The 227151-nt window shown below is 62.9% G+C and carries 212 protein-coding genes, 1 tRNA gene, 2 pseudogenes and 2 CRISPR repeat arrays (2 of these 217 cut by a window edge); of the genes and pseudogenes, 81 read left to right on the top strand and 134 right to left on the bottom strand.

What is annotated here, in order from left to right; translation table 11 throughout:
* Window positions 1-303, top strand: partial view of a DUF2599 domain-containing protein gene (locus CHB99_RS09105; protein WP_052419349.1) — the end only. The gene continues 906 nt to the left of window position 1, outside the view; only the last 303 of its 1209 coding nucleotides appear in the window; its start codon lies off the left edge, out of view; the stop codon is at window positions 301-303.
* 66 nt (window positions 304-369) lie between these two features.
* Complete coding sequence (locus tag CHB99_RS09100) at window positions 370-798, top strand: hypothetical protein (RefSeq protein ID WP_042120721.1); 429 nt, start codon at window positions 370-372, stop codon at window positions 796-798.
* Here the strand turns inward: CHB99_RS09100 and CHB99_RS09095 are convergent.
* The 14 genes from CHB99_RS09095 to CHB99_RS09030 all read right to left on the bottom strand — a co-directional run bounded on the left by CHB99_RS09095 (window position 770) and on the right by CHB99_RS09030 (window position 11757).
* Window positions 770-1087 carry a GIY-YIG nuclease family protein gene (locus CHB99_RS09095; RefSeq protein ID WP_042120722.1) on the bottom strand — a complete coding sequence of 106 codons (318 nt, stop codon included), beginning with the start codon at window positions 1085-1087 and terminating at the stop codon, window positions 770-772. The two genes, CHB99_RS09100 and CHB99_RS09095, sit on opposite strands and share 29 nt — an antisense overlap.
* Window positions 1088-1128: 41 nt before the next feature.
* Window positions 1129-1599 carry a nuclear transport factor 2 family protein gene (locus CHB99_RS09090; RefSeq protein WP_042120724.1) on the bottom strand — a complete coding sequence of 157 codons (471 nt, stop codon included), beginning with the start codon at window positions 1597-1599 and terminating at the stop codon, window positions 1129-1131.
* Between the two features lie 91 nt (window positions 1600-1690).
* Window positions 1691-2968, bottom strand: a complete 1278-nt coding sequence (locus CHB99_RS09085; protein WP_042120725.1) for a CynX/NimT family MFS transporter — start codon at window positions 2966-2968, stop codon at window positions 1691-1693.
* A 15-nt stretch (window positions 2969-2983) separates the two neighbouring features.
* A complete protein-coding gene (locus tag CHB99_RS09080) occupies window positions 2984-3634 on the bottom strand; it encodes a FadR/GntR family transcriptional regulator (protein WP_042120727.1) in 651 nt (216 codons plus the stop codon).
* A gap of 199 nt (window positions 3635-3833) precedes the next feature.
* The gene (hisC, locus tag CHB99_RS09075; RefSeq protein WP_042120728.1) at window positions 3834-4880 is read right to left on the bottom strand and encodes a histidinol-phosphate transaminase; all 1047 of its coding nucleotides are present in this window, start codon (window positions 4878-4880) and stop codon (window positions 3834-3836) included.
* Between the two features lie 2 nt (window positions 4881-4882).
* Window positions 4883-6208 carry a histidinol dehydrogenase gene (gene hisD, locus CHB99_RS09070; RefSeq protein ID WP_042120729.1) on the bottom strand — a complete coding sequence of 442 codons (1326 nt, stop codon included), beginning with the start codon at window positions 6206-6208 and terminating at the stop codon, window positions 4883-4885.
* 125 nt (window positions 6209-6333) lie between these two features.
* On the bottom strand, window positions 6334-6969 hold the full coding sequence (gene hisG / locus CHB99_RS09065; protein WP_042120730.1) for an ATP phosphoribosyltransferase: 636 nt from the start codon (window positions 6967-6969) through the stop codon (window positions 6334-6336).
* A gap of 102 nt (window positions 6970-7071) precedes the next feature.
* The gene (murA, locus tag CHB99_RS09060; RefSeq protein WP_042120731.1) at window positions 7072-8337 is read right to left on the bottom strand and encodes a UDP-N-acetylglucosamine 1-carboxyvinyltransferase; all 1266 of its coding nucleotides are present in this window, start codon (window positions 8335-8337) and stop codon (window positions 7072-7074) included.
* A 22-nt stretch (window positions 8338-8359) separates the two neighbouring features.
* Window positions 8360-8599: a BolA family protein gene (locus CHB99_RS09055; protein ID WP_042120732.1), complete on the bottom strand. Its 240-nt coding sequence runs from the start codon at window positions 8597-8599 to the stop codon at window positions 8360-8362.
* 118 nt (window positions 8600-8717) lie between these two features.
* Window positions 8718-9023: an STAS domain-containing protein gene (locus tag CHB99_RS09050; protein WP_042120734.1), complete on the bottom strand. Its 306-nt coding sequence runs from the start codon at window positions 9021-9023 to the stop codon at window positions 8718-8720.
* Window positions 9020-9673 (bottom strand): MlaC/ttg2D family ABC transporter substrate-binding protein, encoded by a 654-nt coding sequence (locus tag CHB99_RS09045; protein WP_042120735.1) that lies wholly within the window; start codon window positions 9671-9673, stop codon window positions 9020-9022. Before CHB99_RS09045 ends, CHB99_RS09050 begins: the two co-directional genes overlap by 4 nt.
* Before the next feature lie 9 nt (window positions 9674-9682).
* Window positions 9683-10150 carry an outer membrane lipid asymmetry maintenance protein MlaD gene (mlaD, locus tag CHB99_RS09040; protein ID WP_042120737.1) on the bottom strand — a complete coding sequence of 156 codons (468 nt, stop codon included), beginning with the start codon at window positions 10148-10150 and terminating at the stop codon, window positions 9683-9685.
* Window positions 10150-10947: a lipid asymmetry maintenance ABC transporter permease subunit MlaE gene (gene mlaE, locus CHB99_RS09035; RefSeq protein WP_042120738.1), complete on the bottom strand. Its 798-nt coding sequence runs from the start codon at window positions 10945-10947 to the stop codon at window positions 10150-10152. Before mlaE ends, mlaD begins: the two co-directional genes overlap by 1 nt.
* Window positions 10948-11757, bottom strand: coding sequence for an ATP-binding cassette domain-containing protein (locus CHB99_RS09030; protein ID WP_042120739.1), 810 nt, complete (start codon window positions 11755-11757; stop codon window positions 10948-10950). It lies immediately after the preceding gene.
* Window positions 11758-12047: 290 nt separating this feature from the next.
* Here CHB99_RS09030 and CHB99_RS09025 point away from each other — a divergent pair, with 290 nt between their 5' ends.
* From CHB99_RS09025 to CHB99_RS08980, 10 genes are all read left to right on the top strand, one after another.
* Window positions 12048-13022: a KpsF/GutQ family sugar-phosphate isomerase gene (locus CHB99_RS09025; RefSeq protein WP_042120741.1), complete on the top strand. Its 975-nt coding sequence runs from the start codon at window positions 12048-12050 to the stop codon at window positions 13020-13022.
* Complete coding sequence (locus CHB99_RS09020; RefSeq protein ID WP_042120742.1) at window positions 13022-13543, top strand: KdsC family phosphatase; 522 nt, start codon at window positions 13022-13024, stop codon at window positions 13541-13543. Before CHB99_RS09025 ends, CHB99_RS09020 begins: the two co-directional genes overlap by 1 nt.
* An 8-nt stretch (window positions 13544-13551) precedes the next feature.
* Window positions 13552-14124, top strand: coding sequence for an LPS export ABC transporter periplasmic protein LptC (lptC, locus tag CHB99_RS09015; RefSeq protein WP_042120743.1), 573 nt, complete (start codon window positions 13552-13554; stop codon window positions 14122-14124).
* Window positions 14111-14638, top strand: coding sequence for a lipopolysaccharide transport periplasmic protein LptA (gene lptA / locus CHB99_RS09010; RefSeq protein ID WP_042120745.1), 528 nt, complete (start codon window positions 14111-14113; stop codon window positions 14636-14638). Before lptC ends, lptA begins: the two co-directional genes overlap by 14 nt.
* Window positions 14638-15363: an LPS export ABC transporter ATP-binding protein gene (gene lptB / locus CHB99_RS09005; protein WP_042120746.1), complete on the top strand. Its 726-nt coding sequence runs from the start codon at window positions 14638-14640 to the stop codon at window positions 15361-15363. The genes lptA and lptB overlap by 1 nt, the downstream gene beginning before the upstream one ends.
* A gap of 178 nt (window positions 15364-15541) precedes the next feature.
* On the top strand, window positions 15542-17035 hold the full coding sequence (locus tag CHB99_RS09000; RefSeq protein ID WP_042120747.1) for an RNA polymerase factor sigma-54: 1494 nt from the start codon (window positions 15542-15544) through the stop codon (window positions 17033-17035).
* Between the two features lie 81 nt (window positions 17036-17116).
* The gene (hpf, locus tag CHB99_RS08995; RefSeq protein ID WP_042120748.1) at window positions 17117-17425 is read left to right on the top strand and encodes a ribosome hibernation-promoting factor, HPF/YfiA family; all 309 of its coding nucleotides are present in this window, start codon (window positions 17117-17119) and stop codon (window positions 17423-17425) included.
* A 12-nt stretch (window positions 17426-17437) separates the two neighbouring features.
* A complete protein-coding gene (ptsN, locus tag CHB99_RS08990) occupies window positions 17438-17902 on the top strand; it encodes a PTS IIA-like nitrogen regulatory protein PtsN (protein ID WP_042120750.1) in 465 nt (154 codons plus the stop codon).
* Between the two features lie 2 nt (window positions 17903-17904).
* Window positions 17905-18759, top strand: a complete 855-nt coding sequence (rapZ, locus tag CHB99_RS08985) for an RNase adapter RapZ (RefSeq protein WP_042120751.1) — start codon at window positions 17905-17907, stop codon at window positions 18757-18759.
* A 20-nt stretch (window positions 18760-18779) separates the two neighbouring features.
* A complete protein-coding gene (locus CHB99_RS08980; protein ID WP_042120752.1) occupies window positions 18780-19052 on the top strand; it encodes an HPr family phosphocarrier protein in 273 nt (90 codons plus the stop codon).
* Window positions 19053-19097: 45 nt separating this feature from the next.
* Here the strand turns inward: CHB99_RS08980 and CHB99_RS08975 are convergent, their stop codons facing one another.
* The 6 genes from CHB99_RS08975 to pmbA form a co-directional block, all read right to left on the bottom strand.
* Window positions 19098-19991, bottom strand: coding sequence for a ZIP family metal transporter (locus CHB99_RS08975; RefSeq protein WP_042120753.1), 894 nt, complete (start codon window positions 19989-19991; stop codon window positions 19098-19100).
* An 11-nt stretch (window positions 19992-20002) separates the two neighbouring features.
* Complete coding sequence (locus CHB99_RS08970) at window positions 20003-20614, bottom strand: superoxide dismutase (protein ID WP_042120755.1); 612 nt, start codon at window positions 20612-20614, stop codon at window positions 20003-20005.
* Window positions 20614-21075, bottom strand: coding sequence for a DUF2753 family protein (locus CHB99_RS08965; RefSeq protein WP_042120756.1), 462 nt, complete (start codon window positions 21073-21075; stop codon window positions 20614-20616). The genes CHB99_RS08970 and CHB99_RS08965 overlap by 1 nt, the downstream gene beginning before the upstream one ends.
* Window positions 21076-21102: 27 nt before the next feature.
* Complete coding sequence (locus CHB99_RS08960; RefSeq protein WP_042120758.1) at window positions 21103-22479, bottom strand: class II fumarate hydratase; 1377 nt, start codon at window positions 22477-22479, stop codon at window positions 21103-21105.
* Window positions 22472-22873 (bottom strand): hypothetical protein, encoded by a 402-nt coding sequence (locus CHB99_RS08955; protein WP_042120759.1) that lies wholly within the window; start codon window positions 22871-22873, stop codon window positions 22472-22474. Before CHB99_RS08955 ends, CHB99_RS08960 begins: the two co-directional genes overlap by 8 nt.
* A 120-nt stretch (window positions 22874-22993) precedes the next feature.
* The gene (gene pmbA / locus CHB99_RS08950; protein ID WP_042120760.1) at window positions 22994-24340 is read right to left on the bottom strand and encodes a metalloprotease PmbA; all 1347 of its coding nucleotides are present in this window, start codon (window positions 24338-24340) and stop codon (window positions 22994-22996) included.
* A 108-nt stretch (window positions 24341-24448) separates the two neighbouring features.
* Here pmbA and yjgA point away from each other — a divergent pair, with 108 nt between their 5' ends.
* Complete coding sequence (gene yjgA / locus CHB99_RS08945; protein ID WP_042120762.1) at window positions 24449-24970, top strand: ribosome biogenesis factor YjgA; 522 nt, start codon at window positions 24449-24451, stop codon at window positions 24968-24970.
* Between the two features lie 42 nt (window positions 24971-25012).
* Here the strand turns inward: yjgA and tldD are convergent, their stop codons facing one another.
* The 8 genes from tldD to mreB form a co-directional block, all read right to left on the bottom strand.
* Window positions 25013-26452: a metalloprotease TldD gene (gene tldD, locus CHB99_RS08940; RefSeq protein WP_042120763.1), complete on the bottom strand. Its 1440-nt coding sequence runs from the start codon at window positions 26450-26452 to the stop codon at window positions 25013-25015.
* 2 nt (window positions 26453-26454) lie between these two features.
* A complete protein-coding gene (locus CHB99_RS08935; protein ID WP_042120764.1) occupies window positions 26455-27306 on the bottom strand; it encodes a carbon-nitrogen hydrolase family protein in 852 nt (283 codons plus the stop codon).
* Window positions 27307-27315: 9 nt separating this feature from the next.
* Window positions 27316-31125: a YhdP family protein gene (locus CHB99_RS08930; protein ID WP_042120765.1), complete on the bottom strand. Its 3810-nt coding sequence runs from the start codon at window positions 31123-31125 to the stop codon at window positions 27316-27318.
* 85 nt (window positions 31126-31210) lie between these two features.
* Window positions 31211-32668, bottom strand: a complete 1458-nt coding sequence (rng, locus tag CHB99_RS08925; protein ID WP_042120766.1) for a ribonuclease G — start codon at window positions 32666-32668, stop codon at window positions 31211-31213.
* 84 nt (window positions 32669-32752) lie between these two features.
* Window positions 32753-33361 (bottom strand): Maf family protein, encoded by a 609-nt coding sequence (locus CHB99_RS08920; RefSeq protein ID WP_042120767.1) that lies wholly within the window; start codon window positions 33359-33361, stop codon window positions 32753-32755.
* Window positions 33362-33397: 36 nt separating this feature from the next.
* Window positions 33398-33886 (bottom strand): rod shape-determining protein MreD, encoded by a 489-nt coding sequence (gene mreD / locus CHB99_RS08915; protein WP_042120768.1) that lies wholly within the window; start codon window positions 33884-33886, stop codon window positions 33398-33400.
* Window positions 33886-34938 carry a rod shape-determining protein MreC gene (gene mreC / locus CHB99_RS08910; RefSeq protein ID WP_084702445.1) on the bottom strand — a complete coding sequence of 351 codons (1053 nt, stop codon included), beginning with the start codon at window positions 34936-34938 and terminating at the stop codon, window positions 33886-33888. The genes mreD and mreC overlap by 1 nt, the downstream gene beginning before the upstream one ends.
* Before the next feature lie 165 nt (window positions 34939-35103).
* Window positions 35104-36141 carry a rod shape-determining protein MreB gene (mreB, locus tag CHB99_RS08905; protein ID WP_008371426.1) on the bottom strand — a complete coding sequence of 346 codons (1038 nt, stop codon included), beginning with the start codon at window positions 36139-36141 and terminating at the stop codon, window positions 35104-35106.
* Between the two features lie 196 nt (window positions 36142-36337).
* Here mreB and gatC point away from each other — a divergent pair, with 196 nt between their 5' ends.
* From gatC to CHB99_RS08875, 6 genes are all read left to right on the top strand, one after another.
* Complete coding sequence (gene gatC / locus CHB99_RS08900; RefSeq protein ID WP_042120770.1) at window positions 36338-36625, top strand: Asp-tRNA(Asn)/Glu-tRNA(Gln) amidotransferase subunit GatC; 288 nt, start codon at window positions 36338-36340, stop codon at window positions 36623-36625.
* Between the two features lie 16 nt (window positions 36626-36641).
* Window positions 36642-38093 (top strand): Asp-tRNA(Asn)/Glu-tRNA(Gln) amidotransferase subunit GatA, encoded by a 1452-nt coding sequence (gene gatA, locus CHB99_RS08895; protein ID WP_042120771.1) that lies wholly within the window; start codon window positions 36642-36644, stop codon window positions 38091-38093.
* Window positions 38094-38104: 11 nt separating this feature from the next.
* Entirely contained in the window at window positions 38105-39538 is a 1434-nt protein-coding gene (gatB, locus tag CHB99_RS08890) for an Asp-tRNA(Asn)/Glu-tRNA(Gln) amidotransferase subunit GatB (protein WP_089266482.1), read from the top strand.
* A gap of 123 nt (window positions 39539-39661) precedes the next feature.
* Window positions 39662-40033 carry a septal ring lytic transglycosylase RlpA family protein gene (locus tag CHB99_RS08885; protein WP_042120774.1) on the top strand — a complete coding sequence of 124 codons (372 nt, stop codon included), beginning with the start codon at window positions 39662-39664 and terminating at the stop codon, window positions 40031-40033.
* A 63-nt stretch (window positions 40034-40096) separates the two neighbouring features.
* On the top strand, window positions 40097-41140 hold the full coding sequence (locus tag CHB99_RS08880; RefSeq protein ID WP_084702447.1) for a calcium/sodium antiporter: 1044 nt from the start codon (window positions 40097-40099) through the stop codon (window positions 41138-41140).
* A gap of 10 nt (window positions 41141-41150) precedes the next feature.
* A complete protein-coding gene (locus CHB99_RS08875; RefSeq protein WP_042120777.1) occupies window positions 41151-41528 on the top strand; it encodes a carboxymuconolactone decarboxylase family protein in 378 nt (125 codons plus the stop codon).
* 24 nt (window positions 41529-41552) lie between these two features.
* On the opposite strand, the gene CHB99_RS08870 is transcribed toward CHB99_RS08875, so the two are convergent.
* From CHB99_RS08870 to CHB99_RS08855, 4 genes are all read right to left on the bottom strand, one after another.
* Entirely contained in the window at window positions 41553-42914 is a 1362-nt protein-coding gene (locus CHB99_RS08870; protein WP_042120778.1) for an amino acid permease, read from the bottom strand.
* Window positions 42915-42965: 51 nt separating this feature from the next.
* On the bottom strand, window positions 42966-43907 hold the full coding sequence (locus CHB99_RS08865) for an AEC family transporter (RefSeq protein WP_042120779.1): 942 nt from the start codon (window positions 43905-43907) through the stop codon (window positions 42966-42968).
* Window positions 43908-44135: 228 nt separating this feature from the next.
* Window positions 44136-44696: a response regulator transcription factor gene (locus CHB99_RS08860; protein ID WP_042120780.1), complete on the bottom strand. Its 561-nt coding sequence runs from the start codon at window positions 44694-44696 to the stop codon at window positions 44136-44138.
* Entirely contained in the window at window positions 44696-45958 is a 1263-nt protein-coding gene (locus tag CHB99_RS08855; RefSeq protein ID WP_042120781.1) for an ATP-binding protein, read from the bottom strand. Before CHB99_RS08855 ends, CHB99_RS08860 begins: the two co-directional genes overlap by 1 nt.
* 201 nt (window positions 45959-46159) lie before the next feature.
* On the opposite strand from CHB99_RS08855, the gene CHB99_RS08850 reads away from it, so the two are divergent.
* From CHB99_RS08850 to CHB99_RS08810, 9 genes are all read left to right on the top strand, one after another.
* A complete protein-coding gene (locus CHB99_RS08850; RefSeq protein ID WP_042120782.1) occupies window positions 46160-46870 on the top strand; it encodes an SIMPL domain-containing protein in 711 nt (236 codons plus the stop codon).
* Between the two features lie 331 nt (window positions 46871-47201).
* The gene (locus CHB99_RS08845; RefSeq protein ID WP_042120783.1) at window positions 47202-48827 is read left to right on the top strand and encodes an ABC transporter substrate-binding protein; all 1626 of its coding nucleotides are present in this window, start codon (window positions 47202-47204) and stop codon (window positions 48825-48827) included.
* 262 nt (window positions 48828-49089) lie between these two features.
* Complete coding sequence (locus tag CHB99_RS08840) at window positions 49090-50685, top strand: ABC transporter substrate-binding protein (RefSeq protein ID WP_042120784.1); 1596 nt, start codon at window positions 49090-49092, stop codon at window positions 50683-50685.
* Between the two features lie 101 nt (window positions 50686-50786).
* On the top strand, window positions 50787-52169 hold the full coding sequence (locus tag CHB99_RS08835) for an OprD family porin (protein ID WP_377698191.1): 1383 nt from the start codon (window positions 50787-50789) through the stop codon (window positions 52167-52169).
* A gap of 60 nt (window positions 52170-52229) precedes the next feature.
* The gene (locus CHB99_RS08830; protein WP_042120787.1) at window positions 52230-53825 is read left to right on the top strand and encodes an ABC transporter substrate-binding protein; all 1596 of its coding nucleotides are present in this window, start codon (window positions 52230-52232) and stop codon (window positions 53823-53825) included.
* Window positions 53826-53896: 71 nt separating this feature from the next.
* Window positions 53897-54907 (top strand): ABC transporter permease subunit, encoded by a 1011-nt coding sequence (locus CHB99_RS08825; protein WP_042120788.1) that lies wholly within the window; start codon window positions 53897-53899, stop codon window positions 54905-54907.
* 10 nt (window positions 54908-54917) lie between these two features.
* A complete protein-coding gene (locus CHB99_RS08820; RefSeq protein ID WP_042120789.1) occupies window positions 54918-55835 on the top strand; it encodes an ABC transporter permease subunit in 918 nt (305 codons plus the stop codon).
* Window positions 55836-55845: 10 nt separating this feature from the next.
* Window positions 55846-56814, top strand: a complete 969-nt coding sequence (locus CHB99_RS08815) for an ABC transporter ATP-binding protein (RefSeq protein ID WP_042120790.1) — start codon at window positions 55846-55848, stop codon at window positions 56812-56814.
* A complete protein-coding gene (locus tag CHB99_RS08810; protein ID WP_042120791.1) occupies window positions 56814-57782 on the top strand; it encodes a peptide ABC transporter ATP-binding protein in 969 nt (322 codons plus the stop codon). The genes CHB99_RS08815 and CHB99_RS08810 overlap by 1 nt, the downstream gene beginning before the upstream one ends.
* Before the next feature lie 133 nt (window positions 57783-57915).
* Here the strand turns inward: CHB99_RS08810 and CHB99_RS29760 are convergent, their stop codons facing one another.
* Window positions 57916-58086 carry a hypothetical protein gene (locus CHB99_RS29760; RefSeq protein WP_156994707.1) on the bottom strand — a complete coding sequence of 57 codons (171 nt, stop codon included), beginning with the start codon at window positions 58084-58086 and terminating at the stop codon, window positions 57916-57918.
* 74 nt (window positions 58087-58160) lie between these two features.
* Here CHB99_RS29760 and CHB99_RS08805 point away from each other — a divergent pair, with 74 nt between their 5' ends.
* The gene (locus CHB99_RS08805) at window positions 58161-59567 is read left to right on the top strand and encodes an NAD(P)/FAD-dependent oxidoreductase (RefSeq protein WP_042120792.1); all 1407 of its coding nucleotides are present in this window, start codon (window positions 58161-58163) and stop codon (window positions 59565-59567) included.
* A 75-nt stretch (window positions 59568-59642) separates the two neighbouring features.
* On the opposite strand, the gene CHB99_RS08800 is transcribed toward CHB99_RS08805, so the two are convergent.
* The gene (locus tag CHB99_RS08800; RefSeq protein ID WP_042120794.1) at window positions 59643-61232 is read right to left on the bottom strand and encodes a peptide chain release factor 3; all 1590 of its coding nucleotides are present in this window, start codon (window positions 61230-61232) and stop codon (window positions 59643-59645) included.
* 304 nt (window positions 61233-61536) lie between these two features.
* Between CHB99_RS08800 and CHB99_RS29925 the strand changes: the two genes are divergently transcribed.
* The 3 genes from CHB99_RS29925 to CHB99_RS29505 all read left to right on the top strand — a co-directional run bounded on the left by CHB99_RS29925 (window position 61537) and on the right by CHB99_RS29505 (window position 63714).
* Window positions 61537-62094 (top strand): hypothetical protein, encoded by a 558-nt coding sequence (locus tag CHB99_RS29925; protein ID WP_212555908.1) that lies wholly within the window; start codon window positions 61537-61539, stop codon window positions 62092-62094.
* A 120-nt stretch (window positions 62095-62214) separates the two neighbouring features.
* On the top strand, window positions 62215-63057 hold the full coding sequence (locus tag CHB99_RS08790; protein WP_089266480.1) for an abortive infection family protein: 843 nt from the start codon (window positions 62215-62217) through the stop codon (window positions 63055-63057).
* 72 nt (window positions 63058-63129) lie between these two features.
* Entirely contained in the window at window positions 63130-63714 is a 585-nt protein-coding gene (locus tag CHB99_RS29505) for a hypothetical protein (RefSeq protein WP_141137275.1), read from the top strand.
* 15 nt (window positions 63715-63729) lie between these two features.
* On the opposite strand, the gene CHB99_RS08785 is transcribed toward CHB99_RS29505, so the two are convergent.
* The 3 genes from CHB99_RS08785 to CHB99_RS08775 form a co-directional block, all read right to left on the bottom strand.
* Window positions 63730-65325: a relaxase/mobilization nuclease domain-containing protein gene (locus tag CHB99_RS08785; RefSeq protein ID WP_042120795.1), complete on the bottom strand. Its 1596-nt coding sequence runs from the start codon at window positions 65323-65325 to the stop codon at window positions 63730-63732.
* Entirely contained in the window at window positions 65322-65666 is a 345-nt protein-coding gene (locus CHB99_RS08780; protein ID WP_245655563.1) for a hypothetical protein, read from the bottom strand. Before CHB99_RS08780 ends, CHB99_RS08785 begins: the two co-directional genes overlap by 4 nt.
* A gap of 678 nt (window positions 65667-66344) precedes the next feature.
* A complete protein-coding gene (locus tag CHB99_RS08775) occupies window positions 66345-66551 on the bottom strand; it encodes a hypothetical protein (RefSeq protein ID WP_042120797.1) in 207 nt (68 codons plus the stop codon).
* Between the two features lie 333 nt (window positions 66552-66884).
* Here CHB99_RS08775 and CHB99_RS08770 point away from each other — a divergent pair, with 333 nt between their 5' ends.
* Window positions 66885-68414 (top strand): type IV secretory system conjugative DNA transfer family protein, encoded by a 1530-nt coding sequence (locus CHB99_RS08770; RefSeq protein ID WP_042120928.1) that lies wholly within the window; start codon window positions 66885-66887, stop codon window positions 68412-68414.
* Between the two features lie 293 nt (window positions 68415-68707).
* Here CHB99_RS08770 and CHB99_RS08765 read toward each other — a convergent pair whose 3' ends face one another.
* The 3 genes from CHB99_RS08765 to CHB99_RS08755 form a co-directional block, all read right to left on the bottom strand.
* Window positions 68708-69238, bottom strand: a complete 531-nt coding sequence (locus tag CHB99_RS08765) for a hypothetical protein (RefSeq protein ID WP_042120798.1) — start codon at window positions 69236-69238, stop codon at window positions 68708-68710.
* Window positions 69239-69364: 126 nt separating this feature from the next.
* Window positions 69365-69862 carry an ankyrin repeat domain-containing protein gene (locus tag CHB99_RS08760; protein ID WP_042120799.1) on the bottom strand — a complete coding sequence of 166 codons (498 nt, stop codon included), beginning with the start codon at window positions 69860-69862 and terminating at the stop codon, window positions 69365-69367.
* Window positions 69863-69864: 2 nt separating this feature from the next.
* Window positions 69865-70704 carry a hypothetical protein gene (locus CHB99_RS08755; RefSeq protein ID WP_042120800.1) on the bottom strand — a complete coding sequence of 280 codons (840 nt, stop codon included), beginning with the start codon at window positions 70702-70704 and terminating at the stop codon, window positions 69865-69867.
* 113 nt (window positions 70705-70817) lie between these two features.
* On the opposite strand from CHB99_RS08755, the gene CHB99_RS08750 reads away from it, so the two are divergent.
* Entirely contained in the window at window positions 70818-71489 is a 672-nt protein-coding gene (locus tag CHB99_RS08750; protein ID WP_042120929.1) for a hypothetical protein, read from the top strand.
* A gap of 2 nt (window positions 71490-71491) precedes the next feature.
* A complete protein-coding gene (locus CHB99_RS08745) occupies window positions 71492-72043 on the top strand; it encodes a J domain-containing protein (RefSeq protein WP_042120801.1) in 552 nt (183 codons plus the stop codon).
* 8 nt (window positions 72044-72051) lie between these two features.
* On the opposite strand, the gene CHB99_RS08740 is transcribed toward CHB99_RS08745, so the two are convergent.
* Window positions 72052-72381 carry a hypothetical protein gene (locus CHB99_RS08740; protein ID WP_042120802.1) on the bottom strand — a complete coding sequence of 110 codons (330 nt, stop codon included), beginning with the start codon at window positions 72379-72381 and terminating at the stop codon, window positions 72052-72054.
* A gap of 85 nt (window positions 72382-72466) precedes the next feature.
* On the opposite strand from CHB99_RS08740, the gene CHB99_RS08735 reads away from it, so the two are divergent.
* Complete coding sequence (locus CHB99_RS08735) at window positions 72467-72925, top strand: hypothetical protein (protein WP_141137274.1); 459 nt, start codon at window positions 72467-72469, stop codon at window positions 72923-72925.
* Window positions 72926-72968: 43 nt separating this feature from the next.
* Here the strand turns inward: CHB99_RS08735 and CHB99_RS29500 are convergent, their stop codons facing one another.
* Complete coding sequence (locus CHB99_RS29500; protein ID WP_141137273.1) at window positions 72969-73853, bottom strand: hypothetical protein; 885 nt, start codon at window positions 73851-73853, stop codon at window positions 72969-72971.
* Between the two features lie 126 nt (window positions 73854-73979).
* Window positions 73980-74492, bottom strand: coding sequence for an antirestriction protein ArdA (locus CHB99_RS08730; protein ID WP_042120804.1), 513 nt, complete (start codon window positions 74490-74492; stop codon window positions 73980-73982).
* 608 nt (window positions 74493-75100) lie between these two features.
* Between CHB99_RS08730 and CHB99_RS08725 the strand changes: the two genes are divergently transcribed.
* The gene (locus CHB99_RS08725; RefSeq protein WP_042120805.1) at window positions 75101-75280 is read left to right on the top strand and encodes a hypothetical protein; all 180 of its coding nucleotides are present in this window, start codon (window positions 75101-75103) and stop codon (window positions 75278-75280) included.
* Window positions 75281-75345: 65 nt separating this feature from the next.
* Here CHB99_RS08725 and CHB99_RS08720 read toward each other — a convergent pair whose 3' ends face one another.
* The 12 genes from CHB99_RS08720 to CHB99_RS08665 form a co-directional block, all read right to left on the bottom strand.
* A complete protein-coding gene (locus CHB99_RS08720) occupies window positions 75346-77070 on the bottom strand; it encodes a DUF2326 domain-containing protein (protein ID WP_042120806.1) in 1725 nt (574 codons plus the stop codon).
* Window positions 77064-77300, bottom strand: coding sequence for a hypothetical protein (locus CHB99_RS08715; RefSeq protein ID WP_042120807.1), 237 nt, complete (start codon window positions 77298-77300; stop codon window positions 77064-77066). The genes CHB99_RS08720 and CHB99_RS08715 overlap by 7 nt, the downstream gene beginning before the upstream one ends.
* Window positions 77293-78255, bottom strand: a complete 963-nt coding sequence (locus CHB99_RS08710) for an SMEK domain-containing protein (protein ID WP_042120808.1) — start codon at window positions 78253-78255, stop codon at window positions 77293-77295. The genes CHB99_RS08715 and CHB99_RS08710 overlap by 8 nt, the downstream gene beginning before the upstream one ends.
* 28 nt (window positions 78256-78283) lie before the next feature.
* Window positions 78284-81520 (bottom strand): type I restriction endonuclease subunit R, encoded by a 3237-nt coding sequence (locus CHB99_RS08705; protein ID WP_042120809.1) that lies wholly within the window; start codon window positions 81518-81520, stop codon window positions 78284-78286.
* Window positions 81517-82680: a restriction endonuclease subunit S gene (locus CHB99_RS08700; protein ID WP_084702449.1), complete on the bottom strand. Its 1164-nt coding sequence runs from the start codon at window positions 82678-82680 to the stop codon at window positions 81517-81519. The genes CHB99_RS08705 and CHB99_RS08700 overlap by 4 nt, the downstream gene beginning before the upstream one ends.
* Entirely contained in the window at window positions 82677-84830 is a 2154-nt protein-coding gene (locus tag CHB99_RS08695; RefSeq protein ID WP_042120810.1) for a class I SAM-dependent DNA methyltransferase, read from the bottom strand. The genes CHB99_RS08700 and CHB99_RS08695 overlap by 4 nt, the downstream gene beginning before the upstream one ends.
* A 551-nt stretch (window positions 84831-85381) precedes the next feature.
* Complete coding sequence (locus CHB99_RS08690) at window positions 85382-86581, bottom strand: tyrosine-type recombinase/integrase (RefSeq protein WP_042120811.1); 1200 nt, start codon at window positions 86579-86581, stop codon at window positions 85382-85384.
* 17 nt (window positions 86582-86598) lie between these two features.
* On the bottom strand, window positions 86599-86946 hold the full coding sequence (locus CHB99_RS08685) for a hypothetical protein (protein WP_212555907.1): 348 nt from the start codon (window positions 86944-86946) through the stop codon (window positions 86599-86601).
* On the bottom strand, window positions 86921-87160 hold the full coding sequence (locus CHB99_RS08680) for a hypothetical protein (RefSeq protein WP_052419350.1): 240 nt from the start codon (window positions 87158-87160) through the stop codon (window positions 86921-86923). Before CHB99_RS08680 ends, CHB99_RS08685 begins: the two co-directional genes overlap by 26 nt.
* A gap of 491 nt (window positions 87161-87651) precedes the next feature.
* Window positions 87652-88857: a tyrosine-type recombinase/integrase gene (locus CHB99_RS08675; protein WP_042120813.1), complete on the bottom strand. Its 1206-nt coding sequence runs from the start codon at window positions 88855-88857 to the stop codon at window positions 87652-87654.
* A gap of 351 nt (window positions 88858-89208) precedes the next feature.
* Entirely contained in the window at window positions 89209-89538 is a 330-nt protein-coding gene (locus CHB99_RS08670) for a helix-turn-helix domain-containing protein (protein ID WP_042120814.1), read from the bottom strand.
* Window positions 89535-89891 (bottom strand): type II toxin-antitoxin system RelE/ParE family toxin, encoded by a 357-nt coding sequence (locus CHB99_RS08665; protein ID WP_042120815.1) that lies wholly within the window; start codon window positions 89889-89891, stop codon window positions 89535-89537. Before CHB99_RS08665 ends, CHB99_RS08670 begins: the two co-directional genes overlap by 4 nt.
* A 402-nt stretch (window positions 89892-90293) precedes the next feature.
* On the opposite strand from CHB99_RS08665, the gene CHB99_RS08660 reads away from it, so the two are divergent.
* Genes CHB99_RS08660 through CHB99_RS08645 form a run of 4 tightly spaced genes read left to right on the top strand, consistent with a single transcriptional unit; the run spans window position 90294 to window position 93733 of the window.
* Window positions 90294-91007 (top strand): ABC transporter permease, encoded by a 714-nt coding sequence (locus CHB99_RS08660; RefSeq protein ID WP_042120816.1) that lies wholly within the window; start codon window positions 90294-90296, stop codon window positions 91005-91007.
* Between the two features lie 13 nt (window positions 91008-91020).
* Window positions 91021-91929 carry a glycine betaine ABC transporter substrate-binding protein gene (locus CHB99_RS08655; protein WP_042120817.1) on the top strand — a complete coding sequence of 303 codons (909 nt, stop codon included), beginning with the start codon at window positions 91021-91023 and terminating at the stop codon, window positions 91927-91929.
* Complete coding sequence (locus CHB99_RS08650) at window positions 91926-92579, top strand: ABC transporter permease (RefSeq protein WP_042120818.1); 654 nt, start codon at window positions 91926-91928, stop codon at window positions 92577-92579. Before CHB99_RS08655 ends, CHB99_RS08650 begins: the two co-directional genes overlap by 4 nt.
* Window positions 92576-93733, top strand: a complete 1158-nt coding sequence (locus CHB99_RS08645) for an osmoprotectant ABC transporter ATP-binding protein OsmV (RefSeq protein ID WP_042120819.1) — start codon at window positions 92576-92578, stop codon at window positions 93731-93733. Before CHB99_RS08650 ends, CHB99_RS08645 begins: the two co-directional genes overlap by 4 nt.
* A 229-nt stretch (window positions 93734-93962) precedes the next feature.
* Here CHB99_RS08645 and CHB99_RS08640 read toward each other — a convergent pair whose 3' ends face one another.
* From CHB99_RS08640 to CHB99_RS08630, 3 genes are all read right to left on the bottom strand, one after another.
* Window positions 93963-96410 (bottom strand): TonB-dependent siderophore receptor, encoded by a 2448-nt coding sequence (locus CHB99_RS08640; protein WP_042120820.1) that lies wholly within the window; start codon window positions 96408-96410, stop codon window positions 93963-93965.
* A 108-nt stretch (window positions 96411-96518) separates the two neighbouring features.
* Window positions 96519-97490 (bottom strand): FecR family protein, encoded by a 972-nt coding sequence (locus CHB99_RS08635; RefSeq protein ID WP_042120931.1) that lies wholly within the window; start codon window positions 97488-97490, stop codon window positions 96519-96521.
* Between the two features lie 17 nt (window positions 97491-97507).
* The gene (locus CHB99_RS08630) at window positions 97508-97996 is read right to left on the bottom strand and encodes a sigma-70 family RNA polymerase sigma factor (protein WP_042120821.1); all 489 of its coding nucleotides are present in this window, start codon (window positions 97994-97996) and stop codon (window positions 97508-97510) included.
* A 652-nt stretch (window positions 97997-98648) separates the two neighbouring features.
* Between CHB99_RS08630 and CHB99_RS08625 the strand changes: the two genes are divergently transcribed.
* The gene (locus CHB99_RS08625) at window positions 98649-99812 is read left to right on the top strand and encodes a type III PLP-dependent enzyme (RefSeq protein ID WP_042120822.1); all 1164 of its coding nucleotides are present in this window, start codon (window positions 98649-98651) and stop codon (window positions 99810-99812) included.
* 92 nt (window positions 99813-99904) lie between these two features.
* Here the strand turns inward: CHB99_RS08625 and CHB99_RS08620 are convergent, their stop codons facing one another.
* On the bottom strand, window positions 99905-100654 hold the full coding sequence (locus CHB99_RS08620) for a tetratricopeptide repeat protein (protein WP_042120823.1): 750 nt from the start codon (window positions 100652-100654) through the stop codon (window positions 99905-99907).
* Window positions 100655-100657: 3 nt separating this feature from the next.
* Window positions 100658-101338, bottom strand: coding sequence for a Fe2+-dependent dioxygenase (locus CHB99_RS08615; RefSeq protein WP_042120824.1), 681 nt, complete (start codon window positions 101336-101338; stop codon window positions 100658-100660).
* 208 nt (window positions 101339-101546) lie between these two features.
* Between CHB99_RS08615 and CHB99_RS08610 the strand changes: the two genes are divergently transcribed.
* Both CHB99_RS08610 and CHB99_RS08605 read left to right on the top strand, forming a co-directional pair.
* Window positions 101547-103826 carry a TonB-dependent receptor gene (locus CHB99_RS08610; protein WP_042120825.1) on the top strand — a complete coding sequence of 760 codons (2280 nt, stop codon included), beginning with the start codon at window positions 101547-101549 and terminating at the stop codon, window positions 103824-103826.
* Between the two features lie 107 nt (window positions 103827-103933).
* Complete coding sequence (locus CHB99_RS08605) at window positions 103934-106492, top strand: PepSY domain-containing protein (protein WP_042120826.1); 2559 nt, start codon at window positions 103934-103936, stop codon at window positions 106490-106492.
* A gap of 141 nt (window positions 106493-106633) precedes the next feature.
* Here CHB99_RS08605 and CHB99_RS08600 read toward each other — a convergent pair whose 3' ends face one another.
* The 21 genes from CHB99_RS08600 to trmJ form a co-directional block, all read right to left on the bottom strand.
* A complete protein-coding gene (locus CHB99_RS08600) occupies window positions 106634-107425 on the bottom strand; it encodes an amidohydrolase (RefSeq protein WP_042120827.1) in 792 nt (263 codons plus the stop codon).
* Window positions 107413-108561, bottom strand: coding sequence for a pyridoxal phosphate-dependent aminotransferase (locus CHB99_RS08595; RefSeq protein ID WP_042120828.1), 1149 nt, complete (start codon window positions 108559-108561; stop codon window positions 107413-107415). Before CHB99_RS08595 ends, CHB99_RS08600 begins: the two co-directional genes overlap by 13 nt.
* Before the next feature lie 159 nt (window positions 108562-108720).
* A complete protein-coding gene (gene der, locus CHB99_RS08590) occupies window positions 108721-110187 on the bottom strand; it encodes a ribosome biogenesis GTPase Der (RefSeq protein ID WP_042120829.1) in 1467 nt (488 codons plus the stop codon).
* Between the two features lie 117 nt (window positions 110188-110304).
* Window positions 110305-111456, bottom strand: a complete 1152-nt coding sequence (bamB, locus tag CHB99_RS08585) for an outer membrane protein assembly factor BamB (RefSeq protein WP_084702453.1) — start codon at window positions 111454-111456, stop codon at window positions 110305-110307.
* Entirely contained in the window at window positions 111449-112090 is a 642-nt protein-coding gene (locus tag CHB99_RS08580; RefSeq protein WP_042120831.1) for a YfgM family protein, read from the bottom strand. Before CHB99_RS08580 ends, bamB begins: the two co-directional genes overlap by 8 nt.
* 36 nt (window positions 112091-112126) lie before the next feature.
* Window positions 112127-113416, bottom strand: a complete 1290-nt coding sequence (hisS, locus tag CHB99_RS08575; protein WP_042120832.1) for a histidine--tRNA ligase — start codon at window positions 113414-113416, stop codon at window positions 112127-112129.
* Window positions 113417-113444: 28 nt separating this feature from the next.
* Window positions 113445-114554 carry a flavodoxin-dependent (E)-4-hydroxy-3-methylbut-2-enyl-diphosphate synthase gene (gene ispG, locus CHB99_RS08570; protein ID WP_042120833.1) on the bottom strand — a complete coding sequence of 370 codons (1110 nt, stop codon included), beginning with the start codon at window positions 114552-114554 and terminating at the stop codon, window positions 113445-113447.
* A 3-nt stretch (window positions 114555-114557) separates the two neighbouring features.
* On the bottom strand, window positions 114558-115598 hold the full coding sequence (locus CHB99_RS08565) for a RodZ domain-containing protein (protein WP_042120834.1): 1041 nt from the start codon (window positions 115596-115598) through the stop codon (window positions 114558-114560).
* A complete protein-coding gene (gene pilW / locus CHB99_RS08560) occupies window positions 115598-116359 on the bottom strand; it encodes a type IV pilus biogenesis/stability protein PilW (protein ID WP_042120835.1) in 762 nt (253 codons plus the stop codon). The genes CHB99_RS08565 and pilW overlap by 1 nt, the downstream gene beginning before the upstream one ends.
* A 13-nt stretch (window positions 116360-116372) precedes the next feature.
* The gene (rlmN, locus tag CHB99_RS08555; RefSeq protein WP_042120836.1) at window positions 116373-117515 is read right to left on the bottom strand and encodes a dual-specificity RNA methyltransferase RlmN; all 1143 of its coding nucleotides are present in this window, start codon (window positions 117513-117515) and stop codon (window positions 116373-116375) included.
* A gap of 28 nt (window positions 117516-117543) precedes the next feature.
* On the bottom strand, window positions 117544-117969 hold the full coding sequence (gene ndk / locus CHB99_RS08550; RefSeq protein WP_009398515.1) for a nucleoside-diphosphate kinase: 426 nt from the start codon (window positions 117967-117969) through the stop codon (window positions 117544-117546).
* Between the two features lie 92 nt (window positions 117970-118061).
* A complete protein-coding gene (iscX, locus tag CHB99_RS08545) occupies window positions 118062-118262 on the bottom strand; it encodes a Fe-S cluster assembly protein IscX (protein ID WP_042120837.1) in 201 nt (66 codons plus the stop codon).
* 14 nt (window positions 118263-118276) lie between these two features.
* Complete coding sequence (gene fdx / locus CHB99_RS08540) at window positions 118277-118618, bottom strand: ISC system 2Fe-2S type ferredoxin (RefSeq protein ID WP_042120838.1); 342 nt, start codon at window positions 118616-118618, stop codon at window positions 118277-118279.
* Complete coding sequence (gene hscA, locus CHB99_RS08535; RefSeq protein ID WP_042120839.1) at window positions 118618-120483, bottom strand: Fe-S protein assembly chaperone HscA; 1866 nt, start codon at window positions 120481-120483, stop codon at window positions 118618-118620. Before hscA ends, fdx begins: the two co-directional genes overlap by 1 nt.
* A 42-nt stretch (window positions 120484-120525) precedes the next feature.
* A complete protein-coding gene (hscB, locus tag CHB99_RS08530; RefSeq protein WP_042120840.1) occupies window positions 120526-121047 on the bottom strand; it encodes a co-chaperone HscB in 522 nt (173 codons plus the stop codon).
* A gap of 8 nt (window positions 121048-121055) precedes the next feature.
* On the bottom strand, window positions 121056-121379 hold the full coding sequence (iscA, locus tag CHB99_RS08525) for an iron-sulfur cluster assembly protein IscA (RefSeq protein ID WP_042120841.1): 324 nt from the start codon (window positions 121377-121379) through the stop codon (window positions 121056-121058).
* A gap of 28 nt (window positions 121380-121407) precedes the next feature.
* Window positions 121408-121794, bottom strand: coding sequence for a Fe-S cluster assembly scaffold IscU (gene iscU, locus CHB99_RS08520; RefSeq protein WP_003248539.1), 387 nt, complete (start codon window positions 121792-121794; stop codon window positions 121408-121410).
* Between the two features lie 46 nt (window positions 121795-121840).
* Window positions 121841-123055 (bottom strand): IscS subfamily cysteine desulfurase, encoded by a 1215-nt coding sequence (locus CHB99_RS08515; protein WP_042120842.1) that lies wholly within the window; start codon window positions 123053-123055, stop codon window positions 121841-121843.
* Window positions 123056-123098: 43 nt separating this feature from the next.
* Window positions 123099-123590 (bottom strand): Fe-S cluster assembly transcriptional regulator IscR, encoded by a 492-nt coding sequence (gene iscR, locus CHB99_RS08510; protein ID WP_042120843.1) that lies wholly within the window; start codon window positions 123588-123590, stop codon window positions 123099-123101.
* A 166-nt stretch (window positions 123591-123756) separates the two neighbouring features.
* Window positions 123757-124539, bottom strand: a complete 783-nt coding sequence (cysE, locus tag CHB99_RS08505; protein WP_042120844.1) for a serine O-acetyltransferase — start codon at window positions 124537-124539, stop codon at window positions 123757-123759.
* Window positions 124540-125301: a tRNA (cytosine(32)/uridine(32)-2'-O)-methyltransferase TrmJ gene (gene trmJ / locus CHB99_RS08500; RefSeq protein WP_042120845.1), complete on the bottom strand. Its 762-nt coding sequence runs from the start codon at window positions 125299-125301 to the stop codon at window positions 124540-124542.
* 146 nt (window positions 125302-125447) lie between these two features.
* On the opposite strand from trmJ, the gene suhB reads away from it, so the two are divergent.
* Entirely contained in the window at window positions 125448-126263 is an 816-nt protein-coding gene (suhB, locus tag CHB99_RS08495) for a type III secretion system regulator SuhB (RefSeq protein WP_042120846.1), read from the top strand.
* Between the two features lie 206 nt (window positions 126264-126469).
* Here the strand turns inward: suhB and CHB99_RS08490 are convergent, their stop codons facing one another.
* The 6 genes from CHB99_RS08490 to queA all read right to left on the bottom strand — a co-directional run bounded on the left by CHB99_RS08490 (window position 126470) and on the right by queA (window position 132554).
* Window positions 126470-127018 carry a glycine zipper 2TM domain-containing protein gene (locus CHB99_RS08490; RefSeq protein ID WP_042120847.1) on the bottom strand — a complete coding sequence of 183 codons (549 nt, stop codon included), beginning with the start codon at window positions 127016-127018 and terminating at the stop codon, window positions 126470-126472.
* A gap of 118 nt (window positions 127019-127136) precedes the next feature.
* A complete protein-coding gene (gene secF / locus CHB99_RS08485) occupies window positions 127137-128048 on the bottom strand; it encodes a protein translocase subunit SecF (RefSeq protein WP_042120848.1) in 912 nt (303 codons plus the stop codon).
* A 9-nt stretch (window positions 128049-128057) separates the two neighbouring features.
* Window positions 128058-129923 carry a protein translocase subunit SecD gene (gene secD / locus CHB99_RS08480; RefSeq protein ID WP_042120849.1) on the bottom strand — a complete coding sequence of 622 codons (1866 nt, stop codon included), beginning with the start codon at window positions 129921-129923 and terminating at the stop codon, window positions 128058-128060.
* A gap of 62 nt (window positions 129924-129985) precedes the next feature.
* A complete protein-coding gene (gene yajC, locus CHB99_RS08475) occupies window positions 129986-130327 on the bottom strand; it encodes a preprotein translocase subunit YajC (protein ID WP_042120850.1) in 342 nt (113 codons plus the stop codon).
* A 47-nt stretch (window positions 130328-130374) separates the two neighbouring features.
* A complete protein-coding gene (gene tgt / locus CHB99_RS08470; RefSeq protein ID WP_009399721.1) occupies window positions 130375-131490 on the bottom strand; it encodes a tRNA guanosine(34) transglycosylase Tgt in 1116 nt (371 codons plus the stop codon).
* A 14-nt stretch (window positions 131491-131504) separates the two neighbouring features.
* Window positions 131505-132554, bottom strand: a complete 1050-nt coding sequence (gene queA, locus CHB99_RS08465) for a tRNA preQ1(34) S-adenosylmethionine ribosyltransferase-isomerase QueA (protein WP_042120851.1) — start codon at window positions 132552-132554, stop codon at window positions 131505-131507.
* A 112-nt stretch (window positions 132555-132666) separates the two neighbouring features.
* Here queA and CHB99_RS08460 point away from each other — a divergent pair.
* The 3 genes from CHB99_RS08460 to cas3f all read left to right on the top strand — a co-directional run bounded on the left by CHB99_RS08460 (window position 132667) and on the right by cas3f (window position 139794).
* Window positions 132667-132751: transfer RNA gene (locus CHB99_RS08460), tRNA-Leu, on the top strand.
* A gap of 141 nt (window positions 132752-132892) precedes the next feature.
* Window positions 132893-134421: direct repeats of the CRISPR family, unit length 28 nt; unit sequence TTTCTGAGCTGCCTATACGGCAGTGAAC.
* A 1003-nt stretch (window positions 134422-135424) separates the two neighbouring features.
* On the top strand, window positions 135425-136402 hold the full coding sequence (gene cas1f, locus CHB99_RS08455) for a type I-F CRISPR-associated endonuclease Cas1f (protein ID WP_042120852.1): 978 nt from the start codon (window positions 135425-135427) through the stop codon (window positions 136400-136402).
* On the top strand, window positions 136399-139794 hold the full coding sequence (gene cas3f / locus CHB99_RS08450) for a type I-F CRISPR-associated helicase Cas3f (RefSeq protein WP_042120853.1): 3396 nt from the start codon (window positions 136399-136401) through the stop codon (window positions 139792-139794). The genes cas1f and cas3f overlap by 4 nt, the downstream gene beginning before the upstream one ends.
* A gap of 70 nt (window positions 139795-139864) precedes the next feature.
* Window positions 139865-140852: a CRISPR direct-repeat array (repeat unit 28 nt; unit sequence TTTCTGAGCTGCCTATACGGCAGTGAAC).
* Between the two features lie 130 nt (window positions 140853-140982).
* On the opposite strand, the gene cas6f is transcribed toward cas3f, so the two are convergent.
* Genes cas6f through csy1 form a run of 4 tightly spaced genes read right to left on the bottom strand, consistent with a single transcriptional unit; the run spans window position 140983 to window position 144920 of the window.
* Window positions 140983-141546, bottom strand: a complete 564-nt coding sequence (cas6f, locus tag CHB99_RS08445; RefSeq protein ID WP_042120854.1) for a type I-F CRISPR-associated endoribonuclease Cas6/Csy4 — start codon at window positions 141544-141546, stop codon at window positions 140983-140985.
* 2 nt (window positions 141547-141548) lie between these two features.
* Window positions 141549-142571, bottom strand: a complete 1023-nt coding sequence (gene csy3, locus CHB99_RS08440) for a type I-F CRISPR-associated protein Csy3 (RefSeq protein WP_042120855.1) — start codon at window positions 142569-142571, stop codon at window positions 141549-141551.
* Between the two features lie 32 nt (window positions 142572-142603).
* On the bottom strand, window positions 142604-143587 hold the full coding sequence (gene csy2, locus CHB99_RS08435; RefSeq protein ID WP_042120856.1) for a type I-F CRISPR-associated protein Csy2: 984 nt from the start codon (window positions 143585-143587) through the stop codon (window positions 142604-142606).
* Complete coding sequence (gene csy1, locus CHB99_RS08430; protein ID WP_042120857.1) at window positions 143580-144920, bottom strand: type I-F CRISPR-associated protein Csy1; 1341 nt, start codon at window positions 144918-144920, stop codon at window positions 143580-143582. Before csy1 ends, csy2 begins: the two co-directional genes overlap by 8 nt.
* A 1208-nt stretch (window positions 144921-146128) precedes the next feature.
* On the opposite strand from csy1, the gene CHB99_RS08425 reads away from it, so the two are divergent.
* The 5 genes from CHB99_RS08425 to CHB99_RS08405 all read left to right on the top strand — a co-directional run bounded on the left by CHB99_RS08425 (window position 146129) and on the right by CHB99_RS08405 (window position 151137).
* The gene (locus tag CHB99_RS08425; RefSeq protein ID WP_042120858.1) at window positions 146129-146374 is read left to right on the top strand and encodes a hypothetical protein; all 246 of its coding nucleotides are present in this window, start codon (window positions 146129-146131) and stop codon (window positions 146372-146374) included.
* A gap of 108 nt (window positions 146375-146482) precedes the next feature.
* Window positions 146483-146986, top strand: coding sequence for a sigma-70 family RNA polymerase sigma factor (locus tag CHB99_RS08420; protein ID WP_042120859.1), 504 nt, complete (start codon window positions 146483-146485; stop codon window positions 146984-146986).
* Window positions 146986-147906, top strand: a complete 921-nt coding sequence (locus CHB99_RS08415; protein ID WP_042120860.1) for a FecR domain-containing protein — start codon at window positions 146986-146988, stop codon at window positions 147904-147906. The genes CHB99_RS08420 and CHB99_RS08415 overlap by 1 nt, the downstream gene beginning before the upstream one ends.
* A 73-nt stretch (window positions 147907-147979) precedes the next feature.
* On the top strand, window positions 147980-150424 hold the full coding sequence (locus tag CHB99_RS08410) for a TonB-dependent siderophore receptor (protein WP_042120861.1): 2445 nt from the start codon (window positions 147980-147982) through the stop codon (window positions 150422-150424).
* Window positions 150425-150615: 191 nt separating this feature from the next.
* Entirely contained in the window at window positions 150616-151137 is a 522-nt protein-coding gene (locus tag CHB99_RS08405) for a hypothetical protein (RefSeq protein WP_042120862.1), read from the top strand.
* Window positions 151138-151203: 66 nt separating this feature from the next.
* Here CHB99_RS08405 and pseH read toward each other — a convergent pair whose 3' ends face one another.
* The 5 genes from pseH to CHB99_RS08380 form a co-directional block, all read right to left on the bottom strand.
* Entirely contained in the window at window positions 151204-151755 is a 552-nt protein-coding gene (pseH, locus tag CHB99_RS08400; RefSeq protein WP_042120863.1) for a UDP-4-amino-4,6-dideoxy-N-acetyl-beta-L-altrosamine N-acetyltransferase, read from the bottom strand.
* A gap of 87 nt (window positions 151756-151842) precedes the next feature.
* Complete coding sequence (locus CHB99_RS08395) at window positions 151843-154371, bottom strand: TonB-dependent siderophore receptor (protein WP_042120864.1); 2529 nt, start codon at window positions 154369-154371, stop codon at window positions 151843-151845.
* 117 nt (window positions 154372-154488) lie between these two features.
* Window positions 154489-155442, bottom strand: coding sequence for a FecR family protein (locus CHB99_RS08390; RefSeq protein WP_042120865.1), 954 nt, complete (start codon window positions 155440-155442; stop codon window positions 154489-154491).
* Window positions 155443-155527: 85 nt separating this feature from the next.
* Window positions 155528-156037 (bottom strand): RNA polymerase sigma factor, encoded by a 510-nt coding sequence (locus CHB99_RS08385; protein ID WP_042120866.1) that lies wholly within the window; start codon window positions 156035-156037, stop codon window positions 155528-155530.
* A 58-nt stretch (window positions 156038-156095) separates the two neighbouring features.
* Window positions 156096-157055, bottom strand: a complete 960-nt coding sequence (locus tag CHB99_RS08380; protein ID WP_042120932.1) for a LysR family transcriptional regulator — start codon at window positions 157053-157055, stop codon at window positions 156096-156098.
* Between the two features lie 90 nt (window positions 157056-157145).
* On the opposite strand from CHB99_RS08380, the gene CHB99_RS08375 reads away from it, so the two are divergent.
* The 3 genes from CHB99_RS08375 (at window position 157146) to CHB99_RS08365 (ending at window position 159822) form a co-directional block, all read left to right on the top strand.
* On the top strand, window positions 157146-157628 hold the full coding sequence (locus tag CHB99_RS08375) for a GNAT family N-acetyltransferase (protein WP_042120867.1): 483 nt from the start codon (window positions 157146-157148) through the stop codon (window positions 157626-157628).
* Window positions 157629-157676: 48 nt separating this feature from the next.
* Window positions 157677-158849: a cystathionine beta-lyase gene (gene metC / locus CHB99_RS08370; protein ID WP_042120868.1), complete on the top strand. Its 1173-nt coding sequence runs from the start codon at window positions 157677-157679 to the stop codon at window positions 158847-158849.
* Between the two features lie 253 nt (window positions 158850-159102).
* Window positions 159103-159822: an SDR family NAD(P)-dependent oxidoreductase gene (locus CHB99_RS08365; RefSeq protein WP_042120869.1), complete on the top strand. Its 720-nt coding sequence runs from the start codon at window positions 159103-159105 to the stop codon at window positions 159820-159822.
* On the opposite strand, the gene CHB99_RS08360 is transcribed toward CHB99_RS08365, so the two are convergent.
* The 3 genes from CHB99_RS08360 to CHB99_RS08350 all read right to left on the bottom strand — a co-directional run bounded on the left by CHB99_RS08360 (window position 159763) and on the right by CHB99_RS08350 (window position 161006).
* Window positions 159763-160281 (bottom strand): sterol desaturase family protein, encoded by a 519-nt coding sequence (locus CHB99_RS08360; protein ID WP_042120870.1) that lies wholly within the window; start codon window positions 160279-160281, stop codon window positions 159763-159765. The two genes, CHB99_RS08365 and CHB99_RS08360, sit on opposite strands and share 60 nt — an antisense overlap.
* A gap of 166 nt (window positions 160282-160447) precedes the next feature.
* Window positions 160448-160723 (bottom strand): BrnA antitoxin family protein, encoded by a 276-nt coding sequence (locus CHB99_RS08355; protein ID WP_042120871.1) that lies wholly within the window; start codon window positions 160721-160723, stop codon window positions 160448-160450.
* On the bottom strand, window positions 160701-161006 hold the full coding sequence (locus CHB99_RS08350; RefSeq protein ID WP_042120872.1) for a BrnT family toxin: 306 nt from the start codon (window positions 161004-161006) through the stop codon (window positions 160701-160703). Before CHB99_RS08350 ends, CHB99_RS08355 begins: the two co-directional genes overlap by 23 nt.
* A gap of 243 nt (window positions 161007-161249) precedes the next feature.
* Here CHB99_RS08350 and CHB99_RS08345 point away from each other — a divergent pair, with 243 nt between their 5' ends.
* Window positions 161250-161657: a RidA family protein gene (locus CHB99_RS08345; protein ID WP_042120873.1), complete on the top strand. Its 408-nt coding sequence runs from the start codon at window positions 161250-161252 to the stop codon at window positions 161655-161657.
* A gap of 147 nt (window positions 161658-161804) precedes the next feature.
* On the opposite strand, the gene CHB99_RS08340 is transcribed toward CHB99_RS08345, so the two are convergent.
* The 4 genes from CHB99_RS08340 to CHB99_RS08325 are packed head-to-tail and all read right to left on the bottom strand — an operon-like array spanning window position 161805 to window position 166566.
* Window positions 161805-162656: an efflux RND transporter periplasmic adaptor subunit gene (locus tag CHB99_RS08340; RefSeq protein ID WP_042120874.1), complete on the bottom strand. Its 852-nt coding sequence runs from the start codon at window positions 162654-162656 to the stop codon at window positions 161805-161807.
* 10 nt (window positions 162657-162666) lie between these two features.
* Window positions 162667-162867: a DUF1656 domain-containing protein gene (locus tag CHB99_RS08335; protein WP_042120875.1), complete on the bottom strand. Its 201-nt coding sequence runs from the start codon at window positions 162865-162867 to the stop codon at window positions 162667-162669.
* Entirely contained in the window at window positions 162857-165043 is a 2187-nt protein-coding gene (locus CHB99_RS08330; RefSeq protein ID WP_042120876.1) for an FUSC family protein, read from the bottom strand. Before CHB99_RS08330 ends, CHB99_RS08335 begins: the two co-directional genes overlap by 11 nt.
* On the bottom strand, window positions 165040-166566 hold the full coding sequence (locus CHB99_RS08325; protein ID WP_042120877.1) for an efflux transporter outer membrane subunit: 1527 nt from the start codon (window positions 166564-166566) through the stop codon (window positions 165040-165042). Before CHB99_RS08325 ends, CHB99_RS08330 begins: the two co-directional genes overlap by 4 nt.
* Window positions 166567-166751: 185 nt before the next feature.
* Here CHB99_RS08325 and CHB99_RS08320 point away from each other — a divergent pair, with 185 nt between their 5' ends.
* Window positions 166752-167699 (top strand): LysR family transcriptional regulator, encoded by a 948-nt coding sequence (locus tag CHB99_RS08320; RefSeq protein WP_042120878.1) that lies wholly within the window; start codon window positions 166752-166754, stop codon window positions 167697-167699.
* Between the two features lie 73 nt (window positions 167700-167772).
* A complete protein-coding gene (locus CHB99_RS08315; RefSeq protein ID WP_042120879.1) occupies window positions 167773-168744 on the top strand; it encodes a 2-hydroxyacid dehydrogenase in 972 nt (323 codons plus the stop codon).
* 104 nt (window positions 168745-168848) lie between these two features.
* Here the strand turns inward: CHB99_RS08315 and CHB99_RS08310 are convergent, their stop codons facing one another.
* The gene (locus tag CHB99_RS08310) at window positions 168849-169751 is read right to left on the bottom strand and encodes a DMT family transporter (protein WP_042120880.1); all 903 of its coding nucleotides are present in this window, start codon (window positions 169749-169751) and stop codon (window positions 168849-168851) included.
* 134 nt (window positions 169752-169885) lie between these two features.
* Here CHB99_RS08310 and CHB99_RS08305 point away from each other — a divergent pair, with 134 nt between their 5' ends.
* Together CHB99_RS08305 and CHB99_RS08300 are read left to right on the top strand one after the other, a co-directional pair.
* The gene (locus CHB99_RS08305; protein WP_042120881.1) at window positions 169886-170773 is read left to right on the top strand and encodes an AraC family transcriptional regulator; all 888 of its coding nucleotides are present in this window, start codon (window positions 169886-169888) and stop codon (window positions 170771-170773) included.
* 80 nt (window positions 170774-170853) lie between these two features.
* Complete coding sequence (locus tag CHB99_RS08300) at window positions 170854-171297, top strand: REP-associated tyrosine transposase (RefSeq protein ID WP_084702457.1); 444 nt, start codon at window positions 170854-170856, stop codon at window positions 171295-171297.
* An 886-nt stretch (window positions 171298-172183) separates the two neighbouring features.
* Here the strand turns inward: CHB99_RS08300 and CHB99_RS08295 are convergent.
* The 6 genes from CHB99_RS08295 to CHB99_RS08270 form a co-directional block, all read right to left on the bottom strand.
* On the bottom strand, window positions 172184-174589 hold the full coding sequence (locus CHB99_RS08295) for a TonB-dependent siderophore receptor (protein WP_042120883.1): 2406 nt from the start codon (window positions 174587-174589) through the stop codon (window positions 172184-172186).
* A 104-nt stretch (window positions 174590-174693) separates the two neighbouring features.
* Entirely contained in the window at window positions 174694-175668 is a 975-nt protein-coding gene (locus tag CHB99_RS08290) for a FecR family protein (protein ID WP_042120884.1), read from the bottom strand.
* Window positions 175665-176231 (bottom strand): RNA polymerase sigma factor, encoded by a 567-nt coding sequence (locus tag CHB99_RS08285; RefSeq protein ID WP_042120885.1) that lies wholly within the window; start codon window positions 176229-176231, stop codon window positions 175665-175667. Before CHB99_RS08285 ends, CHB99_RS08290 begins: the two co-directional genes overlap by 4 nt.
* A gap of 4 nt (window positions 176232-176235) precedes the next feature.
* A complete protein-coding gene (locus CHB99_RS08280) occupies window positions 176236-176562 on the bottom strand; it encodes a DUF3325 domain-containing protein (RefSeq protein WP_042120886.1) in 327 nt (108 codons plus the stop codon).
* Complete coding sequence (locus tag CHB99_RS08275; protein ID WP_042120887.1) at window positions 176562-178142, bottom strand: PepSY-associated TM helix domain-containing protein; 1581 nt, start codon at window positions 178140-178142, stop codon at window positions 176562-176564. The genes CHB99_RS08280 and CHB99_RS08275 overlap by 1 nt, the downstream gene beginning before the upstream one ends.
* Window positions 178139-178444 carry a DUF3649 domain-containing protein gene (locus CHB99_RS08270; protein WP_042120888.1) on the bottom strand — a complete coding sequence of 102 codons (306 nt, stop codon included), beginning with the start codon at window positions 178442-178444 and terminating at the stop codon, window positions 178139-178141. The genes CHB99_RS08275 and CHB99_RS08270 overlap by 4 nt, the downstream gene beginning before the upstream one ends.
* Window positions 178445-178613: 169 nt before the next feature.
* Between CHB99_RS08270 and CHB99_RS08265 the strand changes: the two genes are divergently transcribed.
* Both CHB99_RS08265 and CHB99_RS08260 read left to right on the top strand, forming a co-directional pair.
* Complete coding sequence (locus CHB99_RS08265; protein WP_042120889.1) at window positions 178614-179117, top strand: sigma-70 family RNA polymerase sigma factor; 504 nt, start codon at window positions 178614-178616, stop codon at window positions 179115-179117.
* Window positions 179114-180049: a FecR domain-containing protein gene (locus tag CHB99_RS08260; protein WP_042120890.1), complete on the top strand. Its 936-nt coding sequence runs from the start codon at window positions 179114-179116 to the stop codon at window positions 180047-180049. Before CHB99_RS08265 ends, CHB99_RS08260 begins: the two co-directional genes overlap by 4 nt.
* On the opposite strand, the gene CHB99_RS29495 is transcribed toward CHB99_RS08260, so the two are convergent.
* On the bottom strand, window positions 179975-180367 hold the full coding sequence (locus CHB99_RS29495; RefSeq protein WP_487379631.1) for a hypothetical protein: 393 nt from the start codon (window positions 180365-180367) through the stop codon (window positions 179975-179977). The genes CHB99_RS08260 and CHB99_RS29495 overlap by 75 nt on opposite strands.
* Before the next feature lie 172 nt (window positions 180368-180539).
* On the opposite strand from CHB99_RS29495, the gene fecA reads away from it, so the two are divergent.
* Both fecA and CHB99_RS08250 read left to right on the top strand, forming a co-directional pair.
* On the top strand, window positions 180540-182864 hold the full coding sequence (gene fecA / locus CHB99_RS08255; protein WP_042120892.1) for a TonB-dependent Fe(3+) dicitrate receptor FecA: 2325 nt from the start codon (window positions 180540-180542) through the stop codon (window positions 182862-182864).
* A gap of 246 nt (window positions 182865-183110) precedes the next feature.
* Complete coding sequence (locus tag CHB99_RS08250) at window positions 183111-183497, top strand: HPF/RaiA family ribosome-associated protein (RefSeq protein ID WP_042120893.1); 387 nt, start codon at window positions 183111-183113, stop codon at window positions 183495-183497.
* Window positions 183498-183584: 87 nt separating this feature from the next.
* Here the strand turns inward: CHB99_RS08250 and CHB99_RS08245 are convergent, their stop codons facing one another.
* Together CHB99_RS08245 and CHB99_RS08240 are read right to left on the bottom strand one after the other, a co-directional pair.
* Window positions 183585-183956 (bottom strand): lysozyme inhibitor LprI family protein, encoded by a 372-nt coding sequence (locus tag CHB99_RS08245; protein ID WP_042120894.1) that lies wholly within the window; start codon window positions 183954-183956, stop codon window positions 183585-183587.
* 37 nt (window positions 183957-183993) lie between these two features.
* Complete coding sequence (locus CHB99_RS08240) at window positions 183994-184905, bottom strand: LysR family transcriptional regulator (RefSeq protein ID WP_042120895.1); 912 nt, start codon at window positions 184903-184905, stop codon at window positions 183994-183996.
* A 95-nt stretch (window positions 184906-185000) separates the two neighbouring features.
* Between CHB99_RS08240 and CHB99_RS08235 the strand changes: the two genes are divergently transcribed.
* On the top strand, window positions 185001-185480 hold the full coding sequence (locus CHB99_RS08235; protein ID WP_042120896.1) for a DMT family transporter: 480 nt from the start codon (window positions 185001-185003) through the stop codon (window positions 185478-185480).
* Window positions 185481-185495: 15 nt separating this feature from the next.
* Here the strand turns inward: CHB99_RS08235 and CHB99_RS08230 are convergent, their stop codons facing one another.
* From CHB99_RS08230 to hmpA, 9 genes are all read right to left on the bottom strand, one after another.
* The gene (locus tag CHB99_RS08230; protein WP_042120897.1) at window positions 185496-185855 is read right to left on the bottom strand and encodes a YkgJ family cysteine cluster protein; all 360 of its coding nucleotides are present in this window, start codon (window positions 185853-185855) and stop codon (window positions 185496-185498) included.
* Window positions 185856-186028: 173 nt separating this feature from the next.
* Entirely contained in the window at window positions 186029-187261 is a 1233-nt protein-coding gene (gene alaC / locus CHB99_RS08225) for an alanine transaminase (RefSeq protein ID WP_042120898.1), read from the bottom strand.
* Between the two features lie 283 nt (window positions 187262-187544).
* Window positions 187545-188432, bottom strand: a complete 888-nt coding sequence (gene cyoE / locus CHB99_RS08220; protein WP_042120899.1) for a heme o synthase — start codon at window positions 188430-188432, stop codon at window positions 187545-187547.
* A gap of 11 nt (window positions 188433-188443) precedes the next feature.
* Window positions 188444-188782 carry a cytochrome o ubiquinol oxidase subunit IV gene (gene cyoD, locus CHB99_RS08215; protein WP_042120900.1) on the bottom strand — a complete coding sequence of 113 codons (339 nt, stop codon included), beginning with the start codon at window positions 188780-188782 and terminating at the stop codon, window positions 188444-188446.
* Window positions 188783-189406 (bottom strand): cytochrome o ubiquinol oxidase subunit III, encoded by a 624-nt coding sequence (gene cyoC, locus CHB99_RS08210; RefSeq protein ID WP_042120901.1) that lies wholly within the window; start codon window positions 189404-189406, stop codon window positions 188783-188785. It lies immediately after the preceding gene.
* A 3-nt stretch (window positions 189407-189409) separates the two neighbouring features.
* Window positions 189410-191428 carry a cytochrome o ubiquinol oxidase subunit I gene (cyoB, locus tag CHB99_RS08205; RefSeq protein ID WP_042120902.1) on the bottom strand — a complete coding sequence of 673 codons (2019 nt, stop codon included), beginning with the start codon at window positions 191426-191428 and terminating at the stop codon, window positions 189410-189412.
* 3 nt (window positions 191429-191431) lie between these two features.
* Window positions 191432-192388, bottom strand: a complete 957-nt coding sequence (gene cyoA, locus CHB99_RS08200; protein ID WP_042120903.1) for a ubiquinol oxidase subunit II — start codon at window positions 192386-192388, stop codon at window positions 191432-191434.
* 560 nt (window positions 192389-192948) lie between these two features.
* A complete protein-coding gene (locus CHB99_RS08195; RefSeq protein WP_042120904.1) occupies window positions 192949-193455 on the bottom strand; it encodes a disulfide bond formation protein B in 507 nt (168 codons plus the stop codon).
* Window positions 193456-193752: 297 nt separating this feature from the next.
* Window positions 193753-194934, bottom strand: coding sequence for an NO-inducible flavohemoprotein (hmpA, locus tag CHB99_RS08190; RefSeq protein WP_042120905.1), 1182 nt, complete (start codon window positions 194932-194934; stop codon window positions 193753-193755).
* A 160-nt stretch (window positions 194935-195094) separates the two neighbouring features.
* Between hmpA and norR the strand changes: the two genes are divergently transcribed.
* The 4 genes from norR (at window position 195095) to CHB99_RS08170 (ending at window position 198879) form a co-directional block, all read left to right on the top strand.
* Entirely contained in the window at window positions 195095-196642 is a 1548-nt protein-coding gene (norR, locus tag CHB99_RS08185; RefSeq protein WP_042120906.1) for a nitric oxide reductase transcriptional regulator NorR, read from the top strand.
* 87 nt (window positions 196643-196729) lie between these two features.
* Complete coding sequence (locus CHB99_RS08180) at window positions 196730-197629, top strand: chemotaxis protein (protein WP_042120907.1); 900 nt, start codon at window positions 196730-196732, stop codon at window positions 197627-197629.
* 198 nt (window positions 197630-197827) lie between these two features.
* Window positions 197828-198130, top strand: coding sequence for a hypothetical protein (locus CHB99_RS08175; RefSeq protein ID WP_042120908.1), 303 nt, complete (start codon window positions 197828-197830; stop codon window positions 198128-198130).
* Window positions 198109-198879, top strand: coding sequence for a YkgJ family cysteine cluster protein (locus CHB99_RS08170; protein WP_042120909.1), 771 nt, complete (start codon window positions 198109-198111; stop codon window positions 198877-198879). The genes CHB99_RS08175 and CHB99_RS08170 overlap by 22 nt, the downstream gene beginning before the upstream one ends.
* 9 nt (window positions 198880-198888) lie before the next feature.
* On the opposite strand, the gene CHB99_RS08165 is transcribed toward CHB99_RS08170, so the two are convergent.
* Both CHB99_RS08165 and CHB99_RS30545 read right to left on the bottom strand, forming a co-directional pair.
* Window positions 198889-200028, bottom strand: a complete 1140-nt coding sequence (locus CHB99_RS08165; protein ID WP_377698192.1) for a methyl-accepting chemotaxis protein — start codon at window positions 200026-200028, stop codon at window positions 198889-198891.
* A gap of 162 nt (window positions 200029-200190) precedes the next feature.
* A pseudogene (locus CHB99_RS30545) lies at window positions 200191-200472 on the bottom strand (PAS domain-containing protein); the annotation flags it as partial.
* A gap of 230 nt (window positions 200473-200702) precedes the next feature.
* On the opposite strand from CHB99_RS30545, the gene CHB99_RS08160 reads away from it, so the two are divergent.
* The 7 genes from CHB99_RS08160 (at window position 200703) to CHB99_RS08130 (ending at window position 210981) form a co-directional block, all read left to right on the top strand.
* Window positions 200703-201872, top strand: coding sequence for an efflux RND transporter periplasmic adaptor subunit (locus CHB99_RS08160; protein WP_042120911.1), 1170 nt, complete (start codon window positions 200703-200705; stop codon window positions 201870-201872).
* Window positions 201869-204985 carry a multidrug efflux RND transporter permease subunit gene (locus CHB99_RS08155; RefSeq protein ID WP_042120912.1) on the top strand — a complete coding sequence of 1039 codons (3117 nt, stop codon included), beginning with the start codon at window positions 201869-201871 and terminating at the stop codon, window positions 204983-204985. The genes CHB99_RS08160 and CHB99_RS08155 overlap by 4 nt, the downstream gene beginning before the upstream one ends.
* Window positions 204986-204994: 9 nt before the next feature.
* Window positions 204995-205669 (top strand): heavy metal response regulator transcription factor, encoded by a 675-nt coding sequence (locus CHB99_RS08150; RefSeq protein WP_042120913.1) that lies wholly within the window; start codon window positions 204995-204997, stop codon window positions 205667-205669.
* The gene (locus tag CHB99_RS08145; protein ID WP_042120914.1) at window positions 205644-207026 is read left to right on the top strand and encodes a heavy metal sensor histidine kinase; all 1383 of its coding nucleotides are present in this window, start codon (window positions 205644-205646) and stop codon (window positions 207024-207026) included. The genes CHB99_RS08150 and CHB99_RS08145 overlap by 26 nt, the downstream gene beginning before the upstream one ends.
* A 306-nt stretch (window positions 207027-207332) precedes the next feature.
* Window positions 207333-207557, top strand: coding sequence for a hypothetical protein (locus tag CHB99_RS08140; protein ID WP_042120915.1), 225 nt, complete (start codon window positions 207333-207335; stop codon window positions 207555-207557).
* Between the two features lie 204 nt (window positions 207558-207761).
* Entirely contained in the window at window positions 207762-209099 is a 1338-nt protein-coding gene (locus CHB99_RS08135) for an OprD family porin (protein WP_042120916.1), read from the top strand.
* A gap of 367 nt (window positions 209100-209466) precedes the next feature.
* Window positions 209467-210981 (top strand): GGDEF domain-containing protein, encoded by a 1515-nt coding sequence (locus tag CHB99_RS08130; protein WP_042120917.1) that lies wholly within the window; start codon window positions 209467-209469, stop codon window positions 210979-210981.
* A gap of 9 nt (window positions 210982-210990) precedes the next feature.
* Here the strand turns inward: CHB99_RS08130 and CHB99_RS08125 are convergent, their stop codons facing one another.
* Both CHB99_RS08125 and CHB99_RS08120 read right to left on the bottom strand, forming a co-directional pair.
* The gene (locus CHB99_RS08125; RefSeq protein WP_141137271.1) at window positions 210991-212271 is read right to left on the bottom strand and encodes a hypothetical protein; all 1281 of its coding nucleotides are present in this window, start codon (window positions 212269-212271) and stop codon (window positions 210991-210993) included.
* A 227-nt stretch (window positions 212272-212498) separates the two neighbouring features.
* A complete protein-coding gene (locus CHB99_RS08120) occupies window positions 212499-212969 on the bottom strand; it encodes a ferritin-like domain-containing protein (RefSeq protein WP_042120919.1) in 471 nt (156 codons plus the stop codon).
* Window positions 212970-213195: 226 nt separating this feature from the next.
* Here CHB99_RS08120 and CHB99_RS08115 point away from each other — a divergent pair, with 226 nt between their 5' ends.
* Window positions 213196-213426 carry a DUF3820 family protein gene (locus tag CHB99_RS08115; protein ID WP_042120920.1) on the top strand — a complete coding sequence of 77 codons (231 nt, stop codon included), beginning with the start codon at window positions 213196-213198 and terminating at the stop codon, window positions 213424-213426.
* Window positions 213427-213442: 16 nt separating this feature from the next.
* Entirely contained in the window at window positions 213443-214639 is a 1197-nt protein-coding gene (locus tag CHB99_RS08110) for an aminotransferase class V-fold PLP-dependent enzyme (RefSeq protein WP_084702463.1), read from the top strand.
* 151 nt (window positions 214640-214790) lie between these two features.
* Here the strand turns inward: CHB99_RS08110 and CHB99_RS08105 are convergent, their stop codons facing one another.
* The 3 genes from CHB99_RS08105 to ptsP are packed head-to-tail and all read right to left on the bottom strand — an operon-like array spanning window position 214791 to window position 220326.
* Complete coding sequence (locus CHB99_RS08105; protein ID WP_042120921.1) at window positions 214791-216515, bottom strand: PTS fructose-like transporter subunit IIB; 1725 nt, start codon at window positions 216513-216515, stop codon at window positions 214791-214793.
* Window positions 216512-217468 (bottom strand): 1-phosphofructokinase, encoded by a 957-nt coding sequence (gene pfkB, locus CHB99_RS08100; protein ID WP_042120922.1) that lies wholly within the window; start codon window positions 217466-217468, stop codon window positions 216512-216514. Before pfkB ends, CHB99_RS08105 begins: the two co-directional genes overlap by 4 nt.
* Complete coding sequence (ptsP, locus tag CHB99_RS08095) at window positions 217468-220326, bottom strand: phosphoenolpyruvate--protein phosphotransferase (RefSeq protein ID WP_042120923.1); 2859 nt, start codon at window positions 220324-220326, stop codon at window positions 217468-217470. Before ptsP ends, pfkB begins: the two co-directional genes overlap by 1 nt.
* 289 nt (window positions 220327-220615) lie before the next feature.
* Between ptsP and cra the strand changes: the two genes are divergently transcribed.
* The gene (cra, locus tag CHB99_RS08090) at window positions 220616-221611 is read left to right on the top strand and encodes a catabolite repressor/activator (protein WP_042120924.1); all 996 of its coding nucleotides are present in this window, start codon (window positions 220616-220618) and stop codon (window positions 221609-221611) included.
* A 1-nt stretch (window position 221612) separates the two neighbouring features.
* A complete protein-coding gene (locus CHB99_RS08085; protein WP_042120925.1) occupies window positions 221613-222392 on the top strand; it encodes a TatD family hydrolase in 780 nt (259 codons plus the stop codon).
* 153 nt (window positions 222393-222545) lie between these two features.
* Here CHB99_RS08085 and CHB99_RS30540 read toward each other — a convergent pair whose 3' ends face one another.
* The 5 genes and pseudogenes from CHB99_RS30540 to CHB99_RS08065 all read right to left on the bottom strand — a co-directional run.
* Entirely contained in the window at window positions 222546-223250 is a 705-nt protein-coding gene (locus tag CHB99_RS30540) for a methyl-accepting chemotaxis protein (protein ID WP_401251748.1), read from the bottom strand.
* A gap of 150 nt (window positions 223251-223400) precedes the next feature.
* Window positions 223401-223607: pseudogene (locus tag CHB99_RS30535) on the bottom strand (HAMP domain-containing protein); the annotation flags it as partial.
* A 1129-nt stretch (window positions 223608-224736) separates the two neighbouring features.
* Window positions 224737-225570, bottom strand: a complete 834-nt coding sequence (gene ampE / locus CHB99_RS08075) for a regulatory signaling modulator protein AmpE (protein WP_042120937.1) — start codon at window positions 225568-225570, stop codon at window positions 224737-224739.
* A gap of 4 nt (window positions 225571-225574) precedes the next feature.
* Entirely contained in the window at window positions 225575-226135 is a 561-nt protein-coding gene (gene ampD / locus CHB99_RS08070) for a 1,6-anhydro-N-acetylmuramyl-L-alanine amidase AmpD (protein ID WP_042120939.1), read from the bottom strand.
* A gap of 81 nt (window positions 226136-226216) precedes the next feature.
* Window positions 226217-227151, bottom strand: partial view of a DUF1631 domain-containing protein gene (locus CHB99_RS08065; protein ID WP_042120940.1) — the end only. Its footprint extends 1252 nt past the window's final position; the window shows 935 of its 2187 coding nt (coding positions 1253-2187); its start codon lies off the right edge, out of view; it ends in the stop codon at window positions 226217-226219.

Raw genomic sequence — 227151 nt, 5'->3', positions numbered from 1 at the left:
GCGCGTTTCGAGGACCTTCCGGGCTTCCCCGGCAAGAAGAGTCTCGTCGTGGTGCCCAGTGCCTGCGGGCGGGAAGTCAGGGAGGATCAGACCAACAACTTCTTCAACGAACTGGTCGCCCGGCTTTACCGCGACCCGGCCTGGCAGGGCGCTTCAGCCTACAACGTGGAGCATTTTCTGAGCATGCGCCGGCAGTTGACCTGCCATTTCGTCTACCGGCGCTATGCCCCCACGTGGACGCTGGAACCCCACCGGGCCTTGATCGACATTCAGGCGTCAGGCGCCAGGCAGTGCGACAACTGAGCCTGCGCCCGTAGGTCGCGCCGCTTGCCGGCGTGTTGTGCATTCCCACCCTTCAGGAGATCCCCCATGAAGACCTCGAACCTGGCATGGATTGCCCTGAGCGTGATTGCAGGCGTGCTTCCCATGGAACACGCCAGCGCCGATCCGGATTGCTCCGAACCCATTCTCAAAGCGGAATGGGGTAAGGAAAAGGTCGGTACCAGCTACTTCACCCAAGGCACCTACGACAGCCTGCAGGTTTATCTGGACCGCGCGGGATGCACGTACGGACCGGCTGACACTGAACGAATCCTTCAGGAAATTCTTGCGCGGTACGAGAGCGCTCCTGAATGGACCAGCCCCAAGCTGAACGCGCAGCAGATGCGCGACAGCGTCAGGTTCCAGCTGGAATGCCAACTGAGCCAATCACCGATCCCCGACCCTATCACTCTCGAACCGAGGCGCCAGGGCGTTTCCCTGGATGCCTTCAAGAAGATGAACTGCAACACTCCATGACGTCGACCAGGTGCTGCGCCGCGAAGGAAGCCACCAGGGCTTCCTTCGCGCTTTTGCGCAGGGCCTTGATCAGGCGCTCATGACGCAGTGCCTGGGACTTGTCCGGCCAGGCCTCGACATACACCAGCGCCACCGCCGGGCTGGTGCTGAAATAGCGCGCGCCGCGGCCTTTCTGGTGGTCGGCGAAACGCCGTTCGGGGTTGTCGCTGATACCGCAGTACAACGAGCCGTTGGCGGCGCGTACCAGATACACGTACCAGGGTTTGGCGAGGGGCGGGACTTCGGTCACGGGCGAGGACTGGCGGCGGCTGAGGACGACAGCTTACCCCCTCAACGTCCGCCCTGGAACGCGCGCAAGCCCTTCAACGCCTGCTGGCGCACCTTGTCCCGCAGCAGCGGCGTCCAGCCCAGCAGGACACCGGGGGCGCCCAGGGCCTGACGGGACCAGCGCCAGAAGTCGAAGACATCGTGGTGCTCGACGATCAGGCCGTCGCGCACGACGAAGCTGGCGCGAATGTCATTGATCACCGTGCGACCGGTCTGGCTGAACAGGTAGGTCGCCACCCAGTGCGCCGAACCGCCACGCTCGTCGGCGCGGACGCTGTCGAAGGTCAGGGAAAAATCCTTGGCGCGGCTGGTGAGCATGCGCCACATATCCCCGGCATCCTTGCCCCGCAGGGTGCCGAAGGCCGGGTCGCTGAAGACGACATCGGGGCTGTAGCAGGCGACCATGGCCTCGGCATCGAGACGCTGGAAAGCCTGGTAGAAACGGGTGATCAGGGCACTGTTGGCATCGCTCATGACGGGTTCCATCACCGAAAGTCTGAGCGGAGCACGATAGTCCGCTCGAAGGCACAAGGCCAGCGCCATCGACCGGACGAATGGCGCGTCCTCAGATCCGCTCGCTGGTCACCTGAACATGCAGCGTGCGGCCGGCCCGGAGACCGAAGAAGATGGCGCCGGCGCCGATGATCGCGAAGATCCAGCCGACCGCGCTCCAGCCACCGCTCAGGTCATGCACCAGGCCTACCGCGAAGGGGCCGAGAGAGGCCAGGGTGTAGCCGACGCCCTGGGCCATGCTCGACAGGTTGGCGGCGACGTGGGCGTCCCTCGAACGCAGCACGATCAGGGTCAGCGCCAGGGCGAACGTGCCACCCTGGCCGATACCGAGCACCACCGCCCAGCCCCACAGGCCGCCGAGCGGCGCATACAGGCAACCGAACAGACCGGCCAGGGTCAGCACCATCACCACCACGATGGCGAGGCGCTGGTCCTTGCCGCGGGTGGCCAGCATCGGCGCGGTCAGGGCGCTGAGCAGTTGCACGATCACCGAGCCGGACAGCACCAGCCCCGCCTCCGTCGGACTGAGGCCGCGACCGATGAGAATCGACGGCAGCCAGCCGAAGACGATATAGGCCAGCGACGATTGCAGGCCCATGTACAGGGTCACCTGCCAGGCCAGCGGATCGCGCCACAGACCGCGTACACGGAAGGCGACACGGTGGGCGCCGTGACCTTGCCGGGCTTGTGGCAGCCAGAACAGCGCCGCCAGCAGGGCTGGCACCAGCCAGAAGCCCAGGCCCAGCGACCAGTTGTCACCGAAGGCATGGCTCAAGGGCACACTGGCCCCCGCCGCCAGCGCCGCGCCCAGGCACAGGGCCATGGTGTAGATGCCCATGAGCAGGCCCGCATGGGCCGGGAAATCCCGTTTGACGATGCCCGGCAGCAACACGCCGATCACCCCGATACTGGCACCGGCGATCAGGCTGCCGACGAACAGACCGACGCTGCCGAAAGCACTGCGCAACGCGATGCCGCCCGCCAGGCACAGGAGAATCCCGAGAATCACCCGCTCGCTGCCGAAACGTCGCGCCAGCAATGGTGCCAGGGGGGCAAACAGTCCGAGACAGAGCACCGGCAGTGTGGTCAGCAAGCCGGCCTGGGAGCCGCTCAAACCAAGGCTGCGAGACACCTCGCCCAGCAGCGGCGCCATGCTCGACAGGGCCGGACGCAGGTTCAGTGCCACCAGCACCAGGCCCAGCAGCAACAGCCAGGCCTGCGGCAGGCGGGTGGGAGGCTGAAGCTCGGCATCGTCGGCTTCGGCATCGATCAGCAATTCGTCAAGCACCGGCCCCGGGGGCGTGAGCTTGGTGGGGAGGTCTTGGCCCATGGCAGTCTCGAAAGGTCAGGGTTCATTGATCAACGTCCGGCTCAGGGCCTTGGCCCGCTCCGGCTCTTGTCGCTCGACGGCCTCGAGGATCGCTTCGTGCAGATCGAAAACCGCCTGGTTGCGCGGCAACCGGCTCATGCTGTGTTCCAGCTTCATCGCCACCACGCTGGAGAAATAGCGGTATAGCTCGCTCAACGCGGGGTTGTGCGCGGCATCCACGAGGCGCTGATGGAAGACCAGGTCGCAGCAGATGTAGTCGTCCAGTTCACCGTGAAAGTGCATGCCGCTGCGGTGCAGGGCCTCGCGCAGGCCGATCAGGTCCTGCTCGGTGCGGCGCAACGCCGCCAGGCCGATGGCTTCGGCTTCCAGCAAGTGACGGGTTTCCCTGGCGTGCTCCAGGCTGCAGCCGGACAGCGCCTGCATCGCCGAGAGCGGATCGGATGCAGTGCGCAAATAGCTGCCATCGCCTTGACGCACCTCCACCAGACCACTGAAGGCCAAGACACGCATGGCCTCGCGCACGGTATTGCGGCTGATGCCCAGCTCGCTGGCCAGTTCCGGCTCTGTGGGCAGGCGCTGGCCGACGGCCCAGGCGCCGCTGGTGATGCGTTGGCGGAGTTGGTCGACGGCTTGTTCGACGAGAGAGCGTTTGATGAGTTGGGGCATGGGGAATTTTTACATCCAATCATCGGATGAATTAGGAGGGAGCCAAGGGTAACGGCTTGGCTGACAGGAATGCAAATCAGAAAACAACGGGGCCGCTTTGCGGCCCTTCGCGAGCAAGCTCGCTCCCACAGAGTTGGTGCAATCCCTGTGGGAGCGAGCTTGCTCGCGAAGGGCTGCAAAGCAGCCCCAATTGCTCAGGTCAGTTCAAGGCGTCGAGCAACGCCTGGTTCTGCTCTTCGGTACCGATGGTAATGCGCAGGAACTGATCGATCCGCGGCAGCTTGAAGTGACGCACGATCACCCCCTGCTCGCGCAGCGCGGCGGCAATTCCCGCGGCATCCTTCTGCGGATGGCGGGCGAAGATGAAGTTGGCCGCCGACGGCAGCACCTCGAAACCACGCGCGTTCAGCTCGGCCACCAGCTTCTCGCGGCTGGCGATGACCTTGTTGCAGGTCGACGCGAAGTATTCCTGGTCTTCGAACGCCGCGGTCGCGCCGACGATCGCCATGCGGTCCAGCGGATAGGAGTTGAAGCTGTTCTTGATCCGTTCCAGCGCCTCGATCAGGTCGGGATGGCCCACCGCCAGACCAACCCGCAGCCCGGCCAGGGAACGCGATTTGGACAGGGTCTGGGTCACCAGCAGGTTCGGGTAGCGATCCACCAGGCTGATGGCGGTCTCGCCACCGAAATCGATGTACGCCTCATCCACCACCACGACCGATTCGGTGTTGGCCCGCAGCAGTTGCTCGATGGCCTCCAGGGCCAGCAGGCAGCCGGTCGGTGCGTTCGGGTTGGGGAGAATGATCCCGGCGTTGGCACGGCGGTAGTCCTCGACGCGGATCTGGAACTGCTCATCCAGCGCCACCGCTTCGAAGGGAATGCCGTACAGGCCGCAGTACACCGGGTAGAAGCTGTAGCTGATATCCGGGAACAGCAGCGGCGCGTCGTGCTGGAACAGGCCGTGGAAGATGTGCGCCAGCACTTCGTCCGAACCGTTGCCGAGGAACACCTGGTTCGGCTGGACCTTGTAGTAGCGGGCCACGGCCTGCTTGAGCAGGTCGCTGTTGGGGTCCGGGTACAGGCGCAGGTTGTCGTTGAGCTCGCCGCGCATGGCTTCCAGCGCCTTGGGCGACGGACCGTACGGGTTCTCGTTGGTGTTGAGCTTGACCAGCTTGGTCAGCTTCGGCTGCTCGCCCGGGACGTAAGGCACCAGGCTCTTGACGAAGGGGCTCCAGAATTTGCTCATGTTCAGTTGCCCTCTTGGTCGGCAAGGATGCGGTATTCGGCACTGCGCGCGTGGGCGCTGAGGGATTCGCCACGAGCCAGGACCGATGCGGTCTTGCCCAGTTCGGAAGCGCCCTGTTCGGAGCAGAAGATGATCGACGAACGCTTCTGGAAGTCGTAGACCCCCAGTGGCGAGGAGAAGCGCGCGGTGCCGGAAGTCGGCAGCACGTGGTTGGGACCGGCGCAGTAGTCGCCCAGCGCTTCGCTGGTGTGGCGACCCATGAAGATCGCCCCGGCGTGGCGGATCTTCGGCAGCCAGGCCTGCGGGTCGGCCACCGACAGCTCCAGGTGCTCCGGTGCGATGCGGTTGGCGACTTCCATGGCCTGGTCCATGTCGCGAACCTGGATCAGCGCGCCACGCCCGTCGATCGAGGTGCGGATGATCTCGGCGCGGTCCATGGTCGGCAGCAGCTTGTCGATGCTGGCGGCGACGCGGTCGAGGAACGCAGCGTCCGGGCTGACCAGGATCGACTGCGCGTCCTCGTCGTGCTCGGCCTGGGAGAACAGGTCCATGGCGATCCAGTCCGGGTCGGTCTGGCCGTCGCAGACCACGAGGATTTCCGACGGGCCGGCGATCATGTCGATACCGACCTGACCGAACACATGGCGCTTGGCGGTGGCGACGTAGATGTTGCCCGGCCCGACCACCTTGTCCACCTGCGGCACGCTCTCGGTGCCATAGGCCAGGGCCGCGACCGCCTGGGCGCCACCGATGGTGAAGACGCGGTCGACACCGGCGATGCACGCCGCCGCCAGCACCAGCTCATTGACCTCGCCACGCGGGGTCGGCACCACCATCACCACTTCGCCAACCCCGGCGACCTTGGCCGGAATCGCGTTCATCAGCACGGACGACGGGTACGACGCCTTGCCGCCCGGCACGTACAGACCTGCGCGGTCCAGCGGCGTGACCTTCTGGCCGAGCACGGTGCCGTCGGCCTCGGTGTAGCTCCAGGAGTCCTGTTTCTGCCGCTCGTGGTACAGGCGCACACGCTCGGCGGCCTTTTCCAGGGCCTGGCGCTGCTCCGCGGTGATGCGGGTCAGGGCCAGTTCCAGGCGCTCGCGGCCGAGAATCAGGTCAGCGATGGATTTCGCCTCGACGCCGTCGAAACGCTGGGTGAACTCCACCAGCGCCGCGTCGCCGCGCTCACGCACGGCCTGGATGATGTCGAGGACCCGCTGGTTGACCGCGTCGTCGGACACGCTTTCCCAGCTCAGCAGATGATCCAGATGTCGGGCGAAATCCGGGTCAGCGGCATTGAGTCGGCGAATTGCAGTGGACGTGGTCATAGCTAAAGCCTCGGTAATTGGCGAATGGTTCAGGCGCCCTGAAGCTACCAGTCCATTCGCGCGGGCACCCGAGATATTTGGCTATGACGCGGATAGACGGGCGCGACATGAAGTCGCGCACAGGGTCAGCCGCGGTGTCGCGACTCCACGGCCTGACGCAGGGTGTCGATCAGGCTCTGGATACGGGCGTGCTGCATCTTCATCGATGCCTTGTTGACCACCAGGCGGGAGCTGATGGTAGCGATGAGTTCCTGGGGCTCCAGGCCATTGGCGCGCAGGGTGTTGCCGGTGTCGACGACGTCGATGATCTTGTCGGCGAGGTTGACCAGCGGCGCCAGCTCCATCGAGCCGTACAGCTTGATGATGTCGACCTGACGACCCTGTTCGGCGTAGTAGCGCTTGGCCACGTTGACGAACTTGGTGGCGACCCGCAGGCGCCCCTTCGGCTCCGGCGCGCCAATGGCACCGGCGGTCATCAGCTTGCAGCGAGCGATGTTCAGGTCCAGCGGCTCGTACATGCCCTGGCCACCGTACTCCATCAGCACATCCTTGCCGGCCACACCCAGATCGGCGGCGCCATGCTCGACATAGGTCGGCACGTCGGTGGCCCGCACGATCAGCAGGCGCACATCTTCCTGGGTCGTGGGGATGATCAGTTTGCGGCTCTTGTCCGGATTCTCGGTCGGGACGATGCCGGCTTCCGCCAGCAGCGGCAGGGTATCGTCGAGAATGCGGCCCTTGGACAGCGCGATGGTCAACATGGGAAACGTCGGTCCTTATGCGGCTTCAGCCGCCGGGCCCATGCAGGTACCCGACGGCGACAATTCAGCAAGTTCGTGGCGCGTCCCTGCGCCGCCAGCAGACTAGCCCGGTACGCGACGGATCTTCGCGCCCAGCATCTGCAGTTTTTCCTCGATGCACTCGTAACCACGGTCTATGTGGTAGATGCGGTCGATCAGGGTGTCGCCTTCGGCCACCAGGGCCGACAGCACCAGGCTGGCCGAAGCCCGCAGGTCGGTCGCCATGACTGGCGCGCCCTTCAGCGTCTTGGTCCCGGTGACGATGGCGGTGTTGCCCTCGACCTGGATCTGCGCGCCCATGCGGTGCATTTCGTAGACGTGCATGAAGCGGTTTTCGAAGATCGTCTCGATCACCGCGCCAGTGCCTTCGGCGATGGCGTTGAGGGAGATGAACTGCGCCTGCATGTCGGTCGGGAACGCCGGATACGGAGCGGTACGCAGGTTGACGGCTTTCGGCCGCTTGCCGTGCATGTCCAGTTCGATCCAGTCTTCGCCGGTGATGATTTCGGCGCCGGCTTCCTTGAGTTTCTCGAGGACGGCTTCGAGGATGGTCGGATCGGTGTCCTTGACCTTGACGCGACCACCGGTAACGGCGGCGGCAACCAGGTAGGTACCGGTCTCGATACGGTCGGGCATTACCCGATAGGTGGCCGAACCCAGACGCTCGACGCCATCGATGGTGATGGTGTCGGTGCCGGCGCCCTGGATCTTCGCGCCCATGGCGATCAGGAAGTTGGCCAGGTCGACCACTTCCGGCTCACGCGCGGCGTTCTGCAGGACACTGCGACCACGGGCCAGAGCGGCCGCCATCATGATGTTCTCGGTGCCGGTCACGCTGACGGTATCGAAGAAGAAGTGCGCGCCGCGCAGACCGCCTTCAGGGGCCTTGGCCTTGATGTAGCCGCCTTCCACTTCGATCTTCGCGCCCATGGCTTCGAGGCCGCGAATGTGCAGGTCGACCGGACGCGAACCGATGGCGCAACCGCCAGGCAGGGCCACTTCGGCCTCGCCGAAGCGGGCGACCATCGGACCCAGCACCAGGATCGAGGCGCGCATGGTCTTCACCAGCTCGTAAGGCGCGACCAGGGTCTTGATGGTACGAGGATCGATTTCCACCGAGAGCTTCTCGTCGATCACAGGCTCGATGCCCATGCGACCGAACAGCTCGATCATGGTGGTGATGTCGTGCAGGTGCGGCAGGTTGCCCACGGTAACCGGGCCGTCGCACAGCAGGGTGGCCGAGAGAATCGGCAGGGCGGCGTTCTTGGCACCGGAAATGCGGATTTCGCCGTCGAGGCGAGCACCGCCAGTAATAATCAGTTTGTCCATTTGCAATCTCGCGCCAGTTGGCTCAGGTGCGCTCAGCCCAGGCTGCGCTGCTGAAAAATTTCATGGTGACCGCGTGGATACTGCCATCGGCAATCCACGGGTTCAGATGAGCATAGATCTGCTGCTGACGCTTGACAGGGCTCAGTGCCGCCAATTCGTCGCTGATCACGTTCAACTGGAAGTTGCAGCCCTCGCCTTCAACTTCGACCCGGGTTCCCGGCAACTTTTCTTCAAGGAAGCTCTTAACTTCTACGGCCTGCATGCTCAACCTCAATCGGCGCCCTGTGCGCGCGGGTCGGCCATCATACAAAAAAGCCCCTCGCCTGCGAACCCCGTAAACGAGGACTCTGACAGAGGGGCCGTGCTTTAGTCGCGCTTGCTCACTGCAACGCGAGAATCTCGTCCAGCCCGTAGACCTCGGCGATCTCCCGCATGCCATGGGGCATGCCGCGGACTTCCAGGGTCTTGCCGGCGCCCTTGGCATCGCGCATGAAGGCCAGCAGCAGGGACAGACCGACGCTGCTGGACATCTCCACCGCAGTGCAGTCCAGCACCAGCGCGGCGGCCGGACTGGACGCGATCAGCGCCCTGCCCTGCTCGCGCAACCGCGGACCGGAGCGGTAGTCGAGGGTGCCGGCCAGGCTCAACACCCCCGGCTCGGCCAATTGCACACTGCCACCACTCATTGCGCCTGCTTCTCCGCGGCATCCTCGGTGACCGCCTTGGCCTTGGCAACTTCGCCAGCCCAATTGTCGATGGTCTTGTCGAGGTCGTTGCCATTGCGCTGCATGGCGTCGGCGAACTGTTCACGGAACAGCTTGCCGATGTTGATGCCGTTGACGATGACGTTACGCACTTTCCATTCGCCCTGGATCTTCTCCAGGGTGTAGGACACCGGATAGACCGCGCCGTTGGTGCCGGTGACCTTCATGCCGACGCTGGTGCGGTCGCCATCCTCGGGCCTTGCCGGATCCACGGTGATGCCCTGATTGTTGTATTCCAGCAGGGCGTTGCCATAGAACTGCATCAGACTGCGCTTGAAGTTCTCCTGGAAGCGCTGCATCTGATCAGGGGTCGCCCGTTTCGAGTACTTCACGGTCATGATGCTTTTCGAGATGCCGTCGGCATCCACGACAGGACCGAGGATGTTGTTCATCGCGTCATAGAATTCACGCGGGTTGGCCTTGTACTGCTCCTTGTTGCTCTTCAGGGCATCCAGCATTTGCGTGGTGGTGCCCTGGATGACGTCACGGGCCGACTGGCCAGGTGCCGCAAGGGCCATCATCGGCAAGGCAGCCAGCAGTACCAGCAAGCCACGGCGCAGGATCGAAATCATGGAAACTCCTTATTTAGCTTCTTTGCCTACGGTATTGAGCAGGAACTTGCCAATCAGATCCTCCAGCACCAACGCCGACTGGGTATCATGGATGGTCCCGCCATCCTTGAGCACGGTGTCTTCCCCGCCGACGCTGATGCCGATGTACTTCTCGCCGAGCAAACCGGCGGTCAGGATCGATGCGGTGGAATCGGCGGGCAGGTTGTCCACGCGCTTCTCCAGTTGCAGGGTCACCCGACCGGTGTAGGTATCGCGGTCCAGATCGATGGCAGTGACCTTGCCGATGGTCACACCGGCCATGGTCACTTTTGCTCTGACAGTCAAACCGGCGATATTGTCGAAATATGCATAAAGTTTATAGGTATCGCTGCTGGGGCTGGCGGACAGGCCGCTGACGCGCAGAGCCAGCAGTAGCAGCGCCAGGATCCCGGCCAGGAGGAACAGGCCGACACCGATTTCCAGGGTGCGGTTTTGCATCAGAAATCTCCAAACATCAGGGCGGTCAGAATAAAGTCCAGGCCGAGGACTGCCAACGAGGCGTAGACCACGGTTCTGGTAGTGGCTCGACTGATCCCCTCTGACGTGGGCTCGCAGTCATAGCCTTGAAATACGGCAATCCAGGTAACGACGAAGGCGAAGACGATGCTCTTGATGACGCCGTTGAGCACATCGTCGGTGAACGACACGCTGTTCTGCATGTTCGCCCAGAACGAACCTTCATAGACCCCCAGCCAGTCCACGGCGACCCACGAACCGCCCCAGATACCGACCACACTGAAGATCATCGCCAGCAGCGGCAGGGAAATGAAGCCGGCCCAGAGCCGCGGTGCGACGATGTACTTGAGCGGATCGACCCCGATCATTTCCAGGCTGGACAGTTGCTCGGTGGATTTCATGTTGCCGATTTCGGCGGTCAGCGCGGAACCGGCACGCCCGGCGAACAGCAGCGCGGTGACCACCGGACCGAGTTCACGCAGCAGGGTCAGGGCGACCATCTGCCCCACGGCCTGCTCCGAACCGTACTTGGTGAGGATGCTGAACCCCTGCAAGGCCAGGACCATGCCGATGAACACGCCGGAGACGACGATGATCGCCAGCGACAGCACGCCCACCGAGTACAGCTGGCGGACCAGCAGCTGAAAGCCACCGCCGATGCCGCCACGCCCGACCAGCGCGTGCAGCAGGAACAGACAGGAACGCCCCATCACCGCGACCACGTCGATGGCCGAACGGCCGAAACGGCGGATACGTTCGAGTAAGGATTTTCTGCGCATCTAACGCTTCCCCAGCAGATCGGCGCGATAGTCAGGCGCAGGAAAATGGAAAGGCACCGGACCGTCCGGGTCACCCTTCATGAATTGGCGGATGCGCGGGTTGTCCGAATCCATCAGTTCCGCGGGCGAGCCCTGGCCGAGCACCTGCCCGTCACCCACCACATAGATGTAGTCGGCGATGCTGGCGGTTTCCGCGAGATCGTGGGACACCACGATGCTGGTGATGCCCAGGGCGTCGTTGAGCAGGCGGATCAGGCGCACCAGAACGCCCATGGCGATCGGGTCCTGACCGACGAACGGCTCGTCGTACATGAGGATCTGCGGGTCCAGGGCAATCGCCCGGGCCAGCGCCACGCGGCGTTTCATGCCGCCGGAAAGCTCGTCCGGCATCAGCTCGATGGCGCCACGCAGGCCGACAGCCTGGAGCTTCATCAGGACGATGTCGCGGATCATCTCCTCGGACAGCTTGGTGTGCACGCGCAGCGGAAAGGCGACGTTCTCGAACACGTCGAGGTCGGTGAACAGCGCGCCGCTCTGGAACAGCACGCCCATCTGCTTGCGGGCGTCGAACAGGTCACTGCGCGACAGTGTCGGCAGGTTCTGCCCCGCCACCCAGACTTCGCCACTGGCGGGCCGCAGTTGCGCGCCCATCAGGCGCAACAGCGTGGTCTTGCCACACCCGGAAGGCCCCATGATGCCGGTGACCTTGCCCTTGGGAATGCGTATGTCGACATTATTGAAGATGCTGCGCGAGCCGCGCTTGAAGGTCACGCCCTTCAACTCGACCGCGTAGGCGTTATCAACGCTCATCTAGACTCCTTGCGATGCAGCCTCGTCACTCAGACGCACGCCCCCTTCATGGAGGCACGCATGCATCGAGCGGGCCGAACTGGTGGCGAACTATAGCACCGCTGGCAAGCGCTTCCCAAGGCCATCGCGCGGCCCGTTCAGGCCCGGTACAGGCGTGTTCGGGTCATCCGTCCATGGAACCGGGAAGCGGCAAAACACTCGAACGGGCGGCCGCCGGGTAATCCACAGGTGAGCCTTTCGCGCATAACCGCTATAATCCCGGCCTTTTCATCAGGTACCCGATTTTCGACATGAGCCAATCCACCGACCTGATCCAATCCGCACAGCGCACAATCCGTTACGAAATCGAAGCGGTGGAAGGCCTGCTGGCCCATATCGACGCCGATTTCGTCAAGGCCTGCGAACTGATCCTGGGCAGCAAGGGCCGTGTTGTAGTGGTGGGCATGGGCAAATCCGGGCACATCGGCAACAAGATCGCCGCGACCCTGGCCAGCACCGGAACGCCGGCGTTCTTCGTGCACCCCGCGGAGGCCAGCCACGGCGACATGGGCATGATCACCCGGGACGACATCATCCTGGCCCTGTCCAACTCCGGCTCCACCGCCGAAATCGTCACCCTGCTGCCACTGATCAAGCGCCTGGGCATCAAGCTGGTCAGCCTCACCGGCAATCCCGAATCTCCGCTGGCCAAGGCCGCCGAGGTCAATCTCGACGCCCGCGTCGCCCAGGAAGCCTGCCCGCTGAACCTGGCGCCGACCTCCTCGACCACCGCCGCGCTGGTACTCGGCGATGCCCTGGCCATCGCCCTGCTGGAAGCCCGCGGCTTCACCGCCGAGGACTTCGCCTTCTCGCACCCCGGAGGCGCCCTGGGCCGCCGCCTGCTGCTGAAAGTCGAGAACGTCATGCACGCGGGCGACGAGCTGCCACAAGTGCAGCGCGGCACCCTGCTCAAGGACGCACTGCTGGAGATGTCGCGCAAGGGCCTGGGCATGACCGTGGTGGCCGAGGCCGACGGCACCCTGGCCGGGATCTTCACCGACGGCGACCTGCGCCGCAGCCTCGATCGCAATATCGACGTGCACAAGACCCGCATCGAAGAAGTCATGACCGTCCATGGCAAGACCGCCCGTGCCGAAATGCTCGCGGCCGAAGCCCTGAAAATCATGGAAGACCACAAGATCAGCGCGCTGGTGGTGGTGGACAAGGCCGACCGTCCGGTCGGAGCCCTGAACATGCACGACCTGCTGCGCGCCGGAGTAATGTGATGAACACCCTGTTGCAACGCGGCAAAGCCATCAAGCTGGCGGTTTTCGACGTGGACGGCGTACTGACCGACGGTCGCCTGTACTTCCTCGAGGACGGCAGCGAATTCAAGACCTTCAACACCCTCGACGGCCAGGGCATCAAGATGCTGATGAACTCCGGGGTAACCACGGCGATCATCAGCGGCCGCAAGACCCCGGTGGTCGAGCGCCGGGCGAAGAACCTCGGCATCCCGCACCTGTATCAGGGCCGCGAGGACAAACTGGTGGTGCTGGACGAGCTTCTCGCCCAGCTCGGCCTAAGCTACGAAGAAGTCGCCTACCTGGGTGACGATCTGCCTGACCTGCCGGTAATTCGCCGGGTCGGCCTGGGGATGGCGGTCGCCAACGCCGCGGCGTTCGTCCGCGAGCACGCCCATGGCGTGACCCAGGCCCGCGGCGGAGAAGGCGCGGCACGCGAATTCTGCGAGCTGATCCTGCAAGCCCAGGGCAACCTGGAAGCGGCAAACGCCCACTACCTGTAGAGCACGTCATGTTCAGCAAGAAGATCCGCCTGATTGCGCTGTTCGGCGCAATCGCCGCGTTGTTCGCGGCCATTGGCTACTGGAACATCAGTCCCGAGCGCTTCCTCGACCAACCGGTTTCCAAGGTCGACGAAAGTGCCATCGACTACTACGCGATCAACGCCCACAGTGTGCAATTCCTGCCCGACGGCAAGATGCAGTACGAGATGACCGCGGACAAGGTCGAGCACCTCAAGGCCAGCGAAGTCACCCTGCTGACCAAGCCGGACCTGCAGATGTACCGCGGCACGACCTTCCCCTGGCACGTGCAGAGCGAACGCGGCGAGGTCAACCCCGATGGCACCGAGGTCGAGCTGATCGATTCGGTCCGGGTCGCGCGCACCGATGAACAGAACCGCACAACCATCATCACTTCCAGCCGCATGACGGTATTCCCGCAGAAGCAATATGCGCAAACCGAGCAAGACGTTAGAATCGACGGCGCCGGTGGCGTGACTACGGGCAAGGGAATGAAAGCGTATTTGAAAGACGGCAGGATGGACCTGCTGTCCAACGTAAGAGGACAGTATGAGGCTCGTTAAAACCCTCCCTTTTTTGCTCAGCCTGAGCGCAGCACTGGGAAGCGTGAATGCCTGGGCCCTGCCTACCGATCGCGACCAGCCCGTACGCATCCAGGCCGACGGCGCCCAGATGGACGACAAGAACAAGGTCGCTACCTACACCGGTGACGTGATCATCACTCAGGGCTCGATGATGATCAAAGGCAACGTCGTGACCATCACCCTGAACCAGGCTGGCGACATCGATACCGCTACCTCGGTGGGCAGCCCGGCCTATTTCGAACAGCAGCAGGACGCCGCCAAGCCGGACAAGATGCAAGGCTACGCCAAGCAGATCCAGTACCAGGCGAGCCGCGACCTCATCGTGCTGACCGACCAGGCCAAGGTGGTCAACGCCGGCAACACCACCGAAGGCGAGAAGATCGTCTACAACTCCAAGACCCAGGTCGCCACCGCCGGTCGCGGCGGCAAGGACATCAAGACACCGCGTCAGCGTATCGACATGGTGATCCAGCCGAAGAAGAAGGCCGAGTAATGGCAACTCTCAAAGCCCAGCATTTGGCCAAGAGCTACAAGAGCCGGCAAGTCGTGCGTGACGTCAGCCTGTCCATCGACAGCGGCCAGATCGTCGGCCTGCTGGGGCCCAACGGCGCCGGCAAGACCACCTGCTTCTACATGATCGTCGGCCTGGTCCAGGCCGATCAGGGCCGCGTCCTGATCGACGACCTGGATGTCAGCCACCAGCCGATGCACGGCCGCGCCCGCGCCGGCATCGGCTATCTGCCGCAGGAAGCGTCGATCTTCCGCAAGCTGTCGGTGGCCGACAACATCATGGCCATCCTGGAAACCCGCAAGGACCTGGATCGTGATGGGCGCCGCAAGGAGCTGGAAAGCCTGCTGCAGGAATTCCACATCAGCCACATCCGCGACAACCTCGGCATGAGTCTTTCCGGTGGCGAGCGCCGTCGTGTGGAAATCGCCCGCGCCCTGGCGACCGCACCAAAATTCATTCTGCTCGACGAACCCTTTGCCGGTGTCGACCCGATTTCGGTCGGCGACATCAAGCAGATCATCCACCACCTGAAGGCCAAGGGCATCGGCGTTCTGATCACCGACCACAACGTCCGTGAAACCCTGGATATCTGCGAAACCGCTTACATCGTCAATGATGGTCAACTGATCGCCGAGGGCGATTCGGAAACCATCCTGGCCAATCAGTTGGTGAAAGAGGTGTACCTCGGCCACGAGTTCCGCTTGTAGGCTCGAGGTCATTGGAATGACCGAGCGCTGGCTTTAAGCCATTATTGGCGGCTTAATTGTTACAGCGCTCTAGGCAAACGCTACAATTTCAGGCATATATCTTGCTTAAAATTGGCGCCCCGCGTCCGTGTAGTAGATGGCGCATGCGCGCCGGCGAATAAGGTGTTAAGCCCCAGCCATGAAACCATCGCTCGTCCTAAGAATGGGCCAGCAACTGACGATGACCCCGCAGTTGCAACAGGCCATACGTCTGCTCCAGCTCTCCACGCTGGACCTGCAGCAGGAAATCCAGGAAGCCCTGGAGTCCAACCCGATGCTCGAACGTCAGGAAGAAGGCGACGACTTCGACAACAGCGACCCCATGGCCGACAACGCCGAGAGCAAGCCGGTCGCTGAAACGCAGGAAAGCAGCTTCGAACAGTCCGCACCGAGTGCGGAGAACCTCGAAGAAGGCGAATGGAACGAGCGCATCCCCAACGAACTGCCGGTCGACACCGCCTGGGAAGACATCTACCAGACCAGCGCCAGCAGCCTGCCCAGCAATGACGACGACGAGTGGGACTTCACCACCCGGACTTCGGCGGGCGAGAGCCTGCAGAGCCACCTGCTCTGGCAACTGAACCTGGCGCCGATGTCGGATACCGACCGGCTGATCGCCGTTACCCTGATCGACTGCATCAACAACCAGGGTTACCTCGACGAAACCCTGGAAGAAATCTGCGACTCCTTCGATCCCGAACTGGATATCGAGCTGGACGAGATCGAAGCCGTCCTGCACCGCATCCAGCAATTCGAACCCGCCGGCATCGGCGCGCGCAACCTGAGCGAATGCCTGTTGCTGCAACTGCGTCAGTTGCCCGCCAATACGCCGTGGATGAGCGAAGCACAGCGCCTGGTCAGCGACTACATCGACCTGCTCGGCAGCCGTGACTACAGCCAGCTGATGCGCCGCATGAAGCTCAAGGAAGATGAGCTGCGCCAGGTCATCGAACTGGTGCAGAGCCTCAATCCGCGTCCTGGCTCGCAGATCGAATCCAGCGAGCCGGAGTACGTGGTTCCCGACGTGATCGTGCGCAAGGACAACGAACGCTGGCTGGTTGAACTCAACCAGGAAGCGGTACCGCGCCTGCGGGTCAATCCGCAGTACGCCGGTTTCGTCCGCCGCGCCGACACCAGCGCCGACAACACCTTCATGCGCAACCAGTTGCAGGAGGCGCGCTGGTTCATCAAGAGCCTGCAAAGCCGCAACGAAACCCTGATGAAGGTGGCGACCCAGATCGTCGAGCACCAGCGCGGTTTCCTCGATCATGGCGACGAGGCCATGAAACCGCTGGTCCTGCACGACATCGCCGAAGCGGTGGGCATGCACGAGTCGACCATCTCCCGGGTGACCACGCAGAAATACATGCACACGCCCCGCGGAATCTATGAGCTGAAGTACTTTTTCTCCAGCCATGTGAGCACCTCCGAAGGGGGGGAATGCTCCTCCACCGCTATCCGCGCGATCATCAAGAAACTGGTTGCCGCGGAAAATCAGAAAAAGCCATTGAGTGACAGCAAGATCGCTGGTTTACTGGAGGCACAAGGCATCCAGGTAGCACGTCGCACCGTCGCCAAGTACCGCGAGTCGCTCGGCATCGCACCTTCGAGTGAACGCAAGCGATTGATGTGACAGTTCCCGAGATGTGCCATCGCAATTCAGTGGCAGGCGCAACACCTGCCTCTTTATGCACGGCAACAAAGGAGAAGCAGTATGCAAGTCAACATCAGTGGACAACATGTAGAAGTCACTCCACCGCTTCGTGAATACGTCGAATCGAAGCTGAAACGTCTGGAGGGTCATTTCGACAGGATCACCAACGTGCAGGTCATCATGAAGGTCGAGAAACTCCAGCAGAAAGTGGAGGCGACCTTGCAGATTCCCGGTGGTGAAGTGGTTGCGAATGCCGAAGACGCCGACATGTATGCCGCCATCGACTCCTTGACCGACAAGCTCGACCGCCAACTGAAAAAACACAAGGAAAAACAGCAAAGTCTGCTGCAAGGTGCAGCGGCACGCTGATCCCCCTCATCCATGATCCGACTTGAATCCATCCTGACCCCCGGCCGTTCCCTGGTGAACGTGCCGGGTGGCAGTAAAAAGCGCGTACTCGAACAGATCGCCAACCTGATCGGCCAGGAAGTCCCCGAGCTGGACACCCAGGACGTATTCAAAAGCCTGATCGACCGGGAAAAACTCGGCTCAACGGGTTTCGGTAACGGCATCGCCATTCCCCACTGCCGCCTCAAGGGCTGCAACAGTCCGATCAGCGCGCTGCTGCATCTGGACGCCCCCATCGATTTCGACGCCATCGACGGCGCCCCGGTAGATCTGCTGTTCGTCCTGCTGGTACCGGAAGCCGCCACCGATGCGCACCTCGAACTGCTGCGCCAGATCGCCAGCATGCTCGACCGCAAGGAAGTGCGTGACCGACTGCGCGCCGCCCCAAGCAGCACCGCCCTCTACCAGGTTGTCCTGGACGAGCAGAACGGAAGCTGACCATGCGCCTGATCATTGTCAGCGGCCGCTCCGGATCCGGCAAAAGCACCGCCCTCGATGTCCTGGAAGACAATGGTTTCTACTGTATCGACAACCTCCCCGCCGGCCTGTTACCGCAGTTGGCGGAGAGCGCGCTGATCAACACCGAATTGCTGCAACCGCGGGTAGCGGTGTCGATCGACGCCCGCAACCTGCCCAGCCACCTGACGCGCTTCCCGGAATTGCTCGATGAAGCCCGCGCCCGGCACATCCAGTGCGATGTCCTGTATCTGGATGCAGACGAAGAAACCCTGCTCAAGCGCTTTTCAGAAACCCGTCGGCGCCATCCACTGACCAACCAGGACCGCTCCCTGGCCGAAGCGATCCGTGTCGAAAGTGACCTGCTCGGCCCCATCGCCGACCTCGCGGACCTGAAGATCGACACCACCAGCCTGAACCTCTATCAGTTGCGTGACACGATCAAGCTGCGTCTGCTCAACCAGCCGGAGCCCGGCACCGCCTTCCTCATCGAGTCCTTCGGCTTCAAGCGCGGCATGCCGGTCGATGCCGACCTGGTGTTCGATGTCCGTTGCCTGCCCAATCCGTACTGGAAACCCGAACTGCGCGAACATTCGGGTCGGGATCAACCAGTCATCGACTACCTGGCGACACAGCCCGATGTAGAAGAGATGTTCCAGGACATTTCGTCCTACCTGCTGAAATGGTTGCCGCGCTTCGCCGCCAGCAACCGTGCTTATGTCACCATTGCCATTGGCTGCACGGGTGGTCACCATCGCTCCGTCTATCTGACCGAACGCCTGGGCCAATTGCTGCAACCCATATTGAAGAACGTCCAGGTCCGCCACCGAGACCTCTAGTCCACAGGATTCCACGCGCGATGCCCGCAATCGAAATCGAGATCATCAACAAGCTGGGGCTGCATGCCCGTGCCGCCGCCAAGTTCGTCGGGGTGGCCGGCAAGTTTCCCTGCGCGGTCAAGGTTGGACGGGCGGCGGACCGACTGGTCGACGGCAAGAGCATCATGGCCGTGATGATGCTGGCCGCCGGCAAAGGCACCCAGGTGCACCTGCTGACCGAAGGGGACGAGGATCAGGCAGCGCTGGATGCGTTGATCGAGTTGATCAACAACCGGTTCGACGAGGGCGAGTGATCGCCTTCAACAAGAAGCCCGCCAATTGGCGGGCTTTTTGATGCGTCAGGACAACGCAGTATCCATCACCATCATCAGACAGAAACCGACGCAGAGCCCCAGACTGGCCAGACGATGATGACCATTGGCCCGTGACTCGGGAATGATCTCCTGGGTCACCACCAGCAACATGGCTCCGGCCGCAAAGGCCAGGCCCAGCGGCAACAGCAGTTCGGCCACCTTCACCAGCCAGGCACAGAGTATCGCCGCCGCGGGCTCCACCAGCCCCGACGCCGCGCCGATGAGGAAGGCCTTGAAACGGGCCATCCCGGCCCCCGCCAGCACCAATGCGATCACCAGACCTTCCGGGACATCCTGCAAGGCGATGCCCATCGCCAGGCTGTCCGCGTCCGGCATGCCGCCGCCGGCGGAAACGCCGATGGCCATGCCTTCCGGAATGTTGTGGGCGATGATCGCGATGACGAACACCCAGATCCGCGCCGGAATCACCGGCTGAGTACCGCACGCGACCAGCGCATCCGGTGACGCACCGGTGACCTTGCGATCCACCAGGTACAGGCAGAAGGCACCGAACATCAGCCCGGCACTGATCAGACCACCCGCGCCCCACTTGCCGAAACCGACCGCCTGGGCGGCGTCCAGACCCGGAATGATCAGCGAGAACGCCGTGGCGGCCAGCATCACTCCAGCACCAAACCCCAACAGGGTATCGGCCAGAGTCACCGGCATGTTACGGATCACCAGCACCGGCACGGCCCCCAGCGCGGTACCCAGGGCACACAACGCCCCACCCTCCAGCGCGCGCATCATGCGCGGCTCCAGGTCGAGCCAGGCGATTCCCTGGGCCACCAGCAACGCGGTACCGACCAGCAACAGCAAGGTACCCAGGGCCAGACGGAACAAGCGCACACTGCCTATGGACAAGACATCCGAACGCATCCGTCTGTCACTCACGCCAGGGCAGCAACGTAGCGCCGCTCAACTTCGGCCCAATCGACCACGTTGTAGAAGGCGTTGATGTATTCCGGACGACGGTTCTGGTACTGCAGGTAGTAGGCATGCTCCCAGACGTCCAGACCGAGGATCGGCGTATTGCCGTTCATCAGCGGGCTGTCCTGGTTGCCACTGCTCTCGACCACCAGCGTTTTCTCCGGGGTGACGCTCAGCCAGGCCCAACCGCTGCCGAAGCGGGTAAGCGCAGCTTTGGTGAAGGCATCCTTGAACGCTTCGAAACCACCCAGTTGCTCTTCGATCGCCTTGGCTACCGCGCCTTGTGGCACGCCACCAGCACTTGGCGACATCACGGTCCAGAACAGGGTGTGGTTGGCGTGACCGCCGCCCTGGTTGATCACCGCAGGCTGGAGGTTCTGGGGCAATTGCTTGACCGCGGCCACCAGTTTTTCCACCGGCCACTCGGCCCACTCGGTGCCTTCGATGGCAGCGTTGAGGTTGTTGATGTAGGTCTGATGGTGCTTGGTATGGTGGATCTGCATGGTCTGGGTGTCGATGTGCGGTTCCAGCGCATCGTAGGCGTATGGCAATGCAGGCAAGGTATGGGGCATTAGTGAATTCCTTGTTGGAAGGCTCGGTGGATCACGGGGTCCTGACCAGCCAGCACGCCGGGCTGCGGTTCCTGTCGGTACAGCAGGCGCTCGGTGCGCGGGTACTGGCCGTACTCGCTGATGAAGCTCAAGAGTTCGGTGTAGGTCTTGCCGCTCTGGCGCAGCGCTGCTTCACGCAGACTGCGCGACAGACGCATGTCCTGGCTGGCCCCCAACAGGCGCTGGTGGATTGCGCAGAGATATTCGGCGCTTTCCTGCGGCTGCTGGAGACGCAGATGAAGGTCCGCCAGGTTGTGATGGGAAATCACACAGGCGGCTACCGCTTCGTCGGCGTCATGCCAGCGTTCGAAGAGCACCTGGGCCAGCGCCAGGGCCTGCAAGTACAGCTCGCGGGCATCGACCAGATCGCCTTGGTGGAACAGACGGTTGGCGATTTCGGTGGTGCGTTTCCAATGCTGCATGGCGAACCTCCAAAGCGGTGGGCGGGATCAGATACCGCCGGCGGTGAGCTTCTCCGGGTCCAGCAGGACTTCCAGCTGGGCACGCGACAGCTCGGTGTGTTCCAGAGCCACGTCGATGATCGGACGACCTTGCTTGTAGGCGGTCTTGGCGATTTCGGCGGCCTTCTGGTAACCGATGATCGGGTTCAGCGCGGTGACCAGGATCGGGTTGCGCGCCAGCGCCTCCTTGAGTTTCGGCTCGTTGACCTTGAAGCTGGCGATGGCCTTGTCGGCCAGCAGGCGGCTGGCGTTGGCCATCAGCTCGATACTGTCGAGCAGGTTCAGGGCGATGACCGGCAGCATGACGTTCAGCTCGAAGTTGCCCGACTGGCCGGCGACAGCGATGGTGGCGTCGTTGCCGATGACCTGGGCGGCGACCATGGCAGTGGCTTCCGGAATCACCGGGTTGACCTTGCCCGGCATGATCGAGGAGCCCGGCTGCAGGCCTTCCAGCTCGATTTCACCGAGACCCGCCAGCGGACCGGAGTTCATCCAGCGCAGGTCATTGGCGATCTTCATCAGCGCCACGGCGGTGGCCTTCAGTTGGCCGGACACGGCAACCGCGGTGTCCTGCGAGCCGATCAGGGCAAACAGGTTGTCACCGGGCACGAAGTCGAGCTGGGTCAGGCCGCTCAGTTGCTTGGCGAACAACGCGGAGAATTGCGGATGAGCGTTGATCCCGGTACCGACCGCGGTACCACCCTGGGCCAGGGCCTGCAGGCTCGGCAGGGTGTTTTCCAGGTGAACGATGCTGGCCTTGATCTGCGCCGCCCAGCCGCCGAGCACCTGGCTCATGCGCACCGGCATGGCGTCCATCAGGTGGGTGCGGCCGGTCTTGACGAACGGATGGACCTGCTCGGCCTTGGCCTCGATCACCTGGACCAGGTGCTTCAGTGCCGGCAGCAATTGTTCGTGCAGGGTCAGCGCGGCACTGACGTGGATCGTGGTGGGGATGATGTCGTTGCTGCTCTGACCGCAGTTGACGTGATCGTTGGGATTGACCTTGTCGCCCAGCACGCGGCTGGCGAGCGTCGCGATCACCTCGTTGGCGTTCATGTTGGAACTGGTGCCGGAGCCGGTCTGGAACACGTCCACCGGGAAGTGCTGCATGAAATCGCCGGCGAGCAATTGCTCCACCGCGGTGACGATCGCCTCGCCCTGGGCCGCGGTCACCTGTTCCAGTTGCACGTTGGCCTTGGCCGCGGCGGCCTTGGCCAGCAGCAGCGCCCGGATGAACTGGGTCGGCATGGGTTGCTGGCTGATCGGGAAGTTGTTGACCGCGCGCTGGGTCTGGGCGCCGTACAGGGCCTCGGCCGGCACCTGCAGTTCACCCATGCTGTCACGCTCGATACGGGTATTACTCATCGTCAAGTCCTTGCATCAGTTCAGCGGAAGAAATCGAAGGCAACAGCGTGCAGTTCGCCAGTTGCAGGGCCAGCGGCTGCCAGCGCTGGCCGTGCTCGCCGCCATCGAGCTTGCGCAGCTGCAGCAGCGGGCGCCAGGCCTGGTCCAGGCACAGGCAGCGCCAATGCCACGGCAACATGCGGTCGCAAGCGGTATCGAGCAGAAGTCGGAAGGAAGTCAGGGACACGGTCCACGCCGAGGTGTCGGTGCAGCAGACCAGATAGCGTCCTTCAGCGAGGTAGTGTTCGATCAGACGCGGCTCGTCGGGCTCGAGCGCGCAGCGGATGCGCCGACTCAGCCAGCGCCAGTTTTCGAGGTAGGGCAATTCGTGAAGGACGGGTTTCATGAACATCATCGCTCAGATAATGATATTCATTATTAATTGATAAATAGAATCAGTTCAAGTTTGTTTCTTCAGGAAAACAAAAGCCCGGCGCTGAGGCCGGGCTTTCGGGTGCTGCGACAGGTGCTTGAATCAGCTACCGGCAACCGTCATGCGTTCGATCAGGATCGAGCCGGTGTGAATGTTGCTCCGGGTTTCGAGATCGCTGCCGATGGCGACAATCTGCTGGAACATGTCTTTCATATTCCCGGCGATCGTCACTTCCTGTACAGCGAACTGAATTTCGCCGTTTTCCACCCAGTAACCGGCCGCGCCGCGGGAATAATCGCCGGTGACCATGTTCAAGCCATGCCCCATCAGCTCGGTTACCAGCAGACCCCGGCCCATGCGCCGGATCAGCGCTGCCTGGTCCTCGATGCCATGGCTGACGAACAGGTTGTGCACGCCGCCGGCGTTGGCGGTACTCGGCAGGCCCAGTTTGCGCCCCGAGTAAGTCCCGAGCACATAGGAGACCAGTTGGCCGTTTTCGACGAACGGCTTGGCGTAGGTCGCCAGGCCATCGCCGTCGAACGCTGCGCTGCCCAGCGCCCGTGGCAGGTGCGGACGCTCATCCAGGGTCAGCCAGCTCGGAAACAGGCGCTGGCCGATGGTGCCCTCGAGGAACGACGACTTACGGTACAGGTTGCCGCCGGAAATCGCCGACAGGAAACTGCCGAACAAGCCACCGGCCAGCTCCGCGGAAAACAGCACCGGGACCTCGCAGGTCGGCACCGGTCGCGCGCCCAGCCGGCTGGCGGCACGCTGGGCGGCACGGCGGCCGATGCTCAGCGGGTCGGCCAGCAGCTCGCCCTGGCGATTGACGTCGTACCAGTAGTCGCGCTGCATCTGCCCGTCGCCTTCGGCGATCATCACGCAGCTCAGGCTGTGCCGGGTCGAGGCATAGCCGCCGATGAAGCCGTTGCTGTTGCCATAGACACGGCAGCCCTGGTGGGTGTTCAGCGTGGTGCCATCGGCATTCTTGATCCGCGCATCGGCGTCGAAGGCCGCGGCCTCACAGGCCAGGGCCTTCTCGATAGCCTGCTCGGGGGTAATGTCCCAGGCGTGATACAGATCGAAATCGGCGACATCACGGGCCATCAGCGCCGGATCGGCCAGGCCCGCGCAATCATCTTCAGAGGTATGTTTGGCAATCGCCAGTGCGGCGGCGACCGTCTCGCGGATGGCCTCGGCACCGCTGGCCGAGGTGCTGGCCGAGCCCTTGCGCTGGCCCACATAGAGGGTGATGCCGAAGCCCTGGTCACGGTTGAACTCCACCGTTTCCACTTCGCGCTGGCGCACCGAAGTCGACAACCCCTGCTCCAGCGACACCGCCACTTCGCAGGCACTGGCGCCCTGGCGTTTCGCTTCGGCGATGATCTGTTCGACCTGCTCCTGCAAGGCCGGCAGGGCTTGCGGACCGACGCTCTGGACTGCACTCATGGTTTTCTCCACTCAAATACGGCGTTCGGCGAGGGTCATCGAGCGACCGGGCCGGACAAGCGGCCCCCGACTGGTTATCATGGCGGCGTTTCTCAGCGGACTGCCCCCATGGTTGATTCTTACGATGCCTTCGACGAAGGCGAAAAAAGCAAAACCCAGATCAAGCGCGAACTTCAGGCGCTGGTCGAAATGGGCGAGCGCCTAACCACGCTCAAGCCCGACACTCTGGCCAAACTGCCTCTGACCGATGAGCTGCGCAAGGCTCTGGAAGAGCACAAGCGGCACACCGCCAACGAGGCGAAACGCCGTCACCGCTCGTTCATCGGCAAGCTGATGCGCGACCAGGACCTCGACGCGATCAACGCCCTGCTCGACCAGCTCGATGCCTCCAGTCGCCAGTACAACGAGCGCTTCCACAACCTGGAACGCTGGCGCGACCGCCTGATCGGCGGCAGCGACGATGTGCTGGAGAAGTTCGTCCAGGAATACCCGGACGCCGATCGCCAGCAACTGCGCTCGCAGATCCGCCAGGCCCAGCACGAGGCGAAGACCAACAAGCCGCCAAGTGCCGCACGCAAGCTCTTCAAGTACATCCGCGATCTCGACGAAACCCAGCGCGGCCTGCGCTGAGTTCCCGTGCCGGGCAGGCACCCTGCCCGCCCGGCATCATCTTCATGCGCCCGTGCCACCCACGGTGATCGCATCGATCTTCAGGGTCGGCTGACCCACACCCACCGGTACCGACTGTCCATCCTTGCCGCAGGTCCCGACGCCACTGTCCAGGGCCAGGTCGCTGCCGACCATCGACACCCGACTCATGGCTTCGGGGCCGTTGCCGATCAGGGTCGCGCCCTTGACCGGAGCGGTGATCTTGCCGTCCTCGATGAGATAGGCCTCGCTGGTGGAGAAGACGAACTTGCCACTGGTGATATCCACCTGGCCGCCGCCGAGGTTGGCGCAATACAGGCCACGTTTGACCGAGGCGATAATCTCCGCCGGATCGCTCTCGCCGGCGCGCATGTAGGTGTTGGTCATGCGCGGCATCGGCAGGTGCGCATAAGACTCGCGACGCCCGTTGCCGGTGACCGCCATGCCCATCAGGCGCGCATTGAGCTTGTCCTGCATGTAGCCGACCAGCTTGCCGTTCTCGATCAGGGTGGTGCATTCGGTCGGCGTGCCTTCGTCGTCGACGCTCAGCGAACCGCGGCGCCCTTCCAGGGTGCCGTCATCGACGATGGTGCACAGGCTCGACGCGACCATTTCACCCAAGCGTCCGCTGTAGGCCGAGCTGCCCTTGCGGTTGAAGTCGCCTTCCAGGCCATGACCGACCGCTTCGTGCAGCAGCACGCCGGACCACCCCGAGCCGAGGACCACCGGCAGCGTCCCCGCGGGCGCCGGAACGGCTTCGAGGTTGACCAAAGCCTGGCGCAGCGCCTCACGGGCAAAGCCCATCACGCGATCTTCGGTGAAATAGCGGTAGTCGGTACGCCCGCCACCGCCATGGCCGCCACGCTCGCGACGGCCGTTCTGCTCGACGATCACGCTGACATTGAAACGCACCAGCGGGCGGATATCCGCGGCCAGACTACCGTCGGCAGCGGCAATAAGAATGCGCTCCCAGACCCCGGCCATGCTCACGCTGACCTGCTGGATGCGCGGATCGAGCGCACGGGTGGCGACATCGACACGCTTGAGCAGGTCGACCTTTTCCGCACGGCTCATGACGTCCAGCGGGTTGCCCGGCGCATACAGCGCGGTGACCGCCTGGCTGCGGAAGGCCTGCACCGTGCCATTCTGCCCGGCCCGGGAAATCGAACGGGCGGCGCGGGCGGCGGAGGTCAGGGCTTCGAGGTTGATCGCGTTGCTGTAGGCGAAGCCGGTCTTCTCGCCGGACTGGGCGCGTACGCCCACACCCTGGTCGAGGTTGAAGCTGCCTTCCTTGACGATGCCGTCTTCCAGCGCCCAGGACTCCGAGATCTGGCCCTGGAAATACAGGTCGGCCGCGTCGATGCCCGGACCGGCCAGCTCACCCAGCACGCTCTGCAAGCTGTCGAGGCTCAGGTCGCCGGGAGCCAGCAGTTGCTCGCTGACGCTTGTTAACAACTCGCTCATAGTCACTCCGAGAGGTGCGCGGGCCGCAAGGCGTCCCGCGAAAAAAAGCGCCGGTGCAAGGTCACCGGCATCCGCGCCCGAATGGACGCTTGTTCGGCGCTGTCGCGCGTGGCCAGCAGCACAGCTTCGCCGCGGGCCTGTTGGGCGAGGATCCGTCCCCAGGGATCGACGATCGCCGCATGACCGTGGGTTTCCCGCGGTCCCGGATGTACGCCGCCCTGGGCGGCGGCCAGCACATAACACTGGGTCTCGATGGCCCGCGCGCGGATCAGCACGTCCCAGTGCGCCGCACCGGTGACCGCGGTGAACGCGGCCGGCGCGCTGATCAGCTCGGCCCCGGCCTCGCGCAAAGCGCTGTACAACTCCGGAAAACGCAGGTCGTAGCACACGCTCAGGCCCAGCTTGCCCACCGGGGTATCGGCGACCACCACCCGCGCACCGTGGGCATAGTCATCGGACTCGCGATAGCGACCGCGGTTATCGGCGACATCCACGTCGAACAGGTGCAATTTGTCGTAGCGGGCGACCAGCTCGCCGTGCTCGTCCACCAGCAGGGAGCAGGCATGGGCTTTGGCCTCGGGCCGGTCGACAGGCGGCAGCGGCAGGGTGCCCGCCACGATCCATAAGTTGAGGTCACGGGCGGCCTGTTTCAACCATGGCAGGATCGGACCTTCACCGCGCGCTTCGGCCAGGCCGATGGCGGCGCTGTCGCGACGGCCCATGGCGGCGAAGTTTTCCGGCAGCACCGCAAGCCGCGCGCCCTGCTCGGCAGCCTGCTCGAGCAGAGCCCGAGCCCGGGCCAGGTTGCCCGCGATATCGTCCTGACTGATCATCTGAATGACGGCGCTGGTCATATCCATGCTCTACCTGGACTTCTCGAAAGGTTTGATAAAGGTGATTTTAGGCTCTTTCACCGGGCCTTCGACCCGATAGTTGACGCTGGCATAGCGCGCGACCTTGTCGCCGAGCAGCCGATCGACGAGAAACAGCGCCCCGCCAATGGCCGGGGCGCCGACGATCAGCGCGGCCAGCGGCAGATTGTTGGTCACCGGCAGCGCGACCATCAGGTTGGCGTCGATGCGATCCCGGACCATGTCCAGGGTGCCATCCAGCTCGAAATTGCTCGACGGGCCGGTCATGGCGATCGGACTGCGGGTCACGTAGACGCCGTCGCTGGCCACCAGCAGGCCTTTTACCCGGTCATAGCTCAGCCCCTTGTCGAACAGGTCGGAGAAGTCCAGGCGCAGGCGCCGGCCGATCGAGTTGAAATTGAGCAGACCGAACACCCGCAGGGCCTGGGCACCGCCTTCCACTTCGACGAACTGGCCGCTGCGCAAGGTGGCATCCATGGTTCCGGAGAAACGCTTGAGGCTGATCCAGGCCGGCGACCCCTGCCAGCGGCCATCGACATCCATGTGGAATTCTCGACTGGTGACAGACGGCGCGAAGTTCCATGCCTTGAGGACGTCCGCCAGGTTCTTGCCTTCAAGACGCCCTTTGAACCAACTCCCGCTGGCACCTGGCGCGCCCTCCCAGCCGGCGGCGCCATCGATCATCAAACCGTTGAGATCGAGGTCGAGATCGTTGAGGGCGATACCTCGCGCGGTGGGACGCACTTTCAGCGACCAGCTCCCCAGTAGGTCGTCGCCGCGGAAAAGCTTGGCGATGCTCAGGTCCAGCGCCGGAATGTTGCGTGGATCCACCGAGGCCAGCGGGTCGGGGGCATCGGGCGAAGCTTCCTCGCTCGGGTCGGCGGCGGGCAGGTGCAGGGTCTGCAGGTTTATTGCGATGGGCGCGGCCTTGGCATCGGGGATCCGCGCATTGCCGATGACTTCCTGGCTGTCCAGACGCAGGCCCCAGTTGTCGCTGTTGCGATCCAGGCGCACTACCGCCTGGTTCAGCTCGAAGCTGTAGGCTTTCAACTTGCCGATGCTCAGGTCGATGTCTCGCAGGATCTGCCGCGCGCTGCCGCCGGGATCGTTGCCGGCATAGCCGCTGGCCTTGTCCTGCCAGCCCTCCACATCGACTTCGGCCAGCTTGCCCTTGACCCGCAGCCCCTGGATCGGCGGCAGCAGTGCGTTGCCGCCCCCGAGCACCAGCTCACCGCGGAGTTGCTCGGTCTTGCCCGGCTGCGCGGCAATGGCCAGACTGGCCAGGTCGGCATAGGTTGCATCGATCCGCCGCTCGGCGCCCTGCAGGTCCATGCGGAACTGGCTGGCACGGGTATCGTTGGCGGCTTTGCCGAAGGGCGCCGGCAGATCGATGCTCAGGCCCTTCAGATTGGAGTCGACGCTGAGCTGGTTGGTGCTGCCCAGCGAAACCTGCAACTGATAAGGCAACTCGCCCGAGACCGGCAGCGGCTGGTTGAACTGCAACCAGTCGGTCAGGGATTTCAGGGCGATCTGCCCCTTGGCGGCGATCCGGGTCTGCAACTGACCAGGTTTGCCTTCGGCGAAGATCTCCGCGCTGACCGGCTTGCCGAACGCCGTGAGCGCGATGTTCCTGCCGCTCAGGCCCTTGTCCAGGTCGAAGCGGAAATCGCCCTTGAGCTGACTCAGTTCAAGCAGCGGTTCGCTGAGTTTCAAGCGTGCGTCCTGCGTCTGGAAGTCCACCACCACCTTGGGCGTCTGGCCATGGGCCAGCGGAATGTCCAGTTTCAGCGAACCATCCAGATCGCCCTCGCCCTCCCAGCCGGCGAAAGTGGCAGCGGTGCCGATCGGTGCTTGCTGGAGAATCTTCAGGCCATCGCCGAGGGTGCCATCGAAGGCGCCGTCGACATACAGATGGCTGTGCTCCCCCGCCGCAACATGAGGAATGTCCACCAACACATCGCTGACGCGGGTGTTGAGCATCTGTCCGCGACTGGCCTTGACCCGCACGCCGTGGTCGTCGATGAATACATCGCCGTCGACCTTGCTCAGTTGCGGCCATCCCGGCTGGAAGTCCAGGACGGCGTCCTCGACCTTGAAGAACAGGCTGATGCTGCGGGCATGATCCGGTGCCCCATGATTCAGCGAGCCCTGATACTGGAAATAGCCCTCGTCGACCTTGCCCTTGAGGATCGCAGTGCGCAGCCAGTGGGCTACATCGGGGCTGAGCACTTCCGGCAGGTACTTGCCGGTGTAGCGGCCATCGCCTTCGACCAGACCGACCCGCAGGTCCATGTAGTCCTCGCTGCCTTCGGCGAACAGCAGGCGGATGAGAAAGTCGCCGGCGATCTTGCCTTCTTCGCCCAACACCTTGAGATAGGGGGCGATCAGGGTGAAGCCATCCTTGTCCAGCTTCCAGGTCAGCTGTGCATTGGCTTTCAGGTAATGCCAGGGATCGGCGAAGATCGGCACCAGATGCAGCATGAATTTATCGGTATCAAGGCGCAGCTCGCCGTGACCAAGGTCGCCGCTGATGCTGCCGCTGACATTTCCCGCCGCCGGCGCGCCATGGTAGGCATCGAAGCCGACCCGGTCGAGGTTGGCGGCGAAGCTGAACATGCGATCGCCTTCGACCTGCGGGCGGATATCCAGCAGCACGTTGCGCAGACCGCCGGTCACCTTCAGTCCATCGACCACCGCCATGCCCTGCTTCGGCAGCGGACCGAGGGCCTGGATCAGCGGCGTCAATGGCGTCAGATCCAGCCGGTCGGCCTGGATATGCCACAGCTCGCCATCCGTCTCATCGTTGCTCTGGCGAATCTGCACACGGGATTCCCAGCGGGTGTCGCCAAGGCTCAGCGCCAGGGAATCGAGGGTGATCTCCATGCCCTGCTCGCTGCGCCGCAGCCAGGCATTCAACGCCAGGTTTTCCAGACTGACCGGTTTGCGCTCGGCGTAGCCGGCGCGCAGTTTCGGCGCGTTCAGGCGCAATGTCGCGCTTTGCAACCTGCCCTCGCGCCAATCGATCCAGACTTCGCCGCCGGCCCGCGCTTCCGGCAACTGCCATTGGCCCAACAGACGCGCCGGCAGCCACTTGGACCAATCGCTCTGCGGCAGGCTGAGATAACCTTCGAGCTGGCCATCGCGCCACTGCGCCGGGCGAATCCGGCTCTTCAGACTGATCGCCATCGGCTGGCCATCGGGCAGGGTCAGGCGGGCATCGAGGCGCTGACGCACGCTGCCGGTCTGCAGACTCAGGCCTACGTAGGTCAGCGTCAATGGCTCGTGATCGAAGGGTTCCAGGGTGATCTGGCTATCGAGAATGGAGACTTTCGCCACTACCTGCATGCGTTGCAGCAATTGCTCGACATCCAGTGGCTGGTCGTCCGTTACCGGCAGCCCCTTGAGCGTCCAGCGACCGTCTTCGGATTCGTGCAGATTGAACTGAAGACCACCCAACTCGACCCGGGCCAGACGCACATCGCGATGGGTCAGGGAGGCCCACAGATCGGGCACCACCTTGACCGCGTCCAGACGCAGCGCCGAACTGCCCTCGCCAAGCTGCACGTCGCGCACCACCAGAATCGGCGCCAGGCCACTCCAGCGACCCTCCAGCGCACCAATATGCAGCGGCATGCCGAGTGCGGCCTCGGCCTTGTCCTGGACTTCAGCGCGGTATTCGGCGACCAGCGGAATCAGTTCACGACCGAGGCTGACGTACAGCGCCACCAGCACCGCCAGGAGCGCGCAGGCACCCAGCCCCCAGCGGGTCAATGCAGCCAGAACGCGGATCAGACGCTCCATAGTGGCCCCCCGAGTCGTTCTGTAACTATGGCCCGACGTGCCGGGTTTGCCAGCACCAGGGAGGCGGTCGAGGGTTCAGGACGAATCAGAGCAGCACCACGTCATATTGTTCCTGGGAATACATGGACTCCACCTGGAAACGAATGGTTCGCCCGATGAAGGCTTCAAGTTCGGCGACGTTGCCCGATTCCTCGTCCAGCAGGCGGTCCACGACCTTTTGATTGGCGAGCACTCTATACCCTTCGGCCTGATACGCCCGTGCCTCGCGAAGGATTTCCCTGAAAATCTCGTAGCAGACTGTTTCCGGGGTCTTCAGCTTGCCGCGCCCCTGGCAACTGATGCACGGCTCGCAGAGCACCTGCTCGAGGCTTTCCCGGGTACGCTTGCGGGTCATCTGCACCAGGCCCAGTTCGGTCAGGCCGATGATGTTGGTCTTGGCATGGTCGCGTTCGAGCTGCTTCTCCAGCGTGCGCAGGACCTGGCGCTGGTGCTCTTCGTCTTCCATGTCGATGAAGTCGATGATGATGATCCCGCCGATGTTGCGCAGGCGCAGCTGGCGGGCAATGGCGGTGGCAGCTTCGAGGTTGGTCTTGAAGATGGTCTCTTCGAGATTGCGATGGCCGACGAACGCCCCGGTGTTGACGTCGATGGTGGTCATGGCCTCGGCCGGGTCCACCACCAGGTAACCGCCGGACTTGAGCGGCACCTTGCGTTCGAGGGCACGCTGGATCTCGTCCTCGACGCCGTACAGGTCGAAGATCGGCCGCTCGCCCGGATAATGTTCCAGGCGATCGGCGATTTCCGGCATCAGTTCGGCGACGAACTGTGTGGTTTTCTGGAAGGTTTCCCGCGAGTCGATGCGGATCTTCTCGATCTTCGGGTTGACCAGGTCGCGCAGGGTACGCAGGGCCAGGCCCAGGTCCTCGTAGATCTCGGTGGGCGCACCGACGGTCTTGATCTGCACGCCGATCTGGTCCCAGAGGCGGCGCAGGTAGCGGATGTCCATGAGGATCTCGTCGGCCCCGGCGCCTTCGGCGGCGGTGCGCAGGATGAAACCACCGGAATCCTGGATGTTCTCCTGGGCCACGCACTCGCTGACCACCTGCTTCAGGCGTTCGCGCTCGGCTTCGTCCTCGATCTTCAGGGAAATGCCGACATGCTTGGTGCGCGGCATGTACACCAGGTAGCGCGACGGAATCGACAGCTGCGTGGTCAGGCGCGCGCCCTTGGAGCCGATCGGGTCCTTGGTCACCTGCACCACCAGGCTCTGGCCTTCGTGGACCAGCGCACTGATGCTCTCCACGGTAGTGCCTTCGCGCAGGGAGATTTCCGAAGCATGGATGAAGGCGGCCCGCTCCAGACCGATATCGACGAACGCCGCCTGCATGCCCGGCAGCACCCGTACCACCTTGCCCTTGTAGATATTGCCGACGATGCCACGGCGCTGGGTGCGCTCGACATGGACCTCCTGAAGGACGCCGTTTTCCACCACCGCCACGCGGGATTCCATCGGGGTGATGTTGATCAGAATCTCTTCACTCATGGCAGGCTCTCGTCAAAGGATCTTCAGGTAATCATGGATTGCCCGGCGCTGGCTGGCGAGCAATAAACGGTGGTCAGGACATCCTCACACTACGCCCGGCACGCCCTGCCAGCAGGGAATGCCGAAACGGGCCAGCAGTTCGGCGGTCTCCGCGACGGGCAGGCCGACCACGCCGGAATAGCTGCCCTGCAGGCCCTGCACGAATACCGCGCCGAGGCCCTGGATGGCATAGGCGCCGGCCTTGTCGCACGGCTCGCCGCTGGCCCAGTAGGTCTGTGCCCGGGATTCGCTGATGGGGTTGAAGGATACGCGGCTGGTGATGCACAGGCTTTCCGTGTGCTGGCCATCGGTGACGGCGACAGCGGTCAGCACTTCGTGCTCGCGACCGGACAGCGCGGCCAGCATGGCCAGGGCATCGTCGCGATCGACCGGCTTGCCGAGAATTCGCCCATCGAGAACGACGGCGGTATCGGCCCCCAGCACGGCCAGAGGCTCGCGGGTGCCGCTGGCCGTGAGCAGGGCCAGGCCGGCGGCGGCCTTGCCCCGGGCCAGGCGCTCGACATAGGCGCCGGCCTGTTCGCCGGGCAGCGGAGTTTCATCGATGGAAGCGCTGACGACCGTGAAGGGAATGCCGATCTGGGTCAGCAGTTCACGGCGGCGCGGCGAACCGGAGGCCAGGTACAGCGGGGTCATCTTGACGTCTCCCTGTCAGCGTCGAAACGCAGTGTTTCAGTAGATGCTCAGGCGGCTGCGCAGACCGCGCAGACCGAAACTGATCCATGGCCAGAGCAAGGCGCTGGTCACCGCGGGCCAGATCAGCGCCAGGGTCGGCTGGCGGTTGCCGGTCAGCGCACTGAGCCAGAGCTGCACCAGTTGCGCGACCCCGAACACCACGAGGATGGTCAGGCTCTGCTGCCACATCGGGAACATGCGCAGACGTTGCTGCAGGCTGAGCACGAGGAAGGTGATCAGGGTCAGCACCAGAGCGTTCTGCCCCAGTAACGTGCCGTAGAGCACATCCTCGCAAAGGCCGAGGAGGAACGCGGTGGTCATGCCGATCTTGTGCGGCAGGTTGAGGGTCCAGAAGGCCAGCAGCAGGGCCAGCCACAACGGACGGAAGATATCCATGAACGGCGGCATCGGCCAGACGCTCAGGAGCAGGCCGATCAGGAAGGTCAACCAGACCACCCAGCCGTTCTTGCCTTGGGTACTGACCATCAATGTCTCTCCCGGGATGGGGTCGTTGCCGCGCCGTGGCTGGTCGCCGCGGCGGCAGGCGCTGCTGACGCCGGTGGAGCGACCGGGACGGTGGCGGCGGGTGCGCCAGGTACGGCGGGAGCCGGGGCGGTTGCCGGGAGCGGATGCGCTGGGTCACTGGCCGGGAGGGTCTGCACCGGATGATCCGCTTCCTGCGCCTTGACCGCATCGCTGGCGCGCTCTTCCGGGGTACGGCTGTCGGAGAACACCAGCAGCAGGTAGCGGCTGCGGTTCAGCGCCGCCGTCGGCACCGCGCGAACGATGGCGAATGGCTGGCCGGAATCGTGGATCACTTCCTTGACCGTGGCCACCGGATAACCGGCCGGGAAGCGCTGACCGAGGCCGGAACTGACCAGCAGGTCGCCTTCCTTGATATCGGCGGTGTCGGCGACATGGCGCAGTTCCAGACGTTCCGGGTTGCCGGTACCGCTGGCGATGGCGCGCAGGCCGTTGCGGTTGACCTGCACCGGGATGCTGTGGGTGGTGTCGGTCAGCAGCAGTACCCGCGAGGTGTACGGCATCAACTCGACCACCTGGCCCATCAGGCCGCGGGCGTCGAGCACCGGCTGGCCCAGGACCACGCCATCACGTTCGCCCTTGTTGATCAGGATGCGATGGGTGAACGGGTTCGGATCCATGCCGATCAGCTCGGCGACCTCGACCTTCTCGTTGACCAGCGCCGAGGAGTTGAGCAACTCGCGCAGGCGCACGTTCTGCTCGGTCAGCGCCGCCAGCTTCTGCAGGCGGCCTTGCAGGAGCAGGGCTTCGGTCTTGAGTTTCTCGTTCTCGGCGATCAGCTCGGTGCGGCTGCCAAACTGGCTGGCCACGCCTTGCCACAGACGCAGCGGCAGATCGGTGACGGTGTAGGACTGCATCAGCACCAGGGACATCTGGTCACGCACGGGCTTGAGCACGGTGAAACGGGCATCGACCACCATCAGGGCGATCGACAGCACAACCAGCACGAGCAGGCGCACGCCCAGCGACGGGCCTTTGGCGAAAAGCGGTTTAATGGGCCGCTCCTCGTGGTCGACGGTTCAGCAGGTCATTCATACGGCAACGCACCGGCCTGGCTTGCGGATTGGGTGGAATCGACGTCCAGACGGACGTCAGCCCGGGTTCGGAGAGCACTGCGCAGGCTAGCCGAAAACCGGGCGACGGGGAGGCGATCCGGCGAATCACTCGCTGGAAAGCAGGTCCATGGTGTGCTTGTCCATCATTTCCAGGGCGCGACCGCCGCCACGGGCGACACAGGTCAGCGGATCCTCGGCGACGATCACCGGCAGGCCGGTTTCCTGGGCCAGCAGCTTGTCCAGGTCGCGCAGCAGGGCGCCACCACCGGTCAGCACCAGGCCACGCTCGGCGATGTCCGAAGCCAGTTCCGGAGGCGACTGCTCCAGAGCGCTCTTGACCGCCTGGACGATGGTCGCCAGGGATTCCTGCAGGGCTTCCAGCACTTCGTTGGAGTTCAGGGTGAAGGCACGTGGCACGCCTTCGGCCAGGTTGCGGCCGCGGACGTCGACTTCGCGCACTTCGCCGCCCGGATAGGCGGTACCGATTTCCTGCTTGATGCGCTCGGCGGTGGATTCGCCGATCAGGCTGCCGTAGTTGCGGCGCACGTAGGTGACGATGGCTTCGTCGAAGCGGTCGCCGCCAACCCGGACGGATTCGGCGTAGACCACGCCGTTCAGGGAGATCAGTGCGATTTCGGTGGTACCGCCGCCGATATCGACGACCATCGAACCACGGGCTTCCTCGACCGGCAGGCCGGCACCGATGGCCGCGGCCATCGGTTCTTCGATCAGGAACACTTCACGGGCACCGGCGCCCAGGGCCGACTCACGGATGGCACGGCGCTCGACCTGGGTCGACTTGCACGGCACGCAGATCAGCACGCGCGGGCTTGGCTGCAGGAAGCTGTTCTCGTGCACCTTGTTGATGAAGTACTGCAGCATCTTTTCGCAGACGCTGAAGTCGGCGATCACGCCGTCCTTCATCGGACGAATGGCAGCGATGTTGCCCGGAGTACGACCGAGCATGCGCTTGGCTTCGGTACCGACCGCGACGACACTTTTCTGGTTGCCGTGGGTACGAATGGCCACGACGGAGGGCTCATTCAGGACGATACCGCGCTCACGCACGTAAATAAGGGTGTTGGCAGTGCCCAGGTCGATGGAGAGATCGCTGGAAAACATGCCACGCAGTTTCTTGAACATGGGAAAGGGACCCTGGCAACGCGTGGGTAAAAAAGTGCGGCAAACTCTAACAATGGCGGGGATTTTGGGCAAGGCGCCAATATGTTAAATTGGCGGTTTTTCCGAGCAGGCCAGCACACGATCGGGCCTTATGACCACGTGTATACCGGCATGTTCCTTACCTCGGACAATTCCGTTTTTTCCCCAGGAGATCCCCATGGCGCTTGAACGCTGCGACGTGGAAAAGATCGCTCACCTGGCCCGTCTGGGCCTGAACGAAGCCGATCTGCCACGCACTACCGATGCCCTGAACAGTATTCTGGGACTGGTCGACCAGATGCAGGCCGTCGACACCACTGGCATCGAGCCTCTGGCCCACCCTCTGGAAGCCAGTCAGCGCCTGCGCGCCGACGTTGTAACAGAAAGCAACCATCGCGACAGCTACCAGGCCATCGCCCCGGCGACGGACAGCGGCCTGTACCTCGTTCCAAAAGTCATCGAGTAAGGGAATAGCGCCCGCCATGCATCAACTTACCCTGGCCGAGATCGCCCGCGGACTCGCCGACAAATCGTTTTCCTCCGAAGAGCTGACCCGTGCCCTGCTGGCGCGTATCCACCAGCTCGACCCGCAGATCAACAGCTTCATCAGCGTCACCGACGACCTGGCCATCAGCCAGGCGCAGGCCGCCGACGCCCGCCGTGCCGCCGGCGAGAGCGGCGCCCTGCTCGGCGCGCCGATCGCCCACAAGGACCTGTTCTGCACCCAGGGCATCCGCACCAGCTGCGGCTCGAAGATGCTCGACTCGTTCAAGGCGCCATACGACGCCACCGTGGTCGCCAAGCTGGCCGAGGCCGGCACCGTGACCCTGGGCAAGACCAACATGGACGAGTTCGCCATGGGTTCGGCCAACGAATCCAGCCACTACGGCGCGGTGAAGAACCCGTGGAGCCTGGAGCACGTACCGGGCGGTTCGTCCGGCGGTTCCGCCGCCGCGGTCGCCGCACGCCTGTTGCCGGCCGCCACCGCGACCGACACCGGTGGTTCGATCCGCCAACCCGCCGCGCTGACCAGCCTGACCGGCCTGAAACCGACGTACGGTCGTGTTTCGCGCTGGGGCATGATCGCCTATGCCTCCAGCCTCGACCAGGGCGGCCCGCTGGCCCGCACCGCCGAGGACTGCGCCCTGCTCCTGCAAGGCATGGCCGGCTTCGATCCGAAGGACTCCACCAGCATCGACGAACCGGTGCCGGACTACAGCGCCAGCCTGAACACCTCACTGCTGGGCCTGCGCATCGGCCTGCCGAAGGAATACTTCGGTGCCGGCCTCGACCCGCGCATCGCCGACCTGGTCCAGGCCAGCGTCAAGGAGCTGGAAAAGCTCGGCGCGGTGATCAAGGAAATCAGCCTGCCCAACGTCCAGCACGCCATCCCGGCGTACTACGTGATCGCCCCGGCCGAAGCCTCCTCGAACCTGTCGCGTTTCGACGGCGTGCGCTTCGGCTACCGCTGCGAGAACCCGAAGGACCTGACCGACCTGTACAAGCGCTCCCGCGGCGAAGGCTTCGGCAGCGAGGTGCAGCGGCGCATCATGGTCGGGACCTACGCCCTGTCGGCCGGCTACTACGATGCCTACTACCTGAAGGCGCAGAAGATCCGCCGCCTGATCAAGAACGACTTCATGACCGCCTTCGAAGGCGTCGACGTGATCCTCGGTCCGACCACGCCGAACCTGGCCTGGAAGATCGGCGAGAAGAACGCCGACCCGGTCGCGGCCTACCTGGAAGACGTCTACACCATCACCGCCAACCTCGCCGGCCTGCCAGGCCTGTCGATGCCGGCCGGCTTCGTCGACGGCCTGCCGGTCGGCGTGCAACTGCTGGCCCCGTATTTCCAGGAAGGCCGCCTGCTCAACGTCGCGCACCAGTATCAGCAAGTGACTGACTGGCACACCCGCGCACCCAACGGCTTCTGAGGGACAGACACATGCAATGGGAAGTTGTCATCGGGCTGGAGATCCATACCCAGCTCGCCACCCAGTCGAAGATTTTCTCCGGCAGCGCCACCACCTTCGGCTCCGAGCCGAACACCCAGGCCAGCCTGATCGACCTGGGCATGCCCGGCGTGCTGCCGGTGCTGAACCAGGAAGCGGTGCGCATGGCCTGCATGTTCGGTCTGGCGATCGACGCCGAGATCGGCCAGCACAACGTGTTCGCGCGCAAGAACTACTTCTACCCGGACCTGCCCAAGGGCTACCAGATCAGCCAGATGGAACTGCCGATCGTCGGCAAGGGCCATCTGGACATCGCCCTTGAGGACGGCACCGTCAAGCGCATCGGCATCACCCGCGCGCACCTGGAAGAAGACGCCGGCAAGAGCCTGCACGAAGACTTCAGCGGCTCCACCGGCATCGACCTGAACCGTGCCGGCACGCCGCTGCTGGAAATCGTTTCCGAGCCGGAAATGCGCAGCGCCAAGGACGCCGTGGCCTACGTCAAGCTGGTGCGCTACCTGGGCATCTGCGACGGCAACATGGCCGAAGGCTCGCTGCGTTGCGACTGCAACGTCTCGATCCGACCAAAAGGCCAGGTCGAGTTCGGCACCCGCTGCGAGATCAAGAACGTCAACTCGTTCCGCTTCATCGAACGCGCGATCAACAGCGAAGTGCAGCGCCAGATCGATCTGATCGAGGACGGCGGCAAGGTCATCCAGGAAACCCGCCTGTACGACCCGAACAAGGACGAGACCCGCTCCATGCGCAGCAAGGAGGAAGCCAACGACTACCGTTACTTCCCCGATCCGGACCTGCTGCCGGTGGTGATCGAGTCGGCGTACCTGGAAGACCTGCACACCACCCTGCCGGAACTGCCGCCGCAGAAGGTCGAGCGCTTCCAGAGCCAGTACGGCCTGTCGGCCTACGACGCCAACGTGCTGGCTTCCAGCCGTGAACAGGCGGAGTACTTCGAGAAGGTCGCGGCCATCGGTGGCGATGCCAAGCTGGCGGCCAACTGGGTCATGGTCGAGCTGGGCAGCCTGCTCAACAAGCTGGGTGTCGAGATCGACCAGGCGCCGGTCAGCGCTGAACAACTGGGCGGCATGCTCCTGCGCATTCGCGACAACACCATCAGCGGCAAGATCGCCAAGACCGTGTTCGAAGCGATGGCTGCCGGTGAAGGCGATGCCGACCAGATCATCGAGGCCCGCGGCCTGAAACAGGTCACCGATACCGGTGCGATCGAGAAGGTGCTGGACGAGATGCTCGCGGCCAACGCCGAGCAGGTCGAACAGTACCGCGCCGCCGATGAAGCCAAGCGCGGCAAGATGTTCGGCTTCTTCGTCGGCCAGGCGATGAAAGCGTCGAAGGGCAAGGCGAACCCGCAACAGGTGAACCAACTGCTCAAGAGCAAGCTCGAAGGGTAACCACGTTGCCCCCATCGCTGGCAAGCCAGCTCCCACAGGGACCGCGCCGCTCTTCCGGACAGCGGTGAACCTGTGGGAGCTGGCTTGCCAGCGATCAGCCTCACCACGGAGCACCAGACATAAATGTGGCGTCCTTTAAGCGCCCTCGCGCTGTTCACCCTCCTCGCCGGCTGTGCCAGCCACGACATCGACCCGCGCGGCTACGATGAAACCGGCACCGCCTCCTATTACGGCGCGCGCCATCACGGCAAACGCACCGCCAGTGGCGAAGCCTTCAACCAGCATGGCCTGACCGCCGCCCACCGCAGCCTGCCATTCGGCACCAAGGTACTGGTCACAAACCTGAAGAACGACCGTAGCGTAGTGGTACGCATCAACGATCGTGGCCCGCATACCCGCGGTCGCCTGATCGACCTGTCACGCGCCGCCGCGCAACGCCTGGACATGATCCGTAGCGGAACCGCGCGAGTCCGGGTACAAAGCCTGAGCGACTGATTTCGTTTTCGGAGCACGACCATTTTCAACCTGGCCGCATTACCCACCTTCAGCCTCCTGCAACTGTGCAGCGGCCTGATCCTGCTGATCCTCGGCGCCGAGCTGCTGGTGCGCGCGGCACTGCGCATCGCCGCCAGCCTGCATGTGCGGCCGCTGATCATCGGCCTGAGCCTGGTGGCCTTCGGCAGCAGCGCGCCGCAACTGACCGTCAGCCTGCAGGCCGCCTATACCGGGGCCCCGGACGTGGCGGTAGGCAGCGTGATCGGCAGCAATATCTTCAATGTGCTCGTCACTCTCGGCCTGGCCGCACTGATCATCCCGCTGCGGGTGTCACGCCAGTTGGTGCGCCTGGATATCCCGCTGATGATCGGCGCCAGCCTCGCGGTCTACCTGCTGGCCCTCAACGAAGTGCTCGGACGCTGGGAAGGCGCCCTGCTCCTGGCCGGGCTGCTGGCCTACCTGGCCATGCTCTGGCATCAGTCGCGGCATTACGCCCGCACCTACCCGGCGCCGAATCCGCGGGTCGATCGTGGTGTCGGCTTCTGGTTCGCCAGCCTGCTGCTGATGGCCCTGGGTCTGGGCCTGCTCAGTCTCGCCGGGCACCTGCTGCTGGAGGCCGCGGTGGAAGTGGCGACGGACCTGGGCCTGTCCGAACGGGTGATCGGCCTGACCGTGGTCGCCGTGTGCACCTCGCTGCCGGAACTGGCCACCTCGCTGATCGCCGCCATCCGCGGCGAACGGGAGATCGCCGTGGGCAACGTGATCGGCAGCAACCTGTTCAACCTGCTGGCCGTGCTCGGCCTGACCGCGGTGCTGACTCCGGAACCGCTGTCCATCTCGCCCAATGCCCTGGATTTCGACCTGCCGGTGATGCTCGGCGTCGCCGTGCTGACCCTGCCGGTGTTCTATTCCGGTTACCGGGTGACCCGCGCCGAGGGCCTGGTCTTCCTCTGCCTGTATCTGGTCTACGGCCTGCACGTGGTGGCCTTCACCACCGGCATGCCGCTGGCCAACCGCCTGGAGCAACTGATGTTGTTCTATGTCCTGCCAGTGCTGGGATTACTACTCGGCTATACGACTCTCCGCGCCTGGCGTCGTCAACACTAAGGAAAACAAGATGGGCGATACGAAGAAAACCGGCGAGCAGGTTCGCCGTCAGGTCATGGGCGACGCGTTCGTCGACCGCGCGCTGGGCAATGCCACCGAGTTCAGCGCACCGCTGCAGGAATTCGTCAACGAACATGCCTGGGGCAGCGTCTGGAGCCGCGAAGGCCTGCCGCTGAAGACCCGCAGCCTGATCACCCTCGCCGCCCTGACCGCGCTCAAGTGCCCGCAGGAACTCAAAGGCCACGTGCGCGGCGCATTGAACAATGGCTGTACGGTGGAAGAGATTCGTGAAGCCCTGCTGCATTGCGCAGTCTATGCGGGCGCGCCGGCGGCGATCGATGCGTTCCGCGCGGCCCAGGAAGTGATCGACGCCTGGCAACAGGGCTGATCGATCACCTCCCGACCGGGGTCGTCAGGCGCTGGCCTTGCGACCCTTGGTGAGTTTGAAGACCACCCACAACACTGCCAGCCAGACCGGGATCAGTTCGACGGAAATGCGGATGCCCTCGGTCTGCCACATGATGACCAGAATGAAGGCGAGAAACGCCAGGCACAGGTAGTTGGTCAGCGGATAGCCCAGGCTCTTGTAGAAGGTTTCCTGGCCCGCGGCCGCCTTGGCCTTGCGGAATTTCAGGTGGGTGATGCTGATGATCCCCCAGTTGATCACGAGCGACGACACCACCAACGCCATCAGCAGGCCGAAGGCCTCGCGCGGCATGAAGTAGTTGATGACCACGCACAGGCCGGTGGCCAGCGCGGAAATGCCCAGTGCCACCAGCGGCACGCCCTTGGCATTGACCTTGAGCAGCTTCTTCGGCGCATCACCCTGGGTCGCCAGACCGAACAGCATGCGGCTGTTGCAGTACACGCAGCTGTTATAGACCGACAGCGCGGCGGTCAAAACCACCAGGTTGAGCACTGTGGCGACGACGTTGGAGTCCAGGTCGTGGAAGATCATCACGAACGGGCTGCCGCCATCGACCACTTTCTGCCACGGGTACAGCGCCAGCAGCACGGCCAGGGCACCGACATAGAACAGCAGGATGCGGTAGATCACCTGGTTGGTCGCACGCGGGATGCTGTGGCGCGGGTTGTCCGCTTCCGCGGCGGTGATGCCGACCAGTTCCAGGCCGCCGAAGGAGAACATGATCACCGCCATGGCCATCATCAGCCCGGTGACACCGTTGGGGAAGAAGCCGCCGTGCTGCCACAGGTTGGCGACGCTGGCGTCCGGGCCACCGTTGCCGCTGAGCAGCAGGTAACCACCAAAGCCGATCATGCCGAGGATCGCCACGACCTTGATCAGGGCGAACCAGAACTCCATCTCGCCGTAGACCTTCACCTGGCTGACGTTCATCAGGTTGATGATGACGAAGAAGATCGCCGCCGTGGCCCAGGTCGGGAATTCCGGCCACCAGTACTGCACGTAGATGCCCACAGCGGTCAGTTCGGCCATGCCCACGAGGACATACAGCACCCAGTAGTTCCAGCCCGACATGAAGCCGGCGAACGGCCCCCAGTAACTGTGGGCGAAATGGCTGAATGTCCCGGAAACCGGCTCTTCCACCACCATTTCGCCGAGCTGGCGCATGATGAAGAAGGCGATCACGCCGGCGATGGCGTAGCCCAGCAATACCGACGGGCCGGCCATCTGGATGGTCTGGGCGATGCCCAGGAACAGACCGGTACCGATGGCCCCGCCCAGGGCGATCAGCTGGATATGGCGATTTTTCAGGCCGCGATGCAAACGCTCGGGCGTGATCTGGTCTTGCATGAAGTGTCCTCAGACGTGAGACGCAGTGTTTGTATTATTTGTCCGCAGCATCTAGATCCATCCTCCCCACTGCAAGAGGAAGATTCCGATGTTGGTTGTCAGAGCCGCCGCCAAAGTCGTGATGACAATGATCGACGCCGCCAATTCGTGATTGCCATTGGCCGCGCGGGCCATGACATAACTGGCCGCCGCCGTGGGGCTGCCAATATAAAGGAACAGGATGCCCAGCTCCGCCCCGCGAAAGCCGCATAGCCAGGCGCCGAAGGTGAAGACCAGGGGCAACCAGACCATCTTCACCAGGCTCGAGCTCAGCGCCAGGCGTCCGCTGGCCCGCAACGAGGCCAGCGACAGCGTGCCGCCGATGCACATCAGCGCCAGCGGCAAGGTCATCTGCGCGACATAGTCGGCGGACGTCAGCAGCCAGTTGGGCAGTGCCACCTTGGCGTAGGCCAGCGGTGTCGCCAGCAGCACGCTGAGGATCAGCGGGTTGCGCAGGATACTCTTGAAGATGCTCCACGGGTCGGACTTCAGCGTCGGGCTGTACACCGCGAGGATCACCGACGACAGCGAGTTGTACAGCAGGATCACCAGCCCGGCGAGGATCGCCCCGAGGGAAATACCGTAGTCACCGTACATGCTGGCCGCCAGGGCCAGCCCCACCACCCCGTTGTTGCCACGGAACGCGCCCTGGGTGTAGATGCCGCGATCTTCGCGGGGACAGCGCCATATGGCAATCAGCCAGGCCAAGCCAAAACTGCCGAAGGTGGCGGCGATGAAGTACAAGAGCAGCGCCGGCTTGACCGCGGCGTCGAGATCGGCGTGGTAGATGCCGAGGAACAGCAGCGCCGGCATGCACACGTTGAACACCAGCGACGAGGCGGTCTGGATGAAGTTGTCGTTGATCGCATCGATGCGGCGCAGCAGCACGCCCATGAACAGCATCGCGAAGACCGGTGCAGTGATGTTCAGTGTCTGGATGAAGAGGGCGAGCATGCGGGGAAGGAGTCCGTGACCTGTCGTTAGGCGGCTAATGATACGCCAGTGCAAGCTTCAGGGACGGGGGATTCCGGATGAATTGCGCGATTTGTTGGTCTTTTGGGACTGCTGCGCAGTCCTTCGCGGCGGTTCGGCGCTCCGACAAGCTCGCTCCCACCAAAGCAGAATACCTTGCCCTTGTGGGAGCGAGCTTGCTCGCGAAGGCCCCGAAAGGGGCCCAGAGAATCAGCGCCGAACGGGGCGCTTCTGCAGCTTGCGCTGCAGGGTCCGCCGGTGCATGCCCAGCGCCCGCGCCGTGGCGGAGATATTGCCCTCGTGCTCGGTCAGCACGCGCTGGATGTGCTCCCACTGCAGGCGGTCCACCGACATCGGGTTCTCCGGCACCAGGGTATCCAGATCGGCGTGCTCGGAGGCCAGCGCCGCCAGCACGTCATCGGCATCCGCCGGCTTGCACAGGTAGTTGCAGGCGCCGCGCTTGATCGCCTCGACCGCGGTGGCGATGCTGGAGTAACCGGTGAGGATCACCACCTTCATCTCCGGGTCCAGCTCCAGCAGCTTGGGCAGCAGCACCAGGCCCGAGTCGCCCTCCATCTTCAGGTCCAGCGTGGCGTAGTCCGGCACGTCCTGCTGGGCCAGGGCCAGGCCCTCTTCCGCGGAACTCGCGGTGCTCACGCGAAAACCGCGGCGGCTCATGGCGCGGGCCATCACCCGGGTAAAGGTCGAATCGTCGTCGACCAGCAGCAGGTGCGGCAGTTCTTCACCTTCAACCTGGATTTCATCAGTCATCACACGTCTCCTCGCGCATCACGGGGCAAGCGCAGCTCGGTGAGCGTGCCGCCTTCTTCGTGACTATAGAGTTTTACCGAGCCACCAGCGCGCGTGACGCTGGCCTTGCTCAGGAACAGGCCGAGGCCGAAGCCCTTGCCCTTGGTGGTAAAGAAAGGTTTGCCGATCTGTTCGGCGATGGCCACCGGCACGCCCGGGCCGTGGTCGCGAATGCTGATGACGATATCCGACGCATCCCAGTCGAGGCGCACTTCCAGGCCCTCGGGGCAGGCATCGGCGGCATTGTTCAGCAGGTTCAGCAAGGCCTGGGTCAGGTCCGGCGGCGGTGCCAGGTGCGGGATCAGACCCTGGCCGAGGCGCTGGAAACGGTAGCTGGCTTCGGGACGCATCAGGTGCCAGCGGTTCAGCGATTCGTCCAGCCAGAAGGTCACCGGCTGCTCTTCCACCACCATGCGCCGGTTGGCTTCGGCGGCGCGCACCAGTTGCTGCAGGGTGTGCTTGCACTGCTTGACCTGCTCCTGGAGCACCGCCAGGTCGTCCTGCAACAGCGGGTCGGTATGGTCCTGGCGCATCTCGTTGATCAGCACGCTCATGGTCGCCAGCGGCGTGCCCAGTTCGTGCGCGGCACCGGCGGCCTGGGTGGCCACGGCCAGCAACTGCTGGTCGCGCAGGCCTTCCTCGCGGCGCTGGGCCTGGAATTGCTCCTGACGACGCAGTTCCTCGGCCATCTTCGCGGCGAAGAAGGTGATCACCGCCGCGGCCAGGGCGAAGCTCAGCCACATGCCGTAGATCTGCATCTTTTCCCGGGCCATGGGGAAGGTGTCGAGCGGATAGAACTGCACCAGCAACAGGGTGTAGGCCACCAGCGCGATGCCGGACAGGATCAGTGAATAGACCCAGGGCAAGGTCACCGCGGCGATCGCCAGCGGCACCAGGTAATAGGACACGAAGGGGTTGGTCGAACCGCCGGAGAAGTACAGCAGGGCACTGTGGATCAACAGATCGCAAGCCAGTTGCACCGCGTATTCCAGCTCGGTGACCGGCAGCGAGGCGCGCAGCCGCAGGGCGGTGACCAGGCACAGGACCATGGAGAAACCGAGGGTGATGCTCAGTGCCAGCCAGGGTAGCGGCAGCAGTTCGGTCCAGTAGGCGACACCGACCGAACCGGCCTGGGCGGCCAGCACCAGGGTGCGGATAAACGTCAGGCGCCAGAGGTTCTGGCGAGTGGCAGACAACATTTGCATTTTGACCGGGGCGAGCATGAGCTCTCCTGATGAGTGCTCCAGGTAAACCCCGGCGAGTATACGCCAAGCGGCCTCCCGGGCTGCAGCGATGCGGCAACTCGCCACACCACCGAGGGTGAAATGATGGCTATGTGGAACCTTGGTGCTACTTTCAAGGTCGGATAGGGTCTGCGTGGCACAGGATCGTATCGGCCACGCCCATTTTTCAAGGAGTCGCACATGCATACCCCACGCCGTAGCGCCAAAGCCCTGCTGGCCGCCAGTATCCTGGTCAGCCTTCCCGTGCTGGCGGACGAGCCGCGCTACAACCAGATCTCCCTGCGCGCCGAAGCCAGCAAGGAAGTCGCTCGCGACCTGATGGTCGTGACCCTGTACAGCGAAGCGCAGAACAGCGACCCGGCCAAGCTGGCCAACGAAATCACCACCACGCTGAACAAGGCCCTGGAGCAGGCGCGCCAGGTCAAGGGCGTGAAGATCAGCCAGGGCAGCCGCAACGCCTACCCGATCTATGACGACAAGGGTCAGAAGATCACCGGCTGGCGCGAGCGCGCCGAAGTGCGTCTGGAAAGCGCCGATTTCCCGGCCCTGTCCAAGCTGACCGGCGAACTGCTGCAGCAGCTGAAGATGGGTGGCATGGACTTCGCCATCGCCCCGGCCACGCGCAAGGCCAGCGAGGACGCCCTGCTCAAGGACGCCGTCGACGCCTTCAAGGCTCGCGCGCAGATCGCCACCGAGGCGCTGGGTGGCAAGGGCTACAAGGTGGTCAGCCTGAATCTGAACAGCAGTGGCTATCCGCAGCCTTATGCACGGGCACCGATGATGATGAAGGCGAGCATGGACGCCGAGGGCGCGGCCGCGCCGCAGGTCGAGGCGGGCACCAGCGAGGTGAGCGTCAACGCCGATGGCACCATCGAAGTGCAGATGCCCTGATGAACCCCGGGCCGGTGCGTGCCGGCCCTTTTCTGCTGCCCTTGAGGGCTTCATCGCGGGCAACGCCCGCTCCCACAGGGTTTCGCGACGTCCGCGATCCTTGCGGGAGCGGGCGTTGCCCGCGATGAAGCCCTCAAATGTTTCAAAAAACCTCCGCGCAAACGTTCAACCTGCGCAAAATTACAGGAAAGCGACATCCTTTTACGTCACCTTCACTTTTCCCGCCACCAGCTATCCTCAGGCATTGCATCGGGTACAGCACCTGCATAAGTATCCTCGGGTCGGCTCACGAGGCCGCCCTCAAATAAACAATGACAACAATGAGGCCACCATGCTGAAAAACGCAGTCATTCCGTTCATCGTTGGCGCCGGTCTGCTCGCCGCCACCCCCGCCGCACACGCCGCATCCAACCTGGTGTACTGCTCCGAAGGCAGCCCCGCCGGCTTCGACCCCGCCCAGTACACCACCGGAACCGACTTCGACGCCTCGTCCGAAACCGTCTTCAACCGCCTCGCCCAGTTCGAGCGCGGCGGCACCAAGGTCATCCCCGGCCTGGCCACCAGTTGGGACGTCTCCGATGACGGCCTGACCTACACCTTCCACCTGCGCGAAGGGGTGAAGTTCCACAGCACCGACTACTTCAAGCCGACCCGGCCGTTCAACGCCGACGACGTGCTGTTCAGCTTCAACCGCATGCTCGACAAGGACATGCCATTCCGCAAGGCGTACCCCACCGAGTTCCCGTACTTCACCGACATGGGCATGGACGCGAACATCAAGAAGGTGGAAAAACTCGACGACCACACCGTCAAGTTCACCCTCGCCGAAGTCGACGCCGCGTTCATCCAGAACATCGCCATGAGCTTCGCCTCGATCCAGTCCGCCGAGTACGCCGAGCAGTTGCTCAAGCAGGGCAAGGCCGCGGACATCAACCAGAAGCCGATCGGCACCGGTCCGTTCGTGTTCAGCAAATACCAGAAGGACGCGCAGATTCGCTTCAAGGGCAACAAGGATTACTGGATGCCCGAGGAAGTGAAGATCGACAACCTGATCTTCGCCATCACCACCGACGCCTCGGTGCGCATGCAGAAGCTGAAGAAGAACGAGTGCCAGATCACCCTGTTCCCGCGCCCGGCCGACCTTGAAGCGCTGAAGGCCGACCCGAACCTGCAGATGCCCTCCCAGGCCGGCTTCAACCTCGGCTACATCGCCTACAACGTGATGGACAAGATCAAGGGCAGCAACGAGCCCAACCCCATGGCCCAGCTCAAGGTCCGCCAGGCCCTGGACATGGCGGTGAACAAGCAGCAGATCATCGATTCGGTGTACCAGGGCGCCGGGCAACTGGCGGTCAACGCCATGCCGCCGACCCAGTGGTCCTACGACGAGACCATCAAGGGCACCGCCTACGACCCGGAGAAAGCCAAGGCGCTGCTCAAGGAAGCCGGGATCAAGGAAGGCACCGAGATCACCCTGTGGGCCATGCCGGTACAGCGACCGTACAACCCCAACGCCAAGCTGATGGCCGAAATGATCCAGTCCGACTGGGCCAGGATCGGCATCAAGGCGCGCATCGTCAGCTATGAATGGGGCGAATACATCAAGCGCGCCAAGGACGGCGAGAACGGCGCCATGCTGATCGGCTGGAGCGGCGACAACGGTGACCCGGACAACTGGCTCGGCACCCTGTACGGTTGCGACGCGGTCAATGGCAACAACTTCTCCCACTGGTGCAACACCGACTACGACAAGCTGGTCAAGGACGCCAAACGCATCCCCGACCAGGCCAAGCGTACCGAGCTGTACAAGCAGGCCCAGCACATCCTCAAGGACCAGGTGCCGATCACGCCGATCGCCCACTCCACGGTCTACCAGCCCATGCGCAAGAACGTCGACGACTTCAAGATCAGTCCGTTCGCCCTCAACGACTTCAATGGCGTCAGCCTGAAGCCTTGACCGCTGGGTCGGCCCCGGTCGCATCCACGGGATGCGGCTGGGGACGCAAGGGAGCGGAAGGAGTTGCCGCGTGGATGAGTCGTCAGCTACCCGCTGAAAATTCCACGATTCACTCAGAAACCTCCTACCCGAATTTGCACCTTGTGTACCTCGTCGGACGCCGTTCCCCCACTTACCTTGGGACCGGTGCCGCGACGCGTGAGCGAGGATTCGCCATGTGCCGCGGAAACTTCCAATAACGACGACAAGACAGGGAATTCCCATGCGTATGACGTCTCTCTTCGCCGCCTTGCTCGGGGCCGGTCTGCTGGCCCATTCGCCGCTCGGCCTGGCCAAGGGCAGCCTGGTGTTCTGTTCCGAAGGCAGCCCTTCCGGCTTCGATACCGCGCAGTACCAGAGCGGTACCGACAACGACGTGGCCGAACCGCTGTACAACCGCCTGGTGGAGTTCGAGCGCGGAGCCACCGGCGTACTGCCGGCGCTGGCCACCGACTGGGCCATCTCCGATGACGGCCTGACCTACACCTTCAACCTGCGTCCCGGAGTCAGGTTCCACAGCAACGCCGGCTTCACCCCGAGCCGCGAGTTCGATGCCGACGACGTGCTGTTCACCTTCAACCGCATGCTCGACGCGACCCATCCGTTCCGCATGGCCTATGGCACCGAGTTCCCCTATTTCACCGCCATGGGCATGGACAAGACCATCGCCCGGGTCGAAAAGACCGGGCCGCTCACCGTAGCCTTCACCCTCAACCACGTCGATGCCGCGTTCATCCAGAACCTGGCGATGAGCTTCGCCTCGATCCTCTCCGCCGAATACGCCGAGCACCTGCTCAGCCGCGGCACCCCATCGGACATCAGCCACAAGCCGATCGGCACCGGGCCATTCGTGTTCAGCCGCTACCAGAAGGACGCGCAGATCCGCTATCGCGGCAATCCCGACTACTGGGCGCCGGAGCAGGTGAAGCTCGACCAGCTGGTGTTCTCGATCAACCCGGACCCTTCGGTGCGCATCCAGAAGCTGCGCAAGGGCGAATGCCAGGTCGGCATCCACCCCCGCCCCGCCGACCTCGAAGCGCTGCGCCAGGACCCGAACATCGACCTGATCGAGAAACCCGCCTACAACCTTGGCTACATCGCCTACAACACCCGGCACAAGCCGTTCGACCAGCTCCAGGTGCGCCAGGCACTGGACATGGCGGTGGACAAGCAGGCGATCGTCAAGACCGTGTTCCAGGGCGCCGGCGAAGTGGCGGTCAATGCCATGCCGCCGACCCAGTGGTCCTATGACGAGAGCATCGTCGATACCCCCCACGACCTGGAAAAGGCCAAGGCGATGCTGCGCGACGCCGGGGTCAAGGAAGGCACCGAAATCACCCTCTGGGCCATGCCCGTGCAGCGCCCCTACAACCCCGACGCGCGGCTGATGGCGCAGATGCTGCAGAACGACTGGGGCAAGCTCGGCCTCAAGGTCAACATCGTCAGCTACGAGTGGGGCGAATACCTCAAGCGGGCCAAGGACGGTGAGCACGACACCATCCTGATCGGCTGGACCGGCGACAACGGCGACCCGGACAACTGGCTCGGCACCCTGTACAGCTGCGACGCCATCGGCAGCCACAACCACTCCATGTGGTGCGACCCGGAATACGACGCACTGGTCCGCAAGGCCAAGGGCACCAGCGATCGCGAGCAGCGCTCCGAGCTGTACCGCCAGGCCCAGCAGTACCTCAAGCAGCACGTGCCGATCACCCCCGTCGCCCACTCCACGGTCAGCCAGCCGGTGAGCACGCGGGTGAAGGATTACCTGGTGAGTCCGTTCGGTCGGACTTCGTTCCTGGATGTCGGCATCGATTGAGCCGGTCCGGGACGGAGCGCGGTCCATCCGATCCGCTCCGTTGCACTGAGCGGCGGGTTCACGAAACCCGCCGCCTCACTGACAAGAACAAGAAAGGAATAATTGCCTTGAAACGACTCACTTCCGTAATCGCCCTGTCCCTGGGCAGCCTCGCCGGTGTCGCTCACGCCGAAGCCGTCAGCCAGGACTACCTGCCGCTGACCGTCAAGAACACCAGCGCCCAGCACGAAGCCAAAGGTTTCATCGAGGGCCAGAGCCTGTCCGGCTCGACCCGCAACTGGTACGCCCGCGAACGCGCGACCAAGGCTCCGCTGTACCGCTACTACAAGAGCGACGGCACGCGCCGCGATACCCACAGCCGCGACAACTGGGTGCAGGGCACCATCCTCGACTACAGCTCGGGCTTCACCCAGGGCACGGTCGGTTTCGCCACCCAAGTCGCCGCCTACAACGCCATCGCCCTGGAACAGGGACGCGCCGCGGTCGCCGGGCCGAACAACCGCACCCTGACCCACAGCGACGGCGATGTCATCGGCCAGTGGAGCAAGCTTGGCCTGGCCAACCTGCAGGCGCGCGTGTCCAACACCACCCTGACCGCCGGCCGGCAGTCGATCAACACCCCGGTATTCGCCTACATCGGCAACCGCGCGCTGCCGTCGAGCTTCGACGGGGTCGCCGTGCACAGTGCCGAATTCGACAACCTGTCCTTCGACCTCGGCAGCTTCACCCGGGTCTCTACCCGCACGGAGCAGGGCCGCAGCCGGTTCACCACGGAGTACTCGGCGACCGGCGCCGAAGCCGACCGGGTCAGCCTGGCCGGCCTCAACTACCAGCCGCTGCGCAGCCTGAGCACCAGCCTGTACGTCGGCCATGTCGAGGACATCTGGAACCAGTACTACGTCGGCGCCTCCCACGAACTGGGGGATCGGGGCGTGCTGGGCCTGACCACCGGCTTCAACTGGTACGGCACCCGCGACAGCGGCTCGGCGAAACAGGGACCGATCGACAACGACACCTTCAGCCTCTCGTTCACCCTGGCGCACCAGGCCCACAGCCTGACCCTCGCCTACCAGGAAGTCAGCGGCGACGAGTACTTCGACTACGTGCACGACACCAACGCGATCTTCCTCGCCAACTCGCTGTTCTCCGACTACAACGGGCCCAACGAGAAATCGCTGCAGTTCGGCTACGTCCTCGACCTCGCCGGCTACGGCGTGCCGGGGCTGCGTCTGAATGCCTACACCGCGCGCGGCTGGGGAATCGATGGCACCCACTACAAGGGCAACGGCTACGACGTGCGCAACCTCGATGGCGAACACCACCGGGAATGGTCGGTCGGTGCCAGCTACGTGGTCCAGAGCGGTCCGCTGCAGGCCACCAGTATCCGCGCGACCTACACCGCGCACCGCGCCACGCGCGCGCAGATCGACGGCAACGTCGATGAACTGCGGGTGGTGACCACCATTCCGTTCAACATTCTCTGAGCAGGTTCCGGACGGCGATCGCGGTCGCCGTCCGGCCAGCAACCGACACAGGACATGCCGATGAAATCGCTACCCCTGCATGCCGCGCTGGCGGCCCTGGTGCTCGCCACCTCGACGAGCCTCCGGGCGCGCCCGCTGGTGGTCTGCACCGAGGCCAGCCCGGAAGGCTTCGATATGGTTCAGTACACCACCGCGGTGACCGCCGATGCCGCCGCGGAAACCCTGTTCAATCGCCTGGTGGACTTCAAGCCCGGCACCACCGAGGTGCAGCCGGGCCTGGCCGAGCGCTGGGAGATCAGCGACGACGGCCTCACCTATACCTTCCACCTGCGCCGAGACGTGAAATTCCACACCACCGAGTGGTTCACCCCGAGCCGCGAATTCAATGCCGACGACGTCCTGTGGAGCTTCCGGCGCCAGCTTGATCCGCGGCACCCGTGGCACGACAAGACCAGCATCGGTTTCCCCTATTTCGAGAGCATGGGCTTTCGCCAACTGCTGAAAAACGTCGAAAAGACCGACGAACACACCGTGGTCTTCACCCTCAGCCAGCCGCAGGCGCCCTTCCTGCGTGACCTGGCCATGGCCTTCGCCTCGATCTATTCCGCCGAGTACGGCGACCAGTTGCTCGCGGCCGGGCGCACCGGCGATCTCAACAGCAAGCCGGTGGGCACCGGGCCGTTCATCTTCCAGCGCTACGTCAAGGACGCGCAGGTGCGCTACAAGGCCAACCCGGACTATTTCCGCGGCGCACCGCCGAGCGAAAGCCTGGTCTTCGCCATCGCCAGCGACAACAACGTGCGCCTGCAGAAGCTGCGCGCCAACGAGTGCCAGATCGCCCTCTACCCCAAGCCCGACGACGTGCCGGCGATCAAGCGCGACCCGATGCTCAAGGTGGTCGAGCTGGAAGCGCTGATCATCGGCTACATCGCCTTCAACACCGAACACCCGGTGCTCAACGACGTGCGCGTGCGCAAGGCCATCGATATCGCCTTCGACCGCAAGACCCACGTCGACCAGCTGTTCGGCAAGGACAATGCGCTGCTCGCGGTGAACCCCTACCCGCCGACGATGATCGGCTACAACCACGACAACAAAAACCCGCCCCGCGACCTCGACAAGGCCCGTGCCCTGCTCAAGGGCGCCGGGGTGGCGGAAGGCACGAAGCTGACCCTGTTCACCCGCAACGGCGGCGGCATGACCAACCCCAACCCGCGCCTGAGCGCGGAAATGCTCCAGGCCGACCTGGCGAAGATCGGCCTGAAGGTCGATATCCGCGTCATGGAATGGGCGGAGATGCTGCGCCGCGCCAAGAACGGCGAGCACGACATGGTGTCCACCGGATGGGCCGGCGACAACGGCGACCCTGACAACTTCCTGACCCCGCTGCTCAGCTGCGAGGCAGTGAAGAATGGCGAGAACTATGCTCGGTGGTGCAACGAGAAATTTGACGCGCTGATCACCCAGGCCCGCCAGGTGATCGACCCGAAACAACGGGAAGCGCTCTATAACGAGGCTCTGGCCGTGTACGATGCGGATCGACCGTGGATAACCATGGCCCATCCGAAGATGTTCACGGCCATGCGTCGGAACGTCGAGGGCTACATCATCAGCCCCCTGACCAATAACAACTTCGCCACCACCTCGGTGAAGTAGAACAAGAACGCCCGCTCACCCCACCAGGGAACAAGCGGGCACGCCTGACGGCTGACGAGGAACACCAGAAGATGTTGAGTTTCATTGCCCGGCGTCTGGGATTGCTGATCCCGACCTTTTTCGGCATTACCTTGCTGACCTTCGCACTCATACGGCTGATACCGGGGGACCCGGTGGAGGTGATGATGGGCGAACGCAGGGTCGACCCTGAAATGCACGCACAGGCCATGGAACGGCTGGGCCTGAACAAGCCCTTGCCCGAGCAGTACCTGGATTATGTCGGCAAGCTGGCCCAGGGCGACCTGGGCGAATCGCTGCGCACCCGCGAGAGCGTGTGGAACGAGTTTCTCGCGCTGTTTCCCGCCACCCTCGAACTGGCCTTCATGGCCTTGCTGTTCGCCGGCATCACCGGGGTCCTGGCCGGGGTCATCGCCGCGCTCAAGCGCGGTTCGCTGTTCGACCACGGGGTGATGGGACTGTCCCTCACCGGCTACTCGATGCCGATCTTCTGGTGGGGCCTGATCCTCATCATGTTCTTCTCGGTGAACCTGGGCTGGACCCCGGTTTCCGGGCGCATCGACCTGCTCTACGACATCGAGCCGAAGACCGGCTTCATGCTCATCGACACCCTGCTCAGCGACGAGCAGGGCGCGTTCAAGGATGCCCTGATGCACCTGATCCTGCCGGCCATCGTCCTCGGCACCATCCCGCTGGCGGTGATCGCGCGGATGACCCGTTCGTCGATGCTCGAAGTGCTGCGCGAGGACTACATCCGCACCGCCCGGGCCAAGGGCCTGTCACCGGCGCGTGTGGTGTTCGTCCACGGCCTGCGCAACGCGCTGATCCCGGTGCTGACGGTATTCGGCCTGCAGGTCGGCACCCTGTTGGCCGGCGCGGTCCTCACCGAAACCATCTTTTCCTGGCCGGGCGTCGGCAAATGGCTGATCGAAGCCATCGGCGCCCGTGACTACCCCGTGGTCCAGAACGGCATCCTGCTGATCGCCTGCCTGGTCATCCTGGTCAACTTCGTCGTGGACATCCTCTACGGCCTGGCCAACCCACGCATCCGTCACCAGCGCTGAGGCCACCGTCATGAATACTCCCGCTCCGACCCCGGCTCCGGTGATCGACCAGAGCCTGCTCTACCCGTCTCCGTACAAGGAGTTCTGGCACGCCTTCTCGCGCAACAAGGGCGCGGTGGCCGGCCTGCTGTTCATGTGCCTGATCGTCTTCTGCGCGCTGTTCGCGCCGTGGGTCGCGCCGCACAACCCCAGCGAGCAGTACCGCGACTTCCTGCTGACCCCGCCGGTGTGGCTGGAAGGCGGCAACTGGCAATTCATCCTCGGCACCGACGAACTGGGTCGCGACCTGCTGTCGCGGCTGATCCAGGGCTCGCGCCTGTCGCTGCTGATCGGCCTGTCGTCGGTGGTCATCTCGCTGATCCCGGGGATCATCCTCGGTCTGCTGGCGGGCTTCTTCCCGCGCATGCTCGGCTCGTCGATCATGCGCCTGATGGACGTGATGCTGGCCCTGCCCTCGCTGCTGCTGGCAGTGGCGATCGTCGCCATCCTCGGCCCTGGCCTGATCAACACGGTGATCGCCATCGCCATCGTTTCGCTGCCGTCCTACGTGCGCCTGACCCGTGCCGCGGTGATGGGCGAACTGAACCGCGACTACGTCACCGCCGCGCGTCTGGCCGGCGCCGGCCTGCCGCGGCTGATGTTCGTCACCGTGCTGCCCAACTGCATGGCACCGCTGATCGTGCAGGCAACCCTGAGCTTCTCCTCGGCGATCCTCGACGCCGCCGCCCTCGGCTTCCTCGGCCTCGGCGTGCAGCCGCCCACCCCCGAGTGGGGCACCATGCTGGCCTCGGCCCGCGACTACATCGAACGCGCCTGGTGGGTGGTGAGCCTGCCCGGCCTGACCATCTTGCTCAGCGTGCTGGCAATCAACCTGATGGGCGACGGGCTGCGCGATGCGCTGGACCCGAAACTCAAGAATGCCGCCTGAGGAGAAGCCCATGTCACTTCTGCAAATCCGCAATCTCAACGTGCGCTTCGGCGACGCCGATGCCGTGCCGGTGGTGGACGGTCTCGACCTGTCCGTGGAAAAGGGTGAGGTCCTGGCCATCGTCGGCGAATCCGGCTCCGGCAAGTCGGTGACCATGATGGCGCTGATGGGCCTGATCGACCCGCCCGGGCGCATCAGCGCCGACACCCTCAGCTTCGACGGCAACGACATGCTGAAGATCAGCGGCCGGCAACGGCGCAAGGTGGTCGGCAAGGACATGGCGATGGTCTTCCAGGACCCGATGACCGCGCTCAACCCCAGCTATACCGTGGGCTTCCAGATCGAGGAAGTGCTGCGCCAGCACCTCGGCCTGCGTGGCAAGGCCGCCCGTCAGCGCGCCCTGGAGCTGCTGAAGAAGGTCGAGATCCCGGCCCCGGAAAGCCGCCTCGACGCCTACCCGCACCAACTCTCCGGCGGCATGAGCCAGCGCGTGGCGATCGCCATGGCGATTGCCGGCGAACCCAAGCTGCTGATCGCCGACGAACCGACCACCGCCCTCGACGTGACCATCCAGGCGCAGATCATGGAGCTGCTGCTGAACCTGCAGAGAGAGCAGGACATGGCGCTGATCCTGATCACCCACGACCTGGCCGTGGTCGCCGAGACCGCGAAGCGGGTCTGCGTGATGTATGCCGGCCAGGCCGTGGAGGTCGGCCAGGTGCCGGAGCTGTTCGAGGTTCCCGCTCACCCTTACAGCGAAGCGCTGCTCAAGGCGATTCCCGAGCACAGCCTGGGTGCCGAGCGCCTGGCCACCCTGCCCGGCATCGTGCCCGGGCGCTATGACCGGCCCAGTGGTTGCCTGCTGTCGCCGCGCTGCCCGTATGTCCGCGACAACTGCCGCCAGCAGCGCCCTGGCCTCGATCCCCAGGCCCACAGCCTGGCGCGCTGCTTCTACCCGCTGAACCAGGAGGTGGCGTGATGAGCGTCGTACTGACCGCCCGTGACCTCACCCGTCACTACGAAGTTTCCCGCGGCCTGTTCAAGGGCTACGCCACGGTACGCGCGCTCAATGGCGTGTCGTTCGAACTGGAGGCCGGCAAGACCCTGGCCGTGGTCGGCGAGTCCGGCTGCGGCAAGTCGACCCTGGCCCGCGCCCTGACCCTGATCGAAGAGCCGTCGTCCGGGTCGCTGCAGATCGCCGGGCACGAGGTCAACGGCGCCAGCAAGCAGGAGCGCAAGCAACTGCGGCGCGACGTGCAGATGGTCTTCCAGAGCCCCTACGCCTCGCTCAACCCGCGGCAGAAGATCGGCGACCAGCTGGCCGAGCCGCTGCTGATCAACGCCTCGCTGTCCAAGGCGCAGCGGCGGGAAAAGGTGCAGGCGATGATGCAGCAGGTGGGCCTGCGTCCCGAGCACTACCAGCGCTATCCGCACATGTTCTCCGGCGGCCAGCGCCAGCGCATCGCCCTGGCCCGGGCGATGATGCTGCAGCCCAAGGTGCTGGTGGCGGACGAACCGACCTCGGCGCTGGACGTGTCGATCCAGGCCCAGGTGCTCAATCTGTTCATGGACCTGCAGAAGGAGTTCAACACCGCCTATGTGTTCATCTCGCACAACCTGGCGGTGGTGCGCCACGTGGCCGACGAGGTGCTGGTGATGTACCTGGGGCGGCCGGCGGAAATGGGGCCGAGCGAGGACCTCTACAACAAGCCGCTGCATCCGTACACGCAGGCGCTGCTGTCGGCGACCCCGGCCATCCATCCCGATCCGCTGAAGCCGAAGATCAAGATCGCCGGGGAACTGCCCAACCCACTGAATCCGCCGAGCGGCTGCGCATTCCACAAGCGCTGCCCGCATGCGACGGAGCGTTGTGCGAAGGAAGTACCGGCGTTTCGCAAGGTGGAGACACGGCAGGTGGCGTGTCATTACGCCGAGCAGTTTCTGTAAGGTTGGTGTCGCCTGATTCGGGCCTGCTTTGCAGGCCTTCGCGGGCAAGCCACGCTCCTACGGGGTGGGCGCCACGTTCCTGCGTAGGAGCGTGGCTTGCCCGCGAAAGGGCCGCAAAGCGGCCCCAATTGGATCAGTGCACGAACAGCGCGATCAGGATAATCACCCGATCCCGCTGACGACCACCCCAGAGTGCCGCAAGACTGGCGAAGAATGCCCCGCACAGCGGCGCGACGAAGGTCCACAGCGAAGCCCATGCCGCCGCCCTGGCCAGTTGATCCCCATGGCCCAGGACCTGGAACACTATTTCCAGCGCCAGCGGCCCTACCTCGATTAGGATCGACGCCAGACCTTTTCGCGGATGTGGAGCAGTACCCGATGCAAGCCTGGCGCACGATCAGCCTCTGGATGGACCAGCTCGACGAATCGATCGAGCCACGCCCAGCATTGAGCCAGGACCTCGATGTCGATGTCTGCATCATCGGCGCTGGCTACACCGGCCTGTGGACCGCGTATTACCTCAAACAGCAGGCGCCCCACCTGAATATCGCCATCATCGAGGCGAAATTCGCCGGCTTCGGCGCCTCCGGGCGCAACGGCGGCTGGCTGATGGGCAACCTGCTCGGCGACGATCGCCTGCTCGCCAGCCTCTCCCCGCAGCAACGCCGTGCCAGCATCGACCTGCTCCACGACATCCCCGATGAAGTCCGTCGCGTGCTGGACCGCGAAGGTATCGACTGCGACTACCGCAAGGGCGGCGTGCTGTATTGCGCGGCGCGCTACCCGGAGCAGGAACGAAGCCTGCGCGCCTGGCTCGACGACCTGTACCGCCAGGGCATGAGCGCCGATGACTATCGCTGGCTGCGTCCCGAGGAACTGGAGGGCCAGTTGCGGGTCAGCACTGCCTACGGCGCGATCTTCAGCCCGCACACCGCGACCCTCCAGCCGGCGAAACTGGTCCGTGGCCTGGCCCGGGCGGTGGAGCGCCTGGGCGTGAAGATTTACGAAGACACCCCGGCCATCGACTGGCATCCCGGCCAGGTCCGCACCCCGCAAGCGACGATCCGCAGCCACTGGGTGGTGCCCGCCGTGGAAGGCTACGCCGCCAGCCTGCCGCCACTGGGCAAGCATCAGTTACCGGTGCAGAGCCTGCTGGTGGCGACCGAGCCACTGGCGGAGTCGGTCTGGAATGAAATCGGCCTGCGCGAAGGCCAGGCGTTCAGCGAGAACAGCCGCCAGGTCACCTATGGCCAGCGCACCCGCGACAACCGCCTGATGTTCGGCGCCCGTGGCGGCTATCGCTTCGGTGGGCGCCTGCGCGAGGACTTCAGCCTCACGTCCGCCGAAGTCGACCTGCGCCGCTACCTGTTCGGCGAACTGTTCCCGCAACTGAAGAACGTGCGCATCACCCATTCCTGGGGCGGCAACCTGGGCATGGCACGGCGTTTCCGCCCGCACATGCTCTGCGATCGCCAGCGCGGCATCGCCCTGTCCGGCGGCTACGGTGGTGAAGGGGTCGGCGCCACCAACCTGGGCGGACGCACCCTTGCCGCGCTGATCCTCGGCCAGCACAACGCCCTCACGGCGCAGCCCTGGGTCCACGACAACCGGGCGCTGTCCAGTCTCGCCAGTTGGCCGCCGGAGCCGTGCCGCTGGCTGGGCTACAACGCCATCATCCAGAGCTTCGTCTTCGAGGACCGCACCCTCGCCAGCCCCGCCAGCCCGCCCTGGCGCCGGCGCATGGCCAGCGGGCTGGCGGACTTCATGCAGGGCTTCATGAAGTGAATCCGGACCAGGAGGAACCCGCCTGCTGGCTATTCGATTCCCAGGCAAGCCAGCTCCTACAGCGAGAAATCGAGCTTAGTGGTGCTCGCGAGTAGCGCGGAATTTCACATCCGGCCAGCGCTCTTCCATCAGCGACAGGTTGACCCGGGTCGGCGCCAGGTAGGTCAGGTGACCACCGCCATCCACCGCGAGGTTTTCCATCGCCTTGGTCTTGAAGTCTTCCAGCTTCTTCTTGTCATCGCAGGCAATCCAGCGCGCCGACCAGACGGTGATCGGCTCGTAGGCGCACTCGACCTTGTATTCCTCTTTCAGGCGGCTGGCGACCACATCGAACTGCAGCACACCGACGGCGCCGAGGATGATGTCGTTGCTGCGCTCGGGGAAGAACACCTGGGTCGCGCCCTCTTCCGCCAGCTGCTGCAGGCCCTGGCGCAGTTGCTTGGATTTCAGCGGGTCCTTCAGGCGCACGCGGCGGAACAGTTCCGGGGCGAAGTGCGGGATACCGGTGAAGCCCAGGCTCTCGCCTTCGGTGAAGGTGTCGCCGATCTGGATGGTGCCGTGGTTGTGCAGGCCGATGATGTCGCCCGCCCACGCCTCTTCCAGCTGCTCACGCTCGGAGGAGAAGAAGGTCAGTGCGTCGCCGATGCGCAGGTCCTTGCCGGTGCGCACGTGGCGCATCTTCATGCCCTTCTCGTAGCGGCCCGAGCAGATGCGCATGAAGGCGATGCGGTCGCGGTGCTTGGGGTCCATGTTCGCCTGGATCTTGAACACGAAGCCGCTGAACTTCTCTTCAACCGGCTCCACGGTACGCTCGTGAGCGACCCGGGCCAGCGGGCGCGGCGCCCAGTCGACCACGGCGTCGAGGACGTGATCGACACCGAAGTTGCCCAGCGCGGTACCGAAGAACACCGGGGTCAGCTGACCATTGAGGAACTCGTCCTGATCGAACTCGTGGCAGGCGCCCTGCACCAGCTCAAGCTGCTCGACGAAGCCGTCGTACTGGTCGCCCAGGTGCGCGCGGGCCTCGTCGGAATCCAGCTTCTCGATGATCTTGGCTTCGGTGCGCTCGTGACCATGGCCCGGGGTGTAGACCACGATGTAGTCCTCGGCCAGGTGGTAGACACCCTTGAAGTCCTTGTAGCAACCGATCGGCCAGGTGATCGGCGCGGCCTTGATCTTCAGTACCGCCTCGATCTCGTCGAGCAGTTCGATCGGGTCGCGGATATCGCGGTCGAGTTTGTTGATGAAGCTGACGATCGGCGTATCGCGCAGGCGGCAGACGTCCATCAGGGCGATGGTCCGCGGCTCGACGCCCTTACCGCCGTCGAGCACCATCAGCGCCGAGTCCACGGCGGTCAGGGTGCGGTAGGTGTCTTCCGAAAAGTCTTCGTGGCCCGGGGTGTCGAGCAGGTTGATCATGTGCTCGCGGTAGGGGAACTGCATCACCGAGGTCGTGATGGAGATACCACGCTGCTTCTCCATTTCCATCCAGTCGGAAGTGGCATGGCGATCGGACTTGCGCGACTTCACCGTACCGGCGACGGCGATCGCCTTGCCCATCAGCAGAAGCTTCTCGGTGATGGTGGTCTTACCGGCGTCGGGGTGGGAAATGATGGCAAACGTGCGTCTGCTGTTGACTTCGTTGACAATTTTGCTGTCGGACATCGTTCTGGATCTCGATTGTGTACGCTGTTATGTACACAGCTGAAAAGGTGCCCTTGGCCAATTGCTAGAGGCCAGCGCAGGAAATCGCGCATTGTAACAAAAAGCACCTCCAAACGCCCACGGCATGAGCCCTGAGCCCTTACTGGACGGGCTAGTGGCGAATTGGTAGCGTCGGATTTGCACAGCCACCCATGTCGCATTTTTGGCTAGCAGAGGTTGCTACGTTGTCGTCTGGCTTGATAAGCGCTTGCAGGGTGACAAGGACAGTTGTACGACAACATTAACGCACAGCTCGGGGAGAAGCATGAGCGAGAGTTCATTCACATCAATTCGTAATGCCACAATTGCTTCTGTAATTGCTGGCATTGTTTTGCTGGCAATACCGGATGCAAGGGCATATTCAGTAAAGTTTCTTTCCTGGGTATGGTCTGGCTTGACCTGGTGCTGGACCAGCCTGATGGCCTCATATGCGTTGCCAGGCTGGGTATGGATTATCGTTTTCTTATTCGCTCTCATAGGCGCGGCCAGCATTTTTTTCAGGCTTAAGGGCGAACCAGCCAAACCCGAGTATCACTCATATATCGAAGACTCCATGTACGGGGCAAAATGGCGTTGGCAATGGATTTCTAATCGGATATTTGATCCCTGGTGCTATTGCCCGCGATGCGAAGCCACGCTTGTTTATGACGACAGCTCTTGCCAAAGGTTTTCATACGAAGAAAAGAAAACAAATTTCATATGTGAAAACTGTGGCCACTCCGTCGTAGCCTCGATTCCTGGCGGCAATAAAGCTTATGCACTGGGAGCAGTAGAGCGCGAGATTGACAGGCGAATTCGGACAGGTGCATACAAAAGAAACTGACGAGTCGCATAACCCATAAGAAAATTCATGCTACTCGCCGACCGAGTGTGGTTCGGAACGTTATGCTCCCGACACACCGCCTGCTATTAAGAGACTCAGGAACCCCATATAGGATTGTCCATGGAAAATTACAACATACCATCTTATTTGATCTCAGCAATTGCGGACACGGTTGCAGAGTCTGAGACTCATGCAAGCCTTGACAGCTTATTCATGTACGCAGATGCGCCTGGAGAGCCGCCTGATGGAAGCAAAGCGGCTAAGGCACTAGAGTGGTTGCGACGGATAAACAAAGAAAATGGCATAGATCGTCTGCTTGTTTTGGGACGCATCATTGAAAAATACATGGACGAAATAACCGAGGAAACCTCCTTTTGGGTAAATCAGGAACAAATCGACGCCAAGAAGAAACGAGTATCTAATATAAAGAAGGCTCTGGAGCGTGCTGGACTCGCATACTCTCCAGGCGGCGTGCTTTCTAAAGGTGAAGGCCTTGCAACAAAAACACTCTCTGAACTCATAAAAAACCGAAACATCCAAGCGTTGGACTTCGAATTCGAAAGAGCTATTAAAAATGTCGAGTCCAGTCCTCGCGAGGCGATTTCAGCCGCCTGTAATATTCTGGAGTCAGTTTTTAAAGTCTATATTGAAGAGCACTCTCACCTGACTCTGCCTTCCAAGCAGGATCTACAATCTGTCTGGAAGATCGTCAGAGCCGACTTGGGGTTAGATGCATCTATTTTGGAAGAGCGCGACCTGCAAGAAATTGTCAGCGGGATAATGGCAACGGTCAACGGTATCGGTGCATTGCGGACACATGCCAGCTCTGCACATGGAGCAGGAAAAAAACCGTACAACATCAAGCCGCGCCATGCAAAATTGGCAATTCATTCGGCACACACGATTGCCGCATTTGTCCTAGAAACTTGGGATGAGAGAAGCCGGAAAGCACCGCACAAGTGACTTCTACTGAACTTTAGCTACGAATTAAATCGACCAGTTGTTTTCGGGCAATGTCAAGAAAGGGAGCGCACAATGACGAAAATTGAATTCTATATAGCCCTTAGAGATGAAATACTGAAGAGTATTTCCGGCGTTGAAAACTCCAACGGATACTATAGCTGGGACGACACCAACCCAAACTGGTTAACCAAAAGCCGTCTGGACTCACTGCTAGATAAATACGTCTTACTCGCCAAAGACCTAGGGGTCTACATTGTCACCAGATACGCAAGCTGCGAAAACCCAAAGCATGAATGGTATCCCACCACAAACCGGTATGGGATTTCAATTCCTTATCAGGATGAGCGTTTTGCATGGGCCGGGGAGCAGCTTTATCAAGGTGAAAGATTTTCCACATGCCCTTGCTCACCCAAAAATAAACCTCACGACAACTGGGTAATCGACGACATAGGTTACGACAGAAAATTTAATGCAAAGGACTGTGAAAATATTGCCCTTATTCTTCAAGACGTAAAAATGGCTGTTGAGAAGTCTGGAGATAAAAAAGTTCGCTCGGGAATACGGGAATATCTACTGAGAGCGATATTAAGAATTAATGATGCAATACTGCCAAAATCAGTTGATGACTATATTGCAGAGATCCGCGCAACGCTTTAACAAATTACGCCGCGATTACCGTTCCCGGTCAGGCTCATGGCCCTTGCGGTGACGCGATGGCATCAGCGGTCGGGATTTCTCTGGCCCCTCGCCTTCACGCTGTTCCTGTCTCTCCTTGCGGAACACGGCGGTGGCCCGCTCAAACGCTGCCATCACATCCGGGAACGGGCTGCGCGGCGCGTGACGCGCCTGCTCGAAAGCGGCCATGACATCGGGCACTGTGCCCCTGCCGGTTGAGCGCCTGCGCCCTGGATGAATCTGAACCAGCGACGGCATGGCACCGTCTTTCCCGCGTGCCCGGATGCGCTGTGCGCATTGCAGGTCGCGCATGAACGCGGCGAACTCCCGTTTATCCACCTTTTCGAGTGACTTGTACTGGCGCTCGATGTTCGCCCCTTGAAGCTTGAGCCGTAACGCCAGCGCTCTGGCCTCCTGGGACTGGCGGGATTTCAGTTGAGTGTGCTGATCGAGATAAGCCCGCAGGCGCTTCGTATCCTGATAGTGGTGGAACTTGTGCCGCAGGAAATTTACGCCACTGACCCGCCCCAGGAATTCAGCCAGGCCGGTGGGCCGGTGCTCATAGCGATCCTGGCGCACCTGTTTCATCAGGGCAACATGACCAGCACGCAGTTTGTTCCGCTCGGCCCGGTGCTTGGCCTGCTGCGCCAGGCGCAGGGCATGTTGGCGGTATCTGAGAGCTTCGCGCTGCTGCTCCAGCACATGCCGCCGCTCCTCTTGGGCCTGTTTGAGTTCGGCAAGCTTGTCGGCGTACTCATCCTCCCGTACCGACCGCTCGACCTGCTTGCGGTGGTCGGCCACGAGTTTCTGCGCCTCCTCCACGGCAGGTAACGCTTCAGGAGGGAATTCCTTCTCCAGGAAAGTCCGGATGTCCTTGGTGCGGATGGACTTGTCGTCGATCAGCCGGGGCAGCGCATTCACGTTGCCGTAGAGATCAACCAGCACATAGGGCCGATTACCCGTGGCCAGCATGTAGCCCCGTTCGCTTAAGGCATGAACGAACGTGCGAGCATTATCACTCTGATGCCAGGCCTCGGTAACCTGCCGCCTGTGGTCGTCCAGGGAGAGGCCTGTGCGCTGCAGTTGTGCCCGCTCATAGAGCGAGAGCTGGCCCGCGTTCCGGGATTTCTCATAACCGGACGGGAGCGTCAGGCCGTGATCGCGAGCAAAGACCCTGGTCACCCGCATCAGCTTGTCGCGGTCGAAGGCCAGGTGAACGGCCTTCTCATGATCGGCGTCGATCCGCGACCAGACGACGTGGCAATGCTCACGGCCATCCTTGATGTGGAAGACGATAGCGCGCGGCTGGTCACCCAGACCCAGTGTGTCTTCGGCGCGACAGATGTAATCCATGTACTGGTCGCGGGTGAGCGGCCCCTGCGCGGGATCGGGGTTGATCGAGAGGCTGTAGAGATAATTCTCACAGCGGGTCAGTGTCTCGGCCTGCACCTGCCATTCCTTGAAGGCACCGTGCAGGTCGCCTGCAATTGCGCCACGCAGATCGGCGACCTCAGCCAGCTCATTGTCGTAAGCATTCAGGAGATGCGTTGCCAGGTCCTGTCCACTGCCGCGCTGCGAGGCAAAAGGGATCATGGGTCCCTCCCCAGCACGAGCATGAGATAGCTGCGGATTTCAGTGAGTTCGTCACGACACTCCTGAAGCAACTGCTCCAGATGGCCCGCGTCGGGCTCACCGCATGCCTGCGCCAGCCGGTCGTTAATCCGGGCAGCCTGCGAGAGCAGCATGGCCGCAAGCTTGCGCTCCAGGGATGAGATGGGTCTGGCGCGTGGTATGGCCTGCCCGAACACGGCTTCGGTGATGAACGCGTTGATCGACTGACCAGAGTGCGTCACGCGCAAATGAAACTCCTCACGCAGCCGCTCAGGCGGGCGGTAGGAGATCGGCGCAGGGCGTTTTTTCGTTCGTCTGGTCATGCCATCAACATATGCTCGCAGGCAGTTCCTCTTTCCTCTCGATTTCCTCGCGCGGTCAGCTTCGCGCTACTGGTCGATGGGATTCCAAAGGGAGAGCTGACATCTCCTTTTGGTCGGCACCGGGCCGAATTCCCGGTCGTGGTTTTAAGGACGCGAAAGTCCTTAATCGAGGGTCGCAAGGGGCTACGAAGTGCCCTTTGCTCGATGGAGTTCAGAGGAGAGCCGAAGTCTCCTCTGATCGCGATGCAACGACGACACGTTGCGCCCTAATCCCTTGGTGACAAAGTTCCACAAGAACTTTGGAGCCTAGGGATTCCCAGGGGGGTTCGCGGGGGACTGGAAGTCCCCACGCAAGGTGGGCGTGGTACTACCACGCACACCTTGTGCTCACTTCGTTCGCTGCTGGCCCATGAGACCAGTGTATGGCTGGGAGTATGAATATTTTCTAAAAGAGCGAGCCGCTGATGCGGTCTCACCTTTCCTGATGCTGTTCAGATGTGTCTTCCATAGCACGGCAACGTGCGTATGGGTACCAATAAGTCCCGGCGCATAACGTACAGCGCTGCACCTGTACGGATGCGTAGTGCCGGGATCGAAACAGACTGTGGCGGACTGATACGGATTGCAAAAAAAGACGGGCCTTGTGAGCCCGTCTGTGTGGTGATGAATTCGCTTCTGCTAATCAGCAGGTGCTTCTGTGCTTTCGATTTCATAGAGCATGAAGTCGGAGACGACCTGCGTGCCCGCGAGCTTGATGTAAAACGAGCCATCGGCATTTTTCCAGGCGACGCCGATGCGTTCATAGACGGCGTGCTCGCCTGTGCCTTTCCGGGTCTTTGCCACAAAGCCGGGTTTACGGGATTCATTGGTGGATTTGGTGCTCATGGTTTAGCTCCTGATTTTGCTTTGAGGCTGGTTTATTCCAGCGACAAGCCCCCAGTAGTCAGCAGACGCCGACGTGTCATGGGCAACACGGGCCTGCACCAGGGCAACGCCCGATTAAGTGCAGGCTGGTGCGGGCCGCCCATTGATACGCTGGCAAGGCATCGGCGAAGGCTGACTAAGGGATTAAGGCTTATGAGCAGGAATAAACGCAGCTTCAGGACCAGGAGCGTCGAGAACACACCCCAACCGTAGAGCGGAAAATCAGCGCCGCAAAAAGTGTCTGCATACGCCTGTATGCCATGCTCTATGGACATCTGTGGCGAGGCCCAAGCCATGAGCGATTTCTTCAAGGAATTCATGCGAGACGTTCCACGCGGCGACTCCACCCGCCCCTTGCGTGAGCAGAAAGTACCGCAGGCGCGCTGGATGAAGCTCGAAGAAATAGCAGCGAGCAGCATACTGGCGTATGACCCGCGCAAACCGGGAAAGAAAGTACTGATCGGAGCCCTGGGCGAGCAACTGATCGGGATTGAGGACGACCGCCACATCCTGACTGTGGCGGGATCACGCTCCGGCAAATCGGTCGGCCTTATCAGCAACCTGTTCTTTTATCCCGGCAGCATTATCGCGACCGATCCCAAGGGCGAGCTTGCCAGTATCACCGCCAGCAAGCGGGCAGCCCTGGGGCAAAAAATCTATGTCGTCGACCCCTTCGGGGTCTCCAGCAAAGAGACCTCTTCGTTCCGGGCATCTTTTAATCCGATGAGTGTTCTCACCCTTGGCAGCCTGACCTTTCTGGAAGATGCCGCGCTGATTGCCGAGTCGATTGTTGTGCAGTCAGCGGATCAGAAAGATCCTCACTGGGACGAGTCCGCAAAGAACTTCATAGAGGGTGTGATTGTTCATGTCGCGACGGCAGCGCAGCATGATGGCGACCGTCACCTTATCAAGGTGCGGGAGCTGATTAAGCGGGCCCTGTGGAAAGAGCAGGCTGATGAGGAGGAGGAATCAGCGCCCAGCATGCCTTTGCTCCATGACGAGATGATGGGCAATGCATATGAACTGATGGACGTCCCGGAGACGGAGGACATCGGCAGCGCGCTGATGGCGGCAGCGCTCGATTTCTACGGCAAGCGCGGCAATGAGCTCAGCAGCGTCCACTCCACTGTAAACCGGCATACCAAGTTTCTCGACTACTCAGCCTTTCGGCAGGTCTTAAAAGACCATGATTTCGATCTCGCGGAGCTGAAGAACAAACCGGGCGGTGTCAGCATTTATCTATGCTTCCCGGCTACCCGCATCGAGATTGCAAGGCGCTGGATGCGGATATTCGTGAACCAGCTGCTCGATGCCATGGAGAGTGAAAAGGCTGTACCGCCCGCCCCTGTGCTGGCGTGCCTCGATGAGTTCCCGGTGCTGGGCTACATGAAGCAACTGGAAACGGCTTCAGGCCTGATTGCATCCTTCGGCGTGAAACTCTGGGTGATCCTGCAGGATTGGAGCCAGGGCAAGGCACTCTATGGCGAACGCTGGGAAACCTTCGCCGGTAACGCAGGCATCATGCAGTTCTTCGGCAACAACGATCTGGCGACGACCGAATACATCTCCAAATTGCTCGGAAAAACCCAGGTGGAAGTCGCGCGCATGGGTGAAGTGGCGCAGGACCAGCAGAGTAAGGGATTATCCGGGCGCTCGGAGGCGATTGAGCTTCATGACCTGCTGACCCCTGATGAGATCAGGCGTCATTTCGCACGCCATGATCCTCTGCAACGCCAGTTGATTCTGTGGGCGGGCCGTCACCCGATGATGTTGCAGCGGGTGATCTGGCACCAGAAAGATGGCGCGCTAGCTCCATACCTTTAAACGTGCCGCATCAGACCAAAGTGGACGGTATTCCCTTGCCCACAAGGTAGGGGACTGCGTAAGATTAAATATAAAATCATACAAACAGGCCTCTTGAAATAAAATAATTACTTAGCTGGCCTTCTGTTGGCTTTGGCTTAAACCACCTAACATACCTCTGTATAAGTTCTATTATTTTTTCATTAGCTAAACTTTTTTGTCTACTTTTTAGCTCGCACACATACTCATCAATAAAGCCCTGGGTTTCTTGAGGCAACTGATCAGCTGACAGCCGATTCATAATAGAGCCCTCTTTATATATCAGCCTTCAAGTGATCAAGTATTTTACGTGACTTCTCTACTCCGTAAATTATCTCCAGACTCTCTTTGAAGTCCTCATCAGAAGCGTTGAATATTTGCCGCAACTCTTTATCAATATCCTTCAAATACTCCTCCCTTTTCTCAGGAGAAATAAATCTGAGAAAATTGTTTTTAATTAACAATTTTATCTCAGCATCTCTTTCTGCAAAAGCATCTGCAAGTTTCATCGCATCTCCTCTTTCTCCAAGAATGTGTATCGCCACCCAAAAAATACCAATCGCTGGCCCGACAGTCAATAGAACCCTAAACGATAGAGATATAGATAACCATAACTTATTACCATCCTGTACATTATCCCAAGAGATACCTAAAGCGATATTAAGCCACTTGTATATATCGCCTTTGATACCGCAAAAGAGGACGCTATCCAGACTTATGACATAAAAGAATATAGACAATATTACAAACAGCCACCCTAACCCCGCCAACATGCTGCGCTGTTCGGATAGGCTTTCGTTATCCATACCTTTTTCGTCCTCCCAATCACTTGAGCATGTAAAAGCAAGGCTTTTGGTACGTCACTGCATGCTACCTCTACGAGCATTGAAAGCCGAATCTAAACAGAATACTCACAAGCGGTCAGGGCTTCTCTACAGAGATCCCGCCTCGCGCTCATGAATCAGTCTAGCTTCCTTTTTCTGCAGAAGGAGCCCCACGGCATAATCCCTTCCCCACTCGTAAGCCAGTTCGGATGCAAGACGGCCTTTATTGTCCTGGAGCAGGTAGTCGCATTTGCCGCTGTTCACCAGCAGTCGGACACAGGGCCGAAAACCTGTCGCCGCCGCGTAGTGGAGTGCTGTCATCCCAAATTTGTCCTGGACGTTTACATTGATACCAAGTTGGATGCTGCGCTCCACGTTGCTGGCCTTTCCGGCCTTCACGTTGGTGATGAATTCCTGCTCTCTGACCTTCTCCGATGCCGCCATAAGGGCGGCGTTGGACTCTCGATCAACGAGCCATGAATCCTGCTCGTCATCAGGGAACAGTCGTTTAGAAAACTCCTCTGGCTTGAACCCATAAAGATCCCGGAGCGCTTCGCGGGTGGGCAGTTGTAGCGGCGCGGCCTGTTTCTTTTCGTCTTCGGCCATGGCTAACGCTCCTCCATCTGTTCGGGAGCGAAGCGGCAGATATTGGGCAGGATGACGGGTTCCTCGTAATAGATGTCCCGTGCCCATTGATCCCGGCCTGTTGCCTCTCCGTTACGCATAAGGAAGAAACCTTCTGCTGTGGAGCCATCATGCAGCTCACCAGCCTGGATGTATGTCATGCGGTCGCCAGGAGTGGCACCGTCCAAAAAGACGTGAAGAATGTTGAGGCGCGTAATCGGGAATCCAAAACCCTTTCGGCTGGTTGTCCTGACGAACTCGCTGTCCCTGGGGCGGCGATGGGGATATCGCCTCTGTGCATTTTCACGCTCGGCTACCTGCTCGGTCCGTACAACCTCCTCGACCCGCACGTACTTGCCGGAGGTATCGGGAGTCAGGTACAGGGTTATGGTAGCGTTTGGAGGCGCTTTGAAGGTGAATACTCCTGAGAACGCCGATACGAGATTAGGTACGCCCTCGTAGTCATTGGCGAAGTATTCGTGCATGGCGAGGAAAGCCGCCAGATCCTGTCGGTCTTCCCGAATATCTTCAGCGGTGAGCAACTCCTCATCAAGCACAAACCGTGCAACATCGCGCAGGCGCTCAACGCTCAGGGCATTACTGATATTTTCGGCGAAGCGACGCAGGGCCTCTACTTTAAAGGCAAGCTCGGCATCGTCTTCCTTATACTTATCCTCGTTGGATACCGAGCTCGTGATGTCATCGCGCACCTGACGCCAGGACGGAAATCGCCCGCCATGTTTGTTGAGGCTGCGATAGCGGCGCAGGGCCGAACGCAACTTCTCTATCTGCCAGTCGCTGAATTCGATCTCATCAACGCCCATATCCCTCCCCTCTATCTGGCGGACGCGAGGAATCCGCGAGGAAAGCCGTCACTGCTGATATGTCAGCGTAGCGCCTAAAGACATCAGTTGAGGCGATTGCCATGCGCTCCCCGATGAAAAGCCCTCTGAGCGGAAACCCGCCCACCCGCGCACTGACCGACGAAGCCGGTCGGCTGGCATTCCGGGTGATGCCGCGGGAGATCACCCCTTTCCGGGCAAAGCTCGCCGATGGCATCAGCAGCGCTCTGGGGCTGGGACTGATGGTCGCCAGCATGACGGCGATATCCGACTGGCGGCATCCGGATTTATCTGTGCTCGTGGCGGCTTTTGGAAGTGCAGCCCTTGCCAGTTGGGCCCTGCGCTTTGCGGCCCGCGAAGCGCTTAAGACCACCACGCAGATTGAGTTGAGCCTGGATTCGATCCGGGTAAAGCGTGTGCTGGGCTGGGCGCGCTTTGACCGCTGCCTGGAGCATTGTTTCGCATTGCTGCCGCACGATCAGGCAGAGCGCGAACGACGGCGCAATGAGCTGGATACGCGCTTTGCTGCCACGCAGGGCCAGGTCGTGCAGATGCCTGTCTATTACGGCGACTCCTTCCATGTGGTGATGGTCTATGCCGGGCACCGTGTGGATCTGCTGAGTATCTATGGAAGGCAGCGGGCAGCAGCTGTCGTGGCGCGGTTGCAGTACTGCGACCGCCAACTGGAACAGGAAGCAAAACGTCTTGGTGCGGGCAATAACCCGCATGTCGATGCCGACTGGCATCACTCCCCTGGAGGGCTTTAGTCATGATTGACACATTTCTGCATTACGCAAAAATTGTGACGACTGACATTGTCGTGATGATTCTCGCCTGGATAGTCTTCAGCTACATCTTCTGGCTGGCGGAAGCCCTGATCCGCCAGGTGGTGATTTTCATCGGATGGTCTCTGCAGCAGATGATGCGGGGCACGACGCGACTAGGGCTGTTCGTGAAGTCCCTGATCTGCGGAGCCGTATTAATGGCAGGTGGCGTGATCTGGGGCACATGGCTTCGTCTGTATCGCCCCTGTCTCATGGCCGTTCACAAGCTCTCCATCGCTGTGCGCCAGTACATGAAAATGGAGCCCTCGAAAGAAAGGAATGACAGGCCTGCGGCCCCTGAAAAAAGCGTCTATGAGCAAGCGCTGGCAGCACTGGGTTTTGCAGAGGATCAGGTATTCGACAAAGCGCAGCTGAAAGCTCGCTACCGTGAGCTGGCAGCGATCCTGCACCCGGATAAGGGCTTTCCCAACCATGTGTTCATGCAGCAGATTAATGATGCTGTTGACTGCATCAAGCAAACGAAGAAGTGGCGGTAATCAGTTCGTCAGGCGCTGCCGTGCGGTTCAGAGTCCTTCAGGAAATTGTCCTGCAGGTCGTAGAGTTTTTCGCAGTCACTGGTGAATTCTTCCTCCTGGATGAAATCACGTCCCGTCTGCTGCAGGAATTTCTTGATCCACAGACGGCTGCCGATGGATCGGTCATACAGGTCATTGCAGAACCCAAACAGTACCCGTGCCATCGCGCGGGCGATGGTACGGGGCGGCAGGCCCTGGCGCTCCAGCCCGCGCAAATGCGCCATCAATTGCTGTTCTATCCATGCGGTATCCGGTTCGGATACGAGGTCGCGCAGCGACACGGGCAGGCTTTCATCCATGACACCCTCCTTGGAAATAACACCCTTAAATTGACCTTTCCACATTGCTTCTGTCCCCGTCCAGAAAATTCAGCAGGTGGTTTTCGTGAGCAGAAAAGAACCATTCAACGATGCAGCACAGGGCAAGGATGAAGCCCGAAAACAGCAGATCGCGGAATGGGAAAGAGAGCGTGATCTCCAGTTGCAAGCATGCAAGGAAGAACAGCGGCGCAGATATGAAGAAGATATGGAAAAAGCCCGTCGACAGGTTTTACAGGAACACAACCGTCTGGATTTGAGGCCAGATTATGCAAGGCGTAAAGCGCTGACTTCGGAGCAGTTGGAGGAGCGCGCCAGGAGTATGGTGGAGGCGCAGAACCTGAGAGAGCTGAATGCGATCAGGAATGCGCACAGAGAAAGGGTGATAGCGTTTGAGGCGTCCCTTCGGCAGGCGGAGCACAGCGCGTCTGGTCTTGAGCGGACACGTAGTCCGCATGAAATCAAATCCATCTTCAATGGCCTTCCCAAGACGCGCGAAGGGCGCGAGCCCGAGCGTGAGCGTTGATCCGTGTTTTTAATACTTTCGCGAAGCAACGCCGACCAAAATACTAGGCGTCCACGCCAGAGGCTGTGAAAACCTCGGGCAGATAGTTCTGTATTAACTGAAGGTGCATTTTTATTCTTGTTGCTATGAGGACTCCGGGCTTCCCTCGACGCTCACGGCGCTGAGCAATAGTGATTCCACTAAGTAATTGCCGCCGATTTTCTTCGTAGAAAGGGAGACCGGGTTTCGGTACCATCGGTATGCCCTTTGCCTTTATCAAGGCTCCCCCACTCATGCCCTGCGGTGTTGGAGTGGTTTGCCATCTGCCGTCGATGACGGTCTGATTTTCATACGCGAGAGCCAGGTGAATGTTACGATCAAGGCCAAGCTTCAAATAATCGTCTTCTTTAAGCTCGCGCGAAGGAATGCATTCTCTCTTAGCGTTTGCTTGATTTCCCGATGTATTGGATTTTTTCGAACGGAAGCCTGCGGCCATATAAATACAGCCAAGATTGTCAGACTCTTCTAAATCTACGTCATCAAGCGTCAGCGCAATTCTCTTGAACTCATCGGGAACTTCTGACTGTATATGAAATACCGACGCATCTACAGGGTCATCAGAATGCGTTCCTGACTTTCCACGAGGAGTGCTAAATCTATCGCCCGAGAATTGACATAGCAACTCCCCTTTCGTGACAGCCATGCATAACGCATGAGTACCAATATCATCGAACACATGCGAAGCACTCATCACGAAGTATTCACCACCAATCTGAAAAGCAACCCCAGATCCAGTCTGCTCAGGTTTATTTCCTTTCAGAGTGTGATATATCGGCAGTACCGCTGACTCAACCTGTTGAGGCAGATCCAAAGCCATTTCCACTTGCCGCCCCATTAGCGCAAAAGCAAATTGAACTTTTGGATCTTTTAAGTCGATATCAACCTTCATTTCTAGCTCTTAAAATTAACTGGCCATGTACCCCCAAGCGGGGGCAACGAAAGGCTGCATTTATGAAGGTGCTGTATCAGATAGTCAAGACGACGCGGCCCGAAGGGCCGCGCGCTGCATTCCGGATCAACGATTCCAGAACACATGGACTTCGCGGTAGCTGGTTTCCAGGGTGAACACGTCGCCGCCCAGCTCCATGTCGCGGGCCATGGCCTCGTAGTTGATGTAATAGGCCAGTGATGCCGGGATCTGCGTGGTTTCCTCGGTGAGCTGCTGCGCGTAGTCGGCCAGGCATTCAAAGCTGCCGCAATAATCTTCCTCGGCTGCCTTGCGTGCTTCCTCGACACTGGAAAAATGCCCGAGCAGCGCCCCCCCGAACTCCGGGCACTCCTCGATGAAACATGCGATTTCGTGGGCTGTAGTGATGCCCTCGTACTCTCCAAGCTGGTAGCCGTCAAAGCCTTCGTAATCGTGAATGGCGTATTCCTCGGCATCCGGCACAGGGGAAGCTGCCAGCATGGCATTGATTTGTTCCTGGATATCCTCGACCTCTGCGCTCGCGTCAATCCAGACGCCGTGGAGGTAACCGCTGTTGTAGGCAGCAAGATCGGCAACATAGATGCGGGGCGTGCTGGTCATGGCTTGGGCTCTCCTATCAGGGCTATGGGTGCATGTGCTGTGTGGTCCGCACATGCACCCCTGCCCGTCGGCGAGACCGGGGAGGCAAAACGCAACGGGCTCGGTAAAGGGAGGGGAATCACCCGGCCTGCACAAACCCATGGCTGTTGATGGGTGCGGAAGGTTGGGGACACCCTTTAACCGGGGCGAAGCTTTACCCTTGCGTTGCGCCAGGGGCGGATGCCCCTTGAGGGCCTTTTTTTCGCGAAAGGGATCGTCACCGTATGGCCGGGACAAGAGTTGTTCATTGGCCCGGCGCGCGACAGCGCGTAGAGCCCGGCCTGCAACACGAAGCGCAGCAGGTTCGCCCTCAGATCTCGTTACCATTTTCAAAACGGTCATCAGCGCTCCACATCTGTCTCCCTCGTCTTCTTTCATCACACCTCGCATGCGTCCTGATCTATGGGCTTTCGCGCAGGTGTCGTCACGTCGGTGCTGCAAGTCATGAATGACTCCTTCTCTGCCGTTGCGGCCCGTGATTACGGGTGCAGCCGTGGCCGTCACCTGTGCGTGGACGAGCGCCATGAGGCCGCGATGGGTGGCCGAAAAGACGGAAAAGGAGATTTGAAATGAAACTGCTGACGATCTTTGAACTGGCTGCCAAACCTGAAAGCGAACTGCGCGCGCTGTACCGTGAGGCGTTCAATGCAGCGGCGCGTGGCGACCGGACCGGCAGAGACTGCCGGAATGCTCTCGCCTCACTGGCGAATATCCGGCGCGTGATGAGCGCAAGGGGGATGCGCCCCTGAGCCCCAAACGAAGGAAGCGGCCATCAGGCCGCTTCCGGAGTCAATTCTGAAGGAGTCTATGCTCGCTAAGAAGAGAGTTCTTGATAGCTGGTCTTCAGGAATCTTGCAGTCTTTGTGAAAGCCGCGCGTTTTAGACCTTCAAGATCAAGCCGCAGACGCGAATTAATGTCAGCATCATATATCTTGTCGCTATTCAAAGTCAGGATATATTGCTTATGTGCAAGAGCGCTTTCACTGTCGCTGAGATAGTTCAGGCTTTTGAGAAGCGTGTCGTAATCAACGTCAAAAATATTATCATGGATCAGAAGTCCGGGATGACGCTTGCCTGTTTCCGCATTTGTAAGCAGGCCGATATCGTAAAGGAATACCTTCTCACGCTCGTTACTATGGCTACCGTCATCATAGATACGGAGTTCGAATTTAACGATTTCCTTCTTCTTTGTAATTTCCACTTCAAAGGAGCTCTGCCGATTCCCGGCAACAACCTCGTGTATATCGAGAATGGTTTGCTCCAGAGAGTCGATCACGTTGGAGGAGTTGCTAACAAAGCTATCGAGCAAGAAAATAAGCTGATCCCTCTCATTGGCTTTTTCCTTTTTCTCTCGCTCAAATTCCGCATGCTTCTTAATGAAGGCAGAAAGAGATGCGTGATCCTCCACCTTTTTCTGATACGTCGCGATGGTCTGCCGAAGATTTTTGAGAGCGCCTTTTTGATCAATTAACGAAAGCTTTTCCCTATAAAGCCGATCAAGACGGATTATATTGGAATCTATTTCTTTAAGGCTATCCTCAAGCTCTTTACGTCGCCCATCGATGAGTGTCTTCTGGAAGTTATCAATTTTCTTCTTGAATGCAGTGACTTCTTCGATCTGCTTTTTGATGAGATCACCGAGACCAGCCTTGAACTGATTGTAGAGCTCAGCCACCTCACCTTCGTCGATATAATTATCGCCACGGAAAAGCTTAATTTTTGAAAGCTCAGTCTTTATGACGGCTTGCCGGGACCGGAACTCTTCGAGCTGCGTCTCGATCTCGATTATCTCGTCCTTTACAATGTCGTAGCCTTCAATATTTTCCAGTCGCTCAATCTCGACGTGAATTCTGGCAACCTGGCTGGTGAGCTCGTTTAAGTCAGCCTTGGCTTCAGAAACATTTTTTCCCGTGATGGCGACAATGTTTTCTTTGGATTTTGTGATGGCCTTGCCGATCTTATCTATCTCGCCCAAAAGAGCTTTCGCCTGCTTGTATGGCTTAGGATCAATATTGAGCAAGTAAAGATGGGGCGTATAATCAGGCGGAATAGTTTTATTTGTATCAAAGCACTTTATGATAGATTTGAACTCTGACCGCTCATCCCGTATAAGCGGGCCGAGCATGGCGCGGAAAGATGGGATACTCTCATCGTTGGCTGAGCCAAATAGCAATGTGGTCAGGTAGCTGGTGGCATCTTCGATGTCAGTGAACGGTATGGTTTTCCCGTCTACATTCAGGATTGGGCACTTGTGATTCTCGATACTCCTTTTGATCGTTATGGACTTACCACTGATCTCGAAGTCCAGGCAGATCAAAGTACTATGAGGGAAGGATTCGCTTGGGATAAGGGAAACCCTGCTATCCTCGTGGCGCTTAAGTAGTCCGTAGTTAATAAACTCGACAGCCATTGACTTACCGACCCCGTTGGTCTTGACGTTGTTTTCTGTCGTCTCGCCAAGAATAAGATTTATCCCGTCCTTGAAGGTGATGGGATCGAAAACCTGGGGTTCACTGTATAGCTTTCTAATTCTTAGCATTTCGCCACCAGATATGGCTCCTGGAAATCGATGATGTCCAGCGAATATAAAAACAGCATTGCGTAATAGATGCTTCTGGCGTTAATACCGCCTGTTTTAGCCATAGTTTTCGCAATATCAAAGATACTCACCTGAGATTCTTCTGACTCTTGAAGAAGTTTCAGTATTTCGAACCCAAGTACGGGAGCTGATTTGCGCAGGTCGTCGTCTTTTGAGAATAAATTAGGCAACGGACACCTCCTTATAGGGGAAGATATTGCACTTCACCAGCTGCTCTATGACGTAAAATTCTGCAGCCCCCTCATCAAAGGTGTACCCGTTATTCCCGAGAAGCGCGCTAAAATCTGCAATGATCTGACGTAGAGCCTCTTTCGGATCGCCCCCACATTTTGTCAGAACGGCATCGCTATATTTTTTCAGATAGCTGGCTGCACGACGTAGCTTGACCTGCCCAAAGTCAGACTCTTTCTTAACGGCTTCCAGTACAGCACCGTACTCTATATAGCCATCGTTGAACGTGTCGACGAGAAAATTGGCGTGATCCGCAAAGCGTTTATATATTTTTTCCTCTGGGATAGGCTCTTCCAAGTAGCCGCTGCCAGCGTCCTCATGGTTTTCATCGCTGATATGCTCGATGATACCAAGGATGGTGAGAACTTCATTCGGAAGACTTTTCTGAGTGGGCAGTGACAGCTCAGCATCCAGAAAATCCGCAATGGCTTTTAATTTTTGCAGATCCGGATCGCTGGTGATTTTCTTGATAAAGTCTTCGACATCAATTATGTCGGCCTTCGTATCAAGAGAATACTCTGTTCCGCCAATCGTCTCAGCCTCGTGATTCGTTTTCTTGACGATATTCAAGATGATCAGCCTGTCGAATTTCTTATACAGCTCCTTTTCAATGAATTTTTCGACAGTGTACTTTGTTTTGGCCAAAGCCGAGGTGGATGTAACCTGAATAGCGATCTTGCTTTTTTCATCGCCAAGGTCGATAGCGGCAGCATTCTGATCGATGATATTTATGTTCTTCAGATTGTAGCCGTAGACCAGGTTCAAAAGGCCACAATAAAAATCTTCTGCACCATGATTGATATCCGTGAGACTGAGGCTGTTGTGAAAATCAACCTCAGTCCTTAACCACGAGAGGGCCTTAATAACTTTTTTCTGATAATCAATTCTGTTCATATTTTAGGCTTCCCTGCTCCGGAAATTATCAGTGCCCGTAAATCGGCGATGGCACTGTCGGATAAGCCCGGTACACGTGGCGGAAGACATTTTCAGCAAGGACCTTAATCTCGTCCTCATTGTAGTCATTGACCGGAAGCCCGGTACTGTCATCCCACAGGAAGTCATAGATCTTCTGCTTCACGGCATCGCGCGTGCTTTCCTTCTCGCGCCAGTTTTCGACCCTGAGCCGCTCGGATTTCAGGATTTCAAGCAGTTCGGAAGCAACCTTCTTGATTTTGGCCGTATCGCCCTTGGAGAGCTGTGGCTTTGAGAGCAGATCGAACAAGGCCAGCGTTTCCTCATCCAGGCCTTCCTCCATGGCGCGGCGCTCTTCCGCGCTCAGATCATCGACGAGCTTCAGCAGCGCCTCAAAAGTCTTTTCGATGGTGAGCCGATCTTTTTCGAGATTGTATTCATCGACCAGCTTGTCATAGTGGGCCTGGAAGTCGGTGCGCAGCGGATTCTTCATCAGCAGGATGTTCAGACGTTTTTCGATGACGTCTTTTAACCCCTGTACGGCGGTGTGCTTGGCCGGAGATTTGGCAAACTCCAGACGCAGCCGCTCGAAATCAATCTTGCTGATGTCATAAACCCCAGCACCCTCGCCTGCAGAAGCACGGGTATGTATCGTTTCATCAACGATCCCGTGGAGCTGGCGAATGATGTCGCTGATGTCTGCGGCCTCGCGGTCGGCCTGCAAGCTCTTGTAGATGATATTGATGGCATCCCTGGCGTCGCGCTGCCCATTCACGCCGGGTACGTTGATGCAGGCTTTGAATTTCTTGAAGACCTCGCGCGCCATAATCTCGAAGCGCTTGCGAGTCTGGTCGTTTTCGTTGACAGCTTCCTTGGCTTCGATGATGGCTGCGTTTCGTGCAAAGCCAGTCTTCTCGTTGATGTCTTCCAGGCGGAAACCCTGAACCTGCAGGAAGTCCCGCACGAACCCGATGGCCTCAATGAGCTCTGCGAGAAGGTCTTCCTTAGGCAATGTAGGGTCGAGTTCCCCCTCATCATCTCCATGCCCCTCATCCCCGCGACCGGCAAAAGTAGACAGGGCTTGCCGCAGGTTTTTGAGGATGCCGCAGTAATCGACGATGAGGCCGTTGTTCTTGCCTTCCGCAACGCGGTTTGCGCGCGCAATAGCCTGCATAAGCGTATGGGCCTGCAAAGGCTTGTCGAGATAAAGCGTGGAGAGGGTTGGTACGTCAAAACCAGTCAACCACATGGCACAAACGATAGCCACGCGGAACGGGTGCTCTGACTTCTTGAAAGCGCTCTCAAGGTCGAGTCGTTTTCCGTCGCCAAGCAGAAAGCCCTCTTTCATCAAACGACGGTGAGGGGTGATATCCAGTTCCCATTTACGGAACTTATCCACCTCGCCCTGTTCTTCGCTCACCACGACGGCGATTTGCGTTTCGCGCATCCAGTCAATCTGGCGACGACGCCAGATGTCATCCTGCTCGTCCAGAGCGCTCGGCAAGTCTTTTTCCAGGCGGGCGATGTGCTCTTGCCAATAGTCATCTATCAGCTTGTGCATCCGCACGCAGGTGATCTTGTCGATGCAAACCAGCATGGCCTTGCCGGTTTCCCAGCCATTGGCGTAATGCCGGACAAAATCCTGTGCAACCTGTTCGAGACGGCTGGTACTAGTAATGATGTGGTAGTCACGCTTTAGCTCGCGTTCCAGGCGCTGCTGAACGTCGATATCATCGATCTCCAGCTCTTCAAGCTTGGCGGCGATCTTCTCGTTCAACCCCTTCGGGTCGGCCACGCTATGCTCGTCGCCATCCTCATCCACGAAACGCAGCTGCTCGCCGCGCGCATCGTAATAGAGCGGTACGGTGGCGTTGTCCTCCACCGCCCGCTGGAAGTCATAGGTGGAGATGTATTCACCGAAAACCTTTTTGGTGATTTCGTCATCCTTGAACAGCGGCGTGCCGGTGAAGCCGATGAAGCTTGCACCGGGCATAGCGTTGCGCATATTCAGGGAGAGCGTGCCGTACTGGGTACGGTGCGCTTCGTCAGTGATGACGATGATGTCGTCCCGCTCCGAGTAAGGTTTTTCGGGATCGACTTTCTTGTTGAATTTCTGGATCAGCGAAAACACGAAAGCTTTGTGCTGTCCCAGCAACTCCTGCAAATGCTCACCACTGGTGGCGCGGCAAGGATCGCGGTCGTTATCCACAACCCCGCACCCGCCGAAGGTTTTGTAGATCTGAGTGTCCAGATCCTCGCGGTCGGTCAGGACGACAAAGGTGTAGTTTCCGCCCAGCTTGCGGTGGACCTTCCGGGCGAAGAAAACGATTGAATAAGATTTGCCGGAGCCTTGGGTATGCCAAAAGACCCCAAGCTTTCCTGCACGGGCTTTGCGATCTTTCACAGCCTCAATGGCCCGGTTGACGCCCAGGAACTGGTGGTTACGGGCGACAATCTTGACGAGCTTCCCAGAGCTTTCATCGAAGAGGATGTAGTTCTCGAAGATGTCCATCAGGTTGGATTTTGAGCATGTGCCTTTCAGCAGCGTCTCCATGTCCACGACGCCGGAACTGTCTTCGTGCAGGCGCTTCCAGTCGTTGAAATGCTCAAACTTGCTGGAGACCGAGCCGATCTTGGCGTCCACGCCATTGCCCAGGACGATGAAGGCATTGTGGTGAAAGAGATGCGGGATGGTGTCTTTGTAGTCCGCAAAGTTCTTCTCGTAGGCCGCCTTGATGTCCTTGTGGACATTCTTGAGCTCCATGAAGACGAGCGGGATACCGTTCACGAAGCAAACAATATCGGCACGTCGGCGATACAGGTCGCCTTTGACCCAAAGCTCCCTCACGACAAGGAAGTGGTTCTTGGATGAGTCATCAAAGTCGAATAGGCGAAGGCGCTTTTTGACGCGCTCGCCCTTTTCATTGCGGAAGCTCACCTCAACGCCGTTCTTGTGAAGATTATCCTTCTCGCGATTGGTCGCCAGCAGCACGGAGCTGCTGCTGTACTCATTCACAATCCGCAAGGCGTCTTCATAGGCCTCCATGGGGAGACCAGGATTGAGGTCGATGAGCTTCTTACCGAGGTAGCGGTTTAACACCACCTCGGACTCATTGGTGCGACCGAGGGTGCCTTCCTTGCCCAAAATCTCCTTCATGGCATAGATCGACTCATCCCACTGCAGGTCATGCAGCAGGTAATTGGCAGTCGTCTCCTGCGCCAGATGATCCTCGGTCATTGCATTCATACAGCGATGTCTCCATTCATCAGTCGAGGTAAAAGCAAATCACGTGCGGCTACAAGCTTAGCATTTAGCTCTTCTAACTTTTCAATCTGGGCGCGGATTGGTTGAACTTCATTCAAAAAGCTTTCCAGGATGGATGAAGATGGGATTAAAACAGTCCTACCGTAAGCCACATCCCTATTTAAGCCAGGAACAGCAACGTCTGTATTTATGAACTGGACATACTGCAGCGCATAATACAAATACAAATCACACTCCTCTTTAGAGATAAAGTAGACAGTATCAATAGGCCAGTAATCCTTTGTACTCCAATGTATAGACCCTACATTGCCTTTCCGACCGACTATGATCCCTGGACCAGCGACAAGAGACTTACTGTGAGTTCCAACTACGCCACTTGAGCCATATACGGGAAATTCTCCCTCAACTCTATCGTCAGACTTTAAAGCCTTCCCGTAGTTCAGAGTCAAAATCTCGCCAATTTTTTTTATGCTCCAACCAGCAGGAGCACCATCGGTTATCTTTACATGCTCATGCCCAGGAAACCTAAGATGCACAAACCATTCTTTATACAAAACCCTGGCAGCATCATCGAGTAACTTTAAACGGCGATAATTGTTAGCTATAAGGTCATCGTAAGTTTTTATGAATCTAACCAGCTCTTTTTGCTCATCGATACCCCTGTAGAATATTTTGAGTTTTCGTTGAGCAGTAATCCCGATGTATGGCCTTGTTGATTGCTGAGCTAAAGAGGCCATGACTTTTCGAAATCCGCTCTCTCGAAAGCAATACATTAAGTATTGATTATCTAGCAAATCTGGATTTACTCGATAATAGGTTACCTGCGGGGTAAGCATGACATAGGGCGAGACTTCTGGCACTATTGCTGTATTTCCAATAGTACCCTTATGCGTCAATAAAACATCACCTGATTTTGAGAACCCAATCCTCAGCTTTTCAGCAAGCCCTTCTGGTATTTTTGCCGTCTCAAGCGGATTTAAGATCCCTCTATTCAAGTCATTAGCCATCACAAAAGAAATCCCCTCATCCACATAATCGGATGCCTTGGGATGTTTCTCCCCGTGATTTCCATCTTGAATCGCCAAGATTGCTTCAGCCTTTAACAACTCGCCAATCTCTATAAGGCCGGGCTGCAGACTCATATACCCAACTCCTCAATATTTCTAGAGATTTGGGCAGCTAAAATTGCGGCTTCTTCATTGAGGCCTTTTAACTCTGTATGAATATCCCTTAATGTCTCCTCGAAATCGAATTCCTCATCAACTTCCTCCGGAGCCACTTCAACATAAACAGCAGGATTCAAAGCCCAGTTTGCCGACTCAATTTCTTCTATCGAAACTAGTTTAACCAAGCCCTTGACATCACATAGTTCGCCATTTGGAAAGCGTGACAACAGCCAATGTGCTTGCTTGTAGAAATAGCGAACCAGCTTAAGTTGGTCCACTGCAGTTTTTCTCGACTCGTCTGTAGCCTTCTTGAGGCTAGTACGACGAGTGCCGTGTATACTAGCGTAATCCCAATGTTCACTGTTTCTTGCCGCGTGCTCGTTCTCACAAAGCTCAATTAGCCGCGTGCTTAACTTGTAAGCATGATCAATCAGCTTGACCAAATCACGACCATTCTCCGCAAGATCTTTGAGACAGATGTCGCTCTCAGTGAAATCGGTCAAATCTTCTGCTGTGTCATACGGATGACGTCCCCACCACTCGTGGAGGTCATTTTTCAAGACTCGGAAGTCAGACCAATCAGCATCAATTTGCTCAATAGCTTTCAGCAGCTCAGCATGGAGCGCGACGTGCAACTCTTCAGGATCAGCGCCCTTCTCTAACTGCTCCAAAAACGGACGCATAGCCGCGTAAAGACTTTTAAGTGCAGCAATAAAATCAGGCACCGGCTCTGCCAGCAGGCTCTCTGATTTTTCACAGGCACACGCCTCCAGCAGAGCGCTATCAATATAGCTGTGCAAGAGCTCAATAAAGCGATCGGTTTGCCCCCGGTATAGCCAAACTATAGAGGTCAGATTTTTAAGCTGCTCAGGGCTAAAGTCATAAATCTTTCGCGTGACCTTGCGATAGACATTACGCGCATCAACCATCAACACTTTGTCCTGATGCGCTTTGGGTTTGTCCTTGTTAAGGAACCAAAGCTGACAAGGCACAGGGCGTGTGTAGAAGAAGTTGCCACGAATGTCGATCATGGCATCGACATGGCCAGATTTCACTAGTTGTTCACGGACCTTGGCATCTTCCCGGCCCGCACCCGAAGCTTGTGAGGACATGACAAAGCCAGCGCGGCCTTTGTTATTCAGGTAGCTGTAGAAGTACTGAATCCAGAGGTAGTTTGCGTTGGGAACCTTCTTGGTTTTGTTGATGCCTGGGATGCCAAACGGCAGGCGTGGATCGTTCTTGATTTTCTCAGCATCCACCTCGTCCACGTTAAAGGGCGGATTCGCCATAACGTAATCGACGTTACCCCAGAGCTTTTCATGGGGATCGTTGTAGTAGGTGATGGCCTGCTCGCCGCCCACCACATTGCCTTCAAGACCATGAACCGCGAGGTTCATTTTGCATAGGCGGGTCGTTACACGGTTCTTCTCGTGTCCGTAGAAGGTGAGTTTGTTCGGGTCATCCTTGTGGACTTCCAGGAAGTGAGCGCTCTGCACGAACATACCGCCAGAGCCGCAGGCTGGGTCGAAGACAATGCCGTGATCTGGCTCCAGCACGTTGGTGATGAGCTGCACCAAGGAAACGGGGGTGAAGAACTCACCACCGTCGTGAGCCCCTTGGTCGGCAAACTCCGTCAGGAAGTACTCGTAAATCCGACCAAAAATGTCCCCAGTGGCTTTCTTCAGCTCATCTGGGTTCAGAGTTCGCAGCAGCTGACCCAAGACGTCGTTGGGGATGCTGCGATATTCGTTCTTGGGCAACTGGCCCGCTAGATTGGCGTAATCTTTCTCGATGGATTCCATCGCCTTGATGATGGCCTCAGCACGATCATCGGCATCGGTGAGCGCTACCAAGGCGTCAAATTCAGCCTTGGGGTTCAGGTAGATCGCACCTTTCTGTGAGAAATCTTCTTTGGTAAGGTCGCGGGTCTTGCCACCCCGGCTGGGCAGGGTTGCGACAATCTCATCCTTCACAGCCAGGAAGCGGCTGTAGGCGTGGCGCAGGAAAATCAGGCCCATCACGGGCAGAAAGTATTCGTTACTGGCCAGTTCAGAGTTGCCACGGAGGGTGTCTGCTGCCTTCCAAAGCCGTCTTTCAATCGCCTCGATGTTCTCTAGCTGAGCCAAGTCTCTATCCTTTTGATTTTTCGGGGTTAAGAGGGCTGCTCATGGCGCTCAGGTCGGGTCGGCTACCCCCCCTGGCTCCAGGCCTCTACCAACGACTGATTTTAGGTTTTTATCGTATGCATTGGTAGTCGGCAACGCTAATCACAAGCGGAGCGTTATGTAAAGATGGCACTATTCGCTCCCACCCGTCCCCAGATTAGTGAGGCAACCAAGACTGGCAGGCAAGACCCATGAATGCGTGCTCCGTCGTCTACTCAATCCCGCATAAGGATTCGCCACAAACTTGCCACAAGCCCAAAACGCCCGTGGCGGACAATGGCGGATTTCTGCGGGTTTCAGCGTGTGGCATTTTGTGGCAAAAAACACCAAAAACGCCCCATATAAGTTCAATAACGGCCACTAAGTCATTGATTTAATTATGGAGCGGGCGACGGGTCTCGAACCCGCGACCTACAGCTTGGGAAGCTATAAAATGCTCTTTAATTACAATTGGTTAAATTGATTTGCCACAGACTTGCCACATGATTTTTTGAGCCATTTATTTTTTGTATTCAGCGCGTGCTTCTTTTGCTCTTCGCAGGTTTATTTTTCATGCGGGCAATCATCCCACTGGGATGCCCCTTCTCGTCTGCGCTGCGCTCGATCAGATGTGCATAAACATCGTACGTGGTGCTGATATCGGTGTGCCCCATTAGTGTCGTAATTTTCGCGATATCTGTCTTCTCGGCTATCAACATGGATGCAAAGAAGTGGCGCAGCGAATACGGCGTGTATTTGGGGGTGACGACTTCCTCCCCATCGACCATCTTGGTGATAACGAGCCCCGCCTTCTCCAGGGCAGCAAAGAAACCACGCTTCCTCCAATTGTCTAGGGACTGCCACTCGCCCGTAGAGGTCGGGAAGACAAGATCGTAGGGATTACTCACGGCCTTGTGGTCTCGGTAATGAGTGACCATCTTGAGCGTTTCCGGACTGATCTCGATAAAGCGGCGTGATGCGGGTGTCTTGGGAACAGACAGCTCTCCGCCCCGGTCGAGAGCCCTCTCCACCTGCACGCCATGCTTCTGGATATTGCGTCCGGCAATCACCACGTATTCCTGTGGCCGCATGCCGGAGTCAACGGCTAGGTACAGCATGGGGCGATACCGCTCCCAGGCTTTGGCAATCTGGAGGTTTTTGGAGTTTGCAAGATCGTCAGCCGCCTTCAGCAGAGCTTCGATCTCTTTCGGCGTAGGAATGACGATGGGCTCTTTGTAGCGGGTATCCTTGCGTACGCTGATACCTGAGACAGGGTTGCTGTCGATCAGGCCGCGCGTGGACATTTCAGCGAGAACCGCATGAAAGTATGTGAGGTTCTTGGCGGCAAGATAGCGACCATGCTCGGCAATCAGCCATGACCTGAAACCGACGATATCGGGCTTGCGGAGTTCTCGTATGTCCTTTTTCCAGGGATAGGACTTCATGATGTCGGCGATGTAGCTGTAATACTTATACGTGGCGGGGGATACCGGGTCCCGGCCCTCACGGCCTTCGGTTTGGCAAACCTCCAGCCACATATCAACGGCCTGAGGCACGTCCATATCTTTGGCGGCTGATTTTGTTACCCAGCTTTGGCTGTCGTGGGAGTATGTTTTGGCTTCTTTGAGTGTTCTGAAGCTGGCATAGGAATAGCCGGTACTGGACGTGATATCTGCGTACCGAACCTGATAGGTCGTTCCATTTTTACCGGTTCTTTTCCTGATGTCGGGCATGATTCTGCTTAACCCAATCAGGCCTTACGGTCAAACGTCCCTTTAAGACTTTGCGCATTTATGTGTGCATTGTTTTGGGCGTCGATCTGACAGCTTTTGTAGAGATCGACCAGCAGGTGTTGGTCTATTTTCAGGCGTCCGTCGATAGGATCGACAAAGAACGGTAATTTGCGCTTGCCGTGCGCATCAAGGTCAGCGGCGCGCTTGAGCTGCCGGTGGCTGAGCTCAATGCCGTTTTCAGCGAGTACATTCCTGGCCTGCTCTAAATTAACGTAACGAGGAAATACCATGATCGCGTCGATCTCCTTATCTACTGATGGCGGCAAGTAAAGCGCGGGGTCAGATCTTGTAATCGTCAGCAGCACTTTTGTATGGTCCGTTGCTGTGCAGTTTATTCACGGGCTGGCCACACCTGTTGCGCGGCACGACATCTTCTCCAAACTCATTAACGGGATTCACATAAAGGGTGGCGCTCTTGAAGTGTTTGACGTTGTAATCTTCTTCAAGCTCCCTGAGCTTCTCATAAAACGCCTGACGCAGCTGCGCCATCGTCATCTCTCCCCTGATTATGATCTGCATTTTATAAATCTCTTATGCGCCACGAATACAATTTGCCTCAATACTTTCATAATGAGACTTGATAGGTTTATTTTTACTTAATTTTTTACATTCTATGGTTGTGTATTTGCCAGTGGGCCACGCTGCGGCCTGTAGCTGTCCGCGCCAGCCCGTCCCGGTCCCCACGAGGAAATCGAGAGGCGTTCAATCCAGCAGGCTCAGGTAAGTTGAAAGCATGCTCCATACAGGAGGTGTGCCATGGTTGCCTACTACTCCACACAGGATCTCTGTGATCGCTTTCGATGTTCCAGCCGTACGCTGTTTCGGCGCATGAAACGCGCCGTTAACCCGTTCCCTGCCCCATGTATGAAGCACGTGGGTAGCTTCAATCTCTGGGATTCTGAAGTGGTTTTGCGATGGGAACAGCGAGAGCGGGAACGTTGCGCTTTCGTAGGTTGAAATAAGTGCAACCTACTCTCCATATGCATAATGCGACATACAACCGTAACCGATTATACAGTCAAGCCTTGAAGACGCCTCAGCCAAGCGCTATAGGCCTCCTTTTGCTCAGCCAGATAGTCGTACTGGTCGTAAACCTGCCAGCTGCCCGGCAACTTGTGGCCCAGCATGATTTCGGCGATGTGAGGTTCAGTCAGCGTCGAGAAATTCGTCCGCGCTGTCTTGCGCAGGTCGTGAACTGACCAGTGCGCCATCTCGTATTTCTCGTGTCTGCGCAGCCATTGCATGATGTTGTAGGGCAACTGCAGGGGCGCACCCGTCCCCATCGGCTCATCTGTGCCGCTGTTGGTGAATAGGTAAGAACCTTCCCCGCTTAGATCAATGGCCTGCCGGATCAGCTCCTCGGTCTCTGGAGTGATGGGGCGAAGCAACGGCTTACCGGAATTCTTGCCCAGCTTGTGGTTGGCAGGAGGCACCGTCCAGACCATGGCCTTGAAATCAAAATGCCCCTTCTCGCTCACGCGTAGCTCGCCGTTGCGGCAGCCATAGATCAGGCAGAGTTTCAGGAATATTTTGTTCTTGGTCGCCATGCGCGATTGCTCAATAGCCTTCCACACGAGCCTGATTTCATCGGCGGACAGGGAGCGAGAGCCTGCAACCTTCTTGATCTGCAGGTCTTCCTTGGCGTTGATATCGGAGAGTGGATGGCTGGGGATGAGCTGGCGCTTCACACCCCATTTGAGCATCTGCTTGGCATTGACCAGGATGCGGTCGGCGATGCCGGGCCTGACCCTCGCCTGCTCCTCTAGCAGTGCCAGCCATTCGTGCATGGTGACCTTCCCGGCTGGCAAATGACCGATCTTCGGAAACACATGAATTTCGAAGGAGCGCAGGATTTCGTGATGGCCCTTCTTGTTCCCTTGGCAGTAAGACACATACCACTGTCGGAACAGGGACTCGATTGAATCGGCCTGAAGGATCGCCTGCTTTTCCAGCAGCCTGACGACCCTGGGGTCATGCCCCTGCTCCAGCTGGGCGCGCAGGCGTTGCGCTTCTGTACGGGCCTCTTTGAGTGACACCAGGGGATAGGTGCCAAGATCAACACGGCAGGGTCGTGCATTGTAGCGGTAGCGTAGCTGGAAGGTGATTTTGCCCTTAGGCGTAATGCGCACACTCAGAGCTTCGCGGTCGGTTTTTTCTTCCAAAGCCGCGCGAGGCTTGCCGCTGTTGGCTTTGAGCCAGGTATCCGAGATCGCCATGGGGCCTCCGGATGTGCGTACATAATTTTTCAAAGGTCTTCGAAGGGCTGATTTATGTACGCTGACATGTACACAAACCGTGTGGCTCAGCTTGTCTTCGGTTGTCTTTGATTGTCGCGGGTGACCTGGGATTCTTCAATAAAATCAGTAGATTGTTTGAGAATATGGCGAGGCCTGTCGCAGCCTGACTTAGAGGGTATGGTTGGGGTGGGAAATGATTGCGAAAGTGCGGCGCTTCGCGACTTCGGCGGCCTGGTGGGTCATGGGAAATCGCCTGACTGGGGATTGAAAAAAGGGGCGGTATCATACCTGAAGTTGGGCGGGGACCAAAATCGGGTCCCCTGATGGACTTCACTCAATACCCAGCGGGCGCTCGTTGAAACCTTGCAACTTCACCGGAGCACGATTTGGCATGTGGGCAACCAGCTCCAGCGTTCCTCCCAAAGCCTCGATGTAGTCGCGCAAGGTCGAAATCAGCATGTCGCTACGTTTCTCGACCTTGGAGATATTCGCCTGCCCTACTGCCATACGCTCGGCAAGGCTTTCCTGAGTAACCTCCAACTCCCGACGCAATGCCTGCAAGGTCAGCTCTTCGCAAACCAGCTCACGGGTTCTCTCCTCCACCCACGCTCTGCGCTCCGGAGAAAAGCTGTTCAGCAAATCATCAAGGGTCATTGTCATTTCTCGACACCTCCTGCCAGATACCTGTCATATCGCTCGTCCGCGAGAGCGATCAAGCGCTGATAAAACCGCTCCTGGTGAACACCCGCCTTGTCACCGGCAATCAGCAGAACGGCGCAACGATCCGGATCGAACGCGAATGCCACACGCCAGACACGACCATCGGAAGAAAATCTGAGCTCTTTCAGATTGCAATGGCGAGAGCCTTTCAAGGTATCTACCCGTGGACGGCCCAATAGCGGGCCTATGTCCCTCAAAAGCCCCAGATGCACCGCCAGTTGCTCCTTGAATAGCTGATCGGCCTGCAACACCTCTGCCTCAAACTCCACACAGAAAATAATCGGCCACGGCATAAAATACCTCCGAAGGAATATTCCCTCAAGCGACTATTCGCAAGAAGTACGGAGGTAAATGCTGCCCCTCGCGACTAACGGCCCAACAGCAGGTATTTCAACGCCTGACGGCCAGAATCACGCTGCTTTCTCGTGCGAAATTTCCTAAGGCCCAGGGATTAACACTGGCCAAATGCCGCCTCAGATGGGAACCTTTAGCGCAACGGAGACGTCCACTCCCCCGTCCATGCCAACCTGATGACCGCTGGTCGGGGGATGTTTCACCGGCAACACGAGCCTGACGAGGTTTCGCTCATGGCGCACAAAAGAGTGCGCTGCTACTCGCGCAACGACTGCCCGTCGCCTGGAATGGCGACACTCGCGGGCATCGCTGCGCCGACGATGAAAAAGGAGTCCGCGCCTATGGCTGCACGCTATGGCAAGGGGCTGATGGGATGGGCCGCCGCGCTCGTCATCCTGGCCCTGCTGGTCCACTGGATCGGCATCGATACGATCGCGCACTACCGCGCCGATCTCTGGTTCTACCTGCAGGCGCACCTGATGCTGGTGCTGCTGTCGATGGTGGCGGCGCTCGCCGTGGGCATCCCCGCCGGCATTGCCCTGAGTCGACCGCAGCGGGTCGACCGCGCCGAACGCTTCATGCAGGTCTTCAACATCGGCAACACCGTTCCGCCCCTCGCCGTCCTCGCCATCGCCCTGAGCATCCTCGGCATCGGCGCCGGCCCCGCGATCTTCGCGCTGTTCCTCGCCTCGTTGCTGCCCATCGTGCGCAACACCTACGAAGGCCTGAAAAACGTCCCCGCCTCACTCAAGGAAGCCGCCACCGGCATCGGCATGACGCCGCGCCAGACGCTGTACCAGGTCGAGTTGCCGAACGCCGTGCCGATCATCGTCGGTGGCGTGCGCGTGGCCCTGGCGATCAACGTCGGCACCGCACCGCTGTCGTTCCTGATCGGCGCCAACAGCCTGGGCAGCCTGATCTTCCCCGGCATCGCCCTGAACAACCAGCCGCAACTGCTGTTGGGCGCGGCCTGCACCGCCGCCCTGGCGTTGCTGCTCGATGCGCTGGTCAGCCAGTGCAGCCGCCGCTGGCTGGAACGCGGCCTGACCCACTGACCGAGGGACCACCATGAAAAGAATCGCCTTGTTCCTGGGCGCGGCCCTGCTGTTCGCCGGATTTGCCCAGGCCGCCGAAAAACCGCTGATCCGCATTGGCGCGCGGGTCTTCACCGAGCAGACCGTGCTCGCCGAAATCACCGCGCGCTACCTGCGCCAGCATGGCTTCGAGGTCAGCGTCACCGGCGGCCTCGGCAGCAGCCTGGCGCGCAGCGCCCAGGAGAGCGGCCAGCTGGACATGGTCTGGGAATACACCGGCGTCTCGCTGGTCTCCTACAACCATATCGACGAACGCCTGCCCAGCGCCGAGGCCACCTACGCGCGGGTCAAGGCACTGGACGCGCGGAAGGGCCTGGTCTGGCTCGCGCCGTCGCGCTTCAGCAACACCTACGCCCTGGCCCTGCCGCGCAAGGTCGCCGAGCAGTACCCGCAGGTGACCAGCATCAGCCAGCTCAACCAGGTACTGCGCGACGAAGCGGGCAAGACCCACGTCCTCGCCCTCGACACCGAGTTCGCCAACCGCCCGGACGGCCTCGCCGGCCTGACCGAGACCTACGACCTGCAGTTCACCCGCGAGGACATCCGCCAGATGGACGCCGGCCTGGTCTACACCGCTCTGCGCAACGGCCAGGTATTCACCGGTCTGGTGTACACCACCGATGGCCGCCTCAGCGCCTTCGACCTCAAGCTGCTGGAAGACGACCGTCACTACTTCCCCGACTACACCGCAGCGCCGGTGGTGCGCAAGGCCGTGCTCGACGCCCATCCCGAACTGGCGACCCTGCTCAAGCCGCTGGCCGAGCAACTGGACGACGAGACCATGCGCCAGCTCAACGCCAAGGTCGACGTCGAGCACCAGAGCCCGGGCAAGGTCGCGGACGACTTCCTGCGCGAGCATCCGCTGCCAGGAGGTGCCCAATGAATCTGCTGGAGACCTTCGCCCACCTCGACTGGGCGCAAGTGCTGCACCTCACCGGACAGCACGTCACCCTGGTGGGCATCGCGGTCGGCCTGGCGATTCTCGTCGGCGTGCCACTGGGCATCCTCATGACCCGCTTCCCCAGCCTCGCCGGCCCCTTGCAAGCCAGCGCCACGGTGCTGCTGACGGTGCCGTCGATCGCCCTGTTCGGCCTGCTTCTGCCGTTCTACTCAAAGTTCGGCCAGGGTCTCGGCCCGCTGCCGGCGATCACCGCGGTGTTCCTCTATTCCCTGTTGCCGATCATGCGCAACACCTACCTGGCCCTGACCAACGTCGAGCCGGGCATCCGTGAAGCCGCCCGCGGTATCGGCATGACCTTCGGCCAGCGCCTGCGCATGGTCGAACTGCCGATCGCCGTGCCGGTGATCCTCGCCGGGGTGCGTACCGCCGTGGTGATGAACATCGGCGTGATGACCATCGCCGCCACCATCGGCGCCGGTGGCCTGGGCGTACTCATCCTGACCTCCATCAGCCGCAGCGACATGTCGATGCTGCTGGTCGGCGCCGTGCTGGTGAGCCTCCTGGCCATCCTCGCCGACCTGCTGCTGCAAGCCCTGCAACGTTCGCTGACTCCAGAAGGACTGCTCAAATGATCGAACTCCAGAACCTGTCCAAGACCTTTCATAGCAACGGCAAGGAGGTCAGGGCGGTCGACGCGGTCAGCCTGACCGTCAACGAGGGCGAGATCTGCGTGTTCCTCGGTCCGTCCGGCTGCGGCAAGAGCACCACGCTGAAGATGATCAACCGCCTGATCGAACCGACCTCGGGCAAGGTGCTGATCAACGGCGAGGACACCACCGGCCTCGACGAAACCACCCTGCGCCGGCGCATCGGCTACGTGATCCAGCAGATCGGCCTGTTCCCCAACATGACCATCGAGGAAAACATCACCGTGGTCCCGCGCCTGCTCGGCTGGGACAAGCGCAAATGCCACGAGCGTGCCCGCGAGCTGATGAGCATGATCCGCCTGGAGCCCAAGCAGTACCTGCAGCGCTATCCACGCGAGCTGTCCGGCGGCCAGCAGCAGCGCATCGGGGTGATCCGCGCCCTCGCCGCCGAAGCCCCGCTGCTGCTGATGGACGAGCCGTTCGGCGCGGTCGATCCGATCAACCGCGAGATGATCCAGAACGAGTTCTTCGAGATGCAGCGCGCGCTGAACAAGACCGTGATCATGGTCAGCCACGACATCGACGAGGCGCTCAAGCTGGGCGACAAGATCGCCATCTTCCGCGCCGGCAAGCTGGTCCAGCTGGACCATCCGGACACCCTGCTGGCGCATCCGGCGGATGAGTTCGTCAGCAGCTTCGTCGGCCAGGACAGCACCCTCAAGCGCCTGCTGCTGGTGCGTGCGGAGGATGCGGCGGACAACGCGCCGTCGGCCAGCCCGGAGATGCCGGTGGCGGAGGCGCTGGAACTGATGGACGAGCATGACCGCAAGTACGTGGTGGTGACCGATGGCGACAACCGGGCGCTGGGTTATGTACGGCGGCGCGACCTGCACCGCCAGCAAGGCACCTGCACCGACTTCCTGCGCGAGTTCAACGCCACGGCAGCGCATGACGAGCACCTGCGCATCCTCTTGTCGCGGATGTACGAGTTCAACCGGGCGTGGTTGCCGGTGCTGGATGGGGACAAGGTGTTCCTCGGCGAGGTGACCCAGGAGTCGATTGCGGCGTACCTGAGTTCGGGGCGCTCGCGAGGGGGCAAGACCAGCATCGTGTCGCCGGCCGAGACAGCGGAGCCGTAAACGGCGCTCCTCTACCCCGTAGGAGCGTGGCTTGCCCGCGAAGGCCTTGTAGGAGCTGGCTTGCCTGCGAAGGACCGCGCAGCGGTCCCATTAGCGATGAAATCCGGGACCGCTACGCGGTCCTTCGCGGGCAAGCCACGCTCCTACAAGTTCTTCGCAGGCAAGCCAGCTCCTACAAGGCCTCCGCAGGCAAGCCACGCTCCTACGGGGAGAGCGCGCCAGCCTGGGATCAGAACCCTACACTGGCCTGCACATAGAAGGTCCGCGGCTCACCCAGGTAGATCCCCGCGTTGTTGTCGCTGGAACGGGTGTAGTACTGCTTGTCGAAGATGTTCTTCACCCCCACACCCAGCTTCAGGTTCGACAGTTCCTTGCCGAAGTCATACCCGCCACGGGCACTCCAGGTCACGTAGCCGGGAATGTCGCCATACTGCCCATCGGCGCTCGGCGTGGTGATGTAGTTGCCGTTGAAGCTGCCATCGGCATTCATCCCGGTACCCGGCGCGCGCTGTTTCGATTGGGCGAAGGCATCCAGGTTCCAGGTCCAGCGGTCCACCTGGTAACGCAGCCCGGCATTGACCACCTGACGCGAGTAGAACGGCAGGTCGCGGCCCTTGAAGCCGGGGATCTCGCCTTCGTAGGTCGCACGGGTGTAGGTGAACCCGGCATTGGCGCTCAGGCCATCCAGGCGCGGGTCCAGCCCCGACAGGTCGTAATGCACCGACGCCTCGATGCCCTGGTGCTTGGTCGCGCCGAGGTTGGTCCAGCCGATGTCGTTGCTGATGTATTGCAGTTCGTCGTCGAAGTCGATGTAGAACGCGGTCAGTTCGCCGCCCCAGGTGCCATCGTTGTAACGGGTGCCGATCTCGTAGGTCTTGGCCTTTTCCGCTTCCAGGCCGTTGGCGGTCGCATCGCCGGTGCCGCCCTGGCCCAGCTGGAAGTACTGCAGGCTGCCGAACGACGTCTCGTAGTTGGCGAACACCTTCCAGGCATCGGACAGGTGGTACATCACGCTCAGCGCCGGCAGCGGTTCGTTGCTGGTCACGCTGCGGTTCTTCTCCTGCACCCGCACGCCGTTGGTGCCGCGCACCGCGCGCTCATGCCAGTCGGTGTTGATGTGCTCGAAGCGCACGCCCGGGGTGATGGTCCAGTTGCCGATATCGATCTTGTCGTCGATGTAGTAGGCGCTGGCCTCGGTGCCGCCGGTGCGATCCTGGAACACATGGCCGTCGGACGTCGGGGTGATGGTCGGCACGTTGTTGACCAGCGCCAGGCGGCTGGACTGCTCGTGCATCGCTTCCTTCAGGTAGCGATAGCCGACGCTGACTTCCTGGGTCGCGGGACCGGTGAAGAAGATCCGCGACACCCGCGGCTCCACGGCGAAGGTGTGGTAGCTGCGCGGATAGGAACTGAGGGTCTTCTGGTCGCGGGCGGCGATGGTGCTGCCGCGGAAGCTGTCGGTGTAGTAGGTCAGCACTTCGAACTGGGTGACGTCGTCGATCTGTCGCAGGTACTTCAGCGACACGTCCTTGCGCCGGCCGCTGAAGCTGTCGTAGTCGCGGTCGGACTGGTACGGGTCGGCGTCGAACTGCGCCTGGGTCAGGCCGCCGGGCATGTCGGCCTTGCCGTCGTAATAGTGGAAGTTCAGCGACAGCTGGTCCTGCTCGGTCAGGTCCCAGTGGGTCTTGAGCAGCACGTCGTCGATATCGTTGTCGTTGTTGCTGCTGCGGTAGCCGTTGCCATTGACCCCGGAGTACAGCAGCGCCGCGCCCAGGCCGTTGTCGGCGGTGCCGCCGATGAAGGCCGATTCGATATGTTTCCAGCCGCCGTGACGGGAAGTCTCCAGGGTAGTGCCGACTTCACCGGTGGCTTCCTTGGGAATGGCGCGGGTGACGAAGTTGATCACCCCACCGACGTTCTGCGGTCCGTAACGCACCGAGCCCGCGCCACGCACCACGTCGATGCTGTCGAGGTTGCCGGACGAAATCGGCGCCATCGACAGCTGCGGTTGACCGTACGGCGCGAACGCCGCGGGAATGCCGTCGATCAGCACGGTGGAGCGCGGCGACAGGCGCGAGGTCAGGCCGCGCACGCCGACGTTGAGCGACAGGTCGCTGCCGCCGGTGCCGTTGGAGTCCTGTACCTGCACCCCGGGAATACCCTTGAGCACGTCGCGCACGTTCATCGCACCCTGCTCGATCATCGCCTCGCGGCGGACCACGGTACGCGCGCCGGGGTGGTTCTGCACCACGCGCTCCTCGGCGTCGCCGAGCCAGTCACCGACCATGCTGACATCGGTGGGCGCCAGCTCCAGGGTGCCGCTGGCGGCTTGGCTGTCGGCCTGTGCCGAATGCAGGACCACGGTGCCCTGGGAAATCTCGTAGGTCAGCCCGCTGCCTTGCAGCAACGCCTGCAGCGCCTGCTCCGGCGACAAGGTGCCGGACACCGCCGGCGCCTGCTTGCCGGCCACCAGCGCGGGGCTGAAGAACAGCTGCAGCGAGGTCTGCTGGCCCAGCTGGTTCAGCGCCGTGGCCAGCGACTGGGCCTGGATCTGGATGCTGGTCGGGGTCGAATCGGCGTAGCTGGTGCCGATGCTGGCGCTGACCGCCAGGGCCAGTGCCAGGGGCAACCAGCGCGAGCGGCCGGCGGAGCGCGGGGAAAGCTTGTTGTTGTTCACGTCTTCGAGAAGTCCTGAGGGGCGGATCGGGATCAACTGCCTGCGAATGAAAATGCTTGGCAATTACAAGTCGGGCAGGAAGACGAACAACTCGAAAAATACCTGAATCTATTTTGCGATTATTTCTCGGGAGCCATCGGCATGGGTCACCACGGCAACCGGCAGGATGCTCGGCAAGGCGCGCAGCAGAGCGTCCGTATCGTCGACGCGGAAGGTGCTGCTCAAGCGCAGGCCGGCGACTTTCGGCGCCACTTTCAAGGGCTGCTGGCGGTAGCGCGAGACCTCTTCGGCCACCTGCGCCAGCGCGGCATCGTTGAACACCAGCTTGCCGGAGCGCCAGGCGGTGAGCGCGGCGGCGTCCACCGCATAGGGCGCGGCGACCTTGCCGTGGGCATCGATATGGGAACCGAGGCCGGCGCTCAGCAGGGCCTGCGACCCGCCCTGGCCCTGTACCCGCACCGAGCCCTGCTCCACCGCGACGCGGGTCTGCGCCGCATCGCGGCGGACGTCGAAGCGCGTACCGGTCACGGTGACCGTGCCATTACCGGCATCCACCACGAAGGGCCGGGCACTGTCGTGGGCGACGCTGAACATCACTTCGCCGCGCTCCAGGCGCACATCCCGCTGCCCGGCACTGAAACGCACCTCCAGGCGCGTGCGGCCGTTGATCTCCAGGTGCGTGCCGTCGGGCAACTCCACCTGGCGCCGTTCGCCAAGGGCGGTCTGCAACTGTTCGGAATAGTCGAGGCTGCGCTGCTGCCAGCCGAACCAGCCCAGGCCCAGCGCGGCGGCGGCCACACCGGCCGCGAGGGCCTGGCGGAGGACGCGGCGACGCGGCAGAGCGCGCACCGGATCGGCGACGCAGAGTTTTTCCAGGCGCTCGGGCGACAGCAGATCGCTGGCCCGCCACAGTCGCGCCAGCAGCTCATATTCATCGCGGTGAAGGGGATCCGCGGCCAGCCAGGCCTCGAAGCGCGCCTGCTGCTCGGGCGCCAGCGGCGCATCCTGGACCCGGGCAAACCATTCGGCCGCCTGCTCGCGCGCGGCCTCGTGCGGCCCGGAACTCGCGCCCTGATTCATGAATACATTCGCCTGACTCATCTCGTCGACACATCCAGGTGCTCGCGCAGATGACGGAGCGTGCGGATCATATACTTTTCGACCATGTTCTTGGTCAATCCCATGCGTTCGGCGATCTCCGCCTGGGTCAGCCCCTCCAGCTTCTGCCAGACGAACACCTTGCGACAGTTCAGTGGCAGCTCGGCCAGCGCGCGCTCGACGCTGTCGGCCAACTGCAGCGCATTCATGAACGCCTCCGGGTCGTCGCCCGGCGTCGGGCCGAGGTCCAGTGCCTGCTGTTCGAGAAGCTGGCGGCGGTCCTCGCGGCGATAACCGTCGACGGCGATATTGCGCGCGGTCTGGTGCAGGTAGGCGCGCGGCTGCTCGACGTCGGCCTGTTCACTTTCCAGCACCCGGACAAAAGCATCGTGCGCCAGATCCTCGGCCTGCTGGCGGCTGCGCAGCTTGCGCGTCCAGGTGCCGATCAGTTCGTGGTAATGGTCGAGGAAGCCTTTGTGTCGAGACACGGTGTGGAGGTCATCGTCAGGCGGAGGGAAGGTGCGCGAATAGTAATGTTTCTTATTAAGAGCGGCAAATGTCTCGTCATTTCGTCCGATCGGAGGTTTGCGGGCGAATTTTTTTCACCCCGGCTACCGGTGCGATGGGTGGCCATAAATATGAACAGTCGAACCTGCCACCGGAATGACCGAAGAGTTCCGACAAAGGGTCACTTTGATTCAATGAAAGACACTTGGTGGCGAAACTCGGCGAATGAAACAGCTGTAGAACAAGTTCGGCGAACATCGGCAAATCGCCAGCTATTCCACAATTCTTTACGGGTGGACGATTCTCGGGAACATATGGCTGTCACCTGAGTCGGTTATGAATGAAACAAGCCGACAACACGCAGCCGAGGAGTACGAAAACGCGACATTTTTAGTTGATCTTGAACCCCTCAGGTCCTAAAGTTCGCGCCGAACGTCCATGCTGGAAACGATCCATCCGGCTCAAGTACTGACGACGAGACAGCAAGGTCACCCGTGGAGCAAGTTATCGCGCGCGGTTGACCTTTTTGCTTTCGGCGACATGCCTTGGGAAGTAGGCGAACCAAAGTGGGGATACGGAGGGCGTTCAGTTGCAGCCACTTATTTTTTCAGTTTGCCCATGGAGTCCCCCGGTATGTCGATTCAGGTCGAAGACTACTTCGCGCGCGAAACCTTCCAGAAAATGAAGGCGTTCGCCGACAAGCAAGAAACCCCGTTCGTACTCATCGACACCCAGATGATCAGCCAGGCCTATGACGACCTGCGCGCCGGCTTCGAATTCGCCAAGGTCTACTACGCGGTCAAGGCCAACCCCGCGGTCGAAATCATCGACCTGCTGAAGGAAAAGGGTTCGAGCTTCGACATCGCCTCGATCTACGAGCTGGACAAGGTCCTCGGCCGTGGCGTCGGCGCCGACCGCATCAGCTACGGCAACACCATCAAGAAGTCCAAGGACATCCGCTACTTCTACGAGAAGGGCGTGCGCCTGTATGCCACCGACTCCGAAGCCGACCTGCGCAACATCGCCAAGGCCGCGCCGGGCTCGAAAGTCTACGTGCGTATCCTCACCGAAGGCTCCACCACCGCCGACTGGCCGCTGTCGCGCAAGTTCGGCTGCCAGACCGACATGGCCATGGACCTGCTGATCCTCGCCCGCGACCTGGGTCTGGTGCCGTACGGCATCTCCTTCCACGTCGGTTCGCAGCAGCGTGACATCTCCGTGTGGGACGCCGCGATCGCCAAGGTGAAGGTGATCTTCGAGCGCCTGAAGGAAGAAGACGGCATCGAACTGAAGCTGATCAACATGGGTGGCGGCTTCCCGGCCAACTACATCACCCGCACCAACAGCCTGGAAACCTACGCCGAAGAGATCATCCGCTTCCTCAAGGAAGACTTCGGCGACGACCTGCCGGAAATCATCCTCGAACCGGGCCGTTCGCTGATCGCCAACGCCGGCATCCTGGTCAGCGAAGTGGTACTGGTCGCGCGTAAATCGCGTACCGCCGTCGAGCGCTGGATCTACACCGACGTGGGCAAATTCTCCGGCCTGATCGAAACCATGGACGAGTCCATCAAGTTCCCGATCTGGACCGAGAAGAAAGGCGAAACCGAAGAAGTCGTGATCGCCGGCCCGACCTGCGACAGCGCCGACATCATGTACGAGCACTACAAATACGGCCTGCCGCTGAACCTGGCGATCGGCGACCGCCTGTACTGGCTGTCCACCGGTGCCTACACCACCAGCTACAGCGCCGTCGAATTCAACGGCTTCCCGCCGCTGAGGGCGTACTACCTGTAAATGAAAAAGGGGCTGAGTGATCAGCCCCTTTTTTCTTGGGTGTCATACCGGGCCTCATCGCTGGCTTGCCAGCGATAGGGCCCTCAAGGCTACTACCCCAGCTCAGCCAAACGAGCCCGATAGGCCCCCGCCATCGCCCGCACCTCGGCTTGAGGCGCCTGCTCCAATGCCGGCCCGGCGACCCGCAGGAAGTTCGCATTGCCGCCTTCCAGCGCCCGCTGCAACCACACCAGCGCGTCATCGAGCTGCCCCTGCCCGGCGAGCATCGCCGCATGGCTGAACTGCCCACGAAAATCCCCACCCTCGGCCGAACGCCGGTACCACTCCCGCGCCATCGGCAGGTCGGTCTGGCAGTGCTGGCCCTCCTCCAGATAGCGCCCGAGCAGGTTCATCGACTTGGCATGGCCCATCTGTGCCGCCCGCCGATAGCAAGCCAGCGCCAGTTGATGGTCCTGTGCCACGCCACGTCCGGTCGCCAGCAGGTTGGCCAGGTTGTAGATGCCCCAGTCCAGCCCGGCATTGGCCGCATGGCGGTAATGCAGCGCGGCCTGGACCACATCCTCGGCACCGCCCCAGCCATGCTCCAGGCACCGCCCGAGCATGTTGTGCGCCATCGCGCTGCCCTGCTGCGCGGCAATGCCGAACCAGCGCCGGGCCAGCGCCGGATCCCGCTCGATCCCGCGGCCATCCAGCAGGATCTGCCCCAGCAAGGCCTGAGCCTCGACCACGCCCTCGGCCGATGCCATCAACAGGGCCTGGGCCGCCTTCGCCGGACTCTGTTCGAGCATCTGCCCCAGCTCATCGGAACCCACCACCTCTTCGCGCCGCAACTGAAACGCCATGCCTCAGACCTCGACCCAGCGCCGCAGCAGATTGTGATAGGTGCCGGTGAGCTGCAGCAGGGACGGATGCTCCGGCACGTCGGCGGTCAGTTGCTGGATCGCGTTGTCCATCTCGAACAGCAGGGCGCGCTGGCTGTCCTCGCGAACCAGGCTCTGCGTCCAGAAGAACGCCGCGTAACGCGCGCCACGGGTCACCGGGTTGACCCGATGCAGGCTGGTGCCCGGATACAGCACCAGGTCCCCGGCCGCCAGCTTGACCCGCTGCATGCCGTAGGTGTCCTGGATTTCCAGCTCACCGCCGTCGTAGTCCTCCGGGTCGCTGAAGAACAGCGTCGAGGACAGGTCGGTACGCACCCGTTCCACGCTGCCGCGCGGCTGGCGCACGGCATTGTCGATATGGAAGCCGAAGCTGCCGCCTTCGCGATAGCAATTGATCAGCGGCGGAAACACCTTGTGCGGCAGCGCCGCGGACATGAACCGCGGATTGCTCCACAGCCGTTCGAGCATCGCCGTGCCGATTTCCTTGGCCAGCGGATGGGCCTCCGGCAACTGCAGGTTGTGCTTGGCCTTGGCCGACTGGTAGCCCGCGGTGATCTTGCCGTCGGCCCAATCGGTCTTCTCCAGTGCCTCGCGGATGCGCAGCACTTCCTCGCGGTTGAACAGGCCGGGAATGTGTAAAAGCATGGCGATCTGGCACCTGATGGGAAAGATGCCAATGGTATTGATTCTTATCCAGTAGCCACAAGCCCCATCCGAGGGGCGGACATTGATCCGCGACAAAATTCCCTGACAAAGGTGTAAAGAATGTAAATGCAAGTCTTTATCAATTGTGACTGCCAATCACTTGCTCTTATATTCCGCCCCCTCGAAACCTTGGGAGGGGGTCCACCTGATGTCGCGTCAATTCGTACCAGCCACTGTCAGTTCACCGCGCTTGCTCGCATCCGCCATCGGTGTCGCGCTCACCGCAACGTCCGCCGCGCACATGGCCTGGGCCGACGAGCCCGTGCCTGCCAGCAAGGACGGTTCGATCGCCCTCGACGCCACCAGCGTCACCGGCCAGGCCGAACAGGCCAGCACCGACTACAAGGTGGAAAAGGCTTCCTCGCAGAAATACACCGCGCCGCTGGTGGACACGCCGCGCTCGGTCACCGTGATTCCGCAACAGGTCCTCAAGGACACCGGCGCCGTCTCGCTGCAGGACGCCCTGCGTACCGTACCGGGCATCACCTTCGGTGCCGGCGAAGGCGGCAACCCGCAGGGTGACCGTCCGTTCATCCGCGGCTTCGACGCCCAGGGCGACACCTCGATCGACGGCGTGCGCGACACCGGCGCGCAGACCCGGGAAATCTTCGCCGTGGAATCCATCGAGGTCAGCAAGGGCCCGAACTCGGCCATCAACGGTCGTGGCGCCGCCGGCGGCAGCCTCAACCTGGTGAGCAAGGCGCCGAAACAGGCCGACTTCACCAACGGCGCCTTCACCTATGGCTCCGACCAGACCCGTCGCTACACCCTCGACGTCAACCGCCAGTTCCTCGACACCGCGGCGTTCCGACTGAACCTGATGAGCCACGAGCAGAACGTGGCCGGGCGCGACTCGATCGACTACGACCGCTGGGGCGTGGCGCCGTCGGTGACCTTCGGTCTCGGCACCCCGACCCGGGTCAACCTGAACTACTACCACCTGGAAAGCGACGACCTGCCGGACTCGGGCATTCCCTACGGCTACAAGCTGGCCGGCGCCACGGCTCCACACGTCCACGACAAACCGGACGACGGCGGCGACAGCAGCAACTTCTATGGCCTGAAGGGCCGCGACTTCCGCAAGACCCGCGCGGACATCAGCACCATCAGCATCGAACACGACATCAACGACTCGATGACCCTGAAGAACACCCTGCGCCACGGCAACACCGGCCAGGACTACGTGCTGACCCAGCCCGACGACAGCGCCCACAACGTCAGCCAGTACGGCACCGTATGGCGCCGGGCCAATACGCGGATCAGCAACACCGCCACCACCACCAACCAGACCGACCTGTTCGGTGAATTCCAGGCGCTGGGCTTCAAGCACAGCTACTCGACCGGTATCGAATTCACCCAGGAAGACACCATGACCAGCAGCTACACGGTCACCCCGAACAGCAAACTGACCTGCCGGCCAGGCACCCGTCCGTATTGCACCTCGCTGGCGAATCCGAATCCGAACGATCCGTGGACCGGCACCGTCAAGCGCAACTACGCCAGCGTCACCGATACCGACTCCACCACCCGCGCGGCCTATGCCTTCGACACCATCGAGCTGGACCCGCAATGGCAGTTGAACCTCGGCACCCGCTACGACGCCTTCGACACCACCGCGAAGAGCAGCACCACCGGCAAGGCCACCAACAACAGCCACTTCTGGAGCTGGCAGGCGGGCCTGGTGTGGAAGCCGGCCGAGAACGGCAGCATCTATACCTCCTTCGCCACCTCGGCCACCCCGCCAGGCGGCCTGGTCGACGGCGCCGAGCCTAACCCACTGACCCCGGGCAACAGCACCCTGGTCAGCGACCTCGAACCGGAAACCACCAAGAACTACGAGATCGGCACCAAGTGGGACGTGTTCCACAACCGTGTCGCCCTGACCGCGGCGATCTTCCGCACCGAGAAGGAAAACACCCGCATCCTGGTGTCCAACAACACCTACCAGAACGCCGGCACCACCCGTGTCGACGGTATCGAACTGGGTGCCAGCGGCAAGCTCACCGACAAATGGCAGGTCTTCGCCGGCTACAGCTACCTCAAGAGCGAAGCCGTGGATCCGGGCCTGGCCGGCCGCAGCGGGGTCGTGACCGCCGGTCCGAACCCGGCCAAGGGCAACGAACTGCCGAACACGCCGAAGCACAGCTTCAGCCTGTGGACCACCTACGACGTGACCGACAAGCTGACCCTGGGTGGTGGCGCGTTCTATGTCGACGATGTCTGGGGTGATGTGAACAACACCGTCTACGTGCCGTCCTACGTGCGCTACGACGCCATGGCCAGCTACAAGCTGACGAAGAATGTCGACCTGCAGCTCAACGTGCAGAACCTGACCGACGAGGTCTACTACGACAAGGCCTACGCCGCGCACTTCGCCAACCAGGCCGCTGGACGCACCGCCCTGCTGACCACCAGCTTCCACTTCTGAGGTCGCTGACGGCTCCAGCCCCGCTCACTCAGGTGAGCGGGGCTTTTGTGTATCAAGGCATAATAGGCGAATCAATTCGCATTCCCTGTAACGACTAGGTGGTCGCTGTGGTGAAAAAGACGTTGTTCCAACTGCACTGGTTCTTCGGTATCACCGCCGGCCTGGTGCTTGCACTGATGGGCATCACCGGGGCGGCCTATTCGTTCCAGGACGAGATCCTCCGGGCGATCAACCCGCAGGTCCTCAAGGTCCAGGTCCGCGACAGCGGCGTGTTGCCGCCGGCCGAGCTGGTGCGGCGGGTCGAGGCGAGCGAGGGCAAGAAGGTCGCCATGCTCTGGGTCGAGACCCACAGCGACGCCGCCGCCCGCGTGTTCTTCACCCCGCCACCGGGAGAGCGCCGCGGTCAGCTGCGCTATGTCGATCCCTATACCGGCGAGTTCCAGGGCGATGTGAGCGGTCTCGGCTTCTTCAACCTGATGCTCAACCTGCACCGCTTCCTCGCCATCGGCGATACCGGCCGGCAGATCACCGGCGCCTGCACCCTGCTGCTGGTGTTCTTCTGCCTCTCCGGGCTGTACCTGCGCTGGCCGCGCCAGGCGCTGAACTGGCGCACCTGGCTGACCCTCGACTGGGCCAAGAAAGGCCGCGCCTTCAACTGGGACCTGCATGCGGTGTTCGGCACCTGGTGCCTGCTGTTCTATCTGCTGTTCGCCCTGACCGGGCTGTTCTGGTCCTACGAGTGGTATCGCGAAGGCCTCAGCAAGCTGCTGGCGGACAAACCGGCAACCGGCCAGGAACAGAAACGCGGCGAAGGGCGCGGCGGACGTGGCGGTCCACCCAAGGCCGACCCGAACGCACCGGCGCTGGTGGTCGACTACGACGCCATCTGGGCCAGCCTGCAGAAAGCCGCGGGGCCCGGCCTCGCCGCCTACAACCTGCGTCTGCCGCCGGTCGGCGGCCAGCCGGCGACGCTCTTCTATCTGCTCGACGATGCCGCCCACGAGCGCGCCCTCAACAGCCTGACCATCGATCCGGCCACCGGCCAGGTGAAGCGTCAGGAGGTGTACACCGACAAGTCGTTCAAGGCGCAGTTGCTGACCAGCGTCTACGCGCTGCACGTGGGCAGCTATTTCGGCCTGCCGGGACGAATCATCGTCACCCTCGCCAGCCTGACCATGCCGCTGTTCTTCGTCACCGGCTGGCTGCTGTACCTCGATCGCCGGCGCAAGAAACGCCAGGTCCGCGCCGCGCGTGGCGCGCTGAATCCGTCTGGCGATCAGCACAATGGCTGGCTGGTGGGCTTCGCCAGCCAGAGCGGTTTCGCCGAGCAACTGGCCTGGCAGAGCGCCGGGCAATTGCAGGCCGCCGGGCTGCCGGTGCGGGTGCGGTCGCTGGCCAGCCTGAGCGAAGAGGACTTGCGTCAGAGCCAGCGTGCGCTGTTCGTGGTCAGTACCTTCGGCGACGGCGAAGCGCCCGACAGTGCCCGCGGTTTCGAGCGCAAGGTGCTCGGCCAGCCGTGGGCCCTGGGTGACCTGGACTACGCCCTGCTCGCCCTCGGCGATCGCCAGTACCCACATTTCTGCGGCTTCGCCCGCCGCCTCGACGCCTGGCTCGGCGAGCGCGGCGCCCGCGCCCGTTTCGCCCCGGTGGAGGTGGACAGCGCCGACCCGCTGGCGCTGCAGCGCTGGCAGCAGCAACTGGCCGAACTGAGTGGCAGCAGCACGGTACCGGCCTGGCAGGCACCGACCTTCGAGGCCTGGACCCTGGGTCGCCGCGACCTGCTCAACCCCGGCAGCCAGGGTCAGCCGGTGTTCCTCCTTGGCCTGAATCCGCCGTCCCCGGTGCAATGGGATGCCGGTGATCTGGTGGAGATCCTGCCGCGTCAGGCGCCACAGCGGATCGAGCAGTTCCTCAAGGGCCTTGGCCTGGATGCCGCCACGCCGGTGCAGGTGGATGGTCTGCAAGAACCGCTGTCCGTGGCCCTGGCCAGCCGCCAGTTGCCGGTCAGCCGTGAGCATCTGGTCGGCCTGCACGCCCAGGCGCTGGTGGACGCGCTGATTGCGCTGGATGCCCGCGAATACTCCATCGCCTCGATCGCCGCCGATGGCGTGCTGGAACTGATCGTGCGCCAGGAACGGCACCCAGACGGATCGCTCGGCCTTGGCTCCGGCTGGCTGACCGAACACATGGTGCTGGGCGGCACGGTGAGCCTGCGTCTGCGCCGCAACAGCGGTTTCCATCTGCCGGCGGAGCCGGCGCCGATGATCCTGATCGGCAACGGCACCGGCCTGGCCGGTCTGCGCAGCCTGCTCAAGGCGCGTATTGCCAGCGGCGAACAGCGCAACTGGCTGCTGTTCGGCGAGCGCAATCGCCAGCAGGACTTCCTCTGTGGTGACGAGTTGCAGGGCTGGCTGGACAGCGGCGACCTGGCGCGCCTGGACCTGGCGTTCTCGCGGGACCAGGCGGACAAGGTGTATGTCCAGGACCTGTTGCGCGAGCAGGCGGGCAAGCTGCTGCACTGGCTGAACCAGGGTGCGTCGATCTATGTCTGCGGCAGCCTGCAGGGCATGGCCGGTGGTGTGGATGCCGCGCTCGATGAGTTGCTGGGCAGGGCGAAGATCGAGCAGTTGATCGAGGACGGGCGTTATCGGCGGGATGTCTACTGACCGCCGCCTGACTCCTGTAGGAGCTGGCTTGCCTGCGAAGGACCGCGCCAGCGGTCCCTGATAGCGGTGAGGTCTGGGACCGCTGGCGCGGTCCTTCGCGGGCAAGCCACGCTCCTACAACCCGGTCACGCCGCAATCACATCAGTGCAATTCGAAACTATCGGCATCCAGGTTGGCCGGAAACTTCGTCCGGTAAGCCGCCAGCTCCGCCGCTTTCAGCACCACGGTAAACACCCCGTCCGCCTCCCCCGCGCTCAGCAGGCTTTCGCCCTGGAAGTCGAGAACCTGGCTGTCGCCGGTGTAAGCAAAGCCCTTGCCATCGGTGCCCACCCGGTTCACCGCCGCCACGTAGCACAGGTTCTCGATCCCCCGCGCCGGCAGCAGACGATTCCAGTGCTGGCGTCGCGCCGCCGGCCAGTTCGCGGTGTACAGCAGCAGATCGGTGTCCTGGGCATCACGGCTCCACACCGGGAAACGCAGGTCGTAGCAGATCAGCGGACGCACCCGCCAGCCCTTGAGCTCGAACTGCACCTGGCGCTCGCCCGGGGTGTAGTGCTTGTGCTCGCCCGCCATGCGGAACAGGTGGCGCTTGTCGTAATGCAGGATCTCGCCGTCCGGGCGCGCCCAGAGCAGGCGGTTGCGATGGCTGCCGTCAGCGGCCTGGATGATCACGCTGCCGGTGATCACCGCGTCGATCCGCTTGGCCTGGGCCTTGAGCCAGGCATAGGTCGGACCGTTCTCCGGCTCGGCCAGACGCTCGGACTCCATGGAGAACCCGGTGGTGAACATCTCCGGCAGGATCACCAGATCGGCGCCGCGGGCCTGGTCGAGCAGGGTTTCGAAGTGTTCGTAGTTGGCCTGGCGGTCCTGCCAGATCAGGCTGGTCTGGACCAGGGCAACGCTCAGGTTGGGCAGGCTGCTCAGATCGCGCATAGTTTTTCCGCTGCCTCGCGCAGCGTCTCCTCGCGTTTGGCGAAACACAGGCGCACCAGGCGCTGTTCGGGAATGGGCTGCTGGTAGAACACCGACACCGGAATGGTCGCCACGCCATGCTCGCGGGTCAGCCACAGGGCCATGTCGACGTCGTTCAGGTCCGGGCGAATCGCCGAGTAGTCGACCAACTGGAAATAGGTGCCCGGCGAGCGGCGGAAGCGGAAGCGCGACGGCGTCAGCAGATCGCAGAACAGGTCGCGCTTGGCCTGGTAGAAAGCCGGCAGCTCGTCGATATGCTCGGGATGACTGGCCATGAAGTCAGCCAGCGCCCACTGCAAGGGGGTCACCCCGCAGAAGTTGACGTACTGGTGGACCTTGCGCAGCTCGGCGCTCAGGGCCGGCGGCGCGATCACATAGCCGGTCTTCCAGCCGGTGACGTGGTAGGTCTTGCCGAACGAGCTGACCACGAAGGCACGCTGATACAGCGCTTCATGGCTCAGCACGCTGGCGTGGGCGACGCCGTCGAACACCAGGTGCTCATAGACCTCGTCGCTGATCAGGTAGATATCGCGCTCGGCGATCAGCGCCGCCAACTGGTCCAGGTCGGCACGGGTAATCAACGCGCCACTGGGGTTGTGCGGCGAGTTGATGATGACCATGCGCGTCTTCGCACTCAGGGCATCGCTGAACTTCTGCCAGTCGATGCTGAAATCGACCGGGTCCAGCTGCACATGCACGCAGCGGCCACCGGCCAGTTCCACGGAAGGCTCGTAGCTGTCGTAGCTGGGGTCGAAGACGATCACTTCGTCGCCGGCGCGGATCACCGCCTGGATGGCACAGAAGATGCCCTCGGTGGCGCCCGGAACGATGGTCACTTCGTGATCGGCATCGACACTGACGCCGTAGTGACGGGCGATCTTCGCCGCCACCTGCTGGCGCAGCGCCGGCAGCCCGGTCATCGGTGAATACTGGTTGTGTCCGGCGCTCACATGCCGCCCCACCGCATCGAGCAGGGCCTGCGGACCATTGAAGTCGGGGAACCCCTGGGACAGGTTCAACGCGCCGGTCTGCACGGCGAGTTGAGACATGGTGGTGAAGATGGTCGTGCCGACATTCGGCAACTTGCTGCTGATCATGAAGCCCTCTTTCCTGCGGACCCGGCTCAGGCGCGGTAAGCCATCGAGCATAGCGGATCGACGAGTCAGGAAAAAGGTTGTAACACACGGCCGTCGGGAGTCGCTGACCGGGATCAACAAGGCTTGCGGCGCAGGGTTTGCCCCTGCGCCGCGGCGAGCTTACTTGCGCTTGTCCTTGCGCTTCTTCTCGGCTTTCTTGTGGTGCGACATCAACCGGCGCTTCTTGTTGACCTGGCGGTCGGTGAGGGTGTTCTTGTTGCCCTCGAACGGGTTGTCACTGCCCTTGTACTCGATGCGGATCGGTGTACCGACCAGCTTGAGCACGCGGCGGTAGGTGTTTTCCAGGTAACGCGAGTAGGAACGCGGAACCTTCTCCACCTGGTTGCCGTGGATCACGATGATCGGCGGGTTGGCACCACCGAGGTGGGCGTAGCGCAGCTTGATGCGGCGACCGTTGACCATCGGCGGCTGGTGCTCGCTGACCGCGTCCTCGAGGATCTGGGTCAGGCGGCTGGTCGGCCAGCGGGTGACCGCCGACTTGAACGAGTTCTGCACCGACTGGTACAGGTTGCCGACGCCGGTGCCGTGCAGTGCCGAGATGAAGTGGATGTCGGCGAAGTCGACGAAGAACAGCCGGCGCTCCAGCTCGGTCTTCACGTAGTCGCGCTCGCCCGGCTGCATGCCGTCCCACTTGTTCAGGGCAATGACGATGGCACGACCGGCTTCGAGGGCGAAGCCCAGCAGGTTGAGGTCATGGTCGACCACGCCTTCGCGGGCATCCATGACGAAGATCACCACGTTGGCGTCCTTGATCGCCTGCAGGGTCTTCACCACCGAGAACTTCTCGACTTCCTCGTGGATCTTGCCGCGCTTGCGCACCCCGGCGGTGTCGATCAGGGTGTATTTCTCGTCGTTGCGCTCGAACGGAATGTAGATGCTGTCGCGGGTAGTGCCAGGCTGGTCGTAGACCACCACGCGCTCTTCACCGAGCATGCGGTTGACCAGGGTCGACTTGCCGACGTTCGGCCGGCCGATGATGGCGATCTTGATGCCGTCCTTCTCGCTCGGACCGGGGATGCGCGTGGCTTCCTCGCCTTCGGCGACGTTTTCGTCGAGGGACTCTTCTTCCTGGTCGCGCGGCACGTCACCGAGGACGATTTCCATCAGCGAATTGATGCCACGACCTTGCGAGCCGGCCACCGGAATGGCGTTGCCCATGCCCATCGGGGAGAATTCGGCGCGGGCGGTGTCCGGATCGATGTTGTCGATCTTGTTCGCCACCAGGAACGACTGTTTGTTCCGCTTGCGCAGGTGCTCGGCGATCATCTGGTCGGCGGCGGTCAGGCCGGCGCGGGCGTCGACCAGGAACAGCACGTAGTCGGCTTCTTCGATGGCCATCAGCGATTGCTCGGCCATCTTCTCGTCCATGCCCGCCTCGTCACCGGTGATACCGCCGGTGTCGATCAGGATGTAGGAACGGCCCTGCCAGCGCGCTTCGCCGTACTGGCGGTCACGGGTCAGGCCCGAGAGGTCGCCGACGATGGCATCGCGGGTCTTGGTCAGGCGGTTGAACATGGTGGACTTGCCGACGTTCGGGCGACCCACCAGGGCGATTACGGGAACCATGCGGCTCTCCATTGCGTAAATTCAAAAAATACAAAGGCCGCTGCGGGGCAGCGGCCGGAGTTTGGGGCGTCGTCTCACGACGTCGCGGCCCGGGGCCCGAAGGCCCCAAGCATAGACTTACTTGATGGTCAGCGCCTCGAGGGTGCCGCTGTTGCCATACACGTAAATCATGTTGCCATCGACCAGCGGACGGGCGCGCAGGCCGTCGCTGTCGATACGCTCACGGCCGACGAAGCGGCCGTCCACCTGGCTCAGCAGGTGCAGGTAACCTTCCAGGTCACCGACTGCCACGTAGCTGGAGAACACTTCCGGCGCCGACAGTTGACGGCGAGCCAGTTGGTCGTTGCTCCACAGCGCCGAGGACGAACGCTCGTCGATCCCTTCGACGGTGCCCGAGGCCTCGCTCACGTACACGTTGCCGAAGCCCTGGGCCACGCCGGTGTAGCTGGAGGCATCGCGCTGCCACAGGACACGACCGCTTTCCAGGTCGAGGCCGGCGACGCGGCCCTGGTACGTCGAGACGTACAGGGTGCCAGCCGACAGCAGCAGGCCGCCGTCGATGTCGACCACGCGGTCCAGTTCCGAACGACCTTGTGGAATCGCGACACGCTGCTCCCACACCGGCACGCCGTTGCGGGTATCCAGGGCGACCACCTTGCCGCTGGACAGACCGGCGACCGCCAGTGCGTTGGTCACCACCGGCGCACCGGTGCCACGCAGGGTGAGGACCGCCGGGGTGCTGTCGTAGATCCAGCGACGGTCGCCGGTGGCGGCGTCGAGACCGATCACGCGGTCGTCCTGGGTCTGCACCACGACGATGTCGCCGTTGGTAGCGGGCGGGGCCAGCACTTCGCTGGTCACGCGGGCCGACCATTTCTTTTCGCCGGTGCTGGAATCCAGGGCGATCACTTCGCCCTTGAGGGTGCCCAGCAGGACCATGCCGTAGCCGACACCGACCGCGCCGGAGACCGGCAGTTCCAGATCCTTCTTCCAGATCACGTCGCCGTTCATGCGATCCAGGGCCATCACCACGCCAGTGACGTCGGACGCGTAGATACGGTCGTTCTCGATCGCCGGAACCAGCATGTTGAAGGTTTCGCCCTGACCGTCACCGATCGAACGACTCCACTGTTTCTGCAATACCACCTCTTCGGTGAACTTGGTCAGCTCGGCCGGAGGCAGTTCCTTCTTGCTGTTGCTGCTGCAACCCACGGCCAGGATGGCCAGGCTCAGCACTGCTGCATGTTTCCAACCGATCACGTCAGGCATCCCCTTTGGCCAGGTCGTCGAGCTTGAGTTGCAGGCCACCTACCGCGTCGTCGTCGGACAGCGCGGCCTTGGCCTTTTCGTATGCGGCATGGGCATCGGCGGTACGGCCCAGTTGCACCAGCAGGTCGCCCTTGAGCTCCTCGCGGGTGGCAACGAACGCCTTGTCGGCATCGCCGTCGAGCAGTTTCAGGGCTTCATCGGCCTTGTTCTGCGCAGCCAGTACGCGGGCCAGACGCTGACGGGCGATCTCGCCCAGGGTCGCGTCGGCCGGCTTGTCGTAAATGCTCTTCAGTTCGGCGGCGGCATCGTCCAGCTTGCCACCGTCCACCGCGACCTTGGCCACGAACAGGCTGCCGTACTGGGCGTAGGCGCTACCGCCGAACTCGCTCTTGAGCTTGCCCGACAGTTCGGCGACCTTGGCCGCGTCCGGCGTGCCGGTCGGCGTCAGGGAAGTTTCCAGCAAGGCCTGATAGAGGTTCGAGGCGCCTTGCGACTGGTTGTTCTGGTACTTGTGCCAGGCTTGCCAGCCGAACACGATCACCAGGGCCAGCAGACCGCCAGTGACCAGTGGTTTGCCATTGCGCTCCCACCAGTCCTTGACCGCGGCCAGTGTTTCATCATCGGTACTCGACACCCCAATACTCCTTTCGACAATTCGGCTGTGGGCGCTTCACGCCTGCGCGAGGGAAGCTTCCAGGTGCTCGGCCAGAGCATCCCAGGCAATGTTTTGTTGTTCGCCCTGACCACGCAGGGGTTTGAAACCTATCACTTGTTGCGCCAGTTCGTCCTCTCCGAGGATCAGGGCGAACAGCGCGGCGCTCTTGTCGGCCTTCTTGAACTGGCTCTTGAAGCTGCCACCACCGGCGTTGACCTGCAGGCGCAGGTTCGGCAGGCGGTCGCGCAGACGCTCGCTCAGTTGCAGGCCGGCCAGTTCGGCCGCTTCACCGAAGGCGCAGAGGTAGACATCGACCTGACGGGAGATCGACTCGGGCACCAGCTCCAGGGTTTCCAGAAGCAGGATCAGGCGCTCGATACCCATGGCGAAACCGACGCCGGGGGTCGGCTTGCCGCCCATCTGCTCGACCAGGCCGTCATAGCGGCCGCCGGCGCAGACGGTGCCCTGGGCGCCGAGCTTGTCGGTGACCCACTCGAACACGGTCTTGCTGTAGTAGTCGAGGCCGCGCACCAGCTTGGTGTTGATCACGTAGGGAATACCGGCGGCATCCAGGCGCGACTTGAGGCCTTCGAAGTGAATGCGCGACTCTTCGTCCAGATACTCTTCCAGCTTCGGCGCGCCGACCAGGGCGGCCTGGGTCTTGGCGTCCTTGCTGTCGAGGATGCGCAGCGGGTTGGTCTTCAGACGGCGCAGGCTGTCTTCGTCCAACTGGTCGAGACGGGCGGAGAGGAATTCCACCAGCGCCTCGCGGTAACGGGCGCGGGCTTCGCTGGTGCCGAGGCTGTTGAGCTCCAGGGTCACCGCGTCGCGCAGACCCAGTTGGCCCCACAGGCGCCAGGTCAGGGCGATCAGCTCGGCATCGATGTCCGGACCGTCGAGGTTGAACACCTCCACGCCGATCTGGTGGAACTGGCGATAGCGGCCTTTCTGCGGACGCTCGTGGCGGAACATCTGGCCGATGTACCAGAGTTTCTGCACCTGCTCGTTGCCGCTGATGCCGTGTTCCAGCACCGCGCGCACGCAAGCGGCGGTACCTTCCGGACGCAGGGTCAGGGAGTCGCCGTTGCGGTCGGTGAAGGTGTACATCTCTTTTTCGACGATATCGGTCACTTCACCGATGGAACGCTTGAACAGCTCGGTGAACTCGACGATCGGCGTGCGGATCTGGCGATAGCCGTAGGTATCCAGCAGACCCGCCACGGTGCTCTCGAAATAGCGCCACAGAGGCGTCTGCTCGGGCAGGATGTCGTTCATGCCACGAATGGCTTGCAGCGATTTGCTCACGAAAAATCCTTAACGAAAACGGTAGCGGTCAACCACGGGCAATCACTGCCGCGTCGGCCTCGGCCTTCTCGGCCGCTTTCTGGCGGATGAGCCTTTCCAGGTCATCCACCAGGTTGTCATTGGTCAGTTTCTGCGCCGGCTTGCCATCGATGTAGATCAGGTTCGGCGTGCCACCGGTCAGCCCGACATGGGCCTCCTTGGCTTCACCGGGGCCGTTGACCACGCATCCGATGACCGCGACGTCCAGCGGCACCAGCAGGTCTTCCAGACGGCCTTCGAGCTCGTTCATGGTCTTGACCACATCGAAGTTCTGCCGTGAGCAACTCGGGCAGGCGATGAAGTTGATGCCGCGGGAACGCAGGTGCAGCGACTTGAGGATGTCGTAACCGACCTTCACTTCCTCGACCGGATCGGCCGCCAGCGAGATGCGGATAGTATCGCCAATCCCCTCGGCGAGCAGCATACCCAGACCGACCGCCGATTTCACCGTGCCCGAGCGCAGGCCACCGGCTTCGGTGATGCCCAGGTGCAGCGGCTGCACGATCTGTTTGGCCAGCAGGCGGTAGGCTTCGACGGCCATGAACACGTCGGAGGCCTTGACGCTGACCTTGAAGTCCTGGAAATCCAGACGATCGAGGTGCTCGACATGACGCAGCGCCGATTCCACCAGCGCCGCCGGGGTCGGCTCGCCGTACTTCTTCTGCAGGTCCTTTTCCAGGGAGCCCGCGTTGACGCCGATGCGGATCGGGATGCCACGGTCGCGAGCGGCATCGACCACCGCGCGCACACGGTCTTCGCGACCGATGTTGCCCGGGTTGATGCGCAGGCAGTCGACGCCCAGCTCGGCCACGCGCAGGGCGATGCGGTAGTCGAAGTGGATGTCGGCGACCAGCGGCACGCTGACCTGCTGCTTGATGCGGCCGAAAGCTTCGGCGGCGTCCATGTCCGGTACCGAGACACGGACGATATCGACGCCGGCATCGACCAGGCGGCTGATCTGCGCCACGGTGGCGGCGACGTCGTTGGTATCGGTGTTGGTCATGCTCTGGACGGCGATGGGTGCATCGCCGCCGACGGGCACGTTACCGACCCAGATTTTCCGGGATTCGCGACGTTTGATCGGAGATTCGCCGTGCATGACTTATTGTCCCAATTTCAAGCGAGCGGTCTCGCCACTGGTGAACGGAGCGACATCGACCGGCTGGCCGTTCCAGCTGACCTGCGCGCCGCGGGCAACGCCCAGGCGCACGGCGAACGGCGGCTTGCCGGCCAGTTCGAGGGTCTCACCCTTGCGCTTGATGCCGCTGTACAGGACCTTGCCGTTGCCGTCGGTGACCGAAGTCCAGCAATCAGCGGTGAACTGCATGTGCAGTTGGCCGCTGCCGGCTGGCGCCGCGGCAGGCTGGGTAGCCGCAGCGGCAGGAGCAGGCGTGGCGGCTGCGACCACCGGGGCGGTGACCGGCGCAACAGGTGCGACCGGCGCAGCCGGAGCTGGCGTAGCGGCAACAGGGGCAGCCGGAGCGGCGGCGGTTGGCGCGGCCGGCGCAACAGTCGCGGCGGGCGCGCTGGTCACCGGTGCGGGCGGGGTTTGTGGCGCAGTTTCGGTCAAAGGCAATGGTTCGCTGGTCGGGGCCAACGTCTCAGGCTGCTCGCCGGCGCTGACGGCCTGATCTTCCGGCTCGTCCAGCGGATGGATCTGGGTCGTGCCGTCAGCACTTTCCACTTCGATATGTTCCGGGGCGATGCTGAACAGTTCCTTGCCGGCGTTGCCACTCTGGTCCTTCCACCAGACGAAGCCACCGCCGACGACGACCACCAGCAACAGCAGGCTGACGATGCGCAGGATGTTGTGCGACAGGCGCACCGGCTCCTCGATGCGGCCCAGCGCGTGCACGTCACTGCCCTGGGCATGGGTGCCGGTGTAGTGGTCGAAGGACTGGACCAGGGCAGCCTGGTCCATGTCCAGCAGTTTGGCGTAGGCGCGGATATAGCCGCGGGCGAAGGTGTGCCCAGGCAGCTTGTCGAAGGCGCCGTCTTCGAGGTTGTTCAGGGAACTCAGGGTCAGATTGAGCTTGCGGGCCACTTCGGCCTGCTCCCAGCCCCGGTTTTCACGGGCCTGACGCAGAATCTCACCGGGATTTTCGCGAGTCGCTGCTGCTGCTTCGGGATGCGCCGCTTTCATCATTGCTCCGACAGGTATTGCTGGTATTCCGGCGTACCGGGATAAAGTCGTTGTAATTGCAGGCCCAGTTCGCTGGCCTTGGTCGTTTCTGCGAAGACCGTTGCCAGGCGACTGCCAAGCAACAGGCTGCGGGCGCTCGGTTCACTCAGACGGCTGTGCCGGTCGTAGAAATCGCGAGCCGGCACATAATGCCTGTCTTCGTAAGACATCTCAGCCATTTCCAGCAGGGCTTTGGGCTGCGTCCGGTCGAGACGCAAGGCCTTCTCCAGGTATTCCCGCGCCTGGTCGCGCTGCCCCAGCTTCAGAGAGGTCAGGCCGAGGTTCTCGAACACCCGGGACCGCTCAGGATACAGGGTATCGGCCGCGGCTTGGCGAAACATCTGCTGTGCCTTGGCATATTGCCCGTGAGCGTAGAGAAAGCTGCCGTAGTTGTTGCGGATCCGCGCATCGGCGGGCGCGGCCGACAGGGCCTTGCGAAAGTGCGTCTCGGCCAGTTCGGTCTCGCCCTCGCGCTGAAACACCAGGGCCAGTGCCGCATTGGCCTGGGCATCGTCGGCACCGAGTTCGAGGGCCTTCTTCAGCGGAATCTTCGCCCGCTCGCCCTGACCTTGCTGCAGATAACCCAGGCCCAACTGCACATAGGCCTGGCGCGCCTCGTCACGCGCCTTGCCGCTGACCTGCGAACCGGAACCGCCGAAGCTGACACAGCCGCACAGCAGCGTCGTCAGCAGAACAAGCGGCAGCGCGGCGCGCAGGGTCATGGCGATCCTCGTCTCAGTTGCCCGCCACGCCGTTGGAATCGGCGTCGGCGTTCAGTTGCCGCACGGCGATGTAACGCTCACTGCGACGGGTGCGGTCCATCACCTGGCCGACCAACTGGCCACAGGCGGCGTCGATGTCCTCGCCACGGGTGGTGCGCACGGTGACGTTGAAGCCCGCGTGGTGCAGGTGATCCTGGAAGCGACGGATGGCGTTGTTGCTCGGACGCTCGTAGCCGGAATGCGGGAACGGGTTGAACGGGATCAGGTTGATCTTGCACGGTACGTTCTTGAGCAGCTCGGCCATTTCCACGGCGTGTTCGAGCTTGTCGTTGACGTCCTTGAGCAGGGTGTACTCGATGGTCAGCACGCGTTTTTCGCCCAGTTCGGACATGTAGCGCATGCAGGAGTCGAGAACCACCTTGAGCGGGTACTTCTTGTTGATCGGCACCAGTTCGTTGCGCAGCGCGTCGTTCGGCGCGTGCAGCGACAGGGCCAGGGAGACGTCGATGTGCTTGGCCAGCTCATCGATCATCGGCACCACGCCGGAGGTGGACAGGGTCACCCGGCGCTTGGAGATGCCATAGCCGAGATCGTCCATCATCAGGTGCATGGCGGCGATCACGTTGTCGAAGTTCAGCAGCGGCTCGCCCATGCCCATCATCACCACGTTGGTGATGGCGCGGTCGATGGTGGCCGGCACGGAGCCGAACGACTTGTTGGCAATCCACACCTGGCCGATCACTTCGGCGGCGGTGAGGTTGCTGTTGAATCCTTGCTTGCCGGTGGAGCAGAAACTGCAGTCCAGGGCGCAACCGGCCTGGGACGATACGCACAACGTACCGCGCTTGCCCTGGGGGATGTAGACGGTTTCGACGCAACTGCCGGAGGCGACGCGCACGACCCACTTGCGGGTGCCGTCCGAGGAGATGTCCTCGCTGACCACTTCCGGGCCGCGAATCTCGGCGCGAGCCTTGAGCTTTTCGCGCAGGGCCTTGCCGACGTTGGTCATGGCGTCGAAATCATCGACGCCAAAGTGGTGAATCCATTTCATTACCTGGCCGGCACGGAAGCGCTTCTCCCCTATCGAGTCGAAGAACTTTTCCATTTCCGGTTGGGTCAGCCCCAACAGGTTGATTTTGTCGGTAGATGTCGTCATGGATTCACCCTCACTCGTCAGCCGTGGCTTAGCGAGTGGTTACCTCGGTAGCTGCGAAGAAGTAAGCGATTTCGCGAGCAGCAGCGGCTTCGGAGTCCGAACCGTGAACGGCGTTGGCGTCGATGGACTCGGCGAAGTCGGCGCGGATGGTGCCTGGAGCAGCTTCTTTAGGGTTGGTGGCGCCCATCAGCTCACGGTTGCGAGCGATGGCGTTCTCGCCTTCCAGAACCTGAACGACAACCGGACCGGAAGTCATGAAGGCAACCAGGTCGCCGAAGAAGCCGCGCTCTTTGTGCTCGGCGTAGAAGCCTTCGGCTTCGGCCTTGGACAGTTGCTTGATTTTCGAGGCGACGATTTTCAGGCCGGCGTCTTCGAAACGGGTGGTGATCTTGCCGATCACGTTCTTGGCAACGGCGTCAGGCTTGATGATGGAGAAAGTGCGTTGAACAGCCATGGTGTAACTCCAGAAACAGTAAGTGATGCGAAAAATTAAACCCGCGAATTATACGCGGGTTCCGGGGGATTGCCTAACCTGCCGAGCGCGCTTCAGTCGGCTTCTTCGATCCAGGCCGCCTGGATGGCCTCCAGGACCTTCTCGCCACCGCGGGACGGATCGTCGCTGAAGTCCGGCAATGCCAGTACCCAGCTGTGCAGATCGACGAAATTCAGGTAGCGAGGATCGACTTCCGGCTTGCTTTCGGCAAGCTGGATAGCAATTTCAAGTACATCAACCCATTTCAGACTCATGTCGACTCCGGGAATCAGTGCGGCGCTTCGGCGGCGTGGTTGAGCGAGTACTTCGGAATTTCGATGGTCAGGTCTTCGTCACCGACCTTCACCTGGCACGCCAGGCGCGACTGTGCTTCCAGGCCCCAGGCCTTGTCCAGCATGTCTTCTTCCAGTTCGTCCGCTTCTTCCACCGAGTCGAAGCCTTTGCGCACGATGCAGTGGCAGGTGGTGCAGGCGCACACCCCGCCACAGGCGCTTTCGATCTCGATGTGATGGTCATGGGCCAGCTCGAGAATGGAAGTCCCCGGCGCTGCCTCGACGGTCAGGCCGTCCGGGCAGAACTTCTCATGGGGCAGAAATGTTACCTGCGGCATCAGTTATCCTCGATCTCATTCAGGTTGCGCCCGGCCAGTGCGGCTTTTACCGTCGAATCAAGGCGCCGGGCGGCAAAGGCATCGGTCACCTGCGACAGACGCTTGGTCTGCTGCTCGATGGCCGCGCCATCGGTGCCGTTCATCAAATCACGCAAATCTTGCATCTGTTGTTCGATCGCCGCGCGCTCCTCGGCGTCCAGCAGGCGCTCGCCATCGGCGTCGAGGGCACCCTGCACCGCTTCGAGCAGACGCTCGGCGTCGACCTGGTGCTCGCGCAACTGGCGCGCGGCCTTGTCGTTGCCGGCATGTTCGAAGGAGTCCTTGAGCATGCGCGCGATCTCGCCGTCGGTCAGGCCGTAGGAAGGCTTGACCTGGATGCTCGATTCGACACCCGAACCCAGCTCCCGCGCCGAGACGCTGAGCAGGCCGTCGGCGTCGACCTGGAAGGTCACGCGGATCTTCGCCGCACCGGCGACCATGGCCGGAATGCCGCGCAGTTCGAAGCGCGCCAGGGAGCGGCAGTCGCTGATCAGTTCGCGCTCGCCCTGGAGCACGTGGATCATCATCGCGCTCTGGCCGTCCTTGTAGGTGGTGAACTCCTGGGCGCGGGCGACCGGGATGGTGGTGTTGCGCGGAATCACCTTCTCCATCAGCCCGCCCATGGTTTCCAGGCCCAGGGACAGCGGAATCACGTCGAGCAGCAGCAGCTCACCGCCTTCACGGCGGTTGCCGGCCAGGGTGTCGGCCTGGATCGCGGCGCCGATGGCGACCACCTGGTCCGGGTCGATATCGGTCAGCGGCTGGCGGCCGAACAGCTCGCCCACGGCGCTGCGCACGCGCGGCACACGGGTCGAACCACCGACCATGACCACCGCGCTGACCTCTTCCAGCTCGATGCCGCTGTCACGCACGGCGCGGCGGCAGGCTTTCAGGCTGCGGGCGATCATCGGTTCGATCAGCGCGTCGAAGGCGGCGCGGGTCAGCTCGGCCTGCCAGTCGCCGTAGCTCACGCTGACGGCTTCGGCGTCGGTCAGGGCTTCCTTGGCCGCGCAGGCGGTTTCCAGCAGGCGGCGCTGGGCGCTCGGGTCGAGATCGGACGACAGCCCGGCGGACTGGATGATCCAGCCGGCGATGGCATGGTCGAAATCGTCGCCGCCCAGGGCGGTATCGCCACCGGTGGCCAGCACTTCGAAGACCCCGCCGGTCAGGCGCAGGATGGAAATGTCGAAGGTCCCGCCACCCAGGTCATAGATGGCCACGACGCCTTCGGCATTCTGGTCCAGGCCATAGGCGACGGCGGCCGCGGTCGGCTCGTTGAGCAGGCGCAGGACGTTGAGGCCGGCCAGACGCGCGGCGTCCTTGGTGGCCTGGCGCTGGGCATCGTCGAAATAGGCCGGGACGGTGATCACCGCTCCCACCAGCTCACCGCCGAGGCTGTCTTCGGCACGCTGACGCAATACCTTGAGGATGTCCGCCGACACTTCCACCGGGCTCTTCGCGCCCTGCACGGTGTCGATGAACGGCATGTGCGACTCGCCGCCGACGAAGCGATACGGCAGTTGCTCGCCGAGCTGCTTGACGTCCGCCAGACCACGGCCCATCAGGCGCTTGACCGAGAGAATGGTGTTCAGCGGATCGGCCGACGCGGCCTCGCGGGCGGCATGGCCGACGTCGACGCGGTCGGCGTGGTAGCGCACCGCGGACGGCAGGATGACCCGGCCTTCGGCGTCGGGCAACGGAGCGGAAAGACCACTGCGCAGGGCAGCGACCAGCGAATTGGTGGTGCCAAGGTCAATACCCACTGCCAGACGGCGCTGGTGGGGTTGAGGGCTCTGACCGGGTTCGGCGATCTGCAGTAGGGCCATGCTTATCTGAATACCAAAGGTGTCGCCACGGGCGGCACCGGGTTAATCGTCGAGGCGCTCTTCCAGCTGGCGCACTTCGTAGGCGAGCTTGTCGAGGAACTGCATGCGGCGCATCAGGCGCTCGGCCTGATCACGCTGCGCGGCATCGTTCCAGCAGGCGGCGAATTCCTCGTTGAGGGCTTCCTGGGCGACTTTCAGGCGGCGCTTGAACACGGCAACGCCATCGAGGTCGGCACTGTCCTGGAGGTCTTCGAGCTCTTCGCGCCATTGCATCTGCTGGAAGAGGAACTCGGGATCGTGGACGGTGACTTCCTGCGGCACTTCGTGACCGCCGATCGCCAACAGGTAGCGCGCCCGGCGGGGTGCGCTCTTGAGGGTCTGGTAGGCCTCGTTGAGACCGGCGGAGCGCTCCAGCGCCAGGCGCTGCTCGCGCTCGCTGGCATCGGCGAAGCGATCCGGGTGCACGGCGCGGGCCAGCTCGCGGTAGCGAGTGGCCAGCTGGTCCAGGTCCAGACGGAAGTCCGGCTGCAGGTCAAACAGGGCGAAATGACAAGGAGTACCCACGCGCAGCCTCAGACGTTGAAGCTTTCGCCGCAGCCACACTCACCGCGCACGTTGGGGTTGTTGAACTTGAAGCCTTCGTTCAACCCTTCCTTGACGAAGTCCAGTTCGGTGCCGTCGAGGTAGACCAGGCTTTTCGGGTCGATGATGACCTTCACGCCATGGCTTTCGAAGACCTGATCTTCGCCATTCGGCTCATCGACGAACTCCAGCACGTAGGCCAGACCGGAGCAGCCGGTAGTACGGACGCCCAGGCGAATGCCGTCGCCTTTGCCGCGTCCGTCGAGGGAGCGCCGCACATGGTTGGCGGCGGCTTCTGTCATGCTGATAGCCATCGGAACTCCTTGACCTGCGACAGGCGGGTTAGATCAAACCTTTCTTCTGCTTGTAATCGCGAACGGCGGCCTTGATGGCGTCTTCAGCGAGAACCGAGCAGTGGATCTTCACCGGCGGCAGGGCCAGTTCTTCGGCCAGCTGGGTGTTCTTGATGGTTTCGGCTTCGTCCAGGGTCTTGCCCTTCATCCACTCGGTGGCGAGGGAGCTGGAAGCGATGGCCGAGCCACAGCCGTAGGTCTTGAACTTGGCGTCTTCGATGACACCCTGCTCGTTGACCTTGATCTGCAGGCGCATCACGTCGCCGCACGCCGGAGCGCCGACCATGCCGGTGCCGACATCCGGGTCTTCGGCGTTCATCTTGCCGACGTTGCGCGGGTTTTCGTAGTGGTCGATGACCTTTTCACTGTATGCCATGGTGCAATTCCTTCCTCATCAGAGAGCCGCTCTTGCCGGCGACTACTTAGTGCGCAGCCCACTCGATCTTGGAGATGTCGACGCCGTCTTTGTACATATCCCACAGCGGCGACAACTCACGCAGCTTGGTAACGGCCTCGCAGACTTTCTGCGCGGCGTAGTCGATTTCTTCTTCGGTGGTGAAGCGACCGAAGGTGAAGCGGATCGAGCTGTGCGCCAGCTCGTCGTTGCGGCCCAGGGCGCGCAGGACGTAGGACGGCTCGAGGGATGCCGAAGTACAGGCGGAACCGGACGAAACGGCCAGGTCCTTGAGCGCCATGATCAGCGACTCGCCTTCGACATAGTTGAAGCTCAGGTTCAGGTTGTGCGGAATGCGCGCGGTCAGGCTGCCGTTGACGTACAGCTCTTCCAGACCCTGGACCTGCTTGAAGAAGCGGTCGCTCAGGGCCTTGATGCGTACGTTCTCGCTGGCCATCAGCTCCTTCGCCACGGCGAAGGCTTCGCCCATGCCGACGATCTGGTGGGTGGCCAGGGTACCGGAACGCATGCCGCGCTCGTGACCGCCGCCGTGCATGGCCGCTTCCAGGCGCACGCGAGGCTTGCGGCTGACGTACAACGCGCCGATGCCTTTCGGACCGTAGGTCTTGTGCGCGGAGAAGGACATCAGGTCGACCTTCAGCTTCTGCAGATCGATCTCGACCTTGCCGGTCGACTGCGCGGCGTCGACGTGGAACAGCACGCCACGGGAGCGGGTCAGCTCGCCGATGGCGGCGATGTCGTTGATGGTGCCGATCTCGTTGTTCACGTGCATGACCGAGACCAGGATGGTGTCGTCACGCAGCGCGGCTTCGACCAGCGCCGGAGTGATCAGGCCGTCTTCGCCCGGTTCCAGGTAGGTGACCTCGAAACCTTCGCGTTCCAGCTGGCGGGTGCTGTCCAGGACCGCCTTGTGCTCGATCTTGGAGGTGATGATGTGCTTGCCCTTGCTGCCGTAGAAGTGCGCAACGCCCTTCAGGGCCAGGTTGTCGGACTCGGTGGCACCGCTGGTCCAGACGATTTCGCGCGGATCGGCGTTGACCAGGTCGGCGACCTGGCGGCGGGCGTTTTCGACCGACTCCTCGGCTTTCCAGCCGAAGACGTGGGAGCGCGACGCCGGGTTACCGAAGTTCCCGTCGACCAGCAGGCATTCGCTCATCTTCTGGGCGACGCGTGGGTCGACCGGAGTGGTCGCGGAGTAATCGAGGTAGATCGGCAACTTCATTGAATATCTCCTATCAGGCAGGCGCGTCGCTCGTTCGATACGGTCATTCGACGGCGGACGTTTCAATCTTGTCCAGATGCGGGGTACGGCCGGCAATGCGGCGCAGGTCCTGGCGCTGGGCGACTTCCTGGACCTCACGGCGGGTCACGAGGTCGGCCAGGCTGATTCCGCTGAGGAATTCGTGGATCCGTGCGCTCAGGTCGCACCACAGGTGGTGGGTCAGGCAGGTATCACCGGCATGGCAATCACCGAGCCCCTGGCAACGGGTGGCATCGACCGATTCATTGACCGCATCGATGACCTGGGCAACCTGGATGCTTTCCATGGTCCGCGACAGCTGGTAGCCGCCACCCGGACCGCGAACGCTGGACACCAGGTTGCTGCGGCGCAGCTTGGCGAACAGCTGTTCCAGATAGGAAAGGGAGATGCCTTGGCGCTCGGAAATGTCGGCCAGGGAGACCGGCCCATTCTGCGCGTGCAGTGCCAGGTCGAGCATGGCAGTCACGGCGTATCGGCCTTTGGTAGTCAGTCGCATGGCTATTTGATACCACGGAGGTTACGGAATGTGTGCGAGTATGCGATTCCCGAGCATTTAAGTCAACTATAAGACCCACTGCTTTAGTCGGGTTTGCGCCTGAACGGCGGCGCAGATCATAGCAAAGTCGGGGCGCGAGCACACGCCCCAATGTCGCGCTGCATTGTCAATGCGTCGTCGCGTCGCCACGCACCTCGCCTTTCACGCAGGCGAAATCCTCGTCGTGCAAGGCCGGCAGCTCCTTGGCGCAGTAGTCGCTGCCGAGTCTGGTCAGGGCGCCGCACATGTCTTCCAGACGGCCGTCGACCGCCTGCAGATGGTCGAGCAACTGACCAATGGCGCGTGCCACCGGGTCCGGCATGTCTTCGCCGACGCCGTAGGCATCGAAGCCGATCTTCTCGGCCATGGCCTTGCGCCGGGCTTCCTGCTCGCCATCGCTCTTGACGATGATGCGCCCGGGAATACCCACCGCGGTGGCGCCAGCCGGCACCGCCTTGGTCACCACCGCGTTCGAGCCGATCTTGGCACCGGCGCCGACGGTGAACGGGCCCAGCACCTTGGCGCCGGCACCGACCACCACGCCGTCTTCCAGGGTCGGGTGACGCTTGCCCTTGTTCCAGCTGGTGCCGCCCAGGGTCACGCCCTGGTAGAGGGTGACGTCGTCGCCGATCTCGGCGGTCTCGCCGATGACGATACCCATGCCATGGTCGATGAAGAAACGCCGACCGACCTTCGCCCCCGGGTGAATCTCGATACCGGTCAGCCAGCGCCCGAAGTTGGACACCAGGCGGGCCAGCCACTTCCAGTCCTTCTTCCACAGGCTGTGCGCCGCGCGGTGCAGCCAGATCGCGTGCATGCCCGGATAGCAGGTCAGCACCTCGAAGGCATTGCGCGCCGCCGGGTCACGGTGGAAAACGCTTTGGATATCTTCACGCAGACGCTCGAACATCTATTGATCCTTCCGCTTGTGCGCATCGCCCCGGGCCGCTTTCTGGGTTTCGGTGAGGATGCCGCGCAAAATACTCATTTCCGAACGATTCACCGCGCTGCGCCCGAACAGGCGCCGCAGGCGCGGCATCAGGTGCTTGGGCTTGGCCGGATCGAGGAATCCGATCTGCACCAGGGTGCTTTCCAGATGGCCGTAGAAACGCTCCATTTCATCCATGGTGGCCAGCTCTTCGACCGCTTCGTCCTTGTTCACAGGCGCGGCCTGGGGCTCACGGGCGAGCCAGGCCATGCGAACTTCGTAAGACAGCACCTGCACCGCCGCCGCCAGGTTCAGCGAACTGAAGTCCGGGTTGGAGGGGATATGCACGTGGTAGTGACATCGCTGCAGCTCGTCGTTGGTCAGGCCGGCATGTTCACGGCCGAAGACCAGGGCCACTTCCTCGCCCTGCGCCGCCCGCTTCACCGCCTCGGCGCCGCATTCGCGGGGATCGAGCATCGGCCACGGCAGGCTGCGACTGCGGGCGCTGGTGCCGACCACCAGGGTGCAGCCGACCAGGGCCTCTTCGAGGGTGGCGACCACTTGCGCACCCGCCAGCACATCGTCGGCGCCGGAAGCGCGGGCGCTGGCCTCGGGAGAAGGGAAATCCGCCGGATCCACCAGGACGAGGCGCGACAGTCCCATGTTCTTCATGGCACGCGCAGCCCCGCCGATGTTGCCGGGATGACTGGTACAGACCAGGACGACACGAATATTTTCCAGCACGTCAGGCGCTCACAGGCATCAGATCAGGGGGAGCAAATCTTACAGAAGCGACCGGCGCAACGCTACGTAAGCAAATGTTGCCCTTCTGCCCCGGAAGTTTTCTGCTAGAATGGTCGGCTTTCTTTAACATCTCAGGTGAAACGTCCATGCAGCCCATGCTGAATATCGCGCTGCGCGCCGCCCGCAGCGCCAGCGAACTGATTTTCCGCTCAATCGAACGCCTGGATACCATCAAGGTTGATGAGAAGGACGCCAAGGACTACGTGTCCGAAGTCGACCGCGCGGCGGAAAAAGTCATTATCGACGCCCTGCGCAAGGCCTACCCGACCCACGCCATCCAGGGCGAAGAAACCGGTCTGCATGCCGGCAGCGGCGAGGGTGAAGACTACCTGTGGATCATCGATCCGCTGGATGGCACCACCAACTTCCTGCGTGGCGTTCCACACTTTGCCGTGAGCATCGCCTGCAAATACCGTGGCCGCCTGGAACACGCCGTGGTTCTCGATCCTGTCCGCCAGGAAGAGTTCACCGCCAGCCGTGGCCGTGGCGCCCAGCTGAATGGCCGTCGCCTGCGCGTCAGCTCGCGCACCAGCCTGGAAGGCGCGCTGCTCGGCACCGGCTTCCCGTTCCGCGACAACCAGATGGAATACCTCGACAACTACCTGGGCATGTTCCGTGCCCTGGTTGGCCAGACCGCCGGCATCCGCCGCGCCGGCTCCGCCAGCCTGGACCTGGCCTACGTGGCCGCCGGTCGTTTCGATGCCTTCTGGGAGTCGGGCCTGTCCGAATGGGACATGGCTGCCGGCGCGCTGCTGATTCAGGAAGCAGGCGGTCTGGTCAGCGACTTCACCGGTGGTCATGACTTCCTCGAAAAGGGTCATGTGGTCGCCGGCAACATCAAGTGCTTCAAGGCCGTTCTCACCGCAATCCAGCCGCACCTGCCGCCTTCGGTCAAACGCTGAGTTTCGCCTGAAATGAAAAAAGCACCTTTCGAGGTGCTTTTTTTGTGCCTGCTATTAGGATCGCCGCAACCCTTGTAGGAGCTGGCTTGCCTGCGAAGGACCGCGTAGCGGTCCCGGACCTCACCGCTATTTGAGACCGCTACGCGGTCTTTCGCAGGCAAGCCAGCTCCTACAGGGGCCACGCGAAACCGCGACTTTGCCAGCGTTTACTGCCCCGGCTGTGCCTGCCCCAGGACCAGATTGCCCTGCTTGTCCAACGGAATCTGCGAGCCCGGATCACGGTCCATGCGTACCTGCCCCACCTTGTCGCCGATCGAATACTTCACGTCATACCCGACAACCTTCTCGCTCACATCATTCACCGTGCTGCAGCGAGTCTGAGTGGTGGTGTAGGTGTCGCTGTTCTGCATGTGTTCCTGCACCTTGTTGCCGGCGTAACCGCCACCGACCGCGCCAGCCACGGTGGCGATCTTCTTGCCGGTGCCGCCACCGATCTGGTTGCCGAGCAGGCCACCGGCCAGCGCACCGACCACCGTACCGGCGATCTGATGCTGGTCCTGTACCGGCTTCTGCCGCGTGACCGTGACGTCCTTGCAGACTTCCCGTGGCGTCTTGACGGTCTGCTTGACCGGCTGCACACCCACCACCTGGGCATACTCCGGTCCGCTGTTGACCAGGCTGTAGGTCGCGACAGCACCTCCGGCAGTCACACCGACAGCACCCAGTACCGCACCCACGAGCATCGACTTGTTCACGTGAACCTCCTGATTTACCTGCGGAATTCACCGCGCTTCTCCCAGCCTTGGAGCAAAAAAAAGGGCGCGAGTTCAATACTCGCGCCCTCTTCTTCCGCCAGAGGCGTAGGAAAAAGCCTTATGGACGGTCGTCCACACCCTCGGTTTTCGCCGGAGGAATCAGGTCTTCACTGCTCAGGTTCAGCCAGATCAGCACCACGTTGGCGATGTAGATCGACGAGTAGGTACCCGCCAGAACACCGATGAACAGCGCCAGGGAGAAGCCGTACAGGTTGTCGCCACCGAACACCAGCAGCGCGGCGATGGCCAGCAGGGTCGACACCGAGGTCGCCACGGTACGCAGCAGGGTCTGGGTGGTCGAGATGTTGATGTTCTCGATCAGCGAGGCCTTGCGCAGCACGCGGAAGTTCTCGCGAACCCGGTCGAACACGACGATGGTGTCGTTGAGCGAGTAACCGATGATCGCCAGCACCGCCGCCAGCACCGTCAGGTCGAAGGTGATCTGGAAGAACGAGAGGATGCCCATGGTCACCACCACGTCGTGGATCAGCGAGACGATGGCGCCCACGGCGAACTTCCACTGGAAGCGGAAGGCCAGGTAGATCAGGATCCCGCCCAGCGCCAGGAGCATGCCGAGGCCGCCCTGGTCGCGCAGTTCCTCACCCACCTGCGGGCCGACGAACTCGACGCGCTTGACCGTGGCCGGGTTGTCGCCGCCCACCGCCTTCAGCGCGTCGGCAACCTTGTTGCCCAGTTGCGGGTCATCGCCCGGCATCCGCACCAGCAGGTCGGTGGTGGCGCCGAAGCTCTGCACCACCGCCTCGTGGAAACCGGACTTGACCAGCTCTTCACGAACCTGGCCAAGGTCGGCCGGGCGCTCGTAGGTCAGCTCGATGAGCGTACCGCCAGTGAAGTCCAGGCCGAAGTTCAGGCCCTTGACGAACCAGCTGCCCAAGGCCAGCAGGGTAAGGAGCATGGTGACGGCGAACGCAACGTTGCGCACGCCCATGAAGTTGATCGTACGTAGCATGGCAGCCCCTTAAACCCACAGCTTCTTGATGTCACGCCCGCCGTAGATCGAGTTGACGATCGCACGGGTAACCAGAATGGCGGTGAACATCGAGGTGAAGATACCCAGCGACATGGTGACCGCGAAGCCCTTCACCGGGCCGGTGCCCATGGCGAAGAGGATGCCGCCCACCAGCAGGGTGGTCAGGTTGGCGTCGAGAATCGCCGTGTAGGCACGGTCGAAGCCTTCGTGGATGGCGCGCTGCGCCGACATGCCGTTGGCCAGTTCCTCGCGAATCCGCGAGAAGATCAGCACGTTGGCGTCGACCGCCATGCCCATGGTCAGCACGATACCGGCGATACCCGGCAGGGTCAGGGTCGCGCCCAGCAGCGACATCAGCGCCAGCAGCAGGACCATGTTGCCCGCCAGGGCGACGGTGGCGATCAGACCGAAGAAGCGGTAGATGGCCATGATGAACAGCGAGACGAACAGCATGCCCCACAGGGACGCGTCGATACCCTTGGTGATGTTGTCGGCACCCAGGCTCGGGCCGATGGTACGTTCTTCGGCGAAGTACATCGGCGCGGCCAGGCCACCGGCACGCAGCAGCAGGGCCAGTTCGGAGGATTCGCCCTGGCCGTTGAGGCCGGTGATGCGGAACTGGCTGCCCAGCGGCGACTGGATGGTCGCCAGGCTGATGATCTTCTTCTCTTCCTGGAAGGTCTGGATCGCCACGTCCTTCTCGACGCCGCCCACGGTCTGCTTCTCGTAGCGGGTGACCGGACGCTGCTCGATGAAGATCACCGCCATGCTGCGCCCGACGTTGCTGCGGGTGGCGCGACTCATCAGTTCGCCGCCATGGCCGTCGAGACGGATGTTCACCTGCGGACGGCCGTGCTCGTCATAGCTGGCCTGGGCGTCGGTGACCTGGTCACCGGTGATGATCAGGCCACGCTCGACCAGGGCCGAACGCCCGCCTTCACGGAACTCGAACTGCTCGGTGGTGGCTTTCGACGCACCAGGCTCGGCGCCCAGGCGGAATTCCAGGTTGGCGGTCTTGCCGAGGATACGCTTGGCTTCGGCGGTGTCCTGCACGCCCGGCAGCTCGACCACGATGCGGTTGGCACCCTGGCGCTGTACCAGCGGTTCGGCGACGCCCAGTTCGTTGACGCGGTTGCGTACCGTGGTCAGGTTCTGCTTGATCGCGTATTCACGGATTTCCGTGATCTTCGCCGGGGTGATCGCCAGACGCAGCACCGACAGCTCGTTACGCTCGGTGGTGGTCAGCTCGAAATCGTTGAAATTCTTGCGGATCAGGCTGCGTGCCTGTTCGCGGGTCGCGTCGTCGGAGAAGCCCAGCTGGATGCCACCATCCTGCTGCGGCAGGCTGCGGTAGCGGACTTTTTCCTTGCGCAGGAGGCTCTTCACCTCGCCTTCGTAGACTTTCAGGCGCGCGGCCATGGCCTTGTCCATGTCCACTTCGAGGAGGAAGTGCACACCACCGGACAGGTCCAGACCCAGCTTCATCGGGTGTGCCCCGAGGTTGCGCAGCCATTGTGGAGTGGTCGGGGCCAGGTTCAGCGCCACCACGTAATCGTCGCCCAGTGCCTTGCGCACCACGTCCTTGGCTGGAAGCTGGTCTTCCTGCTTGCTCAGACGCAGCAGCGCGCCCTTGCCGTTCTCGCCCAGGGTGGCTGCCTTCACCGCGATCCCGGCGTCGGTCAGCGCCTTGCTGGCACGGTCCAGATCGGCCTGGCTCATCTGCAGCGCGGTACTGGCGCCGCTGACCTGCACCGCCGGGTCGTCAGGATAGAGGTTGGGAGCGGAATAAATAAAACCGATCACCAGTACGACCAGGATCAGTGCGTATTTCCATAGAGGAGTTTTGTTCAGCATCACGCCGCCCGTTCAAGACGCGGGGCGCCTTGCGCGCCCCGTCGATTGGTGAAAAACGTAACTTAGATCGCTTTCAGCGTGCCTTTCGGCAGGGTGGCCGCTACAGCGCCTTTCTGGAACTTCAGTTCGACCGAGTCGGACACTTCCAGAACGACGAAGTCATCGCTGACCTTGACGATCTTGCCGGCGATACCGCCGTTGGTGACGACTTCGTCGCCCTTTTGCAGGTTGCTCAGCAGGTTCTTCTGCTCTTTGGCCCGTTTGGCCTGTGGGCGCCAGATCATCAGGTAGAAGATGACCAGGAAACCGACCAGGAAGATCCATTCGAAACCGGTACCGGCCGGGCCGGCGGCAGCGGCAGGGGCTGCGGCGTCCGCGTAAGCGGCAGGGATCAGAAAGCTCATTTAGCACTCCAGTTTGCAGAAGTTGTGTTTGTCAGGATGGCAAAACATCAATCCAAAGGCGGTACGGGAAGTCCGCGTTTGGCATAAAAGGCGTCGACAAAGGCGGCCAATGTACCCTGTTGAATAGCCTCGCGCAAACCAGCCATCAAGCGCTGGTAATGCCGCAAGTTGTGGATTGTATTCAACATGGCGCCGAGCATTTCGCCGCATTTATCCAGGTGATGCAGATAAGCGCGGGAGAAGTTCTGGCAGGTGTAGCAGTCGCAGGTCGGATCCAGGGGCGAATCATCGTGACGATGGAACGCGTTGCGGATCTTCAGCACGCCGGTGTCGATGAACAGATGGCCGTTGCGCGCATTGCGCGTAGGCATCACGCAATCGAACATGTCGACGCCGCGGCGCACACCCTCCACAAGATCCTCCGGCTTGCCAACACCCATAAGGTAACGAGGTTTGTCAGCCGGCATCTGGCCGGGCAGGTAGTCCAGCACCTTGATCATTTCGTGCTTCGGCTCGCCCACCGACAGGCCGCCGATGGCCAGGCCGTCGAAGCCGATCTTGTCCAGCCCCTCCAGGGAGCGCATGCGCAGGTCCTGGTGCATGCCACCCTGGACGATGCCGAACAGCGCCGCGGTGCTGTCGCCGTGGGCGTTCTTCGAGCGCTGGGCCCAGCGCAGCGAGAGTTCCATGGAGATGCGCGCCACGTCCTCGTCGGCCGGGTACGGCGTGCATTCGTCGAAGATCATCACGATGTCCGAGCCCAGGTCGCGCTGGACCTGCATCGACTCTTCCGGACCCATGAAGACTTTCGAGCCATCCACCGGCGAGGCGAAGGTCACGCCCTCTTCCTTGATCTTGCGCATGGCGCCGAGGCTGAACACCTGGAAGCCGCCGGAGTCGGTGAGGATCGGGCCTTTCCACTGCATGAAATCGTGCAGGTCGCCGTGGGCCTTGATCACCTCGGTGCCCGGGCGCAGCCACAGGTGGAAGGTGTTGCCGAGGATGATCTCGGCGCCGATGGCCTCGATGTCCCGCGGCAGCATGCCCTTGACCGTGCCATAGGTGCCCACCGGCATGAAGGCCGGGGTTTCCACGGTGCCACGGGGGAAGGTCAGGCGGCCGCGACGGGCCTTGCCGTCGGTGGCCAGCAACTCGAAGGACATACGACAGGTGCGACTCATGCTTGATCCTCGGGCCCGCGTGGCGCCGGATTGCGGGTGATGAACATGGCATCACCGTAACTGAAGAAGCGGTACTCGTTGGCCACGGCGGCGGCGTAGGCGGCCATGGTTTCCGGGTAACCGGCGAAGGCCGAAACCAGCATCAGCAGCGTGGACTCGGGCAAATGGAAGTTGGTGACCAGGGCATCGACCACATGGAACGGCCGGCCCGGGAAGATGAAGATATCGGTGTCGCCGCTGAACGGCTTGAGCACGCCATCGCGCGCCGCGCTTTCCAGCGAACGCACGCTGGTGGTGCCCACCGCCACTACCCGGCCACCACGGGCACGGCAGGCGGCGACCGCATCCACCACATCCTGGCCGACTTCCAGCCATTCCTTGTGCATGTGATGGTCTTCGATGCGCTCGACCCGTACCGGCTGGAAGGTGCCGGCGCCGACGTGGAGGGTGACGAACGCGGTGTCGACGCCCTTCTCGGCGATCTTCGCCAGCAGCTCCTCATCGAAATGCAGGCCCGCGGTCGGGGCTGCCACCGCGCCCGCGCGTTCGGCGTAGACCGTCTGGTAGCGCTCGCGGTCGGCGCCCTCGTCGGGGCGATCTATATAAGGAGGCAGCGGCATGTGGCCGACGCGGTCGAGCAGCGGCAGCACCTCCTCGGTGAAGCGCAGCTCGAACAGCGTGTCGTGGCGCGCCACCATCTCGGCCTCGCCGCCGCCGTCGACCAGAATCTGCGTGCCTGGCTTGGGCGCCTTGCTGGAGCGCACATGGGCGAGCACCCGGTGGCTGTCGAGGACGCGCTCGACGAGGATTTCCAGCTTGCCGCCGGAGGCTTTCTGGCCGAACAGGCGTGCCGGGATGACCCGGGTGTTGTTGAACACCATCAGGTCGCCGGGGCGCAGGTAGTCCAGCAGATCGCCGAAATGCCGGTGCGCCAGTGCGCCGCTCGGGCCATCGAGGACCAGCAGCCGGCTCGCCCGGCGTTCGGCCAGGGGATGGCGGGCGATCAGGGAATCGGGGAGTTCGAAGGAAAAATCGGCGACGCGCATGGCAATGGGGTACGGGTTCGACAGGGCCGGGAAGTTTAGCCGAAAGCGGAAAAATTGACCATGAAAGCCGATTGACCAACGGTAGGGGCCTCTTTATACTGCGCCGCCACAAGCCCTGATGGCGGAATTGGTAGACGCGGCGGATTCAAAATCCGTTTTCGAAAGGAGTGGGAGTTCGAGTCTCCCTCGGGGCACCAAGATCCAGAAAAAGCCGACTTTTTAGTCGGCTTTTTTGTGCCTGGAATTCGGGCCTGGCACCGCCCATTGTGGGAGCGAGCTTGCTCGCGAAGGGGTGCAATGCGGGCCCAGAGCCTGCCGGCTCATAGTCCAAGTGGCCCCTAGTACGCTGCCTATACGGCAGTGAACATGCTCGCCACCGGGGAAATGCAGCTGCACGATTTCTGAGCTGCCTATACGGCAGTGAACTTGAACTTCGGGATTGCGCCGTGGTGCGCGTTTTTCTGAGCTGCCTATACGGCAGTGAACCAAGGCCTCGACGCCGGCGCCAAGTTGCCTCTTTTCTGAGCTGCCTATACGGCAGTGAACCGCTGATAGCTGCGCAGCATGATTTCCAGAATTTTCTGAGCTGCCTATACGGCAGTGAACCCGGTGCGCCAGGCTTTCGCGAACGCCCAGCATTTCTGAGCTGCCTATACGGCAGTGAACAGAACCTGGTGCCCTCGCTGATCAATATCGAATTTCTGAGCTGCCTATACGGCAGTGAACGGAGGGGTTATGTCACTGGGTTACACGCCTACTTTCTGAGCTGCCTATACGGCAGTGAACGACGTGAATGGCCGGCCGCTGACGGGGGGGAGTTTCTGAGCTGCCTATACGGCAGTGAACCGTCAGGAAGCCCAAGTCCGTCTCGTTCGACTTTTCTGAGCTGCCTATACGGCAGTGAACGACACCTGATCAAGAGGTGCCCCGTGCGTGCGTTTCTGAGCTGCCTATACGGCAGTGAACGCCCATCGCTGGGCTTCTGCCTTCGTGTCGAATTTCTGAGCTGCCTATACGGCAGTGAACGGCGAACGATAGTGCAACCTTGCCCCACATATTTTTTCTGAGCTGCCTATACGGCAGTGAACCTCAGGGTACGGGCGCGCTGCACCGCCTGAGCTTTCTGAGCTGCCTATACGGCAGTGAACATGGCGTGTACTTCCTGCACGGTGCCCCGCGTTTTCTGAGCTGCCTATACGGCAGTGAACCATATCAGCGGCACCATCGACCACGCTTTGGATTTCTGAGCTGCCTATACGGCAGTGAACGATATCTAGCATCTGGCCGACGCCCTTCAGTTTTTCTGAGCTGCCTATACGGCAGTGAACAGCAATACACAACCTACAGCCCTTCTCGTTCTTTTCTGAGCTGCCTATACGGCAGTGAACGACGTGATGGAGGCCGAGGCCGACATCTTCCTTTTCTGAGCTGCCTATACGGCAGTGAACGACCACATGTCGGAGAATGCCTTGGCCTTGGCTTTCTGAGCTGCCTATACGGCAGTGAACCAGAAGATGACTTTCGGCCTTGACCTGATCGTTTTCTGAGCTGCCTATACGGCAGTGAACGTTCTGGCCGGTACCACTCGCCCGGATCGCGATTTCTGAGCTGCCTATACGGCAGTGAACGCCCGAGGCGAGGCAGCCAGGCGCGCCGCAATTTCTGAGCTGCCTATACGGCAGTGAACGACAAGGCGACGGCCAGCGTTCGCACGCTCGATTTCTGAGCTGCCTATACGGCAGTGAACACTCACCAGAACGCATTAGCAGCGTTCTACCATTTCTGAGCTGCCTATACGGCAGTGAACGTCGGCATAGAGGCGCTGCAGGCCGCCGAAATTTTCTGAGCTGCCTATACGGCAGTGAACAACACCAAAACCTTAACAATCCTTTGATTCCAAAAGCAAAAGCACAATTCAGACGCAGTAGACCCTTTTTTCTGTCAGTTTCATAAGTCATTGATTTCTCTAACCCCAGCATACTGCTTCAGAAAAAGGGTCAACCGTACGAGATGAGCGCGCGCTTAAGTCATTGATCATGTCACTGAGACGGGGACTGGAAGGCAAGACTCACCTGGTAGGTGAAAACAACCGACAGTGAGTTTTTCCAGCTGTTAGCACCGCCACCAAAACCCTCTTTCTATGCACCTGCACAACAGCCCAGTCTGTCGCACAGAAACCCATAGCCTACTGAGCGCATGAATTTTTCCTTTCATTTACTTGGCAGCGCAGATTTTTTCTTGAGCGCCCGACGAAAATCTTCAGTTCAGGCAATTTTCTCGATTTTTTCTTAACTTTTCAGCTATGGCTGTGCGCTCACCCTTTTCCAGCAACCAGATCAGTTGCTCAAGATTTTCAGGGCCGTCTCGTAAAAACCTTAAATGCAAACCGCTGCAGTGGGCTCCGGGCGCGACCTTTCTGGGCTGCCTACCCGGCAGTGAACCGAATTGCCGCGGCAATGTTCAAGCTCGGCGTTTTCTGAGCTGCCTACCCGGCAGTGAACGATGTACGCAATCAATCACTCCGGCCACGTCATTTCTGAGCTGCCTACCCGGCAGTGAACCTTGACCCGCTCGCCCATCCTGTCGGTTTCGCTTTTCTGAGCTGCCTACCCGGCAGTGAACTACCCCCAAACCCTACCAACCCTCTGATAAAAAAAGCAAAACCCCATCCCCACCCTCTCAAACCCTATTCCCCACCACCCTCGTAACCCATTGATTTATATAACCTCACCAACCCTCCTCAAAAATAGGGTCCCAACACCCTCCCCCCAGGCACAAACAATCAGCAACAAAAATACCAGCACATAGCCATCAACCCAGCTATAACTCCCCACCTGCCAAACAACCCGAACGGACACCCGGTTGCCACCATGGACGGCATTCATTCCTCCGACCTCAAGACCATCCTCCACTCCAAGCGCGCCAACCTCTATTACCTGCAACACTGCCGCGTCCTGGTGAATGGCGGTCGCGTCGAGTACGTCACCGACGCCGGCAAGCAGTCGCTGTACTGGAACATCCCGATCGCCAACACCACGACCATCCTCCTCGGCACCGGCACCTCGGTCACCCAAGCGGCGATGCGCGAGCTGGCCCGGGCCGGCGTGCTGGTGGGTTTCTGCGGTGGCGGCGGCACGCCGTTGTTCAGCGCCAACGAGATGGATATCGAAGTCGCCTGGTTTTCCCCCCAGAGCGAATACCGCCCCACCGAGTACCTGCAACGCTGGGTGTCCTTCTGGTTCGACGAAGGCAAGCGCCTCGAAGCGGCCAAGGCCATCCAGCGCAAGCGCCTCGAACATATCCGCAAACACTGGCGAACCCGCGCCAGCGTCGAGAAATCCGCCTTCCGCATCGACACGTCGACCCTCGACGATATCCTCGCGCAATCCCTGGACACCCTCGAACAGGCCCCCAACCACGACCACCTGCTGACCGAAGAAGCCCGCCTGACCAAGCGCCTGTTCAAGCTGGCCGCCAATGCGACCGGCTACGGCGACTTCGGCAGGGCCAAGCGCGGCACCGGCGGCGATCCCGCCAACCGTTTTCTCGACCACGGCAACTATCTCGCCTATGGACTGGCCGCCACGGCGACCTGGGTGCTCGGCCTGCCCCACGGCCTGGCCGTGCTGCACGGCAAGACCCGACGCGGCGGCCTGGTGTTCGACGTCGCCGATCTGGTCAAGGACGGCCTGATACTGCCGCAGGCGTTCATCTCGGCCATGCGCGGTGACGATGAACAGGCGTTCCGCCAGGCCTGCATCGAGCACCTGACCCGCAGCGAAGCCCTCGATTTCATGATCGACAGCCTCAAGGACATTGCCGAGCAGTTGGGGGCACCGATCGCTTGAACATCCTGCTGATCTGCCAGTGCGACAAGCGCGCCCTAGCCGAAACCCGGCGCATTCTCGACCAGTTCGCCGAACGCCGCGGCGAGCGCACCTGGCAGACGCCCATCACCCAGGCCGGCCTGGACACCCTGCGCCGCCTGCTGAAAAAGACCGCCCGACGCAACACCGCCGTGGCCTGCCACTGGATTCGCGGCCTCGATCACAGCGAGCTGCTGTGGATCGTCGGCGATGCCAGCCGCTTCAACGAGCAAGGCGCGGTGCCAACCAACACCACGCGCCGCGATGTCCTGCGCAAGCACGACGAAAACGACTGGCACAGCGCCGAGGACATCCGCCTGCTGGCGCAGATGGCGGCCTTGCTGCACGACCTGGGCAAGGCCAGCACGGCGTTTCAGGCGCGCCTGGTCGGGCAGACGAGAACGCGCAATCTCTATCGTCACGAATGGGTGTCCCTGCGCCTGTTTCTCGCCTTCGTCGGGGACGATGACGATGCCGGCTGGCTGCAACGCCTTGCCGCCGCCGACACCCGCCACGACCCGCACTGGCTGGCACCGCAACGCTTCAAGCGCGACGGACTGGACAACGACACACCCCCGCCCTTTCGCCACCTGCCGCCGCTGGCAGCCGCCATCGCCTGGCTGGTGGTCAGCCACCACCGCCTGCCCACGCGACCCCCAGATCAGACCCGATCGGCCCAACCGACCTGGCTCGGACAGCGCACCAACGACTTCAACCCGACGATGCTGTCCAACCTCCTCGAAGGCATCACCCATGAATGGAACGAACTGACCGACAGCGCTTCGATCACCGATATCGCGCCCTACTGGCAATTCGATCAGCCCTTGCCCGTGGTCCTGCCCAAATGGCGAACCCAGGCGGCCAGGATCGCGGAACGTCTGTTGGCGCTGAGCGACAAGGCAGGCAAAGGCGACTGGCTGGCCAATCCCTACGTCATGCACCTGGCCAGGCTTAGCCTGATGCTGGCTGACCACCACTACTCCAGCCTGCCGCCCGAGGACGCCCGACGGGTCAAGGGCGACCACGACTACCGCGTCTACGCCAACACCCACAGCGACGGCAGCCTCAAGCAGGCGCTGGACGAGCATCTTCTCGGCGTTGCACGCATGAGTGCCGGTGTCGTCCAGGGCCTGCCCGGATTCGAACGCCACCTGCCACGCCTGGTCCGCCACCGCGGCCTGCGCAAACGCAGCGGGAGCGCGCGTTTTCGCTGGCAGGACAAGGCCACCGACGCCACCACCAGCCTGCGCGCCCAGTCCGACGGGCAAGGTGTGTTCATCATCAACATGGCCTCCACCGGTTGCGGCAAGACGCTCGCCAATGCCCGCATCATGAATGCCCTGGCCGATCCGGAACTGGGCCTGCGCTGCACCTTCGCCCTCGGCCTGCGCACCCTGACCCGGCAGACCGGCGACAGCTACCGCCGCGACCTGCATCTGAACGACGACGAACTGGCCCTGCATGTCGGCGGCTCCGCCAGCCGCATCCTCTTCGACTTCCATCAGGCCCGTGCCGCGGCGATGGGCTCGGAGTCCACCCAGGCGCTGATCGAGGAAGACAGCCACGTGCTGTACGAAGGCAATACCCGCCAGCACGCCCTGCTCGACAAAGCCATGGCCGATCCGAACATCCGCAAGCTGCTCGGCGCGCCCATGCTGGTCTGCACCATCGACCACCTGATGCCGGCCACCGAAGCGCAACGCGCCGGCCGCCAGATCGCGCCGATGCTGCGCCTGATGAGCAGCGACCTGGTGCTGGACGAACTGGATGATTTCGACCTGGCGGACCAGCCAGCCGTAACCCGCCTGGTCTATTGGGCAGGCTTGCTGGGCACGCGGGTCCTGCTGTCTTCCGCCACCCTGCCGCCGGCGCTGGTGGACGGCATGTTCCAGGCCTATCGCGCGGGGCGCGAGCATTACCGGCGCAATCGTGGCGTAACGCATGCCACGGAGGCGATCGCCTGCCTGTGGGTCGATGAATTCGGCACGCACCAGGCCCATTGCGCGGATGCCGCGGCGTTCAACGAACAGCACGAGCACTTCGTGGAAAAGCGCGTCGCGCAACTGGACAAGGTAACGCCCTGCCGGCGTGGCGGAATCGTGCAGTTGAACCTCACGGCCAACCGTCGGGAAACGCTGTACAGGGATTTCGCCGTACAGATCCGCGAAGCCATCCAGACCGCCCATGCCCGCCACGCCGGAACCTGCCCGCACACCGGCAAACGTGTCAGTTTCGGACTGGTGCGCATGGCCAATATCGAGCCGATGTTCGATGTCGCCCTCGCCCTGTTCCAGCTCGGCGCCGCGCAGGGGCAACGCATTCATCTGTGCGTCTATCACTCACGCTTTCCCCTGCTGCTGCGCTCGGCCATCGAGGCGCAACTGGACCGCAGCCTGAACCGCCGGGACAGGGACGCGGTGTTCGCCCAAACGGATATCCGCGAGGCCTTGCGGCGTTATCCGGAACAGGAGCACCTGTTCGTCGTGCTCGGCTCGCCGGTGACGGAAGTGGGCCGCGATCACGACTACGACTGGGCGGTTGTCGAACCCTCGTCGATGCGCTCGCTGATCCAGCTTGCCGGGCGGGTGCAGCGGCATCGCAACCAACCCTGCGACGCCGCGAACCTGCTGATCCTCGACACCAACCTGCGGCATTTCGAGAACCGCCTTGATCCGCGCAAGCGCCAGCAGGCGGCTTTTGTCAGACCGGGTTTCGAACAGGATGGTGCTCCGCCAGACCATCGTTTCAGGCTGACGACCCACAGGCTGGGCAAGTTGCTGGAACCCGGCGATATCGATGCCATCAGCGCCCGCCCACGGATCCAGCCCAACGAGCGTTCGGCATGGAAACCCAAGGAAAGCCTGGTCGATCTGGAGCATGCGCGGTTGAGCGAGTTGATGTTGCCGAAGGAGCGCGCCGCGGTCCCGCAGTTCGCCCGGCGAGTCGGTCGCGAAGCGCTCGACCTGGATGCCGCCTGCGCCTGGCAGTTTCCGCAGGCGGCATTGACCTGGGTGCTGCCGCAGCACCAGCCGTTTCGGGAGAATGCCGGTCGCGAGGAAGAGCTGGTGCTGCTGCCGGATGAGGACCAGGAAAGACTGGTGCTGCACCGGATTCATGAGCCGGGACGGTTCAATGAGTCGCGGGTTTATCTGGAGTGTTCCGAGTTGCTCGACCCGGTTGATCTGGATCGTGAGCTCGGGCCCGGGATCGCGCCCTGGGGGCGGCATGATGTGATGGGGTTGCTGGAGGAATTGGCTGAGGAACTTGAGTTGCCGCTGGCGGTTTGTGCTGAGCGGTTTACGACGGTGAAGGTTTATCAGAGCACCTTTGGGTGGCGGTATCACCCGGTGTTGGGGTTTGCGAAAAAAAGCTAGGCCAGGCGGGGAGCCTGGCCTAACTCTTTTCGCGCGCTACCTGTTCGGCAGTGCAGGATCTACGTGCAATTTTCTGAGCTGCCTATACGGCAGTGAACTACGGCCTCGGCCCAGCGCATGGCTGGGCTTGTTTCTGAGCTGCCTACACGGCAGTGAACTCCGCCCGCCAGCGCAGCCGCCTTTCCGATTCTTTCTGAGCTGCCTACACGGCAGTGAACCCGATCAACGTGGTCAGCCTGGTCAGCTTGGCTTTCTGAGCTGCCTATACGGCAGTGAACTTGCCGACTCCCAAGCCGCTGGGCGGCAGATTTTTCTGAGCTGCCTATACGGCAGTGAACTGGGCCAGCAGGCCGGCAACATCATGTTCATGTTTCTGAGCTGCCTATACGGCAGTGAACCGTGATCAGGTTCGCGTCCGACTCGTTGGCCTTTTCTGAGCTGCCTATACGGCAGTGAACCAGGCGCCCAGCATTGCCGACCCGCTTCCATTTTTCTGAGCTGCCTATACGGCAGTGAACCTGCTTGGGAAGGGTCGAGTCAGCCAACCCCATTTCTGAGCTGCCTATACGGCAGTGAACCGTGTCCAACGCCCCTGGCGCCGAGTTGATCATTTCTGAGCTGCCTATACGGCAGTGAACCGATCTTGCCGGCGAGCTGCTGCAGGAGGTTCTTTCTGAGCTGCCTATACGGCAGTGAACGGGTGACGCATTTCTTGCGCCTGACGGGCGCTTTTCTGAGCTGCCTATACGGCAGTGAACCCGCGATGCTCAAGAAAACCACCTGGATGGATTTTCTGAGCTGCCTACACGGCAGTGAACGACAGCGCCAACGATGACACCTGGCTCTCTCCTTTCTGAGCTGCCTACACGGCAGTGAACACGAACGCGAAGACAGCGGACCAACACCTGCCTTTCTGAGCTGCCTACACGGCAGTGAACGCAGGTCAGCAATTCGACGAAGGGCCGGTGCTTTTCTGAGCTGCCTACACGGCAGTGAACATCGGCCACATGATCCGCGAGAGCGGCCTGTTTTTCTGAGCTGCCTACACGGCAGTGAACAAGAGCAGCTCACCTTCAAGCTGTTGTCTTTGAAGGAGAACTACCCCCAAAACGCTTTCAAACCCTCTTTTGAGAGCCCTCCGTAACCCATTGATTTCAAAAGACCCTCAAATTACTCCAGAAAAAAGGGTCAGAACCAGGGCACCGTAGCCGTACCGCTCAACCCATATCCACTGAACGTCCCTTCCTGCGCCTGATCCAGCAGCGAGCCCTGCCGAACGAACAGGCGAAACACCTCCCCGCCGCCGTTACTGCGCAAGGTCGCGAACGGCAGGCTGCAGCGTTTCCCGGCACTGTCGGGAATCCGCTGCCGAGCTTCCTCCTCACTGATGCCATGCCGCTTGATCAACCGTCGACGAGCCCGCTCCGGATTGCTGTCCACCTGCACCCGGCTCACCGTCCGGTACTTCACCGCCTCTGGCACGGCGAGGCTATCGCTGGCGTCGACGTGATCGCGCATCCCGGTCAGCCAGTCGAGCGCCTGCAGCCCGGACAGCGCCTGCGCGTTGCCGTGCACCCGCAAGTGCGTGCCAAGGCTGCGCGCATTCTGGCCGACCTCCGGGAAGCTGATCCCGATGTCATCTCTGCGCAGGTCATGCAGCGCCCGGTGAAACTTGGCCAGCAGCGCATTCATCAGCAGGGTCTGCGGAAACTCGGGATCAGGCCGCAGTTTCAGATCCAGATAGTGATCCATGCTCAGCCCGCCTCGCCGAACACACCGCCACGAATCAGGGTGGCGATGACGAAGTGCTGCTGGCCGATTTCCGGCACCTTGTCCTTCAGTACCCAGGCATCGAGCAGGGTGTAGAAGTCGTCCTTGGTATTGCGTGGCTGGCGGTAGGCCTTGCCCTGGGTGGTGACCGACCCGTAGGGCTCTACGGCGATCGGGCCATTGATCTCGGCTTCCTGGTACCAGGTGTCGATGCTGCGAAGGGCATTGCCGATCTTCTGCGAGTGGATACCGGCGATGCCGTCGACGTGATAGAGGGTCTTGCTCTTGTCGCCCCGCTCACGGTCGAGGATCAGTTCCTGCGACGGGAACACTTCCTGCCCCGCGCCCAGGCGAACGAAGGCGGTGATGCGCAGCAGCACGTGCTGCTCCCCCACCAGGCCGTTGGCGATCAACTGGCCTAGTTCTTCCAGCGCGGCGGTCTGGTTGCCGTGGGTGTCGAAGTTGCGCAGGGAGAGGGCGAAGGCGTCGAACTTCCAGCTTTTCGCGGCCTGGCCGTCGATCAGGTGGTCGATCTGGACTTCCACCTGCTCGGCGCCGATCCGGTTGCGCCAGAGAAAACGGCCGTTGGCCAGGTTGCAGGCGTAGCGGCGGGCCAGTTCGTTGAAGCCGTTTTTCTCGACATAGCTTTTGACCGTGTCGAGCAGTTTGCGCCGGTAGTCGGCATCGTTGCAGGCCGAGGGCTGGCCGGTGCCACCCAGCACGCGGAGGGTGAAGCTGACGCGCAGGGTGTCGGCGTCATGCGGCAGTGCTGCGACATCGACGGTCTGCAGGTTGGGGTTTTCGATCTTCGCGTCCAGCTTGGCCGGGTCCAGTTCCTTGGTCTTCAGGCGGTTGGAAATGGTGCCGCGTACCGACTTGGTGTGGACCGGAATGGCGCTCCAGTTATTGCGCGAATGCCAGTCACCGGCATGAAAGAGGGCATCGGAAGGATCGAGCTTGCGTTCGAAGGCGAGGACGGATGCGGTTTTCAGGCTGTCATTACTCATATGCAAATCCCTTGTATGAAGTGGCTGGCAGGTCAGTCGAAGTCGTAGTCGGTTTCGGGTTGGTAGTGATTGCGGCAGCGATACAGACCGCGCTCGCTATCGCTGTCGGCGTACCACAGCAGATGCTCGACGGCTTGCAGGCGGTGGGGGCTGATCCACTGGCCGATGCTGAACAGGCTTTCCACCAGGCGGAATGGCGTGGTCTGGTCGCGGGCGCTGGATACGGAGCCAGGAGATTGCAACTCGCTCAATGCTCCGTAGCCGACTGGAATGGGCACCACCCAACCAAGGCTCTGGCGGTCGTTAACCCAGAACTTTTCCTGGTCGGCGGACTCGTCCTCCGGATCGATCTCTGGGGCCCGCCAGTTGATGCGCGAGAGCGATAACCAGGCATCCAGCGGGGACGCCTGTGGACTGCTGGCAAGCAGCTCGTCATGACGTTGCTGCAGCAGGTCATGACGATCGACCAAGACAAATCCGGGGAGCAGGTCCCACATGGTCGACCTGAAAACTTCCCGACTGTCCTCCCCGCTGCCAGTCAGTGCCAGCAGATAAGGAGCCTGTCTTGTCCTGGTGGATGGCGTAACGGTCCCACCGGCAACACGCATTTGTGTCAGCTGGTCAGCGATCTGATGCGCCAGGCCAACCTTGTCGCCGTTCTGCAGAGCCGGTCCTTGTACCGCGAAAATCAGACTGAGTTCGAGATGAATGCGGCCTTCTTCGACGATGGCTGCGGGTTTGCCATCCTTGTCATTCGGGTTACGGGTCAGACGAAATGACTTCACGAATCCGCTATCGGTCACCTGCTCCTGATGGTTGTGGACAACCACCGCGACTGCATTGAACTGCAGGTCGATATCCGTTCCACGCACCTTGCGTTCCAAGGCCCACATCAAACCGACGAACGCTGTGATGGAGGGAAAACCATGGGTCAACGGGCTGGAGATCGCATTAGCGTTCTGAATGCGGATACGTGGCACGATCAGCAGATGGTCGAAACCAGGTAGTTCATTCATGGTGTGTCTCCAGGTCCCGTCCAAGCGGTATGACGTAGCGTGACAGCTCACGACTCCAGTAGGCGTGTTCGACAGTGCTGACGGGCAGATCGCGCTTCTTGAGAATCTCGTTCAGCCAGTTTCCACAGCGCTTTGCTACTTCATCGGGCCAGGTTTGACGACCGAACGCGCTGATGAACTCCAGGTCTTCTTCTTCGCAGCCTTCCCGTGGCGGCAGCAGGGCTCGCTCGGGATCGAGCCAGAGCTGCTCGCAGAGTGGTAACTGACAGTTGCTGTCGGTTGTCCATCCAGGTGAGTACTGATTGCGAATGCCGTGACCGAACGCTGCCAGCGAGCGACCTAGGGCCTTCTCGATTCGCTCTCGTTGCAGGCGGGTGTCGAAGCATTGGTCCGGATCGTTTTCCAGCAACGTACATAACGCAGTGACCTGCCGATTCACGCCGTCGAATCCTCGAAAGCGCCGGAGTACCGAGTCGATGGCCAGCAGTGGGTTGCGCGTCGCACTGCCCCAGGCAGGCGGAAGCGAACTCAACAAATAATTGACCCCACCGCGATCGCTGTTGAGCTGGCTGATGTTCTGCGGTTTGGTACCACCGAGCTTGCGTGCAACCAGGTCGCGGTAGTCGCGATAGGTATCTGCGTGTTGGGCCTTGTTGCGCCAGGCCTGCCGAACTTCTTTATTCCGTTCGCCAAAGCGTGCGTCGTTGATGTCCAGGTGAACTGCATGCAACAGACTGCTCGGGAAGAGAGGTTGGAGCAGGTGATAACCCGAGTCGTCCACCGGATCGTTGGAAACGCTCCAGTAAACCTGCTTGGCCATTTCGTGGGAGCTGACCGTATCGCTGGGGCGAATGAGACCTTTGAAGGCCTCGGCCCATTCACTGGCGAGCTGGGGGTCGTCGTGCAAGGCCGCGAGAAGATCGGTATCGTCCTCCCGCAGCCAGTCCAGCAAGCGCCGGTCTTCGACCTCGACCTTGAGGAACTTGTAGACATCCAGTGCCGCTGCATTGCCAACGATATCGGTCGCGTGGTCGTCACCCAGAACGTGACTGCCGATTTCCTTGTGCTGCACCAGCGTGGAAGGATCAACAAACAGGCTGGTACCACGGGCATCGGGGTGAGTCGCCTTGAGCACATGAGTCACCGCCTGAATCTGTGCGACCCGGCGTGCGGCATCCGCCAGCCAGGTGGCGTAGTCGTATTTTGCGGCGGTGGGCGCGTCATCGTCAGGCTCGACACCTTTGAGCTTGGCTTCCTTTCGCTCGTTGATGAAGTTGGCGATGGTGCTGCGGAAAAGAGTGGAGCGTGGTGAGGAAAGAATCTGTTCGTTCATGAAGGACTCTTACACATATCGACTTGGCTTCTTGCCAAGTTTTTAGAATTCCTGCGGCTACCCCCACAGGGACAGGAATGACAATGTCTGGATCAATGACGTGACCCACGTCTTCTACAGCTGTGTTGAAAACACATGCGTACCTCCTGAACGCTTTAGTGCCTTGGCATAACACCCATTCCATCCGACCAGGGTTATGAGGGCAGTCGTATCCGACGACCTGCTTTCTAAAGTAGGCATGCCACTATCACTTTGCAAGTCCATTGCATCTTATTCGTGACAAACGATTTTTCTGGATTGATTTAAGCTGCCTCCACTGCCGGAAGGCAGCTCAGAAAATTGCGTTTTAGTCGTGCAATTTCACTACCGAACAGGTAGCGCTCCATAAAACAGCTAGGCCAAGCTTTTCGCTTGGCCTAGCTCGTTTTTCCCGCTCAGCAGACCGACCACAAGCTGTCCCATACAGCTACATCAACAAGCACCCTTGGCGGATTCCCTATTGCAGGCGAGCAGCCTTGACCAGAGCCCTATTCGCTAGAGCGCAGCTCTGCAATCGACGGGAAAATACTCATTCATAAGCTGACCAAAAATGTCCGTTTAAGAAATATAAACAGCTCCAATCGGCTGCTTATCGGTGCTTGATCCTATCTTGGCAGCGCAGATTTTTTCTTTATCACCCGACGAAAATCTTCAGTTCTGACGATTCTCTAGATTTTTTCTTAACTGCCCCCACAGAAATCTTCAGGCTCGGCAGGTCACGCTACTTTTTCTTCACAGACCGACGTACAGCTTGAAATCAGTTGTCTGGCGGAGTCGGGATTTGGGGCTGCTTTGCAGCCCTTCGCAGGCAAGCCAGCTCCTACAGAAATCGAGCTGGCTCCCATCACAACCTGTCGCATACGGCTACGAAACTTCCCCCATCTCCGACTTTCTTGTAGGCAATTTCCCAAGCATACTCCCCACCCCCGCCTGGTGGTTGCGCCCTGTGGAAACGCTGCCTAGAGTCCCCCGGTCGTTGCCAAATCAACGACCGGATTAGCAGTCCGTTCCAAAGGAAAACCACCAGCAACGCGTTATGGCGGCTGTGCGTGTGGGCACCCTCGGGTGCGCCGGGTTTTCCTTTGTCCGGTCTGCTACCCGCGTACAGTCGCCACCTTTCGAATAGCAGCGAGATGTGGAGACTCCAACTCATCAAAGGAAGATCCACCATGAAAAAACTCGTCCCCGATCCACCCCCAACCCTCTCCGTCCGCCCCGGCCTCACCCACGACGAAGCTATCCGCACCGCCGACGAACACTTCAAAAGCGCTCTCAACTCCCTGACCCGGCTCCCCCTGCAACTGCTCCCGCGCAACCAGGACCTCCTCGACGCCGCCGTCATCGATCTGCGCATCGGCAAGGCACTGCTGAGCATCGCCCTGGCACCCTCGACCAGCAGCGTGCCCATCGAGTAACCACCCCAGCCGCGGGCCCGCCCCGCGGCACCACCCTGTTACATCGCGAATTGATTTGATAATCGTTATCAATTAACGTGCCGCCATCGAAACCGAGGACTGCACGCGATGCACGACGATCTGAGTCAGATCTACGCCGAGCACAACAGCTGGCTCAAGCAGTGGCTGTACCGGCGCCTCGGCTGTTCGGCGCAGGCGGCGGACCTGGCGCAGGACACTTTTCTGCGCATCCTCCAGGCCCAGCAGAAGGCCGGCGCCCGCCTCAGCCTGGAAAAACCCCGCGCCTACCTCGCCACGGTGAGCCGCCGTCTGGTCTACGACCATTTCCGCCGCCAGTCCCTGGCACGCGCCTACCTGGAGATGCTCGCGCAGCTACCGGACGTCTTCGCGCTGTCCGAGGAAGACCACTACTGCCTGCGGGAAACCCTGCAGCAACTCGACGCGCTGCTCGACACCTTCAAGCCGGTGGTGCGTTCGGTGTTCCTGCTGGTGCAACTGGAAGGCCTGACCTACGTGCAGGTCGCCCAGCGCCTGGGCATCGGCGAGCGCACGGTCAAGCGCCATATGGCCAACGCCCTCGAAGCCTGCATCCTCTGCGACGACGAGTTCTGATGGCCGCCGAACCCGCACGCATCGCCCCGGACGTCGCCCGGCAAGCCGCCCACTGGCACATGCTGATGCTCGACCCGGGCCTCAACCCCGCCCAGCGCGAAGCCTGCGCCCGCTGGCGCGCGGCAGCGCCGGAGCACGAGCGCGCCTGGCAGAAGGCGCAACGGGTACAGGCCCGCCTCGGCCTGCTGCCACCGCAACTGGCCATGGGCACGCTGAACCGCGAACGCCGCCAGGTGATGAAGCAACTGCTGGTACTGGCCCTCATCGCGCCCGCCGGGTACGTGGGCTATCGTCAGGTCGCACCTGCCGGGGACTACCGCACCGCCATCGGCGAACGCCGGCGCCTGGAGCTGGCCGACGGCACCGTGCTGCAACTGAACACGCAAACCGCCGTCGACGTGGCGTTCGACGACCACCAACGCCTGATCACCCTGCGCCACGGCGAAATCCTCGTCGACAGCGGCAAGGATCCACATCGCCCGCTGCGCGTCGCCAGCGACCAGGGCGTGATGGAAGCCCTCGGCACGCGCTTCCTGGTCCGCCAGCGCGAGGGCCGCACGCAGTTGAGCGTGTTCGAGGGCGCGGTCCTGGTGACGCCGACAAACCAGCGCGTCGACGCCGGTCAGCAACTGCTCTTCGACGGCAAAAACCAGTCGCCCACCACCCCCGCCCGCGAGCAGGACAGCCAGTGGACCCGCGGCCAGCTCATCGTCGAGGCAATGCCCCTGCGCGAGTTCCTCGGCGAACTGGGCCGCTACCGCGGCGGCTGGCTGCGCTGTCAGGACGACGTGGCGCCGCTGCTGATCAGCGGCGCCTTCCAGCTGGACAACACCGACGCGATCCTCGCCGCCCTGCCCGCCACGCTGCCGGTGCGGGTCGGCTACCGGACCCGCTACTGGGTCACCATCACGCCGCGCTGAACGAAATTGGCCCCTTTTGCAAACTCGTCAGTCCTTGTCTGTGAAACTGCCAACACATAAGGACAATCCCTCGATGATTCGCGCCGCCTCACCCCGCCCGCGCCAGCTCCTCGCCCTCAGTCTGCTGACCCTCGCCCTGCACGCCGCAAGCGCCAGCGCAGCCCCTGCCCAGGCCCCTCACGCCTACAGCATCGGCGCCGACAGCCTGGCCCAGGTGCTGGCGCGCTTCGCCAGCGAAGGCGGGATCACCCTGCAATATTCACCGGCGCTGACCCAGGGCCTGAGCAGCCCCGGCCTGTCGGGCAACTACGGGATCGAGGACGGTTTCCATCAGGTCCTCGCCGGCAGCGGCCTGCGCGCGGTGCTGCGCGGGGATGGCGTGTACGGCCTGGAACCCCTGCCCCTCGGCGGCTCGGCGCTGAACCTGGAACCGCTGAACATCGACGGCCGCGCCATGGACGCGACCACCGAAGGCTCCGGCAGCTACACCAGCAATGCGGTCAGCATCGGCAAGTCCACCCACCGCCTGAAGGACATCCCGCAGTCGGTCAGCGTGGTCACCCGCCAGGCCATGGACGACCAGCGCCTCGACACCCTCGACGAGGTGCTGGAGAAGACCACCGGCATCACCACCTTCCAGAGCCCGTCCGGCGGCAAGTACATCTACTCGCGCGGCTTCGAGGTGGAGACCATCCAGTACGACGGCGTGCCGCTGGACCGCCGCTACTACGCGATCGGCAGCAGCTTCACCGCCGACACCCTGCTCTACGACCGCGTCGAGGTGCTGCGCGGCGCCAACGGCCTGCTGCAGGGCAGCGGCAACCCCGGGGCGGCGATCAACCTGGTGCGCAAGCGGCCGAAGGCCGAGCCGTCGCTGTCGGTCACCGCCAGCGCCGGCTCCTGGGACAGCTACCGGCAGACCCTCGACGCCAGCGGTCCGCTCACTCCCGATGGCGCGCTGCGCGGGCGTCTGGTCGCCGGCCATGAAGACCAGGACTACTTCTACGACACCGCCGAAAGCCGCAAGAACGTGCTCTACGGCATCCTCGAATACGACCTCGCCGACAGCACCACGGTGGCCGCCGGCGCCAGCGTCGAAGACCTGCACTCGACGCCGTTCTTCAGCGGCCTGCCGCGCAACAAGGACGGCAGCGCGGTGAACGCAGGGCGCTCGACCTTCACCGGCGCCGACTGGAACCAGTGGGACAACAAGCAGGTGACCTACTTCGCCGACATCACCCACGACTTCAATGAGGACTGGCGTCTGAAGGCCTCCGGCAGCTATATCCGCGAGACCAACTACATCCTCTACAGCTTCGGCCGCGGCTCGGTGGATCCGGCCACGGGCAATGGCATGCGTTCGCGGGCCTACCTGTACGACTTCGAGAACGTCAACAAGGGCGCCGACATCAACCTCACCGGCAAATGGCGCGCCGCGGGCCGGGAACACGAAGTGGTGGTGGGTGCCAACGCCAGCGACCTGCGGACCGACGACCTGCAGGCCGGCCTGCTCAACCTCGGTTCGATCAACCTCTACGACCCGGTGTCGCCGCAGCGTCCAACCATGGACCAGTTGCTCGGCACCACCTACGCCGGCACCTCCCACGGCAAGATCCGCCAGAACGGCCTCTACGGCGTGGTCCGCTACAAGCTGAGCGAGCCGCTGACCCTGGTGCTCGGCGGGCGCTCCAGCAACTACCAGTACGACTACGCGTTGAACCGCTTCAACACCGGCTCCCCGGCGCCGGCGCACTCGAAGCACACCGGCGAGTTCACGCCGTATGGCGGCCTGATCTATGCGCTCAACGAGCAATGGTCGGTCTATGCCAGCTACGCCGATATCTTCAAGCCGCAGACCGAACTGGACGTCAACAGCGCCGCGCTCGAACCCATGGAAGGCGCCAACTACGAGCTCGGCCTGAAGGGCGAACTGCTCGACGGCCGGGTCAACACCAGCTTCGCCCTGTTCCAGATCGACCAGGAGAACCGTGCGCTGTACGACGGTGCTTCAGGCTGCGACGACTGCTACGTGGCGGGCGGCAAGGTGCGTACCCAGGGCTTCGATGCCGAAGTGAGCGGCGAAGTGCTCGATGGCCTGCAACTGTTCGCCGGCTACACCTACACCAGCACCGAGTACCGCAACGATCCGAACGACGGCGTATCGGCCGCCGGTGCCGCGTTCAACAGCTACACGCCACGCCACCTGCTGCGCTTCTGGGCCGACTACACCCTGCCCGGCGAGCTGGAGCAGTGGAGCGTCGGCGGCGGCGCCAACGTGCAGAGCCGCAACTACCACAGCAACTTCGGCGGCACCGATGGCGTCGGCGATATCGAGCAGGCCGGGTATGCGATCTGGAATGCGCGGGTGGCGTACAAGATCAACAAGAACTTCAGTGTCGCGTTGAATGGCAACAACCTGTTCGACAAGAAGTACTACTCGACGATCGGCTGGTTGTATGCGGCGAACCACTATGGAGATCCGCGCAACTACACGGTGACGTTGCGGGCGGATTTCTGAGGGATCGGCCCCTGTGGATAGCGGGGGCCGGCGATCAGAGAGTGGCGAATTGACACCCGCGATTGACCAGCTAAGGTCTTTCACGGGGTCGAAATGGACATGGAAAGTCCGATCATCACAACTGCGCACTTTGCCGTCCCGGTCCTTGCTGCCCCTCCCCAACCACGCAGTTGATAAATAAAGGAATATTTATGGCTACCGAACGCGACAACCAACTTTCCTTCAAGAAAACCGGGATTACCCGTGCGGACTACCAGGTGCTCGACCATTCGATCACCTCCGGGCAACCCTTCGACGGCGTCAAGACCCAGGCGGTCAGTGATGGCATCGATTTCGATTTCTATGCCGGCCGCAAAGCCAGCAAATCGAATGCTGAGTGGTTCAGGAACCGCGCCAACGGCGGCGCGGCCATTGCCACCGAGGATTTTGACAGCTGGCCCAGCGAACTGAACTTCGTCACGCTAGGCAACCTGACCATTACCCTCGACGGAAAGATCTACGTCGCCGAGAACCTGCTGATCGCCCAAGGGCATTCGTCGAGAGACAGAAACAACTGGTGGATCGCTTCGGCAAAAGGGGAAAGGGTTGTAGCGAACAACCCCATCTATCAAATGCTTCTGGTCCCGTTCACCGGCTGGAAGGTAGGCAAATTTGAATTCCAGGCCGTCATTGGCCAGGTGTCGAACTTCAGCATGGAGCTCATCACGGTGTAGTGACCGGCTCGGCGCCTTGCAAGACCGAACGACTACGGTGCCGCAAGCCTGCCTGCGGCACCGTTTTCATTTGCGCGACAAACGCTCCACCACGCCCCGCACCGCCGGGCGCTGCGCCTGCCATTCTTCCCGGGTGATCCCGAGCAGCACGACATCGAGGCGCGCGCCATCTTTCAGGATGTTCTGGCGCCGGACCCCTTCAAGGGCAAAACCGAACTTGCGGTGCATCTTCACCACCGCCTCGTTGCTCGCCAGCACTTCGCAGTTGAGCTTCTCCAGCCCCGCTTCATTGAACGCGTGATCGAGCAGCCAGAACTCCACCAGGCTGCCCAGGCCTTTGCCCTGCAACACCGGGTCGAGATAGAACGCCCAGTCGGCGCTGCGATGGGTGGCGTTGATGGCGTTGAGCGAGACAAGGCCCGCCACCGCGCCGTCGAGCATGACCACGAACACCCGCTGCCGCGCATTGCCGACCAGGCTGGCCAGCCAGCGGGCGTGCTCGTCCGGGGAGATTTCGTGGTCGCTGTACATGAAGCGGCGCACGTCCGCGTGATTGCGCAGGGCGCGCACCTGGTCGCGGGTCGCCTGGTCGGCGTCGAGGATGTCGAGAAATACCATATGAAGAATCCGCGGATTACCCAGAAGAACTGACAGGCCGGAGAGTACCGGTTTTAGGGCCGCCTGGCGGCCCCAAAAGAACGATTGTCAGAACCGGCTGCGCACGGTCAGCACGAAGTTGCGCGGCTCGCCGTAGAAGTTGCCGTTATCCGATGTCCCCACGGTCTGGTAATAGCGCTTGTCGAGCAGGTTGTTGGCATTCAGCGTGGCGCTCCAGTTCTGGTCGATGCGGTACTCGACACTGGAATTCCACACCGCATACCCCGCCTGGCTGAACTTGTAGTCGCGCTTGGGACCGCTGTAGTCCTGGGTCGCTTCGTTGAACGTGGCCACCTGCCCGGCACGGTAGTTCACGCTCTGCGCGGTCACCCCCGCCCCGACCTTGAAACGCTCCAGCACGCCGGGCAGTTGGTAGGTGCCCCACAGCTTGAACAGGTGCTTCGGCGTGACACCGCTGTAGATGGCGCGGCTCTCGTCGCTCTTCTGGTCGACGCTGTGGTTGTAGGTGTAACCGGCGAACAGGTTGAAGCCCTCGGCCACTTCGCCGCTGATCTCGGCGTCGAAACCTTCGCTGACGAGCATGCCCTGGTTGAGGTAGCAGCAGGTGGTCACACCGTACTCCATGGGGTAGTTCGGGTCCTGGATCGCCGCGCCTTCCTGCTCGATGCGATAGATCGCGAAGCTGGTGTCGAGACGACCGTCGAACAACTGACCCTTGAGACCCAGTTCGTAGTTCTTCGACGTCACCGCACCCAGCGGCGTGCCCGGCGCCGGACCTTTGACCTGCTGGAACTGCGGCTTGTAGGTCTCGGCATAGCTGACGTAGGTGGTCCACTGCTCATCGAGGTCGTAGGTCAGCCCCGCGTAGGGCGTGAACTTGTCGTGAACACGGAAGGTGGGAAGGATCGAGTCGGAATTGTACGAGCCGTCTTCGTTCTGGAAGATCTGCGTGTCGTGGTAGTGGTAGCTCGACAGGCGCCCGCCGAGGATCAGCTTCACCGGGTCGGCCAGGGACAGGCGGACCATGCCGTAGCCGGCGTATTTCTCGGTGACGTTGTCGTCGGTCTTGTTGGCGGTGCTGCCGGTGTCTTCGGGCCGGGTGAAGTCGAACAGGTTGAACGGGGCGAAGTTGTCGTTGCCCCAGCGCTGCACGGTGTAGCCCTTGCTGTGAGCGTAGTCGCCGCCGAGCAGCAGTTCATGGCTGCGGCCGAGCAGGTCGAAGTTGCCTTTCACGTAGGTATTGATCGCCTTGCGCTCCAGCCCGGTTTTCGCCGGGTAGTGCAGCCAGCGCGCGCCGTCGCCGGTGAGCGGGTCGATGCCGCCGTTGGCGAACAGCGAGTTGGCGTCGCGGTCCATGTCCATCCAGGTGATGTCGGTGGTCCAGCTCCAGTCGGCGTTGAACGCGTGCTCCAGCTTGAGGTACGCCTGTTTGGTGGTTTCGTCGACGGTGTCCCAGCTGGTGACCAGCGCGGTGCGCCGCGGCAGCTTGATGTCGTCGCCATTGGTGTAGCGCGGCAGGCCGCCGAAGTTGGCCACGCCTTCGCCCGTCTGGTAGCTGCCGCCGACGGTGAGCAGGGTGTCCGGGGTCAGGTCGAACTCCAGCGCGCCGTAGACCAGTTGCTTGTTCATGTTGGCGACATCGTAGAAGTAACGGTTGTCCTGGTAGGCCATGCCAAGACGCCCGCGGATGTTGCCCTGCTCGGTCAGCGGGCCGGTGGCATCCAGTTCGGTGCGGTAGGTGTCCCAGCTGCCGGCGGAGGCGGAGAAGGTCAGTTGCCGCTCGGGCAAGGCGCGCTTACGCACCAGGTTGATGGTGCCGCCGGGGTTGCCGCTGCCGGAGTACAGGCCATCGACACCACGCAGGAACTCGACGTGGTCGAACTGCGCCAGGTCCAGTTGGCTGGTCGAGCCATAGCCGGAAATGGTGGTGTCCAGCGGCGCGCCGCCGTCGATCTGGATGTTCGACACGGCGAAGCCACGGGAGAAGAAGTTGCTGTCGTTGCCCAGGGAGGAACCGCTGGCGCCGTTGCGCTGCAGGGTCACGCCGGTGGTCTTGTCGAGGGCGTCGGTGAGCGTGGTGAGGTTCTGCTCCTCGATGCGCTGGCGAGTGACCACCGACACCGAATGCGGCACTTCGCGCACGGATTTGGCGGTCTTGCTGCCGACGGCAACCTGGTCGGCGTTGTACGAGCCGGTGTTCTCGGTGATGCCGCTCAGGCCAACCGCGGTGACCGGCGTTGCGCCCAGTTCCAGGGCATCACCGCTGGGCGCATTGTCGATGGTCAGCACGTTGGCGCTGCTGCGCCGCCATTGCAGGCCGGTGCCGCGCAGGAGGATGTCCAGCGCCTGCTCCAGGCTGTAGCGACCGCGCAGGGCCGCCGGGCTGTGCTGCTCGAAGATCCGCTCGTTGCTGTAGAGCAGTTGCTGGCCGGTGGCCAGGGACAATGCGGCGATGGCTTGCGGCAACGGCCCGGCGGGGATATCCAGCTGGTACTGGCGAGCGGCGGGCTGCGCCTGCACCTGTTCCGCGGCCTGCACCAGCTGCGGCGCGAGCAGCCATAGCGCTGAACTGGCGGCGATCGCCCTGACCTGCCCGTTGAAACTGAAACCCTTCATACCGCGTGCTCCCCGTTGCGTCCTGAGCCGTGCAAATGCCATTCATTCGCGTTCTGCAAGACAACGAAGCAGCGCGGGGTTCTCCCCCACTGTCGTCGGAAAAATATTTTTCGCGGGTCAGCGCAGGATGACGACACCCAGGCCGAGACGGGTGACCTTGACCCCGAGGGTGTCGTGCAGGGCCTGCAATACCGCATCCGCCGAGGCGGTGGCGAATACCCCGGACACCGGCAAGCGGGCCAGCGCGTCGCCATGGATGAACACATGGCCACGGTGATAGCGCTCCAGCTCGGCGATCACCTGCTTCAGCGGCGTGCGGTAGAACACCATCTGGCCCTGGCGCCAGGCATGGGTGGCCTGGCTGTCGAAGCGGCTGGTGGGGCACAGGCCGCTGGCGTCGAGGCAACTCTGCTGCTCGGGCAGCAACTCGGTGTGCTGCCCGGCACTGTCCAGTTCGACCCGGCCCTCGACCAGGCTGACCGTGCTCCGCCGCTCGTCCAGGCGCACGTTGAAGCGGGTACCGGTGACGGTGACCGTGCCCTGGGGCAGCTCGACCACGAAGGGCCGCGCGGGATCCTTGCGCACCTCGAACCAGGCCTCGCCGCGCAGCAGGCGGACGTGCCGGCGACCGTCGCTGAAGGACACCGCCAGGGCGCTGTGGGTATTGAGCTCGACTAGGCTGCCATCGGCGAGGGTGACGCTCTGACGCTGGCCGACGGCGGTGTGGTAGTCGCTGCGCAGATCGTCCAGCGTGCCGCCCTGCCAGAGCAGGCCAGCGCCGAGGGCGAGGACCAGGCACGCCGCGGCGGCCACTGGGCGGAACAGACGCTGGCGCTGGCGCCGGGCCCGCCATTGCGCCTGTTCCTCGGCACGGACCCGCGCCACCGGCTCGCCCAGCCGGCCCCACAACTGCGCGGCTTGGTCGAAGGCCTCGGCGTGCAGTGGATCGGCCGCCAGCCAGCGTCGATGGGCCTCGCGCAGCGTCTCGTCGGCCCCCGGCTCGCGCAGGCGGATATACCAGAGCGAGGCCTGCTCGTGGATATCGTCGGAAGGGCGAGGTGGCTGGGTCATGGGCGGCCTGGACGGGAGAGGTCGAAGTGCGGACGGCGGGCATTATTTCCGAAAACGCCGGGCTTTGCCTGCTGCGGGTGGCGAATCACGACAATCGCCCCAGCCGCTGACGGCAATGCTGCATGGCCTTGGCCACATGCTTTTCCACGGTGCTTTCGCTGATCTGCAAGCGCGCGGCGATCTCGCGCATGGTCAGGCCGTCGCCACGGTAGAGCAGGAACACTTCGCGGCACTTGTCCGGCAGGTCGCGTACCGCGTCGGCGAGCAGTTCCAGCTCCTCGCGGATACCGGCGGCTTCGTCGGGAGCAACCCGCGGGCACTCGCGGTCCTCGGGCGGTTCGACATCGCTGAAATGCCGGCCATGGACCTTGTCCTGACGCAGCTTGTCCAGCAGCAGGTTGCCGGCGATGCGGTAGAGGTAGCCGAGGGGATTGTCCGGCACCTTGTCCGAGTGGCGGGCGGCGCGCAGCCAGGTTTCCTGAACGATGTCCGACGCGGTGGACGACGAGCCGGAGCGGCGCTGGATATAGCGCTTGAGCTCTTCGTAGTGGGTCTCGACCAACCGGGTCAGGGGGTGACGCTCACGTTGGGTCATGGCGCGACGTTCAGGGGACCGGAAAGGAGCGGCACATTACTACAAGTGATATGGATTCTCAAATAGGTGGAATTCTCGATTCATCCTGCAGTCCGGCGCCGGTTTCAGCGAACGTCTCGGCGATCCGCTCGCGCAGCCAGCGATGGCTCGCCCCCGCCGCATAGCGCGGATGGAAGAACGCCTTCAGGTAGCACACCGGCGTGACGAACGGCGCCTCGAAGTACCTCAAGCTCTCGCCACGCACGAAGTGCCGCACCGCCCGCCGCGGCAGTGTCGCCAGGTAGTCGGTGTGACTGACGATGGCGGGCGCGGCCATCATGCTGGGCAGCTCGACCGCCACGTCGCGGCGCACCGCGTGCGCGCTCAGGGCCTGGTCGATGATGCTGGTGGAGTCCTTCCACGGCAGCACCACGACGTGCCGCTCCGCCAGATAGCCCGCCAGGCTCAGGCCGTCGTTCAGGCGCGGGTGACTGGCGCTGGCCAGGACCACGTAGTCGTCGGCATAGCAGTCGATCGCTTCGAGCTCTTCGACCCGCGCCTGCGCGTCGTGGGTGAAGCCCAGGGAGAAATGCACCCGCCCCGCCGCCAGTTCTTCCAGGGCGTCCTGCTGGGTCGAGTACACCACCCGCACGCGGATATGCGGCGCCAGGCCTTCGAGGCGCCGCAGCAACAGCGGCAGGAGGGAAAACGCGGTGAAATCGGTGACGGCGAGAATAAAGGTCTCGTCGCTGCGCGCCGGCTCGAAATGCCCGCGCTGGCTCAGGCGCGTGCCGAGCAGGCTGAGCGCCGCCGAGACATCGTCGGCCATGCGTTCGGCCTGCACGGTGGGCTGCATCGCACTGCCGTAGCGCACGAAGAGTTCATCGGCCAGGGCCTGGCGCAGACGCGTCAGCGCATGGCTGCAGGCGGACGGGCTCATGGCCAGTTCGTCAGCAGCGGCGACCACGCTGCGGTGGCGGTAGATGGCGTCGAATACCAGCAGCAGGTTGAGGTCCAGGTTGCGCAGCGATGAATGCATGGTGTGCAGTACCGACTGAAAAGAATGCAGCGTATACAGCACAACGCTGCATTACCATGGCGATGTTTCCCTCTTCACAGGAGCCCCGCCATGCTTTTCCGCCACCCCGACCCGCGGGACGCCGAGCGCTGCCACGCCATCGAAATCGGCGCCTACGAAGGCGACGAAGCGGCCACCCTGGAGAAGATCCGCACCCGCATCGCACAGTACCCGCAGGGCTTTCTGCTGCTGGAGGTGGATGGGGTGATCGTCGGCTTCATCAACAGCGGCTGCGCCCATGAGGTGGTGATGTCCGACGAGGCCTTCAAGGAACTGGTCGGGCACGACGCCGCCGCGCCCAACGTGGTGATCATGTCGGTGGTGGTCGATCCGGCGTTCCAGGGCAAGGGCTACGCGAAGGCGCTGATGGACGAGTTCATCCGCCAGATGAAAGCCCTGGACAAGGCCACGATCCACCTGATGTGCAAGCAACGCCACGTCGAGCTGTACCGCCGGATGGGCTACGCCTATGTGCGGCCTTCGCCGTCCGATCACGGCGGCATGGCCTGGCATGAAATGCTCATGCGGCTCTGAGGTTTCCCGCTATTCGATGTTTGACCCACAGGACAATGGACTTCTGCCATGAAAGCGAGCGACACCGATTTCTCCCTGGCCACGCAACTGACCCGCCTGGGCCGCGACCACGAGACTCAACAGGGCTTCGTCAACATGCCGGTGTTCCGCGGCTCGACGGTGGTGTTCAAGACCCTGGCGGACCTGGAACAGGGCAACGCGCGCTTCACCTACGGCACCCTCGGCAGCCCGACCATCGCAGCGCTGGAAAGCGCCTGGAGCGAGATTTCCGGGGCCGCCGGCACGGTCATCTCGCCGTCCGGCCTGGGCGCGGTGGCGCTGGCCCTGTTCACCACCCTGAAGAGTGGCGATCACCTGCTGATGCCCGACTCGGTCTACCGCCCCACCCGCCGGCTGTGCCAGAACCTGGTGGAAAAGTTCGGCGTGCAGATCAGCTACTACGACCCGCTGATCGGTGCCGGCATCACCCAACTGCTGCGTGACAACACCTCGACGATCTTCCTCGAATCGCCAGGTTCGCAGACCTTCGAAGTGCAGGACGTACCGGCGATCACCGCCATCGCCAGGCAGCGCGGGATCAAGACCATCCTCGACAACACCTGGGCCACGCCGCTGTTCTTCCGCGCCCACGAGCACGGCTGCGACCTCTCGGTGGAGGCCGGCACCAAGTACCTGGGCGGGCATTCCGACCTGCTGATGGGCCTGGTCAGCGCCAATGCCGAGACCTGGCCGCAACTGCGCAAGACCTACGACGCCATGGCCATGCTGCCCGGTGCCGAAGACTGCTTCCTGGCCCTGCGCGGCCTGCGCACGATGAACCTGCGCGTGCAGGAAGCACAGCGCCGCGGGCTGGAGATGGCACAGTGGATGGCGCAGCAGCCGGAGGTGGAGCGGGTGTTGCATCCGGCTTTCCCGGATTGCCCGGGACATGAAATCTGGAAACGCGACTTCAAGGGTTCGACCGGGCTGTTCTCGGTGATCCTCAAGCCCGGCTACAGCAAGCAGCAACTGGCCCACATGCTGGATAACCTGGGGATCTTCGGCATGGGGTATTCGTGGGGCGGCTTCGAGAGCCTGGTCATTCCGTTCGACTGCCGCGACTACCGCACCGCGACCCGCTGGACGCCGGAAGGCCAGGCCCTGCGCCTGCAGATCGGTCTGGAAGACATGGACGACCTGAAGCGCGACCTGCGCAGCGGATTGGACCGTCTGGGACAATAGATTCACATCCAGAAACATCCAGCCCTTTGCCATCATCCCCCCAGCTCTGCTTGCATGCCCGCTCACGCCCATTCCGTGTGAACTGACTCACCTGCGTGTAGGAGCTGGCTTGCCTGCGAAAGGACCGCGTAGCGGTCCCCATAACGGTGAGATCCGGGACCGCGATGCGGTCCTTTCGCAGGCAAGCCAGCTCCTACAGGCAAGTCAGTTCCCATGGGATGGGCACCGGAAGACCCACACAAGGAGTGCAGTGATGAAAACCATGGTGATCGGGGCCAGCAAGGGGCTGGGCAAGGCGTTGATCGAGGGGCTGGGCACCAGCGGCGATACGCTGATCGGTGTGTCCCGCCGCCGTCCGGCGGCGCTGACGGCGCAAGCCGGGGTCAACCTGGACTGGCTCGAAGCCGACCTGGGCGACCCGCTCAACGCCGCCCCCCTCCTCGCCCACCGCGCCCGCGAAAACGGCCTGGACACCCTGATCTACAACCTCGGCATCTGGGAAGACCAGGCCTTCGACGACGCCTACGATTTCCTCGCCGACCGCGACGAGCAACTGCGGGACATCGTCGCCTGCAACGTCACCGCGCCGATCCTGCTGATCAGGCACCTGCTGCCGGTGCTGCTGCGCAGCGAGCGCCCGCGCATCATCCTCACCGGCTCCACCTCGGGCCTGCCGCAGAGCGGTCGCCCGGAAGTCACCTTCGGCGCCAGCAAGTTCGCCCTGCGCGGCATGGCCGATGCGCTGCGCGAGGGCTATCGCGACCAGCGCCTGGGCGTGACCTGCCTGAACCTCGGCTATCTGAATACGGAAGATGCCCTGGAGACCCCGCGCGATCTCGCCGAACGGCGCGGCGACGGCGAGCTGATCCCGGTGCATGACGTGGTGCAGGTGGTGCGGATGGCCCTGAGCCTGTCAGCCGCGAGCTTCGTCAAGGACATCACCCTGCCGGCGATCCTCGATCCGCGCTTCTGATTCGGCCATCTCGCGCAACTGACGCTTGATCACCGCCACCGGCGGCGCATACAGGAAACCGAACGACACGCTGTTGCGCCGCCCCTTCACCGCGTGGTGCATCAGGTGCGCCTGGTACAGACGGCGCAGGTAGGGGTGGCGCGGCTTCGGCCGGGTCGGCCAGTGGCGATGGACGATGCCGTCGTGGATCACCACGTAGAGAACGCCGAACGCCGCCACGCCCGCGCCGATCCACTGCAGCGGATCGTGCCCGGCATTGCCCAGCACGATCAGGGTGATCGCCACCAGGGCGAGGATCACCAGGTAGACGTCGTTGGTCTCCAGCACCCCGAGGTGCGGCTCGTGGTGCGAACGATGGAGAAACCAGCCCGGCCCGTGCATCACGTACTTGTGCGCAAGGAAGCCGACACCCTCCATGGCGACCAGGGTGCAGAGGAAGATGGCGAGGTGGTTGAGCATGCGACGTCGGGTACCGGGGAAAAGGTGCGCGTCAGATTAGGGGAAGTGGCGGTGAGAATCCATGACGGGTTTGTCATGTGCGGTTTGGGCTGACGGGCTGTTGAAAGGGTGTGAGCTGTTGTAGGAAATGGGCCGCGGGACTGCTCCCCACGGCATGTTTTGCCGATTATTTCGTCGGCTCTTTTTCATCCTGCAGCGCGATCTGCGCTTCCATGTACTGGCGCAGCAACTGGTTGATGCGGGTCTGGTAACCCGGGCCCTGCTGCTTGAACCACTCCAGCACGTCCGCGTCGAGGCGGATGGTCATGGCTTGTTTGACCGGCAGCCTCAGCCGGGCATTGCGGAAAAAGTCGTCGCCCAATTCAGGGATATCGGTGAAATCGATGTCCTCGTCCTTCATGTTGGCGAGGCGGTCCCAGTCAGTTTTGGAATGTCTTGGCATAGGTTCGGCTTTCCTCTCTGGTGGCTTTGCGCACGGAAATGATGCGAATGACATCACCTCGTCGCTCGGTGAATACGACTACGCCAACGTGCTCCTTGAGCCAGCCGAGGCTGACCGTGCGCTCCTCGCCGTAGTCCTCTCGCGTATCGGGCATGACTAACATCGGGTAGCGGAACATGTCCTTGACGCTTTCGAAATCGATACCGTGCTTGCGAATATTGGCCTGGTTCTTGTCATGGTCCCATTCGAAAAAGAACGGGCCCGTGTATTTACAGCTGTACATACACGATAGCCTCCATGCCTGATCTGTTCAGCCCCCGTTCGTCCGTACGAGGGCCGCGTCCTCTCATCCGTGAGGGTCGACTTCGCTCCCGACCCGCGCCGTTGAGCGAGGCGAGCCTGTCATGACGGCAGCCTGGAAGTGGAAGGCCAATGAAGTCGGAATGTTTCCCCGGCAAAACCCGCTTGACCTCAACCTAAGTCGAGGTCCGAGACTCCCCGCACGCTCGTCCTACGGAGTTTCGCCATGACCTCTGCTTTCCAGCTGTTCAACCCTGAAGGCCTCTACGATCCCAGCGCCAATGCCTATTCCCATGTCGCTGAGGTGAAGCTCGGCACGCGGCTTCTGTTCATTGCCGGGCAAGGTAGCGAGGACCGCAGCGGTGTGCTGTCGCCGCTGTTCGCCGAGCAGGCGCGGCAGGCCCTGGAGAATGTGCGCACGGCACTGGCGTCGCGGGGTGCGGGGATGGGTGATGTGTTCAAGCTGACGCTGCTGATCGTCGATCACTCGGAGGAGAAGCTGGGTCAGTGGGCGGCGGTGGCGGGTCGGGTCTGGGAAGGGAAGATGGCGCCGACCTGCACGCTGATTCCGGTGCCAAGGCTGGCGCTGGACGGCATGCAAATCGAGATCGAGGCAGTGGCGGTCGGAATCTGACGCACTGCTGAGGCATCCCCCCGTAGGAGCGTGGCTTTGCCCGCGAAAGGACCGCGCAGCGGTCCCAGACCTCACTGCTATCCGGGACCGCTGCGCGGTCCTTTCGCGGGCAAAGCCCGCTCCTACAGGTTTTGCGATAGCGGGCTGTCAGGGCCGCACCACCACCGTACAGGTCGTCCCCGCCGCCAGCAGGAAACCCTCTGGCACCTCATCGATATGAATCCGCACCGGCACCCGCTGCGCCAGGCGCACCCAGTTGAAGGTCGGGTTCACATCGGCGATCAGCTCGCGGCTCTCCGGGTTGTCGCGGTCGTAGATGCCGCGGGAAATGCTCTCCACATGCCCGCGCAGCACCTCGCCACTCATCATCTGCAACTCGGCCTGATCACCCACCTTCACATGGGGCAGCTTGGTCTCTTCGAAGAAGCCATACACCCAGAACGAATCCCGATCCACCACCGCCATCTTCGGCTCGCCGGTGCGCGCGTAGTCGCCACGGTGCACATTGAGGTTGGTCACATAGCCATCCACCGTGGCCAGGATCTCGGTGCGCTTGAGGTCCAGTTGCGCCGCCGCCAGCTGGGCCTGGGCCTGCTGGTAGTCGGCCAGCGCCGAGTTGGCGATGTTGCTGGCGTCGTCGCGGTTCTCCTTCGAGATCACCAGGTTGTCCATGTCGGCCCGGCGGCTGGCGTTGACCTTGCGCATCTCCCAGGTGGCCTTGCGCGAGGCCACCAGCGCCTCGGCCTGGCGCACCGCGACCTGGTAGTGCTCGGGGTCGATACGCAGCAGCACATCGCCCTTCTTCACCAGCTGGTTGTCCTTCACCGGTACGTCCACCACGTAGCCGGGCACGTCGGCGGCGACGTTGATGATGTCGGCGCGCACCCGGCCGTCACGGGTCCACGGCGTGGTCATGTAGTTGATCCACAGCTGCCGGCCGATCACCACGGCGGCGGCCAGCACGAGCAAGGTGGCGATCAGGCTGAAAAACTTCTTCATCGACGGGCTCTCAACGGTAGACGGTCAGCGCCATGGCGCCGAACAGGCAGACAAACAGGCACAGGCGCAGCAAGGCCGGGTGCCAGAAAAAACGGTAGCCATCGACGCTGGCGATAAAGCGGTCCAGCCCCCAGGCAAGGCCCGCCGCGAACAGGAACATCAGGGTCACGGTGGGCATGTACAGGCCATGGAAGGCGATTTCACGAAGCATGCGGCAGTCCTTGCACCGCGCCGTATTCGGCCAACGGTGATTGTGGGTCGAGCAGCGAAGTGCGGATGAAGTGCAGGTAGCTCTGCACCCGGCGCAGGGCCGAGGTGTCGAAGTGACGGGCGAACGGTTCGTCGGTGGCCTGCACGCGGCTGATGGCATGCTCCACCGCCACCAGGGCGCGCTCGTGGTTGCTCGCCGACGGCTGCAGGAACAACCGCGCCAGCGCCCGCCCCATCACGCGGATGGCCTGGCGCCACGGCTGCGCTTCGGCATAGGACGGATGCACCGGGAGGATCGCCTGCTCCTTGCGCAGTTCGATGATGGCGTGACCGACTTCCAGCACCACGAACATCCAGCGCAACAGGCGGCTCTGCACCAGGGGCTGGCCGACCGCCAGGCCATAGGCCTGGTGCAGCAGGTCGCGGGTGCGGCTTTCGAAACCGGAACCGAGGCCACGCAGGCGCCCGCTGATGGCGAACAGCACCTGTTCGCGCAGATCCTGCTCCAGGCGGCTCCACAACCAGCGGCTGTTGGGCGGCAGGATGATCGCCCCGGCGGCGGCGCAGACCAGCATGCCGATGATCATGCCGATGTAGTCGTTGATAAAGGTGTAGGGGTTGTACAGCGTCAGGTTGTTCGGCACCGAACCGATGGCGAAGAACACCAGCAGGCCGATGCCGTAACCGGCGTAGGCCGGGCGCGCGGCAAGGAAGGCACCAATGGCCAGCACGGGCGCGAGCACCAGGCACAACAGCGCGAAGCCGTCGATCCAGGGGAACACGAAGAAGGTCTCGAAGAAGCCGACGAAGGCGCCGAACAAAGTGCCGCAGGCCATCTGGAAGGACAGCCGCCTGGGGTTCGGCGACGCCGCCGAAAGGCCCACGGTGACCGTGGCGATCAGGGTCATCATGCCGCCGCTGGGCCAGTCGCTGAGCAGCCAGAAACTGCCGAGCAACAGCAGTACCGCCGCCGCCCGCACCCCGGCGGCGGCCGAGACCAGCCAGCTGGTCTGCGCCACATAGGGCTCGTCCCACTGCTCGCGCTCATGGTTGTGCGCGGCCAGCGAGGCGTGGGTCTCGGCGTAGCTGTGCATGTCGTCGACGAAGCGGTAGAGCAGTTCGTAGGCGGTGTGGAAATCCAGCAGGTCGGACTCGCTCGGCGCGGTTTCCTCATAGGCCGCGCGCAGGGCACGGACCTGCGTCGGCAGACCGTCCTTGTAGGCCGCCAACTGCTGGGCCAGACGCACCGCGTCGGCATCGGTCAGGGCGCGGCCAACATAGGGATCGAGCAGTTCGGCGAGGGTCTTCAGGCCCGGTTCGATGGCCCCGACGATCTGCAGCGGGCCGCGCAGGCGCAGGCGTTCGAGCAACTGATGCAAGGCGTTGTAGCGCGTGGTGATGGCCATGAACTCGCTGTTCATGCGCACCAGGCGGCCGCTGCGTCGACGCATGTGCGGGTCTTCGAAGGCGGTGACGCTGCGCAGGCTCTCCAGGCCCACCGCCTCGGCGATGAAGCGCACGTTGCTGGTTTCCAGGCGATCGCGCTGGCTGTCGCCGCGCAGGCCTTCCACCACCACCCCGGCGAACACGCCGAAACGCTGGTACAGGGCATTGCGCATGGCGGCGCTGGCCGATTGCGGCAGGATCGCGGCGCTGACCAGGGTCGAGACGAAGATCCCCAGGCCGATCTCCAGCACCCGCCATACCGCGGCCATGAAGGCCTGCTGCGGCTGGTCGAGAATCGGCAGGCCGATCATCGCCGCGGTGTAGCCGGCGAGGACGAAGCCATAGGCGCGGAAGGTGCGGTAGCGCATCGCCCCCGCCGAACACAGGCCGACCCACAGCGCCAGGCTGGGCAGGAACAGCTCGGTGTTCTGCGGAAAGATGGCGATCAGCGCGACCATCATCGCCGAGCCGGCCAGGGTACCGAGCACGCGGTAGAAGCTCTTGGCGAACACATGCCCGCTCTGCGGCTGCATGACGATGAACACGGTGATCATCGCCGTGCGCGGCTGCGGCAGCTCCAGGCGCATGGCCAGCCACAGGGTGACGAAGGCGGCGGTCAGCACCTTGAAGATGTAGACCCAGGTCACGCCGTCAGTGCGCGCCCACTCGAGAAAGCCGCGGCGCCACTCCAGGGAGGCGAGCCAGCGCAGCGGCAAGGCCAGTGCGTTCATTGGGCGTGGCCAGGCTTGTCGAAGATTGCCAGGGTGCGGGGTGTCGGCGGTGGCGCCTGGCGCTCGGCGTCAGGCACGTCGGCGCCCGCGCCAAGGCCGCCGCCCAGCGCGGTGACCAGCCCGGCATGGGCACTCAGGCGCGCGGCCTGGACCTGCTGCTCGATCATCTGCTGCTTGAACAGCAGGGTCTGCGCGTTGAGCACGTTGAGGTAGTCGGTGAGGCCACGCTGGAAGGCGACCAGGGCGATGTCGTAGGTCTTGCGCGCCGAGGCCACGGACTCGGCGGCGAAGTGCGCCTGTTCCTTCATCGACTCGCGGCGGATCAACTGATCGGAAATGCCCTTGAGCGCCTCGACCACGGTCTGGTTGTAGCGCGCCACGGCGATGTCGTAGCCGGCCGAGGCGACACCGAGCTGCGAGCGCAGGCGGCCGCCGTCGAAGATCGGCAGGCTGATGGCCGGGCCGACGTTGTAGTTGAACTTGCGCCCGCTGAGAAACTCCAGGGGGCCGCCGCCGGTGGCCATGAAGCCGAGGCCGCCGATCAGGTCGACGTTGGGGAAGAACCCGGCATGGGCGACATCGATGCCGCGGGCCTGGGCCGCCACCCGCCAGCGACTGGCGACCACGTCCGGACGCTGGCCGACCAGCTCCGCGGGCAAGGCCGAGGGCAGTTTCAGCGGTGCGCCGAGGGACAGTTGCGGACGCTGCAACTGCGCGCCCTGCCCCGGGCCCTTGCCGGCCAATGCGGCGAGCTGGTTGCGCGCCAGGGCGATTTCCTCGTTGAGGGCATCCAGCTGGCGATGGGTTTCCGGCAACGGGGTCTGTGCCTGGCTGACTTCGAAATGGGTGCCGATGCCGCCGGCCAGGCGCCGTTCGGCCAGGGCGAGGATCTGTTCCTGCTGGGCCAGCTCGGCCTTGACCACGTCGCGCTGGGCGAAGTGCAGGGACAGCTGGATGTACACGCGAACCACGTTGTTCTGCAGTTCGAGCTGTGCCTGGCGGGCCTCGGCCACGCTCAGGTGGGCAAGGTCCACGGCCTGCTCGCTGGCGTTTTCCTCGCGGCCCCAGAGGTCGAGGGCATAGCGAAAACCGAGGGCGGCGTTGTTGTCCCAGGTGTTGGCGCCGGACAGCGCGCCAGGGCCGTAGAACTGGTCTTCCGGCCAGTTGTGGCGCTTGAGGGTGGCGTCGCCATTGACCTGGAGTTTCTCCGCCGACTCGACCACCCCAGCCATGGCCCGCGCCTCGCGAACCCGCGCCGCGGCCATGGCCAGGCTCGGGCTGTCGCTCAGGGCCAGGCTCATCCAGCGATCCAGTTGGGCATCGCCGTAGGCGCGCCACCACTGCTGCTCGGGCCAGTGCGCATCACGGGCGGCCTCGGCGATGGCCGCGTCGGTGGTCAGGGTATTGGCTTGCAGCGTCCTGCTTTGCGGGGCGATGCCCCAGGTTCCGATACAGCCGCTCAAGGTCAAGCTAAGGGCACAGACACTGAGCGCATTCAGCGCTCTGATGATGCGACGCGGCACAGCGGCGAATTCCCGACGTAGGTGGATGAAACCAGGACGCCGCAATTCTAGGGGCGCGCCGCGATGGCGATAAGCGTGCTTTCCTGCGAATCTTTGTTACCAAAACGGCGATAATCCGGCTTTAGTCGGAAGACCGGCTTAGTAACTTCATGTCACAATTCCGTCGTCTTCTTTGAGAGCGCCCCATGGACACCCTGCAAAACATGCGTGCTTTCAGCTGCGTCGCGCAGGTCGGCAGCTTTACCGCCGCCGCCGTGCAGCTGGATACGACCACCGCGAACGTCTCGCGGGCGGTTTCCAACCTGGAAGCACACCTGCAAACCCGCCTGCTCAACCGCACCACCCGGCGCATCGCGCTGACCGAGGCCGGCAAGCGCTACCTGATGCGCTGCGAGCAGATCCTCACCTATGTCGAGGAAGCCGAGGCCGAGGCCAGCGACGCCCACGCGCGCCCCGCCGGGCAACTGAAAGTGCACTCGATGACCGGGGTCGGCCAGCATTTCGTCATCGACGCCATCGCCCGCTATCGCCAGACCCATCCGGACGTGACCTTCGACCTGACCATGGCCAACCGCGTGCCGGACCTGCTGGACGAGGGCTACGACGTGTCCATCGTGCTCGCCAGCGAACTGCCGGACTCCGGTTTCGTTTCGCAGCGCCTGGGCATCACCTACAGCATCGTCTGCGCCTCGCCGGAGTACGTGGCCATGCACGGCGGCGCGCACAAGCCGTCGGACCTGCTCAAGCATGCCTGCCTGCGCATGGTCAGCCCGGTGATCCCACTGGAAAAGTGGCTGTTCGACGGCCCGGAAGGTCAGGAAGTGGTGAACATCACCCAGGCACCGTTCCAGGTGAACTCGGCCGATGCGATGAAGGCGGCGATCCGCAGTGGCATGGGGGTCGGTGTGCTGCCGATCTACTCGGCCATCGACGGCCTGCGCGACGGCACCCTGGTGCGGGTGATGCCGGAATATCGCCTGCAGGAGCTGAACCTGTACGCGATCTACCCATCGCGGCAGTACCTGGATGCCAAGATCAAGACCTGGGTCGAGTACCTGCGCAACTCCCTGCCGGAGATTCTCGCGGCCCATGAAGCGGACCTGAAAACTCACGAACTGCGTCTGGCGAACTGAAATCGTCATACACAGCGGGCGTCGGGAATGATAGCGTGCTACTCATTTCCCGACGCCCGCTGAGATTTCGCTGATGAAAAAGACGGTACTCGCTTTCAGCCGCATCACCCCGCCCATGGCCGAGCGCCTGCGGCAGGACTTCAACGTCATCGTTCCCGACCCGAAGCACGGCGATATCGCCGCCCAGTTCAACGAAGCGCTGCCCGAGGCCCACGGCCTGATCGGCGCGGGGCGCAAGCTGGGCCAGGCGCAACTGGAAGGTGCGCTGAAGCTGGAAGTGGTGTCCAGCGTCTCGGTGGGTTACGACAACTATGACGTCGCCTACCTGAGCGAACGCGGCATCGCCCTGACCAACACCCCCGACGTGCTCACCGAAAGCACCGCCGACCTCGGCTTCAGCCTGATCATGAGCAGTGCCCGGCGGGTCGCCGAGCTGGATGCCTGGACCAAGGCCGGCAACTGGAAGGCCACCGTGGCGCCTTCGCACTTCGGCTCGGACGTGCATGGCAAGACCCTGGGGATCGTCGGTGCCGGCAATATCGGCGCGGCCATCGCACGGCGTGGGCACCTGGGCTTCAACATGCCGATCCTGTACAGCGGCAACAGTCGCAAGCCGGCGCTGGAACAGGCGTTCGGGGCAACGTTCGTCAGCCTGGAGCAGTTGCTCGCGCAAGCCGATTTCGTCTGTCTGGTGGTGCCGCTGAGCGCGCAGACCAAACACCTGATCGGCGCCGAACAACTGCGGCAGATGAAGCGCAGTGCCTTCCTGATCAACGTGTCGCGCGGGCCGGTGGTGGACGAGGCGGCGCTGGTCGAGGCATTGCAGAACGGCACCATTCGTGGCGCGGGGCTGGATGTGTACGAGAAGGAGCCGCTGAGCGAATCGCCGCTGTTCTCGCTGAGCAATGCGGTGACCTTGCCCCATGTCGGTTCGGCGACCGCCGAGACCCGGGACGCCATGTCCAACCGGGCCATCGACAACCTGCGCGCGGCCCTGCTGGGTGAGCGACCGCGGGACCTGGTGAACCCGCAGGTCTGGAAGTAGGCCTTGAGGGCCTCATCGCGGGCAACGCCCGCTCCCACAAGGTTTGCCGGTTGTGGGAGCGGGCGTTGCCCGCGATGGGGCACTTGAGACCACCGAAAAAACCTCTACCTCAACACCGCTTCACCAGCCAGCACCTTGACCTTCGGCTTCCTGAACACCAACACATTCCCCATCATCACCAACACCAGCCCCACCAGCGCCGGTGCCGTCCACTCATACCCCTCCACCACCGCCGACACATTCAGCGCCACCAGCGGAAACAGCACGGTGCAATACGCCGCCCGCTCCGGCCCCATGCGCCCGACCAGGGTCAGGTAGGCGGTAAAGGCAATCACCGACCCGGGAATCGCCAGGTACAGCAGCGAGCCGATGTACTGCGTGCTCCAGTCCATGCCGAACGGCACCCCGCTGACCAGGCAATACAGCCCCAGCATCGTCGCGCCATAGAGCATGCCCCAGGCATTGGTGGTCAGCGGCCGCAGACCGGCCTTCTGCTGCACGCTGGACAGCATGTTGCCAGCGGAAAAACACAGCGTCCCCGCCAGCCCCAGGCCAAGCCCGAGCAAGGTTTCATGGCTCGCCGCCTGCCCGGCCAGCTCCGGCCAGAACAGCAACCCCAGCCCCGCCAGCCCCATTGCCCCGCCCAGCAGGACGTTGGCGGCGATCTTCTGGCCGAAGAACACCCGCGCGTTCAGTGCGTTCCACAGGGTGGCGGTGGAGAACACCACGGCGATCAGCCCGGTGGTCACCCATTGGCTGGCGGTGAGGAAGCAGATGAAGTTGACGCAGAACAGACACAGCCCCTGCGCCACGCAGACCAGGTGCCCGCGCCGGTTCATCGGCTGCAGCTTGCGGCTGAGCAGGAGAAAGGCGAACAGCACCAGCGCCGCCAGGGCGAAGCGATAGACGATGGACGCCGGAATGGCGACCACGCCCAGTTGCAGTTTCAGGGCGATCCAGGTGGTGCCCCAGATCAGCACGGTGAGCAGGTAAAGCGAGAGGTTCATGGCGAAGGCTCCTACGGTTGCCTTCAGTCTCCTGCGCAAAACAGGTCGGACGCTTGCACAAACTTGCGCTTTTGTCGGGCAGCGGGCTGTCAGACCAATTCCCAGGGCGTAGGATGGCGTCGGAGGTAGCCATCATGACCGCGCTCGACCAGTTGCAGGTGTTCAAATCCATGAATGCTTCGCCCCATGCCCGCCTGGAAAGCAGCGCGCTGCTGGGCGAAGGCATTGCGGCGGCGTTGTGGAGCAACCGTCATGATGCCCGCGACTACGAAGCCCCCAGCCACCACACCCTGTCCTGCTACATCGCCGAGGGTACCGGTACGTTCCGTCGCGGCCAGCCGGGACGCAAGGGCGCGCCGGACAAGCTGTGCATCATGCCCGCGGGCTGTGTCTCGCACTGGATCGTCAACGGCAGCATTCGCCTGGCTCACCTGTACATCAGTGAGGAGCAGTTCGCCCTCGGCTGCGTAACCCTGCTGGACCGCGAGCCCAGACAGTTGCAACTGCGCGAGGCGGACTTTCTTGAAGATCCGCGGCAGGCGGCGCGGTTTCGCCAGTTGATCGCACTGAACTGGAACGAGCCCGGGGAGCGCTTGCTGACCAGCAGCCTGGCCCATGAAATCCTCGGCCACGCGATCCTCAGCCAGGTCGGACTGCGCGAGGGCCTGAAGCTGAAGGGCGGGCTGGCGCCACACCAGCGCCGGCAGTTGGCGGACTACATCGAGACGCATCTGGAGCAGTCGATCGGCCTGAGCGAACTGGCCGGATTGTGCAGCCTGTCGGAATACCATTTCGCGCGGATGTTCCGCGAGAGCTTCGGCTTGCCGCCGCATCAGTACCTGCTGGCGCGGCGCCTGGCCAAGGCCCGGCAGTTGCTCGCGGGTGGGGATCTGCCGTTGGGCGAAGTGGCGCTGGCGTGCGGGTTTGCCAGTGCCAGTCATTTCAGCAACCGCTTTCGCCAGGCGCAGGGGGCTACGCCGGGGGCGTACAGATTGGCGTTGCGCGAGGCAGGCTCCTCCTGACACACTCGGAACCACTCCCCCATCACCCGCTTCTCTCTCCACCACTACCTTGAAATCTCGACTTTCAAGGAAGAACCCCAATGTCTGATCGCCTGCGTCGTGGCCGGTTTTCCGAAACCGGCCGACTTTACCTGCTCACCAGTGTTGTCCGGGACCGAGAACCTCTTTTCCATGATTTGAAACTGGCTCGACTGATCGTTGGCCAGTTCCGTCTTGCTCAAGAAGAGGGGCACGCCAGTTCGCTGGCCTGGGTGGTAATGCCGGACCATATCCATTGGCTGGTGGATCTGCATGAGGGGACCCTGGGGGCGCTGATGCGGCGCTTCAAATCTCGTAGTGCACTCGGGATCAATCGGGTGCTTCAGCGTAAGGGGCAGTGTTGGCAGGAAGGGTTTCACGACCACGCATTGCGCCGAGAGGAGGATGTCCGTGAAGTGGCGCGGTACATCATTACCAATCCAGTGCGTGCAGGTCTGGTTGCCCGGGCGAGAGATTATTCGCATTGGGACGCGGTTTGGTTGTAGGAGCGCGGCTTGCCCGCGAAACGGGCGCGTAGCGGCCGCAAGATTGCTGCCGCTGGCATGGCTTAAGATCGGGAACCGGGACCGCTTTGCGGTCCTTCGCAGGCAAGCCAGCTCCTACGACAATCGGCCGCTTCACCCCGCCACCGTAGGAGCGCGGCTTGCCCGCGAAACGGGCGCACAGCGGCCGCAGGATTGCTGCCGCCGGCATGGCTTCACATCGGGAACCGGGACCGCTTTGCGGTCCTTCGCAGTGGTTCGTCACACGACAAGCCAGCTCCTACGACAATCGGCCGCTTCACCCCGCCACCGTAGGAGCGCGGCTTGCCCGCGAAACGGGCGCGTAGCGGCCGTAAGATTGCTACCGCCGACATGACTTCAGATCGGGAACCGGGACCGCTTTGCGGTCCTTCGCAGGCAAGCCAGCTCCTACAAAAGCAGATCGCGTCAGTCTCACCGTAGGAGCGCGGCTTGCCCGCGAAACGGGCGCGCAGCGGCCGCAAGATTGCTACCGCCGGCATGGTCTCAGATCGGGAACCGGGACCGCTTTGCGGTCCTTCGCAGGCAAGCCAGCTCCTACAAAAGCATCTCTCACCGTAGGAGCGCGGCTTGCCCGCGAAACGGGCGCGTAGCGGCCGCAAGATTGCTACCGCCGGCACGGTCTCAGATCGGGAACCGGGACCGCTTTGCGGTCCTTCGCAGGCAAGCCAGCTCCTACGACAATCGACCGCTTCACCCCGCCACCGTAGGAGCGCGGCTTGCCCGCGAAACGGGCGCGCAGCGGCCGCAAGATTGCTACCGCCGACATGGTTTCAGATCGGGAACCGGGACCGCTTTGCGCTCCTTCGCAGTGGTTCGTCACACGACAAGCCAGCGCCTACGGCCCGCCTCAGAACTCCAACGTACTCGACAGGCTCACCTGCCGCGCATCCCCCATCGCCACGAAGTAGCGGTTCACCGCCGAGGTGTAGTAGGTCTTGTCGAACAGGTTCTTCACGTTCAACTGAAAGCGCACCTTGTGCGCGTCCAGCTTCGTTTCATAACTGGCGAAGGCATCCGCCACGGTGTACGGCGGCAGGTCGAAATCGTTGACCGGGTTGCCCGCCCGCTCGCCCACATAGCGCGCCCCCGCGCCCAGCCGCAGGCGGTCGCCGCCGAAGACCGCACCGACGTCGTACACCGCCGACAACGATCCACTGTGCTTCGCCACGTTCTGCAGGCGATTGCCTTGGTAGTCCGGGTCCTTGGTCACTTCCGCATCGGTGTAGGCATAGCTGCCCATCAGGCTCCAGCGCTCGCTCAACGGTCCGCTCACGTCCACTTCCAGCCCGCGGGACTTCACCTCCCCCGCCGCGCTGTAGACGGTGTCGCCAGTCGCGGTATCGAAGTTGGACACCAGCACATTGCGCTTGGTGATATCGAACAGCGCCACCGTGGCGCTGAGGGATTCCGGCAGGTCCAGCTTGGCGCCGACCTCCCAGGACTTGCCCTCCTCCGGCGCGATCGCCGAGTCGAGCACCAGGCCACCGGTCAGCGGCGCGATGCTGGAGTTGGGCTTGAACGATTCGCTGTAGCTGCCGTACAGCGACAAGGTGTCGTCGACCTTGTAGACCACCCCGGCATGCGGCACCCAGGCCTGGTCGTTGTTGTCGGTGTTGGCCTTGAAAGGCCGTCCGCGCCCGGCGTACTGGTCGTAGGTCTGCCAGCGCGCGCCGGCCACCAGGATCCAGTGATCGTCCAGGTGCAGCGAGTCCTGGAAGAACAGCGCGTCGTTGCGCAGCTTGTCGGTCTGCGCGCTGTCGCTGGCACGCACGGTGCTGCCCTCGACTTCGCGGCCATACACCGGGTTGAGGTAGCTGAAGGTGCTGCGCGACGCCTGGCGGATCAGGTCCGAGCGGTAGATCTTGCGGTATTCGCTGTCGACGCCGAACAGCAGGTCGTTGCGCAACCCGGCGATCTGCACCTTGCCGTCGAAGCTCAGGGTGGCGAAGCGGTCGCTGCTGAGCGAGCCGTGGGTGCCGTCGATGCTGCGGGTCAGGGTGCCACGGCTGGCGTTGACCCCGGTCACCCGCACCTGGCTGGCATCGTAGGTCTCGCGGTTCCAGCTGTAGCCGAAGTGGGCCTTCCAGTCGTCGTTGAACTGGTGATCGATCTCCAGGCGATACAGGTCCGAACGCCCTTCCATGTCGTTGAACGGCTCGTCCAGGCGGCGTTCGGCGGGAATGTGCAGCGGCCGGTTGGTGTTCGGGTCGATGGCGGTGCCGCGGTCGAACGGGTAGACGAACTCGCGGTGTTCGTAAGCCAACTGCACCTGGGTGTTCTCGCCGTACCAGGCCAGCGACGGCGCCACCAGCGATTCGCGGTGCACACCGTAGTTGCGCCAGTAGTCTTCGTCCTCGTGGTCCAGCACCAGGCGATAGGCCAGGCCGCTGTCGCCCAGCGCGCCGGTGCTGTCGAGGCCGCCGCCGCTGCCGTTCTTGCCCGAGCCATAGGTCGAGCCGCGCAGGTTGAGGGCGTTGTAGCCCTGCAGTTGCGGGCGCTTGCTGACCACGTTGATCACCCCGCCCGGGTCCTGGATGCCGTACAGCAGCGAGGCCGGGCCCTTGAGCACTTCAACCCGCTCGGTGGTGGCGTTGAGGCTGCGGCCCTGCACGATGGGCATGCCGTCGCGCATGATCGAACCGTCACGGTTGTCGCCGAAGCCGCGCTTCATCACGGTGTCGGAGGTACCGCCGAAGTTGTTGCCCTGGGTGATGCCGCTGACGTTGTACAGGGCATCGTCGAGGTTGCGCGGGGCCTGGTCCTTGAGCACCTGCTCGGGCACCACGTTGATCGCCTGGGGGATGTCCATGCTCGATGCCGAGCCACGCATGATCGAGGTGCTCTGCGGCTGGCTGTAGCTGCCGACGCCGTTCGCCTGCGCGGTGACGCTGGTAGCGTCGAGGCTCAGGGTACCGGCATCGCGGGCCACTGGTTCAAGAGTCAGGGTGCGGGCGTTGAGGCGACGATAGCCGAAGCCGGAGTTCTGCAGCAGGCGCTGCAACGCCTGCTCGGCACTGAGCCGGCCGCTCAGCGCCGGTGCCGGCAGGCTCGGCAGGTCGACGGTGTAGACCACGCTGAGGCCGGTGATCCGGCTGAAATCGCTCAGCGCCTGAGGCAGCGGCTTGGCCGCGAGGTCGAAGGCATAGACCTGCTCGATCTGCTCCGCGGCATGCGTCGGCACCACCCCGACGGCCATCAGGCCCGCTGCCATACCGATTGAAAGACTGTGAACCACCGCCGACCTTGCACGCATGCCGATGAACCTGTGAGAGAACCTTATTAATGCGAATAGATCGCACTTCCACTCACTACACGGATGCCGTCGCGAAGTACCTCACCCCTTTTGCGAATTTTTTTTCAGCGCAGCAACGTGACCCGGCCAAGCAGGGTGTGGCGCTGGAATCCGGCCACCGCGCCAAGGGCGTCGAGCGCCGCCAGCGGATCGTTGCCGGGGAAGCTGCCACTGACCTTGCGCGCGCCGAGGTCGCCGTCGAGCAGCAGGATCCGCCCCGGGTAATAGCGGGCCAGGTCGTCGACCACCTGGCGCAGCGGCACCTGGTAGTAGTTCAGCCAGCCCTGGCGCCAGGCCAGGCGGCTTTCGCTGTCGACACCGTGCACGCCGCCGGCGCTGCCGTCGCGGTAGTCCACCTGCTGGTTGGCGCCGAGGATCTGCGGCGGCTGGCCTTCGCCGGCGCTGACCGCGACCCGCCCGGACAGCACGGTGACGTCCACCCCGCCGTCCTGCCGACGCACCTCGAACTTCGTCCCCAGCACCTCGGTGCGTCCACCGTCGGCCTCGACGATGAACGGCTGGCCGGTGTGCGCGACCTGGAAGAACACCGCGCCACGCTGCACCTCGATGCGCCGCTGGCCGTTGCTGAAATCGACGCTGATGGCGCTGTCGGCATCCAGCGTCAGTTGCGAGCCGTCGGCCAGGGTCACGTCACGGACCTGCCCCACCGCCGCCACATGGTCGGCAGCGAAGTCACGCAGCCAGTCCGCCGGATGCCAGCCGGCACCGAGAGCGAGCATCAGCAGCACCGAGGCGGCGGCCGCCAGGCTGCCCAGCCTGCGCCAGGACGACGCGGCCGGACGCTGCATGGCGCGCAGGTAGGCTTGCAGCGCCGGGTCTTCCTCGCTGGCCAGGCGCGCGGCCGGCGCTTCGCTGAGCCGCCACAGTTGCTGCGCCTCGCGGTAGGCCTGGCCGTGCGCCGGATCGCTGAGCAGCCAGCGCTTGAACGCCGCGCCCTCGGCCAGCGCCGGCTGGCCGTTGATACGGGTCAGCCAGTCGAGGGCGGTCTGCTGCTGTTCAGGGCTGGTCGGGGCGTTCATCGCGGCGCGCTTCCTGGCTTGCGGGATTGCTCGGGGTCCACGGCGACACTCGCCTTGCAGGCCTCGAGGGCACGCATCATATGTTTTTCCACGGCACTTTGGGACAGGTTCATGACCTTGGCGATCTCGCCATAGGTGCGCCCATGGATGCGGTTGAGCAGGAAGATATGCCGGGTGCGCTCGGGCAACTGGCGCAGGGCCGCCTCGATCCGGCGCAGGTCGCTGTCGGCTTCGAGGGCGGCCTGCGGCTCGCTGTCCAGCGACGGCTGCAGCGGCTCGGCCAGGCTGTCGGTGACCCGCTCGCGGGCACCTTCGCTGCGCAGGTGGTCGATGGCGATATTGCCGGCGCAGCGCATCAGATAGCTGTCCAGGGCTTCGACCTCGACCTGCGGCCGGCGCCAGAAGCGCAGGAACAGGTCCTGCACCAGGTCCGCCGCCGTCGCCCGGCAACCGACCCGCCGGCTCACCAGGCTTTCCATGCGCCCGCGCTGGGCCAGGAATACCTGGAGGAAGCGTGCCCGCGCCGGGGTGTCGGCGGGTGGCGGATCGAAAGGTTCGTTCATCGCTTCAGATCAACCCCAGCGCGGCAAAGGGCGCCAGCAGCAGGCTGAGCAGGGCCAGCCCGAGCAGCCAGCGCGGTCGATAGGGCAGGACGAACACCCACAGGCACAAGCCGGCCATGAACATGCCGAAGAACTCGGCCAGCCCCACGGCCCAGCCCGCGTGCTCAACCGCCGCACCCAGGGCGAGGGCCAGCAGCAGCCAGCCGGCGCCGCGCAGGCCGAGCAGTTGCGCCGCCGTCGCCTTGCGACCGAGCAGTTCGTTGAAATGCTTGTCCATGGCCAGGCACAGCGCGGCGGACCCCGCGAAGGCAAACAGGGCGATCGCCAGCATCAGCCTGCCTCCGCTTCACTGTTGCGCGCGGGCGCGGCCTTGGCCGGCCGTGGCACGCGCTTGGGCGCCGGGGTCGGCTCGCCGAACATCTTGCCGGCGCTCCAGGCGAGGAACAGGCCACAGCCGAGGGCGGTGAGGTCGAAGCCGGCCATGGCCCAGTCGCCGCCGCGCAGGGAATGCTGCAGGCCTTGCCCGGTACTCAGGGCGTTGAGCAGCGGCAGCCCCGCCCAGAGCAGCGCCGCCAGGGCCAGTTGCTCGCCCCAGGCGCGTCGGCCCGGTCGCAGCACGGCATGCAGCAACGCGCTCAGCCAGACGCCGAAGAACACATTGACCTCCCAGTCGGCGCGCCCCTGCAAGGCTACCGGCAGCAGGCGATTGGCCCAGAAGAAACCGGCCACGGCGAGGATCAGCCCGCTCATGCTGGCGATATTCAGCACCTCGACCAGACGCAGTTCGAATGGCTGGGTGCCGCTTTTCGCATGCTTGAGCTGGCGCTTGCCGAGCCACAGCACCAGGCCGGTGCCGATCACCGCGGTGCCGGCCAGGCCGAAGAAGAAGTACAGCCAGCGCAGCAGTGGCCCGGCGAACGAGGCCATGTGCAGGCCATAGAAGCCGCCACTGATGATCCCCGGCACATGCTCGGCGCGCGCGCGCCAGGCCAGCGAGTCGTCGGCGGCGTCGTAGCGCCAGCCGGCGCCGCGCTGCACGGCGACGCGCTCATGGCCGTCGGGGATGAACAGCACCTGGGCATTGCGATCGCCGGGGCGCTGCACGTCGACCCAGATCACCTTCGCCTCGGGCGCCTGCTCCAGGACCTTCGCGTACAACTGCGGCAAGGCCGGCAGCGGCTGCTTCTCACCGGATGGCTGCAGGGTCTGCCGCGGGCTGAACACGTCGTTGAAGAACGCCTGCTCGTCGCTGCCATAGCTGGCGAGGATGCTCGCCGGCATGACCATGTACATGAAGATCACCAGGCTGCTGTAGCTGATCATCAGGTGGAACGGCAGCACCAGCACGCCGATCGCGTTGTGCCCGTCGAGCCAGGAACGCTGGCCCTTGCCGGGACGGAAGGTGAAGAACTCCTTGAAGATCTTCTTGTGGGTGATGATCCCGGTGACCAGGCCGACCAGCATCATCAGCGCGGCGAAGGTCGCCAGCCAGCGGCCCCAGGGATGGGGCATCTCCAGCTGGAAGTGGAAGCGGTAGAAGAAGTCCCCGCCACGGGTGTCGCGGGCCTCGATTGCCTCGCCGGTGGCGGCGTCGAGGGTCTTGCGGGTGAAGCCGCGCGGACCGTCGCCGCCACGCCAGCCGACGCCGATGCCGGGGGTGCGTTCGTCCGGCAACTGGATGAACCAGCTCGGCGCATCGGCGGCATGGCGTTGCAGGTAGTCCTGGGCCCTGTCCAGGCTGGTGGCGGTGTCCAGCGCGTGCACGGGGATCTCCGGCTGACTCCAGCGGGTGATCTCGGGCTTGAAGTAGGACATCGTCCCGGTGAGGAAGATCGCGAACAGCAACCAGCCGAAAATCAGTCCGGCCCACGTGTGCAGCCAGGCCATCGCCTGGCGGAAACCCTCTTTCATGGCTGGTTCATCCAGTACGTCAGTCCATTGATCGCCGCCAGCACCACGGCCGGCAGCAGGATACCCAGCCAGGCCCTGGCCGCGGTGCGCGCGGCGAACGCCCAGAGGAAAGCGCCGAGGTAGAACAGGAACGAGCTCATCATGCCGCTGAGCACCGCCTCGGGGCGTGGCAGCGGCAGCAACAGGCTCAGGCAGACGCTGGCCATGGACGCCAGCAGATAGCCACCGAGCAACGCCGCGAGGCAGCGCGAGGCCACGGCCAGGCGGTAACTCAGGTTCAGGCCGGCGGCTTTGCTCTTCATGAAGGAATGTCCACGGCGGAAAAGGCCGACAATATAAATGATAAGGATTCTCACACGCAAAACTGTCTTACACACCGGCGGTCATTGTCCGATTGCCGGTCTGAGCTTTTCCCACATACAATGCGAACAATTCTTATTCTTTTGCGCATCGCGGCGCCGGAGTGTTCAGGTGCCCAGCGCCCCTCGCGTTCTCTCGACTTCGCTGGAAGGCCTCTACCACGACCATCATCACTGGCTCACCGGCTGGCTGCGGCGGCGTCTGGGCTGCCCGGAGAATGCCGCCGACCTGGCCCAGGACACCTTCATGCGTCTGCTGCAGGCCCGCGAGGCACCGGCGCCGAACGAGCCGCGCGCCTTCCTCACCACCGTGGCCAAGCGCGTGCTGTTCAACCACTACCGCCGCCAGGAGCTGGAGCGCGCCTACCTGCAAGCCCTGGCACAGTTGCCGGAAGACGTGGCGCCGTCGGAGGAACACCGGGCGATCATCTTCGACACCCTGCTGGAACTGGACCGCCTGCTCGATGGCCTGCCGAGCCAGGTCAAGCGCGCCTTCCTGCTGGCCCAGGTCGATGGCCTGAGCTACAACGAAATCGCCGCGCAACTGGGCATCTCCCTGGCCACGGTGAAACGTCATCTGAACAAGGCGGCCATGCGCTGTTACTTCGCCCTGTGAACCACGACAACCGCGCATTCTCCCCCCGCGTCGCCGAACAGGCCGTGCACTGGCTGATCGAGCTGCAGGGCGGCAGTCTCGACCCGCGTCAGCAACTGGCGATGGAGCGCTGGTTGCAGGCCAGCGAAGAGCACCGTCAGGCCTGGGCGCACATCCAGCGGGTCAACCAGCGCCTGAACGGCCTGTCATCCCCGCTGGCCCACGCCACCCTGCAGGCATCCGCCTCGGCCAGCCGGCGTCGCGCCCTGAAGTTGCTGCTGATACTCGGTGCCGGCAGCGCCGCGGGGCTGGGCATGCAGGCCAGCGACCGCCTGCCGCCGCTGCTGGCGGACTACCGCAGCCCGCTGGGGCAGCGCCGGCAACTGCGCCTGGACGACGGCAGCCAGTTGCACCTGAACACCGCCAGCGCCGCCGATGTGCGCTTCGATGCCGGGCAGCGCCTGGTGCACCTGCTCGACGGCGAACTGTTGCTCGACGTGGCCGAGGATCGCCGGCCGTTGCGGGTGCTGACCCGCGATGGCCTGCTGGACCTGTCCGCCGGGCGTTTCAATGTTCGCCAGTGGTCGCGGCAGAGTGGCGTGGCGGTGTTCCAGGGGCACGCGAGCCTGGCCGGGGAGGTGCTGGAGCGTGAGCAGCAGGCACGTTTCGACGAAGCCGGCTGGAGCGTGCGCGGGCCGCTGGACGCCAACAGCGGCGCCTGGGTCGACGGCATGCTGGTGGCGGCGCACATGCCGCTGGCGGAGTTCCTCGAAGAGCTGGGGCGCTATCGACGCGGGCAGCTCAACTGCGACCCGGCGGTGGCCAGGTTGCGGGTGTCGGGCAGTTATCCGCTGGCGGACAGCGAGCGGATCCTGGAACTACTGGAGGTGGCCTTGCCGGTCAGGGTGCGGCGGTTTACCCGGTATTGGGTGACGGTGGAAGCTCGCGCCTGATGTCTGGGCCTGCTGCGCAGGCCTTCGCGGGCAAGCCACGCTCCTACGAGGATTGCGCGGCAAATCCGATATCACGCAATTGCGCGGCAAACCGGATATCACGCGATTGCACGGCAAACCCGATATCACGAAATTGCGTGGCAAACCGGATATCACGCGATTGCGCGGCAAACCCGATATCACGCGATTGCGTGGCAAACCGGATATCACGCGATTGCGCGGCAAACCCGATATCACGCGATTGCGTGGCAAACCGGATATCACGCGATTGCGCGGCAAACCCGATATCACGCGATTGCGTGGCAAACCGGATATCACGCGATTGCGCGGCAAACCCGATATCACGCGATTCCGGTAGGAGCGTGGCTTGCCCGCGAAGGACCGCAAAGCGGTCCCCAAAAATAAATCTCAAAACGGTGAGCCGTTTTCCGAACCTCGCGTGACAGAGAAGACAGAACCCTTCCCTCCCGCTCTTCTCAAGGATCCCGCAATGCCCTTCCGACCGAGCCCGCTCGCCCTCGCCCTGCTGCTGTCCCTCGCCAGCGTCGCCCCGCTGCACGCCGCCGAAGCCCCGGCACGCAGCTACCAGATCGCGCCGATGTCACTGGAAAGCGCCCTGAACCAGTTCGGTCGCGACAGCGGCGTGCTGATCTCCTTCGCCTCGGAAATCACCCAGGGCCTGCGGAGCCACGGCCTGAGCGGCGATTTCACCCCGGCCCAGGGGCTCGCCGCCCTGCTGCAAGGCACCGGCCTGGAAGCCCGCGCCGAAGGCGACAATGCCTTCAGCCTGCAACCTGTGAGCGACGTCGCCAGCGCACCGATCGAGCTCGGCGCCTCCAGCGTGGTCGGTGACTGGCTCGGCGATGCACAGCAGGACAACGTCTTCGAGCACCCCGGTGCCCGCGATGTGATCCGTCGCGAGGAATTCGAACGCAGCGGCGCCAGCAGCGCGCGGGAAGTGCTCAACCGCATCCCCGGCGTCAACGCCCCGGAGAACAACGGCACCGGCAGCCACGACATGGCCCTGAACTTCGGCATTCGCGGCCTCAACCCGCGCCTGGCCTCGCGCTCCACGGTGCTGATGGACGGCATTCCGGTGCCCTTCGCGCCCTATGGCCAGCCGCAGCTGTCCTTCGCCCCGATCAGCCTCGGCAACATGGATGCGGTGGACGTGGTGCGCGGTGGCGGCGCGGTGCGCTACGGGCCACAGAACGTCGGCGGCATCGTCAACTTCGTGACCCGGGCGATTCCCGACGAGCCCACCGTGAAGGCCGGCCTGCAGACCCAGACCAGCCCGTCGTCCAGCCATGACGGCTTCAAGAGCAGCGCCAACCTGCTCGCCGGCGGCACCGCCGACAACGGCCTCGGCGGCGCCCTGCTGTACTCCGGCACCCGCGGCGGCGACTGGCGCGAGCACAGCGACACGCAGATCGACGACCTGATCCTCAAGGGCAGGTTCCAGATCGACGAGGCCAACAGCCTGCACGCCATGGCCCAGTACTACGAGGGCGAGGCGCAGATGCCCGGCGGTCTGAGCGTGGCCGACTACAAGGCCGATCCCTACCAGTCGACACGACTGGTCGACGAGTTCTGGGGCCGCCGCACCATGATCAACGCCGGCTACGACTACAAGGACGGCGAGCGCCAGTTCAGCGTCAACAGCTTCTTCACCAAGACCCTGCGCAGCGGCTACCTGCGCCAGGGCAGCTCGATCTCGCTGTCGCCGCGGGAATACTGGGTGCGCGGTATCGAGACCCGCTTCACCCAGGGCTTCGCCCTCGGTGAGAGCCACCACGAGGTCGGCCTCGGCTACCGCTACGTCAACGAGGCCGGGCACGAGCTGCGCTTCATGGAAGCGGTCAGCGCCAACCGCCTGCCGAGCACGGCGAGCCGCAACGACCGCGATACCCGTGGCGCCACCGAGGCCCACGCGCTGTTCCTCGACGACCGCATCGACATCGGCCAGTGGACCATCACCCCGGGCATCCGCTACGAGATGATCGACTCGCGGCAGAACAACAACCTCACCGGCAAGGACTATCAGGGCAGCTACAACACCGCCCTGCCGGCGCTCAACGTGATGTACCACCTGAGCGACAGCTGGAACCTCTACGCCAACACCGAAGGCTCGTTCGGCAGCGTGCAGTACAGCCAGATGCCCAACCGCGTCGACCAGGGTGAAGTGAAGCCGGAGAAGGCGCGTACCTGGGAAGTCGGCACCCGCTACGATAACGGCAACTTGCAGGCAGAAGCCGGCCTGTTCCTCATCAACTTCGACAACCAGTACGAAAGCAACCAGACCAACGACAGCGTGATCGCCCGCGGCGAAACCCGTCACCAGGGACTGGAGACCAGCGTGAAATACGCCCTCGACGACGTCAGCCCGGCGCTCGCCGGTTTCGACGTGTACGCCAGCTACGCCTTCGTCGACGCGAGCATCCGCGAGGACGGCGCGAACAAGGGCAACCGCGTGCCGTTCTCGTCGCGGCACAAGGGCACGCTGGGTGTCGGTTACACCGAGGGTCCGTGGAAGCTGAACCTGGACAGCACGTACCAGAGCGACCAGTTCGCCGACAACGCCAATACCGCGCGGGAAAGCGCCGACGGCAGCACCGGGCGGATCCCCGGCTACATGCTGTTCAGCAGCCGCGCGGCGTATGACTTCGGGCCGCAGCTGTCGAACCTGAACGTAGCGGTGGGGGTGAGGAACCTCTTCAATCGCGAGTACTTCACCCGGTCGTTCGACGACAACAACAAGGGCAAGTACGTGGGGGAACCGCGGACGGTGTATCTGCAGACGTCGGTGGCGTTCTGAGGATTGCACAATCCCCTGTGGGAGCGAGCTTGCTCGCGAATGGGCCGCGTTGCGGCCCAACCCTGACCACTTATCTCCCTGATCCTAACCCGATTTCCCAGCCCGTTTGAAAGAATAATTTTTTATTTTTTAGGGGGTTGAAATGTTCGGCGAAGTGCCTGACCTTGTAGTCAAGAGGCAATGATTTCCACAGGGGTCCCTCCCCTCATCGGCCTCTTGCGAGCTAGCTGAATAAGGATTGGAATCATGCAAATCCAGGTCAATAGCGACAACCATATTCAAGGCAACATCCGTCTGGAGCAGTGGGTACGCAGCACAGTGGAAAGCACGCTCGACCGCTACGACGACTCCCTGACCCGCATCGAAGTGCATCTGCGGGACGAGAACGGCGAAAAACCCGGCCCGCACGACAAACGCTGCCAGATGGAGGCACGCCCAAAAGGCCATCAACCGATTTCCGTTACCCACAAGGCCGCCTCGCTGGAGCAGGCGATCGAGGGTGCAGCCCAGAAACTGAACAACGCCCTGGAACACCTGTATGGCAAGCTGCGCAGCAAGCGCGCGGTGACCGAGCAGGTCGGCAGTGCCAATGACGCGCTGCTGCAAGAAGAATTCCTGGAGCGGTTGGGCTGATAGACCAAAACCAGTAAGCGAGACGATAAAAGCCCCGGGACCCAAGGACCCGGGGCTTTTCATTTGCGCTGAAGTCCAGCGGCGGACTCAATGGTTTTGCAACTTCTCCAGCTCATCCGCCCGCTGCCTGGTCATGTCCACCTCACACCCCGCCCCGTTCAACTGATCGATGGTCCCGCCGGTCAGCCCGTAATACATCCCGCAATTGGCATCGCGGTACTTGACCCACAGGCGCTGTGCATCGCGCAGCTTGCCTTGCTGTTCGGCTTCGAGGCTGGCCATGGCCTGCTTGTACGTCTGGTTCAGACGGGTGTCCTGGCGCTTGAGCTCGGCACCGGAGCAGTCGCGCATGGCGACCGTGGTATTGGCGCCCTGCATGCACTGGCTGTAGCTGTCGGCCTGGGCCATCTGGCTGGCGCCCAGCAGGGCCAGGACGCTGGCGAGGATTCGCGGGGTCATCGGCAAACTCCATGTCGGGGTGAACGGGTTGGGTAACTCATGAAACAGCAGGTTCCAGCAGGCAGGCACGCATCACTTGCCCGCGCAACCAGCGATGCGCGGCATCGCCCTCGCGGCGTTCGTGCCAGGCCTGCTGGAAAGCGAAGGCGCGGATCGGCAGCGGCGGCGGAAAACAGCGCAGCCGGCGAGGTGGCCGCGACAGGCTGCGGCGCGCCACGGTCAACAGCAGATCGGTGCCGGCGAGCACTTCGGTGGCCGCCGTCCAGTGTGGCAGAGCGAGGGCCACCCGGCGCTGCACACCCAGCGCCGCCAGCGCCAGGTCGATCTCGTTGTCGGCCCCGGGACGCACCGCCACCAGCACATGGGGCCGCGCCAGCCACTCGGCCAGCTCCAGGCCACCACGGGCCGGCAGGGTATCGCGGTCGGCGAGGCAGGCGAAGGTTTCCTCGAACAGGGTCTCGGCACACAGCGGCACGGCCAGGTCGGGGAATACGCCCAGGGCCAGGTCGACTTCACCATCCATCAACTGACTGAGCATCGCCTCGCGGCTGCCCTGGGTCACCACCAGGTCGATGCCCGGCGCCTCCTCGCGCAAGCTGCGCATCAGCGGCGGCAACACCACCCGCGCGCCATAGTCGGACATCGCCAGGCGAAAGCCGCGCCGCGCCCGTGCCGGATCGAAGCCAGGACTGCTGAGCAGGGCGTCGAGCTGTTGCAGCGCCTCCTGCAGCGGCTGCGCCAGGGCCAGGGCGCGGGCAGTGGGTTGCAGACGACCACCGCGACGCACCAGCAGCGGGTCGGCGAAGATCTCGCGCAACTGCGCCAGGGCATGACTCACCGCCGGCTGGCTGCGGTGCAGGCGCAAGGCCGCGCGGGAGACATGCTGCTCGGCCAGCAGGGCGTGCAGGGTCAGCAGCAGGTTGAGGTCGATACGGCGCAAATCATCCATTTGACGAATAGCCTGTGTGCGGAATTCGAATTTCCATCCAGCGTGTGGATAACCAAGACTGCCTCATGCCTGTCCTGTGTATCAAGGAGTCCGCCATGAATCTGAATCTCGCCCCTGCCGTCGTGCTGTTGCCGCTGGTAGCCCTGCTCGCCGGTGCCGCCGTGCCGTTCCAGGCCGGGAGCAATGCCGCGCTCGGCCGTTTGCTCGGTCATCCGTTGTGGGCGGCGCTGGTGTCATTGTCGGTGAGCGTGCTGCTGGTGCTGCCGGCGCTGTGGCTGATGCGCGCGCCGCTGCCGCACATCGCCGCGCTGGCCAATGCGCCGTGGTGGGCATGGTTCGGCGGGGTGGCCGGGGTGGCCTATATCACCGCGGCGCTGATCCTCACGCCGAAGCTGGGGGCGGCGGGGTTCATCGTCTGCGTGATCGCCGGGCAGGTGCTGTCGTCGCTGGCGATCGACCAGTGGGGCCTGATGGGCCTGCCGGAGCGGCCGGTGAACCTGGCGCGCTTGCTGGGGGTGGGGTTGATCGTGGTGGGGATGCTGGTGGTGCAGTGGGGCACCACCTCCAGCCGGTAGATCCCGGCCGGCTGCTCAGGCCGCCGTGGAGCCGAATTCGAAGGGTTGCAGCGGCGGCAATCCATGGGCCGCGCGGGCATCGTCGCAGCGCTGGTTGTGCTCGCCGTTTTCCCAGGACGCCTCGAACTCGCGGCAAGGGGTCGAGCGCTGCTCGTACATGTTGCAGGCAACAGCCTTGCCCACCTCCCCGTCCAGGGAAATGCAGCGCGCCGGCTTGGCGTCGGTGCCGATCATGGCCACCCGGTGCGGGGTGATCTGCACCACCAGGTCGTCCGGTACGCAGCCCCCGGCCGAGGCGCATTCACCCCAGAAGAAGGAGACACGGAAGTGCGCGCAGCAGGCGCCGCAAGTCAAGCAAGGATGGGTATCGGACATGGTGTCGGGAGGGGGGAAGAATTGTCGTTATGGGGAGGATCCCGTCGCCAATTCTATGCAATGGCACGCCGTTGAGAAGGGGGTGAAGAAAAGAAAGTTCGGCGTCCGACCGGCGGAATGAAAAAAGCCCGAAGCGCCCATGCAACGGGGGCTTCGGGCTTTTCGCCAGCGCCTTACACCTTGGCCGGTTTCAGGCTTTTCGGCGGCTCGATGCCATCGGCGCGGAACATCTGGCGGATGCCGCGAACCGCCTGGCGGATCCGGTCCTGGTTCTCGATCAGGGCGAAGCGCACGTGGTCGTCGCCGTAGTCACCGAAGCCGATGCCCGGCGATACGCAGACCTTGGCCTCGGCCAGCAGCTTCTTGGAGAACTCCAGCGAGCCCAGGTGCGCATACTGCTCGGGGATCTTGGCCCAGACGTACATCGAGGCCTTGGGGTTGTCGACCATCCAGCCGATTTCGTGCAGGCCCTTGACCAGCACGTTGCGGCGCTGGCGGTACTGCTCGGCGATGTCGCGCACGCACTGCTGGTCGCCTTCCAGGGCGGCGATGGCCGCCACCTGCAGCGGGGTGAAGGTACCGTAGTCGTGGTAGCTCTTGATCCGCGCCAGGGCATTGACCAGCTCCGGGTTGCCGACCATGAAACCGATGCGCCAGCCGGCCATGTTGTAGCTCTTGGACAGGGTGAAGAACTCCACCGCGATGTCCTTGGCTCCCGGTACCTGCATGATCGACGGGGCTTTCCAGCCGTCGTAGACGATATCGGCGTAGGCCAGGTCGTGAATCACCAGCACGCCATACTGCTTGGCCAGTTCCACCACCCGCTCGAAGAAGTCCAGCTCCACGCACTGCGACGTAGGGTTCGAGGGGAAGCCGAGGATCATCATCTTCGGTTTCGGAATGGATTCGCGGATGGCCCGCTCCAGCTCGGTGAAGAAGTCCACGCCCGGAACCAGCGGTACCGAACGGACCTGGGCACCGGCGATGACCGCGCCGTAGATATGGATCGGATAGCTGGGGTTGGGCACCAGCACCGTGTCGCCGTGGTCCAGGGTTGCCAGCATCAGGTGAGCCAGGCCTTCCTTGGAGCCGATGGTGACGATGGCTTCGCTTTCCGGGTCGATCTCGACCTTGTAGCGCTCCTCATACCAGCGCGAGATCGCGCGGCGCAGACGGGGGATGCCTCGGGAAGTGGAATAGCCGTGGGTGTCTTCGCGCTGGGCGACCTGCACCAGCTTCTCGACGATGTGCGGCGGCGTGGCCCCGTCGGGGTTGCCCATGCTCAGGTCGATGATGTCCTCGCCACGACGGCGCGCGGCCATCTTGAGTTCGGCGGTGATGTTGAAGACGTAGGGGGGGAGACGATCGATGCGCGCGAAACGGCGCGGCGAGCTGCTGTCGGCCATGCTTTCCTCGGAGACGTAAGCGCCCGGAACCGTCCGAGCGACGTTGGCCACTGCGGTGGCCGAGGGAGAATGTAGGGCTGGGTGTGGATGGATGTAAAGCGATATTTACTGGCTCTGCTTTTGTCTGTGCTGGCCTCATCGCGGGCAACGCCCGCTCCCACAGGTTTTCGGCGACTCCAAACCTTGTGGGAGCGGGCGTTGCCCGCGATGGGGCCCGAAAGGCAGAAACAAAAACGCCCCGGAACCTCTCGGCTCCGGGGCGTCTTCGTCAAACCGTTCGTACTCAGTGCACGTAGGTCATCAGCACTTCGGCAGGCGAGCGGGTATCCACCGACATCATCACGCTCAGGGCAGTGATGGTGAAGATGGAGAACGCGAACACCTTGCGCGCCCACAGGCGGTCATCGGACACCTTGTTGCCGCGCCAGGCCATGTACAGCCAGTACAGGCCCATGGCCGCCGCGACGGCCAGGTAGCCCAGGCCAGCGTAGCCGCCGACGGTGAGCATCAGGGTCGCGACGATGAACGCAACGATGTACCAGAGGATCTGCTTCTTCGCCGCCTGCACGCCACGCTCGACCGGCAGGACCGGGATCGACGCGGCGCGATAGTCGTTGAAGCGGAAGATCGCGATGGCATAGGAGTGCGGCATCTGCCACAGGCTGAACATCACCAGCAGGGTCAGCGCAGCCAGGTCGAACTGGCCGCTCACCGCGCAGTAGCCGATCACCGGAGGCATGGCACCGGACAGGCTGCCAACCAGGGTGCCGTGCACCGACTTGCGCTTCAGGTACAGGCTGTAGAAGCCGACGTAGATGACGAAGCCGATCAGGCCGCACAGCGCTGCCAGGGCATTGGCCTTGAAGTACAGCAGGCCGAAGCCGGCGACCCCGAGCAGGGTCGCGTAGGCCAGTGCCACCGGCGACGAGATCGCGCCCTGGACCATCGCGCGGTTCTTGGTGCGCTCCATCTTCACGTCGATGTCGCGGTCGATCCAGTTGTTGAAGACACAACCGGAGGCGACCACCAGCGAAGTACCGATCACCGTGGCGAGGAACAGCATGAAGTCGACATGCCCTTGCGCGGCGAGGAAGAACCCGCCCGCTACCGACAACACGTTGCCGAAAATGATTCCCGGCTTGGTGATTTGAATGTAGTGCTTAAGGGACATGCCGCCTTACCTCACTTCGCCATCATGCTGGTATGGATGCTGAACATGATCCACAGCGACAGACCGACCAGCAGGGCGATCACCAGCGCGGTGAACAGGAACGACGTCACGCTGGAGCGTGCCGCCTTCGAGCCATCCAGGTGCAGGAAGTAGTACAGGTGCACGACGATCTGGATCACCGCGAAAGCGACGATGATCAGCAGGGTCATGTCCTTCGGCAGGGTCGGATACATCACCAGGCCGAACGGAATGACGGTCAGGATCACCGACAGGATGAAGCCGATGGCGTACGACTTGACGCTGCCGTGGTTGGCTTCTTCGTGGCCGTGGCTGTTGTGTGCGTTAGCCATTTACAGAACTCCCATCAGGTACACGACGGTGAACACGCAGATCCAGACCACGTCCAGGAAGTGCCAGAACAGGCTCAGGCAGCTCATGCGGGTCTTGTGGGTGTTGGTGATGCCGTGCTTGTTGATCTGATACATCAGGATCGCCATCCAGATCAGACCCGCGGTCACGTGCAGACCGTGGGTACCGACCAGGGCGAAGAAGCCCGACAGGAAGCCGCTGCGGCTAGGACCGAAGCCCTCGCTGATCAGCAGGTGGAACTCGTTGACTTCCATGCCGATGAAGCCGGCACCGAGCAGCCAGGTCACAGCCAGCCAGCCGAGTACGCCGGCCTTGTTGCCCTTGTACATCTGCAGCATGGCGAAACCGAAGGTGATACTGGAGAACAGCAGCAGCGCGGTCTCGCCCAGTACGTAGTTCAGCTCGAAGATGTCATGACCCGACGGGCCGCCGGCGAAGTTGCCGGACAGCACCGCGTAGGTGGCGAAGATCGACGCAAACAGGATGCAGTCGGTCATCAGGTACAGCCAGAAACCGAAGACGGTCATCTCGCTGCTGTCGTGATGGTGATCGTCGTGCCCATGGTCGTGACCATGAGCACCTGCGTTGATTACATGACTGGACATTGATTAAACCCGCTCAAACGATTCGACACGTGCACCGACAGGCGCACCGGTGGCCAGGCCCAGAGCTTTCATGCGCTCACCTTCGATGCGCGCCACTTCCTCGGCCGGAACCATGTAGCCCTGGTCGTCACGCGCAGCGTGGCGAACGAAGACTGCGACGGTAGCGAACAGGCTCACACCCACCAGCCACCAGATGTGCCAGATGAAGGCGAAACCGAAGATGGTCAGGAACAGGCCCATGAACACACCGGTGGAGGTGTTGTTCGGCATGTGGATCGCTTCGTACTTGGCCGGAACCTTGTACGCAACGCCGGCTTCCTTGGCTTCGTGCCAGGCATCCAGGCCGACTTTCTCAGGCATGGTGGCGAAGTTGTAGAAAGCAGGTGGCGACGAAGTCGACCATTCCAGGGTACGGCCGCCCCATGGGTCGCCAGTGACGTCCATGTTGTCCTTGCGGTCGCGGATCGAGACGTACAGCTGGATCAGCTGGCAAGCGATACCGAACAGAATCAGCACGGCGCCGACGACGGCAACGTACAGGTACGGTTCCCAGGCCGGGTTGTCCGAGGTGTTCAGACGACGGGTCATGCCCATGAAGCCCAGGGCGTACAGCGGCATGAAGGCCACGTAGAAGCCGGAGATCCAGAACCAGAAGGCAGCTTTGCCCCACTTCTCGTTCAGGGTGAAACCGAAGGCTTTCGGGAACCAGAAGGCGAAGCCCGCGATGTAACCGAAGACCGCACCGCCGATGATCACGTTATGGAAGTGCGCGATCACGAACAGGCTGTTGTGCAGAACGAAGTCGGCACCTGGAACGGCCAGCAGAACGCCGGTCATGCCACCGATGGAGAAGGTGACCATGAAGCCCAGGGTCCACAGTACTGGCGCGGTGAAGCGCAGACGGCCCTGGTAGATGGTGAACAGCCAGTTGAACAGTTTGACGCCGGTCGGGATCGAAATCAGCATCGTCGCCAGACCGAAGAAGGTGTTGACGCTGGCGCCGGAGCCCATGGTGAAGAAGTGGTGCAGCCATACCGCGAAGCCCAGTACCGCGATCGCGCCCGATGCGTAGATCATCGAGTGGTGACCGAACAGGCGCTTGCCGGTGAAGGTCGAGGTGACTTCCGAGAACACGCCGAAGGCCGGCAGGATCAGGATGTAAACCTCGGGGTGACCCCAGGCCCAGAACAGGTTGACGTACATCATCGGGTTCCCACCAAGCTCGTTGGTGAAGATGTGGAAGTCCAGATAACGGTCAACGGTCAGCAGAGCCAGTGCAGCGGTCAGGATCGGGAACGAAGCGACGATCAGCACGTTGGCCCAGGTGCAGGTCCAGGTGAAGATCGGCATGTCCATCAGCTTCATGCCAGGTGCGCGCATTTTCAGCACGGTCACCAGGAAGTTCACGCCGGTCAGTGTCGTACCCAGACCGGACAGCTGGAGTGCCCAGATGTAGTAGTCAACGCCGACACCCGGGCTGTACTGGATACCCGACAGCGGTGGGTACGCGACCCAGCCGGTCTTGGCGAACTCGCCGACGCCCAGGGAGATGTTGACCAGCGCGACGCCGGACACCAGCAGCCAGAAGCTCAGGGAGTTGAGGAACGGGAAGGCCACGTCACGGGCGCCGATCTGCAGCGGCAGCGCCAGGTTCATCAGGCCGGTGAAGAATGGCATCGCCATGAAGATGATCATGATCACACCGTGAGCGGTGAAGATCTGGTCATAGTGTTCAGGCGGCAGGTAGCCCTCGGCACCGCCGGTGGCGGCCGCGAGCTGGGTACGCATCATGATCGCGTCGGCGAAGCCGCGGATCAGCATCAGCATGGCGACGATGATGTACATCACGCCGATCTTCTTGTGGTCGACCGAGGTCAGCCACTCGGACCAGAGGTAGGTCCACTTCTTGAAATAGGTGATTGCCGCGAACAACGCGATACCGCCGAGCGCGATCATGGCGAGGGTCACCATGACTATCGGCTCGTGGTACGGGACCGCGTCCAGACTTAATTTACCGAACATCTCTTACTCCTCTGCCCCGGCAGCTGAATGCATACTCACGTCCATCCCTTCGGTACCGGTAGTGGCCGCCGCTTCTTTGTGCTCGGCCTTCTCGTGTACCACCGGCTTGCCGCGGTTCATGCCTTCGTACTTGTCGACGATGGTCTGGAACTGGTCGGCCGGCGCCACGCTGTACAGCGCGACTGGATTGTTTTCGCTTGGTTTGGCCAAGGCTTCGTATTCAGCCGTGTCCAGCTGTTTTGGCGATTGCTTGACTTCGTTCACCCACGCCTCGAAATCGGCCTGGGAGGTGGCGACTGCCTTGAACTTCATACCGGTGAAGCCGGCACCGCTGTAGTTCGCCGAGATGCCGTCGAACTCGCCGTTTTCGTTGGCGATCAGGTGCAGCTTGGTGGTCATGCCGGCCATTGCGTAGATCTGGCCGCCCAGCGCCGGGATGAAGAACGAGTTCATCACCGCATCGGAGGTCACGCGGAAGTTCACCGGGGTATTGGCCGGGAAGACGATCTTGTTGACCGTGGCGATACCTTGTTCCGGGTAGATGAACAGCCATTTCCAGTCCAGGGCGACCACGTCGATCTGCACCGGCTTCACATCGGAAACCAGCGGACGATACGGGTCCAGCTCATGGGTGGTTTTGTAGGTGACGACGCCCAGGGCGATGATGATCAGGACCGGGATGGTCCAGATCGCCACTTCGATCTTGGTCGAGTGCGACCAGTCCGGGGTGTACTTGGCAGCCTTGTTGGAAGCACGGTACTTCCAGGCGAACGCCAGGGTCATGAAGATGACCGGAACGACCACCAGCAACATGAGGCCGAAGGCGATCAGGATCAGGTTCTTTTGCTCAATGCCGACCTGGCCCTTCGGGTCGAGCAGGGTCCAGTTGCACCCACTGAGTAAAAGCATGCCTAAAAAGGGCAGAATGCCAAACAGTCTGGGGTAACGCTTTTTACTCATCTCACGACCTCTAGATCAGCTTGCTTCAATGCAATTTGTGTTTTGGTCGCCAACACTTCGTCCTGCCAAGTGTCAGCATTTACGGGCGAATAAGGTCATACCTTGAGAAGCGACGCTGCTCGGCATGAACCTTGGGTGGTGCGTGGTTATTGTTCTGACTTCGTGGGCAACAGGCCTGTATTTCAGACCAAGTCCATTTGGTGCGGAAAATCACGGAGGGGAGTCAGCCCGGCATCGCCGTGGGCGATGCTCGTCGAAGTCAGCGAAAAAGGCCTCGGGGCCTTTGAAACTGCGACTTAGCAAGCAGTGCCGAACGGAAATTGGGGGCGATTGTAGATAGGTCGCCCCCCCTTGACTATGACTTATTGAGCAACAGTCTTTTACAGGAAGTGTAATAATCCAAGGTAAAAAATCAGTTTCGCGACAGTTTGTCGCACCCGTTCCAATAGCTCTGAAACGCCCGTACCACAAGGGCTGCGGGTTGACGCAAGTCAATCGCCCTGTGCGCGCTGTGGGAAATCTCGCAGCACAAGGGGCTTGCGTCAAAACATGACTTTTGTCTAACCCCGACGACGGTTGCGCCAGATGCCCAACGGCACCAGGATCGCGGTCAGGACGAATGCCACAAGTGCCCATTGTGCAAGGGAAAGTCCCAATACAGGTGGGTATGGCGTGGAGCAGAAGCCGTCGACCTGGAACACCAGCGGCAGGATCGAGGCCAGCGGCAGTCCGTCGACGATCGGTTGCAGGGTATCGATGCCGCAGCTGACCGCCGGGTTGGCGAGGATGTACACATGGTTGCCGGCGGCGGCGACGCCACCGAGGGCGCTGAGCACCACCAGCACTTCGAACAGGGTCAGGCTGCGCTTGCCGGGCATGGCCGCGCCGATGAAGGCGAACACGGCGATCAGCAGCAGCGCGTAGCGTTGCAGGATGCACAGCGGGCAAGGCGCCTCGCCGAGGACGATCTGCATGTACAGGGCGCCACCGATCAGCGCCAGGCAGATGACACCCAAAAGGACCAGGAAGCGCCGTTCGCGATTCAGGCGCTGCGATTGCTCGTTCATTGGCATTCCCTTCACTCAGTGGTTCGGCCGCGCGAAATTCGCGGGGCGCACAAGATGACCGTGCGCCGGCGGAAAGTCTACAGGCAGACCATGAAACACAAGTGAAGTCCGCGTGAAAAGGGGCAGGCGCGGGTAAGAGTGAAGGCGGGGGCGATTAAAGGAGGATTAATGGTGCGGTGAATCGGGACCGCTTCGCGGTCCTTCGCGAGCAAGCTCGCTCCCACAAAGGCTTGCACAAATCATTGTGGGAGCGAGCTTGCTCGCGAAGGGCCGCAAAGCGGCCCCGGCCTTCAAGGGTTACTCCAGCGCCGCAGCCGGCCCGAAGAACTCGTAGCGGCTCTGCCCTTCCGGCACCCGCAGCGCTTTCAGATGGCGCTTGATCGCGGCCATGAAGCCCTTCGGTCCAAGGAAGTAGGCATCCAGGTCACGCTCCTGCGGCAGCCACTGGTCCAGCTGGTCCTGGCTCAGTTGCCCCAGGGCATCCCCCGGCAGGCTCGTGCCATCGTCCACGTCATAGCAATAGAAGCGCTTGAGTTGCGGGTTGCGCGCCGCCAGGGCATCCACATGCTCGCGGAAGGCATGCACCGCGCCGTTGCGCGCGCAGTGGATGAAGTGGATCTGCCGCCCGCTGTCCAGCGCCGCCTCCAGCATCGCCAGGGTCGGGGTGATACCGACGCCGCCGCTGATCAGCACCAGCGGCTTGTCGCTCGCGCCCAGGGTGAAGTCGCCCGCCGGCGGGAACAGGTTGAGGCTGTCGCCGACCTTGAGCTGGTCATGAAGGTAGTTGGAAACCTTGCCCTCGGCCTCGCGCTTGACGCTGATGCGGTACAGGCGACCATCACCCAGGGTCGACAGCGAATAGTTGCGACGCTGCTCGACGCCATCGATCAGCAGTTGCAGACCGATGTACTGACCCGGTTCGGCCACCAGCACCGGCTTGCCGTCCACCGGGGCGAAATAGAAGGAGACGATCTCGGCGCTCTCCTCGACCCGCTCCACCAGACGGAAGGCCCGCGCACCGCGCCAGCCACCCGCGGCCTGCTCCTTCTCCTGGTACATGCCCTCCTCGGCACCGATGAGGATATCGGCCAGCTGCTGATAGGCCGCGCCCCAGGCTTTCAGTACCTCGGGGGTGGCGATGTCGCTGCCGAGCACTTCCTCGATGGCGCGCAGCAGGCAGCTACCGACGATCGGGTAATGCTCCGGAAGGATCTGCAAGGCCACATGCTTGTTGACGATCTGCCCGACCAGGCCACCCAGTTGCTCCAGCTGGTCGATATGCCGGGCGTACATCAGCACGCCGTTGGCCAGGGCACGCGGCTGGTCGCCGCTGGCCTGGTGCGCCTGGTTGAACAGCGGACGAACCTCGGGGTACTCGCTGAGCATCATCTTGTAGAAATGCGTGGTCAGGGCTTCACCACCGCTTTCCAGCAGCGGAACGGTGGCCTTGATGATTGCACGGTCTTCGGCGGTCAACATGAAACGACTCCTGAGCCTGTCGGCTTCTGGTTAAACACTGAAACCCTACATTTCAGGAAGTGTGCCAACCTTTAATACCAATGAAATCAGTGCCTTGAAGACCATTAGAGTCAAATTGACCCGGAAGCTGTTAGAGTCATAAGGACCCGAAGGAGTCATTATGACAGCAAAGCCCCTGCTCACCGCCCTGCTGCCCCTGGTCAGCGACCTGTCCCGCGACCTGCCCGAACGCGAGCGCTATCGCCGCCTGCTCGAAGCCATGCGCGCCCTGCTGCCGTGCGATGCCGCCGCCCTGCTGCGCCTGGATGACGAGTGGCTGGTGCCGCTGGCGGTGGACGGGTTGAGTCCCGACACCCTCGGCCGGCGCTTCCGGGTCAGCGAACACCCGCGCTTCGCCGCCCTGCTCAGCCGCAGCGGCCCGACCCGCTTCGCCAGCGACAGCGATCTGCCCGATCCCTACGACGGCCTGGTCGAAGGTCTGCACCAGCATCTGGAAGTCCACGACTGCATGGGCTGCCCGTTGTTCGTCGACGAGCGTCCGTGGGGCCTGATCACCCTCGATGCGCTGTCGCCGGAAAGCTTCCAGCAGGTCGAGCTGGATGCCCTGCAGGCCTTCGCCAGCCTCGCCGCGGCCACGGTCAACGTCGCCCGGCGCATCGAGCGCCTGGCCCTGCGCGCCGAGGACGAACACCAGCGCGCCGAGGTCTATCGTCAGGCCAGCGGCCAGCAGGTCCGCGAACTGATCGGCCAGAGCAAGCCGCACAAGCGCCTGCTGGAAGAGACCCGCCTGGTCGGCGGCAGCGACCTGACCGTACTGATCACCGGGGAAACCGGGGTCGGCAAGGAGCTGGTGGCCCAGGCCATCCACCAGGCCTCGGCGCGCGCCGACAAGCCGCTGATCAGCCTCAACTGCGCCGCCCTGCCCGACACCCTGGTGGAAAGCGAGCTGTTCGGCCATGTGCGCGGCGCCTTCACCGGCGCGGTGGGCGAGCGGCGCGGCAAGTTCGAGCTGGCCAATGGCGGCACGCTGTTCCTCGACGAGGTGGGCGAGCTGTCCCTGGTGGTCCAGGCCAAGCTGCTGCGGGTCCTGCAGAGCGGGCAGTTGCAGCGTCTCGGTTCGGATCAGGAACACCGCGTCGACGTGCGCCTGATCGCCGCCACCAACCGCGACCTGGCCGAGGAAGTCCGCGCCGGGCGTTATCGCGCCGACTTCTATCACCGCCTCAGCGTCTACCCGCTGCCGGTGCCGGCCCTACGCGAACGCGGCCGCGACGTGCTGCTGCTGGCCGGCTACTTCCTTGAGCAGAACCGCTCGCGCATGGGCCTCAACAGCCTGCGCCTGAGCCCCGAGGCCCAGGCCGCGCTGCTGGCCTACGACTGGCCGGGCAACGTGCGCGAACTGGAACACCTGATCGGTCGCTCGGCGCTCAAGGCCCTCGGCCAGCACCAGGATCGGCCGCGGATCCTCACCCTCGACAGCCACGACCTGGACCTGCCGGGCGCCGCCCCCCAGGCACCGACCGCGACCAGCAGCGCAGCCGCGCCGCCAGCCCACGGCGACCTGCGCCAGGCGCTCGACCAGTACCAGCGGCAACTGATCGGCGAGTGCCTCGACCGGCATCAGCACAACTGGGCCAGTGCCGCGCGCGAACTCGGCCTGGACCGCGCCAACCTCGCGCGTCTGGCACGCCGGCTTGGCCTGCGCTGATTTGCTGATAGGCTAAAGCGTTGCGCGCTCGGGTCGATAACCCGGGACAAGCACTGGAATTCATCACTCACTGCCACGAAGGTCTCTATGTTCTCGCAAAAAGCTCGCGCGGACTCGCTGTCGCTGCTGCTGTTCACCCTGCGCAGCGGCAAGCTGATGGCGATCAACCTGCTCAAGGTCAGCGAGATCATTCCCTGCCCGCCCCTGACCCGTCTGCCCGAGGCTCACCCTCACGTCAAAGGCGTGGCGACCCTGCGCGGCAACCCGCTGCCGGTGATCGACCTGTCCCGCGCCATTGGCGAGCGGCCGCTGGCCGACCCCAACGGTGGCTGCCTGATCGTCACCGATATCAGCCGCTCCAAGCAGGGCCTGCATGTCCAGGCGGTGAGCCGCATCGTGCATTGCAAGAGCACCGATATCCGTCCGCCGCCCTACGGCTCGGGGGAAAAGTCGTTCATCACCGGCGTGACCCGTATCGACGACGCCCTGGTGCAGGTGCTGGACATCGAGAAGGTCATCCACACCATCACCCCGGCCCAGCATCACGATGCTCCGGCGCAGCTCAGCGAAGAGGACGCGGCGGTACTGGCTGCGACCAACATACTGGTGGTGGATGACAGTCAGGTTGCCTTGCAGCAGTCGATCTACACCCTGCGCGGGCTCGGCCTGGAATGCCATACCGCGCGCAGCGCCAAGGACGCCATCGCCGTGCTCCTGGACTTGCAGGGCACCGCTCAGGAAATCGACGTGGTGGTCTCGGACATCGAGATGTCGGAGATGGACGGCTATGCCTTCACCCGCAGCCTGCGCGAGAGCCCGGACTTCCAGCATCTGTACGTGCTGCTGCACACCTCGCTGGACAGTGCGATGAACAGCGAGAAAGCCAAGGCGGCGGGGGCGAACGCGGTGCTGACCAAGTTCTCTTCGCCGGAATTGACCGACTGCCTGATCGTTGCGGCGCGGACCGTGGCCTTCACCGAACGCTGACTACCGGCGTGCCCTACCTCGTAGGAGCGTGGCTCGTCGTGTGACGAACCACCGCGAAGGACCGCGCCAGCGGTCCCAGACCTCACTGCTATCTGGGACCGCTGCGCGGTCCTTCGCAGGCAAGCCAGCTCCTACAAAAGAGATGCGCGGTGCATCGTCAGGCATAATCAGCCCTCATTCCGCAGGAGCCACTTCCCCATGAAAACGCCCATCCTCGCCCTGCTCCTGCTCTGCCCTCTCGCCCACGCCTCCAGCGACCAGGCCTGGGCCGAGCACGACAAGCACCTGCTCAAGGCCTGCACCCACGCCAGCCAGCTCAAGGACGTGCGCGCCCTGGGCACAAGCGCCGAGTTCGACGACCGCAGCGGTTACTCGGCCCTGCTCCTGCAAGGCCGCTACCCGCAAAAGCACATGAACAACCTCGAGGGCACCGAGCTGTGCCTCTACGACCGCCGGCAGAAGACCGCCTACGTCACTGAATGGACCCCGGGCACGCCGTGAACAGCACCGCCGAGACGCTTCACTTCAACTGCACCGGCTGCGGCAAATGCTGCAACGGCCACCATGTCCCGCTGACCCTGGACGAAGCCCGGCAGTGGGTCGACGACGGTGGCCAGGTCATCGTCCTGGTAGAAGCGTTTCTCGACAACGGCCTGGGCCTGCCCGCCGCGCAACACGAGCATGCCCGCCGGCGTTCCTGCGCGGTGCCCTGCGGGACCACGGAGATCTTCGTCGCCATCACCTTCGCCGCCTTCAACCCCGGCCCCTGCCGCAACCTCGACGCCGATCTGCGCTGCCTGATCTACGAGCGTCGACCGCTGGTCTGCCGCATCTATCCGATGGAGATCAATCCGCACATTCCGCTGCGTCCCGAAGCCAAGGACTGTCCGCCGGAGGCCTGGGACAGCGGCGAGGCGCTGATCCATCGCGAGCGCGTGGTCGATCCGCAACTGATGGAAATGATCGAACGCTCACGCCAGGCCGACCGCGACGATATCCGCGACAAGGCGCTGATCTGCCAGCGCCTGGGCATCGACACCAGCGCCCTGAAAGGCAACGGCTTCACCGCTTATCTGCCGGACACCATGGCGCTGCGCCAGGCCATGCTGGCGACGGCCAGCGACCGGCATGCGGCACTCGCCGCCTGGGTTGTGCATGTGGAGGATGGCGACCTCGCCGGAAAACTGGACTCCGCAGGGGCCAGGATCACCGGCACGAGCGCCGGGCACTACAGTTTCATCGGCTTCTGATCCGGCGCGCTATTGGCGCCGGCACCAGAACTCCTCGGCCAGGCGACGCAGGTCTTCGGCCAGGCCGGCGACATCGCTGGCGGTGGAATGACCGCGCTGGCCGGCGCTGACGCTCTGCTCGCTGGCCTCGCGGATGCTGATGATATTGCGGTTGATGTCTTCGCTGACCAGGCTCTGCTGTTCCACCGCCGCGGCGATCTGCATGCTCATCTCGCTGATCTGGTTGACCCGCTGGCTGATGCCATGCAGCGCCTGGGTCGCATGCTGCGCCTGTTCGACACTCTGCCCGGCATGACTGCTGCTCTGCTGCATCGCCACCACCGCATCCCGCGCGCCGCTCTGCAACACCGTGATCATGCGCTGGATCTCACCGGTGGACTGCGCGGTACGCTGGGCCAGCCCGCGCACCTCGTCGGCCACCACCGCGAAGCCACGCCCATGATCGCCAGCACGCGCCGCTTCGATCGCGGCATTCAGGGCCAGCAGATTGGTCTGCTCGGCGATGCTGTGGATAACTTCCAGCACCCCGGAGATTTCCTCGCTGTGGTTTTCCAGGGTGTGCACCACTTCAGTGGCTTCGGCCAGGGCATTGGCCAGTTGCAGGATGGTGCTGCGGCTCTGGTCCACCAGTTGATGACCGACCTGGGTCTCGCCTTCCGCCTGGTCCGCCGCCTTCGAGGCCTGTTGCGCGCTGTCCGCCACTTCGGCGACCCGCGCCGCCATGCGGTGAATGGCTTCGGCGACCTGGTCGGCATCGCCCTGCTGCCCCACCGTGGTGGTGTGGCTGTGCTGCAGATGGCTGGCGAGATCGGCGGTATGCCCGGCCAGGCGCCTGGAGGTGTCGCCGATGCGCCCGACCACCGCGCCGATCTGCGCTTCGAGCATCTGCAGGGCGAACTCGATCTGCCCGACGGCATCCCGCCGGCCGGTGTACAGGTGCTGGCTCAACGGGTTGTCGGCGATCGTGTGGGCACGCTTGCGCAACTGCTCCAGCGGGTTCAGGGCATGACGGATCAGCAACGCACCGAGGCCGGCGAACACCAGCCACTCCAGTACCCCCTGATACGGCAGCTCGGGCAGCAGCAGGCGGCTGCCACCGAGCACCACGGCGAGCAGCCCACCCAGCCCGAGACTCAGGCGCGCGCCCATGCTCAGCGTCGGCAGCCGCTCGCGCAGGCTGCGCTCACCTTTGCGCAGGTCGGCGTAGTGACGCTCCGCGGCCTCGACCTGGGCGCGCGTCGGCTTGGTCCGTACCGATTGATATTCCACGGTCTGGCCGTGACTGGTGATCGGCGAGACGAAGGCGCTGACCCAGTAATGGTCGCCGTTCTTGCAGCGGTTCTTCACCAGCCCCATCCACGAGCGCCCCTTCTTCAGGGTCTGCCACATGTGCTCGAAAGCCTCCGCCGGCATGTCCGGGTGGCGCACGATATGGTGCGCGCTGCCAATCAGTTCATCGCGGGTAAATCCGCTGATCCGGATGAACTCGTCGTTGGCGTAGGTAATGGCACTCGTCAGATCCGTGGTGGAGAGGATGTTTGCATCCACGGGGTAATCCACATTTCGACCGGTCACAGGCAGATTGCTCTTCATCGAGAGGCGCTCGTCGTTCGGATGGGGGTATAAAGCAGGGCGGAAATACTACGTTTGCCCCCTTGCCGGAACCTTGACCCAGAGCAGCATAAAGGCCTATTGCCAGCACTACTCATCCAGTGCTAAAGGCAACTGACAGCCGTGACAGGTAGCGGTCACGCTGCTGACCGTGTCGCTCCTATATAAGGGTACAAGCCCTGTCCGCCACTTCCGCCCGGCCATCCTGACGCATGCGAATCTCCAGCCCCCGAACGCTGCTTGTCCTGCTCGCCATTGTCCTTCTGGGCGCCGCCGCCTGGTTCGTCGGCCAGCGCCCGCAAGCCGCCCGCCCCCTTCAGCCAAGTGCCGTGCCGGTCAGCGTGATCAGCGTGCAGCGCGAGGACGTGCCGCGCTTTCTCAGCGCCATCGGTACAGTGCAATCCCTGCACAGCGTGGTGATCCGGCCGCAGGTCGAAGGCGTGCTGACGCGCATTGCCGTGCGGGAAGGGCAGACCGTCCAGCAGGGCGACCTGCTGGCGACCCTCGACGACCGCGCCATCCGCGCCAGTCTCGACCAGGCCCGCGCCCAGCTCGGGCAAAGCCAGGCGCAGTTGCAGGTGGCGCAGACCGACCTCAAGCGTTATCGCCTGCTCAGCGAAGACAACGGCATCTCGCGGCAGACCCTCGACCAGCAGCAGGCCCTGGTCGACCAGCTCAAGGCCACGCTGCTGGGCAACCAGGCCAACATCGCCGCCGCCGAGGTGCAGCTTTCCTATACGCGGATCCTCTCGCCGGTCAGCGGCCGGGTCGGCATCCGCAATGTCGACGAGGGCAACCTGGTGCGCACCAGCGACACCCAGGGCCTGTTCAGCGTGACCCGGCTCGATCCGATCAACGTGGACTTCTCGGTGCCGCAGCAATGGCTGCCGACCCTGCAGCAACTCACCGCCAGCAACGAGCCGGCGCCGATCCAGGCCTATCTGGAAGGCGACGGCGACAGCGGCGGCAAGCTGCTCGGCGAGGGGCGCCTGAGCCTGATCGACAACCAGATCGCCGCCGGCACCGGCACCCTGCGCGCCAAGGCGACCTTCGCCAATCCGGATGCGCGCCTGTGGCCCGGGCAACTGGTGACCCTGCGGGTGCAGACCGGCGTCGAGCGCAATGCCCTGGTGGTGCCGCCCGGCGTGGTGCGCCAGGGCGTCGACCAGCACTTCGTCTACCGCGTCAAGGACGACAAGGCCGAGGCGGTGCCGGTCAAGGTGCTCTACCAGGACAGCAAGGTGAACGTGATCAGCGGTGTCGAAGCCACCGACCGCCTGGTGGCCGACGGTCAGTCGCGGCTCAAGCCGGGGGCCAGGGTTGAAGTCCTCGACACGCCCCCCGCCACCGTCGACGACATCGCCGCGAGCACGCAGCCATGAACGCCGCCCTGCCCGCTGGCCGTCGCGGTCTGTTCGGCTGGTGCATCGATCGTCCCGTCGCCACCCTGCTGCTGACCTTCGCCCTGGTCCTGCTCGGCGTGGTCGCCTTCCCGCGCCTGCCGGTGGCGGCGCTGCCGGAGGCGGACTTCCCGACCATCCAGGTCACCGCCCAGTTGCCCGGCGCCAGCCCGGAAACCATGGCCTCGTCGGTGGCGACCCCGCTGGAGGTGCAGTTCAGCGCCATCCCCGGCATGACCCAGATGACCTCCAGCAGCGCCCTGGGCTCCACCAACCTGGTCCTGCAGTTCACCCTCGACAAGAACATCGACACCGCCGCCCAGGAAGTCCAGGCGGCGATCAACACCGCCACCGCGCGCCTGCCCCAGGACATGCCCAGCCCCCCGACCTGGCGCAAGGTCAACCCGGCCGACAGCCCGGTGCTGATCCTCAGCGTCAGCTCCGAGCACATGCCGGCCAACGAACTCAGCGACTACGCGGAAACCCTCCTGGCCCGGCAACTGAGCCAGATCGACGGGGTCGGCCTGGTCAACATCACCGGTCAGCAGCGCCCGGCGATCCGCGTCCAGGCGCAGCCGGACAGGCTCGCCGCCCTCGGCCTGACCCTCGCCGACCTGCGCCTGGCGATCCAGCAGACCAGTCTCAACCTGGCCAAGGGCGCGCTGTACGGCAACAGCAGCGTGTCGACCCTGGCCACCAACGACCAGCTGTTCCATCCCGAGCAATACGCGCAGTTGATCGTCTCCTACCGCGACGGCGCGCCGGTGCAGCTCAAGGACGTGGCCAAGGTGATCAGCGGCGCGGAGAACGCCTACGTCAAGGCCTGGTCCGGCGACCAGCAGGGCCTCAACCTGGTGGTGTTCCGCCAGCCCGGGGCGAACATCGTCGACACCGTGGACCGGGTCAACGCCGAGCTGCCGCGCCTGCAGGAGATGCTCCCGGCCACGGTCGAGGTCTCGGTGCTGCAGGACCGCACCCAGACCATCCGCGCCTCGCTGCACGAAGTGGAACTGACCCTGGCCATCGCCGTGCTGCTGGTGATCGCGGTGATGGCGCTGTTCCTCCGCCAGCTGTCGGCGACCCTGATCGTCTCGGCGGTGCTCGGCGTGTCGCTGGTGGCCAGTTTCGCCCTGATGTACCTGTTCGGTTTCAGCCTGAACAACCTGACCCTGGTGGCCATCGTCATCGCCGTGGGCTTCGTGGTCGACGATGCCATCGTCGTGGTGGAGAACATCCACCGTCACCTGGAAGCCGGTGACAGCCGTCGCGAGGCCGCGATGAAAGGCGCGCGGGAAATCGGCTTCACCGTGGTCTCGATCAGTTTCTCCCTGGTCGCGGCGTTCATCCCCCTGCTGTTCATGGGCGGTGTGGTCGGTCGGCTGTTCAAGGAATTCGCCCTGACCGCCACCTCGACCATCCTGATTTCCGTGCTGGTTTCGCTGACCCTGGCGCCGACCCTGTGCGCCCTGTTCATGAACGCCCCGGCCCACGACAAAGCGAAAAAGCCCGGCTTCGGCGAGCGCCTGCTCGGCGGGTATGAGCGTGCCCTGGACAAGGCCCTGGCCCACCAGCGCCTGATGCTCGGGGTGTTCTTCCTCAGTACCGCGCTGGCGGTGGTCGGCTACGTGCTGATTCCCAAGGGCTTCTTCCCGGTGCAGGACACCGGTTTCGTCCTCGGCACCAGCGAGGCGGCGGCGGACGTGTCCTACCCGGACATGATCGCCAAGCACCAGGCCCTGGCCGCGATCATCGGCGCCGACCCGGCGGTGCGTGCCTTCTCCCACGCGGTGGGGGTCACCGGCAGCAACCAGACCATCGCCAACGGGCGCTTCTGGATCTCGCTCAAGGACCGCGGCGAACGTGACGTGTCCGCCAGCGCGTTCATCGACCGCCTGCGCCCGAAACTGGCCAAGGTCCCCGGCGTGGTCCTCTACCTGCGCGCGGGGCAGGACATCAACCTCAGTTCCGGACCGAGCCGCAGCCAGTACCAGTACGTGCTCAAGAGCAACGACGGCCCGGCGCTGAACCTGTGGACCGAGCGCCTGACCGAACGGCTCAAGGCCAACCCGGCGTTCCGCGACCTGTCCAACGACCTGCAACTGGGGGCCAGCGTCACCCGCATCGAGATCGACCGCCAGGCCGCGGCGCGCTTCGGCCTGACCACCAGCGATGTCGACCAGGCGCTCTACGACGCCTTCGGCCAGCGCCAGATCAGCGAATTCCAGACCGAAACCAACCAGTACAAGGTGATTCTCGAACTGGACGCGCGCCAACGTGGGCGGGCGGAGAGCCTGGACTACTTCTACCTGCGCTCGCCGCTGAGCGGTGAAATGGTCCCGCTGGCCGCGGTGGCCAGGGTCGAGGCACCGAGCACCGGACCGCTGTCCATCGCCCACGACGGTCTGTTCCCCGCCGCCAACCTGTCGTTCAACCTGGCCCCCGGCGTGGCCCTCGGCGACGCGGTGAACATCCTCGAACGGACCCAGCGCGAACTGGGCATGCCGGCCTCCATCAGCGGCACCTTCCAGGGCGCGGCGCAGGCCTTCCAGAGTTCGCTGTCGAGCCAGCCGTGGCTGATCCTCGCCGCGCTGGTGGCGGTGTACATCATCCTCGGCGTGCTCTACGAGAGCTTCGTCCACCCGCTGACCATCATCTCCACCCTGCCCCCGGCCGGCCTCGGCGCCCTGGCCCTGCTCTGGGCGTGGGGCGAGGATTTCACCATCATGGGCCTGATCGGCGTGGTGCTGCTGATCGGCATCGTCAAGAAGAACGGCATCCTGCTCATCGACTTCGCCCTCGATGCCCAGCGCAACCAGGGCATGACCCCGGAAGAAGCGATCCACCAGGCCTGCCTGACCCGCTTCCGGCCGATCATCATGACCACCCTCGCCGCCCTGCTCGGCGCCGTGCCGCTGATGCTCGGTGCCGGGGCCGGCGCCGAACTGCGCCAGCCACTGGGCATCGCCGTGGTCGGCGGGCTGCTGGTCAGCCAAGCCCTGACACTGTTCACCACCCCGGTCATATACTTGGCCCTGGAGCGCCTGTTCCACCGGCGCCAGCGCGCTGCCCCGGCGCCCCGGCCAATAGAGAACTGAGAGCCGACCATGCGCGTGCTGATTATCGAAGACGAAGAAAAGACCGCCGACTACCTGCACCGCGGCCTGACCGAACAGGGCTTCACCGTGGACCTGGCGCGGGACGGCATCGAGGGCCTGCACCTGGCCCTGGAGGGCGACTACTCGGTGATCGTCCTCGACGTCATGCTCCCCGGTCTCGACGGCTACGGCGTGCTGCGCGCCCTGCGCGCGCGCAAGCAGACCCCGGTGATCATGCTCACCGCCCGCGAGCGCGTCGAAGACCGCATCCACGGCCTGCGCGAGGGCGCCGACGACTACCTCGGCAAGCCGTTCTCCTTCCTCGAACTGGTTGCCCGCCTGCAGGCCCTGACCCGCCGCAGCGGTGGCCACGAGCCGGTGCAGATCCAGGTCGCCGACCTCTGGGTCGACCTGATCAGCCGCAAGGCCAGCCGCGCCGGCCAGCGCCTCGACCTGACCGCCAAGGAGTTCTCCCTGCTCAGCGTGCTGGCCCGGCGCCAGGGCGAGATCCTGTCCAAGACCGCCATCGCCGAGCTGGTCTGGGATATCAATTTCGACAGCGACGCGAATGTCGTCGAAGTCGCGATCAAGCGCCTGCGCGCCAAGCTCGACGGGCCGTTCGAAAGCAAGCTGCTGCACACCATCCGGGGTATGGGCTATGTCCTGGAAAGCCGTGCGCACTAACTCCCTGGCCCTGCGCCTCAGCGCCCTGTTCACCGGGGTCGCGCTGCTGGTGTTCCTGCTGATCGGCTGGGCCCTGTACAAGCAGGTCGACCGCAGCCTCGACCTGCTGCCCTCGGCCGAACTGGAGGCGCGCTACAGCGTGCTGGAGTCGTCGCTGATGCGCTTCGGCAACCAGGAGCACTGGGGCAAGATCACCCGCAAGCTCGACCTGCTCGGCGAGGAAGACCGACGCATCCGTTTCTGGGTGGTGAGCGGCGACAGCCGTTACGAATACGGCCATCCCGACGCGCTGATCCGTCACCTCGCCGAAGGCCGGCCGGGCATGCGCGACGTGTACCTGGCGGACAGCCCCTACCCGTTCAAGATCATGCTCAGCGAACTGCCGGCCCTGGAAGAACGCCCGCCGCTGCGCTTTCTCATCGGCATCGACACCGACACCTTCTGGAATACCCAGCGCACCCTGCTGGTCGCCCTGGTCAGCCTGGCGGTGGTCGGCGTGCTGCTGGCCTCGGTGCTGGGCTACTGGGTGGCGCGGATCGGCCTGCGGCCGTTGCGCCAGCTCTCCGCCGAAGCCCAGCAACTGGCGCCGCCGCGCCTCAGCGGGCGTCTGCGGGTATCGGCGCTGCCGCCGGAACTGGAACAGTTCGCCCAGGCCTTCAACGCCACCCTGGAGCGCGTCGACCAGGCCTACACACGGCTGGAAGCGTTCAACGCCGACGTGGCCCACGAACTGCGTTCGCCGCTGACCAACCTGATCGGCCAGACCCAGGTCGCCCTGACCCGCGGACGCAGCGCCGAACACTACTTCGAAGTCCTGCAGTCGAACCTGGAGGAGCTGGAACGCCTGCGCAGCATCGTCAACGACATGCTCTTCCTCGCCAGCGCCGACCAGGGCAGCAAGGCCACGGCGCTGATCAGCACCTCGCTGGCCGAGGAAGTGGCGACCACCCTCGACTACCTCGACTACATCCTCGAAGACGCCCAGGTGCGGGTCGAAGTCAGCGGCGATGCCCAGGCCCGCATCGAAAAGGCCCACCTGCGCCGGGCCCTGATCAACCTGATCAACAACGCGGTGCAGCACACCGCTCCGCAGCAGGTCATCCACATCGGCATCGACAGCCAGGACGGGCAGATCCGCATCGCCGTCAGCAACCCCGGCCCGGCCATCGCCGACGAGCACCTGGCGCGGTTGTTCGAGCGTTTCTACCGGGTCGACGCCGCGCGCAGCAACAGCGGTGGCAGCAACCATGGCCTGGGCCTGGCCATCGTCAAGGCGATTGCGGTGATGCACGGTGGCAGCGTATTCGTGCGCAGCCAGGCCGGCGCCAATACCTTCGGCATTCTCCTGCCCGCCTGACCCTGTAGGAGCGCGGCTTGCCCGCGAAAGGACCGCATAGCGGTCCCGGTTCCCGATTTGCAGTCGGGAGAAGACCATTGGCCTGTCTGTAGATCAGGAACCGGGACCGCTGCGCGGTCCTTTCGCGGTGGTTCGTCACACGACAAGCCGCGCTCCTACAGGCCGCAGTGCTCTAAACGGCGGCTTTGCGCGACTGTTGCCTTTCCTGCAACAGTCCATCTCGAAAAACAGGCTTTTTCGTTCGCTTGCTAACGATTAATTTGGACACACCAAACAGATACCTGCCCCGCAGGAAGGTTGTTCCAAATGTCCAATAGCATGGGTATTGCCAGCGTTTTCGTTCTGTCCTCCATCCTGCTTTCGCCGCTGGCGATGGCCGAAGAGTCCCAGGCCTTCGTCGCCCAGACCAGCCGCCATCAAGCGGCCATGGAACAGTCCCGCGAGGCCTTTGCCAAGCAAACGCAAGACGCCGCCAAAGGCTCGGAGCAGACAGCATCCAAGGCAAGCCAGAGTGACAGCAAAGACAGCTGATCAGCGGCACCCCGCTCCTGTTTTTCCCTCGACCTGCGCACGGGTGACTTTTCCCCTGGCGCGATTGTCTTTGAAAGCCGCTGCTCGTCAGCGGCTTTTTTTTGCCTGGTGAAAAGTACCGGAATACGGCCGGCCCCCTACAAGAAAAATACCCGTTCGCAGTATTGAAACTGCCGCCAACAGCACCTCAAGGAGTTCATCACGGTGACATTCACGATCCGTTTCACCCCGCTTTTCGTTGCAATGGCTGCAACGATGCCGTTTCACGCCCAGGCGGAAGACGAAAAAACCGAAGGTTTCATCGACGGCGCCAGTCTCGACATCCTCGCGCGCAACTACTACCTGAACCGCAACCAGCTGCTGCCCGACGTGCGCGACAACCGCGAATGGGGCCAGGGCTTCATCGGCAGGTTCGAATCGGGGTTCACCCAGGGCACGGTCGGCGTCGGTCTCGACGCCTACGCCATGCTCGGCCTGAAACTGGATGGCGGTGGCGGCACCGCGGGCTCCAGCATTCTGCCGATCAACAGCCCGGGCAAGGCCGGCTACGACTACGGCAAGGCCCCGGACCAGTTTTCCAGCGCCGGGGCGGCGGTCAAGCTGCGTGCCTTCAACACCGTGCTGCGCGCCGGTGACCTGTTCCTCAGCAACCCGGTGATCGCCGGCGGCGAGAGCCGCATGCTGCCGCAGACCCTCCGCGGCGTGAGCCTGAGCAACACCAGCGTCGAGCACCTGATGCTCGAAGCAGGCCAGGCCAGCTTCACCAAGCCCTACAACCAGAGTGGCCACCGCCGTATCGACACCTTCTATGGCCGGCTCGCCGACGACCGCGACAGCCGCCACCTGAACTGGGCCGGCGCGGCCTGGACGCCGGTCGAGGGGCTGAGCAGCAATCTGTACGCCGCCGAGCTGAAGGACATCTGGAAGCAGTACTACTTCGACCTCGACTACACCTGGCAGCTCAACGACCTGGTCAGCCTCAACCCGGGCCTGCACTACTACCACACCCAGGACACCGGCGAGCGCCTGCTCGGGTCCATCGACAACAACACCTACAGCCTGCACTTCGCGGTCAACGTCGGCTTCCACTCGCTGACCGCGGTGTACCAGCGGGTCAACGGCAACACGCCGTTCGACTACATCAACCAGGGCGACAGCATCTATCTGGACAACTCGCAGATCTACTCGGACTTCAACGGTCCCAACGAGCGTTCGTGGAAGCTCAAGTACGCCTACGACTTCACCGGCGTCGGCCTGCCGGGGCTGACCACCGCGGTGTCGTACTCGCGGGGCGAGCTGGACCTGAGCAAGGTCGATCCGAACAGCAGCGGCTATGGCCACTGGTACAGCGCCGAGGGCGACGACGCCCGGCACTGGGAGCGGGATGTCGACCTGGCCTACACCTTCCAGGACAGCCAGCTCAAGGACCTCACCGTGCGCCTGCGCTGGGCCGCCCATCGGGGTAGCCAGGGGTATTCGGCGGTGGACAACGATGTCGATGAGTACCGGGTGATCGTCGAGTATCCGCTGAACGTCTTCTAAATCGAAGCTGAACCCCGCTCTCGTAGGAGCGTGGCTTGCCCGCGAAAGGACCGCGCAGCGGTCCCCGATAGCGCTGAGGTCTGGGACCGCTGCGCGGTCCTTTCGCGGTGGTTCGTCACACGACAAGCCACGCCAACAAGCCAGCGGCACATCAAGCGATTCGGGCCTACCGCACATCCGCCCCTCGCAGACACATCTTGTCCTACAATCCGCCCCCACCTAGAATACCCGCCGCCGCTCGGGCCCCTCGCTCGCGGCCGTAATGGATTTCCATCACCAGAACCGCCCCCGGAACAGCCCGTCCTGTCGCCGGCGGAGGGTTTTACCCATTTTCCGGCCCAACCGACGCCCAGGCACCTTCGCGACCATGAACGCGCACTCCCCGCCCCCGCGCCCCAGCCTGTGCCGCAGGCATCCGGAACTGATCCTGAATCTGGGCAGTTGCCTGGCCGTGGTGGCGATCATTTCCATCGTCACGTTCCTGCTGATGCGCGAACGGATGAACGTGGAACAGACCGCGGTCCGCTCGGCACGCAATATCGTCAAGCTCATCGAGACCGACATCATCCGCAATGTCGAGCTCTACGACCTGTCCCTGCAAAGCCTGATCTGGGCCGTGCAACACCCGGAACTGCTGGGCATCCCCGCCCACATGCGCCAGCAGGTGCTGTTCAACCAGGCCTTCAGCAGCCCGGTGCGCGGCGACATCCTCTGGCTCGACCGCGACGGCAACGTGGTCGCCGACTCCGCCAGCACCCCGCCGCGCACGGCCAACTTCGCCGACAACGCGATCTTCCAGGAGCACCGGCGCAACCCCGACCTGGGCATGGTCATCAGCCCGCCCTTCAAGGCGCGTCTCGGCGATCTGGACTGGTGCATCAGCTTCAGCCGGCGCATCGACGACGCCGACGGCAATTTCGCCGGGGTCGCCGGTGGTGCCCTGCGCCTGTCGCACTTCAACGACATGTTCAAGCGTCTGGATGTCGGCCACGACAGCAGCATCAACCTGATGAACACCGACGGCCAGTTGCTCGCCCGGCATGCCTCCGGCACCAGCGTGCCGAGCAACGATCGGATCGGCGTCAGCTTCGCCAAGCGCCCCAACTTCCAGCGCCTGATGGCCGAAGGCAGCGGCAGCTTCAGCGGCCCGTCCGGGCATGACGGACGGATGCGCCTGTACACCTTCGCCCGGGTCGAAAACCTGCCGCTGGTGCTGGTGGTGACCCAGTCGGTGGACGAGGTCTACAGCGCCTGGAAACGCACAGCGATACTGGTCAGCGCGGCCACCGCGGTGCTGTGCATCGGCATCCTCTGGCTGACCCTGATGCTCGGCCGCGAGCTGCAGCGCCGGCAAAGTGCCGAGCGCAGCCTGGCCGAACTGGCCGCCACCGACAGCCTCACCGGTCTGCCCAATCGCCGCCAGCTGGACCAGGTATTGCGCCGCGAATGGGCCCGAGCCCAGCGCACCCAGCGGCCGATCGCGGTATTGATGATCGATGTCGACCACTTCCGCGGCTTCAACGAACGCCATGGCCACCAGGGTGGCGACGAGGCCTTGCGCCAGGTCGCCGATGCCATCGCCGACAGCCTGCTGCGCCCCACCGATCTGGCGGCGCGCTATGGCGGCGAGGAGTTCGTCGCGGTGCTGCCCGACACCGACCTGCCCGGCGCCCTGACCCTGGCCGAACGCATCCGCCAGAGCGTCGAGGCCCTGCCGCCGTATGGCAAGGACGAGCGCTCGGTGAGCGTCAGCGTGGGTATCGGCGTCTACGCGCCGGGCAGCGCGCAGAGTCTGAGCGACCTGATGGCCCGCGCCGACGAAGCGCTGTACCGGGCCAAGCGTGATGGACGCAACCGGGTCGAGGCCGCATTGCCGGCCTGACCCGTAGCATCAGGCATAGGTAACGATCTGACGCCCATAATCGTTGAGCCTGAACGCCTCGCAGCCATCGACCTTCTGCGATGCCGGTGCGTGGTAGGACGCGATGCTGTCTTCCGGGCGAGCGATCAGACGGTTGCCCTCGAACCGCCCCCCTGAACTGTTGCCATGGTATTCGAACCACAGGGCCCCCCCTGTGTTGGCGTAGATCGCCCAGCGGTGGTTGCGTGCCGAAGCATCGCCCGCCAGTGGCACCGGCACGGTGCCGAACTTGGACACGGTAAGCGCAAGCACCAGGGGCATCTCCGGACGCTCCATGTAGATCAGGTTGAACAGGTAGGGCTGATCGCTGGGTGGTCGACCCAGGTCCTCGGCTGGCGCGATGTTCCAGCGCCTTTCGGAGTCGTTGCTGTAATAGCCCTGGGACTCGAAACCTTGATGCAAGTGCAAGTAGACAGGCTTTTTCCACGCCAGCATCGCGATGGACATGAGACTGGTGCTGACCACCGTCTTGATCTGCTCACCGACAAAATGCGCATGGCCCGGTTCCGGGACCAGGGGTTCCGGCTCGACCGGCACCGGTGGCGTTACCTGACCCATCGATGGCGGAACTGGCGGCATCCACTCGGCCTGGTTGGCCGGCCGCAGCATGAGGGTGATGAAGTTCATCGCCTGATCGGGAAGGCAGCGTGCGGCCCGGCTGATCTGGTCCTTGATATTGGCGTCGATCTTCCTGACGTCGTCCAGGTAGGACGAAACCCCGGCTTCCCGCCCGGCGAGACTGAGGAGCGTGATGCCCTGCATCTGCACGCAGAAGTAATGGCTGAGCAGTGACTGCAGGATATAGAAGCGGGTAAAGATATCCCGCCCCTGGTACTTGCTGTTCAGAAGCTGGAATACCCCGAAGCTGTCGGCTCCCGCGGTAATCAGCAAACGGTGGATCTGGTTCAGGTGGTTGTAGACATGCTTGTCGATCTCCTCCCCCAGCTTGTCGAGTTCCTTCTTGTGCCCCTCCATCAAATCCGCATTCTGGAGCGACACCGCGGTGATGTAGTTGTCCAGGCGGGACTGGTACCGCTCGTAGATCGAGGTAACCTCCGTCGCGTGGAAATCGAGGTCGGAGATCTTCACATCCAGCTGAAAGCTGGTGACCTGCATCGAGAGCCGGCTGATATCGTCACGGATCGACTGGAGCTGCTGCTCCAGTTGGCGAATCCTGTCGAGGATCTTGTCGCTTTCGCGACCCATCAGGCTGCCCCAGGCATCCTTGGCGAAATATTCTGCGATCCCCATCGCCATCTTTTGTCCGACGTCCTTCGGACTGAGGGAAAGTACCCCGTTATATCCTTTGTTCGCCATGAGACTCACTCATCAGGCGCGGTACACCGATGCACCGCTGAGACATCAGAGTGACATCACCGCGCTTCGCTGGGGAATACCTTTCACAGAAATAACGCTATGCGCGAAAAGCGTTTCACCGACTCCGCCATCCGAGAGTGGCGGAGCCGGCGAAAGTGCGTTTACGAGTGGGCGCGAGCGCTGTTGCGCAGCACTTTCACCTGATCATGGTTGCGCTGTACGCCATGGTACTGGCGCTCGACCAGGCTGTAGGACGCCGACGCCGGGGCGACCTTGGCCAGTTTCTCCAGGGCTTCCCTGTACGCCTTGAGGGCATGGTCCTCGCCGCGCTCGGCCTCGTTGAGCACGGCTTCGTCGTCCTTGCCGGTGACCATGGCCTTGAGGTCGACCCAGCGCCGGTGCAGGTCACCGCTGAGGCTGGTGGAGGTTTCCGGATCGCCGCCCAGGCTGCGCACATGCTGCTGCAACTCGGCGGCGGCACCGGCGCAGTCGCCGGAGCGCTGCAGGAAGAAGGTCTTCAGGTCGGTGCGCTTGACGTCCTCGGCGCACGTGGCGAAGCCCTTTTCACCGTCCTTGCTGAATTCGATGAGGTCATTGAGTACGGAAACGACTTCTTTGTTGGTATCGGTCATGACACAGCTCCTTTTTGCATGAGGGATGTGGCATGACTCGTCGCAGGCTTCATGCCATCTCGACAGATATTGAAAAACCTTTATTTATCAGATACCTACAAAAAATATCGAAAACTGTATGCCCGCTTTCTGCATGAACTGTCCTTTGGCCTTCATGCAGATTGCCTGTATCGTCCTTGCCATTCGTCAGCCTTTTCCCACCTGTCCACCTCATGCTGTCCACCTCATGAATCCCGAAGCCCTCGAACTGCTGGTCACCCGTGAAATGCCCTATGGCAAGTACAAGGGCCGCCTGATCGCCGACCTGCCTGGCCACTACCTCAACTGGTTCGCCCGCCAGGGCTTTCCCAAGGGTGAGCTGGGCGGCCTGCTGGCGCTGATGCACGAGGTCGACCACAACGGTCTGTCGGACCTGCTCGAACCGCTGCGCAAGAAACATCCCCGCCCCCGTCCCTGAAAAAGCGAGATTCCGCATGACTCAGTTGCCTTCGTCCCAGACCTTCCTCCTGGCCCGCGATGAGGGCTACTGGCAGCGCGTCGCCGCGCAGTACGACGTCGAACCCGGCCCGATCAACCTGGAACACGGTTATTTCGGGCGCATGACCCGGGCCGTCACCAGCGCCTATCACCAGCATATCGATGCCATCAACCGCCTGAACTCGCTGCCGGTGCGCCAGCACTTCGAACAGATCGGCAGCGTCGAGGTCCGCGATGCCGTGGCCGGGCTGATCGGCGTGGCGCCGCAATCCGTGGCCATCACCCACAGCGCTTCCGGCGCGCTGCAGTCGATCCTGCGCAACTACAACCGCCTGCAGGCGGGCGACGAGCTGCTGGTCAGCGACCTGGAATACGACAGCGTGCAGAACGCCATGGGCTGGCTGGCACGCACGCGCGGACTCAAGCTGGTGACCCTGAGCCTGCCGCACCCGGCGACCTTCGAGAACATCGTGGAAAGCTACCGCGACACCTTCGCGCGCAACCCGCGCATCCGCCTGATGGCGCTGACCTGGGTCAACCACCGCACCGGTCTGGTGATGCCGGTGGAGGCCATCGCCCGCTGTGCCCGCGAGCATGGCGTGGAAGTGGTGCTCGACGGCGCCCATGCCCTGGGCCAGATCGACTGCGACCTGGAAAAGCTCGGCATCGGTCTGGCGGGGTTCAACCTGCAGAAGTGGATCGGCGCGCCGTTGAGCCTGGGGGTGATCTACATCGCCCCGGACAAGCTCGACGCGGTGGACGCGGACATGGGCGAGGTCCGTTATCCACAGGACGACATCCGCTCGCGGGCGCCCTATGGCACGCCGAATATCCCGGCCTGGCTGACCTTGCCCACGGTGATCGAGGAGCACCGGGCCATGGGTGGATCGCTGGCGAAGGGCGCGCGGCTGAATTACCTGCGCGATTTGTGGGTCGCACCTGCCCGGGAAATCGACGGGATCGAGGTGCTGACCCCGGATGATCCACGCCTGTATTGCGGGATCACCTCGTTCCGCTTTACCCGGCATGCCGACCAGGTGGCCATGGCCGGGCGCTTGCTCAAGGAACACAACCTGTTCACCGTGGCCCGCGACGGCTCGGCATGCGGGCCGTGCATCCGGGTGACACCGGGGTTCGTGACGACGCCGCAGGAGGTGGGGTTGCTGGTCAAGGCCCTGGAACAACTGGCCTGACGCGCCCTCCTCCCCGTAGGAGCGTGGCTTGCCCGCGAAAGGACCGCGTAGCGGTCCCGGTTCCTGATCTACAGACAGGCCAATGGTGTTCTCCCGACTGCAAATCGGGAACCGGGACCGCTGCGCGGTCCTTCGCGGGCAAGCCACGCTCCTACGATGTCTGCACCGCCAGCTCCACCACCTCGCTCTTCTTCACCAGGGCATAGACCACCCCGGTCAACAGGCTCCCCGCGACGATCGCCAGCAGGTACAGCAAGGCATGGTTGATCGCATTCGGGATCAGCATGACGAACAGCCCGCCATGCGGTGCCATCAGCTTGCAGCCGAAATACATCGACAGCGCCCCGGTCAGCGCGCCGCCGGCGATGCTGGCCGGGATCACCCGCAGCGGGTCCTTGGCCGCGAACGGAATCGCGCCTTCGGAGATGAAGCACAGCCCCAGCACCAACGCCGCCTTGCCGGCCTCGCGCTCGCTCTGGGCGAACTTGCGCCGGGCCAGGAAGCTGGCGATGCCCAGGCCGATCGGCGGCACCATCCCCGCGGCCATGGTCGCGGCCATCGGCGCATAGCTCTGCGACGCCAGCAGCCCCACGGAAAACGCGTAAGCCGCCTTGTTCACCGGACCGCCGAGGTCGACGCACATCATCGCGCCAAGGACGATGCCCAGCAGGATGGCGTTGGTCGTGCCCATGCTGTCGAGGAACTGCGTCAGCCCGGCGAGCAACCCGGCCACCGGCTGGCCCACCACGTAGATCATCACCAGCCCGGTGAACAGGCTGGCGAACAGCGGAATCAGCAGGATCGGCTTCAACGCCTCCAGGCTGGTCGGCAACCTCAGCCAGCGGCTGATGGCCTTGGCACTGTAGCCGGCGAGAAAGCCGGCGATGATGCCGCCGATGAACCCCGCGCCCAGGGTGCTCGCCAGCAACCCGCCGATCATCCCCGGCGCCAGCCCCGGCCGGTCGGCGATGGACCAGGCGATATAACCCGCCAGCAGCGGCACCATCAGCTTGAACGCCGCCTCGCCGCCGATCTGCATCAGCGCCGCCGGCAGCGTCCCCGGCTCCTTGAACGCCTCGATGCCGAAGACGAAGGACAAGGCGATCAGCAGACCGCCAGCCACCACCATCGGCAGCATGAACGACACGCCGGTGAGCAGGTGCTTGTACACCCCGGCCTTCTCGCTGCGCGCGGCGGGCGCCTGGCCGGCGGCGGACGGGCTTTCCTCGCGGGCTTCGGCCAGCGCCCTGGTCAGGGTGGCCCTGGCCTGCTTGAGCGCCACGCCGGTGCCGCAGCGATAGATGCGCTTGCCGGCAAAACGCTCGGTGGGCACCTCGATATCGGCGGCCAGCAGCACCACGTCGGCCTCGGCGATGGCCGCCGCGCTCAGCGGGTTGCGCGCGCCCACCGAACCCTGGGTTTCCACGCTCAGTTGCAGGCCCATCTGCTGCGCCGCCTGCTGCAGGGCCTCGGCGGCCATGAAGGTGTGCGCGACGCCGGTCGGGCAGGCGGTGACGGCGACGATCCGCCGGCCCGGCTCGGGTGCCGCGGCCACGGTATCCGGCCGCTGCAGCGTCGCCTGCTGCGCCGCCTCGCGCAGAAAGTTATCCACATCTCCCAGCGCCTGGGCCGGGGTGCTCTGGAACAGGCGCTTGCCAGCAAAGCGCTGCAAGGCCAGCGGGCCGCTGCTGACCACCAGCACCCAGTCGGCATCGGCAATGGCCGCCGCCGACAACTGTCGCTCGGGGCGCGCCGGGTCGTGCACCTCGACACAGGTGCTCCAGCCCAGGCGCTGCGCGGCGGCATCCAGCAGGCGCGCGCTGACCACGCTGGACACCTGGCCGTTGGGGCAGGCGGTGATGATCGCGAGTTTCATTGGACACCCTCTTGTTCTGCGTCGGGGTTGTGGATAACGACCTCGGTTTCCAGGCGCGCCAGTTGCGCGCGGTCGTTGATGCCGAAACCGATCTGGCTGACCGCCTGAGCGGCAATCGCGGTGGCGCGGCGCAGGGTCTGCGATGCCGGTTCCGCCGCCAGCAGACCGTGCAGCATGCCGGCCAGCAGCGAGTCGCCGGCACCCACGGTGCTGGCGACCGTCACCCGCGGCGGCACGCCTTGCAGCAGGCCATCGCGGTTGAACCAGTTAACCCCCTGCTCGCCCTGGGACACCACCACATGGGCGATGCCCTGATCGAGCAGGCGTTGCGCGGCCTCACGCTGCTGGGCCAGGCCCGGCAACGGCTGGCCGACCGCCTCGCCCAGTTCCTCGGTATTGGGCTTGATCAGCCACGGCGTGGCGCGCAGCCCGGCATTCAGGGCCGCGCCGCTGCTGTCGAAGGCGACTTTCAAGCCCATGCCGCTCAGGCGCAGGAGCAACTGTTCCAGCCATTGCGGGGTGATCCCGCGCGGCAGGCTGCCCGCCACCACCACGGCGTCATGCCCCGGTGCGAGCTGGTCCAGACGCTGCAGCAGCGCGTCCCGCGCCGCCTCGTCCACCTGCGGCCCGGGGCCGTTGATATCGGTGACCTGGCCACCGGCCTCGACCAGCTTGATATTGCTGCGGGTCTCGCCGGGCACGCGGATGAAGCCGTCGACGAAACCGCGCTGGCTGATCAGCGCCTCGAACGGCGCAAGGTTATCCACACCCAGGAACCCGCTGACGCTCAGCTGGTGCCCCAGATCGGCCAGCACCTGGGCCACGTTGAGGCCCTTGCCGGCGGCATGGCTGTGCTGCGCCGAGGCACGATTGACCGCGCCGGGACGCAGCGCGTCGAGGCTCACGGTGACGTCCAGCGCCGGGTTGAGGGTCAAGGTCAGGATCTTCGCCATCAGTGCATCTCCACCAGTGCCCGCACCTCGCCGGCACTGCCCAGGGCCAGCGCCTGTCGCGCCAGTGTCCGGGCCTGTTCAATACTCAGCGCGCGCACCTGTGCCTTGACTTCGGCAATGCCGCGCGCCGCCACGCTCAATTCATCCACATCCAGCCCGACCAGCAGCGGCACCGCCTGCGCATCGGCGGCCAGCTCACCGCACACGCCGACCCACTTGCCATGGGCATGGGCCGCGCGCACGGTCATGTCGATCAGGTTCAGCACCGCCGGGTGCAGGCCGTCGGCCTGGGCCGAGAGGCTCGGGTGACCACGGTCGATGGCCAGGGTGTACTGGGTCAGGTCGTTGGTGCCGACACTGAAGAAGTCCACCTCCGCCGCCAGGACCGGCGCCAGCAGGGCCGCCGAGGGTACCTCGATCATGATCCCGACCTGCAGGTCGGCCACCGGGATTTCCTCCAGCAGCCGGTCCACCATGCGCCGCGCCTCGCGCCATTCCTCGACCTGGCCGACCATCGGGAACATGATCCGCAGCGGCCTGTCGCCAGCAGCGCGCAGCAGGGCGCGCAACTGGCTTTCCATGACCTTCGGCCGCTGCAGGGTCAGGCGAATGCCGCGTACGCCGAGGAAGGGGTTTTCCTCCTTGGCGATCGGCCAGTACGGCAACGGCTTGTCGCCACCGACATCGAGGGTGCGCACCACCAGCGGGCGCCCGTCGAGGCCGTCGAGCACCCGGCGGTACTCGGCTTCCTGGGTGGCCTCGTCCGGCAGTTGCGGATGGGCCATGAAAATCAGCTCGGTACGCAGCAGGCCGACGCCTTCCGCGCCCTGCGCCACCACCGCCTCGATCCCGGCGCTTTCGCCGATGTTGGCGCACACCTCGACGGCATGGCCGTCGCGGGTGACCGCCGGCTCCAGGCGTCGGGCATCGGCGGCGCGCTGGCGCTGCGCGCGCAGCTCGCGTTCGGCCAGGGCCTTTTCCAGTTGGTCGCTGGCCGGATCGACGGTGGCGCAACCGCGCTGGCCGTCCAGCAGCAGCGCCGTGCCCGACGCCAGCAGCAGCACGCCCTCACCGGCGCCGACCACCGCCGGGATCCCCAGCGCCCGGGCGACGATGGCGCTATGCGCGGTGGCACCACCACGGGCGGTAAGAATCCCGGCGACCCGCGCCGGATCGAGACGGGCCACGTCGGACGGCCCGACTTCCGCCATCACCAGCACGTAGGGTTGCTTCGGCTCCGGCGTTTCGCTGAGGCCGCAGAGTTGCATCAGCACGCGGCGGCCGACATCGCGCAGGTCGGCGGCGCGCTCGGCGAGCAGGGCGTCCTGCAACGACTCCTGCTGGCGCGCCGCGCTGTCGATCACCGCCAGCCAGGCCGCCGCCGCGCTTTCGCCCTGGCGCAGGCGTCGTTCGACTTCCTCGGCCAGGCCTGGGTCGGCGAGCATTTCCTGGTGGGTGATGAAGATCTCGCGGATCGCGTTGACGTCGCTGCGCTGGATCAGTTCGTCGATATCGTCGCGTACCCGCGCCAGGGCCGCGTCCAGACGCTGGCGTTCCAGCGCCGGCGATTCGCCGCGCAACGGGTAGTCGAAGTGCTGCAACAACTGCACATGGGCCGGACCGCTGGCGATGCCGGGAGCGGCGGCCACGCCCTTGATGACCGAGCCCGCGACCGGCGCCAGCGGGGCGCTGTCCGCTGCGTCCGGCACCAGCGGCAACGGCGCGAGCGGTGCCAGCGCCTCGACTTCTTCGCCCAGGCCCTCTTCCACCGCTTTCAGCAGCACCGGCAGTGCCTCGGCGAACCCCGGCTCGACGCTGAACTCCAGCACCTGGCCGCGCCGCGCACCGAGGCCGAGCAGTTTGCTCAGGCTCTTCGCCGACACCGGTGCGGCGCCAGCATCCGCCAGACGGACACGGACTTCACCAGCGAACTGCTTGGCCAACTGCGCCAGGACCTTCGCCGGCCGCGCATGCAGACCGTGGGGATTGGCCAGTGCGATGCGGGCGCTGGGCCAGTCGTCCGGCACCGCGCCGCCCAGCAGCGCCAGCACGCCCTGCACCGTACCAGCGCGCAGCAGTTCCAGGCCGCGGCCTTCGATCAGCAGGGTGCACAGGCGATCCAGCAGGGCCTGCTGCGCATCGCCCTGGGCGGCCAGGCAGAGCAGGCCGTCGAGCGCCTGGCCGAGATGGCGCAGCGGCTGTTGCGGGGTGACGAAGGCCAGCCCCGGCTGACGCACCGCCTGGTCGCTGGACAGCAGCCACAGGCCGTCGCCCAGCGGCAGCGGCTGGGCCTGCTGCAAGTGCGCGGCGAAGCCGTTGTCCACGCACTCGGCGCGGCGCAGCAGGCGCGCGCCCTGCCACAGCAGGTCGTCGAAGTCATCGGCGGATACGCCGATGCCGATCGTCCGCTCCTCCAGCAGCATCTCCCGTGGCGCGCCCTGCAACAGTTGCACGACCGCCTCGGCACTCTCGGCGCGGCTCAAGGCCTCGGCCAGATCGCCTTCGCCAAGGGCCCGGGTCAGTTGCTGGAGCAGGCTCAGGTGTTCGTCGGAACGGGCGGCGATGACGATCGCCAGGTGCACGATCTGCCCGTCGCCCCAGTCCACCCCGGCGGGAAACTGCATCAGGCGCACCCCGGTGGCGAACACCTGGTCGCGGGTCTGCGGGGTGCCGTGGGGAATGGCAATGCCTTGGCCGAGAAACGTCGAGCCCTGCGCCTCGCGGGCCTGCAGGCCCGCGAGGTAACCCTCGGCCACCAGGCCATCCGCGACCAGTCGCGCCGCCAGCAGGTCGAGGGCCGCGGCTTTGTCCACAGCCACCTGACCCATGGCAATCTGCGCCGTGGTGAATTCGAGCATCGTCCTCTCCTTTTGCAACGCCAGGGCGGCGCCGAGGTATTGTTGTGTGGTTACAAGCATAGGGCCAGTACTTGTCCGATCCCTTGGCAAGCCGATCGTGCGGCAGGAAAATGGCTTGCTGAAACGTTTAATCTACAAATGATGTGCACGTTACTCGATAACCTGCGAACAAAGAAGCCCTTTAGTGTCGGACAATTGCGACAATGGTCGTCTGCGCCAATGGCACAGGATCGGCGACAATGACCGGTCAGGCTTCGCGCCCGCCCCGGCATATAACAAGGAAAATCTGGTGAAACTCAGCGATATAGCCCGTCTGGCCGGTGTCTCCGTGACCACCGCCAGCTACGTCATCAACGGCAAGGCCGAACAGCAACGCATCAGCAATGCGACTGTGGAGCGTGTCCGCGCTGTGGTCGAAGCCCATGGCTTCACCCCCAATCCGCAAGCGGCCGGTCTGCGCAGCCGGCACACCCGGACCCTCGGTTTCATTCTTCCCGACCTGGAAAACCCCAGCTACGCGCGCATCGCCAAGCAGCTCGAACAAGGCGCGCGGGCGCGCGGCTATCAATTGCTGATCGCCAGCAGCGACGACCAGCCGGACAGCGAGCGGCAACTGCAGCAGCTGTTCCGCGCGCGGCGCTGCGATGCGCTGTTCGTCGCCAGTTGCCTGCCGCCGAGCGATGACAGCTACCGCGAACTGCAGGCCAAGGGCCTGCCGATCATCGCCATCGACCGCAGCATGGACCCGAAAGCCTTCTGCTCGGTGATCAGCGACGACCAGCCGGCCAGCCTGGAGCTGACCCGCAGCCTGCTGGCCCTGAAGCCCGCGAATATCGCCCTGATCGGCGCCCGCCCCGAACTCAGCGTCAGCCAGGCTCGCGCCAGCGGCTTCGACCAGGCCCTGCACGCGTTCACCGGCAAGGTCAGCCAGTACCAGGGCGAGGCGTTCAGTCGCGAATGCGGACGCCAGCTGATGAGCGAACTGCTGGCCGAACAGGGCGGCCTGCCGGATGCCCTGGTGACCACCTCCTACGTCCTGCTGCAAGGCGTGTTCGACGCGCTCTCCACCCGCCCGGCGGATTCACGCGCCCTGCACCTGGGCACCTTCGGCGACACCCAGTTGCTCGACTTCCTGCCGCTGCCGGTCAACGCCATGGCCCAGCAGCACGGCCTGATCGCCGAAACCGCGCTGGAACTGGCCCTCGCCGCCGTGGAGCAAAAGCACTACCAGCCGGGCATCCATGCCGTGGCGCGAACCTTCAAGCAGCGGATCTTCAAGGGCTGACATGCGCCTGATCGACACCCACACCCACCTCGACTTCCCCGACTTCGACGCCGACCGCCACGACCTGCTGGCGGCGGCCCGGGCCGGTGGAGTGGAGAAGATGGTGGTGCTGGGGGTGTACGCGGCCAACTGGCAGCGGGTGTGGGAGCTGGTCAAGGCCGAGCCGACGCTGTACGCGGCCTTCGGCCTGCACCCGGTGTACCTGGACGAACATCGGCCACAGCACCTGACCGAACTGGGCGACTGGCTCACCCGGCTGCGCGGCGATCCACAGCTGTGCGCGGTGGGCGAGTTCGGCCTGGATTACTACCTGGAAGCACTCGACCGTGACCGCCAGCAGGCGCTGTTCGAAGCCCAGTTGCAACTGGCCGCGGACTTCAGGCTGCCGGCGCTGCTGCACGTGCGCCGCAGTCATGCCGCGGTGATCGCCACCCTCAAGCGCTTCAGGCTGGAGCGGGGCGGGATCATCCATGCCTTCGCCGGCAGCTACGAGGAAGCGCGGGAGTACATCAAGCTGGGCTTTCGTCTCGGCCTCGGCGGCGCGGCGACCTGGCCGCAGGCCCTGCGCCTGCACAAGGTGCTGCCGCGCCTGCCGCTGGACAGCGTGGTACTGGAAACCGATGCCCCGGACATGGCGCCGGCGATGTTTCCGGGGGTGAGGAACAGTCCGCTGCATTTGCCGCAGATTGCCGGGGCGTTGGCGGGGATCATGGGGATCGAGACGGCGACGCTGGCCGAAGCCAGTACCCGCAATGCCTGCGAGCTGTTTGGCTGGCAGTGATGCTGGCGCCCCTACCCCCCGTAGGAGCGTGGCTTGCCCGCGAAAGGACCGCGCAGCGGTCCCAGATAGCAGTGAGGTCTGGGACCGCTTTGCGGTCCTTCGCGGGCAAGCCACGCTCCTACGGCGGCGGGGGGGAGCATTGTGTGATGTTGGTCAGACGCGGAACGCCCCGATCAACTGCTTCAACTCCATCACCTGTGAACTCAACTGCCGGCTGGCATCCTCGGTCTGGTGCGCGCCCTGCGTGGTGTGCTCCGCGGCGCGGTTGATCTGCACGATGTTCTGGTCGATGTCATGGGCCACCGCGGTCTGCTGCTCCACCGCCGCGGCGATCTGCTGGTTCTGGTCGACGATCATGCCGATCGCGCCCAGGATGTTTTCCAGCGCCTGCTGCACCTGCTGCGACTGGCTCACCGTGCCCGCGGCCATCTGATGGCTGCTGTCCATCGCCCGCACCGCCGCGCCGACGCCGTTCTGCAGACGCGAGATCATCTCGTCGATTTCCCCGGTGGACTGCTGGGTGCGCTTGGCCAGGGTGCGCACTTCGTCCGCCACCACCGCGAAACCACGGCCCTGCTCCCCCGCCCGCGCCGCTTCGATGGCGGCGTTGAGGGCCAGCAGGTTGGTCTGCTCGGCGATGCTCTTGATCACTTCCAGAACCCGGCTGATGGCCTGGCTGTCGCTGACCAGCTGGTTGATCACCGCCACCGATTGATCGATTTCCTTCGCCAGCCCGGCAATGCTGCCCTGCTGCGATTCCACCAGGCTGCGACCGGTTTCGGTTTCGCTGTTCACGCTGTGGGCACTGCTCACCGCCGCCGCGGCGCTGCGCGCCACTTCCTGGGCAGTGGCGGACATCTGGTTCATCGCCGTAGCCACCTGCTCGATCTGCCCGCGCTGGCCGCTGACCGCCTGGTTGCTGCGCGACGACACCTCGTGTACCTGCTGGGCCTGGCGCTCCACTTCAGTGACGGTCCGACCGACCTTCTCGATCAGGTCGTGGATGCGCTTCACCGTGCCGTTGAACATCTGTCCCAGCTCGCCCAGCTCGTCGCGGCTCTGCACCTCGTAGCTGACCGTCATGTCCCCCGCCGCCACCTTGTCCATCACCTCGCCGAGGCTGTTCAGGGTGTTGCGGGTCGAGGCATAGAAGCCGCTGTAGAGATAGACCACCAGCAGGAACACACTGGCCAGGGCCACCACCAGCAGGATCATGTGGCGGCGGTATTCGCCCAGGCGCTCCTGCAACTGCTGGTCGAGGAAGGCCAGGGTGGACTCGTTGAGCTCATAGGTGCGGGCCATCAGCTCGCTGGTCTGCTTGTAGAAGCTCGACCAGGGCGCATCCAGGGTTTCCGCCACCACCACCTGGTTCTCGAACAGCTCCGAAGCCTGCTTCAACGATGCCTGGCTGGCCGCCGCCTGGTCGCCGAGACGGGCCTGGGCCTGGCGGTCGCCGGACAGGGCTTCCTGAATCTTCAGGGCGTAGTCGGCGGAAAGCTTCTCGATCTGCAGCAGCAGGTCTTCGAAGCGGGAACTGGCGGTTGAATTGATGAAGCCCTGGCCCAGGGAATAGGACCCCATGGCACGACCTTCACCGAGCACCTGGGTGACCTGCGGGGTGACCGTGATCAGCAGTTCGGTCAACTGGCGCAGGGCGCCGTCGACATCCTGGTTCAGCCCGGACTGGCTGGCGATCAGGCGCGGCAGGTTCTGTGCCGGGGTCTGCAATTTGTCGAACAGCGCCACCTGGGTCTGCAGCGACATTTCGCCAAGGGCGGCGCGCAAGGCGTCAAGCAGTTCATCGCGTTTGTCGACGAATGCCGTGCCCAGCGTTTCGTCGCTGTGCACCGGTTGCAGCGCCGCAAGCTTTGCCTGGACCTGCTGGCCAAGGCTTGCGATCCGCGCCTCGATATCCTCGGCCTTGCCCGACTGGCCGAGCACGGCGTTGATCTGCACCAGGTTGCCCAGGGTTTCCAGATCGCCGCGCACCGCCAGGCTGCCGCGCAGCAGGTCGAGGCTCTGCAGCTCGATGCGGGTGGCATTGAATTTGGCGTAGGAATCACGGACCAGATAGAAGTTGGTCACCAGCATGGGCAGGAAGAACAGGACACTGATCAGGCTGAACTTCATGCCGAAGCTCAGGCGATTCATCAGCGCAATGGCCGGACGCAGCAGGCTCTTCACTGGTCGTCTCCTTCGATTTCTTATTGTTGTCAGACGCAATGGCAGTTAGCCATTGGCGGCGCTCCTGCACTTGTATAGCGCATATCGAAGGGCGGTTTTGTAACTTAAGGTAAATGACTTGCCGGTCACCGATCGGGACCGCTCTGCGGTCCCGGAAATCTCACCCCAGCACGGTCCAAAGAGCAAAGAACGCATACCACAGCACCGCCGAGCGCAGCAGCAGCTCCCAGAGCTTGTCCAGCCCCGCCAGCCCTTCCTCGCCCACCGGCGCGGTCGCCGGCAATTCCGCCGCCGCATGCCCGGCAATGGTGATCAGCCGCGGCGCGGCGATATGCCAGTTGAGCAGTTCGTGCAGCATCACCCGGCTCACCGCGACGAAGTTGCCGACCAGGGCGAAGCTCGCCGCCAGGACGCGCACCGGCGCCCAGTCGAAGGCATGCCGCAGTTGCCGCGCGCGCTCCTGCAGCGCCGGGTTGCGCGCGTTGTCGGCGGCCAGCGCCAGCAAGCGATAGGCCAGCGCCGCCGCGGGACCGAGCAGCACATACCAGAAGATCACCGCGAAAAAGCTCTGGCAGGCATCCCACAGCAGATGCCCCTGGACCTTGTGCAGCAGGCTCTGCTCATCGTCGGCGAGCACCTGCAGGTCGCGCTCGGCGACATGCACCGCGGCCTGCTCGTCACCCCGCCGCCAGGCATCGCGAAATGGCCCGAGCGACGCCTTCACATCACCGCGGCCAAGGCTGTAGATCAGCACCAGCAGATGCACCGGCAGGGCCAGCAGGCCATAGGCCACCGGGTCCAGCACATGCAGCAGCAGCGCCAGCAACGCCACCGGGGCCAGCACCACGATCGCCAGCACCCACCACGGATGGGTCTTGCCGGTACGCTCCAGGCGAGCCAGCTCCGTCAGGAAAAAACCGTCACGTTGCAGGCGCGCACGCAGGGCGGAAAACTTCTCCACCCACAGCACCAGCAACAACACCAGGAAAGTCATCGATTCAGTTCTCCTTGTCCCGCAGGGTGGCGCGGTAACGGGCCCAGTCGAAGGCCGGGCCGGGATCGGTCTTGCGTCCGGGGGCGATATCGCTGTGGCCACAGATGCGCTCGCCATCGAGCGCCGGCCAGGCCGCGCGCAGTTGCCGGGTCAGGCATTCCAGTGCCTGGTACTGGGCATCGCTGTAGGGCAGCTCGTCGGTGCCCTCCAGTTCGATGCCGATGGAAAAGTCGTTGCAGGCCTCGCGCTCGCCGAAGCGCGACACGCCGGCGTGCCAGGCGCGATCAAGGCAGGAAACGAACTGGGTCACCGCGCCGTCGCGCTCGATGAGGAAATGCGCGGACACCCGCAGGTCCTTGATGGTCTCGAAAAACGGATGCTCGGCCGGATCGAGGCGGTTCTGGAAGAACGCCTGGACCTTGCCGGTGGCGAATTGCGCGGGCGGCAGGCTGATGTTGTGGATCACCAGAAGAGCGATCGCTTCGCCATCCGGACGCGCGTTGAAATTGGGGGAGGGGCAATGGGTGACGCCAGCGAACCAGCCTGTGGTGCGATCCAGCTGCATAGAAAATCCTGAAACACGGGGGCACCGCAGCAGTATGCCCCGAGCCGGCCGGGTCTGTATCGTTAAAAAGTGTGAGGTGCCTCAGTGGCGATCGCCCTTCAGCTGGCTGACCACGGAGTCAAGCGCCCGGTCGAACAGCAGGCTGTCGTCGAGCAGGCTGACATCCCCGCGCCGCAAGGCCAGCGCCAGGCCCATGGCACTCCACTCACGGACCTTCATCCCGCCGCGGTTGACGAAGACACAGCGGTCACTGTCATCGAACAGGGCGATCAGCTTGCAGCGCAGCGGCTCGTCGTCGTCATGCAGCTCGATCCAGGTGCCGGGTTGCAGCTGGCGCACCCTGAGCAGTTGCGGATCGTCCTCGGCCAGGCATTCGTCGCTGTCGCCCAGCGGCCAGTCTTCCGGCCCGCGCAGGACGATCTCGTCACGCACCAGCACCCGCTCGGTACCCGACTGCCCGTCACCCCGCCCGCCCGCTGGCGCGAAGGCGCCGAGATGCAGCGCCTCGAGGGCGGCGAAGAATTCACTGGTGGCGAAGGGGTCGAACACCGCGCCACCCAGGCCCTCGCGCAGCGCCTTGAGCAGACCCGGTACCCGTTCCAGCAGCAGGTGGCGATCTTCCGGCTGTTCCAGCGGGCCAACGCTCCACAGCAAGGCGTCCATGGTCGCCAGGGCTTCGTGCCAGGGCGCCGAGTGCTCGCCGTGCTTGAGCCACGCCAGCAACAGCACCTGGCTCCAGGCATCCTCCAGCACCCGCACGACGATGCGCGGCAACTGCCGGCCCTGCAGCCGGCAATTGAGTTCGTGCTGCACCCGACCGCGGGCATGCTCGGTGCGCGCACGGCCTTCCTCGGCATCACGGGTACGCTGCTCCAGCAGTTCGGCGCGGCGGCGCTCGTCATTGTTGAAGGCAAGGAAATCGTTGAGCAGTTCGGCGAAAATCGCCGGATCGTCGCTGAAATCGTCGAGCAGGCGCTGCACCAGCATATTCACGTGCTGGTACAGGTGATCGCGCT

Origin of the sequence: Pseudomonas japonica, from assembly GCF_900188455.1 — a bacterium.
Classification (GTDB): Bacteria; Pseudomonadota; Gammaproteobacteria; order Pseudomonadales; family Pseudomonadaceae; genus Aquipseudomonas; species Aquipseudomonas japonica.
This window is presented reverse-complemented; position numbering and strand designations above follow the sequence as displayed.

What these genes read in the sequence shown, in the direction of transcription:
- ampD (WP_042120939.1), bottom strand. Translation starts at nt 226,135, where the DNA reads ATGCAGCTGGATCGCACCACAGGCTGGTTCGCTGGCGTCACCCATTGC.
- ptsN (WP_042120750.1), top strand. Translation starts at nt 17,438, where the DNA reads ATGATCCGACTTGAATCCATCCTGACCCCCGGCCGTTCCCTGGTGAAC.
- CHB99_RS08870 (WP_042120778.1), bottom strand. Translation starts at nt 42,914, where the DNA reads ATGCAAGACCAGATCACGCCCGAGCGTTTGCATCGCGGCCTGAAAAAT.
- CHB99_RS08660 (WP_042120816.1), top strand. Translation starts at nt 90,294, where the DNA reads ATGGCTGCACGCTATGGCAAGGGGCTGATGGGATGGGCCGCCGCGCTC.
- cysE (WP_042120844.1), bottom strand. Translation starts at nt 124,539, where the DNA reads ATGTTCGAGCGTCTGCGTGAAGATATCCAAAGCGTTTTCCACCGTGAC.
- norR (WP_042120906.1), top strand. Translation starts at nt 195,095, where the DNA reads ATGACAGCAAAGCCCCTGCTCACCGCCCTGCTGCCCCTGGTCAGCGAC.
- rapZ (WP_042120751.1), top strand. Translation starts at nt 17,905, where the DNA reads ATGCGCCTGATCATTGTCAGCGGCCGCTCCGGATCCGGCAAAAGCACC.
- CHB99_RS08235 (WP_042120896.1), top strand. Translation starts at nt 185,001, where the DNA reads ATGAATCTGAATCTCGCCCCTGCCGTCGTGCTGTTGCCGCTGGTAGCC.
- iscX (WP_042120837.1), bottom strand. Translation starts at nt 118,262, where the DNA reads ATGAGTCTGAAATGGGTTGATGTACTTGAAATTGCTATCCAGCTTGCC.
- CHB99_RS08655 (WP_042120817.1), top strand. Translation starts at nt 91,021, where the DNA reads ATGAAAAGAATCGCCTTGTTCCTGGGCGCGGCCCTGCTGTTCGCCGGA.
- CHB99_RS08145 (WP_042120914.1), top strand. Translation starts at nt 205,644, where the DNA reads ATGTCCTGGAAAGCCGTGCGCACTAACTCCCTGGCCCTGCGCCTCAGC.
- CHB99_RS08885 (WP_042120774.1), top strand. Translation starts at nt 39,662, where the DNA reads ATGTGGCGTCCTTTAAGCGCCCTCGCGCTGTTCACCCTCCTCGCCGGC.
- iscR (WP_042120843.1), bottom strand. Translation starts at nt 123,590, where the DNA reads ATGCGACTGACTACCAAAGGCCGATACGCCGTGACTGCCATGCTCGAC.
- CHB99_RS08730 (WP_042120804.1), bottom strand. Translation starts at nt 74,492, where the DNA reads ATGACCAGCACGCCCCGCATCTATGTTGCCGATCTTGCTGCCTACAAC.
- mreD (WP_042120768.1), bottom strand. Translation starts at nt 33,886, where the DNA reads ATGGTCAGTACCCAAGGCAAGAACGGCTGGGTGGTCTGGTTGACCTTC.
- CHB99_RS08980 (WP_042120752.1), top strand. Translation starts at nt 18,780, where the DNA reads ATGCCCGCAATCGAAATCGAGATCATCAACAAGCTGGGGCTGCATGCC.
- CHB99_RS08825 (WP_042120788.1), top strand. Translation starts at nt 53,897, where the DNA reads ATGTTGAGTTTCATTGCCCGGCGTCTGGGATTGCTGATCCCGACCTTT.
- CHB99_RS08415 (WP_042120860.1), top strand. Translation starts at nt 146,986, where the DNA reads ATGGCCGCCGAACCCGCACGCATCGCCCCGGACGTCGCCCGGCAAGCC.
- CHB99_RS08395 (WP_042120864.1), bottom strand. Translation starts at nt 154,371, where the DNA reads ATGAAGGGTTTCAGTTTCAACGGGCAGGTCAGGGCGATCGCCGCCAGT.
- CHB99_RS08750 (WP_042120929.1), top strand. Translation starts at nt 70,818, where the DNA reads ATGAAAAGCCCTCTGAGCGGAAACCCGCCCACCCGCGCACTGACCGAC.
- CHB99_RS08390 (WP_042120865.1), bottom strand. Translation starts at nt 155,442, where the DNA reads ATGACCCAGCCACCTCGCCCTTCCGACGATATCCACGAGCAGGCCTCG.
- CHB99_RS08955 (WP_042120759.1), bottom strand. Translation starts at nt 22,873, where the DNA reads ATGATGTTCATGAAACCCGTCCTTCACGAATTGCCCTACCTCGAAAAC.
- fecA (WP_042120892.1), top strand. Translation starts at nt 180,540, where the DNA reads ATGCCCTTCCGACCGAGCCCGCTCGCCCTCGCCCTGCTGCTGTCCCTC.
- CHB99_RS08920 (WP_042120767.1), bottom strand. Translation starts at nt 33,361, where the DNA reads ATGACCCCGCTGTACCTGGCCTCCGGTTCGCCGCGCCGCCGTGAACTG.
- CHB99_RS08420 (WP_042120859.1), top strand. Translation starts at nt 146,483, where the DNA reads ATGCACGACGATCTGAGTCAGATCTACGCCGAGCACAACAGCTGGCTC.
- CHB99_RS08140 (WP_042120915.1), top strand. Translation starts at nt 207,333, where the DNA reads ATGTCCAATAGCATGGGTATTGCCAGCGTTTTCGTTCTGTCCTCCATC.
- CHB99_RS08645 (WP_042120819.1), top strand. Translation starts at nt 92,576, where the DNA reads ATGATCGAACTCCAGAACCTGTCCAAGACCTTTCATAGCAACGGCAAG.
- CHB99_RS08110 (WP_084702463.1), top strand. Translation starts at nt 213,443, where the DNA reads ATGACTCAGTTGCCTTCGTCCCAGACCTTCCTCCTGGCCCGCGATGAG.
- CHB99_RS08245 (WP_042120894.1), bottom strand. Translation starts at nt 183,956, where the DNA reads ATGACCCCGCGAATCCTCGCCAGCGTCCTGGCCCTGCTGGGCGCCAGC.
- iscA (WP_042120841.1), bottom strand. Translation starts at nt 121,379, where the DNA reads ATGGCTATCAGCATGACAGAAGCCGCCGCCAACCATGTGCGGCGCTCC.
- CHB99_RS08675 (WP_042120813.1), bottom strand. Translation starts at nt 88,857, where the DNA reads ATGGCGATCTCGGATACCTGGCTCAAAGCCAACAGCGGCAAGCCTCGC.
- CHB99_RS09090 (WP_042120724.1), bottom strand. Translation starts at nt 1,599, where the DNA reads ATGAGCGATGCCAACAGTGCCCTGATCACCCGTTTCTACCAGGCTTTC.
- CHB99_RS08355 (WP_042120871.1), bottom strand. Translation starts at nt 160,723, where the DNA reads ATGCCAAGACATTCCAAAACTGACTGGGACCGCCTCGCCAACATGAAG.
- CHB99_RS08115 (WP_042120920.1), top strand. Translation starts at nt 213,196, where the DNA reads ATGAATCCCGAAGCCCTCGAACTGCTGGTCACCCGTGAAATGCCCTAT.
- CHB99_RS08330 (WP_042120876.1), bottom strand. Translation starts at nt 165,043, where the DNA reads ATGAACGCACTGGCCTTGCCGCTGCGCTGGCTCGCCTCCCTGGAGTGG.
- ptsP (WP_042120923.1), bottom strand. Translation starts at nt 220,326, where the DNA reads ATGCTCGAATTCACCACGGCGCAGATTGCCATGGGTCAGGTGGCTGTG.
- suhB (WP_042120846.1), top strand. Translation starts at nt 125,448, where the DNA reads ATGCAGCCCATGCTGAATATCGCGCTGCGCGCCGCCCGCAGCGCCAGC.
- CHB99_RS08405 (WP_042120862.1), top strand. Translation starts at nt 150,616, where the DNA reads ATGGCTACCGAACGCGACAACCAACTTTCCTTCAAGAAAACCGGGATT.
- CHB99_RS08800 (WP_042120794.1), bottom strand. Translation starts at nt 61,232, where the DNA reads ATGTCCGACAGCAAAATTGTCAACGAAGTCAACAGCAGACGCACGTTT.
- fdx (WP_042120838.1), bottom strand. Translation starts at nt 118,618, where the DNA reads ATGCCGCAGGTAACATTTCTGCCCCATGAGAAGTTCTGCCCGGACGGC.
- CHB99_RS08610 (WP_042120825.1), top strand. Translation starts at nt 101,547, where the DNA reads ATGTCGCGTCAATTCGTACCAGCCACTGTCAGTTCACCGCGCTTGCTC.
- CHB99_RS30540 (WP_401251748.1), bottom strand. Translation starts at nt 223,250, where the DNA reads ATGTCCGCCACTGCCCAGGAAGTGGCGCGCAGCGCCGCGGCGGCGGTG.
- lptB (WP_042120746.1), top strand. Translation starts at nt 14,638, where the DNA reads ATGGCAACTCTCAAAGCCCAGCATTTGGCCAAGAGCTACAAGAGCCGG.
- CHB99_RS08170 (WP_042120909.1), top strand. Translation starts at nt 198,109, where the DNA reads ATGGACCCCGGGCACGCCGTGAACAGCACCGCCGAGACGCTTCACTTC.
- hisC (WP_042120728.1), bottom strand. Translation starts at nt 4,880, where the DNA reads ATGAGCAAATTCTGGAGCCCCTTCGTCAAGAGCCTGGTGCCTTACGTC.
- CHB99_RS08120 (WP_042120919.1), bottom strand. Translation starts at nt 212,969, where the DNA reads ATGACCGATACCAACAAAGAAGTCGTTTCCGTACTCAATGACCTCATC.
- rng (WP_042120766.1), bottom strand. Translation starts at nt 32,668, where the DNA reads ATGAGTGAAGAGATTCTGATCAACATCACCCCGATGGAATCCCGCGTG.
- CHB99_RS09045 (WP_042120735.1), bottom strand. Translation starts at nt 9,673, where the DNA reads ATGATTTCGATCCTGCGCCGTGGCTTGCTGGTACTGCTGGCTGCCTTG.
- CHB99_RS08125 (WP_141137271.1), bottom strand. Translation starts at nt 212,271, where the DNA reads ATGGGGATCGCAGAATATTTCGCCAAGGATGCCTGGGGCAGCCTGATG.
- CHB99_RS09055 (WP_042120732.1), bottom strand. Translation starts at nt 8,599, where the DNA reads ATGCAGGCCGTAGAAGTTAAGAGCTTCCTTGAAGAAAAGTTGCCGGGA.
- cas6f (WP_042120854.1), bottom strand. Translation starts at nt 141,546, where the DNA reads ATGGATCACTATCTGGATCTGAAACTGCGGCCTGATCCCGAGTTTCCG.
- CHB99_RS08820 (WP_042120789.1), top strand. Translation starts at nt 54,918, where the DNA reads ATGAATACTCCCGCTCCGACCCCGGCTCCGGTGATCGACCAGAGCCTG.
- CHB99_RS08805 (WP_042120792.1), top strand. Translation starts at nt 58,161, where the DNA reads ATGCAAGCCTGGCGCACGATCAGCCTCTGGATGGACCAGCTCGACGAA.
- CHB99_RS08345 (WP_042120873.1), top strand. Translation starts at nt 161,250, where the DNA reads ATGACCTCTGCTTTCCAGCTGTTCAACCCTGAAGGCCTCTACGATCCC.
- CHB99_RS08250 (WP_042120893.1), top strand. Translation starts at nt 183,111, where the DNA reads ATGCAAATCCAGGTCAATAGCGACAACCATATTCAAGGCAACATCCGT.
- mlaD (WP_042120737.1), bottom strand. Translation starts at nt 10,150, where the DNA reads ATGCAAAACCGCACCCTGGAAATCGGTGTCGGCCTGTTCCTCCTGGCC.
- CHB99_RS29500 (WP_141137273.1), bottom strand. Translation starts at nt 73,853, where the DNA reads ATGAAGGTTGATATCGACTTAAAAGATCCAAAAGTTCAATTTGCTTTT.
- csy1 (WP_042120857.1), bottom strand. Translation starts at nt 144,920, where the DNA reads ATGAACGAACAGATTCTTTCCTCACCACGCTCCACTCTTTTCCGCAGC.
- CHB99_RS08275 (WP_042120887.1), bottom strand. Translation starts at nt 178,142, where the DNA reads ATGAAAGAGGGTTTCCGCCAGGCGATGGCCTGGCTGCACACGTGGGCC.
- CHB99_RS09000 (WP_042120747.1), top strand. Translation starts at nt 15,542, where the DNA reads ATGAAACCATCGCTCGTCCTAAGAATGGGCCAGCAACTGACGATGACC.
- CHB99_RS08300 (WP_084702457.1), top strand. Translation starts at nt 170,854, where the DNA reads ATGTCTGATCGCCTGCGTCGTGGCCGGTTTTCCGAAACCGGCCGACTT.
- CHB99_RS08310 (WP_042120880.1), bottom strand. Translation starts at nt 169,751, where the DNA reads ATGAACCTCTCGCTTTACCTGCTCACCGTGCTGATCTGGGGCACCACC.
- CHB99_RS09020 (WP_042120742.1), top strand. Translation starts at nt 13,022, where the DNA reads ATGAACACCCTGTTGCAACGCGGCAAAGCCATCAAGCTGGCGGTTTTC.
- secD (WP_042120849.1), bottom strand. Translation starts at nt 129,923, where the DNA reads ATGCTGAACAAAACTCCTCTATGGAAATACGCACTGATCCTGGTCGTA.
- CHB99_RS09025 (WP_042120741.1), top strand. Translation starts at nt 12,048, where the DNA reads ATGAGCCAATCCACCGACCTGATCCAATCCGCACAGCGCACAATCCGT.
- cyoE (WP_042120899.1), bottom strand. Translation starts at nt 188,432, where the DNA reads ATGTCCCTTAAGCACTACATTCAAATCACCAAGCCGGGAATCATTTTC.
- ndk (WP_009398515.1), bottom strand. Translation starts at nt 117,969, where the DNA reads ATGGCTGTTCAACGCACTTTCTCCATCATCAAGCCTGACGCCGTTGCC.
- CHB99_RS08410 (WP_042120861.1), top strand. Translation starts at nt 147,980, where the DNA reads ATGATTCGCGCCGCCTCACCCCGCCCGCGCCAGCTCCTCGCCCTCAGT.
- ampE (WP_042120937.1), bottom strand. Translation starts at nt 225,570, where the DNA reads ATGACTTTCCTGGTGTTGTTGCTGGTGCTGTGGGTGGAGAAGTTTTCC.
- cyoA (WP_042120903.1), bottom strand. Translation starts at nt 192,388, where the DNA reads ATGAGTAAAAAGCGTTACCCCAGACTGTTTGGCATTCTGCCCTTTTTA.
- lptC (WP_042120743.1), top strand. Translation starts at nt 13,552, where the DNA reads ATGTTCAGCAAGAAGATCCGCCTGATTGCGCTGTTCGGCGCAATCGCC.
- iscU (WP_003248539.1), bottom strand. Translation starts at nt 121,794, where the DNA reads ATGGCATACAGTGAAAAGGTCATCGACCACTACGAAAACCCGCGCAAC.
- hmpA (WP_042120905.1), bottom strand. Translation starts at nt 194,934, where the DNA reads ATGTTGACCGCCGAAGACCGTGCAATCATCAAGGCCACCGTTCCGCTG.
- pseH (WP_042120863.1), bottom strand. Translation starts at nt 151,755, where the DNA reads ATGGTATTTCTCGACATCCTCGACGCCGACCAGGCGACCCGCGACCAG.
- CHB99_RS08830 (WP_042120787.1), top strand. Translation starts at nt 52,230, where the DNA reads ATGAAATCGCTACCCCTGCATGCCGCGCTGGCGGCCCTGGTGCTCGCC.
- CHB99_RS08350 (WP_042120872.1), bottom strand. Translation starts at nt 161,006, where the DNA reads ATGTACAGCTGTAAATACACGGGCCCGTTCTTTTTCGAATGGGACCAT.
- CHB99_RS08680 (WP_052419350.1), bottom strand. Translation starts at nt 87,160, where the DNA reads ATGCAGATCATAATCAGGGGAGAGATGACGATGGCGCAGCTGCGTCAG.
- CHB99_RS08790 (WP_089266480.1), top strand. Translation starts at nt 62,215, where the DNA reads ATGGAAAATTACAACATACCATCTTATTTGATCTCAGCAATTGCGGAC.
- CHB99_RS08785 (WP_042120795.1), bottom strand. Translation starts at nt 65,325, where the DNA reads ATGATCCCTTTTGCCTCGCAGCGCGGCAGTGGACAGGACCTGGCAACG.
- CHB99_RS08970 (WP_042120755.1), bottom strand. Translation starts at nt 20,614, where the DNA reads ATGCCCCATACCTTGCCTGCATTGCCATACGCCTACGATGCGCTGGAA.
- hpf (WP_042120748.1), top strand. Translation starts at nt 17,117, where the DNA reads ATGCAAGTCAACATCAGTGGACAACATGTAGAAGTCACTCCACCGCTT.
- pmbA (WP_042120760.1), bottom strand. Translation starts at nt 24,340, where the DNA reads ATGAGTGCAGTCCAGAGCGTCGGTCCGCAAGCCCTGCCGGCCTTGCAG.
- CHB99_RS08085 (WP_042120925.1), top strand. Translation starts at nt 221,613, where the DNA reads ATGCGCCTGATCGACACCCACACCCACCTCGACTTCCCCGACTTCGAC.
- CHB99_RS08150 (WP_042120913.1), top strand. Translation starts at nt 204,995, where the DNA reads ATGCGCGTGCTGATTATCGAAGACGAAGAAAAGACCGCCGACTACCTG.
- gatB (WP_089266482.1), top strand. Translation starts at nt 38,105, where the DNA reads ATGCAATGGGAAGTTGTCATCGGGCTGGAGATCCATACCCAGCTCGCC.
- CHB99_RS08160 (WP_042120911.1), top strand. Translation starts at nt 200,703, where the DNA reads ATGCGAATCTCCAGCCCCCGAACGCTGCTTGTCCTGCTCGCCATTGTC.
- CHB99_RS08315 (WP_042120879.1), top strand. Translation starts at nt 167,773, where the DNA reads ATGAAAAAGACGGTACTCGCTTTCAGCCGCATCACCCCGCCCATGGCC.
- CHB99_RS08740 (WP_042120802.1), bottom strand. Translation starts at nt 72,381, where the DNA reads ATGGATGAAAGCCTGCCCGTGTCGCTGCGCGACCTCGTATCCGAACCG.
- CHB99_RS08280 (WP_042120886.1), bottom strand. Translation starts at nt 176,562, where the DNA reads ATGCTGGCGATCGCCCTGTTTGCCTTCGCGGGGTCCGCCGCGCTGTGC.
- CHB99_RS08670 (WP_042120814.1), bottom strand. Translation starts at nt 89,538, where the DNA reads ATGACAATGACCCTTGATGATTTGCTGAACAGCTTTTCTCCGGAGCGC.
- CHB99_RS08965 (WP_042120756.1), bottom strand. Translation starts at nt 21,075, where the DNA reads ATGCAGCATTGGAAACGCACCACCGAAATCGCCAACCGTCTGTTCCAC.
- CHB99_RS08635 (WP_042120931.1), bottom strand. Translation starts at nt 97,490, where the DNA reads ATGAATCAGGGCGCGAGTTCCGGGCCGCACGAGGCCGCGCGCGAGCAG.
- der (WP_042120829.1), bottom strand. Translation starts at nt 110,187, where the DNA reads ATGGTTCCCGTAATCGCCCTGGTGGGTCGCCCGAACGTCGGCAAGTCC.
- cas1f (WP_042120852.1), top strand. Translation starts at nt 135,425, where the DNA reads ATGGACGGCATTCATTCCTCCGACCTCAAGACCATCCTCCACTCCAAG.
- csy3 (WP_042120855.1), bottom strand. Translation starts at nt 142,571, where the DNA reads ATGAGTAATGACAGCCTGAAAACCGCATCCGTCCTCGCCTTCGAACGC.
- metC (WP_042120868.1), top strand. Translation starts at nt 157,677, where the DNA reads ATGAAAGCGAGCGACACCGATTTCTCCCTGGCCACGCAACTGACCCGC.
- CHB99_RS09030 (WP_042120739.1), bottom strand. Translation starts at nt 11,757, where the DNA reads ATGAGCGTTGATAACGCCTACGCGGTCGAGTTGAAGGGCGTGACCTTC.
- bamB (WP_084702453.1), bottom strand. Translation starts at nt 111,456, where the DNA reads ATGCCTGACGTGATCGGTTGGAAACATGCAGCAGTGCTGAGCCTGGCC.
- CHB99_RS08855 (WP_042120781.1), bottom strand. Translation starts at nt 45,958, where the DNA reads ATGCTCGCCCCGGTCAAAATGCAAATGTTGTCTGCCACTCGCCAGAAC.
- cyoB (WP_042120902.1), bottom strand. Translation starts at nt 191,428, where the DNA reads ATGTTCGGTAAATTAAGTCTGGACGCGGTCCCGTACCACGAGCCGATA.
- CHB99_RS08165 (WP_377698192.1), bottom strand. Translation starts at nt 200,028, where the DNA reads ATGGGCGCGCGCCTGAGTCTCGGGCTGGGTGGGCTGCTCGCCGTGGTG.
- CHB99_RS08375 (WP_042120867.1), top strand. Translation starts at nt 157,146, where the DNA reads ATGCTTTTCCGCCACCCCGACCCGCGGGACGCCGAGCGCTGCCACGCC.
- CHB99_RS09100 (WP_042120721.1), top strand. Translation starts at nt 370, where the DNA reads ATGAAGACCTCGAACCTGGCATGGATTGCCCTGAGCGTGATTGCAGGC.
- CHB99_RS08810 (WP_042120791.1), top strand. Translation starts at nt 56,814, where the DNA reads ATGAGCGTCGTACTGACCGCCCGTGACCTCACCCGTCACTACGAAGTT.
- yajC (WP_042120850.1), bottom strand. Translation starts at nt 130,327, where the DNA reads ATGAGCTTTCTGATCCCTGCCGCTTACGCGGACGCCGCAGCCCCTGCC.
- CHB99_RS08360 (WP_042120870.1), bottom strand. Translation starts at nt 160,281, where the DNA reads ATGCTCAACCACCTCGCCATCTTCCTCTGCACCCTGGTCGCCATGGAG.
- CHB99_RS08705 (WP_042120809.1), bottom strand. Translation starts at nt 81,520, where the DNA reads ATGAATGCAATGACCGAGGATCATCTGGCGCAGGAGACGACTGCCAAT.
- CHB99_RS08765 (WP_042120798.1), bottom strand. Translation starts at nt 69,238, where the DNA reads ATGGATAACGAAAGCCTATCCGAACAGCGCAGCATGTTGGCGGGGTTA.
- lptA (WP_042120745.1), top strand. Translation starts at nt 14,111, where the DNA reads ATGAGGCTCGTTAAAACCCTCCCTTTTTTGCTCAGCCTGAGCGCAGCA.
- CHB99_RS08130 (WP_042120917.1), top strand. Translation starts at nt 209,467, where the DNA reads ATGAACGCGCACTCCCCGCCCCCGCGCCCCAGCCTGTGCCGCAGGCAT.
- CHB99_RS08320 (WP_042120878.1), top strand. Translation starts at nt 166,752, where the DNA reads ATGGACACCCTGCAAAACATGCGTGCTTTCAGCTGCGTCGCGCAGGTC.
- pilW (WP_042120835.1), bottom strand. Translation starts at nt 116,359, where the DNA reads ATGACCCTGCGCGCCGCGCTGCCGCTTGTTCTGCTGACGACGCTGCTG.
- CHB99_RS08930 (WP_042120765.1), bottom strand. Translation starts at nt 31,125, where the DNA reads ATGGAGCGTCTGATCCGCGTTCTGGCTGCATTGACCCGCTGGGGGCTG.
- CHB99_RS08620 (WP_042120823.1), bottom strand. Translation starts at nt 100,654, where the DNA reads ATGGCGTTTCAGTTGCGGCGCGAAGAGGTGGTGGGTTCCGATGAGCTG.
- CHB99_RS08335 (WP_042120875.1), bottom strand. Translation starts at nt 162,867, where the DNA reads ATGCTTCGTGAAATCGCCTTCCATGGCCTGTACATGCCCACCGTGACC.
- CHB99_RS08385 (WP_042120866.1), bottom strand. Translation starts at nt 156,037, where the DNA reads ATGACCCAACGTGAGCGTCACCCCCTGACCCGGTTGGTCGAGACCCAC.
- CHB99_RS08815 (WP_042120790.1), top strand. Translation starts at nt 55,846, where the DNA reads ATGTCACTTCTGCAAATCCGCAATCTCAACGTGCGCTTCGGCGACGCC.
- murA (WP_042120731.1), bottom strand. Translation starts at nt 8,337, where the DNA reads ATGGACAAACTGATTATTACTGGCGGTGCTCGCCTCGACGGCGAAATC.
- hisD (WP_042120729.1), bottom strand. Translation starts at nt 6,208, where the DNA reads ATGACCACGTCCACTGCAATTCGCCGACTCAATGCCGCTGACCCGGAT.
- cyoD (WP_042120900.1), bottom strand. Translation starts at nt 188,782, where the DNA reads ATGGCTAACGCACACAACAGCCACGGCCACGAAGAAGCCAACCACGGC.
- CHB99_RS08295 (WP_042120883.1), bottom strand. Translation starts at nt 174,589, where the DNA reads ATGCGTGCAAGGTCGGCGGTGGTTCACAGTCTTTCAATCGGTATGGCA.
- CHB99_RS08700 (WP_084702449.1), bottom strand. Translation starts at nt 82,680, where the DNA reads ATGAGTCTGCAGCCCGGCCTTATAGAGATTGGCGAGTTGTTAAAGGCT.
- cyoC (WP_042120901.1), bottom strand. Translation starts at nt 189,406, where the DNA reads ATGTCCAGTCATGTAATCAACGCAGGTGCTCATGGTCACGACCATGGG.
- secF (WP_042120848.1), bottom strand. Translation starts at nt 128,048, where the DNA reads ATGCTACGTACGATCAACTTCATGGGCGTGCGCAACGTTGCGTTCGCC.
- CHB99_RS08875 (WP_042120777.1), top strand. Translation starts at nt 41,151, where the DNA reads ATGGGCGATACGAAGAAAACCGGCGAGCAGGTTCGCCGTCAGGTCATG.
- CHB99_RS29505 (WP_141137275.1), top strand. Translation starts at nt 63,130, where the DNA reads ATGACGAAAATTGAATTCTATATAGCCCTTAGAGATGAAATACTGAAG.
- CHB99_RS08840 (WP_042120784.1), top strand. Translation starts at nt 49,090, where the DNA reads ATGCGTATGACGTCTCTCTTCGCCGCCTTGCTCGGGGCCGGTCTGCTG.
- gatA (WP_042120771.1), top strand. Translation starts at nt 36,642, where the DNA reads ATGCATCAACTTACCCTGGCCGAGATCGCCCGCGGACTCGCCGACAAA.
- CHB99_RS08340 (WP_042120874.1), bottom strand. Translation starts at nt 162,656, where the DNA reads ATGAAGAAGTTTTTCAGCCTGATCGCCACCTTGCTCGTGCTGGCCGCC.
- CHB99_RS09050 (WP_042120734.1), bottom strand. Translation starts at nt 9,023, where the DNA reads ATGAGTGGTGGCAGTGTGCAATTGGCCGAGCCGGGGGTGTTGAGCCTG.
- CHB99_RS08240 (WP_042120895.1), bottom strand. Translation starts at nt 184,905, where the DNA reads ATGGATGATTTGCGCCGTATCGACCTCAACCTGCTGCTGACCCTGCAC.
- yjgA (WP_042120762.1), top strand. Translation starts at nt 24,449, where the DNA reads ATGGTTGATTCTTACGATGCCTTCGACGAAGGCGAAAAAAGCAAAACC.
- hisG (WP_042120730.1), bottom strand. Translation starts at nt 6,969, where the DNA reads ATGTTGACCATCGCGCTGTCCAAGGGCCGCATTCTCGACGATACCCTG.
- CHB99_RS09085 (WP_042120725.1), bottom strand. Translation starts at nt 2,968, where the DNA reads ATGGGCCAAGACCTCCCCACCAAGCTCACGCCCCCGGGGCCGGTGCTT.
- CHB99_RS29925 (WP_212555908.1), top strand. Translation starts at nt 61,537, where the DNA reads ATGAGCGAGAGTTCATTCACATCAATTCGTAATGCCACAATTGCTTCT.
- CHB99_RS08650 (WP_042120818.1), top strand. Translation starts at nt 91,926, where the DNA reads ATGAATCTGCTGGAGACCTTCGCCCACCTCGACTGGGCGCAAGTGCTG.
- CHB99_RS08665 (WP_042120815.1), bottom strand. Translation starts at nt 89,891, where the DNA reads ATGCCGTGGCCGATTATTTTCTGTGTGGAGTTTGAGGCAGAGGTGTTG.
- CHB99_RS08960 (WP_042120758.1), bottom strand. Translation starts at nt 22,479, where the DNA reads ATGAGTAATACCCGTATCGAGCGTGACAGCATGGGTGAACTGCAGGTG.
- CHB99_RS08565 (WP_042120834.1), bottom strand. Translation starts at nt 115,598, where the DNA reads ATGAAAGCGGCGCATCCCGAAGCAGCAGCAGCGACTCGCGAAAATCCC.
- csy2 (WP_042120856.1), bottom strand. Translation starts at nt 143,587, where the DNA reads ATGAATGAACTACCTGGTTTCGACCATCTGCTGATCGTGCCACGTATC.
- ispG (WP_042120833.1), bottom strand. Translation starts at nt 114,554, where the DNA reads ATGCACGGCGAATCTCCGATCAAACGTCGCGAATCCCGGAAAATCTGG.
- CHB99_RS08615 (WP_042120824.1), bottom strand. Translation starts at nt 101,338, where the DNA reads ATGCTTTTACACATTCCCGGCCTGTTCAACCGCGAGGAAGTGCTGCGC.
- CHB99_RS08865 (WP_042120779.1), bottom strand. Translation starts at nt 43,907, where the DNA reads ATGCTCGCCCTCTTCATCCAGACACTGAACATCACTGCACCGGTCTTC.
- hscA (WP_042120839.1), bottom strand. Translation starts at nt 120,483, where the DNA reads ATGGCCCTACTGCAGATCGCCGAACCCGGTCAGAGCCCTCAACCCCAC.
- mlaE (WP_042120738.1), bottom strand. Translation starts at nt 10,947, where the DNA reads ATGCGCAGAAAATCCTTACTCGAACGTATCCGCCGTTTCGGCCGTTCG.
- CHB99_RS08775 (WP_042120797.1), bottom strand. Translation starts at nt 66,551, where the DNA reads ATGAGCACCAAATCCACCAATGAATCCCGTAAACCCGGCTTTGTGGCA.
- pfkB (WP_042120922.1), bottom strand. Translation starts at nt 217,468, where the DNA reads ATGGCGAAGATCCTGACCTTGACCCTCAACCCGGCGCTGGACGTCACC.
- CHB99_RS08175 (WP_042120908.1), top strand. Translation starts at nt 197,828, where the DNA reads ATGAAAACGCCCATCCTCGCCCTGCTCCTGCTCTGCCCTCTCGCCCAC.
- CHB99_RS08105 (WP_042120921.1), bottom strand. Translation starts at nt 216,515, where the DNA reads ATGAAACTCGCGATCATCACCGCCTGCCCCAACGGCCAGGTGTCCAGC.
- CHB99_RS08270 (WP_042120888.1), bottom strand. Translation starts at nt 178,444, where the DNA reads ATGAAGAGCAAAGCCGCCGGCCTGAACCTGAGTTACCGCCTGGCCGTG.
- CHB99_RS08425 (WP_042120858.1), top strand. Translation starts at nt 146,129, where the DNA reads ATGAAAAAACTCGTCCCCGATCCACCCCCAACCCTCTCCGTCCGCCCC.
- CHB99_RS08380 (WP_042120932.1), bottom strand. Translation starts at nt 157,055, where the DNA reads ATGCATTCATCGCTGCGCAACCTGGACCTCAACCTGCTGCTGGTATTC.
- CHB99_RS08180 (WP_042120907.1), top strand. Translation starts at nt 196,730, where the DNA reads ATGTTCTCGCAAAAAGCTCGCGCGGACTCGCTGTCGCTGCTGCTGTTC.
- CHB99_RS08625 (WP_042120822.1), top strand. Translation starts at nt 98,649, where the DNA reads ATGTCGATTCAGGTCGAAGACTACTTCGCGCGCGAAACCTTCCAGAAA.
- CHB99_RS08595 (WP_042120828.1), bottom strand. Translation starts at nt 108,561, where the DNA reads ATGATCAGCAGCAAGTTGCCGAATGTCGGCACGACCATCTTCACCACC.
- queA (WP_042120851.1), bottom strand. Translation starts at nt 132,554, where the DNA reads ATGCGCGTCGCCGATTTTTCCTTCGAACTCCCCGATTCCCTGATCGCC.
- CHB99_RS08975 (WP_042120753.1), bottom strand. Translation starts at nt 19,991, where the DNA reads ATGCGTTCGGATGTCTTGTCCATAGGCAGTGTGCGCTTGTTCCGTCTG.
- CHB99_RS08290 (WP_042120884.1), bottom strand. Translation starts at nt 175,668, where the DNA reads ATGAACGCCCCGACCAGCCCTGAACAGCAGCAGACCGCCCTCGACTGG.
- tgt (WP_009399721.1), bottom strand. Translation starts at nt 131,490, where the DNA reads ATGTCCTTCGAGTTGCTGGCCACCGACGGCAAGGCCCGTCGCGGCCGC.
- CHB99_RS08935 (WP_042120764.1), bottom strand. Translation starts at nt 27,306, where the DNA reads ATGACCAGCGCCGTCATTCAGATGATCAGTCAGGACGATATCGCGGGC.
- tldD (WP_042120763.1), bottom strand. Translation starts at nt 26,452, where the DNA reads ATGAGCGAGTTGTTAACAAGCGTCAGCGAGCAACTGCTGGCTCCCGGC.
- gatC (WP_042120770.1), top strand. Translation starts at nt 36,338, where the DNA reads ATGGCGCTTGAACGCTGCGACGTGGAAAAGATCGCTCACCTGGCCCGT.
- CHB99_RS08860 (WP_042120780.1), bottom strand. Translation starts at nt 44,696, where the DNA reads ATGACTGATGAAATCCAGGTTGAAGGTGAAGAACTGCCGCACCTGCTG.
- CHB99_RS08760 (WP_042120799.1), bottom strand. Translation starts at nt 69,862, where the DNA reads ATGGCCGAAGACGAAAAGAAACAGGCCGCGCCGCTACAACTGCCCACC.
- rlmN (WP_042120836.1), bottom strand. Translation starts at nt 117,515, where the DNA reads ATGACGACATCTACCGACAAAATCAACCTGTTGGGGCTGACCCAACCG.
- CHB99_RS08285 (WP_042120885.1), bottom strand. Translation starts at nt 176,231, where the DNA reads ATGAACGAACCTTTCGATCCGCCACCCGCCGACACCCCGGCGCGGGCA.
- alaC (WP_042120898.1), bottom strand. Translation starts at nt 187,261, where the DNA reads ATGGCCGACAGCAGCTCGCCGCGCCGTTTCGCGCGCATCGATCGTCTC.
- CHB99_RS08720 (WP_042120806.1), bottom strand. Translation starts at nt 77,070, where the DNA reads ATGCTAAGAATTAGAAAGCTATACAGTGAACCCCAGGTTTTCGATCCC.
- CHB99_RS08780 (WP_245655563.1), bottom strand. Translation starts at nt 65,666, where the DNA reads ATGACCAGACGAACGAAAAAACGCCCTGCGCCGATCTCCTACCGCCCG.
- mreB (WP_008371426.1), bottom strand. Translation starts at nt 36,141, where the DNA reads ATGTTCAAGAAACTGCGTGGCATGTTTTCCAGCGATCTCTCCATCGAC.
- CHB99_RS08725 (WP_042120805.1), top strand. Translation starts at nt 75,101, where the DNA reads ATGAAACTGCTGACGATCTTTGAACTGGCTGCCAAACCTGAAAGCGAA.
- CHB99_RS08155 (WP_042120912.1), top strand. Translation starts at nt 201,869, where the DNA reads ATGAACGCCGCCCTGCCCGCTGGCCGTCGCGGTCTGTTCGGCTGGTGC.
- CHB99_RS08515 (WP_042120842.1), bottom strand. Translation starts at nt 123,055, where the DNA reads ATGAAGTTGCCGATCTACCTCGATTACTCCGCGACCACTCCGGTCGAC.
- CHB99_RS08365 (WP_042120869.1), top strand. Translation starts at nt 159,103, where the DNA reads ATGAAAACCATGGTGATCGGGGCCAGCAAGGGGCTGGGCAAGGCGTTG.
- CHB99_RS08600 (WP_042120827.1), bottom strand. Translation starts at nt 107,425, where the DNA reads ATGCGCGATCTGAGCAGCCTGCCCAACCTGAGCGTTGCCCTGGTCCAG.
- CHB99_RS08845 (WP_042120783.1), top strand. Translation starts at nt 47,202, where the DNA reads ATGCTGAAAAACGCAGTCATTCCGTTCATCGTTGGCGCCGGTCTGCTC.
- CHB99_RS08690 (WP_042120811.1), bottom strand. Translation starts at nt 86,581, where the DNA reads ATGCCCGACATCAGGAAAAGAACCGGTAAAAATGGAACGACCTATCAG.
- CHB99_RS08850 (WP_042120782.1), top strand. Translation starts at nt 46,160, where the DNA reads ATGCATACCCCACGCCGTAGCGCCAAAGCCCTGCTGGCCGCCAGTATC.
- CHB99_RS09080 (WP_042120727.1), bottom strand. Translation starts at nt 3,634, where the DNA reads ATGCCCCAACTCATCAAACGCTCTCTCGTCGAACAAGCCGTCGACCAA.
- CHB99_RS08710 (WP_042120808.1), bottom strand. Translation starts at nt 78,255, where the DNA reads ATGAACAGAATTGATTATCAGAAAAAAGTTATTAAGGCCCTCTCGTGG.
- CHB99_RS08745 (WP_042120801.1), top strand. Translation starts at nt 71,492, where the DNA reads ATGATTGACACATTTCTGCATTACGCAAAAATTGTGACGACTGACATT.
- CHB99_RS08195 (WP_042120904.1), bottom strand. Translation starts at nt 193,455, where the DNA reads ATGAACGAGCAATCGCAGCGCCTGAATCGCGAACGGCGCTTCCTGGTC.
- CHB99_RS08230 (WP_042120897.1), bottom strand. Translation starts at nt 185,855, where the DNA reads ATGTCCGATACCCATCCTTGCTTGACTTGCGGCGCCTGCTGCGCGCAC.
- CHB99_RS08305 (WP_042120881.1), top strand. Translation starts at nt 169,886, where the DNA reads ATGACCGCGCTCGACCAGTTGCAGGTGTTCAAATCCATGAATGCTTCG.
- CHB99_RS08755 (WP_042120800.1), bottom strand. Translation starts at nt 70,704, where the DNA reads ATGGGCGTTGATGAGATCGAATTCAGCGACTGGCAGATAGAGAAGTTG.
- CHB99_RS08770 (WP_042120928.1), top strand. Translation starts at nt 66,885, where the DNA reads ATGAGCGATTTCTTCAAGGAATTCATGCGAGACGTTCCACGCGGCGAC.